Source organism: Bradyrhizobium sp. USDA 223 (genome assembly GCF_044909005.1).
GTDB lineage: Bacteria > Pseudomonadota > Alphaproteobacteria > Rhizobiales > Xanthobacteraceae > Bradyrhizobium > Bradyrhizobium yuanmingense.
On sequence record NZ_JBIYDR010000001.1, the window covers coordinates 3,400,478 to 3,628,387 of the forward strand.

Consider the following 227,910-nt stretch of genomic DNA (forward strand, 5'->3'; position numbering starts at 1 on the left):
CTCCAGTCTCGATTCCGAGCTGAGGCGACTGATCGACATCTGCTACGACGAAAGCTGGCAGCAGGCCGAGATCGCGCGCGATCCGCGCGCAGGCGGCGTCACCGATTTTCGCGTCCGCAAGTGCATCAAGATGATGTCGGAGAGCCCCGGCGCTGAAATCGAGCTCGACACCATCGCGCGCGAATCCGGCCTGTCGCGACCGCATTTCTACCGCCTGTTCCGCGTGCAGACCGGCGTCACGCCAAACCTCTACCTCAACACGCTGATCATGGAACAGGCGCTCGAAGCGCTGGTGGCGAGCGAGACACCGATCGCCGACATCGGCTTCGATCTCGGCTTCTCCTCGCAGAGCGGTTTCACGCGCTTTTTTGCCGCCAATGTCGGGATGGCCCCGACCGATTATCGTCGCGCCGCCAAGGTTTTGCGCGCCTGAGCGCAGGCCACGAAAAGATACTCACGATCAAACGTCGCCCTCGCCGCTTGGCTAGGATGCCGGCAACGCGATCCCGGAAAAGAGGATCGCGCGTGACGGGAGGACGTTCGCTCATGGCAGGGCCAGCAGCCGGCAACGGCTTGCATGCCCCCTCGCCCCACTTGCGGGGAGAGGGTCTGGGTGAGGAGGAGTCTCCGCAAGTGCGGCGGCAGTTTGACTCGCGGAGAGTCTCCCTCGCCCGGCGCTACGCGCCGACCTCTCCCAGCAAGCGGGGCGAGGTGAAGCCATGAGCCGCTTCGTCGAACGCCATCCGGCCTGGGCGCTGATTACGATCATCGCGATTGCGGTCGCGCTCTGGCTGATCTTCGCAGTCTGGCCGCCGGGGCTGGAAGAGGCGATCGGCCGCAAGCGCGTCTTCCTCAACGCGGTGTTCAATGGCATCACGCTTGGCGGCCTCTACTTCCTGGTCGCCAGCGGCTTCACGCTGATCTTCGGCCTGATGCGCAACGTCAACCTCGCGCACGGCTCGCTCTATCTGTTCGGCGGCTATATCGGCTACGCCATCAGCTCATCGACCGGCTCCTGGATCCTCGGCTTCGTCGTCGCCTTCATCCTGACCGCTGTCGTCGGCGTGCTGCTGCAGGTGATCGTGTTCCGCCGGATGGAGGGCCAGGATCTCAGGCAAACCATGGTGACGATCGGGCTCTCGATCGTGTTTGCCGATCTCATGCTGTGGGCCTGCGGGGGCGACTTCTACCAGATCCAGACCCCGAAATGGCTGATCGGTCCCATCGAGCTGCCGCTGGTGACTGCGATCAAATCCTCGGGCGATCCGGTCTACCTCAGATATCCACTCGTCAGGCTCGTGATCTTCGTGGCCTCCGTGGTGATCGGCGTCGCGATGTGGCTCGCGCTCAACCGCACCCGGATCGGCATGATCATCCGCGCCGGCGTGGACGACCGCGATATTCTCGCCGCGACGGGCGTGCGCATCCAGCTCGTCTTCGTCGGCGTGTTCGCCTTCGGCGCGGGGCTTGCCGGCATCGCCGGCGTCGTCGGCGGCACCTTCCAGTCATTGTCGCCCGGCGAAGACATCCGTTTCCTGCTGGCGTCCCTCGTGGTTGTGATCGTGGGCGGCATGGGCTCGATCCCGGGCGCCGCGCTCGGCGCGCTGATCATCGGCCTCGCCGAGCAGCTCGGCTCGGTCTACATCCCGACCTACGCCATCGTCGTGACCTTCCTGATCATGGTGCTGGTGCTGGCGATCAGGCCGCAAGGCCTATTGGCGAGGCGCTGAGATGTCGCTCGCCCACGATGCCCCAGTTGCCCTAGGCCGCGCCACCAAGGCGCAGCCCCCCGCCCGGACATGGCCGGAGATCAACAACCCCGCTGCCTGGGCCGTCGCGGCCATTCTCCTGATCATGCCGCTGATCGCGAGCAGCTTTTTTCTGATCGAGATCTTCGCGACCACGCTGATCCTCGGCACCGTGGCGCTGAGCCTGATGTTCCTCGCCGGCTATGGCGGCATGGTCAGCCTGATGCAGCTCACCATCGCGGGCTTCTCGGCCTACATGGTCGCGGTGTTCGGCGTCAGCGGCAATCCGAATATCAGCCTGGGCTGGCCTTGGTGGCTCGCGGTGCCGATGGCGCTGGCGCTGGCGACCGCCTTCGGCACGCTCGGCGGCGCGCTCGCGGTCCGGACCGAAGGCATCTACACTATCATGATCACGCTCGCGATCGGAGCGGCCTTCTACTATTTCACCAACCAGAACTGGGCGATCTTCAACGGTCATACCGGCATCAACACGGTGGCCACGCCGCACTTCTGGGGCGTGAACTGGCGCGCCGACATTCCCTTCTATTACATCGTGCTCGCGGTCGCCGCGCTCTGCTATTTCGCGGTCGAATACCTCTCGCGGGCGCCGTTCGGCCTGGCGCTCCAGGGTGTGCGCGACAATCCGCGGCGCATGGCGGCGCTCGGCTTCAACGTCAATGCGCACCGCGTCGCAGCCTATGCTTTCGCATCTTTCGTCGCCGCGCTGGCCGGCGTGCTCCAAGTCTGGAACTATCGCCAGATCTCGCCGGGTTCGGTCAGCGTCGGCGCGTGCATCGACGTCCTGATCATCGCCGTCGTCGGCGGCATCACCCGCCCGATCGGGCCCTTCATCGGCGCACTGATCTTCGTGCTGCTGCGGACCTTCGCGCTCGACTTCCTGGTCCGGCTCGGACTCGACGGCAACCGATTCCGCCTGCTGATCGGACTCGGCTTCCTCGCCATCGTATTCTGGTCCTCGGACGGCGTCATCGGCCTGTGGCAGCGCTGGCGTCAGCATCAACGGCGCGAGGCGAGCCGCTCCGGTGGAGGGCGCGGCCATGGATAGCGTCGCCCAACGCCTCTCCGCCGTCGGTGCCGGCGCAGCGCTCGAGCTGCGCGGCGTGACGCGGCTGTTCGGCGCGCTCGCCGCGTTGACCGACGTCACCATCACCGTGCGGCCGGGCGAGCGGCGCGCCGTGCTCGGCTCGAACGGTGCCGGCAAGACCACGCTGTTCAACTGCATCACGGGCGACTTCCCGCCCTCCTCCGGCACCATCCGCTTCTTCGGCGAGGACGTGACGCATTTCCCGCCCTATGAGCGCATCCGCCGCGGGCTGCGCCGCACCTACCAGATTTCGGCGCTGTTCCCGGGCCTCACCGTGCAGGACAACGTCTATCTCGCCTGCCGCGGCGTCTCGCGCGGGCGCTTCTCGTTCCTGTGTCCGGGGCAGAACGATGCGCTGATGCATGCGGCTGACAACCTGGTGCAGGCCGTGCATCTCTCCGCCGTGAAGGACCAGCGCGTGGCCGAGCTCGCCCACGGCCAGCAGCGCCAGCTCGAGATCGCGCTGGCGCTCGCGGGCGCCCCGCGCTTCGTGCTGTTCGACGAGCCGGCCGCGGGCCTGTCGCCCACGGAGCGAGCCGAGCTGATCGAGATCCTGACCTCCCTGCCGGCCCATATCGGCTACATCATCATCGAGCACGACATGGACGTTGCGCTGCGCGTCGTCGAGAGCGTTACGATGATGCACAACGGCCGCGTCTTCAAGGAAGGCCTGCCGGAGGAGATCCAGTCCGACCCCGAGGTGCAGGAGCTCTATCTCGGGGGCGGCCATGAATGAGCTCCGCCGCAGCAATCCGGCGCTCGAGGTTCGCGGCCTCGACGTCTACTACGGCCACTCGCATGCGCTGCAAGGCGTTGATCTCACATTGGACAGCGGCGTGTTCTCCGTCGTCGGCCGCAACGGCATGGGCAAGACCACGCTGTGCAAGGCGATCATGGGACTGGTCGGCGTGAGCGGCGGCTCGATTCGCGTCCGCGGCGAGGATGTCACGCGCCGGCCGCCGGCCCAGATCGCCCGGCTCGGCGTCGGCTACGTGCCGCAGGGACGCCGTCTCTGGCGCTCGCTCAGCGTCGACGAGCATCTGCAGCTCGCCGGCGGCCTGCGTTCGGGCGCCTGGACCGTCGAGCGGATCTACGACACATTCCCGCGCCTCGCCGAGCGCAAGGGCCACGGCGGCGGTCAGCTCTCCGGCGGCGAGCAGCAGATGCTGGCGATCTCGCGCGCGCTGCTCACCAACCCGCATTTGCTCATCATGGACGAGCCGACCGAAGGCCTCGCGCCCGTCATCGTCGCGCAGGTCGAGGAGATGCTGCTGCGGCTGGGCGAAGACGGTGACATGTCCGTGCTCGTCATCGAGCAAAACATCGGCGTCGCCACCGCGATCTCGCGCAACGTCGCGATCATGGTCAACGGCCGCATCAACCGCATCATCGACTCCGCGCGCCTTGCCGCGGACCGCGAGCTCCAGCAGCGCCTGCTCGGCGTCGGGCTTCATGCGGAGCTCGAACCGGATATCGACATCGCCACATCCGGCACTGAGGCGAAACCCGCGCCGGCGCCACGCCGCGACGGACCGGTCCGCATCTACATCTCCAACCCGACGCTGCCGACGCGATGGTCGCAACCGGTGCCGATCGCCCGCATCGAGGCCGCCGCGCGGACGCTCTCGACGCAAGTCGCGCGGCTCGACGAGACCGCGCGGCGCAAGCGCGAACCGGTGGCGACGCAGGCTTCGGGCCCGCCAGTGGTGCTGGTCGTCGGCACGCTCGATACCAAGGGCCAGGAGCTGCGCTACATCCGCGACATAATAGCCGAAAGCGGCCTGCGGACGCGGCTGGTCGACGTCTCGACCAGCGGCAAGCATTCATCCTGCGATGTCTCGGCGCAGGAGATCGCCCTGAACCACGGCCGCGGCGGCTCCGCCGTATTCGGCACCGACCGTGGTGCCGCCGTGACAGCAATGGCGGATGCGTTTGCCAACTGGCTGCGGCGCCAGGGCAATGTCGCCGGCGTGATCTCCGCCGGAGGCTCGGGCGCGGCCTCGCTGGTCGCCCCCGGCATGCGCGCCCTGCCCGTCGGCGTGCCCAAGCTGATCATTTCCTCCGTCGCATCAGGCGATGTCGGGCCCTATGTCGGCCCGGCCGACATCACGATGATGTACTCGGTCACCGACGTGCAGGGACTGAACTCGATCTCGCGCGCGGTGCTCGCCAACGGGGCCAATGCGCTCGCCGGCATGGTCAAGGCGCGGCTCGACACGCGTGCCGCAACGGCGCGAGAGGCCGGCGGGCTGCCCGCAATCGGCATCACCATGTTCGGCGTCACCACGCCGGCCGTGCAGAAGATCGCCGCCGACCTGCGCGACGATTTCGAGTGCCTGGTCTTCCATGCCACCGGCGTCGGCGGACGCTCGATGGAGAAGCTCGTGGAGTCCGGCCAGCTCGCCGGCGTGATCGACCTCACCACGACCGAGGTCTGCGACCTCTTGATGGGCGGCGTGTTTCCGGCGACCGAGGACCGCTTTGGCGCGATCATCGGCAGCCGCCTGCCCTATGTCGGCTCGGTCGGCGCACTCGACATGGTCAATTTCGGCGCGCCCGACACCATTCCCGAGCGCTATCGCGGCCGCAAATTCCACGTCCACAATCCGCAGGTGACGTTGATGCGGACGACGGTGGAAGAGAACGAGCGCATGGGCCGCTGGATCGGCGAGCGGCTCAACCAGATGGACGGCCCGGTGCGTTTCTTCATGCCCGAGGGCGGCGTCTCCGCGCTCGACGCGCTCGGCCAGCCGTTCTGGGATCCGGATGCCGATGCCGCGCTGTTCCGCACGCTGGAGCGCACCGTGCGGCAGACCGGCAACCGCCAGCTCATTCGCATCCCTAAGAACATCAACGATCCCGATTTCGCCGCCGCCATCGTCGGTGCGTTCCGAACCCTGTTCGGGCGCACCGGGGTGCGGCGGAGACTCGCGAGGTGACCGATGGCCAGGTTTGAACGCGCGGCGCTGCTGAAAAGGTTTCGCGACATGGCAAAGCGCGGCGAGCCGATCGTCGGCGGCGGGGCCGGCACCGGGCTCTCAGCCAAATGTGAGGAAGCCGGCGGCGTCGACCTCATCGTCATCTACAATTCCGGCCGCTACCGCATGGCCGGGCGCGGTTCGCTGGCGGGCCTGATGGCGTATGGCGATGCCAACGCCATCGTGCTGGAAATGGCGAACGAGGTGCTCCCCGTGGTCGGCCAGACCCCGGTGCTTGCGGGCGTCAATGGCACCGATCCCTTCCGCGACATGGACGTCTTTCTCGACCAGCTGAAGGCGCTCGGATTTGCCGGTGTCCAGAATTTTCCGACCGTCGGCCTGATCGACGGCACCTTCCGCGCCAATCTCGAAGAGACCGGCATGTCCTATGCGCTCGAGATCGACATGATCGCCAAGGCGCACGACAAGGACATGCTGACGACGCCCTACGTGTTCAGCGAAAAGGAAGCCGCGGCGATGGCGATCGCCGGCGCCGACATCATCGTCTGCCACATGGGCCTGACGACCGGCGGCACGATCGGTGCGCAGACCGCGCCGAAGCTCAAGGACTGCCCGGCGCAGATCGACACCTGGGCGACCGCCGCGCTCAGCGTCAATCCGGACATCCTGGTGCTGGCGCATGGCGGGCCGATCGCCGATCCCGCCGACGCGGACTTTATCATGAAGAATACCCGTCATTGCCACGGCTTCTACGGGGCGTCCTCGATGGAGCGGCTGCCGGTGGAGCGGGCGCTGACGGAACAAGTGCGGCAATTCAAGGCGATCGGCGCACGATAACGCCTGAAGAGTTCGAGGGAGGGAAAGATGTCAGGGATGTTGGTCGGTGAATTGATCCTCTGGCTGATCGTCGCGATCATCGTGATCGTGGTTGGCGTCTATATCGTGAACTGGCTGTACCACCGCTCCTCCAAGGAGACATCGTTCGTCCGCACCGGATTCCTCGGCGAACGCGTGGTGATCAATGGCGGCGCCTTCGTGCTGCCGTTCATCCACGACTACACGCCTGTCAACATGAACGTCTTGCCGATGGGCATCGTGCGCTCGAAGCAGGATGCCGTGATCACCCGCGACCGCATGCGCGTCGACATCGAAGCCGACTTCTATGTCCGCGTGCAGCCGACCCGGGAAGCCGTGTCGATCGCCGCGGCGACACTCGGCCGCCGCACCCTGGAACCCGGGCAGCTCCACGCACTGCTGGCCGGCAAGTTCATCTCCGCGATCCGCTCGGTCGCCTCCGAGATGACCATGGAGGAAATGCACGAGCGTCGCGGCGACTACGTCGCGCGGGTCAAGACCGAAGCGGCGGAAGCTCTCGCCCAGAACGGCCTCGAGCTGGAATCGGTCGCGATCACCGATCTTGACCAGACAGACCTCGAGTTCTTCAACCCTTCGAACCGTTTCGACGCCGAAGGCCTGACCCGCTTGATGGAGGACATCGAGGCCAGGCGGAAGCTGCGCAACGACATCGAGCAGGATTCGATGATCAAGATCCGCTCCCGCAACCTCGAGGCCGAACGGCAGGCGCTGGAGATCGAGCGCGAGAGCGAGACCGCGCGCCTTGAGCAGGAACGTGACATCGAGATGCGCCGTGCGCTTCAGCGCACCGAAGTCGCGCGCGAGCGGGCCCTGCGCGAGACCGAGGCCGAGCAGGCGCAGATTTCCGCCCGCGAGGCCATCGAGCGCGCCCGCATCGCCAATGAGCAGGCGATTGCAGAGGCCCGCATCGCCTCCGAGCGCGAGACCCGCCAGAAGGAGATCGAGCGGACCCGCACCATCGAGGAGAAGGAGCTGCTGGCGCGCGAGGAGATCGAGAAGACCCGGATCGCCAACCAGCGCTCGATCGACACCACCCGCATCGCGTCCGAACGCGAAGTGCGCCAGCGCGAGATCGAGCGGATGCGCACGGTCGAGGAAGCCGAGATCGCCGCCCGCGAGGCCATCGAAAAGGCCCGCATCCAGCAGGACCGCGTCGTCACCGATGCCCGCATCGCCAATGAAGAGGAGACACGCCGCCGCGAGATCGAGCGGACGCGCGCGGTCGACGAGGCCGAGATTGCCGCACGCGAGGCCACCGAAAAGGCCCGCATCGCCCAGACGTTGATCGTCAATGTCGAACGCATCTCCTCCGACGAGCGGACCCGCGCACTGGAGATCCAGCAGGTGCGAACCATCCAGGAGGCCGAAATCGAGGCCCAGCGCGCGGTCGAGGCGGCCCGCATTGCGCGGGAGCGGACGCTCGCTGCCGAGCGCATCGCCGCCGAGCAGAGCACGCGGCAGCTGGAGATCGAGCGCAACCAGGCGCTCGACGTCGCCGGCATCGTCGCGCGCGAGACCACGGAAGCTTCGCGCATCGCCCAGGAGGAGCGCGTGCGCTCGCTAGAGATCGCCCGCAACCGCGCCGTCGAGGAAGCCGACATCGCCTCGCGCGAGGCGATCGAGGCGGCCCGCATCGCCCAGGAAAAGGCGGTTGCGGCCGAGCGCATCCAGGCCGAGCGTGAAACGCGCGCGCTTGAGATCGAACGGACCGGGATCCTGGATGCCGCCGAGCTGAAGCGGCGCGACGCCATCGAGCGGCAGCGCATCACGGTCGACCTGGCGCTCGAGGCCGAGCGCATCAATGCCTCCAAAAAGCGCGAGGTGCTCAATATCGAGCAGAAGAAGGCGATCGAGATCGCCGACGAGGACCGCGTCATCGCGCTGTCGACCAAGAAGTCCGAGCGGATCGATGCCGATCGCCAGGTCAAGCAGGCCGAGATCGTCGCCCGCAAGGAGGTCGAGACCACCGACGTCTCGCGCGAGCAAGCCCTGGAAGCCGCTCGCATCGAGCGTCGCCGTGCCATCGAGCAGCTCGAGGTCGCCCGCGTGCAGTCCCTGCAGGAAGCCGAGATCGCCTCCCGTGAGGAAGTCGAGCGCGCCCGCATCGCGTCCGATCGCGGCCTCGACGAGGCCCGCATCGGCCGCGAGCGCGAGCTGCGCAAGCTCGAGGTCAATCGCGAGAAGGACGTCGAGACGGTGCTGATGGAGAAGGCCATCGCCATCCATCAGAAGTCGCTGGAGGAGTCGGCCGCGCGCGCCGCCGCCGAGGAGGCGCGGATCCGGGCGACCGAAGCCGCCGAGCGCGTCGTCACCGCCCGCGAGAGCGAGATCGCCAAGCGGCGCAAGACTGTCGAGGTCCTGCTGGCGGAGAAACAGGCGGAGGAGACCCGCATCGCCGCCGAGGCCGAGCGCGTGCGCGCCGCGGTCGAGGCCGAAGCTCAACGCATGCTGAACGAGGCCGAGAACGTGCTGACCGACCAGGCGCGCTACTCGCTGTTCCGCAGAAAGCTGCTCGACCGCATCGAAGGCATCGTGCGCGAGAGCGTCAAGCCGATGGAGAAGATCGAGGGCATCCGCATCCTCCAGGTCGACGGCCTCAACGGCAACGGCCATGGCAACGGCAATGGCGGTCGCAGCGCCACCGACGAGGTGATCGACTCGGCCCTGCGTTATCGCGTCCAGGCGCCGCTGATCGACTCCATCCTGTCCGACATCGGCGTCGAAGGCGGCAGCCTCGCCAAGATGCCCGGCCTGATCCGCGAGGCCCGCGACATGCAGGGCATCAAGGAGGCCGCGCGCAAGAGCGGTGGCGGCGGGAGCGGTGGCGACAAGCCGGCAGCCTCCCCGCCTGCGGCCGAGGGCGGCGAGCCACCGGCCGAGCGCGGGCCGCGGAAGAAGAGCTGAGGTCTTAAGCGATGGCCCGCGTCTACGTCTCCACCGTCGTCAACGCCCGCAACGATCGCGTCTGGGCGCGGGTGCGCGATTTCAATGGCCTGCCGAACTGGCATCCTGCCATCGCCGAAAGCCGGATCGAGGGCGGCGAGCCCTCCGACAAGATCGGCTGCGTCAGGGATTTCCGGCTGCGCAATGGCGACCGCATCCGCGAGAAGCTGCTCGGCCTCTCCGACTACGACATGTTCTGCACCTACTCGATCCTGGAATCGCCGATGGGCGTCGAGAACTACGTCGCCACCCTGCGCCTGACACCCGTCACCGACGGCGACCAGACGTTCATGGAATGGACCGCCGAATTCGACTGCGCGCCGGAACGGGAGACCGAGCTCGTCAACAACATCGGCGGCGGCGTGTTCCAGGGCGGCTTCGACGCCCTGAAGCGCGTGTTCGGAGGCTGACGTGATCCGACCTGTTTCGATCAAGGCACACTGCGCCCCCTCTCCCCGCTTGCGGGGAGAGGGTTGGGGTGAGGGGGAGCCTCTCCGGGGACGGAGGCAGTTGGACTCGCGGAGACTCCCCCTCACCCGGCGCTTCGCCAGCGCCGAAGCCTTGCTTCGGCGTCCTTCAAAACGGCCGCCGCAGGCGGCCTATGCCTCTCCCCGCAAGCGGGGCGAGGTGAAGAGAACAACAGAGGGCTAGCCGTGCCGCATATCGTCAAAAGCACGATCCTGGACGCACCGACCGAGGCGGTGTGGGACGTGCTGCGCGATTTCAACGGTCACGATCGCTGGCATCCGGCGGTGGCGACCTCCGCGATCGAACGCGCGCAGTCTTCCGACAAGATCGGCTGCGTCCGGCGATTCAAGCTGAAGGACGGCTCGGAGCTGCGCGAGCAGCTGCTGGCACTGTCCGATCTCGAGCAGACCTTCAGCTATTGCCTGCTCGATACGCCGGTCCCGATGTTCAATTACGTCGCCCATGTCCGGCTGCTGCCGGTGACCGACGGCGACCGCACCTTCTGGCACTGGGAATCGCGTTTCACGACGAAGCCGGAGGACAAGGACCGCATCACCCACATGGTCGCCGAAGACATCTATCAGGCCGGATTCGAAGCGATCCGCCGCCATCTGAAGGAGGCCGCTTAAGCCATGGCCGTGACGGTAAAAACCTTTGCGAATGCGAGCGAGGCGGCTGGCGCGCTGTCGTCGGACCGGAGCGCGCGCTATCTCGGCGGCGGCACGCTGGTGATGCGCGCGCTGAACGAAGGCGACGTGTCGATCTCGACGATCGTCCGGGCGCATGACCAGGCGCTGACCCGGATCGATGCCTCAGGCCCGCGCATCACGCTCGGTGCCGGCGTCACCTTCGCGCGCGTGCTCGCCGAGCGCGACCTCGCCTTCCTGCATGCCCCTGCCCGCTCGATCGGCGGTCCCGCCGTGCGCAATATGGGCACAATCGGTGGCAATCTGTTCGCGCCGAACCCTTACGGCGATTTCACCGTGGCGCTGCTGGCGCTCGACGCCACCATTGCGGTTCAAGGCGGCTTCGGCTCGCGCGATATTCCGATCGAGGAGTTTTTGCAGGGGCGCGAGCGCCAGGTAGGGACGTTGGTGCTGTCGGTGTCCTGCACGCGGCCGGCAAGCAGCGAGGCGTTTCGTTATCGCAAGATCGCGCGCATCAAGCCGAAGGGCGGCTCGGTGATTACACTTGCCGCGCATCTGCCGGTCAGCGGCGGACGGATCGCGGGTGCGCGGATTGCGCTGGGCTCGATGGCGCCGACCCAGATCCGCGCTCGCGCCGCCGAGCGCGCGCTGGAGGGCCGCTCGTTGGATGCTGCGACCATCGCAGCTGCTGCTTCGGCGGCTACAGAAGGAACAACGCCCTCAGACAACGCGCTCGGCAGCGCCTGGTACCGCCGCGAGATCGTCGGCGTGCATTTGCGGCGCCTGCTGTCGGGACAGGAATAGCTCGCCATGACAAAGATCCCCCTGCAGTTTCGCCACAACGGCCGCGACGTCGCGATCTTCGTCGACGGCGGCACCAATCTGCTCGTCGCGCTGCGCGAGCTGATCGGCGACATGACGCCGAAATTCGGCTGCGGCCAGGGTGGCTGCGGCACCTGCAGCGTCCTGATCGACGGCGAGCTTCACCTCTCCTGCCTGACTCTCGCCGAGACCGTCGCGGGCCGCTCGGTCGAAACGCTCGACGGTATGAAGCAAGGCCCGAACCTGCATCCGCTGCAGCGCGCCTTCGCCGACAATTTCGCCGCCCAGTGCGGCTATTGCACGCCGGGCATGCTGATGGCCGCAAAGGCGCTCCTCGACCGCAATCCCGCCCCGAGCCGGACTGAGGTGATCGAGGCGATCTCCGGCAACATCTGCCGTTGCACCGGCTACGAGCCCATCATCAATGCCATCCTCGCCGCCGCTGGCGGCCGGGCCAGCGCCTGAGGTCAGACCATGCTGGAACTGCGCAAGGACATCTTCGCCGACGAGCGTGACGATAATTTGAAGGAAATCGGCAAGGGCACGCAGCGGCAGGACATGCTCGGCCACATCACGGGCACGTCCAGCTATTTCAACGACCACAAGCTGCAGGGCATGCTGCACCTGAAGGTCGTTCGGTCGACCCAGGCCCATGCAAGGCTGCGCCGCATCGATACCACCGAGGCCGAGCGCTCGGCCGGCGTGCGCCGGATCATCCGCGGCGCGGACGTGCCACGCAACCTCAACACGCTGCTCAGCCTGATCAACTTCGGCAAGGACGACGAGCCGTCCCTGGCGGTCGACAAGGTCCGCTACAAGGGCGAGCCGATCCTCGCCATCGTCGCCGACAGCGAGCGCGAGGCGTTCGAGGCGATCGCAAAGGTCAAGATCGACTACGAGCCGCTGCCGACCGTTTTCGACGTCGAGGATGCGCTGAAGCCGGGTGCGCCTGTCGTCAACGAGACCTATCCGAAGAACGCCTTCATCTATCATGACGTCTACGACCACCAGCGCCTGCGCTTCGGCGACGCTGATGCCGCGCTCGCAACCGCCGACCACGTGCTCGAACAGCGCTACCAGATGTCGCCGATCGAGCACGCGCCGACCGAAACCAACGGCGCCATCGCCGCGCCCGACACGAACGGCCGCTACGTCGTCTACACCTCGACCCAGGCGCTGTTCTTCTCGGTCGACACCTGCGCCAAGATCCTCGACGTGCCCTCCAACACCTTCCACTTCATCGGCGGCACCGTCGGCGGCGGCTTTGGCGGCAAGGTCGACACCTTGACCGAGCCGCTCGCGATCCTCGGCGCCATGTTGACAGGGCGCCCCGTCCGCTACGTGTTCGGCCGCGAGGAGGAGATGCAATACGGCCCGCCGCGCGGCGCCGAACGCATCTACATCAAGGACGGCGTGATGCGCGACGGCCGCATCGTCGCGCGCAAGATCCGCGCCTATTTCGACAGCGGCGCCTATACGCGGCTGTCGAGCTATGCCGCGGTGAAATGCGCCGCGCACCTGCCGGGTCCCTACACCATCCCGAATGTCTATGGCGACGTCTATTGCGTCTTCACCAACCGCACGCCGGCCACGGCCATGCGCGGCTTCGGCGTTACCGCGATGGACTTTGCCATCGAATGCCAGATGGACAAGCTCGCAAACCTCGTCGGCATGGACCCGATGGAGTTCCGGATTCTGAACGCCTATCGCGACGGCGACATGAAGGCGCATCGGCGCGAGGCCAAGAACACGGCACTGATCGAGTGCGTCCAGGTTGCGGCGGAAAAGGCCAAATGGCCGATCCGCGACGAGTTCAGGCGAGCCTCCTCGCGCAAGGACGGCGGCGGCAGCCGCGCCGTGATCCCGCCGACACCGACGGATTCCCGGACGCGGCCGGCCGCGCCTGCGCAGCAGCGCACGAGTTATGACCGCGCGCCGGTGACCGCGACGCGGGAGCCGCCGCGCGAGCCACCGCCGCCGGCGCCACCTCCTCCCCCGCCCCGCCCGGCTGCACCTTCGCACGGCGCGACCCGTTTCTCCTCCGTCTTCGGCACCAGGAGGCGCTAGATGACCCGGCATCGCGGACGCGGCATGGCGTCGATCAATTATCCCATCGGCATGAATCTCGGCGGCGATCCGAGCCAGGCGCTGGTGCATTCCAACCCGAGCGGCAAGTTCACCGTGGCGCTGTCGTCGATCGACCTCGGCCAGGGCATGAAGTCGGTGACGCGGCAGATCTGCGCGGAGACGCTGGGGGTGCCCGTCGAGGACGTCTATGTCGACACGGCGGACTCCGACACCGGCCCGCATTGCATGGGCTCGTTCGCTTCGCGCGGCACCCATCGCGTCGGCAACGCCGTGATGGCCGCCGCCCGCGAGGCGCGCGGCGTGATGATGGAGGCCGCCGCCGAGGAGCTCGAGGTCAACGCCGCCGATCTCGAGACCGATGGACGCGGCAACATCCATGTCAAGGGCGCGCCGCACCGCTCGATCTCGACCAAGGATGTCGCCATCGCCGCGCAGTTCAAACAGGGCAAGACCATCTCGGGCCGCGGCATCTTCCTGGTGCCGCTCTCCAACGTCGACCCTGAAACGGGCGAGATGTCGCCCGCGACCTGCTATGCCCATGCCTGCCTCGTCGCCGAGGTCGAGGTGGACGACGAGACCGGCGAGGTCGCGATGGTACGGATGGACTCGGCTTACGAGCTCGGCCGTGCGCTCAATCCGCGCCTGGTCGAGCAGCAACTGGTCGGCGGCGCCTGGATGGGCGTCAGCCATGCACTCTACGAGACGCCTGAGCCATACTATCCCGATCCCGTCCACGGGCCGCGCGACTTCGTCGAATATTTGATGCCCGGTCCCGGCGACATCTGCCCGCACGACATTGCCGTGCTGGAGCGTCCCGCCCCTGACGGTCCGTTCGGGGGAAAAGGCCCTGGCGAAATGTGCGCCAACCCGGTGCTGCCCGCAGTGGCGAATGCGATCTTCAACGCGGTCGGCGTTCGCATCGACGACCTGCCGATCACGCCGGAAAAGGTGCTGCGGGCGATCAAGGCGCAGGGCGGCGCGCGGCCGCAGGCGCGGCGCTAAAGGATCGGCCGTGGCGGTTCGCAGCAACATCGTCGGCATCGACAGCCCGGAGGCGCTGGAGAAGGCGCTGCGCGCGGCCTATTACCTCGCCGACGAGGGCCTTGCGACCGCCGCCTATCTCGGCCTCGCGCTCGGTAAGCCACTGCTACTGGAAGGCGCGCCCGGCGTCGGCAAGACGGAGGCTGCCAAAGCTATCGCCGCGGTGCTCGGCCGCCGCCTGATCCGCCTGCAATGCTACGAGGGCATCGACGCCTCTGCCGCGCTCTATGAGTGGAACTACCCGCGCCAGATGCTTGCGATCCGTCAGGCCGGCGATGAGAGCATCGACATCTATGGCGAGACGTTCCTGATCGAGCGGCCGATGCTGGCGGCGCTGCGCGCACCTGATTCCACCGTGCTCCTGATCGACGAAATCGACCGCGCCGACCAGGAGTTCGAGGCCTTCCTGCTCGAATTCCTATCCGACTTCCAGATCTCGATTCCCGAGCGTGGCACGGTCCGCGCGGCCGAGCGGCCGGTCGTCGTGCTCACCTCGAACCGGACCCGCGATCTGCACGAGGCCTTGCGCCGCCGCTGCGTCTATCACTGGATCGATTATCCGACGGCGGAGCGCGAGGCACGCATCATCATGATGCGCGCCTCCAGCGTCGCCGAAACCACGGCCCGCGCCGTCGTCGCGGCCGTCGAGAGATTGCGGCGCGAACCGCTGAGCAAGGCCCCCGGCATCGCCGAAGCCGTCGACTGGGCCGAGGCCGCGACCCTCCTCAACAAGGGCGGCGCACGCTGGCCCGATGCCTTCAAGCGCTCGATCGGCGTGGCGCTGAAGGACGAAGAGGACCTGCACTTCATCGCGCCCCGGCTCGACGCCATGCTCGCGGAGGCGACCGCATGAGCAACGAGCCACAGCTCCCGCGCGCTGCCCGCACCTTTGTTTCCTTCGTCGCGCTGCTGCGCGCCAACGGCTTTGCCGTTGCACCGGAGCAGACCACTGCGTTCCTCGCCGCGATCGCGCTGCTCGGACCGCGCAAGCTCGACGACATCAGGCAATCTGCGCTCGCCACCCTCGCCCCGCCGCCCGAACGTCGCGCCACTTTCGATCGGCTGTTCGACTTGCATTTCCGCGGCAGCGAGGCGATCGAGCATGCCGAAAATGGCGAGGACGACGAGACCGTACGCCTTCAGGAGGAAGGTCGCGGCGACGAGGAGCCCCTGCTCTCCGACGATTCCAACGAGTCCGGCCTGACTGCATCGCGCACCGAGGCGCTGGTCGAGCGCCGCTTCGCGCAGCTCTCCACGACCGATGCGCTCCGACGGCTGGCACGCGAGGCCCCGCGGCGCCTGCCGCGGCGGCGCGGCCACCGCCGCATGCGGGCGCGCCGCGGCCCCTTCGCCGACCTGCGCCGCACTTTACGCGACTCTGTCCGCAGCGACGGCGAGATCCTGCGGCTCGGTCACATGAAGCGGCGGCGACGCCCGCGGAAGGTCCTACTGCTGATCGACGTCTCCGGCTCGATGAAAAGCCGCACCGAGGAGAATATGAAACTTGCTCATGCGCTGGTGCAGGCCGCGCCCAATGTCGAGGTCTTCACCTTCGGCACGCGGCTGACCCGTGTCACCCGCGCGCTGCGGCTGAAACGGCGCGAGCAGGCGCTCAGCGCCGCGGCGCATCTGGTCAGCGACTGGGACGGCGGCACCCGGATCGGCGACGCGCTGCAGGCGTTTCTGGCGGTCCCGAGGTTCGGCGGCTACGCCCGCGGCGCCGCTGTGATCATCGTCTCCGACGGGCTCGAGCGCGGCGAGCCCGACGCCCTTCGCGACGCCGTCGCGAAATTATCGCGGCGGGCGTGGCGGCTGAGCTGGCTGACGCCGCTCGCGACAGGCCCCGCGTTCCGTCCGCAGACAGAAGCGCTGGTCGCGATCGAACGCTTCGTCGACGATCTCGTGGACGGCGGGTCGAGCGCATCGATCGTCGCCCACGTCCTGGCACTGGGAAGGAGAGCTGCGTGAACAATATTGTCGACGGCCATCATCACATCTGGCGGCAGGCCGACCTGCCCTGGCTGACCGGCCCCATGCAGTCCCGCATCTTCGGACCGTACGAGCCAATCCGGTGCGATTATCCGATCCAGGAATATCTCGACGATCTCAAGGACAGCGGCGTCATTCGTTCCGTCTATGTGCAGACCAATTGGGCGCCCGAGCATTTCGAGGAGGAGGCTGCCTGGGTGCAGCGCACGGCCGACGAACACGGCTGGCCGCACGCCATCGTCGCCTACGCCAATTTCGCGGCCGACGACGTCCGCCCGCAGCTCGACCGCCTCAAGCGCTATCCGCTGGTGCGCGGGGTGCGCATGCAGCTGCATTGGCACGAGAACCCGCTCTATCGCTTCGCAGCGCGTCCGGATCTCTGCACCGACCCGACGATCCGTCGCAACGTCGCACGTCTTTCCGATTACGGCTGGAGCTTCGATTTGCAGGTGTTCACGCCGCAGATGCCGGATGCTGCGCAGCTGGCCGAATCCTGTCCCGGCGTGACCTTCATCCTCCAGCATGCCGGCATGCTCGAGGATCTCTCGCCGGCTGGACGGGCGGCCTGGCGCGCCGGGATGGCCCGGCTCGCGAGTTGTCCGAACGTCGTCTCGAAACTGTCCGGGCTCGGCACCTTCATCCATCGCAACGATCCCGCGCATATCGCCGCCGTGCTCACTGATACCGTCGCGATCTTCGGCGCCGAGCGCTGCCTGTTCGGCTCCAATTTTCCGATCGAGAAATTATGGACCAGTTATCGCGAGCTCGTCGCAGCCTTTCGCGCGGCTGCCGCCCCGTTCAGTGCGGAGCAGCAGGATGCGATCTTCCGGACGACCGCGACGCGCGTCTATCGGCTTTGACAGACAAGAAACGAGACGGGAGGGAAACGAATGGCGCTGGAGATCAAGATCCTGGACTACGGCGATATCGAGCTGGAATCGAGCTTCCTGGTGCTCGGCCGCGACTGCGGCCGCACCCGCCGCGTCCTCACTCTCGGCTTCCTGATCCTCGGCGGCAAATATCCTGTTGTCGTCGACACCGGCTATCGCTCCAACCAGATCATGGAGACGCTGGGCATGCGGGGGCTCCAGTACCACGAGAACATGATCGAGAACCAGCTCGCGCGCCACGGCGTGCGCATGGGCGACGTCCGCTTCGTCTGCCACACCCATTTGCACATCGACCATGCCGGCAAGGACGATCTGTTCCCGATGAACACGACTGTCGTGCTCAACCGCAAGGAACTCGAATATTCCGTCTCCGGCCTGATGCATCCGCAATATCCGGCCCCCGACATCAAGCACCTGATCGACAGGCTGCACACCAAGAGCGCGCTGCGCTTCCTGGACCTCGAGATCACCGGGCCGATCGAGCTGATGCCCGGCGTCTATTGCGATGCCGCCAACGCGCACACCGAGGGCTCGATGAACATCATCGTCCACACCGCCGATGGCATCGCCACCATCTGCGGCGACGTGATCTACGACTTCAACGACCAGATCGTCACGCCTTTCCATGAGATCCACGATTGGGAGCCGCGCACCACCGGCAACCATGGCACCACCAAGCGCGCAGAAAAGGCGGCGATCAAGAAGCTGCTCAGCAATTCGCGCTACCTGCTCCCGGTCCACGACCGGCCCGCCAAGATCGAAGGCGGCAACGTCGTGGGGCGGCTGCATGATCAGGTCCCGGGCCCGATCGTGCAGTCGCTCCCCCAGCGCAACTGGTTCCCGGCTTGAGGTCGAGGATCGTCCAATGACGCATGTGACGTTGCGAAGCGAGTTCGAGACCCTGATCGACCCCTATGCGCCGGTCGCACAGATCGGCACCGGCTTCGACTTCACGGAAGGGCCCATCTGGCATCCGGTCGACCATTATCTGCTGTTCTCGGACATGCCGGCCGACGTGCGGCGGCGCTGGGATGCGCGGCGCGGCGTCATCGAGGTCAAACGCCCGTCGAACAAATGCAACGGCATGACCTATGACGCCGAGCTCAATTTGATCGTCTGCGAGCACGCGACCTCGTCGCTGATCCGCGAACGCCCGGACGGACGGCGCGAGGTGCTGGCCTCGCATTTCGGCGGACAGGAGCTCAACAGCCCGAACGACGTCTGCGTGCACTCATCCGGCGCGATCTATTTCTCCGATCCCTGGTACGGCCGCATGCCGGTCTACGGCGTCGAGCGGCCGCGCCAGCTCGGCTTCCAGGGCGTCTACCGCGTCGTGCCGGGCGGCGAGCCGAAGCTCGTGGCCGAGCGCAATTTGTTCGACCAGCCGAACGGCCTGTCCTTCTCGCCGGACGAGAAGCTGCTTTATGTCAACGACACGGTGCAAGCCCTGATCCGTGTATTCGAAGTCAACAACGACGGCTCGCTGTCCAATGCGCGCGTGTTTGCGAGCGGCATCAAATCCGAGCTCGAACCCGGTCTGCCCGACGGCATGAAGTGCGATCAGCACGGCAATGTCTGGGTCACCGCCCCCGGCGGGGTCTGGGTCTATTCGCCGCGCGGCGAACTGCTCGGCAAGGTCCGCGTGCCCGAGCTCGTCGCCAACCTCGCCTGGGGCGGGCCGGATTTCCGCACGCTCTATCTCACCTCGACCCATTCGGTGTATGCGATCCCGACCAAGGTCGGCCCGCGGCATGAGCCCTATATGAGCGGCAGGCGCGCTGGCGGCGGAACAAGCCCGAGCTCATCGCCAGCCGCGCCTATTCTGACCGAGGGCGAGATGCGGCTCGATCCGCAACGCTGCGCCATGATCATTCAGGATCTCCAGAACGACGTCATCATGGACGGCGGCGCCTTCGCCGAGTCCGGCGCGCCCGGTCACGCCAAGCAACAGCATGTCGTGGAGAATGTGCGGCGCCTGGCGGAAGCCGCACGCGCCCGCGGCGTCACCATCATCCATGTCTGGTTCGTGGTCGAGCCCGGCGCACCTGGCGTCACGCTGAACGCTCCGCTGTTCGAAGGTCTCGTCGACAGCAAGGCGATGGTGCGCGGGAGCTGGGGCGCGGCCCCGGTTTCGGGCCTCGAGCCCCGGCCCGGCGATTTCGTCGTCGAGAAGATGCGGATGAGCGCCTGGGAAGGCACGCGGCTGGAGACGATCTTGAAAGCGACCGGCCGCGACATGATCATCAATACCGGCGCCTGGACCAACATGTCGATCGAGCACACGGCGCGGACCGGTGCCGACAAGGGCTACTTCATGATCGTGCCCGAGGATTGCTGCTCGACCATGAATGCCGACTGGCACAACGCCTCGATCAACTTCGCGATGCAGAACGTCGCGGTCGTGACCAGGGCCGATGCCGTGATCAGAGCGCTGGGATGAGCTGTGGCAAAGCTCTTGCACCTGTCCTGCTCGCCGCGCGCCGAGTCCGTCTCGACGGCCGGCGCGCGGGTCTTTCTCGACGGCTTCCGTCACGCCCGGCCGGATTGGGACGTCGATGTCGTGGACATCTGGCGCGAGCGGATGCCGGAGTTTGCGGGTCCCATCGTCGAAGCTAAATACGCGCGCATGAAGGCTCAAGCCTTCACCGAGGCGCAACGTCAGAGCTTCGCCGAGGCCGAGCGAATGGCGCTGCGCTTCTCGCTCGCCGACCGGGTGCTGATCTCGACCCCGATGTGGAACTTCGGCCTTCCCTACAAGCTCAAGCAGTGGTTCGACATCATCGTCCAGCCCGGCCTCACCTTTCGGTTCGATCCATCGCAGGGATATCTCCCGCTGCTGCAGGATCGGCCGACACTGGTCATCATCGCCAGCGGCAGCGATTTTGCCACCGGCATGAACCGCGGCCGCATCGATATGGCAACGCCCTACTTGCGGGAAATCCTGCGCTTCATCGGGATCAGCAATGTCCGCTTCGTGCTGATCGGTCCAACCACGGGACCGCAAGCGCCGATCGATGCCGCCCGCGAGCGGGCGCATCAAAGGCTCGCTGCAATGGCCGCGACCTTCTGAAGCGCTATGAGACTAGTCTTGATCGCTGCAACGAGGGAGGTGCACTCCCTCTCCCGCTTGCGGGAGAGGGTTGGGGAGAGGGTGCTTCCGCAATGGGACAATCCCCAAGAGGAGAAAGCCCTCACCCGCGCCTTCGGCGCGACCTCTCCCGCAAGCGGGAGAGGTGAACGAGCCGCTTCCATCGATTCAACCAAAGCCGTTCCGCTTTGAAGCGTGATGGCGGCGTGTCGAGCCGGATCAGATCAGGCTCGATTTGCCCCGGCTCAGCACCTGGCCTGCACCTTTGGTGCCGACGATCCGGCCCTGGCTGCAGACCACCTGTCCCCTGGCGATCGTCGTCACCGGCCATCCCGTGACCTCGAAACCTTCCCAGGGCGTGTAATCCGCGCCGTGATGCAGATCGGCCTGCCGGATCAGCTTCTTCAACTTGGGATCCCAAAGAACGATGTCGGCATCGAAACCGACGCCGATCGAGCCCTTGCGCGGATAGAGGCCATAGATGCGGGCGTGGTTGGTCGCGGTCAACTCGACGAACTTCTGCAGGGTGATGCGGCCCTTCGAGACGCCTTCGGAGAACAGGATCGGCAGCCGCGTTTCGACGCCGGGGATGCCGTTCGGCACCCAGCGGAACGAGGTGCGGGCGTTCGGCGTCAGCTTGCCCTTGGGATCGTCGTAGCGGAACGGGCAGTGATCGGACGAGAAGGTCTGGAACACGCCCGACGTAATGCCCTCCCAGATCGCCTCCTGGCTCTCGACATCGCGCGGCGGCGGCGAGCAGACATATTTCGCGCCGGTGATGTCCATGTTGAGGCCTTTCATGTCGTCGGCCGTCAGCGTGATGTATTGCGGGCAGGTCTCGGCATGAACGGGCAGACCGCGCTGCTGGGCCCAGCGTACCTGCTCCATCGCCTCACGTCCGGAGACGTGCACGATCATGATGGGAACGCCGATCACCTCGGCATGGCTGATGGCCCGGTGCGTCGCCTCGCGCTCGACCGCCTGCGGCCGCGAGGTGCCGTGATAATACGGCGCGATATGACCTTCGCGCTCCAGCTTGCTGGTCAGGAAACGGATGGCGTCGTAGCCCTCGCAATGGACCATGACCAGCGCCTCCTCGCGGCGCGCGACCTCGAACACTTCGAGCAGCTGCTTGTCGCTGAGCACGAGGTCGTCATAGGTCATGAACACCTTGAACGAGGTGTAGCCGTCCTTGACCAGCGCCGGCAGCTCCTGCCCCAGCACCACGGCAGTCGGATCGGAGATGATGAGATGGAAGGCTGTATCGATGTAGCACTCACCTTCGGCGAGCTTGCGATAGTTCTCGACACAGCTGCGCAGCGAGGTGCCCTTCTCCTGCAGCGCGAAGGGCAGCACCATGGTGTTGCCGCCGGCTGCGGCTGCGCGCGTCGCCGAGGCAAAATCGTCGGCCATCACCACGTCGGGGCCCGAGGGCTGCGAGATGTGGACGTGGCTGTCGATGCCGCCCGGCAGCGCCAATAGGCCCGTCGCATCGATCTCGCGGGCCGCGCCTTCGATGCTATCGGCGATGCTGACGATGCGGCCGTCGCGAATGCCGATATCGGCGCGAAACTCGTCGCTGGCCGTCACGATGGTGCCGCCGCGGATGGCGAGGTCGAGCTGCGTCACTGATGTCTCCGTCACCTGATATTTGGCATTGTCTGGAAGATCCGTCCCAATTGCGCAAGCGCCGTCACATCGCCGCCGGCGAGACCAAGGGTCCGCCACAATGTGGCCGCGACCGAATCGAGCACGGCGATGTCCAGCTCCCGCTCAAGCGTGGCCGCAAGCGCCGCACCATCGAGATTGGTGCAGAGAATGACGATCGCGTCAGCCCCCTCCGCCGCCACGTCGCGTATCATGCCTGCGATCGTCGCCAGCGCGACCTCGCCGAAGGAAAAGTTGTCACGCAAGCCGAGATGCCGCTCGGCATGCGGGGCGATCCCCTCCTCGGCCCAGACGTCGGCAATGCGCCGCTGCACGTCGTCGGTATAGGGCGAGACCAGGCCGACGCGCCTCGCGCCGAGCGCGCGGGCCGCATCGATGCAGGCCAGCGTCGACGTCGTCGCCGGCACATTCGTGCGGGCCGCGATCGCCTCGCACAGGCTGCGGTCGCGGCCGATGCCGAGCCAGCTTGCGGACGTGCCATTCCAGGCGATCGCGTCGACCTTGGCATCGGCCAGCAGATCCGCGGCCGGAAGCATCACGGATGCGTCGAACTGGCTCAGCGCGGCGGCATCGAGCGCGATCTGGGTGACGCGGAAGCGAGAGAAATGCGCGGTGACGCCGGGGGTGCCCGCCAGCATGGCGCTGGTGACGGGCTCGAGCACCGAGTTGGAGGACGGCGTGATCATGCCGAGGCGCTTGCGCATGGCTGACATCGATCACAGTCGCTCCGTTGCCGCAGGGAGCATCAACGCTCCCTCGAAACGATCATCGGCATCCCCAGCGCCGTGCGCAACCCGCAATTTGCATACTGCATACAATTTGTTCGATATGCATTTGTTTTACGCCACATACGTCGCCTATTTGAGCATCGCGTTCGGCTCGGTGTGGCTAGGATGAGTTGCAAGCAGGAAGCCTCGCGTGCAGCAAAAATCCGAAACGAACCCGGCGCGTAAGTCGCCCAAGCTCAAGCGGATGGGCCTGCATGAGCGTGCCGCCGCGCGAATGCGGACGATGATCATTCGTGGCGAGCTGCCGCCGGGCTCGCAGACTCAGGAGACCAAGCTGTCGAAGGAGCTCGGCGTGTCGCGCACCCCCTTGCGCGAGGCGATGAAGGTGCTCGCGGCGGAAGGATTGATCGAGCTCCGTCCCAACCGCAGTCCGCGCATTGCCGACATCGCGGTCGACGGCATCTCGGAATTGTTCGAGGCGCTCGCCGGCATCGAGCGGCTCGCCGCAGAGCTCGCCGCGGAGCGCGCCACCGAGCGCGATCTCGCCCGCCTGCGCACGCTGCAGACCCGGATGGAGGGTCATCACCGCAGCGGCAAGCTCGACGATTATTTCGCCCTCAACGGTGAGATCCACAACGCCATCGTCCGCATGGCCCGCAACACGCCGCTGCGCGAGGCGCACGAGACGCTGATCTCGCGCGCCGAACGTGCGCGTTATCTCGCGCTCGGCGCCGACAGGCGCTGGAGCAATTCGGTCGACGAGCACGCCGACATCCTGGCCGCGCTCGAAGCGCGCGACGGCGAGGCGGCCGGACGCCTGCTCGGCGCGCACGTCGCGCGCACCGGTACGGCGCTGCTGGAAGTCCTCGCCGCCTCTCAGGCCAAGCGGCCGGCGGCGTGATCATGAAGCTGCTCCTGCTCAACCCAAACACCAGCACCGAGGTCACGCAGCTGATGCTGGGGGTGGGGCAGCGTGCCGCCTCGGCAGGCACCGAGCTGATCCCGTGCACCGCGACCCGCGGCGTGCCCTACATCGCCACGCGCACCGAAGCGCAGATCGGCGGCGCCATCGCGCTGGAGATGCTGGCCGAGCAGCACAAGAAGGTCGATGCCGCGATCATCGCGGCCTTCGGCGATCCCGGCCTGTTCGCCGCGCGCGAGACCTTCGACATTCCCGTGGTCGGCATGGCGGAAGCCGCGATGCTGACCGCGTGCATGGCCGGACGCCGCTTCGCCATCGTCACCTTCGCGCAGGCGCTGGGGCCCTGGTACGAGGAATGCGTCCGTGCCCACGGGCTGTGGGAGCGCTGCGCCGGCATCCGTATGCTGGATACGCCGTTTCAGGCGATCTCCGAGGTCGGCACTGAGAAGGAAGACATGCTGGTCGAGCTCGCCCGGCGCGCTGTCGTCGAGGACGAGGCCGATGTGCTGATCTTTGCCGGCGCCCCGCTCTCGGGCCTTGCCGAGCGCGTCGCGGGCCGGATCCCCGTCCCCGTGGTCGATCAGGTCATAGCGTCAGTCAAGCAGGCCGAGGGGCTGCACGCGCTGCGTTTGCGCAAGGCCATTGCCGGCACGTTCCGCCGCCCCGCAGCCAAACCGACCACCGGGCTTGCCGATGCGCTCGCCGCCCGGCTCGAGCATCGAGACAGCTGATCAGAGAGGCGGCCGGCGATGCGAAAAACCCAGTTCGTTCTCGAGCACGCGGCCGAAGGCAAACAAGGGGGATTCGCGTCCGGGCGGCGCAATGATCTGCATGCCGAAGGGCCGCTCGTTCTCCCCGCGCGGCACCGGGAGGGTCAGCACCGGGAAGCCGACCAGCGACACGATGAAGGTCACGGCGAGATAGTCGATCGGCGTCTCCAGCGCGGCCCCGTCGATGGCCGTGACGTCGGCGATCTCATTCGACCAGGGCAAGACGGACGCGGCCGGCGCGACCAGGAAATCGGCAGCGGTGAACAGCTCGCGAAAGCTGCGGTAGATCGCGGTGCGGCGCCGCTCGGCGTCGAGGTAGTCCTGTGCGGACAGGTTTGCGCCGGCTTCGATGTTCCAGATCACCGTCGGCGTGAGCTCCGCACGCCGCGTCCGCAGCAGCTCGCCATAGCTGCTCGCGACGTGCGCGGCGCGGAGCGTGCGGAAGGCTTCGATCGCCCCGCCGCAATCCGGCGAGGACCGCACGATATCGGCAACACGCGCCAACGCCTCGCAAGCCGTCGCGAAGCGCGTACGGACCTCCCGCGCAACCGGCGCGACACCGAAATCAGGCGTGACAGCAATCCGGGCACGGTCGGGGATCGGTCGATTATCATCGGTACTGCCGAGCGAGAGCGGATCATTCGCGTCGCCCCCGGCGCAGACCGACAGCGCGAGTTCGAGATCATCGACACCGCGGGCGAGGAAGCCGTGGGTCGACAGCATGTCCCAGCCGAGCGGCCGGCGCGGCGATGCAATACGGCCGGGTGTCGGCCGGATCGAGGCGACATCACAGAAGCTGGCGGGCGTGCGCACCGAGCCGCCGAAATCGGTGCCATGCGCCAGCGGCACCATGCCGGATGCGACCGCGACGGCAGAGCCGCCGGACGATCCGCCGGAGGTCAGCGCCGGATCGAACGGATTGCGTGTCGGCCCGCACAATCTGTTGGTGCAGACCGCGCCGAAGCCGAACTCCGGCGTGTTGGTTTTGCCCAGAATGATCGCGCCGGCGCGCCGAAGCCGCGCCACGACGAGATCATCCTCGGCCGGGACGTGATCGCCGAACAGCAGGGATCCGTAAGTCGTCGCAAGTCCCGCAGTGTCGGTGAGGTCCTTGATCGCAATGGGCACGCCGTGCAGCGGACCGATCGGCGCAGAGGCGGCATCGCAGATCTGCGCGGCGCGCCGGGCGCCGTCCGCATCCACCGTCATGAACGCCGCCAATCGACTGTCGAGGCTCGCAATCCGCGCCAGATGCGCTTCGACGGTCTGGCGGGAGGACACTTCGCCCCTCGCAATGGCGCGCGCAAGCTCTGTCGCCGTGAGGTCGCATATCGATCGATCCGATGTCATGGGGTCACCATGCCAAAACGCTCGCCGAAAAGCGACAGGTGCGGGCACAAGACTTGCTTTCTCCTCTGGGGCAACGGGAGGCAACACCATGGTTGATGCGCCAAGCGGCCGATCGCTCGTCGTCGACGCGGTCACCCACCGGTATCCGAGTGGCGCGCTTGCGGTCGAGAACATCAATCTCGACATCAAGGGCGGCGAGATCATCGCCCTGCTCGGCCCGTCCGGCTGCGGCAAGACAACGCTGCTGCGCATCATCGCCGGCTTCATCGCGCAGACGCAAGGGAGGATCATCATCGGCGACGACATCGTCGATGCGCTGCCGCCGAACAAGCGCGCCGTCGGCATCGTATTCCAGAACTACGCGCTGTTCCCGCACCTGTCGATCAGCGAGAACGTCGCCTACGGCCTCGCCGCCCGCGGCATCGACAAGGCGACGCGCCAGCGCGAAGCGCAGCGCCTGCTGGAGCTGGTGCAACTGCCTGCTATGGCCGAGCGGCTGCCGCGGCAGCTCTCCGGAGGCCAGCAGCAGCGCGTTGCGCTCGCCCGCGCGCTCGCGATCAAGCCGTCGATCCTGCTGCTCGACGAGCCCTTCGCCGCGCTCGACAAGAATTTGCGGCTGGACATGCAGATTGAGGTCAAGCGGCTGCAGCGCGTCTCCGGCATCACCACGCTGATCGTGACGCACGACCAGGAAGAAGCGCTGTCGATGGCCGATCGCGTCGCCGTGCTGAGCCATGGCAAGCTCGAGCAGTTCGGCTCGCCATCGGACGTCTACGACCGTCCGCAGACGCTGTTCGTCAACACCTTCGTCGGCTCCACCAACCGCATGCCCGGCATCGTGGTCTCAGCGGACCGCACGGCAGCGAAGGTGCGTCTCGATGCCGGCGCGGAGATCATCGCGCGTCCCGCAGGCGGTGCGCTCAGCGAGGGCGGCCGCGTCACCGTCTGCATCCGCCCCGAGCACCTGCAATTCGTCGGCGACGAGACCGGCTTTGCCGGCGTCGTTGGCATGTCGCTGCCGCTGGGCGCCACCGTCGTGCACGAGGTCACCACGGCCGATGGCTCCGGCGTCAAGGTTTCTCAGGCCCGCATCGGCGAGACGCGCGCCCTGGAGAACGGCGCGGCGGTGCGCCTCGCACCGCTCGCCCCATCGCTCGCCAACGCCTTTCCCGCAACGCTTTAGATCTAGTCTTTGTCCAGAGGGGAGTTTGATATGATCATGAATCGCAGAAGCCTGCTGACCACGGCGCTCACGCTCGGGGCCATGAAGGCGTTTCCAGGCCTGAGCTACGCCCAGGCCCGCCCGCTGGTGTTTGCGACCTTCACCGGAAGCTGGGAGGAAGCGCACAAGGCCGTGCTGGTGCCGGCGTTCCGCAAGGCCAACGCGGACGCCGCGATGGTGCTCGATCCCATGCTCTCGGTCGACCAGATCGCCAAGGTCAACGCGGCGAAAGCAAATCCGCCGATCGACGTCATGCTGCACGATCCCGGCCCCGCCCTCGTCGCCGTCGGCCAGGATCTGGTCGAGCCCTATCCGGTCGAGAAGAGCGCCTATTACAAGGACCTGATCGCCGAGGCGCAGGAGCCGATGGGCCCCGCCCCGTTCTTCCAGGTTGTCGGCCTCACCTACAATCCGGAAGCGGTCAAAACGCCGCCGACGTCATGGGCCGATCTCTGGAAGCCGGAGTTCAAGGGCCGCGTCGGCATCACCAACCTCAACTCGACGCTCGGCACCGGCTGGCTGGTCGAGATCGCCAAGATGCGCGGCGGCTCGGAGGCCAACGTCGATCCGGGCTTCAAGGCGCTGGAGGAGCTCAAGCCCAATCTCGCCGCGGTCGCCGCCAATCCCGGCGCGCTCGCCACCCTGTTCCAGCAGGGCCAGATCGACATCTCGCCCGGCAATTTCAACGCCATCCAGATCCTCAAGGCGCGCGGCGTGCCGGTCGAGTTCGTGGCACCGAAGGAAGGCGCCATCGCTTTCAAGACCACGATCCACATCGTCAAGAACTCGCCGAACCGCGAGCTCGCCTTCAAGCTGATCGAGGCGGCGCTGATGCCGGAGGTGCAGACCACGCTGATGAACCCGCCCTACCTGATCGTGCCGACCAATTCCAAGGTGGCGATGGGCGGCGAGATCGCACGCGTGCTGGCCAAGGACACGACTGAACTGAAGAAGAAGTTCGTGTTCCAGGACTGGAAGAAGATCAACGAGCAGCGCTCGGCCTGGATCGAGCGCTTCAACCGCGAGATCAAGATCTAGACCATGGGCGCAGCGCCGGCAGCACGGGACGTGACGTCCTACGGAATGGGATTGGCAGCGCCGCTGGCGCTGTTCTTCCTGATCTTCTTCGTCGCGCCGCTGCTGCAATTGTTCTGGCTCTCGCTGCACAACGACACGGCCGGGCTCCATTGGGGGCTCGGCCAGTACCTGCACTTCCTCACCGATCCCTTCAGCCTCGGCGTGCTCGGCTCGACGCTGCTGCTGGGGGCCGAGGTGACCGCCGTCTGCCTGGTGCTCGGCATTCCCATCGCCTGGCTGTATCAGCGGGTCGGGCCAAAGCTTCAGACCGTCATCATCCTGATCGTGCTGCTGCCGCTTCTGACCAGTGTCGTGGTCCGGACCTTCGCCTGGATCGTCATCCTGGGTCGCCAGGGCATCATCAACGCGACGCTGCAATCGCTCGGCCTGATCGATACCCCGCTCAAGCTGCTCTACACCCAGTTCGGCGTGGTGATCGCGCTGGCACAGGTGCAGATGCCCTTGATGACGCTGCCGCTGATCACCGCGCTCAGCCGCATCGATCCCAATCTCGACGATGCCTCCTGCTCGCTTGGCGCCGGAAGCTGGCGCACTTTCTTCCGGATCGTGCTGCCGCTCTCGCTGCCGGGCGTCATCGCCGGCTGCACGCTGACCTATGCCGCCGCGATCACCGCCTTCATCACCCAGTCGCTGATCGGCGGCGGGCAGATGCTGTTCATGCCGATGTATCTCTACCAGCAGGCCTCGACGCTGCAGAACTGGCCGTTCGCGGCCGCGATCTCGATCATCTTCCTGCTCGCCGTGCTCGCAGTCGTCTCGGTCTTCACCACGCTCGGCCGCATGTCGCGCGGCTATGGAGGCGCATGATGAGCGGCCGCAAGCGCACGCTCGAGGCGATCAGCTTCGAGCTCGTCATGGGCGTGATCGCGGTGATCGCGCTTCTCATCATCATTGCCCCCTCGCTCGTGGTGCTGATCGTCTCCTTCACCAGCGGCTTCTCGCTGCGATTCCCGCCGCCGGGTTATTCGCTGCGCTGGTACGTCGAGCTGTGGAATGCCTGGCAGTTGCACTTCGCCGCCAAGAACAGCCTGATCGTGGCGATGTGGGCGACCGGCCTGTCCGTCGTGCTCGGTGTCGCCGCGGCGCTTGCGATCTCGCGGTCACGGACGCTGTCGGCGCGGCTGCTCGATTCGCTGTTCATGTCGCCGCTGGTGCTGCCGGCGCTCGCCTTCGGCCTCGCCGCCCTGATGCTGTTCTCGCTGGTGGGCCTGCCGGTGTCGCCGCTGACGCTGGTGATCGGCCACACCGTGGTCTGCGTGCCCTATGTCGTGCGCAATACAATCGCAGCCCTGGCCCAGCTCGAGCCGACCCTGCTCGAAAGCTCGGCCGTGCTCGGCGCGAGCCGGCTTTACACCTTTCGCCGCATCGTGCTGCCGCTGATCCGGCCGGGCATCATCGCGGGCGCCTTCATTGCCTTCATGTCCTCCTTCGACAACGTGCCGGTCTCGCTGTTCCTGCGCGATGCCGCCACCGATATGCTGCCGATCCGGATGTGGCAGGATCTCGAAGGCAAGCTGGATGTCACCATCGCCGCGTTGTCGGGCGTGCTGATCATCGCCACCGTCGCGCTGGTCGCGGTCATGGAGCGCGTCACCGGCCTGTCGCGGCGGCTGACCAACTGATCAGGCGCCGCGGAACAACGAATAGCCCCAGCGCGTAAATTTCAGCGGCAAATGAAAATGCTCGTCAACGTTCTTGATGCGAAAGCGGAACGGCGTCACGGTGAGGAAGCCGTCGCGCTCGCCAAAGAATTCGCCGAGATGAAACAGCACCTCGTACGCGCCCTCCGTCACACCTGCGCCTTGCGCGACGGCATGATCGAGCACGCCGTTGGCGCCGAGCCGCCCCTCGGCGATGCGCTGGGAATCCGGATCGATCCGCCAGATCTCGACGCGCAGCCCCTGCGCCGGGCGCCCGCTCGCTACATCGACCGCGTGAATGGAAATACCGCCTGCCACAATGTTCCTCCCATGAGCACGTTGCCATGGTAGACGGAAACACGGCCGCTCGGCCAGCGCCCGCGCTGCTGCCGGCCTTGTTGCCTGCTTTGGGCGCGATGACCGCGCTGCAGGCCCTGGTCGCGCTGGCCTTGTTCGCGCCCGGCGTGGTGGCCCCGCGCGCCCATATCGAGGTCTGGCAGCTCTCGATGTTCTCCGCCGCGGTGTTCGCGGTCGGCATCCCCGCCTCGTTCTGGGGCGGCGGCTTCATCGCGCGGCTGGGCTCGCTGCGGATCGCGAGCCTGTGCGCGGCGGCCATCGTCGTCGGCATGGCCCTGGCTTCGCTCGGAACGAGCGCCGCGCTGCTGGCCGCGGGCCTCTGCATCGGCCTGGCCATGGGGCCGGAGACGCCGGCGAGCGCGGCGCTGCTGGCGCGCCTCGTGACCGCCGAGCGGCGCGCCTTCGTGTTCTCGGTGCGTCAGACCGGTAACCAGATCGGCGCGGTCTGCGGCTCGCTGGCGCTGCCGGCGATCGCCATCGCGTTCGGGCCGGTCTGGTGCTATGCGGCCGTGGGCTTCGCCGCCCTACTTGCGATCGCGCTGTTCGAACGGTTGCGGCCGGCCTATGCCGGCAAGGTCGCCCCCCCGCCGAAGCTCGATCTCCGCGCGCGGCTGGCGCTGGTGATCGCGGACCGGCGGATCGCGATGCTGGCGCTGGCCTCGATGCCGTTCAGCGCGATGCAGGTGTCGCTCAACACGGTGTTCGTCACGCTCGGCACACGCGAGCTCGGGCTCAGCCATATCGAAGCCGGCATGGCGCTCGCCTGCGCGCAAGCCGGCGGTCTCGTCGGCCGTCTCGGCTGGGGCTATGTCGCCATGCGGCTCGATGCCTCGCGCGCCGTCCTCGTCGTCATCGGCCTCGGCATGGCCTTCTGCGCCGCGCTGCTCGGCCTGAACGGCGCTTCGCTCGGCCGCAGCGGACAATTCATCATCGCCGCATTATTCGGCCTGACGGCGTCGGGCTGGAACGGCGTCTTCGTCGCCGAGATCGCCCGCCTCGCCCCGCAGGACCGGATCGGCGAGACCACCGGCGCGGTGCTGACCGCGTCCTACGTCGGTCTCCTTGCCACGCCCGCGCTGGTGTCGATCCTCGATGGCGTGGCCCGCCTCGGCATGGCCTTCTTCGCGCTGGCGTGCCTTGTCCTTGGCGGTACATTGGCGTTGATCTGGGGAGGCCATGACAACGCGGACAAATAACGCGCGCGAGATCGCTGCCGAAGTCAGCGCCGGGCGGACCAATGCCGTCGAGACCGCGAAAGCCGCGCTTGGCCGCATCGAGGCCGCCAAGGCCTTGAACGCGGTCGTCGCGATCGATCCTGCGCGCACGCTGGCGGATGCTGCGGCGGTCGATGACCGCCTGCGTATGGGCGAGATCATGCCGCTCGCCGGTGTTCCCGTGATCGTCAAGGACAACATCTGGGTCGGCGGCTGGCGCGTGACGCAGGGCTCGCGCCTATTCTGCGATTTCATCGCGCCGCGCGATGCCATCGCGGTCGAGCGGCTGCGCAAGGCCGGCGCCGTCGTCGTCGGTATCGGCGCAACATCCGAATTCGCCTGCAAGGGCGTTACGACCTCGCAGCTATATGGGCCGACGCGGCATCCGCTCGATCCCGCGCTGACGCCCGGCGGCTCATCCGGCGGCCCGGCCGCAGCGGTTGCGGCCGGCCTGGTGCCGCTCGCGATCGGCACCGATGCAGGCGGCTCCAGCCGCAGGCCGCCGGCGCATGTCGGGGTCGCCGGCTTCAAGCCGTCCTATGGCGCGATCCCCTATGGGCCAGGTTTCGCCGAACCGTTCTTCGGCCTCTCCGTCATCGCGCCGATCGCATCGGACGCGGCCGATATCGCGCTGGCGTTTGAAGCCATGGCCGGCGCCGATCCGCGCGATCCGGATTCGGCCATCGTTGCGCTGCAGGCCAGAGACATCGGCGGTCAGCGCATCGCGTTCTCGCCGCGCCTTGGTCTCGGCGTCGCGATCGACGACGTCGTCGCGAGTGGCCTCGCCGCCGCGGTCGACCGGCTTTCCGCAGCAGGTTTGCACATTACACGACGCGATCCCATCTGGCCGGCAGGCGCCACGGAGGATGCGATCATGCCGCTGCAGCATGCGGGCCTCGCGGCGCTCCATGGCGATAGCTTTCGCAAAGATCCGACTGTCCTCGATCCTGACGTCGCCAAGCAGATCGAGCGAGGTCTCTCCTGGTCGGGTGCGGAGGTCGCTGCAGCGCTGCTTGCGAGCACCGCGATCGCCAACGCCTTCGCCGCCTTCTTCACCGAAATTGACTTGCTGCTGGCGCCGACCGTCCCCTGCGTCGCCTGGCCGCTGACGCAGCTCGGCCCTGATATGATCGGCGGAAACCCCGCAAGCCCGCGAGCCCACGCGGTGTTCACGCCCTTCGTCAATCATGCCCGCCTGCCGGCGATCTCGATTCCGTGCGGAACGGATCGGCGCGGGCTTCCCTTCGGCCTTCAGATCATCGCGGCGCGCGGGCAAGACCGCTCGCTGCTCGCAGCAGCGCAAGAGATCGAAGCGATCTTGCGCAGTGCCTGACGCAAACGGAGACTCCCCATGGTTGAGAACGCTTATTCGACAATTCGGCCGCTCGACCCCCGCGACCGCTGGTCCGAACTGTCCCGGGCGGAGCGCAGCGCGGCCTATGACAACAACGCGGCGGTCAAGAACAGCCCGGCCCTGATCGCGGAGCGCAACGAGGCCTCAAGCCGGCTGCGGGGCACGCTCAAGTCGCATCTCGACCTGCCCTATGGCGAGCGGGCCAACAACAAGATCGACCTCTATCCGGCCGCAAAGCCTGATGCGCCCTGCCTGGTGTTCCTGCATGGCGGCTACTGGCAGCGCAATTCGCGCGAGCTGTTCGCCATGCTGGTCGAAGGCGTCGCCGCGCATGGCTGGTCGGTTGCGATCCCCGGCTATTCGCTGGCGCCCGAGGTGTCCCTCAGCGAGATCGTCGCCGAGATCCCGCGCGCGCTCGACTGGCTCGCGGCGCACGGCGCGTCCTACGGCGTTGCCGGGCCGGTCGTGCTGTCGGGCTGGTCCGCCGGCGCCCATCTCGTCGCAATGGCGCTGGATCATCCGCGCGTCCATGCGGGGCTCGCGCTCTCGGGCGTCTACGATCTCGCGCCGATCCGCGATACGGGGCTGAACGACGCTCTGAAGCTGACGGACGAGGAGATCGCCACGCTGTCGCCACTGCGCCTGCCCGTCACCCGGAAGCGCCTCGACATCGCCTATGGCAGCAGCGAGCTGCCGGCGCTCGTCTGCGATTCCATCAATCTCTACGACAGGCGCGTGGCGGCGGGAGCGCCGGGCAAGCTCATCTCGGTCGAAGGCGCCGACCATTTCACCATTCTCGAGGCTTTGCGCCGTCCGGACGGAGTCCTGGTGGAGGCCGCGCGGCGGCTGCTGGACTAAAAGTGCGAAAAACAACCCCATGCACAGTAGCGATGTCGTTGTTTGCAAAGGCGAATTGTTTGAGGGCCGATCGACACCGCCTTTGCCGCTTTGACTCGTCGGGCAAAACAGGGGCATGATGGCATCATCGCCCAGGCTGCCGCTCCTGCAGCTCAATCCAGATTCGCTCGTCCATGATCCGCGCCGGATAAAGCCGCAGCGGCCGGCTCGGCCATCCCGCACTGATTTCGCCATCGCGCAAATCGAATGATGCCGCATGGCGGGGACAATTGAGGCGCCCGGCCGTCACCTGCCCCAAGGCCAGATCCGCCTGCTCGTGCGGGCATGCACGTTCGCAGGCGACGACGTTGCCCTCGTTCCAGATCACGAGCAGGTCGCGCCCGGCGACGCGGACGACGGTCTCCGCCTTCAGCCGGTCGAGATCGCAGACGGCAATCCACCCGGCGTCGTCAGCCACCGAGATAGGCCTTGCGCACATGCTCGTTCGCGATCAGCTCAGTGCCGGCGCCCGACAGCACGATGCGGCCGTTCTCGAGCAGATAGGCATGATCGCACATCTCGAGCGCGGCAAAGGCGTTTTGCTCGACCAGCAGCACGGTGGTGCCGGCATCGCGAATGCCGCGGATGATCGCAAAGGTGCGCTCGACGATGTTGGGGGCGAGCCCGAGCGAAGGCTCGTCGAACATGATCAGCCGCGGCCGCGACATCAGCGCGCGGCCGATCGCGAGCATCTGCTGCTCGCCGCCGGACAGCGTGCCCGCGGCCTGCCTGCGCCGCTCGGCGAGCCGCGGGAATTCCGAGTAGATGCGATCGCGGTCGGCCGCGATCTCACCCGAACCGCGACGGAGGTAAGCCCCCATGTCGAGATTTTCCTCGACGCTCATATGCGGAAACACGCGCCGCCCTTCCGGGCAATGGGCGATGCCGCTCGCCAGCACGCGCGGCGGCCTCGCACCGGTGATGTCGATGCCCTCGAACTTCATCTGGCCCGAGCGCGGCGGCACCAGGCCGGAAATCGCACGCAGCGTCGTGCTCTTGCCGGCTCCGTTGGCGCCAATCAGGGCGACCAGCTGGCCGGCCTTCACGTCGAGCGAGATGCCGCGCAGCGCGGTGACGCCACCGTAGCCGCAGACCATGTCGCGGATCTCAAGCACGTCCTGCTCCATGTCCAAGATAGGCTTCGATGACAGCAGGATCGTTGCGGATCACATCCGGCGTCCCTTCGGCGATGATGCGGCCATAGTTGAGCACCACGATACGGTCCGAGACGGTCATCACCATCGGCATGTCGTGCTCGACCAGCAAAATCGTGATGCCGCGGTCGCGGATGCTGCGGATCAGCTCGACGAAACGGTGCGTCTCCGAGGCGTTCATGCCGGAGACGGGCTCGTCGAGCAGCAGCATCGACGGCTCGGCCGCCAGCGCCAGCGCGACGCCGACCAAGCGCTGCTCGCCGTAGGAGAGCGAGCCTGCCGCATCGTGGGCGCGGCGTTCGAGCCCGACCCATTCGAGCAGCTCGCTCGCGCGCTGCCGCAGCTTGCGCTCCGAGGCGCGCGCGCCTGGCAGGCCGAGGATGGCGTCGAGCAGCCGGACCCGGCCCTGCCGGTGCAGGCCGATCAGGAGGTTGTCATAGACGGTGTCGTTCGGGAATACGCTGGTGCGCTGGAAGGTGCGGATCAGGCCGAGATCGGCGATCTCATGCGGCTTCAATCCGCCGAGTGCAGTGTTGCGATAGGTCACTCCGCCTGCGCTCGGCGTCAGGAAACCGGTCATGACGTTGAAGGCGGTGGTCTTGCCGGCGCCGTTCGGCCCGATCAGGCTGACGATCTCGCCCTCGCCGACCTCAAAGCTCATGTCGGAGATCGCGACCAGCCCGCCGAAGCGGACCGCGACCTGATCGATGGTCATGGCGATGCTGCGCGCAGTCATCACGCCGGCTCCTTGGCGCCGGTTTCAGTGAGCGTCACCGGTGCCAGCGCCGTCGTCCCGCGCCGTCGCCGGGTCAACCGCTGCGCCAGCGACGGCACGATGCCGCGCGGCAACACGAATAGGATGGCGATCAGCACGCCGCCATAGGCGATCCACTGCGCTTCCGGTGCCATCACCGGACGTAGCGCCACCGGCAGCAGGCCGAAGATCAGGCCGCCGACCACGGGACCCGCCAGCGAGCCCTTGCCGCCGCTGATGACCATGATCACCATGGTGACGGTGTTGATGAAGGCGAAGACTTCGGGATCGATGATCCGGATGTAGTGCGCATAGAGGCTCCCGGCCGCGCCGGCGATCGCGGCGGAGATCACCGCAGCGATCGTCAGCGTCCTGGTCACGTCGATGCCGACCGAGACGGCCAGCGTTTCGTTCTCCATCAGGCCACGCATGGAGCGGCCGAAATGGGAATGAACGAGGCGCGCGATCAGGAGATAGGCGATGAGCGCAACGACCAGGACGAGATAATAGTTGTGGAATTTCGTGCGCAGCGTCAGCTCGCCAAAGCCGGGCAAGGGCAACGCGATGGACGGGATATTGGTCAGCGCCAACGGGCCCTGCGTCAGCTCGACCCAGTTCAGCGCGACCAGCCGGACCACCTCGGCAAAGGAGATCGTCACAATGACGAAATAGGCGCCGCGGACGCGGAACGACAACAGACCGACGAAATAGCCGCACAATCCTGCAATCAGGATCGCCAGCACGAAGCCTACGATCGGCGGCCATGGTGCGTGGACAAGACGAAAGCCTCCGGGCAGGCCGATGTCGAAACCGAGCGAAGTCAGCGCGCTGACATAGGCGCCGATGCCGAAAAAGGCGATATGACCGAGGCTGAGCTGGCCGGTGAAGCCGAGCAGCAGATTGAGGCTCATCGCGCCGATGACGAAGATGCCGGTCGTGATCAGCGCGTTGAGCAGATAGGGATCGCGCAGCCAGAGCGGCACCGAGGCCAGCGCCGCAACGGCGAGAATCGTGACGATCGTCTTCATCCGACGCGCTCCGCGCGCGCGAACAGGCCTGTCGGCCGGAAGATCAGCACCGCGATGATGATGAGAAAGCCCATGGCATCGCGGTAGCCTGACGAGACGTAGCCGGCGCCGAGCTCCTCGGCCAGCGCCAGGATGAAGCCGCCCATCACCGCGCCCGTGATGTTGCCGAGGCCGCCGAGGATGACGATGGCGAAAGCCTTGACCGCGGCGAGATCGCCCATCTGCGGAAAGATCACGTAGACCGGCCCGAGCAGCGCGCCCGCGGCGGCGGCGAGGCTGGAGCCGATCGCGAAGGTCGAGGTGTAGATCATGTCGACGTTCACGCCCATCAGGGACGCCGTGTCGTGATCCTGGAAGGTCGCCCGCATCGCGCGGCCGAGGCTGGTCTTGTTGATGAGCAGATAAGTCACCAGGATCAACATGGCCGCCGCGGCGAGCACGAACAGGCGCAGCCATGAAACGGAGACCGGCCCCAGCACCAGCGGCGCCTCCGGAAATGGCGTCGCCACCGCTTTTGCGACTCCGCCCCAGATCCACAGCGTGCCCGACTGCATCGCGATCCAGGCGCCGATCATCACCAGCATGGTGGTGTCGATGTCGGAGCCGCGCAGCGGACGCAGCAATGTCAATTCGATGGCCGCACCCAGCAGCCATCCGGCCAGCACGGCCACGGGCAGCGCGAGAAAGAAGTTCAGCCCGAGCTGCTGCACCACGATGAACATGATGTAGGCGCCGAACGTGTAGAGCACGCCATGCGTGAAGTTCACGACGTTCATGATGCCGAAGATCAAGGTCAGCCCGATACCCAGCAGCGCATAGGTGCCGCCGAGCACGAGCATGTTGATCAGATGCTGGAGGAATTCGCTCAAGATTGTTCCCGGATGTTCTGCATTACCTCTCCCGCTTGCGGGAGAGGTCGGCGCGAAGCGCCGGGTGAGGGTTCTATCCTCTTGGGGAATCCCACCGCGGAGACACCCTCTCCCCAACCCTCTCCCGCAAGCGGGAGAGGGAGCGCACCTCCTCGTTGCTGCATCGAATCTGATCTCATCGCGCGTTAGAGCGTCTTCATCTCGATCTTGCCGTCGGCGATCTCGATGAGATAGACGTTCGGCTGGCTCTGACCGCTTTCCTTGCCCTCGGGCCCGGACTTGCGGAACACGATGTCACCGTTCAGCCCCTTGATGTTGATATTCCAGAGCGCCGCCTTGATCGCGGCCGGCTCGGCCTTGCCGGCCTTCTCGATCGCGGCGGCGACGGTGCGGATGCCGTCATAGCCGCGGAAACTCTCGGTGCAGCCCGCGAAGTCGAAGCCGCGCTTCTTCCATTCCGCGATGAAATAGTTGGTGGCTTCCGGGTTCGGCGTCTTGTCCGGGAACCAGGGCAGGAAGGTCGTCAGATGCATGGTGCCGTTGGCGGCCGCTCCCGCCTGGGCGATGATCTGGTCCGGGTTCTGCGAGCCGCCGGTGGTGATGATGCGCTTCTTCAGACCAAGGGCGGCGGCCTGCTTGAAAATCAGCGTGAGCTGGTCGACGGCGGTGGTGACGATGACGGTCTCGGAGTCCGAGCTCTTGATCTTGGACAGCTGCGCGCTCATGTCCTGCGCGCCCTGATCCATGGTCTCGACCAGGCCGATGCCGATGCCCTTCTCCTTCATCATCTTGCTGAAGTCCTCGGCGGTGCCGCGGCCCCAGTCATTGTTGATGACGAGGAAGTCGACCTTCTTGAGCGCGAGCTTGTCGACGATGCCCTTGAACGCCGCGGCCTCGATCGCCGAGGGCGGCGAGATGCGGAAGATGAAGGGATTGCCCGTCGTCGTGATCTTGCCAGAGGACGAGGTCTCCACCACCATCGGCGTCTCGTATTCCATCAGCTTCGGCATCACCGCGAGCGTCAGGCTCGAGCCCCAGGCGCCCATCAGGACCGGCACCTTGTCGCTGGTGATGAGCTTCTCGGCGACGGCGGCGGCCTCCGTCGGGTTGCTCTTGTTGTCCTCGATGACGAGCTCGATCTTCTTGCCGAGGATGCCGCCCTTGGCATTTATCTCGTCGGCGGCGATCTTGGCCCCGTTGACGACGTAAGTGCCTGAGGCCGCGAACGCGCCGGTGAGCGGCTCGTTGACGCCGATCTTGATGGTCTGCGCCCCCGCGGCGCCGCCGAACAAGGCCGTCGCCAACGCGATTGCCGGAACCAGTCCGAGTGTTCGTGTCATGTTTGTCTCTCCAAATCCCACGCTGTTGATGTCAGGGCAGTCCAGACTTCGTCACTCCGCGGCGCCGGCGCGCCGATCATTCCGCGCCACCTCTTCCGAAGGCGCGGCGAAACATTTGCGCGAGCCGGGCTCGCAAGACGTCCGATGCAATCGACCAGAAGCTGAGCTCCGCCGGAGCTGCCTGCCCCGACGAGGCGCCGGACATGTGGCGGTCGAGATTGGCGGCGAACTCCGCAACGAGACGTTTTGCAAGGTCTCGCACCAGGCCGGGACGACCGACCTGAGCCAGCATTCCCGTGAGCGTGTAGCCGATCGACAGTTCGACCGCGGTCGCCGCGCCGCCTTCCAGCGGCAGCAGGCGGTAACGGATCTCGCCCTGCGTCGCGGAATGGCTGCGCTGGTCGGTGCCGATGCCGACGATGCGCCCCGAGAGTGTCGCGGGATCCCGCTCGACGCGCGCGGCACCCTCGAAGCTTACTCCGATCGGTCCGAGCCTGACGCGGATCGATCCTTCGACGCGCTCCGGCTTTGGCGTCGACGACAGCGATACGCCAGGGAGGCAGGCGGCGATGCTTGCAATGTCCTCGAATATCGCGAACACCTTTGCCGGCGGATACGGCAACGTGAAGCGCTGATCGAGTATTGTTGCCGGCGTGAAGTCGGGGATGCTGCTTAGGGTGGCACTTTCCAGTGCCGGAGCTGGCGCGTGCCGCGCAGGCCGCAGCTCGTTCCGGGCGGTTGCCGCTCGCCCCGAGCCGGCAGGACCAAGGATGGTGCGGCCGCCGCCTGCCTGTGGCGCGACGTTGCGCGCGCGCCTTGCCTCGATCACGGACTGCACCGCGCGCACAATGCCGACATAGCCGGTGCAGCGGCAGAGATTGCCGCTGAGGCCAATGCGAATCTGGCGCTCGTCGGCGTCGGGCAGACGCAGCACCAGGTCGCGCGCCGAGACCAGCATGCCGGGCGTGCAATAGCCGCATTGCAGGGCATGCTCGCGGGTGAAGGCAGCGCGCAGCTCGGTCGTGATCTCGTCCTCGTCGAGGCCTTCGATCGTGGTGACATCGGCGCCCTCGCAGGCCGCCGCATAGGTGATGCAGGAGCGCGCCGGCACGCCGTCGAGCAGCACGGTGCAGGCGCCGCAGACCCCGTGCTCGCAGCCGAGATGCGTGCCGGTGAGATCGAGCCTGTCGCGGACGAAATCGGCAAGGCTGGTGCGCGGCTCGGCGGGCAGCTCCACCGCGCGGCGATTGACCTGAAGCGCGATTGTGGTCATGCCGCGGCCTCCAGAACGGCGCGCTTCAGCACGCTGACATGGATGTGGCGCTGCGCGGCATCGTCGATGCCGGCTTTTGCGAGGAGCGCGTCGGCGACACGAACATCGAAACGCTGCTTGTAGTCCGCGGCGATCCGCCCGCCGAACAGCTCGGCATTCGTGACGACGATCGGCGCCGTGTCGATTGCACCGATGACGATACGCGCCGAGGCGGCGGCGGGATCGACCAGCACCGCACCGATCGCGTGCGCAAATTCGCCGGTCTTGCGGCAGCTCTTGGCATAACCCCAATGCGCCGTCGCCGATCGCGCCGGCACGTGGACCGCCTCGACGATCTCGCCGGCATGCAACGCAGATTCCAGCGCACCGACCACAAACGCTTCGACCGCCATCGATCGCGCACCGGCAAGACTGCGCAATGTCACGCGCGCGCCCAGGGCCGCCAGCGCCGAAATCCAGTCCGCGGCAGGATCGGCATGGCTGAGCGAGCCGCCGATGGTGCCGCGATTGCGGACCGCGCGGTACGCAATATTGGCGGCGACGGCCCGCATGGCTCCGCGGGTCACGTCGGCGGTGCGGCCGTCCTCGATATCGGCATGGGTGACGAGGGCGCCGAGCACAAGCTCGTCGCCGGAGACTTCTGCGCGCTTGAGCTCGGCAAGGCCCGAGATGTCGATAATCAGCTCCGGCTGCACCAGCCGCAGATTGAGCATGGGGCCGAGCGACTGGCCTCCGGCGATGATCTTCGCCGATCCGCCGCTTGCGGCCAGCATCGACAGAGCCGCATCGAGATCGCGCGGGCGCTCGTAAGCAAAGGGCGCCGGTTTCATGCCGCGCTCCTCTCAGCCGCACGCGCAGCCAGCACCGCCGCGACGACGCGATGCGGCGTGATCGGCGACTGCATCAGCTCGACGCCGAGCGGGCGCAGCGCGTCGTTGACGGCATTGGCGATCGCGGCGGGCGGCGCGATGGCGCCGCCCTCGCCGATGCCTTTCACCCCGAATTGCGTATAGGGCGACGGCGTCTCCATGTGGTCGAGGCGCGCGGCCGGGACCTCGGTCGGGCCGGGCAGCAGGTAATCCGCGAGCGTCGTTGCCAGCGGCTGGCCGGATGCGTCGAACGGCATTTCCTCGTAGAGCGCGGTGCCGATGCCTTGCGCGAGGCCGCCATAGATCTGGCCGTCGACGACGAGCGGATTGACCAGCACGCCGCCGTCCTCGACGATCACATAGTCGAGGATCTCCACCTCGCCGAGATCAGGATCGACCGCGACCACGGCTGCATGCGCGGCATAGCTGAAGGTGCCGCTGTCGCGCACGGGCTTGTAGCCTTGCGTGACCTCGAGCCCGCCCGGATCGACGTCTGGCGGCAAATCCTGCGGGCGGCGGTACCAAGTGTGGGCGATCGCCTTCAGGCTGACGCTGCCGTTGACGCCGCGCACCTCGCCGTTCTGCAACACCACGGAGGCCGGATCGTGCTGCAACAGTTTCGCACCGATGCGGCGCGCACGTTCGCCGAGCTCGCGGCAGGCGGTCGCGACCGCACCACCCGCCATCACCATCGAGCGCGAGCCCCAGGTGCCGGTCGAATACGGCGTCATCGCGGTGTCGCCGAGGAGGATCCGGATGTTCGCGACATCCACACCGAGGATTTCGTGTGCGACCTGGGCGAGCGTCGTCTCCATGCCCTGCCCGTGCGAGTGCACGCCGACGCGCAGTTCGAGGCCGCCGTCCGGCGTCAGGCGCGCCGTGGCCTGCTCATGGCCCGGCACCATCGGGATACCCCAGCCGGAATAGACCGAGGTGCCGTGCGCGGCCTGCTCGCAATAGATGGAGACGCCAACGCCGATGCGGCGGCCGCCGGCGTCACCCTGCTTTTGCCTGGCGCGGATGGCGCCGATGTCGATGGCCGCAAGCGCGCGGCGCATCGCTTCCGGATAATCGCCGCTGTCGAAATGCTTCTTGGTGATGTTGTCGAACGGCATCTGTTCGGGGCGCACCAGATTGCGCAGCCGGACCTCGCCGGGCTCGAGGCCGGCTTCCGCCGCCACGAGGTCGAGCATCAATTCCAGCGCAAAGCAGACGCCGGTGCGCGCGACGCCGCGATAGGGCAGGATCGGGCATTTGTTGGTGGCGACCGAGAAGGTGCGGCAGCGATAGGCCGGCATCTTGTAGGGGCCGGGCAGGATGCTGGCGACCTGCGCGGCCTCCAGGCAGGCCGAGAACGGATAGGACGAGTAGGCGCCGGAATCGACCGTCGCTTCGCAGTCGATGCCGCGCAGCGTGCCGTCACGGTCAGCATAGACAGTGATTTTGTAATGATGTTCGCGGCAATTGGAGCTGGCGACGAGATGCTCGCGGCGGTCTTCGAGCCAGCGCACGGGATGGCCGCAGCGCATCGTCAGCCAGGACAGGCAGACCTCTTCGGGCAACAGGATACCCTTGTGACCGAAACCGCCGCCGACGTCGGGCGAGATCACGCGGATCTGCCCCTCCTCCATGCCGAGGCATTCGGCGAGGCCGCTGCGCGTGATGTGCGGCATCTGCGCCGCCGAATGCAGTGTGAGCTGGTCGAGCCTCTTGTCGAAGGTCGCGACCACGCCGCGGCCTTCCAGCGGCGACATGCATTGCCGCGCCGTCGAGATCTCGCGCGTCACCTTGATCGGCGCGTCGAGCGCTGCGGAGATGTCGATCTCGTAATTGGTCTCCAGGAAGACGTTGTCGCCCCAATGTTCGTGCACCAGCGCCGAGCCGGGCTCGCGCGCCTTCAGCATGTCATGGATTGCGGGCAGCTCCTCCAGATCGAGCGTCACGGCCGCCGCGATGTCCTCGGCCTCGGCGCGGGTCGGCGCGAGGCACATCGCCACGAGCTCACCGACCTGACGCACCTTGCCGGTCGCCAGCACCGGCTGCTCAGAGATCTTGAAGCCCGGCAGCCCCGACACCGCCCTTATCGGCTTGATGCCGACGAGATCGGCTGCCGTGAACACGCTGCCGCGATGGCGTTCGGGCACATGGATGCCGCGGATGCGCGCATGCGCCAGCGGGCTGCGCACGAAGGCGACGTCCTGAAGACCGGCGAGCCTGACGTCGCCGACATATTGGCCGCGGCCGCGCATCAGGCGGTCGTCTTCCTTGCGCGGCAGCCGCGCGCCAACGCCCTGCCCCGTCCTGCCCGATCGAAATTCTCGCTCGTTGCGCAACTTCGCGTTCTCCTCCACCGCCCGGCCTTATGCCGCGACGGCTTGCGGCAGGATCGGCGCGACCGCGTCGAAGCGGGTGCCGGCGCGCAGGCAGAACGCCGGCTGCAGCAGGCGCTCGGCAATCACCTCGTTGTTCTCGTTGTCCTTGAGGACGAAGCGGCCGTTTCTCTCCGTGAGCACGGAGACGTCGGCGTCCATGCCGATCTTGAGCGCACCGATCTCCTCGCTGCGGCCAAGCATTCTTGCGGGATTGGAGGTGACCATCGGCACCACCTGCTCCAGCGACAGGCCGAGCGCCATCATCGAGCTCATCGCCTGGACCAGGCTGAACTTGGCTTGTCCCGCGAAGGGATGGTTCTCATCGTCCTCGTGCTGGTCGGGCGTTCCCGCCGGCGCGGGCACATGGGTGTTGTAGCCGTGGATGTCGGCGCCGAGCGTGGTCGGAATGATGCCGGCGGCGATCGCCTTTTTCGCGAGCCGATAGGAGAAATGGCTGCCGTGGCCGACGTCGACCTTGAGGCCGCGGTCGAGCGCGGCCTGGATCACCGGATGCATCTCGCCCTCGCGATTGACGAATCCGCCGGGATGGCGCGTGAAGGGATGCGCGAGGATGTCGCCCTCGCGCAACAGCGGAATGACGCGGGTGAGGATGGTGTCGGCATCCTCGCCGTTGGCGCCGCTCTCGGGCAGGCCCCAGAGCTGGCCGAAATGCACATAGACCGGCAGGTCGGCGCGCTTGCCGATCTCGGCCGCCATTTCGATGACGCGAATGCCCCAGCGCGCGAAGCCGCCGATCTCGGCATGAGCCTTGATGCCGCGCACGAGATCCAGATTGGCGGTTGCCGCCTTGACGGTCGCATCGATGTCGACGCCGTCGGGGCTGTAGAGCTGCGGATAGAAATGGCCCTCGAGACCGCCGACGAGATAGGCGGAGATAAACGCATAGACGCGCGAGGCCGAGGCTTCCGCGATGAAATGGCGGAAGCCCGGCAGCGTCATGCAGGACGGACCGCCCTGGTCGACCAGCGTCGTCACGCCGGACTGCACGCCCACCATGTCGGGGTTCATGCCGAAACGGCCGGAGACATATTGATAGACGTGCGCGTGGGTGTCGATCAGCCCGGGCAGCACCAGCTTGCCGCTGACATCGACGACCTCCTTCGCGCTGGTCGGCAGAATGTCGGATGCGACCGCCGCGATCTTGCCATTGCGGATGGCGACGTCCTTGAGGCCATCGACGCCGGAGGCCGGACAGATCACGCGGCCACCCCGGAGCAGAAGATCGAAGCTGGCAGTGACGGACATGGCGCTCTCCTCAGGCTCTTGCGCAGGCGGTTGCCCCGCTCTCGAATTACGAAGCATGCTTCGCATTTGGACGTTACGAAGCATGCTTCGCATTTGGACGTTACGAAGCATGCTTCGCATTTGGACAAAAGCAAGCTTCGTGCCATGATCCTGATGTAGCGAGCGCGTTCGAATCGAGCTAAGCGCGAACGGTCTGGGGTTGGGAGAGCGTGCATTGCGGCAAGCCAGGAAAAGTCGCAGCGGGGGCAAGCACCGCCCCTGGCCATTGTCGGAACGGCCCGGCTATTTGATCCGCCGGCTGCACCAGATTCACGTCGCGCTGTTTCAGGAAGCCTGCGGCGAATTCGAGGTCACGCCGCTGCAATACAGCCTGCTCTCGGCGCTGGCGGTGCGCGAAACCGCCGATCAGACCACTTTGGCGGCCGATATCGCGCTCGATCGCACCACGACAACAGGCGCCTTGAAGCGCCTCGCTGCGCGCAACCTGGTCGAGCGCGCGGTGAACAAGGACGATCGGCGCGCGCGATTGTGCCGCCTGACGCCGGCCGGCGCCGCGCTGCTGGTTAAAATCGAGGGCGCAGCACGGCGGGCGCATCGCGCAACGCTCGGCGATTTGAGCCAGCGGGAACAGGCGCTCTTCATCGAGATGATGCAGCGCATCGTGGCCGGCCATCCCAGTCGCGACAGCGCCGCTGCCCTATTCGACTAGAGGCGAGTGCTGCGCTTTTGAGTTGGGCTGCTTAATTTATCATCGTACCGCTGCCCGGCCGTGCATCGATCGCCACTATCCGGCGGGTCCGGCGTGCCGCGGCAGGCCGACGCGTCAGCATGCCCCGCGCTCGAAAACGCAATTGCATCCGAGGCGAGCCTCGCTGCGTCCGGCATCGAAACGCACCCTGCCCGGCCGCTCCGCGACCCATGGCACGATTTATGCTGCGATGATGCGAAGCGTGCTTCGTATTGGGGGATGTCATGACGGATTCCGAACTTCGCGCTGATATTCACAGCATCGAGCCAATTCCCGACGCGGACCGGGACTCCTCCGGGCCGCAGCAGATGTGGATCTGGGCCGGCGCCAACATCGCGCCGGTGAATTGGGCGCTCGGCGCGCTCGGCATCATCCTCAAGCTCGGCCTGATGGAGACGATCGCAGTCATCGTGCTCGGCAACATCGTGGGCTGCGCGATCTTCGCGACCTTCACGGTGATGGGGCACAAGACCGGCGTCAACCAGATGGTGCTGAGCCGGTCCGCCTTCGGCGTCCGCGGCGCCTACCTGCCGAGCATCCTGATGTTCCTGATGACGCTGGGCTGGATCGGCGTGAACACCTATTTCCCGGTCAAGGTCTCGATGGGCATCCTCGGCCAGTTCGGCGTGCCCGACACCTGGCTGGTCGAGATGATCGTCATCACGCTGGTGATGGCGGTGCAGGTGATGATCGGCGTCTACGGCTTCTACGCGATCCGCACCTTCGAGAAGTACACGGTGCCGCCGACCATCGCCATCATGGTGCTGATGAGCGTGCTGGCCTGGACGCGGCCCGGCGTCGTCAACTGGAACCTGACCACCTCGCTGCCGCCCGGCGCGCATCTGGCGATGCTGACGATGCTAATGACCGCAATCGGCGTCGGCTGGGGCATTTCCTGGGTCACCTGGGCCTCCGACTATTCGCGCTTCGTGCCGCGCTCCACGCCGTCGAAAGCCGTGTTCTGGTACAGCTATGTCGGCATGTTCGTGCCGACGGTCTGGCTCGGCATTCTCGGCGCGACCATTGCCTCGACGACGCTGGACACGGACCCCGCCAAGATGGTCAGCGCGGTGTTCGGCGGTCCTGTCAGCATCCTTGTCCTCCTGATGGTGCTGCACGGCCCGATCGCCACCAACATCCTCAACGTCTATTCGGCGGCGCTGGCGGCCCTGAGCGCGGGGCTGAAGCTCTCGCGCTTCTGGCTCACCGTGATCGTCGGTGTTGCCGGCTATCTGGTTACCCTCTACTTCATCTTCGCGCCGTCCTTCGCGAAGGCGTTCGACCATTGGATGATCAGCCTGCTGTTATGGATGAGCCCGTGGGCCGGCGTGGTGCTCGCCGACTTCTTCATCAAGCGCAAGGGCAAGATCGAGGTGGCCGAGCTCTATCGCTCGCCGGAGAGCAGCGCCTATGGCGACATCAACTGGGCCGGCATGATCGCGTTCTTCGCCGGCCTCGTTGCCGGATGGCTGGTGCAGGACGGCCTCGTCAGCGCGCTGCAGGGGCCGATCTCGATCCATCTGCTCGGCGGCGCCGATCTGAGCTGGTTGTTCGGAATCGGCGTGGCGGGCCTCGTCTACCTCGGGCTCGGCAAGTTCGCGACCTCGCCCACACCGGCCGTCGCGAGCCGTGCCGGCAGTTAGGCTGAGAGCGCTGACCTCGTCTTGCGTCAGCGCTTGCGGCCAAGCCTCACGATGATGTCGCCGGGCCCAAGTGCTCCGGCGACATGGCGGCGCAATCGCCACAGGCTCTCGCCGTCGACCAGCGACGGCATCGGCAGTTCGTGGTCGGCGAAATTGGCGACGATCTGCAGAACGTCGCCCTGCTCCGTCTGCCAGCGCACATCCACGCCGCCCATCTGAGGATCCGCGCCGAGCAATTGTCGCTGCGCCGAGACGAACCCGCGTTTGATGAGCGGCACGATCTTCTCATGCCGCATCTTCAATAGCTGCGTCGTCAATGCCCGGAACCTGGTGCCGGAAGGCGATTGCTCGATGCTGGTCCAGTCCAGCTTGGAGGCGCGGAAGGTTCTTTCGTCGCACGGGTCCGGGATCCCGGCGCGCGTTTCGGGCGTCGCGAACGCCTTGAAGTGCGAAAACTCCTTGCGGCGGCCTTCCCGTGTCAGTTCGGCGGCTTCGCCGGTCCAGTCGGCGAAGAACAGGAAGGGCGTTTCGGCTGCCGCTTCCTCGCCCATGAACAGCATCGGAATATGCGGGCTGAGCAGAACCAGTGCGAGGGCCAGCTCCAGCTTGTCCGGACCGACCAGCCGGGACAGACGTTCCCCCAAGGCGCGGTTGCCGACCTGGTCGTGATTCTGGGCAAAGAAGATGGTCGCTTCGGGCGGCAGATGAGCACTCGGCTCGCCGCGCGGCGCCTCGTGCAGGGGAAACACCTCGCCCTGATAGGCAAAGCCCTCGGTCAGGGATCGCGCCAAATGCTCGAGCGGCTTGTCCGCAAACGCCCGGTAATAACCTTCGTCCTCGCCCGTGAGCAGGACATGGAGCGCGTTGTGGAAGTCGTCGCCCCATTGCGCATCGTAGTACGTCGCTCGTCCCTGCGAACGCGCGAGCAGGTGCGCCTGATTGGCCTCGTTCTCCAGCATCAGATGGATGCGCCGGCCCGCCAGCTGGCTGCGCAGGGTCTCGGCGAGCTCGACCAGGAAATGACGTTTCGAGTCGTCCTTCAGCGCATGAACGGCATCGAAGCGCAGGCCGTCGAACCCATAATCGCGCAGCCACATCAGGGCATTCTCGATCAGAAACCCGCGCACGAACGCGCCGTCGGCTCCTTCGAGGTTGACAGCGGGCCCCCAGCCGGTGGTGTGGCGCGGGTTGAAGAAGTTCTCCGCACAGAGATGCAGATAGTTCAGCTGCGGCCCGAAATGGTTATAGACGACGTCGAGATAGATCATGATGTCCAGGGCATGCGCGGCGCGCAGCAGCCGCTTGAGATCCTCCGGCCGGCCATAGCGGGCATTCGGCGCGTTCAGGAGCACGCCGTCATAGCCCCAATTGTGCCGCCCGGGGACGTCGTTGAGCGGCATCAGCTCGATGGCGGTGATGCCGAGATCGCGAAGATAAGGCAGCTTCTTCTCGACGCCGGCATAGGTCCCCTCTTCGCTGAACGTGCCGACATGCAGCTCGTAGATCACCGCTTCCGCCCAGGGACGGCCCGGATAGAGCACCGGGTCCCTCAACGCGGCCGTATCGACCACCTCGCTCGGCGCGCCGACGTCGTCCGGCTGGAAGCATGAGGCGGGATCGGGCACGACGAGGTCTTGGTTGATCCTGAACTGATAGCGCGTGCCGGCGCGCGCAGTTTGGCTCAACAGCTGATACCAGCCGTCCGCATCGCGCGGCATCTTCCGTGGCGGCTGGCCGATTTCGAGCAGCTCGACCGATCGCGCCGTCGGCGCCCACAGGTTGAACGAAACCCCATGATCGACGATCTGAGGACCATGGCGCCGACTTTGCTCGGCCATTCCCAGTCTTTGACTCAAGCCCATCCCCTTTCGCGGCATGCCCACCTCGGCATGCAATTGCGCGCGTCGGAGCGACAAAGCGGAGCCGTGTGCGTTCGTTCCTCCACGGCGCCTACGCCGGACATTTGCAGCGCAACGGGAACGGAATCAGCAGCGCGACGGTTACCACCCCAGACAGGAGCCGTGGCCATGCGCCGCCCGAAGCCGCAACTGATCCGCAACAAGCTCGACCTGACCGACCGCGCCCAGGTGCGCCTCGTCAAGAAACGGCTCGGACTTTCGGACGCTGAGCTGATCGCGATCGTCGGGCGGATCGGCAACTCCATTCCGGCCATCAGCAAGGAGGCGGCTCTGCAAAAAGCCAACGCGCCGTCTAAGCCGGCCGACGTGGAGCCCATTACCGCGACTGCGCCGACATCCTGACGGGCAACTCGGGGGCAGAGATGGACCAGCCAGCACATTCAGACGACGCCCTGACGCGGACGGCCTCACGCCTGCGCCGCACCCGGATCACCGAAGGCAGACCTTTCCCGCTCGGCGCCACCTGGGATGGGCTCGGCGTCAATTTCGCTCTGTTCTCCGCCCACGCCACCAAGGTCGAGCTCTGCCTGTTCGACGATACCGGCGAAGCCGAGCTCGAGCGTATCGAGCTGCCCGAATATACCGACGAGGTCTGGCACGGCTATCTGCCCTCCGCTCGCCCCGGCACCGTCTACGGCTATCGCGTCCATGGTCCTTACCAACCCGACGCCGGCCACCGCTTCAATCCCAACAAGCTCGTGCTCGATCCCTATGCCAGGCAGCTGGTCGGCCAGCTCCGCTGGGGGCCGGAGCTGTTCGGCTACCGGCTGGATCACGCCGACAAGGATCTGTCCTATGATGAACGCGACAGCGCGCCCTTGATGCAGAAATGCCGCGTCATCGATCCCGCCTTTACCTGGGGCGTGGCGCGCAAGCCGGAAGTGCCGTGGGAGCGCACGATCGTCTACGAGATGCACGTCAAGGGCTTCACCCAGCTGCATCCGCTGGTGCCGGAAGCCGACCGCGGCACGTTCTCGGGCCTCGCACATTCGGAAATCCCGGCTTACTTGCGCTCGCTCGGCATCACCAGCGCCGAGCTATTGCCGATCCATGCCTTCGTCGACGACAGCTATCTGGTCGAGAAAGGCCTGCGCAATTACTGGGGCTACAACTCCATTGCTTTCTTCGCGCCGGAGCCGCGTTATCTGAAGGCGACGTCGGCCAACGAATTCAAGGCCATGGTCAACCAGTTTCACGCCCATGGCATCGAGGTCATTCTCGACGTCGTCTACAATCACACCGCCGAAGGCAACGAGCTCGGCCCGACCCTGTCGTTCAAGGGCATCGACAATGCCAGCTATTACCGCCTGCTGCCGGACGAGAAGCGCTACTACATCAACGACACCGGTACCGGAAACACCGTCAATCTCTCGCATCAGCGTGTGCTGCAACTCGTCGCCGATTCCTTGCGCTACTGGGCGACCGAGATGCGGGTCGACGGCTTCCGTTTCGATCTCGCCACCATCCTGGCGCGCGAACCCTATGGCTTCGATGAAGGCGGCGGCTTCCTCGACGCCTGCCGCCAGGACCCCGTGCTCTCCAGCGTCAAGTTGATCGCAGAACCCTGGGACATCGGGCCCGGTGGCTACCAGGTCGGTCAGTTTCCGCCGGGCTGGGCCGAGTGGAACGACAAGTTCAGGGACACCGTGCGCGCCTTCTGGAAGGGCGATCCAGGCACGCTGGCCGACTTCGCCAAGCGCGTCTCGGGCTCCGGCGACCTCTTCAACAAGCGCGGACGCCGGCCCTGGGCCAGCGTCAATTTCGTCACCGCGCATGACGGCTTCAACCTCAACGATCTCGTCTCCTACAACGACAAGCACAACGAGGCGAATGGCGAGGACAATCGCGACGGTCACAGCAACAACCATTCCTGGAATTGCGGCGCCGAAGGGCCGACCAACGACCCCGAGATCACCGCCTTGCGTGAGCGCCAGAAGCGGAATCTGCTGGCGACGATGCTGCTGTCCCACGGCACGCCGATGCTGCTCGCAGGCGACGAGTTCGGGCACACCCAGAACGGCAACAACAACGCTTACGCCCAGGACAACGAGACCACCTGGCTCAATTGGATGGGCATCACCGCGAACGGCCGCAGCCTGCGCGAGTTCGTGCGCAAGCTGATCGCCACCCGCAAGGCGTTTCCGATCCTATATCGCAGCCGCTTCCTGGTCGGCTCGCACAACGAGGAGCTCGACGTCAAGGATGTCACCTGGCTGTCGCCGTCCGGCGAGGAGATGACGACGGAGCAATGGCAGGACGGCAACGCCAAATGCTTCGGCATGCTGCTCGACGGCCGCGCGCAGGAGACCGGGATCAAGCGGCGCGGCTCGGACGCGACCATGCTGCTGGTCTACAACGCGCACCACGACGTCGTGAACTTCACCCTGCCGGAGGTCACCGAAGGACACAGCTGGCTGGGTTTGATCGATACCAATCGGCCCGACGCACCGATGGCCGAGTTCGAGTTCGGGCATGCTTACGCGGTGACCGCGCGCTCGCTCGTGGTGTTCGGCCTTGCCAACGACAGCATCGCGACGCGGCGCCTCCGCCAAGGCCTCGGCGCGCTGCTGGACATCGCCGATACGCCTCTGCCCGAGTAGCCGCGTTGCCGAGGCTCGGAGATTGTTTTGGATGCGTGTCGTTCGAAGCCCTTGGAACACCGCATCAAGAGCCGCGTTCATTGTCGGCATTGGAGCTTTGAAATGAATGTCGATTGCTCGCCGCCGCTCCCGCGATCAATCTCCGCTACGGCCGTGCGCGCCATTGCAGGAGGTACCGGTGATCGGCGCGACCACCTGACCGGCAACTGGCGCCCGTCTTGACCGACCGTGCAGCTGAGCCAGGCGGCGCATCCGCAGCCGAGCGTCCTCTCACCGCCATCGCGTTCTCCGGCGGTCTCGGCCTCGGCGCCTATCATGGTGGTGTGTTCGAAGCACTCACCTCTCTTCGGCTGCCGATCGACTGGGTGACCGGTTCGTCGGCCGGGGCCATCACGGCCGCGCTGATCGCGGGGAGCCCGCGCGACGATCGGCTGCGAAATTTACGCAGCTATTGGCATGCACCAAGCAGTCCATCCGACGTGCCGAACGCGGGCCGCCATACCTTCGCGTGGCTGAGCTCGATCAATACGCGCGTGCTTGGTCATTCCGGTTTCTTCCACCCCCGCCTCCCCATTCCGGCGTCTCACTACGGCGGCCTCTACGATCTCGGCCCGACCCGGCAACGCCTGCAGCGCTTGATCGATTTCGGACGTCTGAACGGCGGCGATCTGCGGATCACGATCTGCGCCACGGACGTCGAGAGCGGCGATGCCGTGTTCTTCGACTCCGCGTCGGAGCGGATCGAGATGGACCATATCCTGGCCAGCTGCGGGTATCTCCCCGAATTCGCTCCGGTGCAGATCGCCGGCCGCTGGCTTTGCGACGGTGGGTTCTCGCTGAACGCGCCGTTCGATCCGATCCTCGAAACTGCAGGCCCGCTCCGCCTCTATGTGATCGATCTGTTTCCGCGCGATGGCAAGGTCCCTAACGGGCTCGAGGCCGCCTCCGAGCGGAAGAGCGACCTGACCTTCGGCAACCAGACCTTCCAGCGCCTCGGCTACGCGCTGGAGGCCCGTCAGCTTCGCGCCGAGCTTCAGGACCTCCACTACGACGACGAGGTCTATCTCCTGAGCTACCGCCCGGGCCGCGAGGAAGCCGGGCCGGAAAAATCCTTCGACCTGTCGGGGACGGCCATGGCGCAGCGCTGGCGCGCCGGCTTTCTGGACATGCAATATGCCGCAAGCCTCACTCCAGCCCCGAACGAGATCTGCAGCGTGCGGCGGCCCTAAAGCGGAATGGCTTTAGGTTGAATCGATTGCCACGGGCTCGGTGCAACCTCTCCCGCTTGCGGGAGAGGTCGCGCCGAAGGCGCGGGTGAGGGCGTTCTCCTCTAGGCGGCCATCCCATTGCGGAAACACCCTCTCCCCAGCCCTCTCCCGCAAGCGGGAGAGGGAGTGCACTTACCTTGTCGCAATCAAACCTGATCTCATCACGCTTTAACGATGTCTCTCGGTGTCGGGACCCGAGCTAGGCGCTGTCCTGCCGTCACGCCGCTCGCGAATGTCGCGCAGCAACCGCCTGAGACCGTCATCGGCAGCCATGCCGTCGGGCGGGCGATCGTGGTTATGCCCCAGTTCGCGAGCACGGCCTCCTGCACCGGATTGCGCTGCGCGACGAACACGAAGGATCTCGGCCGGTCCTGGCTGTGCCCGGACTCGTCCCAGATCTGCCAGATCCGGTGCAGCAACAGCCGAATGTTCGGGTCGGACATGCTGTATCCGACGAAGAGCAGCGTGCTGCCCAGCGCATCGGCGCGAAAGCGGATATCGAGCGGGGAATTGAAGGCGAGCCGGTTGAGAAAGTCGGTCTCGGTCAGAACCAGCGAAGCATCGTCGTCGAAGTCGCCGTGGAATTTGATGATGTGGGTGACACCGGCACGCGCGCTCGCGATCTCCTTCGCGTTGCTGATCTTCGCAAAGGGCTTGTTCAGCACGTCGAACGCGGTTTCGAGATTGCGGTCGTAATTGGTGGTGTAGATGACCGGAAAGTCCAGCTCGACGATCATCCGGTGCAGCTCTGAAGCGGCGATCTTCTCAGGGTCGACACGCCAATTGCGGTCGAGCCAGCTGCGCAGCGGGCCGATCCCGCCGCGCTTGATCCGATAATATTCCGCGAGCATCTGATAGCCGCCATGCATTCCATCGATGACGTTGCGATCGAGGCCGAGATCGTCAAGGAGATGATCGATCAGGGACTGCCAGGACGGCAGGCCGACGGCCATCGAGACACCGGCGCCCACAAACAGGACAGCGCGGCGTCGCTCGATCGCCGCTGCCAGGATGTCGTGAGGCGGCCGCTCCTCAGATATGAGCCCCGTGGTTTGTTGGTCCATCAACCTTGAATGATTGGGCGCGCGACGCGTTCCTAATCCCGGACCACCCCTCACCGGCCGAGCGGCGAGGATGTCTCGCGCGCCGTCTGCGCCGCGAACCGGGCGATCAGGCGCCGGAGCTGCGCCTTGTGCACCAGGCGCGCCGCCGTCTTCGGCGAGACCCAGATCGCCTCCCGCTCGCCCTTCTCGGGCCACCAGCGCTCCCGCCCGTGCACCTTCATGGGGAAGACGGCAACGCTCATGGTCCGCTTGCGATCACCTTTTCGCTTGCGATGCTTGAAGCTGCCCAGTGCGCGCGTGGCCACGACACCGACCAGGCCCGCCTCCTCATAGGCTTCGAACGCAGCCGTCAGGTGCGGCTCCTTGTTGCGCATCGGCGATCCCTTTGGGACGCTCCACCTGCGCTTGCGCCTGGTCGTGATCAGCATCACCCGCAGCTCCGACTTGTCCAGACGAAACGGCAGAGCGGCAAATTGCTTCTTTCCCATCAGGCGCCTCCAACTCGCGTCTGATAAGCGAGCGCCGCAGCCATGGTTCCTTTTTGCGAAGTGGCGCCTCGCGTGGGGGCGCGGGAATTTCTAGGAAGCCTGAACTCCACCATGGTCACCTCCGCGCTCAGACCGGCGAAAAACAGCGCAACTGCAAGAGATCGTCGATGGAGAGGCCGAACAGCACTGGTCGAAACGCTGGTGCCGTTGCGAGCACGAGCAGCAGCAGAAAGATCACGTAGACCAGAGCCGGCGGCGTGTTTCTAACGACCCTGTAGGCTGCCTTTCGCATGCACTCCCTCCTGCGCCCCCACGCGTGCCATGGCAACGCCCATGAAGATCATCGCAGCCCCCCACAGCAGGAAGCCGATATCCCAGAAAATGCGCTGGTCGTCGGGCACGGTCTCGTTCACCTGATGCAATCTCAGGATCTGGTGATCGACCACGCCTTCAGCGAGATTGAAGATGCCCCACCCGATCAGGATCGTCCCGAAACACTGCGAGCCGGACCACCGCGGCGCGCTTCGGCGTGTCCGCTGCCACAGCAGAAAAAGCCCGGCGAGCACTAGGACGTAGGCGGTACTGTGAAAGATGCCGTCCCAAGTCGTATTGAGGGTGATGTTCTCGATGGAATTGAGCGGATACCAACCGCTTAACATATGATGCCATTGCAGCAGCTGATGAAAGACGATGCCGTCGAAGAATGCGCCGAGGCCAAGTCCGAGAAGGACGCCTGCGGACGTCGGGAAATCGCTTTGTCTGTCTTGCATGTGGTGAACTCGTGCGCGGCTCGGCACTTCCGATGCGGAATCAAGCCATGCCGCACGCGCACGTTCCTATGGCAATCAGCATCTCACTGGGATCGAGCTTGCGATCAATCGTGCCAATTCATCGGGACTAACATACGTTAGGCGAGCCAGACATTCGTCGGCACGCGTGCGCGATTGGTTATCGGCTTCATTCCCGATAGGAACGTTCGATATCACGCTGCGTCTGTCGCTCACATGTTGGAGATGCACATGCCGAGAAGATCGTTCTTGCTTGCTTTGGGTGGCCTCGGATTGTCGACCCTGAGTAACCTCAGGGAAATCGCATAGTGCGTAGCGACGGAAGCCAGAGAGGCGATCATGGCATACGCCCTGCTCAAGGACGGAGAGAAGATGAGCCGCACGTTTCCGACCAACGAGGAAGCGCTGGAGAAAGCCGATGAGGCGGGGTTGGTCGAGCCGAGCCTCGCGATGATGCGGACCTGGACTGGACGCCGGTCAAGCCGGCGTCCTGATCAGAGGCAGGGCAATCGCATATGACTTGTGGCGGCGGTCTGCGCGCACGCCTCGTCCTTCCAGACGGCGCTGACGCGCCTCCTCAGGATGAGGCTAATCGGTGTCAGTGCCCGTTGAAACTGCTGCCGCGCACTCCGACCTCATCCTGAGGAGCCCGCCTCAAGCGGGCGTCTCGAAGGATGGCCGCAGGGAAAATCTCAAATGCGATAGCCCTGCTGATCAAGGGGTCAGCATCATAGGCTTAGCATCCCCTGCAGATGCCTTTGATCTTTCGATCCGCTTCGGAATCGCGGGAGGTCTCCGAACGAATCTGGTCGTCGCCCTGCAGCGAGGGTCCGGGCGTGACGGTCCCATCGATGCGTCCGACATTGGAGCCGCCTGCCGGATTGCCGGGTCGCCCGACCGTCGTCGATCCCCTTGGGCCTGCGCCACCGCTCGACTGAGCCGTTCCGGCCGAGTTGGTTCCGGGCGCCGAGGACGTGCTCCCGGCCGCCCCGCCACCGGCGCTTCCTCCCGTGCCACCGCCGCCACCCTGTCCCCATGCGGGACCGGCGGTGGCGGCCGCCAATACGGCGACCAGCACGAGACCCATTCTACTCATCGCATGTCTCTCACTGGGTTTGTTGAGGTCGAGCGTCATCGGTCTTGCTGATAGCCCTGATTGGTCGTGTTCTGCTTGATATTGCCGTGGTGGCCCTGGGTGTCGAAGTTCTCGCGGCCCGGCTCCCGTTCCGCCGTTTCGACGACGGGGTCGGAACCCGGCCCTTTGTTGCTTCGCTGCTCTTCGGGGACGGGAGGCATTTTTGACATCTTTTGCTCCTGTATCGCTTCGCGATCCTGATACGGAGCAATGAACTGCGCCCGGAGTCGTTCCTGAACCGATCGCCGCAGCCGGAACCATGACAAAGCCGCTGGAACGAGCTGATACTGCTCGGGTTGTTGCCTTATCGGCACCGCGCAAATCCCCCGGAGAGCACACATGCCAAAGGCGACTGAACCTGAAACCGATCCGCGAGAGACACCGCTCGACGATCCACGCCGGAAGACCGATATGCCGACGCACCGGCAGACGAACAAGCCCTGGCAAGGCAATCCCGAGAAGGAACAGATCGATCCGGAACGGCCGCCGCTGGATCTGGAGCGGTGGCAGAAATCGAAGACGCACTAGGCGGCGGTCGCCGGCCTAGCGTCAGATCCTGCGAGATCATGAATGACGGGCCGCAGCGGCCCGCCGGAATCGAGCTCCAGCGTTGCCAGCGTAATCGGCAGCTTGAAGCGTCGCTTCCCTGCGCTGCCTGGATTCAGATAAAGCACGCCGTTGACGGTTTCGATCCGCGCGCGGTGGGAATGCCCTGAGACCACGACGTCGATCCCGAGCTCGGCAAGATCGATCGTCAGCTCGTTGAGGTCGTGCAGGACGTGGAAGCTGCGGCCGCCGAGGCGCAGCGTTTGTGTTTCGGGAAAGCGTTCAGCCCACGTGCCCCGGTCGACATTTCCCCTGATCGCGGTGACGGGTGCGATGCGGCAAAGCCCGTCCATCACCGCCTGGGCGCCGATGTCGCCGGCGTGGATGATGTGCGAGACGCCGGCGAGGCAGCGCTCCGCCTCGGGCCTCAGCAGTCCATGCGTGTCGGCGATCACCCCAATCGTGAACGTCATGTCAGATCACGGCTTCAGTGCACTACATCCAGCGGCATCCGGCCGATTTCCTCACCATCCTCGTTCGTGACGAGGATCGAGAAGTGGCGGCCCTTGAGCTCGGGACGCTCCTCGAGCAGGCGCCGCGCAATCTCTTCGGCGACATCCAGAGCCTTGATGTCGTCCGGCAAATCGGCACCTCCCTCGTCGGCTACGGTTTCAGAATCCACCAAATCAAAATGATAGAGCGGCAACGTCTGGTCCTCGGATGTTTCCCGCAGGAACGCGCGGTTTCGGGGCTTCGTTCCGGCGCCGGAGCCATCTGCGGTCCGGCGGGGGGCATCGCCGTCGGGTCCTCGGCGCGAGATTGCCGCGGACTCACGCGCGGCGCCGCCGCGTCCTCGCGCGGGGCCTGGAACGGCCCGCCCTCGATGCCGCGAATGCCAGGCCGGCAGCGATCCCGAGCACCACGAGCCCCTTGCTGAGCACAGCGGCCGGCGGAACCTGCTTCCGCACCAGCCAGCCGCCGTCGACGGACGTGCCCTGCGGACCCGCTTCGAGCAAGGTGCCTTCGTTCCTTGCTGCGGGACGCGCGCGCGACAGTAGCCAGCGGAATGCAGCTCCTAGGATATTCTCGGTGATCTCAGGGGCAATCGCATAGGCCAGTTGCCCGGCGCGCGCCGGCCACCCCACGGCCATCTCGTCGCGAGGCGCGCGGACGAGGCGCAGGAAGGTCTGGGCCACGTCCTCGGATTGATAAAGCAGCGGACCAGGATCGAGCCTTCGTCCGGAGACGTTGGCGCCGTGGACGAAGCCCGGCGTATCGACCATGGACGGAAAGACGCCACAGACGTGAATGTCGGGATGAGCCCGGAGCTCCTGACGCAAGCTTGCGGTGAAGCCGCGCAGGCCGAACTTGCTGGCGGTGTAGGCTGCGGCAAAGGGCGTCGGCGCCCAGCCGCCGAGCGAGATGTTGTTGATCAGGACACCGCGGTTCTGGCGGAGGAAGATCGGAAGCACCGCGAACGCGCCATGCATGGTGCCGAGCAGATTGACGTCGATGGTCCGGCGATGAAGCACGATGTCCGCGTCCTGATAGGCCCCGAACACGCCCGTGCCGGCGTTGTTGATCCAGACGTCGATGCCGCCGAAGGCCTCGTCCGCCGCACCGGCCAGACGCTGCACCGCCTCCGCGTCAGTGACGTCGGTTGGCACGGCCAGCGCGCGGCCTCCGAGCGCCTCGCACTCGGCAGCAAGCCGCATCAAGACCTCGCCGCGGCGTGCGGCGAGGACCACGCTTGCGCCCTCGCGCGCAAACGCCAGCGCTGCGGCGCGGCCGATTCCACTGGAGGCGCCCGTGATGACGACGCGCGTGCCGACCATCTGCCTCTGCTCGCGCCCCGAGACCTTCGCCGGAAGCAGCCAGCGCAGGGATCGCCGCAGCCGTGCCGTTCCCTGTGTTTCGAACCAGTCACCATGCGCAAAGATCACCCGTTCCGGAGCCAGCTTCACGAGCCGCTCGGCCGCAGCTCGCGCCGAACGGCCGCCGAGGCGGAGCAGCAGCCGCAGATAGACCGGGGCCTTCCCGTCCGGCCTGGCAATGCCGAGCAGGTTCGCCGCAGCCGCATTTGAGGCGCTGAGATGGTGGGGATCGAGGTTCTGGACGAGATCGGTCAGAACCAGCGTCCGGCTCCGTCTGTCGAACAGCTCGATCTCCGAGAACATCGGAGCATTCACCGACACCGTTTCGAGGTCGGCGGCCCATTCCTCCGGCGTCGTATCCCCAAGCTCGCGATCGATACGCAGGCCCGCCGCCCGCACCTGCCCGCGCGCCGCAAGGCCGCGCGCTGCAAGGACCGCTGCCTGCGGCAACTGCCTCTGCCATTCAGGCAGGAACATCCAGTGCGCAATATTCGGCGCCAGCAGGCATCTGATCGTGCCCAGCCGCTCCAGCTCCTGGCGCAGAGCCGGCGAATATCTCACCGGCGAATGCAGCACGAGGTCGCCATTCGACAGGCGGATCACGGTCATCCGCACGGGCAGTTGCAGGCCGGCGGCGCTGATCGGCTTGTCGTTCACGATCCAGATATCGTCTGTCACGCGCGACAGGCTGGCGGTCGACACACCGGCGTCGGAACTTTGCATGAGCGTCTTTCCCTCGCGAAGACGTTGCTCCAAAGCGCGTGGGCGGCGCTCGTTCCTCAGCAATGTCTTGGAAATAATGGCCTGGAAATCACATCGCTGCGGTCGCTCTACCTGCTTCGAGGCGGGCCTGCAGCCCGTTTCGGACCTCGGCAATGACAGGACCCCAGTCGTCCGGCCGTGTTTGATGAAACAGCCGCAGGCTCGGATACCAGAACGAACGCGCGCCGGATTGAGGCCAGCGCCAGTCGCAATCGGCATGCAGCAAGACCCAGGCCTCGCATCCCAGCGCGCCCGCAAGGTGCGCCACCATGGTGTCGACACATACGACGAGATCGAGCTGCCGCAGGCGGTGGCCGAGCGCTATGATGTCGGGCGTGCTGACGTCCCGCGCCCCGATCGCCGCGAGCTCATCGGCGCTGGCGCCGCGCTGGAGCGAATGGAGCGTCACGCCGGGACCCGCGAGATTGCGCAGCAAGACGGCCGGAACCTCCCGCCGCTTGTCCCACTCACCGACTTTCCAGACCAGGCCGACGGCCAGACTTTGTTCTCGCCGAAGCGGCGGAAGAGCAATTGGAGGCAGCGCCAGGTAAGGACCACGCATCTCCACCTGATCCCGGCGCGCTCTGATGGCGTGCGGTACCTCCATGATCTCGATGTCGACCTCGAAAGCGCTCTCGGGCGCACCATCATGCAGCGGGATGGCGCGATCGACGCCCGCTGCGCCCTCGACCAGCGGCAGCACCTCGGGTTGACACCACAGGGTGACGCTGCGCGCAATCGCGCGGAGCGGCTTCATGAAGCGCAGGAACTGGATGGTGTCGCCGAGTCCGTGATAGCAGCGCACCAGCACGTGCTTATCGTTCATGTCCTCGCCGCGCCAGATCCGCTGGAGATGGCGCGGGCCGGTGTGCTTGGGCGGATGCGCGATCTCCAACAAATCTCGATCGTTGATCGTCCAGGCGCGTGCGAAATCGCCCGCCCTGATTGCTTCCGCCCAGCCGCCCGCCATGTCGCGCGGTCGCTAATGTCGCACGAACTTGTGGAATCGACTGAGCTTGCCGTCCTTGGTTCGATCCTGATGCAGGAACGCAATGCCGGCTTCATCGAACTTTTCGAAGAACTCGTCCCAGCTGATGCGATCCAGCGCTTCGTCCGGCGGATCAAAATCAATGCGCAGGATTCCTGCGTGGCCATCCTCCTCCGTCGCCTTCACGGTCGCCGGCCTCCCGCCGCGCTCCTCGGCCCATTTCTGGATGACGTTGTGATCGGTAGTCTCGTGAGCTTCGCTGTTTTGCGCCTTGGACGTCATGTCACACCTCGTTGACTAGCCGGGCGATGAACCCGCGCACTGCATCGAACCATTGGCCGACAAACGCGGGCCGGGGTGATTTGTTCTTCGCGATAGTACGAAGCGGTCGCGCGAGGCGAGCATCATCTTCTTCATCTTCTTCATCTTCTTCATCTTCTTCATCTTCTTCATCTTCTTCATCTTCTTCATCTTCATCATGAAAGTCGTTCGTTCCGAGCAGGCGGTACGGGATTTTATCCCATGTTAAGCGCGTCGCATTTTGTCGCGAGGAATCGGCCAAGGCGTGCCGCCCGCCATCTCCTTTCCAGGAACGAACATACCTTCCACACGTTCGCCGACGTACTTACACCGACTCTTGCACCGACGCCGCGTGCTTCCGGAGGGCTTCATTCCATGCATTCTCGTCTCCAACACAGGCGCCGCGTGCGCGTCGGACTCGTCGGCATCGGCAATTGCGCGAGCTCCTTCGTCCAGGGCCTCACCTACTACCGCAACGCCAAGTCGAACGAGCCGGTCCCGGGGCTGATGAACGCGGACCTCGGCGGTTACCATATCAGCGACATCCAGATCGCTTCGGCGTTCGACGTCAACGCCAACAAGGTCGGCCGCGACGTCGCCGATGCGATCTTCGCCCCGCCCAACAACACGCACCGCTTCTCCGACGTCGCGCCGACAGGCGTGATCGTTCAGCGCGGTCCGGTCCTGGATGGCATCGGACATTATCTCACCGACGACGTTCCGATTGCGGAGGTGCCGGAGGCCGACGTGTCCGAAGTGCTGGCGATGTCCCGCACCGACGTTCTGGTCTCCTATCTTCCGGTCGGCTCGCAGCGCGCCAGCGAGTGGTATGCGGCCCGCGCCATCGAGGCCGGCTGCGGCTACGTCAATTGCATTCCGGTCTTCATCGCCTCCAATCCCGAATGGCAGCGCCGCTTCGAGGAGGCAGGCCTGCCGATTGTCGGCGACGACATCAAGAGCCAGGTCGGTGCCACCATCCTGCATCGCGTGCTCGCCAATCTGTTCCGCGAGCGCGGGGTGCGGCTCGACCGCACTTACCAGCTCAATGTCGGCGGCAACACCGATTTCAAGAACATGCTCGAACGGGAGCGGCTGGCCTCGAAGAAGATCTCCAAGACCCAGGCCGTGACCAGCCAGTTCGACGTCCCCATGGACCCCGACAACATCCATGTCGGACCGAGCGATCACGTGCCATGGCTCACCGACCGCAAGCTCGCTTTCATCCGCCTAGAGGGAACGACGTTCGGCGGCGTTCCCCTGAGCGCCGAGGTCAAGCTCGAGGTCTGGGACTCCCCGAATTCGGCGGGCGTCGTGATCGACGCGGTGCGCTGTGCCAAGCTCGCCATGGACCGCGGCCAGGCCGGAGCGCTGACCGGCCCTTCGAGCTATTTCATGAAATCGCCGCCGCAGCAGTTCACCGACGAGGAGGCCGGACGGCGAACGCGCGCCTTCATCGACGACAAGGCGTTTGCGTGATGGCTGGGATCATCCATCTCGTCCGCCACGGTCATCATGCCCTGCTCGGCCGTATCCTGTGCGGCCGGATGAAAGGCGTCGCGCTCGACGATCTCGGCTGTGAGGAAATGGCGCGCTGTGCCGGCACCATCGCGCCGCGGCCATCGCTCATTCAGTCCAGCCCGCAACGGCGCTGCATGCAGTCGGCCTGCATCCTCGCGGCGCAGTTCAGGCTGCCGGTCGAGATCGTTCCCGCTCTCGACGAACTCGATTATGGCGAATGGACCGGACGATCGTTCGACGACCTGGCGCCGGATCCCCGATGGTCACGCTGGAATGGGCGACGCGGCACCAGCCGCCCGCCCGGCGGCGAGAGCATGCGGTCGCTTCAGAGCCGCATGGTCGCTCATCTGGAGCAGCTGCGTGCCGATCGCAATCTCGACACCGTCGTCCTCGTCAGCCACGCCGAGCCGATCCGCGCCGCGCTGCTGCACTATTCGCGCACGCCGCTCGACCAGTTTCTTTCGATCGAGATCGATCCGGCCAGCATCAGCACGCTCCGCGCCGACAGAAGCGGCATGAAGATCACCGGGATCAACAAGCGGGTGCCGGCGTGAAGATCGTCATCTTCGGCCTGACAATCTCCTCGTCCTGGGGCAACGGTCACGCCACCTTGTGGCGCGGCCTCTGCAAGCATCTCGCGCGTTCGGGACACAGCGTCGTCTTCTTCGAGCGCGACGTGCCCTATTATGCCGGTGCCCGCGATCTCTACGAACTGCCGGGCGGCGCGCTCCGGCTGTTCGCGAACTGGGACGATGTGCGGCAGGCGGCAAGCGCCGAAGTCCGTGACGCCGACGTCGCGATCGTGACCTCCTATTGTCCCGATGCGATCGCCGCGACCGAGCTGATCCTCGCTGAGGGTCGTGCCGTTCCCGTGTTCTACGACCTCGATACGCCGGTCACGCTGGCAAGGCTCATCGCCGGCGAGGCTGTCCCTTATATCGGCCCGCGCGGCCTGCGGGACTTCGCGATGGTGCTCAGCTTCACCGGCGGGCCTCACGTTGCGGACGAATTCCGCAACAGGCTCGGCGCGCGCGACACGCGGCCGCTTTATGGGCATGTCGACACAGACATCCACCATCCGGTCGCGCCGCAGCCGCATTATCGCGCCGATTTGTCCTATCTCGGCACCTACTCCGAAGATCGCCAGCGCACGCTCGAGGCGCTCTTGGTCGCGCCCGCGCGGGCGCGCCAGGATCTCCGTTTCCTGATCGGCGGCGCGCAATATCCGGACGATTTCCCATGGTCGCCCAACATCTATTTCGTGCGGCACCTGCCGCCGTCCGAGCACGCGCCGTTCTTTGCCTCATCGCGGCTGACCCTCAATGTCACCCGCCGGGCCATGGCGGAGATGGGCTGGTGCCCGTCGGGCCGGCTGTTCGAGGCCGCGGCCTGCGGTGCCCCGCTGCTCAGCGACGACTGGCCCGGAATTGCGGACTTCTTCGCGCCCGGAGAGGAGATCCTGATCGCACGCGATGAGCACGACGCGCTTGCCGCACTCGCGATGCCGGATGCCGAGCTCAGACGCATGGCCCTGCGCGCTTATGACCGCACCATGGACCAGCACACATCCGACAAGCGGGCGCGTGAACTGATCTCGATGCTCGAGCAGATTGCATCGAGCCGCGTCAGCGGGCAACAAATCGAGGAGGCCTGATCATGTGGGGCATCGTTCCGGCCGCAGGCCGCGGCAGCCGTATCCAGCCGCTCGCCTTCTCGAAGGAATTGCTGCCGGTCGGCAGCCGGCATGACGACGGTACCGATCGTCCCTGCGCCGTCTCCGAATATCTGCTGGAGCGCCTCATCCTCGGCGGCGCCGACAAGATCTGCTTCGTGATCTCGCCCGGCAAGTCCGACATCCTCGAATATTTCGGCGACCATTACGGCAGCGCCGAGCTCGCCTATGTCGTGCAGCCCGAAGCCTCCGGACTGTGCGACGCGGTGTTCAGGGCAAGCACAGTCGTCGGGCAGCACGAGGACGTCATGGTCGGCTTGCCCGACACGGTCTGGTTTCCCAAGGCGGCCCTGCAATCCCTGCCCGACGCAGACCTCTCGTTCCTGCTGTTCCCGGTCGAGCACCCCGAATTCTTCGATGCGGTGGTGCTGGACGGCGAGCAGGTGACGGAGATCCAGGTCAAGCAGCCGAATGCAGCCTCGCGCTGGATCTGGGGTGCTTTCAAGATGTCGGCGCACGGCTTCCGCCAGCTCCAGTCGCTGTGGCGCGCACGCGAACGCCGCGACGAATATTTCGGGACGCTGGTCAATGCCTATCTTGCGGCCGGCGGCATCGGCATCGGCATCAAGGCCGGCGAATCCTATGTCGATGTCGGCACCATCGACGGCTATCGCACGGCAATGGCCCTGCTCGCCGAGGGCGTCGAGGGCCGTTCCACGTTGCGGGCCCGCGCCTCATCGGACGGGGCCCGGCCGGTCTCAATGAATAACGGAGCGATTGCATGACCCGAGGGGCCCTGTCCCGTGAGGAAATCCGCCAGCGCGTCGATGCGCTAGGGCCATGGTTTCACAATCTTGACCTCAAGGGCGTGCCGACGGCGCCGTCCCACTTTCTCGGCGACTACCCCAATGTGAAGTGGCAGCGCTTCTCCGGCATCATCCCGGACCGGCTCGAAGGCAAGACCGTGCTCGATATCGGCTGCAATGCCGGCTTCTACGCCATGGAGATGAAGCGGCGCGGTGCCGAACGCGTGCTCGGCCTCGACACCGACGAAGAATATCTGGCCCAGGCCCGCTTCGCGGCCGAAGTGAACGGGCTCAGGATCGAATTCCGCAAGATGTCGGCCTATGATGTCGGGCAGCTCCGTGAGAAGTTCGACCTCGTGATCTTCATGGGCGTGCTCTACCATCTGCGACACCCGCTGCTGGCGCTGGACCTGATCCATGAGCACGTCGCCGGCGATCTCCTGCTGTTCCAGTCGATGCTGCGCGGCGATAGCCATGTCGATGCGATCGAAAAGAACTACGACTTCTGGACTACCGAGCAGTTCGATTCCTCCGGCTACCCGAAGCTGCACTTCATCGAGCACAAATATGCCGACGATCCCACCAATTGGTGGGTGCCCAATCGCGCCTGCGTCGAGGCCATGCTGCGCAGCGCCGGCTTTGCCATCGCGGCGCATCCGGAGGAGGAAGTCTATCTGTGCAGGCACACGGTACGGCCGCAGGCTGACGGACCGGTTTATCCATTACGGGAGGCGGGTCGATGATCGAAGCTGCCAAGATCTGGAACGAGCCGAACAACAAGTCGCATTGGGACCTGCTGATCGACCCGGACTGGACGATGTTCGCGAATCTTGCCCTCGCGGCGGGAAAAGCTATCCGCAGCGCGCATCCGACCTTGCCGCGCGTGCTCGGCGGCATCTCGCCGATCGACCCGTCCTTCATGCGCAGCATGCAGGCGCGCGGCGTGCTCGACCACGTCGACGCCGTCGCCGTGCACGGCTTTCCGCTCGACTGGAATTTATGGCAGATCGGAGAATGGCCGGCGAAGATCGAGGAGATCAAGGCTGTTACCTCGCTCCCGGTCTGGGTGACCGAGGTCGGCGTCTCCTCGTTCGGCGCCGAGGAGGTGCAAGCCTGGGGCCTGTCGCGCACCGCCGACCTTCTGATCGGCCGTGCGCCGCGCATCCACTGGTACAGCCTCTATGATCTCCCTTCGGCCTGGGAGGCGACCACGCGGCACAAGGAGGCGGAGGGGTCCTCCTATTACCGGCATTTCCACATGGGCCTGCTGCGCGAAGACGGAACGCCGAAAGCCGCAGCGGAGCTGTTCGGCCAATATGCCGCCGACATGGGCCTCTGCCAGTGGTTTCATTTCGAGGACCATCGTCTCGATGACGCCGTGCGCTGGATGCGCCGCTTCGGCGTCAGGCACTTGCGGACCGGCCTGTCATGGGCCGACAGCTTCCGTCCCAATGCGCTGGACTGGTTCGATCGCCAGATGGATGCGCTGGCCGAGTTCGATGTCACCGCGACGTTCTGTTTCACGCCGGAACACCGCGGCCTCGAACCGCATCACACCAGCCCGCCGCTCGACGTGAACGAGTTCGCCGATTTCTGCGCGCGGATGGTCGAGCGCTATTGCACGAAGACCGGTCTCGCCTCTTCCATTGGCGCCTCCCCGCCGCTCAGGGAGCCGACATGCGTGCCCTGATCCTGGTGATGGATTCCGTCGGAATCGGCGCGGCGCCCGACGCCGCCAATTACGGCGACGAAGGTGCCGACACTGTCGGCCACATTGCGGATGCGTGCATGGCCGGGCGTGCCAATGGTCCGCAACGGGACGGCCCGTTGCGCCTGCCCAATCTCGTGGGGCTTGGCCTTGGAGAGGCCTGCCGCTTTGCGACGGGGCGCGTCCCGCCCGGGCTCGACGGCTGCGTTCAACATGCGCGCTATGGCTGCGCCAGCGAGATATCGAGTGGCAAGGACACGCCATCCGGCCATTGGGAGATCGCCGGCGTGCCTGTCGCGTTCGACTGGGGCTATTTTCCAAAGATCCAGCCCTGCTTCCCGCGCGATCTCGTAACGAAGCTGTGCGAACAAGCCGGACTGCCCGGCATCCTCGGCAACTGCCACGCCTCCGGCGCCGACATCATCGCCGAATTCGGCGAGCGCCACATGCGCAGCGGCGAGCCGATCTGCTACACCTCGGCCGACAGCGTGTTCCAGATCGCGGCGCACGAGGAGACGTTCGGGCTCGAGCGACTCTATGAGGTCTGCACGGTCGCGAGGCGGCTGGTCGATCCCCTGAACATCGGCCGCGTCATCGCACGTCCGTTCGTCGGAACGAGCGCGGACAGCTTCAAGCGCAGCTCGCACCGGCGCGATTTCTCGGTGCCGCCGCCCGAGCGAACCATCCTCGACCTTGCTGACACTGCCGGCCGCGACATCGTCACGATCGGCAAGATCGACGACATCTTCGCCCATCGCGGCACCGGGCGAAACCTGCGCGGCGACGGCAATGCGGCGCTTTTCGATGCCGCGCTCGATGGGCTGAGAGGCCTTGCAGAAGGCGGGCTTTTGTTCGCGAACTTCATCGATTTCGACACGCTCTACGGCCACCGCCGCGACGTCGCCGGTTACGCAGCGGCGCTCGAAGCTTTCGATGCCCGCCTCCCCGAGTTGCTGAGCCGGCTGCGAAGCGACGATCTTCTCATCATCACCGCCGATCATGGCTGCGATCCGACCTGGAGCGGCACCGATCATACGCGCGAGCAGGTCCCGATCCTGGCGTGGACCGCGCGGTCAACGGCTCCGATCGGCCGGCGCGCCGGCTTTGCCGACATCGGCGCGACCGTTGCAAGACATCTCGACCTGCCGGCGCCGCCTCATGGCGCGCATTTCTAGCCGGGATTCTAGCCGGGATTCACTTGGGTTATTGATCCAGGTTAGAGAAATTTTCGTTTGTAGGTTTCGCAGGAACGAACATTCCTTGCCCCGCTTCTAACTCCCAGACGTGACTGGCGCGCAGGTCGCCCGACCAAGCAAAGCGCGCTTCAACTCTCATCATCGGCTGGTCCGAATGGATCGGTCCCATGCGGCACGGAGCGGTGAATGACGCGAGTATTGATCACTGGGGGCGCGGGATTCATCGGTTCGCATACGGCCGACGCGCTGCTTGCGGCCGGCTATGATGTCCGCCTTCTCGACAATCTCTCTCCGCAAGTCCATGGCGGCAACCGTCAGCGGCCCGCCTATCTCTCCGACGACGCCGAGCTCGTGGTCGGTGACGTCACGGATAGCGTCGCCGTCGAACAGGCCTTGCGCGGCGCCGACATGGTCCTGCATCTCGCCTCCGCCGTCGGCGTCGGCCAGAGCATGTACGACATCGAGCCCTATGTCCGGACGAACGAGCTCGGCACCGCCGTGCTGCTGCAAGCGCTGGCGAAGCGACCGGTCGCACGGCTGGTGATGGCGTCCTCGATGAGCATCTATGGCGAAGGCCTCTATCGCGATGCCGTCGGCAACGTCGTCGCTTGCGATGAACGACCGATCGGGCAGCTTCGCCAAGGCGAGTGGGAACTGCGGGATCATGCAGGCCATGCGCTTGATCCCGTGCCTACGCCTGAGACCAAGCAGCCGTCGCTGAGCTCGATCTACGCGCTGAACAAATATGCGCAGGAACGGATGTGCCTGATCACGGGCAAGGCCTACGGCATTCCGACGGTCGGCTTGCGCTTCTTCAACGTGTTCGGTCCGCGGCAAGCGCTGTCGAATCCCTATACCGGGGTGCTGGCCATCTTCGCCGCGCGGCTGCTCAATGGCCGGCCGCCGCTCGTCTTCGAAGACGGCCTGCAGCGGCGCGACTTCGTCCACGTGCACGATGTCGCCCGCGCCTGCCGCATGGCACTCGAATCCGACCACGCCCAGGACGTCTTCAACGTCGGCTCGGGCCAGAGCCGCACCATTCTGTCGGTAGCCGAGGATCTGGCGGAGGTGATGGGACGGTGCGAGATCGCTGCCGAAATCACACGGAAATACCGTGCCGGCGACATCCGCCACTGCTTTGCCGATATCGGCAAGTCACGCGACCTGCTCGGCTTCGAGCCGCATGTCGCGTTCAAGGACGGGCTTGAAGAGCTCGCCGGGTACCTCGCCGACCAGATCGCCGACGATCAGGCGGAGCGGGCGACCCGTGAGCTGCTGCAACGAGGGTTGGTCGCGTGATGAGTGAACAAGACAACAGACCCGTCCTGGTCACCGGTGGCTGCGGCTTCATCGGCTGCAATCTCGCCGACCGTCTGGCCGAGCGCGGCGACCGTGTGCTGGTGCTCGACAATCTCGCCCGCGCCGGCGTGCGCGAGAATGCGCAATGGCTGAAATCCCGGCATGGCGACCGCGTTGCGATCACGGTGGCCGATATCCGCGAGCCGATTCCGGTGATCGACGCCGTGCGCGAGGCACGGGCCGTGCTGCACCTCGCCGCTCAGGTCGCCGTGACCGACAGCGTCAGCGACCCCTCGGCCGATTTCGAGATCAACGCGCGCGGCACGCTGAATGTGCTGGAAGCGGTCCGTTCGCACAATTCCTCGGCCCCGGTGATCTTCGCCTCGACCAACAAGGTTTACGGACGCCTGATCGAGGACAGCGAGATCGCGCTCGCCGGCCGCCGCTACACGCCGGTCAATGACCTGCTCGCTGGCGGCATTTCGGAGAACACCCCGCTCGATTTCTACAGCCCCTATGGTTGCTCCAAGGGCACCGCCGATCAATACGTCCACGATTATGCCCGGGTTTTCGGGCTTCAGACCGTGGTGATGCGCATGAGCTGCATCTACGGGCCGCGCCAATTCGGCACCGAGGACCAGGGCTGGATCGCACACTTCCTGCTCAGCGCCATCAGCGGCAATCCGCTGACGATCTATGGCGACGGCAAGCAGGTCCGCGACGCGCTGCACGTGTCGGACGCGGTGAACGCCTGGCTCGCGGCGCTCGACCACATCGCGCTGGCGCGCGGGCGCGTCTTCAATCTCGGCGGCGGTCCGGCCAATGCGGTCAGCCTGCTCGAGTTGATCGACCACATTACCGAGCTGACGGGCCACAAGGTCAGCTATCGCTTTGCCGACTGGCGACCGGGCGATCAGCCCTGGTACGTGACCGACACGCGGGCGCTCGCCACCGCGCTCGGCTGGACGCCGCAAATGCCGCTCGCCGACGGCCTGCGCTCGCTCCACACCTGGCTCGACAGCCGCTTCGGATCACAGGACAGAAGCGAGGCCCTGGCATGACGCGGGTCGCCCTCATCAATCCGAACTGGGATTTTTCGGGCAGCATTTATTTCGGCTGCCGCTCCCCTCACCTGCCACTCGAGCTCGGCATCTCCGAGCACTATCTGAAGGCGGCCGGCCACGACACGTTGCTGCTCGATGCGCACATGTTCGATCTCTCCCTCCGCGACATCGAAGCCGAGCTGCGCGCCTTTGGACCGGACCAGATCGTCTTCACCACCGCACCGACCTATTTGTTCTGGCGCTGCGCGCCGCCCGAGCTGCGCGTGCCGCAGCAGCTCGCCATCGCGGTGCGGGACCTTGCGCCGACCCTGATCGCGGTCGGCCCGCATGGCTCGACTACGCCGAAGACCGCCCTGAGGAAGCTCGGCGTCGATATCGTCGTGATGGGCGAGTGCGAGGCGTCGCTGCTGCGTCTCGCCAATGGCGAACGGGACTTTCCCGGCCTGTGCTTCGCCGACGGTGCGTCGCTCCGGGTCAATGGCGGCCCGCAGGCGGTCGCGTTCAGCGATCAGCCCGCGCTCGACTGGCCTGACGAGATGATCCGGCGTCACCACCACCATCATCACCGCTTCGAGGCCGAGCCGACGGCGCCGGGCGCCGAGGTGGAGGCCTCGCGCGGCTGTCCGTACAATTGCACGTTCTGCGCCAAGGAGAATTTCCGCAACGCCTATCGCAAGCGGCCGCCTGCCGTCATTCTCGACGAGATCGATCGTCTGCGCCGTCACGGCATCGAGTACGTCTACTTCATCGACGAGATCTTCCTTCCCAATCGCGAGCTCCTCGAGGGCTTGACGACGCGCGGGCTGAAGTTCGGCGTGCAGACGCGGATCGACCTCTGGAAGCCCGACATGCTCGCCCTGCTCGGGCGCGCCGGCTGCGTCTCGATCGAAGCCGGCATCGAGAGCCTCACCGTGGAAGGGCGCGCGGCCCTCGCCAAGAATTGCAAGATGACGACGGATCAGCTCGCGGAACGGCTGGTCGAAGCCCGCCGCCACGTCCCCTTCGTGCAGGCCAATCTGATCGAGGTGCCCGAGGACGACGATCCCGTGGTGCAGCGCTGGCGCCGCACGATGCAGGATGCCGGCGTCTGGGCCAACGATCCGGTGCCGCTCTATCCCTATCCCGGCTCTCCCGACTACCGCAAGCTCTGGGGCGAGCCCGACGATGTCGCCTGGGAGCGCGCACACCGGCACTATCTCGCGATATTCGACCAGTTCAGCGACGTGCAGAACGATCGCCCGGTGCCGCTCGACAGCCTCGAACTCCAGGTGGCCTCATGACCCGTGGGGCCGACATCAGGATCATGATGACGACCGACACGGTCGGCGGCGTCTGGACCTATTCCTGCGCCCTCGCCGCCAGTCTCGCTGCGTCCCGCGCCGACGTCACGCTCGTGACGCTGGGCCCGCGGGCACGGGTCAATCAGCGTCAGATGCTGCGTGAGACCAGCGTTCACCTGATCGAGACGGACCTCGCACTCGAATGGCAAGACCCGGAAGGCCAAAACGTTTCCGACGCAAGGCGCGTGCTTGCAAACCTGGAAGCCAGGTTGATGCCCGACGTCGTGCATCTCAACAGCTTTCGCGAGGCGACCTTTGCATGGCAGGCCCCGACGGTACTGGTGGCGCATTCCTGCGTGAACTCCTGGGCCTTGGCCTGCCGCGATACGGCCTGGCTTGGCGAGCCCAAATGGCGCCGCTACAGCGAGCGGGTCGCCGCTGCGCTCGACGCGGCGCACGCCTGGGTCTGTCCGAGCCGGGCCTTCCACGACGACATCACGGCGATCTACCAGCCGCAATCGCGCGGCGCGGTGATCTGGAACGGAATGACGCCGCGCGCCCTCGCTGGACGGAAGCAGGACTTGATTTTCGCAGCAGGACGGCTGTGGGACCGAGCCAAGAACATCGAAGCGCTCGCCGCCGCCGCGCCCGGGCTGGATTGGCCGGTCGAGGTGGCCGGTCCTATCGAAGCACGCCTGCCAGCTGGCGTCACCTGGCTCGGAGAGCTGCCGCATGAAGAGCTGGAGGCGCGCCTGCAGCATGCAGCGATCTTCGTCAGCCCCGCACTCTATGAACCGTTCGGTCTCTCGGTGCTGGAAGCCGCCGCCGCCGGCTGCGCGCTGGTCCTCTCCGACATCCCGACGTTCCGGGAGTTGTGGCGCGGCGCAGCCTTGTTCGTCGATCCGGCCGACAACGAGGCGCTGCATCGGGTCCTGGCAGAGCTTTGCGCTGACGAGATGGGTCGAGCAAAGCTGCAGCGCGCTGCCTATGAGCAATCCCTGACCTATTCGCTGACGCGCATGACGAGCGCCTATCTGGGTCTCTACCGGGACCTGATCGCATCGCGCGGGACGAGCGCGGCGGCCAGCCAAATCGAGGTGCGCGCATGAAATGCGTCCTGTTCTATCATGCCTTCACCTCGTGCTGGAACAACGGCAACGCACATTTCCTGCGCGGCTATGCGCGCGAGCTCCATGCGCTCGGGCACGAGGTCGTCGTGTTCGAACCCATCGACGGCTGGAGCCGGCTGAACGCGATCCGCGAAGGCGGCAGTCGTGCCATGGACGACATCCCGGCGGTCTTTTCCGGCATCGACATCCGCCGCTACGATACCGGCCTCGATCTCGACCGGGCGCTAGAGGGCGCCGATCTCGTCATCGTGCATGAATGGAATTCGCCCGATCTCCTCGCGCAGATCGGGCGCAGGCGGGCGCAAGGTGGGTCCTTCACCCTGCTCTTTCACGACACTCATCACCGTGCCGTCAGCGCGCCCGAGGAGCTTGCGCAATTCGACCTCGACGGCTTCGACGGTGTGCTCGCCTTCGGCGAGGTGCTTCGGCAGATCTATTTGAAGCTCGGCTGGGCCGACCGGGTCTTCACCTGGCACGAGGCCGCCGATATCGCGCTGTATCATCCACTGCCGCAAGTGGAGCGGAGCGACGATCTGGTCTGGATCGGCAATTGGGGAGATGGCGAGCGCAGCGCCGAGCTGAACGAGTTCCTGGTCAAGCCCGTGGCGGAGCTGAAGCTCCGCGCCAGCGTCCATGGCGTCCGCTACTCCGATGACGCGCTCCACACCATCAGGTGCGCAGGCATCCGCTACGGCGGCTGGCTGCCGGCGCACCGGGCCCCCGTCGCCTTCGCCGGCGCGCGCGCGACCATCCATGTGCCGCGCGGGCCTTACGTCGCCCTGCTTCCGGGCATCCCGACCATTCGCGTCTTCGAGGCGCTGGCTTGCGGCATTCCCCTGGTTTCAGCACCCTGGTCGGATGAGGAAGGCCTGTTCCCAGAGGGTGCCTATCTCAGCATTGCCGACGGCGCGCAGATGAAGCATGCGCTTCGCACCGTCCTCGACGATCCGGACCTCTCTGCCGCGATGGTGGAGACCGGCCTGAAGGTCATCCGAGATCGCCATACGTGCCGCCACCGCGCCGAGCAGCTCATCGACATCGTCACCGACCTCAGGGATACGGGCCGCTCGGCACGGCCTCAGCACGACATCGGAGCCGTCGCATGAAGATCTGCTTCTTCGGATCCAGCCTCGTCTCGTCCTACTGGAACGGCGCCGCCACCTACTATCGCGGCATGCTGAAGGAGATCGCGGCGCTCGGCCACGAGGTCACCTTCTACGAGCCCGACGCCTTCGACCGCCAGTCGCATCGCGACATCGACGAACCGGATTGGGCCAGGGTGATCGTCTATCCCGCGACCGCCGACGGCTGGCGCCGTGCGCTCGACACCGCCGCACAATCGGCCGACATGCTGGTCAAGGCCAGCGGCGTCGGCGTCTTCGATCTCGAGCTGGAGAACGCCGTCGCCGCGGTGCCGTCGCGGCTGACGCGGATCTATTGGGACGTCGATGCTCCCGCCACGCTCGAGGCGATCGAAAGCGATCCGCAGCATCATCTGCGTCGCGCGATCCCGTGCTACGATATGGTCCTGACCTATGGCGGCGGCGAACCGGTCGTATCCGCGTATCGATCTGTGGGCGCGCGGGATTGTGTACCGATCTACAACGCGCTCGATCCGGCCACGCATTTTCCGTCGCCGCCCAATCCGCGCTTCGCCTGCGATCTCAGCCTGCTGGCGAACCGCCTGCCCGACCGCGAGAGGCGCGTCGAGCATTTCTTCCTCGACGTTGCACGCCGCCTGCCCGAGAAGTCCTTCGTACTCGGCGGCTCCGGCTGGGACGACAAGAACGTCTCGGCCAATCTGCGCAAGGTCGGCCATGTCGGCACCGCAGACCACAACGCGTTCTTCGGCTCCGCGCTCGCCACGCTCAACGTCAATCGCGACAGCATGGCGCGCTACGGCTTCTCGCCGCCGACGCGGGTGTTCGAAGCGATCGGCGCCGGCGCCTGCCTGATCACCGATCAGTGGGCCGGCATCGATCATTTCCTCGAACCGGACCGCGAGGTTCTGGTCGCGGCTGACGGGGCCGCCGTCGCCGAACACCTTGCCGCGCTGGATCCGGGACGGGCACGCGCGATCGCGCAGCGCGCCCGCGTGCGCATCCTCAGCCAACACACCTATCGGCAGCGCGCCCGCGAGTTCAACGATCTCTTCGTCGCCAGCAGCTCCCGAATCGAGGCAGCAGAATGAACCTCTCCATCGTCGTCATCGGTCTTTCGGTCACTTCGTCCTGGGGCAACGGTCATGCCACGACCTACCGCGCCCTGATCGAAGCGCTGGCGCGACGAGGTCACCGCATCACGTTCCTGGAGCGGGACGTGCCCTGGTATCGGGAGCACCGTGACCTGACCAAGCCCTCGGCCTGGACTGTCGAATTGTACCAATCGTTGAGGGATGTTCCGCGCCAGTTCGGCAAGCTGATCCGCGATGCCGATCTGGTGATCATCGGCTCTTATGTCCCTGACGGCATCGCGCTCGCCGAGTGGACCACGACCCACGCGAGGGGCGTCACGGCGTTCTACGACATCGACACGCCGGTCACTCTGGCGCGGCTGGAGCAAGGCCTCGATTATCTCTCGGCGGCAATGATCCCGCGCTTCGATCTCTATCTCTCCTTCAGCGGCGGACCGGTGCCCGGCATGATCGAGCAGGGCTACGGCAGTCCGCTCGCGCGTGTGCTTTATTGCAGCGCAGATGCTGAGATCTACGCGCCGAAGCAGGCGCCGCCGAAATGGGCGCTCGGCTATCTCGGCACCTACAGCGAGGACCGGCAGCCCGTTCTCGAGGAGCTGTTGCTTGCACCAGCGCGCACGCTGCCGTCGGATCAATTCGTCGTCGCCGGTGCGCAATATCCGGACAATATCGCCTGGCCCGCCAACGTCACTCGGATCGAGCACCTCTCGCCAAAGCAGCATCCGGAGTTCTACGCGGCGCAGCGTTTCACGCTGAACGCCACCCGCGCCGACATGAAGGCGTTGGGCTTCTCCCCGTCCGTCCGGCTGTTCGAGGCGGCAGCCTGCGGCACGCCCGTGATCTCGGACCGCTGGCCGGGGATCGAGACGATCTTCGCGCCCTCGAAGGAAATCCTGCTGGCAGCCAGCCCGCGCGAGGTCGTCGAGATCCTGCGCGATATGCCGGACGAGCAACGGCGCACGATCGCACACAACGCGCGGCGGCGGGTTCTCGCCGACCACACGCCCGACCATCGCGCACGGCAGCTGGAGACCTATTATGCCGAGGCAGCCGCGCGGCGCCGCCGCAAGACGGCACCACTCCCTGTTGTTCGTCCCATGCAGGTCGCCCAACTCTGAAAGGCCACGTCATGACGCTCCAGACCCGCATCCACGCATCCCGCCGCTCGCCGACGGTCCTGGTCGCCGGCGGCGCCGGCTTCATCGGATCGCATCTCTGCGACGCGCTCCTGCAACGCGGCAGCATGGTGATCTGCCTGGACAATTTGTTCACGGGAACCACCGACAACATCCGGCCCCTGCTCAACCATCCGAACTTCCGCTTCATCGAGCATGACGTGCGCGATCCCATCGAGATCGAGGGCGGGATCGACCGGATCTACAGCCTCGCCTGCCCGGCATCGCCCCGCCACTATCAAGTCGATCCGGTCGGGACGATGAAAACCTGCGTGCTCGGCTCGATCAACCTGCTCGAGCTTGCACGGCAGAAGGGCGCCCGGATTCTTCAGGCCTCCACCAGCGAGGTCTACGGCGACCCGGAGGTGCATCCGCAGCCGGAATCCTATCTCGGCAACGTCAATCCGGTCGGGCCGCGGGCCTGTTACGACGAAGGCAAGCGGGCCGCGGAGACGCTGATGTTCGACTATCGGCGGATGCACGGGACGGAGATCAAGGTCGCGCGCATCTTCAACACCTACGGGCCGCGCATGCTCGAGAATGACGGCCGCGTCGTCTCCAACTTCATCGTGCAGGCCTTGCGCGGAGAGCCGATCACGATCTACGGCAAGGGCACGCAGACGCGCAGCTTCTGCTTCGTGGACGATCTCGTGCGGGGGCTTCAGCTCCTGATGGAGAGCCCCGCCTCGGTCACCGGCCCATGCAATCTCGGCAATCCGCACGAGGTCACGATCGAGGCCATCGCCCGTGAAGTGCTGGCATGCACCGAATCGGCGTCGCCGCTGCGCTTCGAGCCCCTGCCGAAGGACGATCCCAAGCGCCGCAAGCCCGTGATCGATGCCGCCGAGAAGATTCTGGGATGGCGTCCGCGGGTGGCATTGAAGGACGGCCTTCAAGCGACCATTGCCTATTTCGCGCTCCGTCTGGCCGGGGAAGCGCCAACGCTCGTGCCGGCCATCGCCGGGCGCAGGACCCGCCCTCCAGCCCGCAACCGGCTGACGATGTCCGACCAACGGTGAAGGTCATTGCTTTGGCAGGCTCGCCCGGTAAACCGCTCGCGCAATGAACCTAAAACGTCCCGGCCACAGTGACGCGGAACGTCAGTGGCTCCACCGGATGCAGCACGTAGTCCATCACGCCGTTCTGACAAACGGCCGCCGGTGCGGTGCCTGATGTGCAGAGATTGTAGAGCGTGTCGGTCTTCAACAGCGAGCCATAGGCATAGGTGATCTGGTTCGCTTTGCTGTTGAAGAGGTTGAGCACGTCGAACTGGATGCGCCAGCCGTTCTCGCTGCGGTAGCCGAGCCGCGCGTTGACGAGGCCGGTCGGTCGCGAGCGGAACGCATTGTCCTCGGTCAACGGGCTCGCGCCGATGTAGCGCCAGCGCGCGCTGCCGAACCAGCCGGTCTTCTCGCCGAGCGTTATTCCGGCCGATGCCACCATCGCGGGGGCATTGGGAATGTAGTTGCCAGGCGCATTGCCGATCTGCGCCTCGGGATAGCCGGCGAGCGAGGCATAGACCGCGGCCTGCTCGCCGTCATGGCCGCGGAAGCGCGCATGCGTCATTGCGAGATCGGCATCGATGTCGATCCAGGACCGTGGCCGGTAATGATTGGTCCACTCGAAGCCGTAGCGGCGGCTGGCGCGGGTTGCCGCGGTATCGCCGGCATCGCCGGAGAACAGGATCTCGGAATCCTGGTCCAGGATGAAGAGGCTGAGAGAGCTGTCGAGGCCGGGAATGATCCTGCTGCGAACCCCGACCTCCGCGCCTCTGGTGCGCACCAGGAGCGGCGACGGCGTGAGCCTTGTCGCGGGATCGGTGGGATCTTCCGTCGTGGTCGCACCGCGGGCGTCGTTCGAGTGCATGCCGTAGCCGGCGCCGAGGAAGAATTCGGTCCGTTCGAACGGACCAAGCACCATCCTGAATTTCGGGCTGCCGAGCGCGGCATCGGCGCGGCCGGAATTTGCGGCGTTGAACAGAGAAGTGACGTCGGCGGCGTAATAATCGCCGCGCCAGCCCAACGTCGTCCTGAGCCAGTCGGTCCAGCGCACCGTGTTTTCGGCATAGACCCCGACGCTGCCCTCGCCGACCTTGTCGCTGCGGATATTGCCGATGAAGCCGCGCCGGAACGTATTGGTGAGCGCGAGGTCGATCGCATCATAGCGCGATTGCAGACCGAAAATGGTCTGCATCGGCAGGCCGGCAAAGGAGCCGTTCAGCGTGCGCGAGAGGTTGGCGCCCGTCATCAAGCGGTCGTCGTGCTGGTGGAACTGGTCGCCGAGCACGGGATCGTCGAGGAAGTAAGTGAAATTGTTGAAGAGGTCGAGCTGGCTCTTCACCAGATAGGCGTTGGCCTTCCATGAACCGATGTCGTCGGTCTGCGCGATGCGCCCGGACAGCGCAAAGCGGTTGGCATGACCGCCGTCGCTCGGATCTTCCGAACCGTACCGGCCGAGCAGCCCGCTGGTGATGGCGCGCTGCGGCACCTGGTCGGTCGAATTCCATTTGTTGACGTAGGCCATGCCGGTGACCGACATGCCGTCGGTCGCGGTGCCCTGGCTGTAGCGCACGAGGCCGTTGAGCTTTCGCAATTTGTCCGCATCGTCCCACGGGCCGTCGTAGGTACCGATCTCGCCGGCCACCAGCAGCGAACCGTCGCCAACTTTCGCGGAATCCATGCCGAGCAGACGGCGGTAACCGAAGCCGCCGGCGCTCACCTGCGCCAGCCGCCTTGTGCTGTCGATCAGGCCGATGTGAACGCTTCCGACCGAGGCGAAGTCGCCTTCGTCGGCGAAGTAAGGTCCCTTGCGCACGTCCATTGCGGCGATGGTTTCCGGGATCAGCCAGTTGAGATCGGCATAGCCCTGGCCATGCGCGTGGGTGCGCATGTTGACGGGGACGCCGTCGACGATGATCGCCAGATCGGTGCCGTGGTCGAGATTGTACCCACGCAGGAAATACTGGTTGGCTTTGCCCTCGCCGGAATGCTGCGTCACGATCAGACCGGGCACGGCTTCGAGCGCCTCGCCCGGCCGTGTGAACGGGCGTGCGTTGATCTCGTCGCCGGAGACGGTGATCTCGCTGGCCATGCCGGCTGCGGCCCTTGCACCCGAGCCGGCGCTGCGCGGATCCGACGCCTGCGCCGTCGCGGAAGACACGAAGATGCGGCGGCCGGCCGCGGGCGGTCTGGCGGCACGGCGCGATGCGGCCGTCATCTTGCGCCCGGGCGCGGCGCCGCCACTGACCTCGACCGGCGGCAGTTCGCGTGAGGCGTCATTGCTCTGTGCGAGGGCGCGGCCGTCATCCGCGAGCAGCGCCAAGACCGAGAGTGCCGTCAAAGCGACGCCGTGACGACCGTGCTCAGGCCGCCTCGGTCGCATCGGTGCATTCCAAAACTTTCGTGCCGGCGCGGCGAGGCTCGTTCCCGAACATGCGGCGATAGAGCACGACCGAGACGAGCCATGCGACCGCAAACAGCGCGATCACGACAAAGCCGACATTGGCAAGCGACTCGTTGAGGTCCTCGACCAGCGCCCATGCGCCGCCGGAGAGACCGAGCCGCTCGCCCGATCAGGCCGAGCGCTTCGATCCCGCCGATGAACAGTGCAACCGCGACGGAGGCGCCGGTGATCGTGAGGTTGTACCAGAGCTTGCGCAAGGGATCGACGAAGGCCCAGCGATAGGCGCTCACCATCAGCGCGGAATCGGCCGCGTCGACCAGCGCCATGCCTGCAGCGAACAGCGCGGGGAAAACCAGCACATCGGCGAGCGAGGCGCCGCGCGCGGCTTCGCTGGCGGAGATGCTGAGCAGGCTGATCTCCGTTGCGGTGTCGAAGCCGAGGCCGAACAGGAAGCCGAGCGGGTACATGTGCCAGGGCTTCGTGACCAGGCGGAACATCGGGCCGAGCAGCCGGGCCAGAATACCGCGGCTGGCAAGCAGCGCATCGAGCTGCGCAGCATCGTGAACGCCATGCTCCCGCGCCGCGCGAAACGTCCGCCACAGGCCGACGAAAATGACGAGGTTGATCGCGGCAACCGCAAGCAGGAACAGCGCCGAGACTGAGGTGCCGATGAGACCGCCGACCTCCTTGAGCAGGCTGTCGCCGCCAAGGCTCACGACGCCCAGTGCCAGCAGCATGGTCGCCACCACGACAACGGTGGAATGGCCGAGCGCGAAATAGAGGCCGACACTGCGCGGCGTCTCGCCGCCGTGCATCAGCTTGCGCACGACGTTGTCGATCGCGGCAATGTGGTCGGCATCGACGGCGTGACGCAGGCCGAACACCCAGGCCAGCAAGGCGGTCGCCATCACCGTCGGCCGCTCGCCGAACAGCGTGAAGGCCCAGGCCCATGCGGCGATGTTGGCGGCGACGAGCCCGCCAAGCAGCGCCACCGTTCCGGGCTCGACCGCCCGCAAAGTCCGCATCGCTACTCGTTCCATTCGCCCGCCTTTACAGTATGACGTTTATCAAGATTTCTCATACTGACAAGAGCAAGAGCCGGACCAGTTTCGCGCTGATCCCTGACGAGCCGACGGAATGCGAGCCAAATGGCTGGCCTGATGGGGGAATTCCGCCTCAGCGGATCACCGCGCCGATGCGGGATGGGCGCTCGTATTGGCAAGCAGATGTCCAGTTTGACGCCGAAGTTGACTGTCGTCAGGGGAGCTCGGCCCACGGAACCCATCGCTGTGAAGCGGCTCACATCCGATTCGACGATCCGGATGTATTCATCGTGCCGGGTGGAGATGGCAGACGGAGACGCGCATGAAACTCCTCATGCTCTCGCTAATCGCAGCCATGCTTCTCGCCGGTGCGGCCAATAGCGTATTCAGGCCGCATCCAGTGCCTCACTTCGGTCAGCCCGGCATGGCGTCCATTCAAGACATGCAAACGGGACGGGCCGACAAGCTTCCCGAGCAGGAGCTGCAGGACCGCTCCGTTTTGTTTGCGAAAGAGCTGCGGTAGGCGGGCAGGCTCGCTTTATTCGGCCGCTGCGGTCGCGGGTTGCCGCTGCCCGTCGTTCGGTCCCGTTCGCGCCATCTGCTCGTCGAGCCAGAGGCTGTGGTGCTCGCGCGCCCAGTTGACGTCGACTTCGCCCGAGCCCATGGCCGCGAACGCACCTTCCATGCCGATGGTGCCGATATAGATGTGCCCGATCATCGCCGCGACGAACAGGACCGCCACAATGGAGTGGACGATCTGGGCCATCTGCATGCTTTCGATACCCGTGCCGTAGAACGGGAACATCAGCGCATAGCCGCTCGCCGCGACGAGCCCACCACCGATCACGACGATCCAGTAGATCATTTTCTGGCCGCCATTGAAGCGATTGGCCGGCGGATGGTCATGCCCGATCAGGCCGCCACCCCGCTTGGCCCATTCGATATCCACCTTGCTGGGAATGTTGCCGCCGATCCACATCAGGAAGATCAGGACGACCCCCAGCGTGAACGGGAAACTCAGATAATTGTGGGCGTATTTGGCCCATTGCGACCATTCGGAAAAGGCCTCGAAACCGATCAGCGGCAATAGCAGTTGCCGGCCAAAGGTGACGTTGAGGCCAGAGATCGCCAGGATGATGAAGCAGGTTGCCGTCATCCAGTGCACGAAACGTTCGAAACCGTTGAAGCGCACGATGGTGCGGCCCGAGCGGCCGCTTTCCAGTCGAACCATGCCGCGGGTGAGATAGAAGATCATGATCAGGGCGATCATGCCGATGATGGCAACGCCGCCGATCCAGGGCAGCGTCACCATGCGGAATTCCCGCCATTCCCGCCCCTGCGGCTGCTCGAGAACGCCGGACCGCTGATCCGGAATGCTGACACGCCCTTGAATCCGGTTCAGCTCCTGCAGAAGCTGCTGCTCCTTGACCGCGCTTGCAGTCGGATTGACCTGCTGAGCACTCGCAGGCGCCGCCATCGCCAAGAGAAGCAGCGTGCAAACGCCGAACGCCAGGCGAATGAACCTTCCAAATGACGCCATCACGTCCTCCCCGGTATTTGCGCGCCCTTCTGTTGCCACCTCAGGACTCGATCGCCTCGCGATATGCGGTCTTCCAGCCCCACGCACCGGAGCCGTAGCCGCGCTTCATGACGCGCTCCTTGTAGATCTGCGCGATGATCTCGCCGTCGCCCGCAAGCAACGATTTGGTCGAGCACATTTCCGCGCAGAGCGGCAGCTTGCCTTCGGCCAGCCGGTTCGCACCGTATTTCGCGTATTCCTCCTTGCTGCCGTCGGCCTCCGGGCCGCCGGCGCAATAGGTGCACTTGTCCATCTTGCCCCGCGAGCCGAAGTTTCCGACCTTTGGATATTGCGGCGCGCCGAACGGACAGGCGTAGAAGCAATAGCCGCAGCCGATACAGAGGTCCTTGGAGTGCAGCACCACGGCATCGGCCGTGGTGTAGAAGCAGTTCACCGGACACACCGCCGCGCAGGGCGCGTCCGTGCAGTGCATGCAGGCCATCGAGATCGAGCGCTCGCCCGGCTTGCCGTCGTTGATGGTGACGACACGCCGCCGGTTGATGCCCCAGGGCACCTCGTGCTCGTTCTTGCAGGCGGTGACGCAGGCGTTGCACTCGATGCAGCGATCAGCGTCGCAGAGAAATTTCATCCGAGCCATGTGCGTGCTCCTCTCAGGCTGCGACGATCTGACAAAGGGTGACCTTCGGCTCCTGCATGCCGGTTGCAGGATCGTAGCCGTAGCTCGTGATCGTGTTGGCGCTCTCGCCCAGCACGATCGGGTCGGTGCCGGCAGGATAGTTCTTGCGCAGGTCGTTACCGCCGAGCCAGCCGCCGAAATGGAACGGCATCCAGGCGACGCCCTTGCCGACGCGTTCGGTCACCATCGCCTTCATCTTGGCCCGCGAGTTGTTCTCAGCGCCGCTCACCCAGACCCAGCCGCCGTCCTTGATGCCGCGGTCAGCGGCATCAGCCGGGCTGATCTCGATGAACATGTCCTGTTGCAATTCGGCGAGCCACGGATTGGTGCGGGTTTCCTCGCCGCCGCCTTCGTATTCGACGAGACGTCCGGAGGAGAGGATCAGCGGGAACTGCTTGGCGATCCCCTTCTCCACCGCCGCCTTCTGCACCGAGAAGCCGATGTTGGGCAGACGGAACTGCTTGGCATCGGGCAAGGTCGGATACTTCTCGACGAGGTCGACGCGCGGCGTGTAGATCGGCTCGCGGTGCACCGGGATCGGATCCGGTAGACCGAACGCATTCATGCGCGCCTTGCCGTTGCCGAAGGGCACGCAGCCATGCTTCAGCGCGACGCGCTGGATGCCGCCGGAGAGGTCGAGCGCCCAAGACACCGCATCCGGATTGGCCGGGTTGACCCGCTGGATGGTCGCCATCTCGGCCTCGGTGAGATCCGTGTCCCAACCGAGCTTCTTCAGGCTCGCCAGCGTGAACTCGGGATAGCCGTCCTCGATCTCCGATCCCTTGGAGAAAGACTTGTCGGCGAGCAGGCTCACCTTCCGCGTCGTGCCGTCGGGCAGCTTCTCCTCGCGCTCGATGCCGAAGCGCGGACGGAATGCGCCGCCGCCGTCCATGACGTGCAGATTGTTGTTGTAGAGCAGCGGCGAGCCGGGATGCTTCACCTCGGGCGAACCCCAGCACGGCCAAGGCAGGCCGTAATAATCGCCGCCGACTTCCGGATCGTCCTTGGGCGCGCGCATCGTCACCAGGTCGAACTTGTGCTGGTTCTTCATATGCGCCTTGATGCGCTCCGGCGACTGGCCGCAATAACCGGTCGACCAGCTTCCACGGTTGATCTCGCGCAGCACGTCCTCGGGGACCGGAAGATTGTTCTCGACCTTGATGTTCTTGAACATCTTGTCGGCGAAGCCGAACTTCTTCGCCAGCAGATAGATGATCTCGAGGTCGTCCTTGGATTCGAAGATCGGCTTGACGATCTGCTCGCCCCATTGCATCGAGCGGTTGGAGGCGACGCGCGATCCCGCGCATTCGAACTGCGTCGCCACGGGCAGGATATAGACGCCGTCCTTGCGCCCGGCCTCGACCGCCAGAGACGCCCAGGTGGTCGGGTGCGGATCGGCGATCACCAGCAGCTCGAGCGCCTTCAGGCCTTTCAGCGATTCGGGAATGCGCGTGATGCTGTTGCTGGCATGGCCTTGCACGAACACGGCCTTGACGTTGTCCTTCTGTGCGACGTCGGCCTTCGGCAACAGCGCGGCATCGAACCAGCGCGTCAGCGGGATGCCTGGCGTCTCCATCTGCTTCTTCTCGTCGAAGCGCGAGACGAGATAGTCGTAGTCGACCTCCCAGACCCGGGACCAGTGCTTCCAGGCGCCCTCCGCGAGGCCGTAGTAGAACGGCAACGTCACGATATCGAGCCCGACATCGGTCGCGCCCTGCACGTTGTCATGGCCGCGCAGGATGTTGGCGCCGGCCCCGGCCTTGCCGACGTTGCCCGTCATCAGCAGCGCGATGCAGCTCGCCCGCACGTTGGCGGTGCCGACGGTGTGCTGGGTCTGGCCCATGCACCAGATGATGGTCGCGGGCTTGACCGTCGCGAATGTCTTGGCGACGCGCTCGAGCTGCGCGGCGGGCACACCGGTGACGCGCTCGACCTCCTGCGGATTCCATTTCTCGACCTCCTTGCGCAGGTCGTCGAAGCCGTAGACGCGCTGGGCAATGAATTCCTTGTCCTCCCAGCCGTTCTTCAGGATGTGCCACATCATGCCGTAGAGCACCGGAATGTCGGTGCCGGGACGGATGCGGACATATTCGGTGGCATGTGCCGCGGTGCGGGTCAGGCGCGGATCGAAGACGATGAAATTCGCCTTGTTGAGCTCCTTGGATTCGAGCAGGTGCTGCATGCTGACCGGATGCGCTTCCGCCGCGTTGCTGCCGATGAACAGCATCGTCTTGGAGTTGCGCATGTCGTTGATGCTGTTCGTCATCGCGCCATAGCCCCAGGTATTGGCGACGCCGGTGACGGTGGTGGAGTGGCAGATCCGCGCCTGGTGATCGGTGTTGTTGGTGCCCCAGAACGCGCCGAGCTTGCGGAACAGGTAGGCTCCTTCGTTGGTCATCTTGGCCGAGCCGAGCCAATAGACGGAATCGCTGCCCGACTTTTCGCGAACCTGCAGCAGCTTGTCGCCGATCTCGTTCACCGCCGTGTCCCACGACACGCGCGTCCACTGCCCGTTCACCAGCTTCATCGGATAGCGCAGGCGGCGATCGCTATGCACGAGCTCGCGCACCGAGGCGCCCTTGGCGCAATGCGAGCCACGGTTGATCGGCGAATCCCAGCTCGGTTCCTGCCCGATCCAGACTCCGTTGAGGACTTCCGCCGTCACCGTGCAGCCCACGGCACAATGCGTGCAGATGCTCTTCTTGACGGTGGCGCCGGCCGCGAGCGGGCCGGCGGCGGCCGCCTCCGCCTTTCGCACGTTGCCGACCGGTATGGCCCCGAGCGCGGCGAGCGCGCCGCCGGCCAGACCGGATTTGCGCAGGAATGTGCGGCGATCAAGTCCCCCGCCCTGCCCCGCAAGGGATTCGGCGACGGAACCGCGGCGATCGGAACGCTGGTGTGTTCGCTTGATAAGCACGGCAGCCTCCCTCTCAGGCCGGATAACGATTGACGCGGTAGAACGTCTTCACGTGATCGGATTCCTTGTAGCGCGCCTTGCGCTTCTCATCGTTGGTTTCATTGTCGGCCTGGGCGGACCCGACCAACGGTGTCGCAAGCGCCGCGCCGGCACCGGCGGTACCCAAGCCGACCTTGCGCAGGAAATCGCGGCGTCCGACCTTTGCTTTCGTCTCGTCACTCATCGCATCTCTCCCGGACCGAAGCGCCTCGGTCAGCTGGCGAATGTAAATGCTTCCGTCTCGATTTCGATGAAACTGCGGCCGAGCGCGCCGACTGCGCGATAGAAACGGGCAGTCCCCGCGTTCTCGATGTCGGCGAACAACCGCCCCATCCATGGCGACACGTGCTTTTCGAAGAAGGCGCGCTGCGCCTCGTGCGAGGCATCGAAGCGGCCATCGGCAAGGCCCGACATGATCTCGCACAAGATGGCGGCGTGATCTTCGGGTTCGGAATCGTTGGCGATACGCTCGATGCCGAGCGTCATCAGGTCGCCGCGCAGGCGCGACAAGGGCCGTTCGTTGAGAAAGCCCGTGAGATAATAGGAAGCATAGGGCAGCAATTCACCGCGGCCGAGCCCGACAAACAAATCGAAATACTCCCGCTCGACCTTCGCTGGGACGGCGTTCGAGGCGGCCTCGGCAAGCGCCGCATGCGCGCGCCCGAGCGGCGTCGCGTCTCCGCTGAGCGCGGCGAGCTGATCGAGCAGGCGCTTCGACGGAGGCGCAGACAGCAGCACCGCGAGCAAGGCGTATTCCTGCGCGCGCGCCGCATCGATGGAATCGAAGAGTTCGGCGGAGCCGGCTGGCTCACCGTAAAGATCGGGCCGCAGATCGTTTCGGGAGACGCCGGTCGCCGTTTCGACTGCAACCACCCGTTGTGCGGGCACACGGGTCCAATTCGACACGGAGGGCTGGCTAATGCCTATTTTGCGTGCAAGCTGAGCGATGCCGCCTGCGGCATCGATCGCTCGATCAAGCCCGTCATCCCGCACGTGGACCTCCCATCCAAGTCCCGTCTGCTCGATTATCGCTTTTGTTACAAAGCAGTAGGTAGCGTAATCCGGGTTCCTGCAACGGTCAATCGCCTGCCATAGCCTGTCCCTATAGCCTTTGGTCGTGGGTCAGCGCGGCAGTGCACCACCATGCGTGCGGGACCTCACCGGCTCCGCAGAATCCACGGGTCTGTCACCCACTGTCGGTTGCACTGCAGCAGGGATTGCCAGGTGCCGCGTCTCATCGGGCGGCTCAACGACATTGGAAACAAGTGCCACATCGGCTTGATGCGATTCCGCCGGAGAATCCGCCGGTTCGATCGATGCCTCGGCAAGAGACTGGGCCGCAGACTGAGCCGCCTCGCGCACGCCGCCGACGATGCGATCGACCAGTGCTGCCAGTTCCTCCGAGGAGCAATCCAGCGGGCCAAATCCCGGCATCGCCGTCGGGTCGTTGAAGTCCCATGCATTCTCCGCAAGCCCGACGAAGTCGCGAATCGCGGGATCGGTCGCCCAAGCGCGGCGAAGGGCCGCACGGCTCAACTCCCGAGGAATCCCCTTGCCGAGGAAAGCCGTGATGTCGGTGGCAGCATTGATCTCGTCGATCGAGGGCAGACTCGATAGGTCGAATTCAGTCTCGTCACCTTTTGATTCGGGCGGCGGCGCGGGCTGCGCCGGGGCAGGCTTTGCCGGCTCCGCTCGCGATTGCTGTTTGCGGCGGGACCAACGCGCAAGGAAGTCCTCCTCACTCATTCCTGTCCGCCTTCATGTTCGCGCCGCGCCAGCGCCTCCGGGTCGGCACGGCGCCGCTTGCGCTTGACGAACTCCCGCTCGACATGGTGCTCGGCCACGAAGCTTTCAATCGCTTCGCGCAGCACCTCCGGCATCGGCACGGCCTCGACGAGATTGTCGGCGGCTTCGGTACAGCCTTCGCCCTCGGCGGGGTCGGCGGTCACCGCGGTGACGGTATAGGGCCAGGCGCCTTCCGCGGGCGACAGCACGACCCAGATGCTCGGACCGCCGGAGGCGAGATTGTCGCGATAGCGCGCCGTCTCCGACGGATAGAGATCGATGGTCGCGCTTCCGGCATAGAACAGGGTCGTGCCGTCCTGCTCGCGAAGCACGGTCCAGGGTTGGGTCGACGGCTCGTCCGGCAGGACGGCAATTCCGCGCCAGATGAAATCGACCCAAGGCGAGTCGGCCTTGCGCCGCTCGACCACGACGCCGACGGCAATCGAGAGGGACGGCAATGCCGCGGGGCTCATGTCGCCATCTCCAGCCGCTTCACCGGCAACCCGGTCACCAGATTCTGTGGCTTCATCCGCAGCTTCTGATCCGCCGTCATCGATAGGATCAGGTAGACCGGCTCACCCCCGACATCGTCGAGGGCACGGCTGGAATCCGCAAACGTCAGCCGGAACAGCGCGAGCACACGGTCGGCGTCGCGCTCGCCGAGCTCTTCGCCGTGCCACAGACGGTCGCCGAGCCTCGTGGCATCGGCATCGAGCCCGACATACCAGGTCAGCTTCGCCTCGTGCAGCGCCCGTAGCGGCTCGATCACGACATCGATGCCGAGCAGATGGGAGACCCAACGCGTCATCGCCTGCGCCAGCGCTACAGGTCCGCGGCCATCGGCGGTCAGGTCGAGGGCCATGTCGAACTGGTCGCTCCGGTGCCAATAGGCCTCGGCATTCTCCTCGCCCAACACCTCGACCACCGCATCGGTGGTAGCGCCGAGCATCGACATCAGCGAGAGCACCGGGGTCGGGCTCCGGCCGCCGACGACCTCCTCGTCTCCCAGCAACAAAGCGTGCTCATGTGGGAGAACGCGCTGGATCCGGAAGAACAATTCGGCCGCGCGCAGCACGAACGGGTCGTCGCAGCCGTCGAGCGCGTTGCGCAGGATGACGTGCACGAGCTGGTTGACGAACAGCGGCGGCAGATCGTTCGCCCCTGAGCGCACCCAGGCAAGATAGGCGGCTTCGAGCGTCGGATGCCGCAGCAGAAGATCGCGGAACGCCAGCACGAACTGCCAATTCTCCCTGGCATCCGCATCGGCAATCGCGGCGATCTCGCCGGCGCCGACGGCCTGGCGCGGGTCAGCGAGCAAATCGCGGTGCAGCCGGCGTTCGACCGGGCACGCGTCGTCCGGCGGCATCAGCTCGGGACGGGCAAAATAGGCTTTGAGAAATTCGTCCGTGACACGCAGGCCGCCGCCCTCGTCGCGATCGAGCAGATGATGACCACAGGCGATCCAGAAATCGTTCATCGGACGATCGGCTCCCGGCCGAGATCCGCAAGCCTGAGATCGCCGTCCGGCTGGACGTCGTCCTCCATCTCCATGAACGAGAACGCCTTGCCATGCCCCTGCCCTTCCCGGAGCTGCAGCCGGCGGAACGACTCGCGGACCTCCCCGTCGCTCGAGGTGCGGTGCACTGCAATAAGCGAGCTGATGGGATGGCTGCAGAGCGACTGGGCGAAAGCGACCTCCTCTTCCGCGGCCGTTTTCGCCGCCGCCATATCCGGCGCGCCGAAACGATCGACCAATTGCCTCGCCAGCAGATCGACCAGGCCGTGGTAATCGTCGGCGGTCGCCGGAACGATCTGCGCCAGCGTCGACCAGCCCCAGGATTGCACCCCGAGGAAACCACCGCGAAACGCCGCGCGGGCCTTGCCCTCGAGCTTCGCGCCATCGCAATCCCAGAAGCGGAAGGCGCCGGAGACGGCCCATTCGCCCGGCTCTGCCGCCACGTCGAACACGAAGGTGTCGGAGGGATCGAGCGCGATCGTGCGCAGGAGTTTCACAGGCGCGGTCCTCCGAGGGCCGGATCGAGCCAGGACGGCGCCGCGAGCGCCCGGACCAGATCGCTCCGTTCGATCGTCTCCGTCCCGATGCGGCGCGTCAGGAGGTCGCCGCAATCATCGATGCGTTGCACTGTCTGCCTCTCACGCGGCATTCGCGTGAGATAGTCGCGCGCGACGCTGTCGAAGCCGTCGACCCGCCAGCCGTCCAGCGCCAGCATCAGGTGCCGGGCGAAGCTTTCCGTGATCTGCGCCGCGCCCGCCTCGCCAAAGCCTTCCTGGTCAAGCGCCGAGGCCAGCGGGTGGACGCCTGGATCGTCATCGTTCATGGCAACCGTCCGTATCATGGCGCCGAAGACCAGCCAGGGCGGCGGCGCGTCCTCGTCAGCTCCGGAACACCAACCCATCCGTCCGCCGCCGACCAGCCCCCCGTCGATCCTGACCGCATCCGGCCAGCCGATCGTGATCGGCTTGCTCGGCGGTGCATAGGCGCGAAGCGCGTCGGTGAGCGCGACCATGCCTGCGTAGAACGCACGCCGCGCACTGCGCAACGGCTCGGCCGGCTCGAGCACCACGGCGAACTCGGCGAGGTCGAAGCGGCCGACATAGACGAGCGTTCCGGCGCCGCTCTCCGGTGCGATGCGGCATGCATGGGCAAAAGCGTCGCCGCTCTCGCGCAATCGCACCAATGTGAACGGCGGCGGCAGGTGGATCGGTTCCGCCGCGGAAACATGGCTCACTGGGATCGACGGCAGGCCGTCCTCCACTTTCCTTTTCTTCCCGATGGATAATGTCTATACGAGGCGGAGGGCCGGCGCGAGTCCGACGTCGTCGTCCGAAAGGCGGAGGAGTTAACCTGGAGCAGCCGTCGAAGACCATCCTGATCTGCTCGTGCGAAGACACGATGCGCCTCGACGTGGCTGCGATCCGGCGCGCATGTCCGAACAGCGAGGTCAAGAGCTTCCGCCACCTCTGCGGGGCGGAGCTCGATCATTTCCGCAACATGGCCGCGACAGAAGGCGAGTTGACGGTCGCCTGCACGCAGCAGGCGGCGCAATTTTCGGACGAGGCCGGCGAGCGGCCTGATGCGATCGGCTTCGTCAATATCCGCGAGACGGCCGGCTGGTCCCGCGACGGCGCGCACGCCGGCGCAAAAATGGCCGCTCTGCTTGCATCCGCCTCCATCCCCGCCCCGGACTATCCTCTCGTCACCTTGTCGAGCGAGGGCGTCATCCTGATCTACGGGCGCAATGAGGCCGCGATCGAGGCCGGCCGCCTGCTTGCCGATCACCTCGACGTCACCGTGATGCTGAAGCAGCTCGATGACACGGTGCCGCCGGTTGCCACGGTGTTCCCGATCGTGAAGGGCACGATCCGCTCCGCGAAGGGACATTTCGGCGCATTCGAACTTGTCATCGACGATTATGCGCGTCCCCGCCCCTCCTCGCGCGATCGCTTTGTGCTCGACCCGCCGCGAAGCGGGGTCACCTCGCGCTGCGATATCGTGCTCGATCTTTCCGGCGGTCCGCCACTGTTTCCCGCCCACGACCTGCGCGACGGCTATCTCCGCGCCGACGCGAAAGATCCCGCCGCGATGCTGCGCGCCGTGCTGACCGCGCGCGATCTCGTCGGCAGCTTCGATAAGCCGAAGTATGTCGAGGTTGCGCCCGCGCTTTGCGCCCATTCGCGCTCGAAGCGCACGGGCTGCCATCGCTGTCTCGATCTTTGCCCGACCGGGGCGATCACGCCCGTCGGCGATCATGTCGCAATTGATCCGAATATCTGCGCGGGCTGCGGCCAATGCGCGGCGGCCTGCCCGACCAGCGCGGTCTCCTACGCGCTGCCGCCCGCCGATACGCAGCTCCATAAACTTCGCGCCATGCTGCTCGCCTATCGCGAGGCCGGCGGCGCGGATGCGGTGCTGCTCTTTCACGACAGCCCGCACGGCACGCCGTTGATCGACGCCCTCGCGCGGCATGGCGACGGCCTGCCGGCGAACGTGCTTCCCTTTGCCGTCAACGAGCTCACGCAGGTCGGGCTGGAGGCGATCGTCGGCGCCTTCGCCTATGGCGTCTCTGCCGTGCGCTTCCTGCTCCGTGGCAAGCCGCGCCACGACGTGACCGGATTGACGCAGACGATCGCGATGGCTGAGGCGATCCTCGGCGGCCTTGGATTTGCGGGCCGTCGCCTCGCCACCATCGAAACCGACGATCCCGACGCGCTCGGCGCGCATTTGACTGATATCGGCACGCTCGCCGCGGTCCCGACGCCGGCAACTTTCAAGACCGTCGGCAAGCGGCGCGACCTCTTGCGGTTCGCCCTCAGCGAGCTGCACCGGCTGGCGCCGCAGCCGGTCGACGTCATCGCGCTGCCGCAAGGTGCGCCGGTCGGCGCAATCAGCGTCGAGACCGATGGCTGCACGCTGTGCCTGTCCTGCGTCTCGGCCTGCCCGACCGGCGCATTGCGCGACGATCCCGAGCGGCCGGTGCTGAAATTCATCGAGGATGCCTGCGTGCAGTGCGGCCTGTGCCAGAGCACCTGTCCGGAAAAGGTCATCAGCCTCAAGCCGCAGATCGATTTCCGGGCGGCACGCGCGCCTGCCGTTGTCATCAAGGAAGAGGAGCCCGCGCTCTGCGTCCGCTGCGGCACGCCCTTCGGCGTCAAGAGCACGATCGAACGCATCGCCGCCAAGCTCGAAGGCCGGCACTGGATGTATCCGGCCGGCGACAAGCGAATCGAGGCGCTCAGGATGTGCGCGGACTGCCGCGTCGTGGTCATGAGCGAACAGCAATTCGATCCGTTCAAGGGCGTTCCGGAACGAACGCCGCCGCGAACGACGGATGACTATCTCCGCGAACGCAACGGCAAGGACTAAAGCGGACGCCGTCGAATCGGCGCAATGCAATCATCTCGACGTCGCGCGGCCCAGAAAGTCGGTCAGCGCGCGCCGGTCCTCGGCCGAGCCGATGCGCTGCTCCGGCATCTTCGTGCCGGGGGTGTAGGCATTCGGCCCGATTTCGAACAATCGTGCGACGGTTTCCGGCGTCCAGACGATGTCCATCGTCTTCAGTGCATCAGAGAAGCGATATCCCGGCACCGAAGCGATCTTGCGGCCGTAGAGTCCCGCAAGCGTGGGACCCGCACGCTGCACCTCCTTGTCCGAGAGCGTGTGGCAGGCAACACAGGCCCGAAACACATCGGCGCCGTGATCACCGGCATAGGCCGCAAGCGGGTCGGCCGGTGTGCCGATCAGGCTTGAACCGATGGGATTGCCGGTGCGGGCATTCCAGCGCCTGATTCTGCCGTCCGCACCACCCGTCATCAGTGTCTCGCGATCGGCAAGGAAGGCGACCGCCCACACCGGCAGCCCGGGCCCAACCAGGGTGCGCAGCAGGTTGCGCGACTTGCGATCGATGATCGCCACCGTGCCGCCGATCCCGGCCGCAGCGATCAGCGCACCGTCCGCCGACATGGCCAAGGCCACCACCGGCGTCGGACTGGCCGCGACTTCGCCGCTGACCTTGCCGTCCGTTGTCAGCATGCGCAGCCTGCCATCGACCGCGCCCGTGACGATTTCACCATCCGGCGCGACAGCTACCGCGTTCAGCGGCGCCGGCAAAGTCACGATGTCAGGTTGGCCATCCGGCAGACGCCAGATGCGCAGCGCAAGATCGTAGCCGACACTGACGAGCCTGCCGTCCGGCAGGAAAGCGACACAGTTGACGTTCTGCGTATGCCCTTCGAGCACGCGGGAGGTGCCGTCCGACAGCGACCAGAGCCGCACTGTCCGGTCCCATGACGCCGATGCGAGAAGCGTCCCATCGGACGACACAGCAAGCGCTGCGATCGGTGCGACATGTCCCTCCAGCACCCGGTCCGGCTCCGGCCGGCCCGCCGTCCACACCGCAATGCGCGCATCGGCGCCGGCCGTGATCATGCGGCCGTCTTTGACAAAGGCGACGGCATTGACGCCATCGGCATGATACCGCAGCACTTGCTCTGCCGTATCCGTCCTCAGCGACCAGCGGATGACGGCGGTGTCGAAGCTGCCGGAGACAAGGCTGTCGCCATTGGGCGAGACGGCGAGAGCCCGTATCGGGCCGCCATGTCCGACCATGTCGGCATGCACGGACGATGCGGCAAAGATGGCCCACAGCACTGCGGCCACCTTCGTGCACAGAGCCGATCTGTTCATTCCTGGCCGCCTGCTGACATTCACCCGCTCGAGATTGCCAGAACAGGCAACGGAAATGAATATCCCGGACCGATCTACTTGGCCGGTGCCGTCGTGGTCTTGGACGACCCCTCCGGCGCGGGCTGCATTCCGGGCGGACTCTGGCCCTGGGGGCTTTCGGGCGGCGCACCACCCGAGCCGGTATTGATCGGACCCGTCCAACCTTGCGGCTGGAGCTGGCCCTTGTCCTCGGGAGGCGTTTGCCCCGTCGGCGAGTTGGTTTGCGCCGGCTGGGCCAGGGCGCCCTCGACAATGCAAAGTGCTGCGAAGCACAGGATCGTTCTCGGTAATTTCACGCTAAGCCTCCGATGCGCTCACCAGGCCTGCAGAAAACTTGCAAGACCCGCATCCGTTCCGGATCGTGCAGCGCAGCAGCGCCGAGCTCCGGTCCCTTGGCTCGATGGGCGATGCGTCTTTCCGCCGATCCCGTGTTCAAAAGCCCATAGCGGGCGGATGGCTGATGCGATCGACGAGCTTGCTCGCCGCAGGCCCTGTCGTATAGATGGCGTGGTCCAATCGAGGGAGGCTGAGGATGAAGGCTTTTTTGCTTGGCTGCGTCGCGGCCGTGGTGATCGCGGTTGCCGGGATGGTGATCCTCGATCGCGTGCAGGAGCCCAGCGCGCACGCGTTTGCCACCACCGGGGTGCGCCTCTGAGTAGCCTCACTCGCGCTTGTGCCCGATCGGCCCGAGGATCGGAGCGAAGGGCGCGAGCTCGACCTTGCGAACCATAGCTTTCCTGCAGCCGAGGATCAGAGATCGCTGCCCTGCGCTGTGCGGACAATAGCGCCACCCGAGGCGCTCTCCGCGCGCCATTTCTGCGTCCGGCATTTAAGAATTCGGTAACCATACGCGCATGGTTGAACGCATTGGCGCAAATCGCGCGGCGGCAGTGTCTGACCTGTAACGGCCTTGGTATAAGCGCAGCTACGGTTCGAGCGACGTTCGCGGATGACCCCGGTTTTCTTGATTGCGCATGAATAAGCCCAGCAACACGTTCGACATCGCCATCGAGCCGTCGTTCGACTTTCTGTCTCCGGAATATGCAGAGCTGTTCGATCGTTCGGCTGCCACTGCCTTCCAGCATCCGGTCTGGTTGCATAGCCTCTACACCAGGCTCGCGCCTGGAACGGGTGCAGCGGCTCTGGTCGTCGTGGTGCGCTACCGCGACACCGGCACCCTTGCGATGGTGCTGCCGCTACTTCGGATCCGGCGCGGTCCGATACGAACCGTCGAGTTCGCCGACTTGCGCGTTTCCGACTATCTGGCACCGGTTTGCAGCCCGGCCGTGTTCTCGCAATTGCTCGACGATGCGGCTGCATGCATGCAGATTCGGCGCCTTGTCCACCCCTTCGATCTGCTCAGAATGGCCAAGCTGCCCGACGGACGGCTTCCGATCGAGAACCTGCTGGCCACGTCCCGCCGCGTTTCGATGAACACCAATGCCTACGCCACGGTTCTGGTCGCCCCGTACGAGCAATGGCGGGCCAGCGCGATGGATCGCTCCTACCAGAAGGAGCTCGCCAAGAAATATCGCCAGCTGCAGAAGAAGGGCGCGCTGAGCTTCTCATGCTGCAGCGACAGCGCCGCCGTGCTCGAGACGATGGAGGTGATGAGGAAGTTTCGCGGCCCGCGCTTTCACGCACAGGGCGACGGAGACCTGCTGCAGCGCCCCGAATATTACGGCTTCTATTCCGACGTTGCCCTTCGGGGCCTCGGCTCCTTCGTCCGCCTCTATGCCATGAAGATGAACGGCGAAGTGATCGCCGCCGTGCTCGGATTGTGTCACCGCGGCAGCTTCCTCGTCATCATGAGCGCCTTCGACATCGCCGGCTACAAGAGCCAGTCCATCGGCGCGCTGATGTTCGAACAAGTGGCGCGGGATTGTATCGAGCGCGGAGATCAGATGCTCGACTTCACCATCGGCGACGAGCCATACAAGAAATCGTTCGGCGCCCAGCCTTCACCGATGTGGGAGGTCACGCAGGTCGGCAGCGCCGTAGGCGCAATCGCTCTCTTCGCGCTGAAGCAGGCGCCCTGGCTCAAGCTGGCGGCCAAGCGGCTATCGGATCTGAAGGTTCAGCCCGCGCACACTGCGACGCCCTCGCGCTGACCGGCGAAGGTCGCAGAGTTCAAGCGCGCAGCGCGCCGCGGACACGCCCAAGCCAGCCCGGATGCATCTGATCGACGCGGTGTGCAAGACTGCGCCGCAGGAAGTGCAACCGTCGCCGCACGTCCCAGCCGATATCATTGCGCGAGGTCAGCGCCTGGCGGAAGCGTGCCATCTTCAGCGACTGCTGATCCGCCGCGATCTTGTCGCGATCGGCATAGAATTGCGAGATCTTCTCCAGGCCCATGCCTGCAGTCATGAGCCATCGCGGCGCATATTCGGTGCAGAGACGGTCGACGTCCACGAGCAGGCGGGCGACGCCCGTTCCGGCCGCGGGACAATTGGTCTGGAACGCATCGCCGATGAGCACGATTCCGGGCCGGAGATGCCCCTCGACGACGGTCAGATCCATCACCCAGTTCTGGACGCGATCGGTCACACGGAAATCGCCGAGGTAGCTCCGCAATCCCGGCAGCAGGCGCAAGACTGTCGCCTCCGGCTCGCGGCGCAACTCGCGCATAACAGGATCGGTCGGATCGCGGAACATGAAGAGATTGGCACGCATTCCGGCGTGGACGGGAAACAGGCTGAGATAGTCGATGCCATCGGCGGTGCGTTCGCCGTAACAGGTCAACGCCTCGAAATCGAACGGGGTGCCATCCTTGCGCGCGATCCTGAAGCCGAACGACACCGAATGGCGCTCGGCCAGCACGCGCCGCCTGATGCCGAGCTTGTAGCCCAGGCCTGCTGCCATGCCGGTGGCCAGAACGACGAGGCGCGTCGTCACGCGCCGTCCGGAGGCGAGCTCGAGATGCTGGACATCGCCGCTGCCGCCAATCGCTGTGACCTCGTCGACGATCAGGTTGGAGGGATCCGGAAGCTGGCGACGCGCCATTGCGACGAGATCGGCATAGGCAAAACCGTAGGCCCTGCCGACGCTGACATCGACCACCTTGCCCTCACGGATGTTGAGCACTTGATCATATCGGCACGCGACATCTTCGAGCGCATCGAGAAAGCCGAGCTTGCCGAACAGCTCCAGCTGATGGCCGCCGATCTTCTCGACCCGAAACTCATCCGGATGGACTGCCCGCTTGTCGATCAGAGCGACGCGACGCCCTGCCCGCGCCAGCACGGCCGCCGCAAGCGATCCCGCAAGGCCGCCACCGACGATGGCGACGTCCGAGTCGATGGTTGCGGTCTCGTCCCCGTCGACCGGCTCGGTCACGGTTCTCGTCATGGCTCCGGCTCCCACGGTTAACAGCGTCTGCAGTGCAATTCTCTCGCCTGATGTCGCATCGCAGGGCCGGGTGCGAACATTTCCTGAGATTGAGGTTAATGACCGCAGGTGCCCAGTTCGCCGACTCGCCGCGGCACGCGTCTTGCTGTCCCGAATCCATTCTGCACGCGAGCCCCAGATCTCGCCTTCTCAGTCGTCGATGCGGCGTTGTGCCGTCCGTTGCGCGAGTTGGAACGCGCAGATGTTGGACAATGGAGACAGCGATGTTCCAGAACGAAGCAACCCGTATCACCGCGATCGCCGAATCCTCCAACTCGTCCATTAACACTCGCGATTGCTCGACATGCTAGGTTCTCGCCGGTATCGGAACATGTCTCGTCAGGGGAAGCGCAACCCCTTAACCCTTCCATGATCGCATCCATTCTCCAGTTCATGCGGCGCGACGTCACGCGCGGTGTTGCCGGGACCATCCTGCTCAAGGTCGGCAGCGGCGTGCTCGCGTTCGCATTGTTCTCGCTGGCAGCGCGGACGATGTCGCCTGTCGGCTTCGGCATCTTTGCGACCTGGCTTTCGGTCGCGCAGATCGCAGCCGTCGTGGGACTGGTCGGCCAGGAATCCTTGCTGGTGCGATTCCTGAACGAATATCAGGTCGGCGAAAGGCCGGACCTTACCAAGGGTGTCCTCCAATCGAGCTTGAAGATCGCCTCGCTCGCAATGCTGATCGTGATCGGCGGGATCGCGATCGGCGCGAGCATGAGAGGCGACTGGTGGCTGCTGATCCTTGCGGTGTCGGCCTACACGGCCGTCAATGCCGGATTGATGCTCGGCAGCCAGATCGCGCGCTCACTGGTCAGCATTCTCATGGGCGAAGGAAACCGCGAGTTCCTTTGGCGAGCCATCGTCGTCGTGTTCCTGCTCGTCATGCTGCTCGCCCATCGCCAACTCGATCCAGCCGAGATGTTCGCGGCGATGTCGATCGCCATGTCGGTTGGCCTTGTTGCGCAGATCGTATCCGTCGCGCGCGTGCTGCCGGATCTGCGCAGTACGCCGGCGCGCTCGGAGACGTCACGCTGGCGATCGAGTGCCCTGCATTTCTGGCTCGCATCGATCCTCGAAGTCGCCAACCAGTATCTCGACGTCATTCTGGTCTACTGGATGCTGGATCCGACGACCGCGGGAATCTACTTTGCCGCTTCGCGCCTCGCCAACATCTTCGCCATGGTGTCCGCGGCACTGTACACGTTCGGGGCGCGCCGACTCCCGTCGCTGTATTTCAGCAATAACCACGGGGAGTTCGAGCGGACCTCGCGCTTGATGGCGGAAGTCACTGCGCTCTGCGTCGGCGCCGGTCTCGCCACGATCTGGATCGGCGGCCCCTATCTCCTCAACCTGTTCGGACCTCATTTCGCCGAGCAGCATTCGGTCCTGATCGTGCTCGCAATCGGAACCGCCATCCAGGCGGCGGGCGGCCCGTCTGCTGCGATCCTGCAACTGACCGGCCACGAACGAATCTATGTGCCGGTGGTCGCCGCCAACGTCGCACTGCGGCTCGTCGGCTTTGTCGTCCTGGTCCCCTTCCTCGGCGTGCTTGGCGCGGCGGTTTCGACGACCGTGTCGCTGGCGCTCGCGACCATCGCCCTGAACGTCCTCTGCCGCCGGCGAAGTGGCGTGGATCCTTCCGTTCTCGTGCTGTTGCGCTTCGCAGCATCGAGGCGCGGCAATTACGCAGTTCGCAGCGCGGAATCGCGTGACTAGGTGTCATCACATGCCGCTGGGGTCGCCGCAAGACCGATTGGTTAACGTGCCAGCCGGGAACCAGCGGAAATGCTGCGCGAACGACGTCGTCGCCATGGAGCCGTATTAACTCCGTTTGTTGCTAGGCGGTGTCCGCGGGATACCCCCATGATAGGTACGAAGTTAAGAAGGTGAACATTTCCTTTCTTTAGCGGGTCGGGATCCGTGCTCCACTATCAGTCGAACAAGGACTTGGGCGAGACGAGCGCGACGACACCTGCGCGGCCGAACGGCGGTGGGCGAAAACTCCACGTGCTTCTTGCGCAAACCCAGGCCGAGAACGCCGGTGCACAGGAGATCTCCCGGCTGCTCGGCGCCGGGCTGACCGCGCGCGGTCACCGGGTCACCAACCTGTTCTTCTTCCGCAAGTCGGACTCCTTCGACGAGCCGCCCGCGACGCTCTACTGCGCGCCGAGCCGGCCGGGCAATCCGCTGGCGCTGCTGCGGATGCTGTGGACGCTCGGCCGCCACATCAGGGCGACCAGGCCCGACGCCGTCCTGACCTTCCAGCATTTCGGCAACGTCATCGGCGCCGGCGTCACGCGCCTCGTCAGCGGTGCGCCCGTCGTCGCCAATCAGGTTTCATCCGCGCTGGCGATGAGCTGGCCGGTCCGCACCGCGGACATCGCCATGGGCAGCCTCGGCTTCTTCGACTGCATCACGCTCAATTCGCAGGACATGGAGCGCGAATATTCGCGCTACCCCGCCGCCTACCGGTCGCGCATGGTGCATGTGCCGCACGGCTTTGACGACAAGGCCCTCACCCTGTCGAAGGAGGCTGCACGACGTCAATTCAACCTGCCGCCGGACCGCGTCCTGCTCGGCTGCGCGGCACGGCTGCATCCGCACAAGCGGCTCGATCTGGCGATCGGTCTGCTGCCGGCTCAACCGTCCTGGCATCTTGCGCTGGCCGGCCAGGGAGCCGACGAGGCCCGGCTGAGGCAGCTTGCGAACGAGTTGAACGTCTCGGACCGTCTGCATTTGCTTGGGGAGATTCCTCCTGGCCGGATGGCGGACTTCCTTGCTTGTCTCGACGTGTTCGTCTTTCCGACCCAGGCCGAGACCTTCGGTCTGGCCGCGGTCGAGGCCGCCAACGCCGGTGTTCCCTCCGTCGTGACCGATCTTCCCGTCCTGCGCGAGGTGTTGTCCTACGAGGGCAGACGGACTGCACTCTTCGTCGATGCCTCCGATCATGCGAAGCTCTCCGCGGCGGTCTCCAGGCTGGTAACCGACAAGCAATTACGTGACGAGCTGCGACAAAACGCCAAAGGCCTGCGGCTGCGCTATTCGGTAGATGCCATGGTCGAGGAATACGTCCGGATTCTCGACCGGGTCGTTTGACGTGATGCGTCGGAACAGATTGGCTCGACATGATCATCGAGTTTCGCTGTGAACGTGACTACGCGCGGCGCTGGATGGACCGCAGGACGCTGTCGGTCGACGGCCGGGACGTGCCGGTGCAAGTTGCATGGACGGCAACGGCAGAGCCGCGGCCGGCAGGTCTCGATGCGCTGTTCGAGCTCGAACGCATCGTGTTGCACAAGGGCAAGCAGAGCGGCGCCGACAGTCTGACGATCAGCTCCGAACCAGCACGGGCGAGCAACGGCACCGCCGACGTGATCGTCGATTTCACGAATGCCCCGCGCGATCCGGCGAGCCCGGCCCGGCTGTATCTGCGGCCGCTGTTCAACGGCGTCGCAGGCGAAAATGCCGCGCTCGCCGCCATCCTCGCTGGCGATCTGCCCGTGATCGAGATCGTCAACGAGATCGACGGTTCGGTCCTCGACCGCGGCCATCCGTCCGGTGAGATTGCTGCGGGCCTCAGTGGTGCGCTCGAAACGGTCATAGCGCGGACCCTGACCATGCTGGCGGCGATCCTGTCGGGAAGGCCTCGCATCGTGCCGCACCTGCCGCGCCCCGCTTCAACTGTCCCGCGCCGCGGACCCGTTGGCTACGTGGCGCGCGGCCTTGCCGTATCGATCGCCAAGGAGATCTATCGCCTCTGCTGCTATGCCCCGCATTGGCATGTCGGATGGCGCTTCAACGACGGCCCGGGCGTCTGGCAGACCGGAGACCTGTCAGGTCCAAGCTGGAACGTTCTGGGAGATCCTGGAAACCACTTCTACGCCGATCCCTTTCCCGTCACGTGGCAGGGACGGACCTTCGCCTTCTTCGAGGATCTCGATCACCGTGTCGGAAAAGGTATCATTTCCGCGATCGGGTTCAACGACGCGGGGCCGATCGGCGAGGTGATGCCGGTGCTGGAGGAGCCCTGTCACCTCTCCTATCCGTTCCTGATCGAGGACGATGGCAAGCTGTGGATGATCCCGGAGAGCTCGACCCGCGGGGACGTCGCCCTCTACAAATGCACTCGGTTTCCGGACAAATGGGAGCGATACGCAACGCTCCTTTCCGGCCTCGAGCTGGCCGACGTCACGATCACGCGCCACAACGGCCTGTATTATCTGTTTGGCGCCTGGCGCGACGGAACGGGTGGCTATTCGGATTCGCTGGCGATCTATTACGCCGATCGCCTCCTGGGGCCCTGGTTGCCCCACGCCAGCAATCCAGTCTTGATCGACCGCGCCAGCACGCGGCCGGCAGGAAACTTCGTCACGCTCAATGACAGACTGTGGCGGCCGGTCCAGGATTGCACCGACGGATACGGCGCAGCGCTTGCCCTGGCGGAAGTGGTCGAGCTGTCGCCGACGGCATTCAAGCAGGTCGTCCGCCACACTCTGAAACCCGGACCGGCATGGCCGGGCAGGAAGCTGCATACTTTGAACCGCTGCGGACGGCTCGAGCTCATCGACGGATCGCGCGTCCAGCCCAAGACCAGTCTCTTTACGAGCGCAATTCCATCGACCGTGTCACCTGCGCGAACCAATCCCTCCACCGCGCGCTAAGGGCGATGCAACTGGGATGAACGTCAGCGCGCTTTAGCAATCAGCACGGGACCCGCGCGGGGCGGCGGCGCTCGAGCCGCCGCCCCGTCAGATCTCCTGCTTTTTGAGGCGCCCCAGCAACGGGCGATGCCTTACTGTGAGCGATCCGAGGTCCAGCCCTTGTACTCGGCGACGTTGTCCCTGGTCACGAGCTTGGACGGGAGCAACTCGACGGTCGAAGCCGGCTTCTGGCCGTTGAGAATGCCGACGCCGACCTGCACGGCCCGCCGCGCCATGAAGAACGGGTCCTGCGATGCCGAGGCCTGGATCTGCGGCGACTGCGGATCTTTCAGCGCGGCCTCGATATCGGGCGCGCCGTCGACGGCGGTGATGATCATGCCGGTTCGGTTCTGCTGGCGCGCCGCAAGGTCGGTGCCGATCGCCTGCGGATCGTTGATGGCGAAGATGGCGTCGATCTTGGGGAAGCGGGTCAGATAACCCTGCGCGACGGTGAGGCCGCCCTCGCGCGAGCCCTTGCCGTCCTGGTCGCTGGACAACACCTTGATGCCGGGATTCTTCGCGAACACGTTCTTGCAGCCGACCACACGGTCGATCACGGCGGAGACCTGCGGCCCGTTCTCGATGATGACGTCGCCCTTGCCGCCCAATTTGTCGACGATGTACTGGCAGGAGATCTCGCCGGCCTGCACGTTGTTCGTGGTCACGGTGGCATCGGCGCCCTCGGCCGCGGTGTCGACCGCGACGACGACGATGCCCGCGGCTTGCGCCTTCTTGATGGCCGGCCCGATCGCCTTGGGGTCGCCGGGATTGAGCAGGATCAGGTCGACGCCGGCGGCGATGAAATTGTCGATCTGGGTGACCTGCTTGCCGAGGTCGTATTCGAAGCCGACCGTCGTGATCTTCACGTTGGGATTGGTCTTCTTGGCCTCGAACTCGGCGCCCTTCGACAGCGCGACGAAGAACGGGTTGCCCATCGATCCCAGCGAGACGCCGATCGACTTGAGCTCCTTGGCGAAGGATGGTGCGGTGGTCAGGGCAAGCGCCATGGCGGCGCCGGCGAGCATGATCGTCTTCAACATGGACTTCCTCCCTGGTCTGTCTTCGTCCCCGGCGCGGCAGACCAGTTGCCGCATCGGAATCTCGTCTCAAGCCATGCGCACGCCGCTGCGCGCCAGGCCTCTCACGTTCTCGCGGAGCCTTGCAGCCGGTAGCGGTCCAGCGCCACGGCACCGATGATCACCAGGCCCTTGATCACATATTGCCAGATGTCGGAGACACCGATCAGGATGAGCCCGTTCGAGAGCACGGCGATGATGAGCGCACCCACCAGCGTGCCCCAGATCGAGCCGATGCCGCCGACGAACGAGGTGCCGCCGAGGATCACCGCAGTAATCGCGTCGAGCTCATAGGACTGACCGAGCTGGAGGCCGTTGGCCGCATAGAGCCGCGCCGCCTGCATGGCACCCCCGAGCCCGGCGAAAAGTCCGGAGATGCCGTAGACGAAGATCAGGACGGCCCAGACCTTGATGCCGGCCAGCCGTGCTGCGCTCTCGTTTCCGCCCACGGCATAGATATGCACGCCCAGCACGGTTCGGCGCAGCACCAGCCAAGAGACGAGAATGACGAGCAATGCGATCACCGAGAGCCACGGGATCGACGCGACGCCGGGAATGAGCGTCAGCGAGCCGTTGCCGATGAACGCGTAGGGAATGGAGGGATTGAACACGGTGGTGTCGGCCCCGAGCAGCCGCGCCAGGCCGCGCACCGCGGTGAGCGAGCCGAGCGTGACGATGAAGGGCGGCAGGCGAAGCAGCGCAATCAGCGCGCCGTTGACGATGCCAAAGACGAGGCCGGTGAGCAGTGCCGCCGGCAGCCACAGCATCCCGAGCTCCGGCATCTTGGAGAGCGTCAAACCCGCCATCGCGGAAGCTGCGAGGATCGAGCCGACCGACAGGTCGATGCCGCCGGTGAGGATGACGAAGGTCATGCCGGCGGCGAGCACGGTGTTCACAGCGGCCTGCTGCAATACGATGCCGAGATTTTGTCCGGTGAAGAAGCGGCCTTCCGACAGCACGTTGAAGCCGATGCAGAGGATCAGCAGCACAGGCAACATGCCGAGCGCGCTAATCAGCATCCTCATCCGCTGGCGTCTTGTTTCCGCAGCAGCGCCGTTGGTCGTCGTCGATGCCGGCTTTGCCTCCACAGCACCATTGTCAGGCATCGAGATGCTCCATCCCCGTGGCAAGCCCCATGATGTCTTCCTGCGCCAGCGGCGAATGCGGACCGCGGCTGACCTCGCCGGCAATGTGCCCGGCACGCATCACGATGACGCGGTCGCAGATGCCGATGATCTCGGGCAGATCGGACGAGATGACGAGGATCGCGGTGCCGGCCTTGGCGAGGTTGTCGATGATCGAATAGATTTCCGACTTGGCACCGACATCGACGCCGCGCGTCGGCTCGTCGAGAATCAGGACCTTCGGCGCGATGGCGAGCAGCCGCGACAGCAGCACCTTCTGCTGGTTGCCGCCTGACAGGCCGCCGGCGGGAACGCCGGCATTGGCGGCGCGGATGCTGAGGCCTGCAAAGGCGCGGTCGGCGCGCTCGCGTGCCTTGTCGCGGTCCAGAAACCAGCCGAGCTTCGCATCGCGGCCGAGCACGGCCAAGTTGATGTTGTCCAGGCACGACATGTCGAGAAACAGGCCGAGCGCCTTCCTGTCTTCCGTCAGATAGGCGATGCCGGCCTCGAGCGCCTCGCCCGGAGTGCGGATCTCGACCGGACGTCCCTCCAGCTCGAGCCGGCCGGAGGTTTTCGGCGACGCACCGATGATGAGATGCGCAAGCTCGGTGCGACCGGCGCCGATCAGGCCGGCAAGGCCGACCACCTCACCGGCATGCACGGTGAGCGAGCAGCCCTTGACGCGCCCGCCATCGGCCATGTCGATCGCCGCGAGCACGGGATGCCCCCGCCCCGCCTCCGGATCATGGTCCTTCTTGTAGAACGAGGAGACGTCGCGGCCGACCATCAGCCGAACGATTGTGTCGGCGCGGATCTCGGGCTTGTCGAGCGAACCCACCAGGCGGCCGTCGCGTAGCACGGTGACGCGATCGCCGAGCGCATAGACCTCGTCCATGCGATGCGAGATGTAGATGATGGCAAGCCCTTCAGCGCGAAGCTGGCGGATCAGCGCGAACAGCCGCTCGCTTTCGGCGGCCGACAGCGAGGTGGTCGGCTCGTCCATGATGAGGATTTTGGATCTGACGTGCAGCGCACGCGCGATCTCGACCAGCTGCCGCTGCCCCATGGACAGATGCGCGACCAGCGTCGAGGGCAGGAAGTCCGCGCCTAGGCGCTTCAGGATCGGGCCGACGCCCTCGCGCATGGCGCCGCGCGCCAGCAAGCCCGATTGCGATATCTCCCGTCCCAGATAGATGTTCTCGGCAACGCTGAGATTGGGAGCGAGCGACAGTTCCTGGTAGATGATGGAGATACCCGCCGCGCGGCCGCCGAGCGGACCTTCGATCCGCACGGTCCTGCCCTCGATGCGGATCTCGCCGCCCGGATCAGGCCGGTAGGCGCCGGACAGGATCTTCATCAGCGTCGACTTGCCGGCGCCGTTCTCACCCATCAGGGCGTGAATTTCGCCGGGATAGACGGTGAGATCGACGGCCCGCAGCGCCTTGATGCCGAAGAAGGTCTTCGAGACCCCGCGCATCTCGAGGATCGGATCGTTCATCGTGCCTCCCGGCGCACAATGCGTTTCCTACCCGCGTCTCGTTTTCTCAGCAACGCGGTTTGCTCATTAAACAAAAGCGGGTGACGCAGGGCAATACCGAAGGCGAATATACCGAAGTATGCAAACCAGATTGGGCCAGCTAGTGGCGCGGCCGATACAGGTCGCGCCAGGCGGGAAGCCGTTCGGCGTAGGCATCGACCAGTGCAGCGTCGGGCTCGAATGTTTCGATGCGCTGCGGCTGCATGCATACGTCACCGATTGCCTCACCCGTGACAGCAAGCCGCCCCAATCTCGCCGCACCGAACGCGGCGCCGGTTTCACCTCCGGCAAAGCGATGGATCGGAATGTTCAGCACGTTCGCCAGCACCGCGAGCCAGAAGGCAGAGCGCGAACCGCCGCCAATCACGTCCGCTTCCGCAATCCCGATGCCGGCATCCGCGAGCGCATCGCGGCAATCGGCAAGCGCGAAGGCAACGCCTTCGAGCACCGCCTGCACGATCGCCGCGCGATCGATGCCATGGCTCAGACCATCCAGCATGCCGCGCACGACGGGGTCGTCGTGCGGCGTCCGCTCGCCGGCGAGATAAGGCAGGAAGCTCACTGGCGACGGCGCCTGCGGTCGTGCTCCAAGCGGCGCCAGCAGCTCGGCCTCGGTGGCGCCGAACAGGCGCGCGAGCCAGGCGAGGCAGGAAGCGGCCGAGAGGATCGCGCCGGCCTGAATCCACATGCCGGGAATGGCGTGGCAGAACGTGTGCACGACACGGTCGGGATTGGCGGCGATCCGGTCGGTCGGGACCATGAGCGCACCTGAGGTTCCCAGCGACACGAAAGCGGCTCCCGGCCGGATTGCGCCGATGCCGATGGCGCCCGCGGGATTGTCGCCGGCCCCGCCCGCGATCACCGGCTGCCTGACCATGCCCCAGCGCCGCGCGAGCTCCCTGCGCAATATCGTTGCGGGCGCGCATCCCTCGACCAGGCGCGGCATGTGCTCGCGCGACAAGCCGCTCGCTGCCAGCGCTGCGTCCGACCAGTCGCGGCGCGCGACGTCGAGCCATAAGGATCCCGAGGCATCCGAGACGTCCTCGACGGCCTCGCCCGACAGCACCAGTCGCAGATAGGCCTTTGGCAGAAGGACGAGTTTCGTCGCCGCGAAGATCTCGGGCTCATGCGCGGCGATCCAGAGCAATTTTGGCGCGGTGAAGCCCGGCATCGCCTTGTTGCCCGTCACCTCGCGCAAGGCGGGCCAGCGTTGCTCCAGGACACGGCACTCAGTCGCAGAGCGTCCGTCGTTCCAGAGGATGCAGGGCCGCAGCGGCCTCAAGCTCGCATCGAGCAGCGTGGCGCCATGCATCTGGCCGGACAGCCCGATGCCTGCGACCGCTGCTAACGCATCGGCATGCGACGCCTTGAGGGCATCCAGCGTGGCGAAGGTCGCATCGATCCACTGCGCCGGATCCTGCTCGGAATAGCCCGGTTGCGGCGAGACGGTCGCGAGCGACCGGCTCTCGCTTGCGATCACGCGCTGGGCATCATCGACGAGAACCGTCTTGACCGCCGACGTGCCGAGATCGATGCCGAGATACATGCTGCTTCCGCTCACTTCGCCGCGTCGATCCAGATCCCTGGCTCTGAATGCTCCCGGATGTAGCTGACGAGGAAGTCGGAGAACACCCTGATCTTGGCCGGCAGCCTGACGCGGTTCTGATAGGCGATGTTCATGGTGAGCAACGGCAGCTGCCAATCGCTCAGGACAGGCACCAGCCGCCCAGCCGCGATATCGCCCTGCACGATATAGAGCGGCTGGATCAGGATGCCGAGCCCCGCGCGCGCCGCGCCACAGATGATCTGGCCGTCATTGCTGTCGAGCGTCGGCGCGATCCGGATCGTCTGCGTCGTGCTGCCCTGGCTCAGCCGCAGCGAATAGGGATCATTGGCGAGGTTGTAGATCAGCATGTTGTGGCGGGCGAGATCGGCGGGATGTTCGGGCCGGCCGTGCTTCTCGAGGTAGGAGGGAGCGGCCGCGAGCACGCGGTGCATCTGACCGATGCGGCGGACGACGATGTTTGAATCCGGCTCGTGCTCGCGGGTGCGGATCGCAACGTCGATGCCGGCCTCGATGAAATCGAGGTAGCGGTTCGCGCTGATGATCTGCACGCTGAGATCAGGATAGAGCGCGCGGAAGGCGGGCAGCATCGGCGCGAGATAGATCATCGCAAAGGAGAGCGAGCTCGTCACGCGCAGCATGCCCTTCGGCGACAGCGCGCGGTCGGAGACGGCGTCCTCGGCCTCGGCGAGCTCGTTCAGAAGCGTGCTGCACCGCTGCAGCAGTTCCTGTCCCGCTTCGGTCAGCCATTGCCGGCGCGTGTTGCGCTCGATCAGCCGGACCGCAAGCCGCTCCTCCAGCGCACTGAGATGGCGGCTCGCAGCGGCGTTCGACATCCGCAGTATTTCGGCGGCCTTGGAAAGGCTGCCGAGCTCAGCGGTTTTGGAGAAGACCTCGAGTTGAAGCAGCCGGTCCATTTTTGCGAAAGGAGGAAAAGAGACTTACAAATATTGACCTTTATTTCCGTTTTCTGCAAGGCAAAATGGTGCCAACAAAGCACCATTGCAGGCGAGGAAATCAGGAAATGTCGGGCCCGATCAGGCACATCGTGATGTGGCGACTGCGCGGGGAGACGCCCGCGGAGCGCTCGGCCGCCCGGCTCAAGGTCAAGACCTTGTTCGAGGGCCTCAAAGGCCGGATCGACGGCCTCACCCATATCGAAGTCGGCATGGACGTCAGCGCGGTCGATTACGCCTGCGACGTGGTGCTGTTCTCCGAATTCACGGACCAGGCGGCGCTTGCGGCCTACGCCAACCACCCGGAGCATCTGCGTGTGCGCGAGGCGCTGGGCGACTTGCGGATCGGGCGTTTCCAGGTCGATTATCCCATCAAAGAGACCGGCGCATGATCGGTTCGTTCACCTTCGAAAACCTGCCCTGCCGCGTCGTGTTCGGCAGCGGAACGCTGGCGAGCGCCAGGGCCGAGGTCGAGCGGCTCGGCGGCAAGCGTGCGCTGGTGTTGACGACCCCGCAGCAGGAGGCGCAGGGCAAGAGCCTCGGCGCAGCGCTCGGCCCGCTCTATGCCGGCATCTTTTCCGGCGCCACCATGCACACGCCGGTCGAGGTCACGCAACGCGCGCTCGCGGTGATGAAGACATGCGAGGCCGATTGCGTCGTCTCGCTCGGCGGCGGCTCGACCACCGGGCTCGGCAAGGCTTTGGCCTTGCGCACCGGCGTCAACCAGCTCTGCATTCCCACCACCTATGCCGGCTCGGAGATGACGCCGATCGTCGGCCAGACCGAGAACGGGCTGAAGACCACGGTGCGCGATGCGGCCGTGCTGCCGGAGACCGTGATCTACGACGTCGACCTGACGCTGACGCTGCCAGCGAGCCTCGCCGCGACCTCCGGCATCAACGCGATCGCGCATGCGGTCGAGGCGCTGTACGCGCGCGACGCCAACCCTGTCACCTCGCTGATGGCCGAAGAAGGCATCCGCGCGCTGGCGCGCGCTTTGCCCGCCATTGCCGCCAAGAGCGACGATCGCGAGGCCCGCACCGAGGCGCTCTATGGCGCCTGGCTGTGCGGTGTCTGCCTGGGCACTGTCGGCATGGCGCTGCATCACAAGCTCTGCCATACGCTCGGCGGCACGTTCGACCTGCCGCACGCCGAAACCCACACCATCGTGCTGCCGCATGCGCTGGCCTACAACGCGCCGGCTGTGCCCGACGCGATGGCGCGGATCGCGCGCGCGATCGGCGCGGCCGACGCATCGGAGGGACTTTTCGATCTTGCGAAGCGACTGGGTGCGAAGGTCGCGCTGCGCGATGTCGGCATGCCCGAGAGCGGCATCGACAAGGCGGCCGATCTCGCCGTCACCAACGCCTATTGGAACCCGCGCCCGCTCGAGCGTGGCGCCATTCGCGAGTTGATTGCACGCGCCTGGGCGGGCGAGCCGCCAAGCGCCATCAAAGCGGCAGCGTGAGACGATGCGGCGCACGCTGATCAGATCGGCCATTGTCATCAGCATGGATGACGCGATCGGCGATCTCTCGGCCGGCGATGTGCTGGTCGAGGGCAGCCGGATCGCCGACGTGCGTCCGTCGATCGACGCAGCGGCCGACACGGAGGTCGTCGACGGCACCGGCCGCATCGTCATTCCCGGCTTGATCAACGCACATATGCACACCTGGCAGACCGGCTTGCGCGGCTTTGCCGCGAACTGGACGCTCCTGGAATATTTCCGCCGCATGCATGCGGGCCTCGCCACCGTGTTCCGGCCCGACGACATCTACATCGCAACCCTTGTCGGCGCGCTGAACCAGATCAATCACGGCGTCACCACGCTGGTCGACTGGTGCCACAACAACCCGACGTCGGACCATACCGACGCCGCCGTGCGCGGCCTGATCGAAAGCGGCATCCGCGCCGCGTTCTTCCACGGCTCACCGAAGCCCGAGCCGAAGCCGGGCGAGCCGCATTTCTCGGAAGTGCCGCATCCGCGCCGCGAGGTCGAGCGGTTGCTGGCGGGTCCCCTCGCCGACCGCAATGGACTCGTCACGCTCGGGCTCGCCATCCTCGGTCCGCATTATTCGACGCTCGACGTCGCCATGCACGATTTCCGCTTGGCGCGGGAGCTGAACCTGATCGCATCGATGCATCAGGGCGGCGGTCCGGCGAAGACGCCCGGCGGCTGGGAAAAGCTGCTCGAGGCCGGCCTCGTCGGCCCCGGCATCAACATCGTCCATGGCAACGATCTGCCCGATGATCTGCTCGATCGTCTCGTCGATCTCGACGTATCGTTCTCGGTGACGCCCGAGAACGAGATGATCCAGGGCCATGGCTTTCCGATCACCGGCCGCCTTCTGAAGCGCGGCGTGCGGCCGACCATCGGCATCGACTTGGAATCCGTGCTGGCCGGCGATCTCCTCTCCGCCGCGCGCGTTTCGCTGTCGATGCAGCGGGCACTAGACAATGCGGAATCGCGCAAAGCGAGTGGCGTCATTCCGGCGACGACCACGATTCCCGTGCGCGAAGCGCTGCGCTGGGTCACGACGGAAGGCGCCCGCATGCTCGGCCGCGAGCACCAGATCGGCTCGCTGACGCCGGGCAAGCTCGCCGACCTCGTCATCATCAACGCCTCCGATCTCAATCTTCATCCGGTGCATGACCCGATTGCAACTGTCGTGATGCAGACGAGCCTCGCCAACATCGGGGCCGTCATGATCGGCGGCGTTTGGCAGAAGAGGAACGGCCGGCTGCAGGTCGAGGGACTGGAGACGAAGAAGGAGCTGCTGGCGCAATCCGGCCGGCGGCTGGTGCAGGATATCGAACGACAGGGACGCGCCGCCTGAAGGCGCCAATGGACCAGAACAATGGCTGACGCTCTGAAACAAGTTGCTTTCATCGGGATCGGCAAGATGGGCTTGCCGATGTCGGTGCTCGTCGCGAAAGCCGGCTACACCGTCACCGCGTTCGATCAGAGCGCGGCGAGGATCAGCGAGGCTCGCGCGCAGGGCATTGGGAGTGCCGCCTCGCCGGCAGAGGCCGTGAGCGGCAAGGCTGCAGTGATCACGTCCCTGCCCGACGACGCCGCTTTGCGCGGCGCATTGCTCGGCTCCGCCGGCCTGATCGCCGCGATGGCGCCCGGTGCCGTCTTGATCGAAACCAGCACCGTGAGTGTCGAAGCCTCGGCTGAGGTTGCGGCCGCCGCGCAGGCACGCGGCATTTCCTATCTGCGCTCGCCGGTCTCCGGCAATGCCAGCATCGTGCACACGGGCGCGCTGACCTGCTTCGTCTCGGGGCCGAAAGACGCCTTCGACGGCGTAAAGCAGCTGTTCACAGCTTTCACCCGCGCTCAGACCTATCTCGGCCCTGCCGAGGAAGCGCGCTACGCAAAACTCTCCGTCAATCTGATGATCGCGGTGTCGGCCGCGATGATGGCCGAGAGCCTGGCGCTAGCGCGCAAGGGCGGCATCGCCTGGCAGGACATCCTTAAAGTTCTCGACGACAGCGCCGTCGCCTCGCCCATGGTCAAGTACAAGACCGCACCGCTACGGACTCGCGACTTCGAGTCCACCTTCTCCTGCAAGCAGATGGCCAAGGATCTCGACCTGATCCTGGGCGCCGGCCACGCTGTCGGGGTCCCGCTGCAGCTCGCCGCGCAAGTGCGCGAGACCTATGGCGCGCTGGTCGCGCAGGGCGAAGGCGACACGGACTTCATCGCGACGGTCAAGCATCTCGAACGGCTGTCCGGCCTCGGCGAACCAAAACCCTGATCGCGGAGATACACATGCGTAACTTCAACGAAAACACGATCACGGACGCGGTTCTGGAGCGGATCGCGGGCGCGACCGATCCGCGTATCAAGCAGGTGAGCGAAGCGCTGGTGCGGCATCTTCACGCTTTCGTCCGCGAGGTGCGGCCGACCCAGAAGGAGTGGGAATACGGCATCGACTTCCTGACCCGCACCGGGCACATGTGCAACGACAAGCGCCAGGAATTCATCCTGCTGTCGGACACGCTCGGCGTCTCCATGCTGGTCGACGCCATCAACCATCCGGTGCCCGAAGGCGCGACCGAGACCACGGTGCTCGGGCCGTTCTTCGTCCAGGCTGCGCCCGAGAAGGACAGCGGCGCTGACATCTCCGGGCCGATGGATGGCGATCCCATGCTGGTCACCGGCTCGGTCTCGACCGTGGACGGAAAGCCGCTCGCCGGCGCCATCGTGGACGTCTGGCACTCCGACGACGACGGCTATTACGACGTGCAGCAGCTCGATGAGATCGGCGATCTCGCGATGCGCGCCCGCTTCCACACCGACGCCAACGGCCGCTTCCATTTCTGGTCGATCAAGCCGGCCGCCTACCCGATTCCGCATGACGGACCGGTCGGCGAGATGCTGGAGGTGCAGGGACGCCATCCCTGGCGCCCGGCGCACGTGCACTTCATGATCTCAGCGCCCGGTTTCGAGCAGCTGGTGACGCACGTCTTCGTTGCCGGCGACCAATATCTCGACAGCGACATCGTGTTCGGCGTCAAGGACAGCCTGATCCGCGACTTCGTCCGTCATCCGGCCGGCCGTGCGCCGGATGGTCGCATGGTGGAGCGCGACTATTTTCATCTCAACTATGATTTCGGCCTGAAGCAGGTCGCAAGCAACGCAAGAGCCGCTTAAGCTCAACAACGGACCAACAAGAGTCCGTAAGACAGGGACGGGAGCTGAGGATGGGACCGCGGATCAGCACGGGCATTGTGGCCGAGCGCCTTGCCGGCATGATCGGTCCGCGCGCAAGCGTCGCGCGCGGCGTGCTCGATCAGCATGGGCAGAGCGAGTCGCATTATCGGAGCCTGCCGCCCGACATCGTGGTCTTCCCTGAGACCACGCAGGAGGTCGCGGAAATCGTCAAGCTCTGCGCCGGTGCGGGCATGCCGATCGTCCCGTTCGGCGCCGGCACCTCGCTCGAAGGCAATGCGGCGGCGATCGCCGGCGGCGTCTGCTTCGACTTCGCGCGCATGAACAAGGTGCTCGCAGTGCACGACAGCGACATGGACGTCGTGGTGCAGCCCGGCATCACACGCAAGCAACTGAATGCTGAGCTGCGCAATACCGGCCTGTTCTTCCCGATCGATCCCGGCGCCGACGCCTCGATCGGCGGCATGACCTCGACGCGCGCCTCCGGCACGATGGCGGTGCGCTACGGCACCATGAAAGACAACGTCATGGCGCTCGAGGTCGTGCTGGCCGACGGGCGCATCATCCGCACTGCCCGGCGCGCGCGGAAATCGGCGGCGGGCTATGATCTGACGCGCATGTTCGTCGGCGCGGAAGGCACGCTCGGCGTCATCACGGAGATCACGCTGAAGGTGCACCCGGTGCCGCAGGCGATCTCGGCCGCGGTCTGCAGCTTCGACACCCTGCACGATGCGGTGGACACCGCGATCTCCGTGATCCAGTCCGCGATCCCCGTGGCCCGCATCGAGCTGCTCGATGACGTCATGATGCGGGGCATCAATGCCTACGCCAAGCTCGGCTATCGCGAGGCCCCCACGCTGTTCTTCGAATTCCACGGCTCCGAAACCTCCGTCGCCGAGCAGGCCGAAGCCGCGCAGGCGATCGCAGCCGATCATGGCGGCCATGGCTTTGCCTGGGCCAAAGCGCAGGAAGACCGCAGCCGGCTCTGGCATGCCCGCGACAACACGCTCTATGCGGGCCTCGGCCTGCGCCCCGGCGCACGCGCCGTCATCACCGACGTCTGCGTGCCGATCTCGCGTCTCGCCGAATGCCTGACCGAGACGCGTCGTGACGCGGACGAGCATGGCTTCACCGCGCCGATCGTCGGCCATGTCGGCGATGGCAATTTCCACATGCTGATCCTGATCGACCCGACAAAACCGGAGGAGGCCGAAGGCGCCAAGGCGCTGCAGGCCCGCATGGTCGCGCGTGCCATCACCATGGACGGCACCTGCACCGGCGAGCACGGCATCGGGCTCGGCAAGATCGACTATCTCACCGACGAGCTCGGCGAGGCCGTGGACGTGATGCGATCGATCAAGGCGGCGCTCGATCCCGACGGATTGATGAACCCCGGAAAGATTTTTGCTGGCAGAGCCAAAACATGAGCAATACGCCATGAGCGACGCGCTCCCGATCGAGGTCACCTCACCCACGCCGCTGCTGGAGCTGCGCGGCATCAGCAAGGAGTTTCCGGGCGTCAAGGCGCTCGACGACGTGTCCTTTGCCGTCTACCCCGGCGAAGTCCATATGCTGCTGGGCGAGAACGGCGCCGGCAAGTCGAGCCTGATGAAGGTGCTGTGCGGCGCGTATCGCGCCGACGCGGGCGAGTTCTATTACAACGGCGAGAGGGTCGCGATCTCTTCGACCGCCGATGCGCAGAAGCTCGGCATCGCCGTGATCTTCCAGGAATTCTCGCTGGTCCCCCATCTCGACATCGCCCAGAACATCTTTCTTGGCCGCGAGCCGAAGGGCCGCATTCCCGGCACCATCGACCGTCGCAGGATATTGGCTGACGCAAGGCGCGTGCTCGACACCATCGGCTTCGACATCGATCCCGCCACCACCGTCGACAAGCTCGGCGTCGCGCAGCAGCAGATGGTCGAGATCGCCAAGGCGATCAGCCAGAACGCCCGCATCCTCGTCATGGACGAGCCGACAGCGGCACTGTCCGACCGCGAGACCGAGCTTTTGTTCGCGCTGATTGCGCGGCTGAAGGCCGACGGCGTCTCGATCGTCTATATCTCGCACCGCATGGCCGAGGTGTTCGCGCTCGGCGATCGCATCACCGTGCTGCGCGACGGCCGCCGCATCGACGGAGTCCGGCCCGCCGACGTCACGCCGGACCAGCTGGTCCGCATGATGGTCGGCCGCAACGTCGACATGACCTATCCGCGCCATTTCGCCGACAAGCCCGGCGAGGTGCTGCTCGAGGTCAAGGGCCTCTCCGCGCCCACCGGCATCTCCGACATCAACATCGAGGTGCGCCGCGGCGAGATCGTCGGGCTGTGCGGCCTGGTCGGCTCCGGCCGCAGCGAGGTCGCCCGCGCCATCTTCGGCGCCGATCCCGTGGCCTCGGGCGAGATCATCTTCGACGGCAAGAGCATGTCCGGCGAGCCGGATCTCGCCGCCCGCCGCGGCATCGCGCTGATCCCGGAGAGCCGCAAGAGCGAAGGCCTCGCGCTGCTGCGATCCGTCAGCGACAATCTGGTGGTGTCGGCGCTGAAAAAACTGTTCCCGAGCGGGCTGTTCGACCAACGCTCGGCCCAGCGTACCGCCGACGGCCTGATCCGGCAGCTCCGCATCGCGACGCCGAGCGCACGCCAGACCGTCGGCCTGCTCTCCGGCGGCAACCAGCAGAAGGTCGTGATCGGCAAATGGCTCGCCGCCGGCTCGAAGCTCTTCATCTTCGACGAGCCGACGCGGGGCATCGACATCGGCGCCAAGTCGGAGATCTTCGCGCTGATCGACCGCCTCGTGGCGGACGGCGCGGCGGCGCTGATGATCTCGTCCGAGCAGGTCGAGATCTGCCATGTCTGCGACCGCGCCTATGTGATGCGCGAGGGGCGCATCGCGGGACATTTGTCACGCAACGAATTGACCGAGGAGAACATCGTGCGATTGGGGATGCATCATGCGTGAGGTCGCGGTCGTCGCTCAACCCAATCCGCTGCAGCGCATTCCCGGCGTTGCCATGGTGCTGGTGCTGCTGATCGCGCTGTTCAGCGTGATCGCGCCCGGCTTCCTGTCGGTCGCCAACCTCTCCAACGTGCTGGTGCAGTCGACCATCCTGACCATGCTCGCGCTGCCGATGACGCTGATCATCATGACGGAGGGGCTGGACCTGTCGATGGGCGCGGTGCTGACGCTGACTTCGCTCTGCGTGGCGATCGTGTCGCTCGCGACCAAGTCGATGCTACTGGGCCTCGGCGCCGGCCTTCTGGTCGGCACGGCCTTTGGCGTTGCCAACGGCTGGCTGGTCGCCATTCTGGGCATACCACCCTTCGTCGCGACGCTGGGCACGCTCGGCATGGCGCAGGGGCTGTCGCTGATCGTCAGCGACGGCCAGAGCGTGGTCGGCATCCCCCACAGCGTGCGGGACATCTACTCGGCGACGCTGCTCGGCATTCCCGTACCGATCGTGATGGCGGTGGTGACCTATGCGACCTTTCACGGCATCCTCTATCACACCCGCTTCGGCACCTACATCTTCGCGCTCGGCGGCAATCGCGAGGCGCTGCGCTATGCCGGCCTCTCGCCCAACCGGCTGCTGATCGCGGTCTATGCGATCGGCGGCGCCATGGCCGGCATCGCGGGCCTGTTGATGACCGCACGCATGAACTCCGGCCATCCCACCGCCGGCCTCGGCCTGGAATTCGACGCCATCGCGGCCGTCGCCGTCGGCGGCACCTCGTTCGAGCGCGGCAATGGCTGGCTGCTTGGTACGCTGCTCGGGGTCCTTTCCGTCGGCGTGTTGCGCAACGGGCTGAACCTGATCTCGCTGCCCTCCTCAGTGCAGGTCGCCAGCGTCGGCGTGCTCGTGATCGTTGCCCTGTTCCTCGACGGCCTCAGGAGCCGCACATGACCGACATCACCAAGGGCGCCATGGCGCCGCCCCGCTCTTTCCTGTCGCAGGACGCGGTCCAGCTGTTCTATCGCCTGCTCGCCGCTTTCCTGATCTGCGCCGTGCTCGCCGTGCTCAGCGATTCCTTCCTGAGCCTCGGCAACATCCTCAACGTGCTGAGGCAAGCGAGCCTGACCTTCTTCATCGCCTCCGGCCTGACGCTGGTGGTGCTCACGGCCGGCCTCGATCTCTCCGTCGGCGCCAATGTCGCGCTGTCCGCCTGCCTCGCCGGCACCGTGATCCACACGACCGGTTCGCCCGCGCTCGGCATCCTCACCGGACTCGCCTGCGGCGGCATCGTCGGCCTGATCAACGGCGTCATGGTCACGGCGCTGCGCATCCCCTCCTTCATCGCCACCTATGGCATGCTCTGGGTGCTGAACGGCCTCACCTATTGGTACATGGCGGGCGAGACCCTGCACGGCTTCCCCGCCGGCTTCCGCCAGATCGGCAGCGGCTATCTGTTCGGCCTGCCCATTCCGGTCTACTTGCTCCTGGTGTTCCTCGGGATCGGGACGTTCTTCGCGCAGCGCACGGTCTGGGGCCAGGAGATCTATGCGATCGGCGCCAATCCGGTCGCCGCGCGCCTCTCCGGCATCCCGGTGGCGCGCCGCCTGCTGCTGGTCTACGCGGTCTCAGGCACCATGGCGGGACTGGCCTCGATCATCTTCCTGTCGCGGCTCAATTCGGCCGAGGCCGACATCGGCGAGAGCCTGACGCTGCCGGCGATCGCGGCCGTTCTGATCGGGGGCACCTCGCTGTTCGGTGGCGTTGGCACCGTGTTCGGCACCTTCATCGGCGCGCTGATCCTGACCCTGGTGCTGAACGGCATGAACCTGCTCGCGGTCAGCGCCAATTGGCAGCCGCTCGTCACCGGCGTCATCGTCATTCTCGCGGTCTGGCTCGACATGAAGACCCGCCGCCGCGCGCAATGAGTTCTGGCAATCCAACAAGCAAAATGAGGGATGGAGGCAACATGAAACAAAGACTGGGCTATCTGGCGCTGCCGCTGCTGATGGCGGCCGCGTTCACGAATGCGGCACATGCGGACGGCGAGACCATCGCCGTCTTCACCAAGAACCAGACCAATCCGTTCTTCCAGACGGTGCGGGTCGGCGCCGACAACATGGCGAAGGTGCTGAACGCGAAGACGCTGCAATACATCCCGACCAAGCCGGACTCGATTCCCGAGCAGCTCAGTCAGATCGAGGACGTCGTGGTGAAGAAGCCGAGCGCGATCGTGTTCACGCCGGTCGACTACAAGGCGATGGTGCCGGGCGTCGAGAAGATCAACGAAGCCAAGATCCCTGTCGTCAACATCACCGACCGTTCTGCCGGCGGCAAGTTCCTGTCCTTCGTCGGCGCCGACGATTACAGCCTTGGGCTGGAGACCGCGCGCTTCCTGCTCAAGACGCTCGGCGGCAAAGGCAACATCGTCATCATCGAGGGTGTCAAGGGCTCGCTGACCAATGTCGACCGCGTCCGCGGCTTCAACGACGCGCTGAAGGAAGCGCCCGGCGCCAAGCTCTTGGCCTCGCAGCCCGGCAACTACCAGCGGCTCCAGGCGCTCCAGGTGATGGAGAACTTGATGCAGTCGAATTCGCAGATCGACGGCGTGCTGGCGGCCAACGACGCCATGGCGGTCGGCGCGATCGAGGCGCTCGACGGTGCCAACCGCAAGGCGCAGGTGATCGGCATCAACGGCACCAAGGAGGCGATCGACGCAATCAAGTCCGGCAAGCTGCTGGCGAGCGGCGACTACAACGGCTTTGCGCAAGGCTGCCTCGGCACCATGATGGCAATCCGCTCCTTGCGGGGCCAGCCCGTTATCAGCGAGATCGTGCTGAAGCCGACGGTGATCACCAAGGACAATTACGGGCCGTTCGATGTGCCGCTGGAACAGCGGACCTGCCCCACCTTCGAGGACGCCGGCAAGCTTAGCGCGAAGTAGGCCATTCCCCCACATCAAGACCGGACGGCCGCAGCCCGCGGCCGTCCCAACAACTGAAGCAAGAAACGGAGACAGCATGCTGTTCGCCATTCACGCCCTCGACCGCACCGGCGCGTTGCCGACGCGGCTCGCCAATTACGACGCCCACAAGGCTTTCCTCAGCGACACCTCGCGCTTCGGCGTCAAGATCGTGATGTCCGGTCCGCTCGTCTCCGACGACGGCCAGACCATGATCGGCAGCCTGTTCCTGATCGAGGCCCCCGGCCGCACCGAGGTCGAAGCCTTCAACCGTGCAGATCCCTTTGCCGCGGCCGGCATCTGGGAAAAGGTCACGATCACCGGCTTCCTGCGCCGGCAGGGTTGAGGTCCGCCGCCACAAAAGTGCGAAAACAACCCCATGCACAGTAGAACGGGGCTTGTTTCTGCTTACGAATTTCCGATGCACCGCGCGGCCTCGCATCCGAGGCCAATTCCGACCCAGATCAGCGGTGGATTTTGACTCGTCGGGCAAAACAGGGGCATAGTGCAATCATCACCCGATGTCAGTCCGGTCCTCCGTCCAGGCACCGCCACGCGTCGGCGTGAGTGTGCGACGCGCACTGGCGTCAGGTCCCTTCAGCTGCTCATTGCCGGCGCAGCATCTTCCAAATGGCAGGCCACCCACTGCTCGGCTCCGGTCGCGCGCAGCGTCGGCTCCTCCGTCCGGCAGCGGTCGAAGACGAACGGACAACGGGTGTGAAAGCGGCATCCCTTCGGCGGATTGATCGGGCTCGGCACGTCGCCCTTGAGGATGATGGGGTTGCGCTGGGCTCCGGGCTCCGGCAGCGGCACGGCCGAAAGCAGCGCCTTGGTGTAGGGATGCCTTGGCGCGGCAAAGATCTCGCGGCGCGGGGCCACCTCGACGATCTTGCCGAGATACATCACCGCGACGCGATGGGTCATATGCTCGACGATGGCAAGATCGTGGCTGATGAACAGTAGCGCGAGACCGAACTCGCGCTGGAGATCCTGCAAGAGATTGACGATCTGCGCTTTAACCGAGACATCGAGCGCGGAGACCGCCTCGTCGCAGACGATCAGCTCGGGCTCGGCCGCCAGCGCCCGCGCGATGCCGATGCGCTGACGCTGACCACCGGAGAATTCGTGCGGCCTGCGGCTCAAGGCTTCGCGCGGCAGGCGCACCGTGTCCATCAGCGATGTGACACGGACCTCGAGATCCTCTGCAGATTTGGCGAGGCCGAAATTGCGGATCGGCTCGGCGAGAATGTCGCGCACGCGCATGCGCGGATTGAGGCTCGAGAACGGATCCTGGAACACCACCTGCACGCGGCGACGCATCTGGCGCATCGTGCCTGGTGCGGCATCGTCGATCCTCTGGCCGTCGAGGATGACCTGGCCCGAGGTGATCTCGAACAGCCGCAGGATGGCGCGGCCGACCGTCGATTTGCCGCAGCCGGACTCGCCGACCAGCGACAGTGTCTCGCCGCGCGCGATCTCGAAGGAGACGCCGTCCACCGCGTAAACGAATTCGGACTTGCGGCCGAACAGGCCGCTCTTGACCGGAAAATGCTTCTTGAGGTCGTTGACCTGGAGCAGCGGAGGACTCATGCCGCGACGGCTCCCTTGGCAGCGTAGTGACAGGCCGCGATGTGGCGCGGCCCCTTCTCTTCCAGTCCCGGCGCATATTGCCGGCAGACATCGGTGGCAAGCGCACAGCGGCCGGCGAAGACGCAGCCGATAATGGGCTTGCGGAGATCAGGGACCTGCCCAGGGATCTCGGCAAGACGGGTCGCGGTGCCCGCAAGCGAAGAGCCGAGCTTCGGCACCGCGCCTAACAGGCCCTGCGTATAGGGATGGCGCGGGGAGCGGAACAGCTCGGCCACCGGCGCCTCCTCGACCTTGCGGCCGGCATACATCACCATGACACGCTCGGCGATCTCGGCGACGACGCCGAGATCGTGGGTGATCAGGATGATGGCCGCTCCGACCCGGCGCTTCAGGTCCAGCATCAGCTTGAGGATCTGCGCTTGGATCGTCACGTCGAGCGCGGTGGTCGGCTCGTCCGCAATGAGAAGCTTGGGATTGCAGGCCAGCGCAACCGCGATCATCACGCGCTGGCGCATGCCGCCGGACAGCTGGTGCGGATATTCGCCAACACGCCGCTTCGGCTCGGGAATGCCGACCAGCGTCAGCATCTCGACCGCATGCGCCTCCGCCGCCTGCTTGTCGAGGCCCTGATGGATCATCAAGGTCTCGCGGATCTGGCGGCCGACGGTGAGCACCGGGTTCAGGCTCGTCATCGGTTCCTGAAAGATCATCGAGATGTCGTTGCCGCGGATCGCGCGCATCTCGCGGTCGGACAGTTTCAGGAGATCCCTGCCCGCGAAGCGGATGCTGCCTGCGATCCGGCCCGGCGGCTCCGGAATCAGCCGCATCAAGGACATCGATGTCACCGACTTGCCGCAACCGGACTCGCCGACGATGGCGAGCGTCTCACCCTCGTTGACATGGAAGGACACCCCGTCGACCGCGCGGTTGATGCCGCCGGGCGTGCGGAAATGGGTCTGGAGGTTCTCGACTTCGAGCAAAGCCATCGCAATCAGCCTCGATCCATCACAGACAACATCACAGGCTTTTGGCCATGCGCGGGTCGAGCGCATCGCGCAGGCCGTCGCCGAGCAGATTCACGGCGAGCACGGTGACGGACAGGAACGCCGCCGGGAAGAACACGATGTAGGGCTTCACCTGCCAGAGCGCGCGGCCCTCGGCCATGATGTTGCCCCAGGACGGGATGGTCGGCGGCGTGCCGGCGCCGATGAAGGACAGGATCGCCTCCGTGATCATGGCGCTGGCGCAGATATAGGTCGCCTGGACCAGCATCGGCGCAACCGTGTTGGGCAGGATGTGGCGCAGGATGATCATCGGCGTGCGCGTGCCGCAGGCCACGGCCGCGTCCACATAGGGCTGCTCGCGCAAGGACAGAACGACGCTGCGGACGAGGCGCGAGACGCGCGGGATCTCGGCGATGGTGATCGCCAGGATGACGTTGCCGACGCTGCCGCGCGTCAGGGCCATCAGCGCGATCGCCAGCAGGATCGGCGGGATCGACATCAGGCCGTCCATGAACCGCATCAGGATGCCGTCGGCCCAGCGGATGAAGCCGGAGACCATGCCGATGGCAAGGCCGATCGCCGAAGCGCAGATCGCGACCGACAGGCCGACCGTGAGCGAGACCCGCGCGCCGAACAGCACGCGCGAATAGATGTCGCGGCCGAGCACGTCGGTGCCGAACCAGAAATCGGCTGACGGCGCGCGGGTGCGCTTGGCGGGCGCAAGCGCGGTCGGGTCGACCGTGCCGAGGTACGGCGCAAAGACCGCGATCAGCACCAGCATCAGCAGCAGCGCGCCGCCGATCGCGACCGTCGGGTGGCCGCGCAGGAGGCCGACGAAGCCGCGCCGTATCCTGACCGGCCGCAGGATCTCGGGCAGTTGCGGCGCAAGGACGAGGCCGGCCGGAAGCGAATGCGGATTAACGGTGGTGTCGGTCAATAGCGGATCCTCGGGTCAACGAGCGTGTAGACGACGTCGATCATCAGATTGACGAGGACGTAGACGAAGCTGAACAGCAGCACGATGCCCTGAATCACCGGATAGTCACGGCGCAGGATGGCATCGATGGTGAGGCGGCCGAGGCCGGGGATCGCGAACACGCTCTCGGTGACGACCGCGCCGCCGATCAGGAGCGCGATGCCGATCCCGATCACGGTGACGATCGGCACCGCCGCGTTCTTCAGCGCGTGAATGAACAGGATGCCGCCCTGCCCGAGGCCCTTGGCCTTGGCGGTGCGGATATAGTCCTGCTGCAGCACTTCGAGCATGGCTGCCCGCGTGATGCGGGCGACCAGCGCGATATAGACGCAGCCGAGCGCGATCGCCGGCAGGATCAGGTTCTCGAGCCAGGGCCAGAAGCCCTGGTTGAGGGGCGTGTAGCCCTGCACCGGCAGCCATTCCAGCTCCAGCGCGAAGATGTAGGCGAGCATGTAGCCGACCACGAAGACGGGCAGCGAGAATCCAAACACGGCAAAGCCCATGATGACGCGATCGATCAGGCTGCCGGCCTTCCATGCCGCCACCACGCCGAGCGGCACCGCCACCACGATCGTGAGCAGCAGCGTGACGATCATCAGCGACAGCGTCGGTCCGAGACGCTGCCCGATCATCGCCGAGACCGGCAGGTTGGTGAAGATCGAGGTGCCGAGATCGCCGTGAAGGATGCGCCAGACCCAGCTTCCGAACTGGACCAGGAAGGGCCGGTCCAGCCCCAGGCTCTGGCGGATGCGCTCCACATCCTCCGGGCTTGCCTGATCGCCCGCGATCACCACGGCCGGATCGCCGGGCGCGATATAAAGCAGGCTGAACACGAACAGCGCGACGATCGCCATGACCGGCAAGGTCGCAACGATGCGACGGAGGATGTAGGAGAGCATCTGGCCTCAACGCACGATCATGCGGACTTCGACACGCCCCAGAAGAACGGCAGCGGTCCCTTGGCAACGCCGGAGACGTTCTTACGCCACGCGGTGTAGCTCAGGAAGAAACCAGTCGGCGCGTAAACGACGTCATCGAGCGCCGCCTTGTTGAGGCGACCGATGGCGGCCTTCTCCTCGTCGACGTTCTTGGCCTCGAACCAGGAGGTGACCTCCTTTTCGGTGGCCGCGCTGGTGGGCCAGCCGAACCAGGCTTTGTCGCCGTTAGCACGAATGGCGGTGTAGGGAGCCGGATTGACGCAATCCGCGCCTGCGTGCCAGGTGTGGAACATGTTCCAGCCGCCCTGTCCCGGAGGCGTCTTCTGCGCGCGGCGGGAGCCGACCGTGCCCCAATCAGTTGCGACGAAGTCGACATTCATGCCGAGCTTCTTGAGAAGGTCGGCGGTGACGTCGCCCATCGCCTTGGTGATCGGCTGGTCCTGCGCGACGAGGCACGTCACCGGCTGGCCGGAGTAGCCGCTCTCGGCGAGCAGCTTCTTGGCGGCGTCCAGATCGCGCTTGCCCTTCAGGATCTCGCCGCCCACTTCGGTGTAGAGCGGCGTATCCGGCGTGAAGTAGCCGGGCAGCGGCTTCCACAGCGAATTGTCGTCGCCGACGATCGCGCGCATGTAGTCTTCCTGGCTGAGCGCCATCAGCACCGCACGCCGCGCCTTGACGTCGTTGAACGGCGGATAGAGGAAGTTCATGCGGAACGAGCCGATATTGCCGAGGGGATCGCCGATATCGACGCTGATATTCTTGTTCTTCTTCAGAACCGGAACGAGATCCGCGATCGGATTCTCCCACCAGTCGATCTCACCGTTCTGCAACGCGGCCGCCGCGGTTGCCGGATCCGGCATGATCACCCACTCGACGCGGTCGACCATCACCTGCTTGCCACCGGCCAGCCATGACGCCTTCTCCTGGCGCGGTGAATAGTCGGCGAATTTCTCGAACACGGCCTTCGCACCGGGGACCCACTCGCTCTTGGCGAACTTCAGCGGACCGGAGCCGATATATTCAGAAATCTGCTTGAACGGATCGGTCTGCGCGATGCGCTCCGGCATGATGAAGCTGCAAGGCGAATTGTTCTTGCCGAGCGCGTAGAGCAATTTCGGGAAGGGCTGCTTCAATACCCATTTGAAGGTGCGGTCGTCGACGGCCGTGAGCTCCTGCTGGAGCGCCTTGATCATCAGGCCCATCGGATCGCGCGCCGACCAGCGCGTCAGACTTGCCACGACGTCCTTGCTGAGCACCGGCTCGCCATCGTGGAACTTGAGGCCGGGCCGCAGCTTGAACGTCCAGGTGGTGCCGTCGTCGGTCACTTCCTCGGACTCGACCATCTGCCGCTGCGGCCGGAACGAGGAATCGATGCCGTAGAGCGTGTCCCAAACCATCGCGGCGGCATTGCGCACGACATATTGCGTGCCCCAGATCGGGTCGAAATTGGCGAGATTGGCCTGGGGCACGAATCGCAGGGTGCGCGCCGCCGCACCCTGAGCGATCGCCGGGGCCGACAGGCCACCCGTCAACGCCAGGCTGCCCGCGCCAGCCAGTCCCTTCAATACCGTCCTGCGATCCATGAAGTCCTCCCAGAAATGCCGTGATGCCAGCTGTTCATTGGCAAAGGGCAAGTGAAACCGAGCCCATTTGCAAGCAAATGGTATGCCACTAAATGCGGCTTCGCCAGCGGGATCTCGCCATTTGGCGGTCCAGGAATGCGAGTTCGGGGCTCACAGAGCGGCCGCCAGCGTCGGCCCGGTCTCGATATGCGGGATCGCCTCGACCAGTTTGCGCGTGTAGTCGGTCTTTGGATTATCAAATAACGCCCGGCTCTCGCCCTGCTCCACGATGCCGCCGTTGCGCAGCACGATGGTGCGGTCGCACAGCATGCGCACGACGTTGAGATCGTGGCTGACGAACAGCAGCGCAATGTCGTTCTCGCGCCTGAGGCGATCGAGCAGTTGCAGCACAACCGCCTGCACCGAGACGTCGAGTGCGGCGGTCGGCTCGTCCAGCACCAGCAGCCGCGGCCGGCAAGCGATGGCGCGGGCAATGCCGACGCGGGCCTTCTGCCCGCCGGAGAGCTGATGTGGAAACCGTGGCAACAGATCGAGCGGCAGTCCGACCCGCTCGGCGCATTCTTCCACCCGTTTGCGCAAGCCTTCGCCCGAGCGCATGCCGTCGAGCCGCATCAAAGGATGGGCAATGCAATCGAACGCCGTGAAACGCGGGTTGAGGCTTTCGTTCGGGTCCTGAAAGACCATCTGGATGTCCCTGCGCAATGGCGAGCGGTGGAAATCGCGCGCCGCCACGTGCCCGATCGACTGCCCGTCGAACACGATGTCGCCCTCACTCGGATCGATCAGGCGGCAGATCATGCGCGAGGTCGTGCTCTTGCCCGAGCCGGACTCGCCGACCAGCCCGACACTCTCGCCGCCCGCCATCGTCATCGAGAAGTCGGTAACCGCAGCGGATCCCTGGTCGAAACGTTTTGCCAATTTGCGCACTTCCAGCAGCGGGGGCGTCCCGTGTGCGGGTTCCCGCCTGGGCTTCCTGACAACAGCGGAGTAACGCTCTCTCTCCTCCTCCGTCACGAGATCCTCGATCCGCGACGTTGCCGTGGGCGAGGCCGCAACCAGGCGCCTCGTATAGGCGTGCTGCGGCGCGCTGAAGAGAATGCCGGGGCTCGCCTCCTCGACGATGCGGCCGCGCTCCATCACGGCGATGCGGCGGCAGTAGCGCGCCGCAAGGCCGAGGTCGTGCGTGATCAGGATCGTGGCCATGCCTCGCGCGGCGGCAATGTCTGCCAGCAGATCCAACACCACCTTCTGCGTGGTGACGTCGAGGCCGGTGGTCGGCTCGTCCGCGATGAGCAGTGCAGGATTGCAGGAAATCGCGATCGCGATCATGACGCGCTGGCACATGCCGCCGGAGAGCTCGTGCGGATAGGCGTTCATCCGCGCCTCGGGATCGCGGATCTGAACGGCGCGCAGCAGGTCCAGCGCCTCGGCACGCGCGGCCTCTTTCGAGATACGCTTGTGGGTGAGGATCGCGTCCGCGATCTGCAGGCCGATCGCGCGGATCGGATTGAGCGCCGCCCGCGGATTCTGGAAGATCATCGACATCGCGGCTCCCTGCAGCTGGCGCAGATCATCGCCGCGGAGCTTTGTGACGTCCTGCCCGCGGAACAGGATCTTGCCGCCGGTGACGCGGCCGGCTGCATCGAGCAGCCGCGTCGTCGCAAAGCCGGTAACCGACTTGCCCGAGCCGCTCTCGCCGACGAGACCGAGCATCTCGCCGGCCTTGACGGTGAGCGTGACGCCGCGCACGGCCTCGACCATTCCCCGCCGCGTCGAGAACGCGACGTGGAGGTCGTCGATCCTGAGCAGATCCTCGCTCATGTGCGCATCCGGGGATCGAGAATGTCCCGCATGCCGTCGCCGAGGAGGTTGAAGCACAGCACCGCCAGCATCAGCGCAAGGCCTGGAAAGGCCACCAGCCACCAGCGTCCAGTGGAGATGAAGCGCGCCCCTTCAGCGACCATGATGCCCCATTCCGGCGTCGGCGGCTTGACGCCGAGGCCGATGAAGGACAGGCCGGCGGCATTGAGAATGGCCCAGCCGAGATTGAGCGAGATCTGCACAGCCATTGCGGGCAGGATGTTCGGCAGCAGGAAGCGCAGCACCACCGAGAAATGGCTCTCGCCGCAGGCGCGCGCGGCTTCGACCCAGCCGACATTGCGGCGGACGTTGACCTCGGCGCGCGCGAAGCGGATGTAGAACGGAAGATTGATGATCGCGGTCGCGATCACGATGTTCTCGATCCGGTTGCCGAGCGCGGCGACCATCGCCATTGCCAGCACGAACAGCGGAAAGGCCATCATCACGTCGACGAAGCGGCCGACGGCGCGATCGAGCCGTCCGCCGGCATAGCCGCAGAACGCGCCGACGACGGCCCCGATCACGAATGAAATTCCGACCGCGGAGACTGCGATGGCAAGGTCGAGCCGTGCAGCGATGATGAGGCGGCTGAACACGTCGCGGCCGAGCTGGTCCGTGCCGGCAATATGCGCCGCGCTCGGCGGCAGCAGCGCCTCCGAGACGTTCGAGGCCACGGGATCGTAGGGCACGATCCACGGTCCGAAGATCGCGACCAGGACGAACAGCGTCACCCCGGCCGCGGCCACCGCCGTGAGCGGATTGCCGCGCAGGATCCAAACCGAATGGCGAAGTGTGGCGCTGGTCATTCGATCGACACCCTGGGATCGGCGATGCCGTAGCAGATGTCCACGACGAGATTGACCAGCACGAACAGGCTGGCCATCAGCAGCACGAAACCCTGCACCGGCGCATAGTCGGACGACAGCAGCGCATCGAGCGCATAGGAGGCAACGCCCGGCCAGGAGAACACCTTCTCCACCAACACGTTGGCTCCCAGCATGGTCGAGAACACGATGCCGGCGATGGTGATGACCGGCAGGATCGCGTTGCGGAGCGCATAGGTGACGACCACCTTGCGCCAGGACAATCCGACCGAGCGCGCGGTGCGCACGAAATCGCTGCCGAGCGAGACCAGCATCGAGGCGCGGGTGATCCGCGCCAGCGGCGCGATCACGAACAGCGCCATGCTCACTGCCGGCAGGATCAACTGCCTGCAGGCCGCCCACCAGCCCTCGACGTCGCCGGCGAGCAGGAAGTCGATCGAGAGAAAGCCGGTGCGCTGCGGCGGCAGCGAGGTGAAGACGTCGATGCGCCCCGTCGGATCAGGGGCCAGCCCGAGCAGATAATAGAAGACGTAGATCAAGAGCAGGCCCGAGACGAAAGTCGGCACGCAGACCCCAAGTGCGCAGAACAGCCGCACGCCGTGATCGATGATCGATCCCGGCCGCAGCGCCGCCAGCACCCCAAGCGGCACTGCCGCGATCAGCGCGATCAGCAGTGCGGTGAAGGTGAGCTCGAGCGAGGCCGGCAATCGCTCGCGCAGGTCCTTCAGCACCGGCTGGCCGGTCATCATCGAGCGGCCGAGATTGCCGTGGCCGATGTCGGAGAGATAGAACACGAGTTGCTCCGGCACGGATTTGTCGAGCCCCATCTGCTTGCGGATCTGCTCGATCTCCTCCTTGCCGGCATTGGGGCCCGAGGCGAAGAACACCGCGGGGTCGCCGGGCAGGACGCGCATCAACAGGAAGGTGAAGACCAGCACACCGAACAGTGCCGGCAGCGACGACAAGAGCCGCCTGCCCGCCCGCACCATCGTTGCACCAAGACCGGTCGTCACCATTCAACGTCCCTGCTGGCCGCAAGTGTCACTTGCGGCTGACATCGCGATAATCCACCTGACGGTGGAACTCATAGGTGTAGCCTTCGATCGACGGCGCCATCACCGCGTCCTGATTGGGCTGCCACAGCATGATCTGCGGCATCAGGTCGAAATGCATTGCGTTGAGCTTGCGGCCGGCTGCCTCGTATTTGGCCTTATCCGGCTCGAAGCGCGCCTCCTGCGCAATCGCGGCAAGGTCCGGATTGTTGATCGAAGAGTAATTCCAGCGCTGAGTGCCGGTGTAGAAGTTGCGGTAGAAATAGTCGGTCGACGGCAGCCAGGCGACGATACCTTCGGTGAAGAACGGCAGCTTCTTCTCGTTGATCTGCGTTGACATCTGCGCGTCCGGCAGCTTCTGGATGTCGACCTTGATGCCGATCTTGCCAAGAGACTCCTTGACGAGGGCGGCCATCGGCTCGGCCGTCGCGGCCTGGCCGACATTGAAGCTGAAAGTGGTCGAGAAGCCTTCGGGCAGACCTGCAGCCTTGAGGTACTCCCTGGCCTTGTCGAGATCGAGCTTCACCGGCTGCTGGAACGGATAGATGCCGTTCAGCGGCTTGCCGTCCGGCCAGGTCGCACCGAACAGCGGCGCGCCGCGGCCGAACAGGGCCGCCTTGAACATGTCCTCATAGGGCAGCGCGGAAGCGATGGCGCGGCGGACATTGACGTTGTCGAAGGGCGGGATCTGGTTGTTCATCGAGACGTAGGTGACCGCGTTGTATTGCGGCGTCGAGATCACCTTGAGCTTGCCCTTGGCCTCCAGCGACTGCACGTCGCTGGCCTGCAGGTCGAGCACGAGATCGGCATCGCCGCGCTCGACGAGGTTGGCACGGGTCGCCGGCTCCGGCACCGATTGCACGATGACGCGCTTGAAGTACGCCGGCTTGCCCGGCGATCCGCGATTCCAGATCTCGTTGCGCTTGATGATCACCTGCTCGCCCGGCTTGAAGCTCTCGACCGCATAGGCGCCGCTGCCGGCGGTGTGCTCCTTCAGCCAGGCCGTGGCCCAGGGATCGTCAGCCGTCGCGTGCTCTTTCGCCACTTTCGAGTTGATGATCATCGGGTAGACGGTGGCAAGATTAGGCAGCGCAAGCTTGTCGGGCTTAGGCAGCGTCACCTCGATGGTGAGGGGATCGATCACCTTGAACTGATCGGCCGACGTCAGCGAGCCCGTCAGCAGCTGCGCCTTGCCGAGAATCGGCGCGGTGACGCAGCGGTCGAGCGACCACTTGACGTCTTCGGCCGTGACCGGCGAGCCGTCCTGGAACTTTGCATCCTTGCGCAGGCGGAAGGTGATCTTCAGGCCGTCGGGACTAACCTCGTAGGATTCGGCGAGCTCGCCGGTGATCGTATCGAGGTCGAACACCCATTTGCCGTTGAGCTGCTTGCGGCCGAATGCCACCAGCCGGTCGTAGGTGCTCATACTCAGCGCGAAGGATTCGCGGGTCGAGCCGGGAATGTTGGGATCGAGCGTGTTGACGGACGCGCCGGTGACGTAGCGCAAGGTCTCTGCCCGGGTTTGCGCTTGTGACGGCGCGGCGGCGATGAGCAGCACCGCAGTGGTCGCGAGAACTGAGGTCGCCAGTCTGAAAGACACAAAACGCATTGGTTTTTCCCTGAATTTCGAACGAGAACGCCAGCAAGGCAGGTTCAGAAAGAAGCAAGTTGCGCGCCAGTCCGATCGGACATTTCGAGGGACGCGAGGTCGCGACGGCGCATGGGTGATCACAGCGTTTCCCCCATTTCTCGCGCCTGACGCGTCACCACGGCCTGCGGCACGTCATAGGCGCTGAGCGAATCCCAGTGCCGTTCGACATCGGCGCGAAATAGGCCGCGCGTCAGGCCGTGGACCAGCTTTGGAACGGCGGTCGTCATCGCATTGATCGACGAGCCCGACGGACCGAAGCTCATGGTCGAGGCGATGGCGAACAGATGGATGTCGGCGATCCACGGCGTCTTTCCGGGCACACGCTCGATGAAGGCATAGTCGTCGGCGAGATAGGGAAAGCGGCCGAGCCGTTCGTTGCGTTCGTCTTCCGGCGGCTGGTAGCGGTCAGCCCAGGTCGCGATGTTGGCGGCACATCGGGCGAGCTCGCTGCGGCCGGCAAAGTCCATGTCGATGCCGGTGCCGCAGATGACGAAATCGGCGGTGATGGCGCCGCGCGGCGTCTGGAGTTCAACGCCGTTATCGGTCTTGCGCGCGGCTTCAACCGGCGCGCCCTCGTGCAGTGTGAAGTTGGCGTGACGCGCGCAGCGGTCATAGGTCGGCTGCGGAAATCCTTCCCGCATCTCGAGGATCTTGCGCATGAAGCGCCAGCGCCAGGCATCGTCGAGATCGCTGAGATGACGCAGGAAGCCGCGAAAGGTGAGCCAACGATAGGGTTGGATCACCTGGATCTGCGCACGGCGGCACAGCAGGTGCACTTCAGCCGCACCGGCCTCCAGCGCGGTCGCCGCATTGTCGAAGGCGGAGGCGCCGGCACCGATCACGGCGACGCGCTTGCCGCGCAGGCTTTCGAAAGCGATGTCGTCGACGACGGTCGCAACAGAGCTCGCCGGCAGATGCGCCAGCTGCTCCGGAATCATCCATCCGCCCATGCCCTCCTGCCCTGTCGCCAGCACGATCTTGCGGGCATAGAGAGTTTCGACCTCTCCTGCCCGTTTCACGCGCGCAGCGAGCAGGCCCTCAGCCGCCGGCGCGATCTCCTTGAGCTCGCAAGCGTTGCGCACCGGCAAGCCGACCATGCGCCGCAGCCAGAGCAGATACTCCGCCCAATGCTCGCGCGCGATCAGGCCGAGCTCCTGCCAGCTCGCCTTGCCGAAGCGGGCCTCGTGCCAGGACTGATAGGTCAGGCTGGGGATGTCGAGGTCGGGACCGGTGTAGTCCTTCGGGCTGCGCAGCGTCGGCATCCGGGCGTAGGTGAGCCACGGGCCCTCCTTGCCCTCTTCGACCTTGTCGATCAGTAGGATGTTGCTGACGCGCGAGCGCAGCAGGCCGAAGCCGATGGCGATGCCGGACTGGCCGGCGCCGATGATGAGAACATCCAGCGCCGGCTTGCCGTCTGGCCCCGCTTTCGGTTCGAGCCACGCCGCGCCGGGATGCGCGATCCGAGCGAGATCGGCGTGCACGTCCGCTTCGAGCTGGATGAGCGCCTCACTCATGCCGCGAGCCAGCCTCCGTCGACCACCATCACGGTGCCGGTCGTGAACGACGAGGCATCGCTGGCGAGATGCAGCGCGGTCTGCGCGATCTCCTCCGCCCGGCCGAACCGTTTCATGGCGTGGCGGTTGCGCGAAGCCTCGCGCACTTCCTCGGAATTAGCGTGACGCGCAAAGCTGCGGCGAAGCATCGGCGTGTCGATCGCGCCGGGAGCGATTGCGTTGACGCGGATGCCGTCGGCGGCGAAATCCACGGCCATGGTGCGCGTCAGGCTGATGATCGCGCCCTTGGCGGCGATATAGGCGCTGTTGCCCTTGCCGCCGGCAATGGCGAGCTGCGATGCCAGCGTGATGATCGAGCCGCTGTTCTGCCGCTGCATCTGCGGCACCGCGGCCCGCGCCCACAGCCAGGTGCCGCCGACATTGGCGCGGAACACCGCATCCCAGTCTTCCAGGCTCGTCGTCAGCACCGTGCCACCACAGGAGAAGCCAGCCGCCGTCATGAGGATATCGAGCCGGCCATGCCGGGCCACGACGTCGCCGACGACGGTTTCGGCGAATGCGCCATCGCCGACGTCGCCGACATGCGTCGTCGCTTCGCCGACTAGGCTCATTGTTTCCTCAAGACCGGCGGCGTCGCGATCGACCAGAGCAAGGCGCGCGCCCTCCCCCGCGAACAGTTTTGCGCTGGCGCGGCCGATGCCCGAGCCCGCGCCGGTGATGATGGCCGTGCGCCCCTGCAGCCGCATGTCAGATCCCCTCCTTGTGCTGCATCCACCAGGCGCTCATCGCAGCAGCCGACTCCGCGCAGCCGAAGCGGGCGCGCCAGCCGAATTCGTCGGCCATTCGCGTCACTGAGAGCGGCGCGCGATCGCCCCCATGAAGCTTGATGAAGGTCTTCTCGCCCGGCTCCGCCAGCCGACACTCCAGCCCGGGATGCAGGGCCGCAAACGCCTCGCCCCATTGCAGCGCCGACCAGGCCGTGCCGCTGGAGATGTTGTAGAGCCGGTGGCGCGGCCGCTCGGCTTCGATCAGCACAGCCACAGCCTCGGCAGCGTCCGGCGCGTAGGTCCAGTCCTTAATGCCCCGCGCCGGCAGCAGCGCCGGTTCGCCGCGCGCAAACTCCGCCAGAATCTGAAACTGGAGGCTTGGCGTGTCGCGCACCTTCCCGATCCGTTCCCACGGGCCGAACACTGCGCTTAAGCGCACACTCAGAAAATCGCCTCCCCACAACTCGGCAAGCCGCGCAACGCATCTCTCTGACGTGAATTTGCTGATCGCGTAGAAGGAGACGGGATCGCACGGCGTCTCCTCGTCCAATATCGGATAGCGTTGCCCCGCCGCGCCATAGGCGGATGCCGAGGACAGATTGATCACGCGCCGAACACCGCGGCGGATCGCAGCGCTCAGAATCGGGAACTGAGCCATCACATTGATCTCGAGGATGGTCGAGGTCATGGACCGCTCGAGCTGCTCCCCGGCGGTTATGGCAGCGCCAAGGACCATCGCATCAAAGCCCTGCTTCACAAGTGCGTCGATCCGCTCGACGTCCGAGATCTCGCCCTGAATAGTCGTGAGCCGCTCCCGGTGGTCGGCAAAGGATCGCTCCGCTTCAGCCGGAAGTTGCTTACGATCATACAGCGTCACCTCGTGCCCACGCGCGAGCAGCACCTCGGCGAGATTCAGGCCGACAAAGCCGGTGCCGCCGAAGATGACGATCCTCATCGCGCGCAATCCGCCATCACAGCAGCCTGGCTCCAAAATTCCGTTCGGGATCCATGTCGGCGACGAGCCGGCCGGTCGGCCTGGCCGCCTCGCCGCCGCTGCGTGCGAGGAATTTTCCGCTGCCGGCGCTCGCGAGGCACTTGTCGCCCTCGATGATCACGCGGCCGCGCGAGAGCACCGACACCGGCCAACCCTTGAGCCTGCGACCCGCAAACGGCGTGTAGCCGGCGAGGTCGTGCATCATCTGGTCCGCGATGGTGACCTCGCGGTTGGGATCCCAGATCGCGATATCGGCGTCGGCGCCGACCGCGATCGAGCCCTTGCGCGGATGCAGGTTGTAGATCTTTGCCGGGGCGGTCGCGGTCAGTTCGACGAACTTTTCGAGGCCCAGCCGTCCCTTCGACACCATCGCATCGAACAGCAGCGGCAGCCGCAGCTCAAGGCCCGGCAGGCCGTTGGCGACCTGCTTGAAGTTGGGATTGGGGCCAGCGCGCAGCTTGCCGGTCTCGTCGTAGCGATACGGCGCGTGGTCCGACGAGATGGTCTGGAGATCGCCGAGCGAGAGCGCCTGCCACAGCGCCTCCTGGTCGGCATGCGTGCGCGGCGGCGGGCTGCACATCCACTTCGCCCCCTCGGCGCCGGGCTTGTCGAGATCGTTTGCCGTGAGGAACAGGTATTGCGGGCAGGTCTCGGCGAAGACCTTGAGCCCCTGCCCGCGCGAGTCGCGGATCACCTTGGCGCCTTCGGCCGTCGAGACATGGAAGATCATGATCGGCTGGTCGATCAGCGCCGCCATGCCGATCAGCCGGGTGAAGGCTTCCGCCTCCGAGATGCGGGCGTGGCTGACGGCGTGGTATTTCGGCATCGTGTAGCCGCGCGAAAGCAGCCGCTTCACCATCCAGGCGATGATGCCGTGGTTCTCGGCATGGGCGCACAGCATCGCACCGGACTGGCGAGACGCGAGCAGAATGTCGAGCAGCGGCTCGTCGTCGACCTTGAGGCGGTCGTAGGTCATGAAGATCTTGATCGAGGCATGGCCCTGCTTCACCAGCGCGGGGATGTGCTCCTCGACCGTCTCCTTGGTCGCGTCCGCAATGATCATGTGAAAGGCGTAGTCGATCACAGCACCTTTCTTCGCCAGGGCGTGATAATCCTCGACCACCTGTGGCAGCTTCATGCCGACATGTTGAGCCGCGAACGGAATCACCGTGGTGGTGCCACCGAAAGCGGCAGAGACGGTGGCGCTCTCGAACGTGTCGGCATTCATGATGCCGGCGGCCGACAGCTGCTCGATATGGGCGTGGCTGTCGACCCCGCCGGGCAGCACCAGCTTGCCGCGCGCGTCGATCTCGCGCTTTCCGGGCGGAAGCCCGCGGCCGATGGCCGCAATGGTCTCGCCGGAGATGGCGACGTCAGCCTCGAAGACGTCGGTCGTGGTGGCGACGCGGCCGCCGCGGATGATCAGGTCGTAAGCGGGTTCAGTCATGAGGCACTCCGTGATAGGCTAGAGGCACGTTCGCTAAATCTCGCAGGAAGTCCATCATGTCCCGGCCGCGCATTCTCGTCATCAACCCGAATTCCAACCACAAGGTCACGCAGGGGCTGGAGGATGCGTTGAAGCCGCTCGATTTCGAGGGCGGGCCGGAAGTGGTCTGCCAGACGCTGGCCGAGGGTCCGTTCGGCATCGAAAGTCAGGCGGACGCCGATAGCGTTGCGATCCCGCTGCGGAAGCTGGTCGAATGCGACAACAGCTCGGCCGCCTTCGTCATCGCCTGCTACAGCGATCCCGGGCTGCAGGTTTGCCGGGAAGGCACCGACCGCCCCGTGTTCGGCATCGCCGAGTGCGGCGTGCTGACGGCGCTTTCCCGCGCGGAGACCTTCGGCGTCATCGCGATCGCCCAGCGCTCGATCCCGCGTCACACGCGCTATCTCAGGCAGATGGGCCTGACCGACCGCTTCTCCGGCGAGCGGCCGCTGAACATGAGCGTCGCCGAAACCGCTTCGGGCGAAGGCACGCTCGCCAAGATGATCGAGGTCGGCCGCGCGCTGCGCGACGAGGACGGTGCCCGCGCCGTCGTGATGGGCTGCGCCGGCATGGCGCGCCACCGCCGCGCGTTGGAAGACGCGCTGCGCATTCCCGTGATCGACCCGACGCAGGCGGCCGTTACCATGGCGCTGGGTACGGTGCAGTTCTCGGCTCACTAGGCGTCCTTCAGCTCTTTGGCACCCTGGCGCGAGAGCCATTGCGCATGGCTCTCGCGGACAAGGGCAAACGTATCCCGCTGAGTGGTGTAGAGATTGCCGAACATGCGGCCGATCGGCCGATAGGCGTCGAGATCGACATACATGTTGGCGGTGTCGACCAGCCCCTCGCGGGCGTGAACCCGCAAGACCTCGCCGACCAGGAGCTCGCGATCGGGCGAGAAGGTCAGCACGACATGGCGCCGGCATTCCAGCGCGAAGGGGGCCGCGGCGAGGCGCGGCACCTTCACGTCGACGGAGGGAAGCGTGGCCAGGCCCGTCGCGGCGACCTCGCTGGCGCCGGAGGGAAAATCGACCGCGCAGTCGTTCATCGCGCCTGACAGCGCCTCGTCCACCATGTGCACCACGAACTCGCCGTCGCGATGGATGTTGCGGGTGGTGTCCTTTGGCGCGTGATCCGGCTTGTGCTGGAGTCCGAGCACGATCAGCGCGGGACTCTCGGAGAACACGTTGAAGAAGCTGAACGGCGCGGCATTCACCGCCCCGTTCTCGTCCAGCGTCGTCACCAGCGCGATCGGCCGCGGCACCACCACGCCGCACAGCAGCTTGTAGCGATCGCGCGGATCGAGTTCACGCAAGGAGATGCCTTTGTCAGCCATCGGCGTCACGTCTCCGGCGGCGGCACCGCGCCGGTCTGGCTGGTGATCAGGCCGTAATGTTCGATGCGGCGATGGCGAGCGAAATCGAAGATCGTGGTCTTGCCGAAGGCCGTGGCGTCGAGGTCGCAGGCGTGGACCAGCACCTCGTCGTCTTCGCTCTTGGCCTCGGCGACAATCTCGCCATTGGGATCGACGATCAGGCTGCCGCCGAACAGCGGATGACCGTCCTCATTGCCGGCCTTGGCGACTGCGACCACCCAGGTCGCGTTCTGATAGGCGCCGGCTTGCACCGAGAGGCGGTTGTGGAACAGGCGCTTCTCGACGCCCTCCTCGCTCTTCTCGGCATTCACCGACGGCGTGTTGTAGCCGATCAGCACCATTTCGACGCCCTGCAGGCCCATGACGCGATAGGTCTCGGGCCAGCGGCGGTCGTTGCAGATCGCCATGCCGATGATGCCGCCGAGCTCGCGCCAGACCTTGAAGCCGAGATCGCCCGGCTCGAAATAGCGCTTCTCCAGGTGCTGGTGCGAGCGCTTGCTGTCGTATTCCACATGGCCCGGCAAATGCACCTTGCGGTATTTGCCGACGATCTTGCCGGTTTTGTCGGTCAGGATCGCGGTGTTGAAATGATGACCGTCCGGCGTCAGCTCCGCATAGCCGAAGTTCATCGCGATTCCGTGCTGCGCCGCGCGCTCGAACAGCGGCCTGGTCGCCGCGTTCGGCATCTCGCGTTCGAACCAGATGTCGAACTCGGCGCGGTCCTCGACGTACCAGCGCGGGAAGAACGTCGTCAGCGCCAGCTCGGGATAGACGATCAGGTCGGCACCCTTGCTCTTGGCTTCGTCCATCAGCGCTATCATGCGTTTGACCACGGCCTCGCGGCTGTCGGCTTTCTGGATCGGGCCCATCTGGGCGGCGGCGACATTGACGATGCGCATCAGCGAATTCCTGATTTCTTGAGTTTCTTGGCGAGGCTTGGGATCGCACCTTCAGGGGCGTGTTGGCGCGCGCAGCATATCGCAGCCTCGCGCTGTTTTTCCAGCCGAGCAGCTTTCATGCCGTCCGCCCCCATTCGGCATCCTGCAACAGCCGCCAGTTGACCTTGTTGCTAGCGGTCCGCGGCAGGGACTCGACGAAGACGACGGCGCGCGGCGCCTTGTAGCTCGCCATCGCGCTCCGCGCCCAGCCGACGATGTCGCCCTCCGACGTCGTCGCGCGCGCGGCGTCATCGAGCACCACCAGCGCCTTGACGGCCTCGCCGCGATAGCCGTCCGGCGCTGAAATGATGCAGCATTCCCGGATAGCCCGGTTCTGGTACATCGCCGCCTCGACCTCGGCCGGCCACACCTTGAAGCCGCTGACATTGATCATCCGCTTCAGGCGGTCGACGGCGAAGAAATAGCCGCCGGCATCGCGGTAGCCGAGATCGCCCGTGCGCAGGAACCGCTTGCCGTCCCGCTCGATGAAGGCTTCGGCATCCGCCTCCGGCCTGTTCCAGTAACCCTGCAGCACCTGCGGCCCGTGCACGACGATCTCGCCGACCACATTGTCGTCGAGCTCGACCAGGCTGTCGGGGTCGATCACCCTGGCATCGGTCTCGTGCACGGCGATGCCGAGGCACTGCCGCTTCGGCGCCGCCATTGGATTGAGGTGCGTTGGAGACATCGTCTCGGTCATGCCGTAGCCCTCGACGAAATCGAGCCCAAACCGCCCCTTCAGCCGTTCCGCGACCGCGGTCGGCATCGCCGCGCCGCCACCAGTCAGCACCTTGAGCTTCGCAAAACATTTGTCGCGGAAGCTGGCGCTGGCGAGCACATCCACGATCATGGTCGGCGCGGCGTTCCAGAACGTGACGCCATAGGTCTCGAACAAATCCGGCAGCAGATCCTTGTCCCAGCGCGCCATCAGCAGCAGCGTGGCGCCGGAGACGATGGCGGCATTCATCGAGCCCTGCATGCCCGCGACATGGAACAGCGGCATGAAGCCGGTCATCACGTCGCTGCCATCGAGCCCATACCAGCGCGCCTGCAAGACGGCGGTGAACAGCGCGCTGCGATTTGTATGCATGCACGCCTTGGGCTTACCCGTCGTGCCGGACGTGTAGGGCAGGATCACGAGATCGTTCGGCCCCGCCTCCATCGCGCCCGGCCGCAAGCCGCGTGCGACCGCCGATGACCACGAATGCCAGCCCGGCGATGACGGCGGCTCCGACGGCGCCTCGGTGACGCAGAGCGGCGGCGTGTAGGGCGTGACGCTGGGCACCTCGTCGCGATACTGCGCGACGATTGCATGTGTGATGGCCTCGCCGACCAGGGGCGCAAACGCATCGCTCAGCTCGCTGCCGATAATTGCAACCCTGGCGCCGCTGTCCGCGGCGAGATACGCGATCTCGGCGGTCTTGTTCATGGGATTGACCGGCACGATCACGGCGTTCGCCCGCATCGTCGCATAGTAAGCGATGACGTATTGCGGCGAATTCTGCAGCGCGATCATGACGCGGTCGCCGCGCTTCACGCCGCAAACGCCTTGCAGAAAGCCGGCCATGGCATCGACCCGGTCGCGCAGCTCGGCGTAGCTCAGGCTCGCCCCGTAGAACATTGTCGCCGGATGCGAGGGACGTTCACGTGCAGCACGCGCCAGCGCGTCGTAGAGCGTCCCCTCCGGCATCGCGAGATACCAGGGCTCGTCCGCCGGCCAGGCCGGTGACATCAGGGACGTTGTGTGGTTCACCCGTGCTCCTCGTCAGCGATATCCAGGCCGTGGTCGAGCGCGTCCAGAAGCTGGTTAGCCTCCCACTCGGAGATCACCAGCGGCGGCGCCAGGAACAGCGAGGTCTGCTCGCCGCTGGTGCCGATCACGGCGCCGGCTTCCAGTGCGCGCTCCGCGACGCGCGAAGCAATCGGAACCTCGGTGGTGTCGGCGTGCCAGGTGCGCCAGTCCGGGCCGTGCAGCTCAACCGTCCAATGCAGCCCCTGCCCCGCTACGCGCTGCACGCTCGGATGCTTTTGTGCGATCGCGAGCAGGCGGCGGGCGAACAGCTTCTCAAGGCTCGCGACGTGCTCCAGAATCTTATCGTCGCTGATGACCTTCAGATAAGCGCTCACCGCAGCCATGCTGATCGGATGGCCGCGCAGCGTGCCGTAGTTCTGCCAGCTCGCGCCCTTGAGCCGCTCGACAATGTCTTTCGACAGCACGACGGCGGCCACGGCCGCCGCGCCGCCGCCGAGCGACTTTCCGAGCGTCACGATATCGGGCCGGCTCTGCGCGCCCTGGAACGCGAACCAGCGGCCCGCGCGGCCCGCGCCGGTGACGACCTCGTCCGCGATCCAGTACGAGCCGGCCTGCCGGGCGCAGCGCGCGACCTCATCCTGATAGGCACCGTCGTAATAGATGCCGCCTTGGGTGTAGTCGATGATCGTCGCCGCCGTGTCCGAGAGCAGGCGCGGGGCATTCGCGAGATATTCGCTCGGTGGCGTGTTGTCGGCCGGCGCGCCATAGATCGCCCCATCCGGCGCCGGCAGGATCCGCACCGGCGCCATCGGTGCCGGTAGTTTCGAGCCGCCGGCGTGCACCGCGAGGCCACCGTGCCATTGCGGCTGCACCGTCATGCTGCGCGACAGCCCAGTGATGCCGTGATAGGCGCGCTCGCGCGTTGCCAGCGCCGAGCGCTGCGTCAGCGCCTGGCAGAGCGACAGCGCCATGTCGTTGGCCTCGCTACCACTGATGCAGAAGCGCACCGCGCCGACCCAGTCCTCTTCGCCCTTGAAGGCGATGGCCATCAGATCGTCGGCGGCTTGCTCGCGGCCGACCCAGGTCCATCCCTCGTTGACGACGGGCGTATCGGCCGCACGGCGGATCGCCTCCACCATGGCGGGATGGCGATGGCCGAGACCGCCGCCTGTATTGCTGCCGTCGATCAGCTTGCGGCCGTCCGCAAGGTGAAAGTAGACGCCCTCGCCGCCGACCACGGCCATCGGTGTGGCCTCGCCCGCATTCAGCCCGGTTCGCAACAATTTGCTCATCGCCACTGCCTCACTCCGCCGGAACGGCGCCGTAGCCACCGCCACCGCACATCTCGATCGTGACGAGATCGCCTTGCTGCAACACCAGGTTCGACTTGCCGTCGATGGCGACGGTCGCGCCCTGCCGCACCAGCGAGATGCGGCAGGCCTTGCCGGGAGAGCCGCCCTGCATGCCCCACGGCGCCATCACCATGCGTTCGATGCAGGTGGTCAGGTGCATCGAAGGCGCGAGGATGCGGTAGGTGCGGACGGAGCCGTCTCCGCCGCGATGCGCGCCCGCGCCGCCGGAATTCCGACGGATAGCCTGCTGCTCGAGCCGGATCGCGTAGTTCGCCTCGATCACCTCGACCGGCGTGTTCGAGGTGTTGGACAGATGCACGCGGGTTGCGGACGTGCCGGCGCGATCGTGCCGCGCGCCTTCGCCGCCGCCATGGACTTCATAGAGCATCTTCCACGACCCGTTCGGCCGCGGCTCGGCGAAGAACAGCACGCCCGCGGTGGTCGCCCCACCCGCCGACAGGCGCTCGGGAATGGTGTCCTGCATGGCGCGGAAAATCGCATCGACGATGCGCATGGAGGTCTCGTGATTGCCGGCCGCAACGGAGGCGGTCCAGCCGGGCTCGAGGATCGAACCCGGGCGCGTGATGATGCTCAGCGGCCGCAGTGCGCCGGCGTTCTGCTGCATGTCGCGTCCGCTCATGATGCGCGCGGCATAGGCGACCGCCGAGCGCGCCATGAACGGCGTCGTGTTGCAGAAATTGGAGACGCGGTCGCAGCTTCCGGAGAGGTCGAAGGTCGCTTCATCCCCGCGAATGGTGATCTTCACATGGATGCGCGCCGGCGCATTGTTTGCGCTGCCGTCGTCGAGATAATCCTCGCCCTCGTAGACGCCATCCGGAAGATCGCGCAGTGCCGCCCGCATCTCGATTTCGGAGAGGTCGTGCAGGCGCGACTGCGCCGCCATGAAGACTGCCTTGCCATGCTCGCGGCAGAGCTCGACGATGCGCTTCTCGCCGGCCTTGGTCGCCGCGATCTGCGCAAGGAGATCGCCCTCGCAGGATTCGGCATCGCGAACGTTGGCCTTGAGCAGCTGCACGATCGGCGTACTGAGGCCGGCGGCAGTCGCGATCAGCACCGGTGGAATCCGCATCGCCTCCTGGAAGGTGTCGACGGCCTTTGCAAAATAGCTGCCGGGCCAGGTGCCGCCGATGTCAGGCCAATGCGCAAGGCTGACTGCGAAAGCCACGATCTCGCCGTCGAAGAAGACGGGGCGCACGACCTTGACGTCGTTGAGATGATTGCCGCCGAGCGCGCCGACATTGTAGATCACGACGTCGCCGTCGTTCAGGCCATCGCGCGGCATCACCTTCAAGAGTTCGGGGATGGTGTAGGCCATCGCGCCGAGATGGATCGGAATGTCGCGGCCCTGCCCGACCAGGCCGCCATGGCCGTCGGTAATCGCCGATGACAGGTCGCCGGCCTCGCGCAGGAGCGGCGAGCGCGCCGAACGCGTCATCACGAGGCTCATCTCCTCGGCCGCGGCGGAGAGCCCATGCCTGATGACCTCGACGACGAACGGATCGAGCTTCATGCCGCCCTCCGCGTCAGGAACAGATTGCCCGATGGATCGGGCCTCGCCTGCCAGCCCGGCGGCACCACCACGGTCGACCAGGCGTCTTCGATGATGGCGGGACCATTGATGGTCTCGGTGAGCGACGCGCGGTCGACGATCGCGGTTGCGATGTCGTGGAAGCCGTCGAACGAGCAGGTGCGCGTGGTCATAGACACTGCCCTCGCCGCGGTCGCCGGCCGGCTGACAATTGTCGTCGACGGGCGACGGGCCTGCACCCGCACCGACTCGATAACGCAGGGTTCGCCGGTCGCATAGCCGAACAGCTCATGATGCCGCGTCAGGAAGTCCTGCTTCAGCCTGGCAACGTCGAGCGGCAGCGTGAAGGATACCGGAATGGCGTCGTTCTGCGCGGCGTAGCGCATCAAGGCCACAAGCTCGACCTGGATCTCGGCCTTCGCAACATTGTTGGCGAGAAGCGGCGCCGAGGCATCGGCAATCAGGGCCTCGATCCGTTCCGAGACGCGCGCGAGATCGATGCCGTCGAGGGCAGCGCGAAGGGTCTGCTGCTGCAGGAAGCTGAAATCGGCAGTGAGGCAACCCAGCGCCGAGAACGCGCTCGAGGCACTGGGCACGACCACCTCTGCAATGCCGTAGAGATCGGCGAGGCCCGCGGCATGCATAGGACCGCCGCCGCCGAAGGCGAGCAACGTACAGTCGCGGCCATCGATGCCGCGCTCGACCGTGACACGGCGGAGCGCGCGGGCCATGGTCGCGTTCGCGACCTTGATGATGCCGAGCGCCGTCTCCGTCAGGCTCAGCCCGAGCGCGCGGGCAATCGGCGCGATGACGCGCTTTGCGGCCGCGATGTCGATCCCGATGCGATCACCAAGCTTGGTCTCGGGATTGAGATAGCCGAGCACCGCATTGGCATCGGTGATGGTCGGCTCCGTGCCGCCGCGGCCATAGCAGGCCGGGCCCGGCTCGGAGCCGGCGCTTTCCGGCCCGACCGTCAGGCCGCCGGGACCGTTGCGCACGATCGATCCGCCGCCGGCGCCGATCGAATGCACCGCGAGCATCGGCTGGCGCAGCGGCTTGTCGCCGAGCATGCGGCCGTCGGTCATTTCGGCCTGGCCGTCGATGATCAGGCACACGTCCGTCGTGGTGCCGCCCATGTCGAAGGTCAGCATCCGCGCGCAGCCGAGCTGGCGCGCGATGCTGACCGACGCCGAGACGCCGGCCGCCGGGCCCGACATCGCCATCACCAGCGGACGCCGCTTCACCGCCGAAATCGGGACCATGGCGCCGGCGGAGTGAAACACCTGCAGACCGGGCCCGATCGGCAGCCGCTGCTCCAGCTCGCTGAGATATTGAACCGCGATCGGCATCGCGGCCGCGTTGAACACGGTTGCCGAGGTTCGCTCATATTCGCGCGCCTCGGGATTGACCTCGTGCGAGAGCGAGACATGGGCGACGACGCCCCTGAGCCGCTCGCCCAGCATCTTCTCGTGGACTGGATTGGCATAAGCGTGAAGGAGCGCGACCGCAACGCTCTGAACGCCGGCGCCTTTCAGCCACGCCACCAGGCGTTCGATCTCGGCTTCCTCGAGCGCCTTCAGCACCCGGCCCTCATGATCGAGGCGCTCGGCGAGCCCAAAGCATCGTTCGGGCGGCACCAGAGGCGGCGATTTCGGCGGAATGTCGAGCCGATAGAGATCGCGCCGGCGACAGCGGGCGATCTCGAGCACGTCGGCAAAGCCTTCGGTCGCGACCAACGCCACCTTCGGCAGCCGGTTCTCGACGATCGCGTTGGTCACGCGCGTGGTGCCGTGGACGAAGCGCTTGACCTCGCTCTTGCGCAGGCCGACCGCCTCGATCGCCTCCAGCATCGCCTGCACCGGTGCGTCGGGGCGCGACGGCACCTTGGCAATCCGCGCTTCCGCGGAATCGCGCCGGATCGCGATGATGTCGGTGAAGGTGCCACCGATATCGGTGCCGACCTCCCAGTGATTGCCGGAATCGCTCATCTGCACAGTCAGCTACGCATGACGTTCATCATCATTCCCTGTCATGCCATCACGTGCGAGCGTGCGACAGAGCGATGGCCGCGGGATAGGGTCAGAGTTGTCGCAAACCACTGGGCCAGCACAGCCACCGGCATTGCGCGGCGCACTATCGACTGCACGTTTTGGTGCAGCGCTGCTCGCGCAGAGAGCAGAAGCACACGAAGCAGAAATGTGCAGCGCACCCTTGGATTCTTCGAGGCAAATAAAAGCGCCCGTTGCACTGCAATCGGATCGCGCGAGGTCGTTGTCTAATTTGCAGGCGATCGAACGGCGGTGCGGGAGAGAGGACTGACCAGGAGCTATGCACGGAGGTCGGCTCAGCCTCTCTTTATTGTACGGTCAGTAAGCGAGGACATCACCGGCCGCTGGTGGATAACCGGGCGTAGCACCCGGCGTGCCGTTTCAAGCTGCTCAGGCTGCCAGCGACGCCCGCAAGCGCCGCCAACCGATCACGATGCCGGTGATTGAGAACATCAGCCCGAGCGTACAGAGCCCGACGATGAGAGCGTCACGCAGCCGCGCATGAGCCAGCAGAATCGGGAAGTCAAGCGTGTGCAACGCACTGTAAAGCCAGCGATAGGCGCGGCGCGACGGGTCCAGCCTTTGCAGCACCTTGCCATCGGCAGCATCGACATCGAACCAGAGATCGCCGCACGTTGTGCGGTAGACGGGGGCCCCCGGAAGTGCGGATTGCGCTGGATAGCCGTCGTTGCCGGCGAGCAGGAACGGTGCGGCACAGCCGGCGCCAAGGCGCGCTGTCAGGTCGCCGATCTCCCGCACATCCAGGTATGCCGACTGTCCGCGTGGCACGTTCCCTGCCTTGATCAAAGCCTGACGGCCGAGACCAACCCGGTCGCGCCGATAGACCTTGGCGCCGAACGCGAACCATTCGACCTCGAGCGCCGACGGCGATATTGGCTGCAGCGATGAAGCGTCTCGCCAATCCGGGGCGGCATCGACCACGGCGGCCTCCGCCGGCGTCAATTGCCCGCGCGAGAACAGCCGGCCGTGATCCATCGACAGCCAGCCGCTGAAGATCCAGGTCAGCACGAACACGGTCACGACAAGACCGATGATGTGATGCAGGGCGTGCCAGCCACGATAGGGCGACGAGAGCTGGCGTCCCCGTATCTTCACACGCACGATTCCGAGCACCGCGCCAAGCAGTGCTGCGATCAGGGCCAGCAGCGACAGCGTCCAGACCACGCGATCCCACAGCGCCCAGCTGCTGCGCAGAATTGTCGGATAGATCCAGTGCAGCACGCTGCCGGCCCAGTTCCACGCGCGCTCGCTGCGCGTCGTATCCAGGACGATTTCGCCGGTCAGCGACGAAACGTAGACCTCCGTTCCAGGGGCATCGCCGAGAGCGGCGCGAAACAAGGGGCGATGCCGATCAAAACCGTTCGGCACGCTCCACTGATCGTAGTCCGACCGCGCGACGATTGCAGCGCGCACCGCCTCAAGCCCGCGCTGACGTGAATAAGCTTGCACAATGGTGAGCGCGACATCGGCAGACGTCACCGACGCGTCTGCTCCATCGAAGGCGCGAACCGCTCGCGAGCCTGCGGGGCCCGAGACGACGTAAACCGGTCCATCGCTCCGCTGGATCAGCCGAACACGTGTCGCATCGGCAATCCCGCTCGCCGCAACGGCGTCCGCGACCGAGATCCTCGTCCCGTCGCGATCGACCGGCACAAGTCCGGCAAATCGCTCCGCTTCCGTCAGCAACGGAAACGGGACGAAGTGCATGACGATCCCGCTCGCGAACCACATCGCGAACAACAGACAGAACGCGATGCCGAGCCAGCGATGCGTGAGGACGATCGCGCCCATCATGCGCTTAGGGCCTCACCATTTGAACGCGGCCGATATTTCATAGGTGCGCGGCGCGCCCAGGAGGATCTGGTCCGGATAGAACGGATCGCCCCAGATCGCATAGCGCTTATCAGTGATGTTGCGGACACGGAAGGTCAGGCGGGCCTGGTCGACCGCATTGAACGCCGTCTTGGGGATGTCGACGAAGGCGTAGACGTCGGCCACGGTGTAGGCCTTCATCGTCACGACGTTGGCGTCGGTGTTGTAGCGGTCGCCGACATGACGACCGGTGATGCCAAGCTCCACCGGCCACGGTGTGAAGAAGCGATACGACGCGCCGGCGTTTGCGACGATCCGCGGCACGTTTGGCGGCGTGTTGCCCGAGAACGAGCCGCCGGCAAAATTGTAGTCGGCATAGCGCGCATCGACATAGGCGATGTTGCCCCACAGCCGCAGCGGCTCGATCGGGCGTATCGAGGCGGCAAGCTCGACGCCCTTCGACTCCTGCCGCCCGGCGATATTCAGCTGCATACCGCCGGCGGCCGCATAGACGTTCTTGCGCACGATGTCGTAGGCCGAGAACGACCATTCCGCCCGGTTGTCCCAGAACAGGTGCTTGACACCGGTCTCATAGGTGCGCGCGGTGGTCAGATCGAGCGGCTGGGTGGGCGAGAGCAGGAAGATGTTGTTGGCTGCGACGTCGGCGCCGGTGGCGTATTGGCTGAAGAAGGTCAGGCCGGGAAAGGCCTCCCAGGTGTAGCCGATGCGGCCCGTCACCGGCGCCCAGTCTTTCGTGAACGGGAAGCCCGCCTTCACGATCCCGTTCTTGTCGGTCGAATTACGGTCGAGCCCGATATGCTCGACGCGGAGGCCGCCGATCAGCGCGAAGCTGCGCGTCAGCTTGAGCCTGTCCTCGAATGACAGCGCCTCGTTGTCGATGCGTGCGGTCTGCTGCTGCGTCGTGAGCAGGCCGTAGAAACCGCGGTTGGGGTCGACCAGCGAAACGGAATCGCCGGGAAAGTTTGCCGCGCCGGGCCTGACGAAATCGAGATAGCTCGACGACAGCGTCGTGACCAGCCGGTTATCGAAGCCCGCAATATTTGTATCCCAGATCAGGTCGGTGATGTTGCCGACCAGCCGCTGGCTGTGGGCGACATAGAAACGCTCGCGATCGACCAGGTTCGTGGTGGAATTGAACGCCTCGATCTCGTTATTGAACCAGATTCGTTCCGCGCCATAGCCATAGGCCTGACTTTTCAGCGTGAGGTCAGGCGCGAGCTTCAGCTCGAATCCGCCACGCAGCCACACTTCCTGCGCCACGTTGCGGTTATCGAGAACGTTGTAATTGGTGTTGAAGGTGCGATCGTCGATGGTGACGGCACCGAGATTCGTTCCGTTGTAATTCGAGACGTAATTGCCGGAGACGATCCCCGTCGTCGCGTGCGAACCGCTGAAGGCGACCGGCACCAGCGGCGCGCCCCAATAGGCCTTCGAGCGGTCTTCACGATATTCGACCGCACCCCAGATCCTGAGGCTGTCGGAAACACGGTAGTTGAGCTGGCCGGACGTGCCGAACGTCTTGACATTGGTGTCGTCGGCAAAGCCGTTGAGCGTGGAACGGCTGATGTCGAAGCGATAGTCCAGCCCCTGCACATTGGCGCTGCCACCGGAGCCGTAATGGGCGCGGAACGAATTCAGCGAATCCCAGGAGAAATTGGCCTCGTTGCTGACAGGTCCGGTGCGAGGCTGCTTAGTGACGAAATTGATCGCGCCGCCGGCGGCGCCCTCGCCCGAGATCAGCGAGGCCGGGCCCTTGAGGAATTCCACCGCCTCCAGATTGGCGGTATCCACGATCCGCGAGGTCATGTTCTGCGGACCGATCTTGATGCCGTTGTAGAGCGTGTTGATCTGGCTGTTGGTGAAGCCGCGCATGGAGAAGGCGGAAGGTTCGGCCGGGTTGTCGCCGGAGCTGACGCCGACGGCGCCCTGCGCCACCTCGGACACGGTGCGATAGCCCTGCTCGCGCATCGTTTCGGCGGAGATCACCTCGACGGTCGCGGGCGTCTGCCGCACCGTCAGGCCGAGCCGCGATGCGCTTTCGGCCACGGCATTGGTGTTGAGGGGCGTCTGCACCGTCGAATCCGGCACGACGGGTTTTGGCGCGGCGGATACAGCCGCCGGCCTGCGCGCTGCTGCGCGACGCGCGCTCTGCGCCGCTCCTGCTGCCTGTTTGGCCGGCTTGCGCGCCTGGGCGGGCGATACCTCGATGGGTGGCAGGGACTCCCGGGCCTGCTGCGCCAGAGCGGCAGGCGGACCAAGAGCGGCGAAGGACGTGAACGCGGCGGAAACCAGCAGGACGCGGCGCGGTCGTGCGATACGGATGGAAGACACAGGTCAAAACCTCGGTATGACGTCAGTGGCACGTCACAGCGAACGAGGTTTCACCTTCGGCTTTAGCCGTCCGATGAAGCCGAATGTCTGTACTCCCCGACCGACATCTTCGCGTGTGACCACGGCTGACGGCAGGTCTCCTGGCTCGCGGGTCGTAACCGCTTCGTCGCCTTCCCGGGACCGAGGACCCAGTGGCTCGTGACGAAGGATTCACCGCTTACAGTTGCGGGGGCAGCCGCGGCATTGGGGACAATTTTCCCCGCACCGCATTCCCTTTTCATTCCCTCTCGGGAAAACCGTCGCGAGCATCTAGGATTACCACCAAGACAGAGTCAATGTGCCAGTTGCGGCGTTGGGGCCACAGCAACCAACTTCCCTGGAGATGAGCATGGAAGGCGAGACCTTCCTCTGGTTGATCAGGCATGCGGCCGTCGCGGGCGTGCCCGGGACGATCCATGCGGCCGATGCGCGGCCCGACCTCGGCGATCACGCCACATTGGCGGCCCTGAGGCGGCGCTTGCCCGCGGATGTCGCCGGATATGCCAGCCCGTCGCGGCGCACGGTCGAGACGGCGCGCGCGCTGGGACTCGAACCGGAGCTGGTCAGCGAATTCGGCGAGCAGGATTTCGGCGACTGGACCGGCCATCGGCATGACGAACTCGCCGCGACCGGCGGCGAGGCCTACGCGCAGGTCTGGCGCGATCCCGCGCACGGGCGGCCGCCGAATGGCGAGAGCTTTGCGGATCAGGTCGCCCGCGTCCGCCTGGGCCTGGCGCAGATTGGCGCAGGCTCCGCGGCGCTGGTCGTTCATTCCGGGACCATTCGGGCCGCGCTTTGCATCGCGCTCGATCTCACACCGGAAGCTGCGCTGCGCTTCGTGGTCGATCCGCTGTCGCTGACCCGGATCGACCGGCTCGCGGGCGGCTGGCGTGTCGTCTCGGTCAACCAGCGCGTGGCTTGAGCCGCATCAAGACGGCCGATCCGGCACGTTGGCCTGCGCGAACGTCGCCATGCCGTTGTGAAGTGCGCAAGCCGAGCGGACCAGCGGCAGCGCGATGGCGGCACCCGATCCCTCGCCGAGCCTGAGATCGAGGCTGATCAGCGGCTGCACATTCAGCGCGCGCAACACCAGCCGATGTCCCTGCTCGGCCGATTGATGCGAGGGCAGCAGGAATGGCTGGCAGGGCGGGTTGAGGCGCGCCGCCGCCAGCGCCGCCACCGAGACGATGAAGCCGTCGATCAACACGGGAATGCGGCGTTGCGCGGCCGCGATGATCGCGCCCGAGATCGCCGCGATCTCGAGGCCGCCGACCGCGCACAGGATCTTCTCGGCCGCGGCTCCGGCGACGCCGTGGCGCGCGATCGCCGCATCGATCACCCGCGCCTTGTGCGCGCGGCCGGCCGCATCGATGCCCGTGCCGCTGCCCGCGATCTCCCCGGCGCTCACACCGAGCAGGCTCGCCGCGATCGCCGCCGACGTCGTGGTGTTGCCGATCCCCATCTCGCCGAAGATCAAGAGATCAGGCCGGCCGGCCTCGGCGCGCACCACCGCGCGCTGGCCGGCCTCGAAGGCGAAGGCCAATTCCTTGGGCGTGAGCGCGGCCTCGACACTGAAATCGCGCGTGCCGCTGCGCGGCTTGTCGGTGACGATTCCCGCCATCTGCGCCTCGGCCAATGTGCCGGCGTCGACCACCTCGAGGCTCGAACCCAGCTCGCGCGCCAGCACCGAGATCGCGGCGCCACCGGCGGCAAAATTCGCCATCATCGCGATGGTGACGGCTTGCGGATAGGCCGACACGCCCTGCGCGACGATACCGTGGTCGCCCGCGAAGATGATGATCGGCACCCGCGCGGCGCGCGGCTGCCCGGTCGCCTGCAAGCCCGCAAGCTCGATCGCGAGCTGCTCGAGCCGCCCGAGCGCGCCGGTCGGCTTCGTCAGTTGCGCCTGCCGCGCAATGGCCGCCTCGCGATGAACAGCGGAGACCTCGGGGCAGTTCTGGGTAACCCATTCGGGAAGCATGCTGCTCAACGCCTGCGTTTGAGAATATAGCTGTCCATGATCCAGCCGTGCCGCTCGCGCGCCTCCTGCCGCACGGCGGCAATGCGCGCGCCCAGTTCAGCCAGCGCGCCGGACATGACGATCTGATCGGGCATGCCAAGATAGGCCCCCCACCAGATGTGAAGCCCGGCCGGATCGAGCGACTGGAACGCCGTGCCGCCATCGAGCATCACGACGACGGTATCGACGCCCTGCGGCCAGCCGCCTTCGCGCAAGCGCCGCCCCGTCGTGACCAGGAACGGCTCGCCGATGTCGTTGAGCGGCAGCGCATGCGCCGCGCACAGCGCCTGGATCGAGGTGATCCCAGGCACGACTTCGATTGTCGGCAACGGATTCAACCGCCGCGCAATGCGCAGCGAAGAATCATAGAGCGAAGGATCGCCCCAGATCAGCAGCGCGACCTTGCCCTCATCTTCGAGATGCCCAGCGATCGTCTGCGACCAGGTCGCGGCCACCGCATCGTGCCAATCGTCTACGCCCTTGCGGTAGTCCGACTCGGTCGCATCGCGCACGGGAAGGTCGAATTCGGCGATGCGTGTCGTTTTGTTGGTGAGCACACCGGCGCAGATCGTTCGCCTGAGATCGGCGAGATCGGATTTCGCAGTCCCCTTGCGCGGGATCAGGATGAGATCGGCCGCGTTGATGGCGCGGGTCGCGGCGCGCGTGAGCTGCTCGGGATCGCCGCAACCGATGCCTATCAGGGAGAGCGTGAGCATCGCGAGCGCGACGGGCGGCCACGGCGGCCGCCCTTTCGCTTGTCTCTCAGGCCGCGTTGTGAAGGCGCGGCGTGACGAGGCCGGGCGCGGTGACGCCACGCAGCGACTTCGCCAGCGCCAGCACGGCGAGATCGGCCAGCGGCTCGATCACGATGACCAGCGCATAAGCGGCAGCGAACGTCGCAATGCTGGCGAGGTTGCTGATCGCAAAGCCGGAGCCATAGAGCGCCCAGAACGCCACCCATGCGATCACGCCGGCCTGGTAGGTCGTCGAAAGCGCCAGCGCCTGACCGTATTTCAAATCGACATAGGCGGTGTTGCGGGCAATGATCCGCGTGGCGATCGCCTGGATCGCGAACAGCGGCACCAGCAGCGTGGTGACGTTCATGCCGTATTGCGGCAGATCGACTGGCTCCAGCAGCATGCCCTGAAGCAGCAGGCCAATTGCGAGGCCGAAGGCGGCGGGCGCAGCACCAAAGAGCAGGAACAAGGTCGAGCCAAGGATGAAGTGCACCTCTGATACCCCAACCGGAAAGTGCGGCAGGATCTCGAAGAAGACGAAGACGAGAGCGGTGGTGGCCAGTGTCCGCGCGGCGAAAGAGCCGGCGCCCTGCTCGCGCACGGTCTCGACCGCGAGCTTCAAGGCAACGCCGCCTGCGGCGATGCCGGTCGCGTAACTCAACACGAGCTTGGCGCCCGTCACGATCCCGGGTTCGATATGCATGGCTCAATTCCTTCCTGCCGTCACACCCGACGGCCTTGGCCTCAATACGTGCACGGCCGGTCTCCTGGCTCGCGGTTCACTGGGTTCTCCGGCCTTCCCGGACCTTGCGGTCCAGTGGCGGTTCGGAGCCCCTCACCGCTTACAGTCGCGGGGGCGGCTGGGGTTTGGGGCGCCGCAACTGGGTCCGCCCATCCCCATTCCCGATTATGCTCCGGCGCTTTGCGCCGCGTCGAGCACCATGCCTCTCTTGTGTGCCCCTTTCGCATCGCGGGCGTCAAGGGGCGAACCGCTGCCGGAGCGCTCATGCCGGATATTCTCCCGCCAGCGCACCGAACAGGATGACGGCGGCGGTGGAAGCGGCGCCGCCGCGCCCAAGCTGCTCGGCGAGCTCGGCAATCGTGGTGCGGACCAATCGTTCGTCAGATCGCCCGAGGGATTCGGCGAATAGCGCCGGGGTGCTGGGAGCGAGGCCGTGCGCGATCAATTTTGCGGCAAGCGCCGGAAAGGTGCGCCGGCCCATATAGACCACGGTCGTGGCCTCTGGATCGGCCATCGCCGCCCAATTCAGATTGGGCGGCAGCTCGCCCGTGACGTCAGCGCCGGTGATGAACTGCACCCGGCGGGAGGTATGCCGGCGGGTCAGGGGAATGCCGGCCTGGGCGGCGGCGACACAGGCGGAGGTGACGCCGGGAATGATCTCGTAGCCGATGCCGGCTTCGCGCAGCGTCTCGATCTCCTCCTCGAGCCGGCCGAAAATGCCGGCATCGCCGGATTTAAGCCGCACCACGCGCGCGCCTGTTGCGGCATAGTCGACCAGGAGACGGTTGACGTGGTGCTGCTTGGTCGAAGGACGCCCGGCCCGCTTTCCCACCGCGACGAGATTGGCGCCGGGCCGGGCGAGATCGAGGATCGCGCCGGAGGCAAGATCGTCATAAAGCACGACGTCGGCCTCGCGCAGCCGCGTGGCGCCTTTCACCGTGAGGAGCTCGGGATCGCCCGGACCGGCGGAAACGAAAGAGACAAACCCGCTCACCGGTCCTCCGCAATCAGATGGAAGAACGTGCCGGTGGCATGGCCACGGCGCGAGCCGGTTTCGGCAATGACCGCGCCGGTGGCGTCGTGCACGACCGCGAGCGGCGTATCGGGCTGGGCGAGGATGGTCGAATAGTGGAACTCGTGGCCGCGCAGGCGCGCGCCAGGCTTATGCCCCGGCATCGGCGCGGCCAGTTCGGCAAGACGATAGCCGAGATGCATGCGGCGCTTGGCAAAGCTGGTCTCCAGGCCGAGCAGCCCTGTCATCTCATGGCGGATACCGTCGGCGTCGGTCAGGCCTGCGCCCAGCACCATATAGCCTCCGCATTCGCCATGCACCGGCCGCGTCTCGGCGAAAGCGCGCAGTCCGCTGCGAAAGCGCGCATTGCCCGCGATCTTTCCTGCATGAAGCTCGGGATAGCCGCCGGGCAGCCAGCACACGTCGGCGCTCGCGTCGGGCACTTCATCGGCCAGCGGCGAGAACGGCACGATCTCGGCGCCCGCCGCGCGCCAGGCTTCCAGCATATGCGGATAGACGAACGAGAACGCCGCATCGCGCGCCAGCGCGATGCGCTGGCCGGGCGGCCTCACGTTCAAGCCGTTCGCCACAGCTTGCGGCGACCATTTGCCTGCCGAGTGGAGCACCGCATCGAGATCGACGTGCTCGGCGACAAAGCGCGCGGCTTCGTCGATCAGCTTGCCGATCTCGGCCTGCTCCTCGGCCTGCACGAGACCGAGATGCCGCTTCGGCAGGCTGATCTCGGCATGGCGCGGCAGCGCGCCGAACACTTTGATGCCGGCCTCGTTCAGCGCGCGCCGCACCAGATCCTCATGGCGCGGGCTGGCGACGCGATTGAGCACGACGCCGCCAAGGCGCACGCCGGCGCGGTAATCGCGAAGGCCGGCGGCGATCGCTGCCGCAGTCTGCGCCTGGCCGGAGGGATCGATCACCAAAACCACCGGCCAGCCCAGCATCTCCGCGATATCAGCTGTCGCTCCGGTGCCGGAGACGCCGCGCGCAGCGACACCGTCGAACAGGCCCATCGATCCCTCGGCGAGCACGACATCTGCATTGCCGCCACGGCTGACGAGATGCGCGATGGCGCTGCGATCCATCGCCCAGCTGTCAACGTTGACCGAGGCGCGTCCCGTGGCGGCGGCGTGGAAGGCGGGATCGATATAGTCGGGCCCGCTCTTGAAGCACTGCACGTTCAGGCCGCGATTGCGCCAGGCGCGGGCCAGCGCCAGCGTCAGCGTGGTCTTGCCGACACCGGAGGCCGGCGCGGAGATGACGAGGCTCGCCGCCATCACGACGCCTCCGGAAAGCGCGGCTCGGCACCGACGGGCCGGTAGCGGCGGTCGTAATCGGCGGCGTAGAGGCGGCTCTCGTCGAAATCGGCAGCGCCAAGCGTCTTGCCGACCAGGATCAACGCGGTGCGCTCCATCTCGCCACCCACGGCCGCATCGAGCGTTGCCAGCGTCGCGCGCACGATGCGCTGCTCCGGCCAGCTCGCGCGCCAGACGATCGCGACCGGGCAATTCGCGCCGTAATACGGCGTCAGCTCGGCGACGACCTGGTCGAGCAGATGGATCGACAGGTGGATCGCGAGCACCGCGCCGGTCGCAGCGAACGCAGCGAGCTTCTCGCCCCCGGGCATCGCGCTGGCCCGGCCCGGCGTGCGCGTCAGCACGACCGTCTGAGCAAGACCGGGCAGCGTCAGCTCAGCCTCGAGCGCGGCCGCGGCAGCCGAGAACGAGGGAACGCCGGGTGTCACCGAGTAGGGAATCCCGAGCGCACGCAAACGGCGGAGCTGCTCGCCCATCGCCGACCAGATTGAGAGATCGCCGGAATGCAGCCGCGCGACATCCAGGCCTGCCGCATGCGCGGCTGCGATCTCGGCGATGATCTCGTCGAGCGACATGGGCGCGGTATTGACGATGCGCGCGCCGGGTGGGCAATGCGCCAGCACGCCCTCCGGCACCAGCGAGCCGGCATAGAGACAGACTGGACAGGCCGCGATCAGGTCGCGGCCCCGCAACGTCAGCAGATCGGGCGCGCCCGGCCCGGCGCCGATGAAATGCACCGTCATACGCCGTCTCCTTCGGCGATCGCCGCGGTCGCACTGCGATCCTGCGAGACGACCCGTGTTGCAATCAACCGCGCGTGCGGACCGGCGACCACGAGCGCTGCAGCCTCGGCCACAGATCCGGTGCCGAATTTCTCCGCGACGAGCTTCGATTGCGTGGGCGTGTCGATGCCGGCCAGTGTCGCGACCGGAACAGCCCTGATCGGCACGCCGCATTCACGAGCGAGTTGCTTCAGCGCCTCGGTGTCGGCCTTGTCGCTGACAGTTGCCATCGCCGCAAGCCCTTCCGCACCGCCCGCAGCCAGCAGCGCTTCGCGCAGCGAAGTCAGCGTCACGTCGCGCTTGAAGCCTAAACCGGCGACCTTCATCGCACCACACTCCACTGCACCACGGGGCGTGCCGCCTCCCACGACCGATAGCGGCCGAGCGGGACGGCATGCGAAATTTCGGCCCGCATCAGTTCGCCGCCGTGACGCTGATGCAGCTCGCCGAGCAGAGCTTCCGTCTCCAGCGTCACAGCATGCGCCACGAGCCGCGTACCCGGCGAGAGCCGCGTCCAGATCGCATCAAATAACACTTCGTCGAGACCACCGCCAATGAAGACGGCATCCGGCGCTTCCAACCCGGCAAGAGCTTCCGGTGCCCTGCCCGTGACGACTGTGATCCGATGCGTCAGACCGAAGGCGGCCGCATTCTTGCGAATGTTCGCGACGCGATCCTCGCGCGCCTCGATTGCGGTAGCCGTCCCGCCGCACAGCGCCCACTCCACAGAGATCGATCCCGATCCGGCGCCGATGTCCCACAGCCGCTCCCCCGGACGCGGCGCCAGCGCGGAGAGCGCCAGTGCGCGGACCGGCCGCTTGGTGATCTGGCCGTCATGGACGAAGAGGTCGTCTGGCAGGCCCGAGCTGCGCGGAATGCCCTGTGCGCCCCTCGCCTCCACCGCTACCGCAACCAGATTGGCAGCGCGATCATCAGCAAAGTCCATTGCGCAATACTGCTGGACAGCTTCGCGCGGCCCGCCGAGCGCGGCGAGAGTCCAAAATGCGGAAGCGCCCCAGCCGCGTTCCGTCAGCCATTTCGCAAGATCGCCGGCGGCTTTGCCATCGCGCACGAGGCAAATGATGCGCGCGGCGCGCACCAGGTGCGGAGCGAGACGTTCGAATGATACAGCGTGCAGGCCGAGGCAAATGGTCGACTCCAGTCGCCAGCCCAGCCGCGCGGCCGCAAGCGAGAACGTCGACGGCGCGGGATGCGCGACCCACTCGTCGCTGCCGAGCTTCTCGGCAAGGCTCGCGCCGGCGCCATGCCAGAACGGATCGCCGGAGGCGAGCACCACCGTCGGCCGACCGCGGCAGCTCAGCACGAAATTCGCATCGAACGGCACCGGCCACGGACGGCCGCGGCTGCCAATTTCGGCAAGCGCAAGATGACGCTCGCCGCCGAACACGGTTTCGGCCCTGGCAAGCGCCTTTCGGCTTGCCTCCGACAGCCCAGCAAGGCCATCTTCGCCGATACCGATGATGGTCAGCCAGGGATCAGACATGATTCGCGCCCTCATTCTGGGCGGAACGGCCGATGCGAGCCTGCTCGCCGCGGAGATCGCGCGCGCCGGCATCGACGCCGTCTATTCCTATGGCGGCCGCACCCGCACGCCGGCCGATCAGCCGCTGCCGACCCGCATCGGCGGGTTCGGCGGCGTGAGCGGGCTGACCGACTACATCCGCCGCGAAGGCATAACTCATGTGATCGATGCGACACATCCCTTCGCCGCGGAAATGAGCCGCAACGCCGTCGAGGCGTGCGCGCAGACGGGCACGCTGTTGCTTGCGCTGGAACGCGCGCCCTGGATCAAGGCGGCCGCCGACACCTGGCTCGAGGTGGTGGATGTCAACGCTGCGGTCGCCGCACTGCCGGACGCTCCGGCAAACGTGTTCCTCGCCATCGGCCGCCAGCACATCGCGCCGTTCGCGACGAAGCCGCAGCACGCCTACACGCTGCGCTTCGTCGATCCGCCGGAAGCAACCCTGCCCTTCGCGGCCGATGTGATCGTGTCGCGCGGTCCGTTCACCCTCGAGGGCGAACTCGAGATGCTGCGCACGCGCGGCATCTCCTGGATCGTCGCCCGCAATTCCGGCGGCGACGGCGCACGCGCCAAGATCGACGCGGCCCGCAGGCTCGGCCTTCCCGTAATCATGATCTCGCGACCAGATCTGCCAGAGCGCCGGCGGGTCGAGCGCGTCACTGACGTGATGCAATGGCTCGGTCATTCTGCCCGCCTCGGCGCATAGACCCAGCGGCCGACGCGGCGTGTCTGCGAATTGCCGAGGATCACCAGCGTGCGCATGTCAGCCATCTCGGGCGTCGCTTGGTTCAGCGTCACGATCTCGATCTTTTCATCAGCCGCGCTGATCGCGCGCGCGAAGATCATGAGACGCTCGCCGCAGCCGGCCTCGCGAAGCAGCGCAAGCGCACGGCCGAATCCTTCCGGGCGGCTGGCCGAGCGCGGGTTGTACATCGCGATGGCAAAATCGGCTTCCGCCGCGAGGCGCAGGCGTTTCTCGATCACGGTCCACGGCTTGAGATTGTCGGAGAGGTTGATCGCGCAGAAATCATGTCCGAGCGGCGCGCCGGCACGCGCGGCGGCCGCCAGCATCGCGGTGACGCCGGGCAGCACGCGGATCGGCAGTCCCTGCCATTGCGGCGCCTGCTCGAGTGCCTCGAACACGGCGGATGCCATCGCGAACACGCCGGGATCGCCGGAAGAGACGACGACGACCTGGCCGCCGTCGGCGGCAAGCCGCAGGGCCTCGCTCGCACGTTGCAGCTCTTCGCGATTGTCGGAGGGATGCAGGGTGAGCCCAGGCCGCGGCGGCACGCGTGCGACATAAGGCGCATAGCCCAGAATATCGGTCGCCGTCGCAAGCGCCGCCGTGACCTCCGGCGTCACCAGCGCGTCGCTGCCCGGCCCGAGGCCCGCGATGGTCAGGGTGCCCGTCATTCGGCGGCGTCCAGATGCCGGCCCTTGCCGTGCACGAGCACGATCGCGAAGTAGGGGCAGTCGGCCGCGTCGATCTCGGCGAGCCGCACCACGCGCTCGCCCGGCATGGTGCCGCGCTCGACCAGCCAGGCATCGTCGAGCCGCCCGGCGCAGCGAAGCGCGCGGCGCACCTTTGCCAGATTGCGGCCAGTCTTCATGACGACCAGCGCATCGGAATCGCGCATGCGGCGTTCGAGCTCGGCCTCGGGGAGCGTCCCCATCAGCACCGTCGTCACGTCGTCGCCGAGCGCGATCGGCTGCCCGACGCCGTTCCAGCAGCCGACCATGCCGGGAATGCCGGCGATCACCTCGATCTCGACGCGGCCTTGCAGGCGCGTGTGCAGATGCATGAAGGAGCCGTAAAAGTAAGGATCGCCCTCGCAGAGCACGATGACGTCGACGGCGCGCGAAAGCCGCGCCAGGCGCTCGGCCCATTCGTCATAGAAGCCTGCGAGCAGCTGCACGTATTCGGGGCTGTCGAAAGCAATCTCCGTCGTAACCGGATATTCCATTGGATATTCGGTGACGCCGCTCGCCAGCATGCCCTCGACGATGCGGCGCGCCTGGCCCGGCCTGCCCTTCTTGCGAAAATAGGCGACGTGGCTAGCGCCCCGCACCGTACGATCGGCACGCACGCTCATCAGATCAGGATCACCGGGGCCGAGACCGCAGCAGATGATGCGTCCCATGGCTATTCGCTCCGGCTTGCGAGCGCGTTCACGGCAGCAACCGTGATGGCGGATCCGCCGAGGCGGCCTTCGACGGTGAGCGCCGGTGCCGGCGGATCGGCCATCAGCGCGGCCTTGGATTCGGCCGCGCCGACGAAGCCGACGGGACAACCGATGATCGCAGCCGGCCGCGGACAGTCGCGATCCTCCAGCATGTTGAGCAGATGAAACAGCGCGGTCGGCGCATTGCCGATAGCGACGATCGCACCATCGAGATGCGGGCGCCACAGCTCCAGCGCCGCGGCCGAGCGCGTGTTGCGCATGGACTGCGCCAGCGCAGGCACGGCGGGATCGCCGAGCGTGCAGATCACGGCATTGGCCGCGGGCAATCGCGCGCGCGTAATGCCTTCCGAGACCATGCGCGCGTCGCACAGGATCGGCGCGCCCTTCTGCAAGGCCGCGCGCGCGGCTATCGCCATATCTGGCGTGAAGCGGATATGGGCTTCCAGGCCGACCATGCCGGCGGCATGGATCATCCGCACCACCACCGGCTCCTCGTCCGGCGTGAAGCGGGCGAGATCGGCCTCGGCCCGGATGGTGGCAAAGGATTGCCGGTAGATCGCAGCGCCGTCGGTCTCGTAGGTGTGCGGCATCAGTTCCCTCCGACCAGGATGGAGGGATCGCTGACGATGTCGGCGCCGTTCAGCCCGCGCAGGACCGGCGCGTCGCGGGTCGAGCCGTCGCGGACGAGATCGAACCCGGCACGCGTCGCAATCAGCGTGACCGCAGCCGCGCCGGAATGGGCGCAGCCCTTGCCGCAGCCGGAGACGTGCAGCCGCGCGTCGGCGGCGATGCGCGGCGCCAGCGCCGCGGCTAGCGCGCGCGTATCGGCATGGGCCTCGCGGCAGCGCGGCGCGCCGCTGCAGGCGATGACGCGCAGCGCCGGATCATGGGGCCTGGTGATGAGCCCCGCCCCGCTCGGCATCTCGCGCTTGCCCTCGCTCAGCACCATCCGCCAGGGCGTCATGCGCAGCGCATGGCCGCAAGCAGAGAATTGATGCAGCGTCGCGTGCAGCATCTGCCCGAACGCGATGCCGACCACCGCACCTTGCGGATAGTGCCCGGGACGCACCGCGGCCATCACAGGCGCAGGCTCGGTCTCGCCGCGCAACGATTGAGGCAACACGGCGCCGGATCCGATGTGGGCTGCCATGCGCCCTCGCCCGCCCTTTGCACCGCCGGAGATGACGAACCAGCTTGCGAGCGCCAGCGCCGCGCTCACGGCCTGTCCGCGATCGACGGAACGACCGAGCTTGGCGCCGTCGGCCCGCACCAGGAGACCACCCGAGCGGTCGCGCTCGATGCGGATGTCGGCGGAATCGCCGGCGAGAACGCGCGACCGCCCGTCATCGATGGCGAAGCCGAACTTGGTGGGAAGGGCAAGGCCGGAATCGGCGAGCGCCTCCTCGAGCTCCGCGGCGAGCGACTGCGTTTCATCGCCATTGCTCCAGAACGGCGTCACCAGGATGTTGCGCCTGGCTTCGATGTCGGCGTCGGGATCGAGCAGCGCCAGCTGCGCAAGACCATCGAGCAACGGACGATGGCCGTCCTCCTGAACGCCCCTGATCTGCAAGTTAGCCCGGCTCGTGACGTCGATCAGACCATTGCCGAAGCGCTCGGCGAGTTCCGCAAGCCCGGAGATTTGCGGCGCTTCAAGGCGCCCGCCGAACGGACGCACGCGCACCACGAGCCCGTCGCCCGATCGCATCGGGCGCAGTGCGCCGGGACACCATCCCTTAACCGTGGCCGTGCTCATGACGCCTCCCGCAGCGCCGCTGCAATCGAATTGCGGCGGGTTCGCCAGAGCGAGGCTTCGTGCAGGCGCGTGAAGCAGGTTTCCATTGCGGCGAGTGCGGACGGATTTTCGCGCGCCATGAAGGCGCGGACGTCGTCGTTGCCGAGTGTCGCGTCGTAATAGAGGTCGAACAGATGCGGCGGCACGGCGCCGGCGAGATGTGCGAAGGCGGCCATGTGCTCCAGCGTCGCGGTGATCTCGGCGGCGCCGCGGAAACCGTGGCGCATCATGCCGGCGATCCAGTCCGGATTGGCCGCACGCGCCCGGACCACACGTGAGATCTCCTCCGTCAGCGTCCGCGCATGCGGTTCGCCCGGCCGTGTCGCATCGAGATGATAGAGCGACGGCGCGCCTGCCCCGAGGTGCGCGGCTGCTGCGGCGATGCCTGCCTCATGCGCGGCATAGTCGGCGGCGAGCAGCAGATCGGTTTCGGGCAAGTCCTGGACGTGGACAAAAGCATCGGCGGACGCGAGACGCTGTTCGATACCTGCGCGATCCCGCTGCATCGCGCCATCTGCAGAGAACGCCCAGGACGATGCCGACAGCCACGCTTCGCCAGCGGCCTCGCGCGTCTCCGGCGTGAAGGCATCCGGGATCGCCGACAGGCCGACGCCGTATTGTCCGGGCCGCGGCGCGAACACGCGGCGCGCACGATGCCGATAGGGGTTCTCATCGCCCTCGTCCTCGCGCGCGGCGAGCGCCTCGGCGGCGGCTTCGAACAATTGCGCCAGACCTGCGAAGACGTCGCGGAACAGGCCGGATACGCGCAGCGTGACGTCGATGCGCGGGCGGCCGAGCTCGGCCGGCGCGATGATGTCATAACCGGTGACGCGGCCGGACGCATGATCCCAGCGCGGCGCAAGGCCGGCCAGATGCAGTGCCATCGCAAACTCTTCGCCTGCGGTGCGCATGGTCGCCGACCCCCAGAGATCGACGACGAGACCCCTCGGCCAGTCGCCATGATCCTGCAGATGGCGCCGCAGCAGCTCTTCGGCGAGCTTGATGCCTTGGGCATGCGCCGATGGCGTCGGCACCGCGCGCGGGTCGACGGCGAAGAGATTGCGCCCTGTCGGCAGCACGTCCTGACGCCCGCGATACGGGGAGCCCGACGGCCCCGGCGCGACGCGTTTGCCAGCGAGCGCGGAACGCAATGCATCGCGTTCCGCATCGGCACAAGCGCCGCGGCCGAACACGTGCAGGCCGTCGCCGAACTGGCTCTCCTTGAGATCGCACACGAAGCGGTCGATCCGCGGGATCGCTTCGGCCGGTGCGGCCGAGGCATCGAGGCCGAGATCGTCTTCGAGACCCGCTGCCCGCGCCTCGTCACGGATCGCCGCGATCAGGCGTTGGCGACGGGCGGGATCGAGGCCGTCAGCGGTCGAATACTCATCGAGCAACCGTTCCAGCCGACGTAGACCTTCCGGCACCGCTGATGTCTCAAGCGGCGGTGGCAAATGGCCGATGGTGACCGCGCCGATGCGCCGCTTGGCCTGCGCGGCCTCGCCGGGATCGTTGACGATGAAGGGATAGATGACGGGAAGATCGCCGATCAGCGCTTCCGGCCAGCAGCTCGAGGACAGCGCCACGGATTTTCCGGGCAGCCATTCCAGCGTGCCGTGCGCGCCCATATGCACGACAGCATCGCAGCCTTGCTGCCTGAGCCAGAGATAGAATGCGACATAGGCATGGCGCGGCGTGCGGGTGAGATCGTGATAATCGGCATCGCGCGAGGCCGCATCGCCGCGCTCGGGCTGGACTGCGATGACCGACCGGCCGCACTGAATCGCGGCGAAGTGGAACGCGCCATCGCGGCAGCTCGGGTCGTTTTCCACCGCGCCCCAGGCGCGCGCGAGATCGTCCTGCAAGGATTGCGGCAGGCGCGACAGCCCCGCGCGATAATCGGCAACACTCCAGGTCAAACTCTGCCTTAGCAGCGTCTCGCCGAGCGCATCGATCGGCGCGACATCGAAGCCGGCCTCCGCCAGATCGGACAGTAACGCTTCGACTGACGCCAGCGCGTCGAGCCCAACCGCATGCGCGATCTGGTGCGGACGACCGGGATAGTTCGAGAGCACGACGGTCAGCCGCTTCTCGCCGGCGGGCTTCTGCGCAAGGCGATGCCAGGCCGTAACGCGCGCGGCGACCGCCTTCACGCATTCCTCATCCGGCCTGTGCGCCAGATGCGCAAACTGCAAATCCGGATCGCGCTGACCGGCCGATTTGAAGCTCACCACGCCTGCGAACAGGCGGCCGTCGACCTCCGGCAGCACGACATGCATCGCGAGATCGCCGGGCGACAGGCCACGCAGTGATTCCGCCCAATCCTCGCGCCGCGCCGTCGAGAGCGCGACCTGGAACACCGGACAGGACGCGGCATCGAATGGCGTCGTGCCGTCGTCGCCAAGGGCCGAGAACGCCGTCGCATTGACGATCGCCGCCGCAGGATGTTGCGCCAGATGCGCGCGCAGCCAGTCGGCAACGCCCGGCGCCTTCAGCGAGGTGACGAACGCGCCGTAGGCGTCAAATCCCTTCTCGCGCAGCGCGACAATCAAGGCGTCAACCGGCCCCGTATCGGCGGCGGTGAGATAGGAGCGATAGAACGTCACGAGTGCGCGCGGCTTGCCCTCGCCGCCCGCCGGCGCGGCAATGACGCCGCGCGCGGGATCGTAGAATCCCATCTCGGGCACGGTCATCTCGCCGATGACCGGGCCAGCATAGAGGCCTGAGGCCAGCGCGAGCTGCGCGATCGCCGCTTGCGCGGCGACCGGGCCACCGGTGTCGCAGAGCACCTTGAGCCGGCGCAACGTCGAGACCGGCAGGGTCGAGTACGCATCGAGCCGCGTGTCGTCGCGGCCGTCCGCCGGCAACACGGCGAGCACGATGTTGCGCTCTTTCGCGAGTTGCTGAAGCGCCGCAAGCCCGTACGCCCAATAAGACTCTCCGCCGATCAGGCGCACCAATATGCCCCGCGCGCGCGACAGCGTGCGCTCGATATAGGTGTCGACCGATAGCGGATGCCGCAGCTCAGCGAGATTGGCGAGCCGCAGCGACGGCAGGCTGCCCCGACCGCGCCGCCAGCCGGCCGCGAACGCGGCCAAATCGGAATCCGAATACGAGAGCACCACGAGATCGGCCGGGTCCTGGCCGATGTCTCTTGGCGTCGCGGTCTCCTCGAGACCGCGGCTCTCGCGGAAGACGACGTGCATCAGATGCCAGACCCTGAAAGACCAAGTCCCGCCTTGATCGCGGCCTCGTCGATATCGCCATGCTCGCCGATCACGACGAGCTTGGACTGCCTGTGACCCGCGCCCCAAGGCTTGTCGAACTGATGGCGCACCCGCTCGCCGACCGCCTGCAGCAACAGGCGCATCGGCTTGCCCGCGACCGCGATGTAGCCCTTGGCCCGCAGGACGTTCTGCTCGCGCGCCAGCTTCTGGACGGAGGCAACCAGTGCCTCGATATCCGCCACCTCCGGAAGGTCGATCACGACGGAGGCGAAATCATCATGCTCATGCTCTTCCTCGCCGTCGTGATGCGAGGGCCGCGCGGCGAGATCATTCTCGGCCGCCGCACCGAGGCCGAGGATGACGCGCGCGTCGATCGCGCCGTCGGTGACGGGCAGCATCGGCACGCGGCGCGGCATCTCGGCGGTGATCGCCGCCTTTGCGGCTTCGATTCCGGCCGCGCCCGCAAGGTCGGCCTTGGTCAGCAGCACGATATCGGCACAGGCGATCTGGTCCTCGAACACCTCCGACAGCGGCGTCTCGTGATCGAGATTGTCGTCCGCCGCGCGCTGCGCTTCCACCGCAGCCGGATCCGGCGCGAAGCGGCCGGCCGCGACGGCCTCGGCGTCGGCCAGCGCGATCACGCCGTCGACCGTGATGCGCGAGCGGATCTCCGGCCAGTCGAACGCCTTCAGCAGCGGCTTTGGCAGCGCCAGGCCCGAGGTCTCGATCAGGATGTGATCGGGCCGCACCGGCCGCGCCAGCAATTGCTCCATGGTCGGAATGAAATCGTCGGCGACGGTGCAGCAGATGCAGCCATTGGCGAGCTCGACGATGTTCTCCTCCGGGCAGTTCGCATCGGCGCAGGACTTCAGGATCTCGCCGTCGACGCCCTCGCTGCCGAACTCGTTGACGAGCACCGCGAGCTTCTTGCCGCCGGCATTGCTGAGCAGATGCTGGATCAGCGTCGTCTTGCCGGAACCGAGAAAACCGGTGACCACCGTGACGGGGACTTTTGCGAGCGAGTTCATTCAGCGGCCTCCGGCACGACGGCAATGGGGGGAATGCGGGCAAGCGACTGCTTGCGGAAGATCTCGGGACGGCTGCGCCATGGCACGATTCCGTCGGGCGCCGCCGCGTAGGCCGCAGCGCCCGCGACCACGTCCTGCGCATTCGCATCGGACAGGCGGCCATAGACATAGGACCAGCGGCCGGGCGCGCTGAGCGCGACCGAGCAGCCTTGGCTGCAGGCCGACAGGCATTCGACGGGAACCACGCTGACGCCCTCGGGCACGCCGGCCTCGAGGATCGCGCCATGCAGGCGCTTGCCGGGTGTCGTCTCGCCCTCGCCAAGCGTCTGGCCGGCGCGGCAGGTGATGCAGACATGAAGTGTGACGGTCATCGCCTCTTCCAGATAACAGCGGGAGGCGATGAGGCGCACGGACCATTCTCCAGAAAGGCCCGCTTCCCCGTCGCGGAACACCCCGTCCGCCGGTCCAAAACTCGTCCGCGCTGGCAGGTCTCCCGGCTTGCGGAGCAGGGTTTTGGCCCTTCGATCCCCGCCTTCCCGATTCCGTAAGGAATCAGTGGCTTCGGGCATCTCTCCGGTCACGGTCGCGGGGGCGGCTGCAGTTTGGATCCAGATCTTGCCGATTCGGACCCTATCGCATTCCCTCTTCGCCTGTCATAGGACAGGAACCAACGCCGGGCCACCATTTGCCGGTGGCCGCCACTTGTCAAGCCGAAGGACCGGGTCCCATGACATCTGAACCGGATACCCAAACAGCCGAGGAAACCGACATCAGGCATGCCCAGAAAATGGCGAAGAAGAAGGCCGCCCGCGACAAGATCATGGCGACCAAGAGCGGCGAAAAGGGCCTGATCATCGTCCATACCGGCGCCGGCAAGGGAAAATCCTCCTCGGCCTTCGGCATGATCGTCCGTTGCGTTGCGCATGGCTTCCCTTGTGCGGTGGTGCAATTCATCAAGGGCGCCTGGGACACGGGCGAGCGGCGACTGCTCACCGGCCATTTCGGCGACCTCTGTCAGTTCCACGCGATGGGCGAAGGCTTCACCTGGGAGACGCAGGACCGCGCCCGCGACATCGCCGCCGCACGCGCCGGCTGGGAGAAGGCCAAAGAGCTGATCCTCGACGAGCGGCTGCGCATGGTCGTGCTCGACGAGATCAACATCGCGCTGCGCTACGACTATCTCGATATCGCCGAGGTCGTCGAGTTTCTGACGACGCATAAACCTGCGATGACGCATGTCGTGCTCACCGGGCGCAACGCCAAGGACGAGCTGATCGAGATCGCCGACCTCGTCACCGAGATGACGCTGGTCAAGCATCCCTTCCGTTCCGGCATCAAGGCGCAAGCCGGCGTCGAGTTTTGATGCTGATGAGATTGGATTCTAATGCTGCGCCAAGAGAGGTATGCTCCCTCCCCCGCTTGCGGGGGAGGGTTGGGGAGAGGGTATCTCCGCAATCGAGAGCCCCCAAGAGGAGAAAACCCTCACCCGTGCCTTCGGCACGACCTCTCCCGCAAGCGGGAGAGGTGCACCGAGCCCGCAGCTGCTTGATTCAACTCAATCCCATTTCGCTTTAAAAGATATCGATGGCACGCGCATTGATGATCCAGGGGGCCGGCTCGGACGTGGGCAAGTCGCTCATCGTCGCCGGCCTCGCGCGCGCCTTCACGCGCCGCGGTCTGCGGGTGCTGCCGTTCAAGCCGCAGAACATGTCGAACAACGCCGCGGTCACGGTCGACGGCGGCGAGATCGGCCGCGCCCAGGCGCTGCAGGCGCTCGCCGCCGGTGTCGAGCCGCACACCGACATGAACCCGGTGCTGCTCAAGCCCGAGACCGATGTCGGCGCGCAAGTCGTGGTTCACGGCAAGCGCATCGCGACCGCACGCGCGCGCGACTACGCGGCGATGAAGCCGTCGCTGATGGGCGCGGTGCTCGAGAGTTTCGAGCGCCTGAAGGCGCGCGCCGATCTCGTGCTGGTCGAAGGTGCCGGCAGCCCGGCCGAGGTGAATTTGCGCAGGTCCGACATCGCCAATATGGGCTTTGCCCGCAAGGCGAATGTGCCGGTCGTGCTGGTCGGCGACATCGACCGCGGCGGTGTCATTGCCCAGCTCGTCGGCATCAAGACGGTGATCGACCCCGACGATGCCGCGATGATCTCCGGCTTCGTCATCAACAAGTTCCGCGGCGACCCCACCCTGTTCGACGACGGCTACAATCTGATCGAGCAAAAGACCGCATGGCGCGGGTTTGGCGTGCTGCCCTGGTTTCCGCGTGCTGGCGAGCTGCCGGCCGAAGACGCGCTCGGCCTGCGCGATGCGCGCAAGCCGGGCCGATGCAAGATCGCCTGTCTCGCGCTATCGCGCATCGCCAATTTCGATGATCTCGATCCGCTCAAGCTCGAGCCGGGCGTCGATCTCGTGATGGTGCGTCCGGGCGAAGCGATCCCGGGCGACGTGCGCCTCGTCATCATCCCTGGCTCAAAATCCACCCGCGGCGACCTCGCATTCCTGCGCGCGCAGGGCTGGGACATCGACCTGCTCGCCCACCACCGCAGGGGCGGCCATGTGCTCGGCCTCTGCGGCGGCTATCAGATGCTGGGACGCAGCGTCGCCGACCCCGAAGGCATCGAAGGACCTGCGGGCGACACGCCGGGCCTCGGGCTTCTCAATGTCGAGACGGTGATGAGCCCGCAGAAGACGCTGACGCGCGTTGCGGCCGTGCACGCGGCGACGGATCAGCCGATCCAGGCTTACGAGATCCATATCGGCCGCACCGACGGCCCGGATCGCGCCCGCCCCTTCGCCAAGCTGGACGGCGAAGCTGAAGGAGCGATCTCAAGGGATGGCCGTGTGCAGGGCAGCTATCTGCACGGCCTGTTCACGTCGGATAATTTCCGCAAGGCATACCTCGCCAGGCTGGATATTCCCGCGGGCGACGAGCCCTATCACGCCAGGGTCGAGAGCGCGCTCGAGGCACTGGCCGATCACATGGAAAAGCATCTCGACGTCGAAGGCCTGCTCGCGCTAGCGCGCTAGGGCCTCGGCAAGGCGCGTCCATTCGGCTTCGCTGCCGGGGAGCCCGAGGCGGAGCCATGTCGGCTCTTGCACGAACACGCCGGGACCAGATGTGGCTGCGCGCGAGCTCGTCTTGAGAGGCTCGCGCGTCAGGCGTCTGGTAAAGACGGAACAGCGGTGTGCCGCCGATGAGTCGCCAGCCTTGCGCATGCGCCATCGCGTCGAGGCGAACACAATCGCGCGCGAGCCGCGCCGACGTCGCCTCGGCCCAGGCCTCATCGCGCAAGGCACGGCAGCCGATCTCGATCGCCGCGCCGGAGACGGGCCATGGACCGGACATCGCGGCAAACCTGTCGATGTCGGCGGCATGACCGATGGCGAAGCCGAGCCGCAGGCCGGCCAAGCCATAAAACTTTCCGAACGACCGCAGCACCAAGAGTCCCGGTCGATCCGCCTCGGGTGCAAGCGACAATTGCGGATCGGCATCGGCAAAGCTCTCGTCGATGACGAGACGGCCGACGCGCGGGAGCAGTGCGAGCAAGTCCTTCGGCGTATGACGTCGACCGTCGGGATTGTTGGGATTGACGATGATGGCGAGATCCGCACCCGCCAGCGCATCGAGCTCCGCAACCTCTTGGATGTCCCAGCCCGCGGCGGCCAGGACGCCCGCATATTCATTGTAGGTCGGCCCGAAAATACGCGCCCGCCCGGGCGCCGCGAGTTGCGGCAGCAATTGAATGGCGCCCTGTGCACCGCTGACCGCAACAACCGGTGCGTCCGTGCGGTAGGCCTGCTGCGCCGCCCGATGCAATGCCTCGATCTCGGCGCGCGACGGCAGCGCAGTCCACGCGCGCGCGCTCACCTCGCCCACGGGATAGGGCACCCGGTTGATCCCGGTCGACAGATCAATCCAATCTTCAGCGCGTCCGCCAAAACGCTGCTGGGCCAGGTCCAGATTTCCACCGTGCTCGCGCATGCCCCGTTGTTTCACGCGAAGGCCAGGATCGCAAGCACGCCCGCGACCAGCAGCATGGCGCGGCGATAGACCGTCAGCGCCTCGGTGATATCGGCGGCGCGCGGATCGCGCGCGCCTTCGTTCAGCCAGGGCTCGTCGGTCGCGCTGCCGTGATAGATGCGGGGACCGCTGAGCCGCACACCGAGTCCGCCCGCCATGGCCGCTTCCGGCCAGCCGGCATTTGGCGAGCGATGCCGTCGCGCATCGCGCGTCATGCACGCCAGCGCGTCCGATCTTCGCGGCGCCAGCACCACGAACAGAAATCCGGTCAGCCGCGCCGGGATGAAATTGCCGACGTCGTCGATGCGCGCTGCCGCCCAGCCAAAGGCTTCGTGCCGTTCGCTGCGATGGCCGATCATGGAGTCCAGCGTGTTGATGGCCTTGTAGCCGAGGATACCGGGCAAGCCGAACAGCGCGCCCCAGAACACCGGCGCGACGATGCCGTCGGAGGCGTTTTCGGCAAGGCTCTCGATCGCCGCGCGCGCGATGCCGGCTTCATCGAGGCTTGCGGGATCGCGGCCGACGATGCGCGAGACCGCATCGCGCGCGGCGGCGACGTCGCCGGCAAGCAAGGGCATGGCGACGGCCGCCACATGATCATGCAGCGAGCGCAGCGCGACCAGCGGCCAGGCCAGGATGCCAATCAGCACGATCTGGATCCAGCCCGAAGGAAGCAGTGATTGCAGCGCCCAACCGAGCGCCACGGAGAGCGCAATCACCGCAACCGCGGCGGCGGCGCCAGCGGCTCGGCGCGATGCCGGCGGATCGGACGCGCGATTCCAGGCACTGTCGACGGCCGCAATCAGCCCGCCCAGCCAGGTGACGGGATGGCCGATCCGCGCGAACAGCCACGCCGGCCAGCCCAGGAGGGCATCCACCGCCATCGCCACCACCATCGCGCCCGCAAAGTCCACATCTAGCTCCTGTCCCGCCCCTGTTGCGCAAGACGGCGGCCGAGTGCAAGCCCCTCGCCGCCTGATTTCGGCTTTGTCTTTGGCCGCGTTTGATGATTAGTGCTGCGGCAGGAGACCTTCATGGCCGTCATCTTGATCACCGGCGGGGCGCGATCGGGCAAGAGCACCCGGGCCGGAAGCGCGCGCGCGCAGCTTTCCCGGCCAGCTCGTCTATATTGCGACCGCCGAGGCGCTCGATGGCGAAATGCAGGAGCGCATTGCGAAGCATCGCGCGCGGCGCGGAACCGACTGGATCGAGCGCGAGGCGCCGCTCGATCTCGTGCAGGCCCTGGTCGAGACCGAGGGCGGCGGCGCGAGACTGGTCGATTGCCTGACGCTCTGGCTGTCCAACCTGCTGCATTCCGAGCGCGACTGGTTACGCGAGGTGACGCGCCTCGCAGACGTTCTTCCCCGCCTGCGGAGTCCGGTCATCATGGTCACCAACGAGGTCGGTCTCGGCATCGTGCCCGACAACGCGCTGGCGCGCAGCTTCCGCGATGCCGCCGGGATCATGAACCAGATCATTGCCGGTGTCGCCGACGAGGTCGAGTTCGTCGTCGCCGGCCTGCCGATGAAGCTGAAATGATCCCGCGCGCCGAACTGCTCAAAGACATCTTTGCCGATCTCAGGATGGCGACATCGTTCGTGACGATCCTCCCGCTGGCATCCTCGAAGCCGGCTGGTGACGGCGCGATCGCGCGCGCGACGTGGGCGCTGCCGGTCGCGGGACTGCTGGTCGGCCTCGCCGGCGCCCTGGTTTACAAGATCGCCACTCGCTGCGGACTGACGCCGAGCCTTGCCGCGTTGCTCGCGCTGGCCACGACCGCCCTCATCACCGGCGCGCTGCACGAGGACGGACTTGCCGACACCGCGGATGGACTCGGCGGCGGCCGCACGAGCGAGCGCAAGCTCGAGATCATGCGCGACAGCCGGATCGGGACCTATGGTGTCTGCGCCCTGATCCTGTCGTTCGGCCTGCGCTGGAGCGCGCTTGCGACGATCGCAAATCCATGGGCCGTCATGCTCGCGCTGTGTGCGGCGCACGTGGCTGCCCGCGCCGGCGTGCCGGCCTTCATGTCGCTGGTCCCGTCGGCGCGGCCTGATGGGCTGTCAGCCAGCGCCGGGGCGCCGCCCGGCCGTAGCATCGCCATCGCCTTCGCGCTTGGAACGCTCGCGCTTGCCCTGGCGTTGGGGCCAGCCAAGGCGCTGGTCGGCCTGATCCTGCTGTCGCTTGCCGGCCTGTTACTGGCGCGGCTTGCCATCCGCCAGATCGGCGGGCAGACCGGCGACATCCTCGGCGCGTTCGAGCAGACGGGCGAGATCCTGATCCTGCTAGTGGCGGCGTCCTTCCAGATGGGGCGATGACCTCATGGTCGAGTTCGACGATACCTTCCGCCAGCACTTGCGCGAGCTGTTCGTGTGGCGGCGCGACGTGCGCCGCTTCCGCAGCGATCCATTGCCGGAGGGTGCGATCGATCGCCTGATCGAAACCGCCTGCCTCTCGCCTTCGGTCGGGCTCAGCCAGCCCTGGCGCTTCGTCGTCGTCGACGATGCCGCAACGCGCCGCGCCGTGGTCGAGGATTTCAGGACGTGCAATGCCGACGCGCTGAGCCGCTACTCCGGCGACCGCGCCGCCCGCTATGCCACCTTGAAACTGTCCGGCCTCGAGCAGGCGCCCGCCCACCTCGCGGTGTTCGCGGACAAGGGCAGCGACATCGGCCACGGCCTCGGCCGCGCGACCATGCCGGAGACAACCGAATATTCCGTGGTCGCCGCCATCACCGCGATGTGGCTCGCCGCGCGTGCCGAGGGCGTTGGCCTCGGCTGGGTGTCGATCCTCAATCCGGATCGCATTCAGGCCATCCTCGACGTGCCGCCCTCGTGGAAATTCATCGCCTATCTCTGCATCGGCTATCCCGAGATCGAGTGCGACCGGCCCGAGCTGGAGCAGGCGAAATGGGAGCACCGGCGGAGCGCGGACGCGTTCACGCTGCGGCGCTAGGCGAGAATATCCTCCCGCCCAAACCGCTCCACCAGGAAATCGATGAACAGCCGCACCTTCAGCGACAAGTGCCGCGTTGGCGGATAGACCGCATAGAGCGCTAGCGGCGGCGCGGAATACTCATCCAGCACTGTCCGCAACTCGCCTTTCCGCAACGCATCGGCCGCAATGAACTCCGGCAGCAGCGCCAGTCCCCTGCCCTTGATGGCGACATCGCGCAGCACCTCGGCATTGTTGACGCAGAGCGACCAGGCCGGCTGGATCCAGTGGTCGCCGTCGCCGCCTGTGAGCTTCCACTGATTGCCCGTGAGCAGGAAGCCGTAGGTCAGCGAAACATGCTCGCGCAGATCCTGCGGATGCTTTGGCGTGCCGTGCCGGGCGAGATAATCCGGCGACGCACAGATCATGCGCGCCACCGGCATGATCTTACGCGCGATCAGGCTGGACGATTCCAGCTCCGCGATCCGCAAGGTCACGTCAAAGCCGTCCTGCACGGGATCGAGCAGATCGTCGCTGAGCACGATCTGGAGCTGAAGCTCCGGGTAACGCGCCATGAAATCGGCGAGCACCGGCCCGAGCCGCATCGTGCCGAACGACATCGGCGCGTTGACACGCAGCAGCCCCCGCGGTGCCGATTGCGCCTGCGTCACCGCCTGGTCGGCAGCCTCGATCTCCGAGAGGATCACGACCGCGCGCTCGAAATAGCGCTGGCCGTTCTCGGTCGGGCTGGCGTGCCTTGTGGTGCGGTTCAGAAGCTGGACGCCGAGGCTCTCCTCGAGGTCGGCGATGTACTTGCTGATCGCCGAGCGCGACAGCCGCAGCTGCCGACCGGCCTCGGCAAAGCTGCCGCTTTCCACCACCTTCACGAAGGCCCGGAGGCTGCCGAGCTTATCCAAGCGCCCGCCCCGTCGATTGTTTCCAAATCGTAGACATAGCCGTCATATTTGCATGGATTGTCTCCAATCTAAAGCGGAACGATATTTCCGGCCAGAGCAAGACCGCTCCCCGAATCTGGAGGACGACAATGTCGGGACTGCACCATGTCACCGCGATTGCTGGCGATCCCATCCGCAATTTCGGCTTCTACACGCGGGATCTTGGCCTGCGCTTCGTCAAGAAGACGGTCAATTTCGACGATCCCGGCACGTACCACTTCTATTATGGCGACGAGACCGGCCGCCCCGGCACCATCCTGACCTTCTTTCCTTGGGCCGGCGTCTCGGCCGGGCGCCGCGGCGTCGGCGAGACCCATCAGACCGCCTTCCGCGTGCCGCAGCGCTCGCTCGGCTATTGGACGCAGCGCTTCACCGAGAAGGGCATCGCGTATGAGGCGCTGGAGAAGCGTTTTGGCGAGTCCGTGCTGCCGTTCACCGATCCCGATGGCATGGCGCTCGCGCTGGTCGGCATATCAGGTGCCGAGAACGAGCCGGGCTGGAGCAATGGCGACGTGCCGGCCGAGCACGCGATCCGCGGCTTCCACGGCGTGACCCTGCTGCTCGACAGCGCGGCGAAGACGGCGGCCATCCTCACCGACGTGTTCGGCTTCAAGGAGACCGGGCGCGAGGGCTCGGTGATCCGTTTCAAGGCGCCCGGCGATGTCGAAGGCAGCGTCGTCGACATCTACGAAGCCAAGGGCTTCCTGCGGGGCCATCAGGGCGGCGGCTCCGTCCATCACATCGCCTTCCGCGCGGCCGACGATGCCGAGCAGGGCGAGATGGCGCAAAAGCTCGTCAGCAATCACGGCCTGCACCCGACCGAGCAGCGCGACCGCAACTACTTCCGCTCGATCTACTTCCGCGAGCCCGGCGGCGTGCTGTTCGAGATCGCGACCGACATCCCCGGCTTTGCCGTCGACGAGCCCGTCGCGAGCCTCGGCCGCGAGCTGAAGCTGCCTGCTTTCCTCGAACCGCACCGCAAGCAGATCGAGGGCGTTCTGCCGAATCTGGAAGAGACCGCGTCATGACCGAGACTTCATTCATCCATCGCTTCGAGCCCGCGACCAGCGCGGGCTCGCCCCCGCTGCTGCTGCTGCACGGCACCGGCGGCGACGAGAACGACCTGCTCGGCCTCGGCAAGATGATCTCGCCGGGCTCCGCCCTGCTCTCGCCGCGCGGCCGCGTGCTCGAGCACGGCATGCCGCGCTTCTTCCGCCGTCTCGCCGAAGGCGTGTTCGACGAGGAGGACGTAGCCCGCCGTGCGCACGAGCTCGGCGAGTTCGTCGCGGAGGCGCGGCAGCGCTACGGCATCGCCGCGCCGATCGCGGTCGGGTTCTCCAACGGCGCCAACATCGCCGCGGCGCTGTTGCTGCTGCAGCCGGACGCGCTTGCCGGCGCGATCCTGCTGCGCGCGATGGTGCCTCTATCGGATCCGCCCGAGGATCCGCCTAAGCCTGCGCTCGGCGGCAAGCCGGTGCTGCTGCTCTCCGGTCAGGCCGACCCGATCGTGCCAGCGAGCAACTCGGCGCGACTCGCGGCGTTGTTGTCGGACACCGGCGCGCGCGTCGATCACAAGGTGCTGCCAACAGGCCACCAATTGTCGCAGGCCGATGTGGCGCTGTCCCGCGACTGGATCAGCACGGTCGAGGCCGAAGCGGCATGATCTGACGAGCAGCGGCATATGTAGGGTGCGTTAGCCTTGGCGGCCGCGCAAAGCGCGGTCGGCATGGCTTAACCCGCCGCTTCGGTCACTGCGCAGAGGGCGACCGATCGGAACACGGTCAAGCGATGCACGTTGAGCCGATGCATATGTGATCCATGGATACGCGTAGTGCATCCCGACATGACGACTTTCCTGGGTGTTGAGGCCTGCGACTTGACCGCCGCACTGCCGCCCGCCGACGCGATTTTGTTCGGCGCGTCGGATGCCACCCCGTACCTTGCAGGTCAGACCAGCCATGCCTCCAAAGCGCCCGACGTCATCCGTCGCGCGCTGCGTCACTATGAGAGCGATCTCACCCGCTGGGATTTCGACCAGGAGGCCGAGCTGCTCGATCCGACCAAAACGAGGGTCTTGGACGGCGGAAACGTGCCGACCGACCCCATGACTCCGGAGCGCAACCGCGACGCGATCAGAGCAGCTACGCAAGCCGTCCTTTCGGCTGGCGCCGTTCCGATCCTACTAGGCGGTGATGATTCCGTCCCCATTCCTTTCTTCGAGGCGTTCCAGGACAGCAACGGACTGACCATCGTGCAGATCGACGCCCACCTTGATTGGCGGGATCAGCGAAACGGATCCGGCTATACCTTCTCCAGCACGATGCGGCGCGCCAGCGAATTGCCCTGGGTCAAGCGCATCGTGCAGGTCGGCTTGCGCGGCATCGGCGGCTCCGGTCGCGCGGAATTCGACGATGCAAAAGCGTGGGGCGCGAAGATCTTCACGGCAAGACATGTCCAGCATTACGGGATCGCAAGCGTGGTCGAGGCGATCGAGGATGACGGCGAGTGCCTGATGACCATCGATTGCGACGGTCTCGATCCATCGGTCATCCCCGGTGTGCTCGTCCCACAGCCCGGCGGTCTGTCCTACTTCGATGTGGTCGATCTCATACGGGGTGTCGCGACAAAGTCCAGAATAGTCGGCCTGGACATCGTCGAATACGTTCCCGAGCGCGATGTGCAAAATCTTGGAGCGATTGCGATCGCGCGGATCATCTGCAATGCGCTGGGCTGCATTGGGCGGCGGAAGGTATAGTGGTTCACCCTTCCGAGCACAGTCGTCTCAAGTCCACCATCCGTCACCGGGATAGGCAACACGATCCGCCGAAGAGATTTCCATCCCCACGCCCCTTCGAAGACGGCTGGCGTAGAATGCGAGAGGCGTTCCCTCGTTGTGCCGGCACCAGCGCACCTCGCCGATGAAGAGCGTGTGGTCAGCGATATCGATCGATTGGACCACCTCGCAGGCGAACTGCGCGATCGCCTGCGGGAGCACGAAAAATCCTTGGCGAGGCACGAGCGGCGAAGCGTCGCGCAACAACGGCCTTCCGGCGAAGTGCGCGCAGAGCGCAGCATCTTCCGCATGCAGGACATTGACCGAATAGACGCCGGACTTGACCACAGCCTGCCACGTCCGCCCGTGCATGAGAGAGACAAGCACGGTTGGCGGATTCGCCGAAACGGTCGTGAAGCTGTTGGCGGTCATGCCGAGTGGCGCGCCGTCCTGGTCGACGGTCGCGACGACCGTAATGCCCGTCGCGAACCGCGATGCGGCAGCCCGAAAGCCGGCCGGATCGGCATGATGGCCCATTACGCGCCTTCGAGCTTGAAATGGCAGAGTGTCGCCCCCTTGGGCGAATAGTTCGGCACGTCGGCTGCGACCTTCCGGCCGATGCTAGAGCCGAGCGCCGCCTCCATCGCAGCAGCGTCGGCGAAGAATGCCTGGAAGATGCAGAACGGCGCCTCCCCCGGTCCGAGCCGTTGGGGGAAAGCGTAATGATGACGCACCAGACCCGGGAGCGTCGCGGCCAGGGGGACGTGCTTGTTTACGTAATAGGCCCTGAAGGCCGATGGATCGTCGGGCGTCGGATAAAGAACGGTCAGGCAGTGCATTGGTGTTCCTCTCAGACACGGTTCAGCCAACCGCCCGGGAGCGGAGCTGATTCCGTATGCCGGTTCGGCGTCAGGCGGCGATTTTTGCGCTTCTATCGATCCAGTCGTGGATGCGCTTGTCGCTCGCCAAACGATCCCACTGGCGCTCCGGATAATTGAAGTTCTCGGTGAACTCGTCGCAAAGCGCCCGGTCCTGCGACATGGCGAAGATCAGCCGGCCCATGGCCTCCGATGGCGGCTGCAACATCATGTTGGTCCAGCGGGCAGCGGCAAGCACGCGGTTCTCGCGCGCGCGGTCGACCTCCTCGACGAAGCGCGCATCGAATGCCACCGCGTCGGTGATCGCCTTGCCGAGCTCGAAGGCCGCATATGAGGCCATGTTGGCGCCCTGGCCCATCAAGGGATCGACGACGGAGTGAACGTCGCCCAAGGCAATGGCGAGCTTGTCGCCGTCGAAAGCCACCCAGGACTGCCGCACCGTCGGCACCACCGCGCCTTGCAGCAGGTCGAGCGGCTGGGCCAGCCCGAAGCGGTGCGTGTCGATGCGGTTGTAGGTGTGCGGATGATGCTTTTCCAGCTTATCCAGAATGGTCTGGCGGAATGCTGCCGGGTTGTCATCGTAGCTGAGCGACACCAGGTCGGCCATGTCGCCGCCGGGAATGTTTTCCATCAACAGCGCCGTTTTCATGCCGCCGAAGGTCAGCGTGGGAATGACGATCATCTCGCCATGGCCGGGCGAGACGGACAAGGTGACGCCACGCGGATCGTCGCCATCCGGGCTGCCGTGATAGACGCCGTCATACAGGCCGACGCAAAGCAGGCGCTGCGGCCGGGTGTACGGAGACAGTTCGGGCCGGTGGGCGAACATGCGCCCGAGGGCGCCCTTGCCGGTGGAGACGACGAGAAGGTCGAAGCGGGAGACTAGCGCGGGGATGTCGTCGTCCTGGATGCTGGCATATTCGATCAGGCCGCCACGATCTTCGAAGTCCTTCATCAGTGCCGGCAGGTAGATCCGGTAATCCACCGCGCGGCTCGGCCGCTGAAATGCACCGCGGAACAGCAGCCCGCCGTTCGGGAAATTGAAGTAATGGTCGTGGTGGTGATAGACCACCCGGGGATCGTCCCAGTGGTTCACGCCGAGCTCGTTCTCGCGCGCGATGGTGACGCTGTGATGCGCGACGGTGTTCATCAGCCGTGTCGCCGCATATTGCTCCGGGGCGCGGTCCGTCAGCACGGTTGCCGCGATGCCCTGCTTCTGCAGGTACAGCGCCAAATGCAGGCCGCCGATGCCGGCCCCTAAAATGCCGATCGATTTGCTCATTCGTGTCCGCCCCTGAACGCAGGAAGGCTAGACCGGACCAGTCATGCCGTATATGGAATGGTCAGAATAATATAAATTCCGGCGAGGAATGAATGGACCGGATCGAGGCGCTGCAAACCTTCATCCGGGTGATGGAGGCAGGGAGTTTCACCCAAGCCGCCGACGACCTCGGTTTGGGGCAACCGGCGATCAGCAAGCGCATCGCGCTGCTGGAAGCCGAGTTTCGCTGCCGGCTGTTCGTGCGCACCACGCGCAAGCTGCGGCCGACCCCGGAAGCCGACCGCGTGTTGAAGTACGCCAAGGACATTGTCGCGCTGCTCGAGAGCGCGGGCGCGCCGACGCAGAGCCGGATCGGCAATCCGTCAGGGACGTTGCGCATGACGGTGCCGACGTCGTTCGGCCGCTTCTTCTTCCGTGAGATCTTCGCCGAATACACCCGCCGCTATCCTGATGTCCGGCTGGACGTCAGCTTTACGGAACAGTTCGTCGACCTCATCGAAACCGGGACCGAGCTTGCGATACGGATCGGCAGCCTCAATTCGAGTTCGTTGGTAGCGCGGCGGGTGAGCACCATTAAGCGCCTGCTGGTGGCGGCGCCCGGACTGCTTGCGCGACATCAGGTGCCCTCGTTGCCGGATCATCTGCGCCGCATGCCCTGCGTCACCTACTCACGCCTGTCGCAGAAGAACCAGTGGACGTTCGAATCCGAAACCGGCCGTTACGTCGTGGACATCGCGCCGGCGATGACCTGCGACGATGCGGACGTAATGACGCTGGCTGCATTGGAGGGGATAGGCGTCGCCGTGCTGCCGAACTGGTGTACCCAGGAGCACATCGCGGCCGGCCGCCTCGTCCATGTGCTGCCCGACTTCGTCGTGCCGCCGCTGCCCATGCATGTCGTCTATCCCGACCCGCAATGGATGTCACACCAGGCGCGACTGTTCCGCGATCTGATCATCGAACGTGCGGACGTCTTCACGCTCGTTGACCGCTTTCGAAACGCCGATCTCGCCGCTTCGGCAGCCACGGAAGTTAGCTCGTTCCGTTGAGCGTTCGGCGTCTGGAAAGGGCCATGTCCAGACATCGCCGCAGCGGACAACTACTTTGGCTGCCAACGGACCAGGACCTCGGGTTTCGGCGTTTCACCGACCGGCCAGATGTGCAGCTCATATCGATCTTTCCCCTGAACCCCATTCACACTTGCAAGCCCAAACGAGAGGAAGGCTGCACCATAAAATCCGGGTAAAACGGGAATTGAATAGGCTTCCGGCCAATAGTCAGAGCAGCCTGCGACCATCAGCCGACGATCCGTTGTGAACAGTCCGGCCTTCACGGCGTGGTCCGCGCGCGCAACTTGATGCGTCAAAGCGGGAGCAACGTCGTGCAAGACCACGCGCAGCGGCACTGTTGTGTTTCGTTCGGTGGCGAAACCCAAGATGTGTTCGCACGCGATGAAGCGGTCTGCCAGCGCGCTCGGCGCCTTCCAGGCATCCGACCAATCAACGTCCGCTTTGAGATCAGAGAGGTAAACCTGGAAATAGTCTGCGAATGTTTGCAGATCGGTGTCCGCACCCATATCACACGCTCCGATCAAAGCCTTCAATAGACGAAGTGAGAGATTCAGCAACAGCGGCGAGGTCGGCTCGGAGCCACAACCCGACATCGCCAAACGGAACGATGACGATCCCAGTCATCCGGCCGATCGGTAAAACCGTTTCAGAAACTCATCGATCTCGCTATCGCCCGCTTGCCAACATGGGCCACGCTCGTTTGTCAAGAGACAGAGGCCGAGCAGTTCTAAAGGGCCATTTGCGAACAAGTTCGAGCGTTCCTTTCTTCGCGGCCCAATGCTCCTGGCCATCGCTATTGGTACGTTCAACGAGATATCCGAGTTTCGTCAGCGTGAGATATGCCGGAACGTCGGTATTGCCTGCTGCCGCAATCCGTTCTTGCACCATCTCGTTCCTCACGCCAGTTGAGCCAGAAGTTGGCTACCGCCCACTCATCGCAATCGACCTTGCCGGCATTGCGCGATGACCGCAATGGGTCAAAATGCGAAGAACTCAGGTTGAGCAAATCTGGTCCGCTCCGGCTCAACGAGCGGACTTCCAACTGGCAAGGCGCAACTTCGCAGATGGGCCAAAACCGGACCCTTGCACGGCAGCATAGAGAAATTCATCATTAGAGGCCGCGCGAGCGGAACTATGCTTCCGGAACTCCGGCTAAGCGCATGCCCTCAATGATGCGTTCGCGCCCGGCTCGGTAAACAGGATTGTCGCTGTTTGCATGGGTGACATCACGGTAGCGGCGTATGGTGAAACGTGGATCGAGCGCAAGCCCCGCATTCACTGTAGCCTGTGCTTCGTCCAACTTACCGAGCCGCGCGAGTAAGGCCGCAAGATCGAAATGGGTGACGGAATAATTCCGGTTTACCTCGATGCCCCGACGCAGCCAGACCACAGCTTCGGCATCAGCGTTGAGCTGCGCCTTGGCAAGGCCGACCCAAACTAACCATCGATGAACCATGGTGTCGCGGGGAGAAAGGCGGAATGCCTCGTTGATGTGAGATTCGGTTTCTGCGCCCCGACCAAGAAAATACTTGGCGAGACCGATCATAGCGTGGGCGCGGGCCAAATTGCGATCCAGCGTCACCGCGTGGTCACACTCAGCGATGCCCTGAGATGCGCGTCTCGTAAATATTTGCACAGTGCCTAAAATCGCGTGAGCAGAAGCATGGTTCGGTGAAAGGGATAAAACCTTTGTTATGGTTGTCTCTGCCGCCGCAAGCCGCGCTGAATAGTCGTCAGTCATGACGGCAGACCCAAGTGCAATATCGACCCGCGCCAAACCGACCATGGCCTCGACATTTTCAGGATCGAGCGCAATGGCTCTCTCGAAGAAACCGCGCGCTTGTGCCACCCAATTGGGGGTCAGCCCCTTGTTGAACCAACTGTAACCTTGGAAAACCAGGTCCATTGCGTCTGGGTGCGGTGAGCGCTCCGCTCGGCGCGCCTCGGCGGAAATGAGTTCGGCGTCCAGCGTATTGGCTAGCCTCGATACGATTTCGTCCTGCATATCAAAGAGGTCGGCGACGGGCTTGTCAAAACGCTCCGCCCAGAGGTGGTTGCCAGTTTCGGCGTCGACCAATTGCGCATTCACCCGAAGGCGATTGCCAGCGCGCTGTATCGAGCCTTCGAGCACATACCGGACGTTCAACTCACGCCCCAGCTTCTTTACATCAATGGGTTTGCCCTTGAAGGTGAACGCTGTGTTGCGTGCAATCACGAACGCCCCGCTGATGCGCGACAAGTCCGTGGTGAGGCTCTCGGTCACGCCATCGACGAAATAGTCTTGCTCCCTATCGTCACCCATGTTCGCGAACGGCAACACCACAATGGAAAGATGGGGTGCCCCAGCTGAGCTTGGGGTAATGCTACTAACCCGTGCGCCAAGTCCACCCCGGACCACAGCATAGGCATGTATCGGACGGGCTATGTTCTTGAGTATCTGCTCACCCAGATCGATGAACCGGAGTTCGAGCCTGTCCCGGACTTGATCGTGGGCCGAAGACGAGATGCAAATCCCGCCCGGCTCCGCGATGCCTTCGAGACGCGCCGCAATATTGACGCCGTCACCAAAGATATCGTTCTCTTCGATGATAACATCACCGACGTGAATCCCGATGCGAAATTCGATCCGTTTGTCCTGCGGCACATCGGTATTTTGTTCTTCCATGCCGCATTGGATTTCGCGGGCACATCGTAAGGCGTCTATCACGCTGGCGAACTCAACGAGAGCGCCGTCCCCGGTATTCTTGACGATGCGTCCGCGATAATCAGTGATCTTGGGATCGAAAAGCTTTTTTCGAATAGCTTTCAGTTGCGCCAGCGTGCCTTCTTCGTCGATCCCGATCAAACGGCAAGAGCCCGCGACATCCGCCGCCAGAATAGCCGCCAATCGCCGCTCTACATGATCGCTGCTCAAGATGGTCCCCCTTACTGGGGAAATCGAATGGTCATATAGCACAATTGTGGGGCCGTGTCCGGCTATGCGCACGTCGGAAATGGGTCTTGGTCGTGTAAAAACGCCGGTCGCTAGGCAGTCGAGCGGAAGTCATGATCGCTTGGTGTCAGGCCGCGATCGCAGCCATCAGCGGCTTGATCCCGACGATGTTCATGACCCGTGTCAGATTGTAGGCCAGGACGGAGAGCGCCATTTCGGCCGCCACTTTCGGAAGCGTTTTGGTCAGGAAGTGTGTCGCTCCCATGCGGGCTTTCATGGTGCCGAACGGATGTTCGACTGTTTCGCGACGCTGACGCATGGCGTGCGGGTTTGCATCAAGGCGATGCTGCACAGCCTCGAGCAGATGCTCATGCTCCCATCGCGTAAGCCGCCGTTCTGACCCAGGCGTGCATTGGGTCTTGAGGGAACAGCTTTGACAGGCCGTCGTCCAGTAGCGCCGCAGCACCTTGCCGTCTTCTTCATTCGTAAAGCGATATGACAGCCGCTCCCCGGCCGGGCAGCGATAGGCGTCCTCCTCTGGCAAATAGGCAAAGTCCTGTTTACCGAAGCGTCCGTCTGCCTTAGCGCCGGACGTTAGCGGTTTGGGCAGAGTTACTGTGATGCCTGCTTCGTGGCACGCGAGGATCTCTGGGCTGTTGAAGTAGCCGCGATCGGCTACCGCTTCGAGCGTCTCGGTCTTGAGAACAGCCTTCGCCTGCTTGGCCATATTGGCAAGTTGTGCCCGATCCGAGCCGCTGTTCGTCACCTCATGCGTCACAATCAGATGGTGCTCGGTGTCTACGGCGACCTGTACGTTGTAGCCAACAACGCCAGAGCCGCGGCCGCTCGTTGCCATCGAGCGGCTGTCGGGGTCGGTCAGCGAGATTTGCTGGTCAGGCGAAGCAAGCATTTGCTTCTCGTAGACGGCAAGCTTGCCCATTTCCTCCTTCAGCTTTGTCAGCTTCTCGGTAAGCCTCGTCACCTTCGTGGCCAGCGCCTCCGTCGGCTCCTGGCGGTCGGCCGTGTCAAGTTGGCTGAGATAGCGCGCGACGCTCTCCTCCAACTGAGCACGCCGTCGCTCCATCTTCGCGCGCGTGAAGTTCCTGTCCCGGTTGTTCACGGCCTTGAACTTGCTGCCATCGATGGCGACGCTCGCCGTCGCCAGCAGACCAATGTCTCGGCAGAGTTCGACGAAGCGCGCACATACCTTGCGCAGCGCCAGGCCGTTGTCGTTCCGGAAGTCCGCAATCGTCTTGTGATCGGGAGCGAGCCGACCCAGCAGCCACATCACCTCGACATTGCGCCCGGCCTCTCGTTCCAGCCGCCGACTCGGCTGTACCCGGTTCAGATAGCCATAGATGTAAAGCTTAAGGAGCACCGAGGGATGGTACGACGGCCGACCCGTGGCCGCCGGCTCCACACCCTCAAAGCCCATCTCAGCCAAACCGAGCGCATCGACAAATACGTCGATCACGCGAACTGGGTTGCTCTCGTCAATGAAGTCATCGAGGCATTCGGGCAACAGCGTCCGCTGCCCACGATCCGCCTCTTCAACGAAGCGCCTCATCGATTCCCCCAAAGAATCACAGGAGAATCATAACAGCAGTCCAGTGTTTTCACACAGCCAGGGTCACGAGCGGTCCTCAGCGGGTCGAGACCGAATGTCTGCAACGGGCCAATAGGCCCCGACAAGTGGCGCATTGAGGGTCGGAATGGCCCGACCGATGGCGATCAAAGGCAAACATGCGATTTCCGCCGCATGATTGATGATTGCGAACGGGGGCCGCGGACCATAAAAGCATATCGCCGCCGTCACAGGTAAGGCGGGTACCATATTGCAAACGGCGAATTCCAATCTCCAGCGTCATTAAGCACGAGCAATATCGCCGCTCCTCGCGAAGATGCGTTTCCGTTGAAAATTGAGAATTGGATGCCGCGGCTGACGCGCTCCTCTCCCTTGAAATAGGCCGAAGTCTTCATCACTCGCGAAGCAACATCGGCCGTGCAACCCCGGACAGGAATGTGACGTTGAACAAGCGCAAGGATTACGTTCAGGTCGCGGGGATGCTTAGAAAGAAGGCCATCGAGTTCCCGGACGAACGTCACGAGCTTGCCCGCACAATCGTCATGACCTCCATCCTGCGCCAACAGGCGGCGACGCCAAGCCGCCGGTGCCGACGAGCACTAATGCCAGCGTGACTATCCAAATCTTGCGCATCGTAGGTTATTCGCTGCTCGCGGTGTGCCGACGCCAAAAGTGAACTCAGAAAACAAAACGGACAGGAAATCAAACCCGGACGATTTCGAATGCGGTTTTTACATGCCGTCAAGGATGACCGCTGTGGGTCAAAGGCAGCGGTCAGCCCCTCGGTCGGGCGACGTCCGGCTTCCCTCAGACAGCAGACATGGCAATGGTTCTCGTGGTGTTCAGCTCAGGGCGAACAGGCGACATTGCACGCTTAGGATGATATGAAAGAGGTCGCCAACTGAGGCGGTCTAACGGGAGAAGCTGATGCCAAATTGGATAGGACCACTCCTCGTCCTCATAGCTCTTGTCGGGTTTATTAGCTTTGCGGTTCGGCAGGGCACAAAGACGTCACGAGATCGGACAGACAACGGTGGCAGCGATCTGCCGGGGATGGGCGGCGGCGGAAATGGAGCTTAAGCCGCTGCTAGAATGAAACTAGCCCACCGAGGGGTCGAGTGCCGACTCTCGACGAGATGCTCATCGATTGTCCGTTATGGGTCAAAGTCAGCGGTCCGCACAGGAGGCGATGACTTCTGCTGTGGCCCCGACTACAGACCTACCGCTGCACCGCGCCAACGGATGCGATGGGCCATTTCCGGACGTCAAATCATTGCTTCTTTTCTCGCTCGGCAAGCCGCCCCATCGAGAAAAACTTCTCCTCATGTGCAGCAATGGCCTCCTCAACAGTCTCGAACCATTCACTGCGTTCAATCGGCTCGACTTCGATAAAAAGCTCAGCAAATTGGCGATCGAAGCCGGATCGTGCGTCGCTCGCTATCGGCAGAGTATAGAAGTCGGCGCTCTGGACGCAAAAAAGATGCGACGCAAGGTCCTCAAAGCATCGGAAGTGCACTGCTCTTTCAGCGTCAATTCGCTTCCAGATAGATAGTTCTCTATACATCGGCGTTCACCACTTCTACGCTTCCACTCGACCAGACTGATCAGGAACAAAATGACTAACCTTGGCATGCCTATCGAGAGCTTTATCATAGAGCGCTTAGACGCGGGTGGCTGGCGCATTACAGAGCGTCGCGCTGATCTCACGGACATCCCTGTTGCCGACTTTGTGTCACTCCGTGACGCGCAAGAATGGGTACAGTGGAAGCAGGGCGTTCCGAAGCTCAACCCTTACGCTGTCGAATAGGCCAACGGGCGCAGCTTCCGGTTTGGGTCATGAGCGCCAATTGTCGGCACGGCGGGTTACTTCCGATTTCCCCCGATGAGCCGACAACAGAGACGCTGCACGGACCTGCACCTCTGGGCCACATTCGGACATGTGCGTCGTTAAGCTGACGAAGGTCCTTCAACAATCTTCCAATATGAGTCCTTGCGGATCACCTCGTCCGCGCGAAAAGTGTAAAAGTCACATCCTCGGACCTCGATCTTTTTTCCTTCGCCTGTAGTGCCCGTTAGCGTCCATTTTGAAATGCCCGTGTTTGCCATCGTATCCACAAAATGCTCGGCGTCGCCGTAGTGAACATCGGGTAAGCCTTCAAAGCGCGTCGCGAGCCCGTCTCGTACGTTGCGTTTGCCCTCGAAGCGGGAGCCCCAAGGCTTGCTTCCCCTCGGCATCTCCAAGACACAATCGTCAGCAAAGAACTCCATGATGGAATCCAAGTCGTGCGCGTTGAACGCTTCACACAGCGCCGTCAATTTCGATCGAATGTCCATCCTTCCCTCCATCGAGTTCCCGGAAGGCATACAATAACACAAGCGCACGCAGGTGAGTTGAAGGGCCGATTAGACGTCTGGTCGATGTCGCCTTCGGGTCACAAAGCGCCCTCCCCAGGACAGGACGGCGCATCCGCTGCATCAGTGAGAACAGACAGCGGCCTTGTCAGCACATGCCACCGCCATCATCCGGCGCACGCATAGCGCACTCTAAAGCGCCGGCAAGCCGGGCGGCGACTTGCGCTTGGCGGAGGCTTGCTCATACGCGTAGGCCAGGCGAAGTAGCTTGTGCTCGCTCCAGGCAAGGCCTGCGAAGGTGACGCCGAACGGATAATCGGGCGTTTCCTTGCCGTCGTCTGTCCCCGAAACGAACCCGCCCGGCACCATGACGCTGGGATAGCCGGCCCTGGCGGCGATTGCGGCGCCGTATGCGCCGGGGAACAGGACGGCGTCGAGCTTGTGCCGGCTCATATAGGCATCCATGCCGCGCGTCTTGGCCGAGAGCAGGTCCATGGCGCGCGCCGATTTGTACTCGCGCTCGCTGAGATCGCCCCTGGTCATCTCCGCGGCGAGAAAGTGGTCCTGGCCGAAACGCAGCGCCCTGCCCGCATTCGCCTCGTTGAAGGCGACGATGTCGGCCATGGTCTTGATGTCCGTGTTGGTCGCCCATTCCTTCAGATAGAGATTGAGGTCGTGCTTCAGTTCGTAGAGGAAGACGACCGGCGGTCGGGCAATCGTGCCTTTGTGGGCGCTCAGCGGATTGCGGTTAAGCACGGCCATGGTCGTGCCCGGCCCGCCGATCCAGCCTGATGTCGGCATGCTGGCACGCACGACGACGGCTCCGAGATCCTCCAGCACCTGGATCGCCTCAGTCATCAGCTTGGCCGACTTCGGTGGCAGCTTGCCGTAATAGCAGTCGTTCAGCGGGTCGACATGGTCGCTCGGCACGCCAATGCGCACACCTTTCATCGCATCGCGCGTCAGACCGGCGGTGTAATCGGCCGGCCGCCGCTGCTTTTGCGTCGCCGGATCGAGCGGGTCGTTGGCCGCGAGCACGTTGAGCAGCAGCGCCGCGTCGCGCACGGTCCGCGTCATTGGCCCCGCGGTGTCCTGGCTGTGCGAGATCGGCACGATGCCGGCTCGGCTGATCAGCCCGACCGTCGGCTTCACGGTGACGAGGCCATTCTGGCTGGCGGGAAAGAGCAGCGAGCCCGAGGTCTCCGTGCCGATCGAAGCCGCACACAAGCCTGCCGCCACCGCGACCGCCGAACCCGCGCTCGAGCCGCCCGGGGACACGACGGGGATGCCGTGATCGTCGGCCAGCGCCGGCGCATAGGGATTCTTGACCTGACCGCCCAGCGACGAATAGCCGAAGGGCATGTCGACCGCGAGCATGTTGGAGAACTCGGTCAGATTCGCCTTGCCGAGGATCACCGCGCCGGCCTCGCGCAGCAGCTTGACGAGCGTTGCATCGTCCCGTGCGCGCGCGCCTTCTAGCGCCAACGATCCCGCCGTGGTCGGCTGCGCGTCGCCGGTCGCGATGTTGTCCTTCACCAGGATCGGGATGCCGGCCAGCGGCCGCTCGGCCGACGGCTTGACGCCGTCGAGCCTGCTCGCGATCGCGAGTGCGTCGGGATTGAGCGCGCGGACCGCGTTGAGCTTGGGCCCGTCGCGGCCGTAGGCTGCGATGCGCGCGAGATAGGCTTTGAGCAGCGCCGTGGCAGTGACATGTCCGTCAGCCAAAGCATGAGCGATATCGCTCATCGACGCATGATCGAGCCTCGCATGATCAAGCTTTGGGGAGATCGGCGCCTCGGCGCTGACGACCGCCGCGGCAATGCCGGCATTGCGGCGGGATGATTTCTGCACGGCTGCCTCGACCGACGGCGCGCGTCTCCACCACGAGACTCGAGCATGCCATCATGCCAGTGTTTTGCCCGACGGGTCAACTTTCGGGCGCATCGCGTCGATCACACAGGCGCAACGTGCAAGCCATTGAGATGACTGACCCCGGCTACTGTGCATGGGGTTGTTTTTCAGGTTTTGTTTGGAGCTGCCCTCTCCAACGCGTGGAGAGGGCACAGCAATGGACGCCGCCTATTCCCAATACCAGGCGGAGAAGTCGTTCTCGAACTGCGGGACTTCTTTCCAGACGCCCTTCAGCTTCTTGTTGATGACGGTGGGCCATTGCGGCTGGAACAGGTAAGCCGAGACTGCATCGGTCGCCAGCATGCGCTGGGCGTCACCGAGCAGCTTGGCGCGGCCGGCTTCGTCCGGCGTCGAGACGATCTGCTTGTAGAGCGCGTTGAACTTCTCGTTGTTGTAACCGAGGTAGTAGTCCGGCTCCGTGATCTTGACGAGGTCGAACGGTTCGACATGGCTGACGATGGTGAGATCGAAATTGTGCGGGCCATTGCCGGCGAAAACCTGCGACAGCCATTGCGCCCATTCGACGTTTTCGATCTTGGCGGTGATGCCGACCTTGGCGAGCTGGGCCGCGACGATCTCGCCGCCTTGCCGCGCATAGGGCGGCGGCGGCAGCTTCAATGACAGTTCGAGCGGCGTGGTGACGCCGGCTTCAGTCAGCAGCTTCTTGGCCTTCTCGGGATCGTACGGGTTGATGCCGGTGGTGTCGACATAGCCGAGCGATCCCGGCGTGTAGAAGCTGCCGATCGGCGTGCCGTAACCCTCGACCGCGCCGTCGATCAAGGCCTTGCGGTCGATCGCGGCAAGGATGGCGCGGCGAACGCGGACGTCGTCGAGCGGCTTCTTGCGATGGTTGATGGCCACGATGGTCTTGGCCCTGGAGCCGCCGATCAGCACCGTGAAGCGCGGATCAGACTTGAACTGAGCAACCACGCGGGTTGCGATGCGCGGGAACGCGTCGACGTCGTTCGAGAGCAGCGCCGCGGCCTGCGCCGCCGGATCGGAGATGAAGCGGATCGTCACCTTCGACAGCTTGATCGCGGAGGCGTTGCGGTAGCCGGCCCATTTGTTCAGCGTGATCGAAGAGCCCTTGGCCCAGGCGCCAAGCTGGTACGGTCCGGTGCCGACCGGCTGCGTGACATTGGTGCCAGCGCTCTTTGGCTCGACGATCGAGCCGCCCGCCTGCCCGAGCAGGAACGGCAGGTTCGGCTCGGAATATTTCACTGTGATCACGACGGTGTCGGCGTCGGGCGTCTCGACCTTCTCGAAGGCCTGGTACAGGCTCTTGTCCTTGTTGGTGCTGGTCGGCGCCGCGTTGCGCTCGAACGAGAACTTCACCGCAGCGGAATCGAACGTTTCGCCATTGTGGAATTTGACGCCCTTGCGCAGCTTGAACGTATAGGTCTTCAGATCGGGCGAAGCGGTCCAGCTCTCGGCGAGCAGCGGCGAGGTGGAGCCGTCCTCGTTGATCTTGGTCAGCGTCTCATAGATGTTGTAGAGCGTGACCTCGGCGATCGCGGCAGCGGCGGCATTGGTGGGGTCGAGCCCCGGCGGCTCCAGCGTCATCCCCATGACGACGCTGTCCTTCTTGCTCTGCGCCAGCACCGGCAAAGGCGCCGCGACGAGCGCAGCTGCAAATGCGACGATCGATAGTTTCCTGAACATGCGCGAACTCCCCAACCGATCCTGTTTCCAGCTTAACGCCAATCCTGCCCCGAACACTAACCTTCCATGGCCGCCTGCGGCAACGCCATCACAGCCTCGGCCTTGTGGCAGGCGGCAAGGTGCCCCTCGCCCACCTTGCGTAACTCAGGCGGAACCTCGCGACAATGCTGGTCGGCAAGAGCGCAGCGCGATGCATAGGGGCATCCGGCCGTCGCCGCCGATTGCGAGGCGATCGCCTGGGCTCCGCGGCGGCGCCGGCCACCTCCGGCGCGCGCCCGCGGTACCGCATCCAGCAGCGCCCGCGTATAGGGATGGGCGCAGCGCTCGAACAGATCCTCCGGCCGGCCCTGCTCGACGATGCGGCCGAGATACATCACCGCGACCTCATCGCAGAGATAGTCGACGACGGCGAGGTCGTGGCTAATCAGGATGTAGCTCAGGCCGAACTGCTCCTGGAGGTCCTGCATCAGGTTCAGCACCTGGGCCTGCACGGAGACGTCGAGCGCCGAGACCGGCTCGTCGGCAACGATCAGCTTCGGCTGCGTGATCAGCGCACGCGCGATCGCGATGCGCTGGCGCTGGCCGCCGGAGAATTCGTGCGGATATTTTTCCATATCCGCATCGCGCAAGCCGACCTGGCGCAGCACCGCGGCGATGCGGTCGCGGAACGTGGTGCGGTCGGCGCCTTCCAGCACGGTCAGCGGCTCGGCGACGATCCGCGCGATGGTCTGCCGCGGATCGAGCGAGCCATAGGGGTCCTGGAACACCATCTGGAAATCGCGCCGGGCCCGGCGCAGTTCGTCGGCCGGCAGGCGATTGAGATCGCGTCCGAGCAGCGCGACCTGTCCTGCGGTCGGCCGCTCCAGCGCCATCACGACGCGCGCGAAGGTGGACTTGCCGGAGCCGGACTCGCCGACGATGCCGAGGCTCTTGCCGGCCCGGACCTGCACGCTGACGCCGTTAAGCGCGCGCACCTGCCCCGGCGGACGGAACAGACTCTCGCGCGGCAGCGTGTAGCGCTGCTCGAGATCCCTGACGTCGAGAAGCGGGGCGATGCTCATGCGGTCAGCGCTCCGACGCGCTCGGCCATCGACACGTCCGTTCTGATGCAGCGCGCAAAATGGCCGGGGCCGACATCCACCATCGGCGGCAGCGCGGCACGGCACTGATCGATCACGAGTGGACAGCGATCGGAGAAGGTGCAGCCGGACGGAAGATCGGCGAGCTCCGGCACCGTGCCCGAGATCGTCTTCAGCCGCGTCCCCTTGCGTGCGCCGAACTTGGGCCGGGCACGGAACAGGCCCTGCGTGTAGGGATGGCCCATGCGACGGAACACCTCGTCGGTCGGCCCGCTTTCGACGACGGTGCCGCCATACATCACCATCATGCGATGGACATTCTCGGCGATGACGCCGAGATCGTGCGAGATCAGGATCATCGACATGCCGCGCTCCTCGACGAGGTCGGCGATGAGGTCGAGGATCTGGCCCTGGATGGTGACGTCGAGCGCGGTGGTCGGCTCGTCCGCGATCAGGAGGTCAGGCTCGCAGGCAAGCGCCATCGCGATGGTGATGCGCTGGCGCTGGCCGCCGGAGAACTGATGCGGATAGGCATCGACGCGACGCGCAGGGTCGGGAAGCCCGACGCGGTCGAGCAAGGCGATCGCCTCTTTGCGCGCCTGCGCCGCCGAATAATTCTTGTGACGCCGCAGCGGCTCGGCGACCTGGTTACCGATCGTGTGCATCGGATTGAGCGCAGTCATCGGCTCCTGGAAGATCATGCTGATGCGGTCGCCGCGCAGGCGGCAATAGTCGGCATCCGCAAGTCCGACGAGCTCGTCGCCGTCCAGCTTGATGCTGCCAGTGACGACGGCACTGTCCGGCAGCAAGCCCATCAACGACAACGCCGTGACCGACTTGCCGCAGCCGGACTCGCCGACGAGCCCGAGCGTCTCGCCGCGCTTCAGCGCAAAGCTTACCCCGCGCACGGCCCGCGCCGGCCCGCGGCTGGTGTTGAGGCGGACGCCGAGATTTTCGACTTCGATCAGCGGCGTGTCGGAGCGCTCGGCCATCGTTATCGCTCCCGCGCCAGCCGGGGATCGAGCAGGTCACGCAGCCCGTCGCCGAGCAGGTTGAGGCCGAGCACCGAGATTGCGATCGCAATGCCCGGATAGACCGCGAGCATCGGCGACTGGAACAGCAGCGTCTGCGCATCGTTCAGCATCCGTCCCCAGGACGGCTGCGGCGGCTGCGTGCCGAGGCCGAGATAGGACAAAGCGGCCTCGGCGAGGATGGCGAGCGCGAACTGGATGGTGACCTGCACGATCAGGATCGACAGGATGTTGGGCAGCACATGCTCGATGGTGATGCGGAAGCGCCCCTTGCCCGCCGCCCGCGCCGCCAGCACGAATTCACGCGCCCAGATCGCATTGGCTGAGCCGCGCGTCAGCCGGGTCAAGGTCGGGATCTGGAAGATGCCGATCGCGACGATCGAGGTTACCATGCCGGGCCCGACGACGGCCGCGAGCATGATCGCGGACAGCACGGCTGGAAAGGCGAAGGTGAAGTCGGAAAAGCGCATGATGATCTCCTCCGTCCAGCCGCGCCGGGCCGAGGCGATCAGGCCCAGCGTGACGCCGAAGGTAAGACCGATGCTGACAGCGATCACACCGACCATGATGGTGGACCGGGCGCCCGCAAGCAGCAGCGAGACGATGTCGCGGCCGAAGGAATCGGTGCCGAGCCAATGCGATGCCGAGGGCGGCCGGAGCTTTGCGGCGATGTCGATCTCGTGAGGCGACCACGGCGTCCATACCAGCGACAATAGCGCCGAAGCCAGCACCAGAAGGCTCAGCGTGCCACCGAGGACGAAGCTGCGGTGGCGCAGCGCGCGGCGCCAGAACGTGCGCGCCGGCAGCGGACGCGTTGCGACGGGCGCGTCGATGGCGATGGGCGCGCTCACAGGTCGTGCACCTTGATGCGAGGATCGATGAAGGCATAGAGCACATCGACCACGAAGTTGACGATCACCACCATCGCGGCGAGCAGCATCACGCAATTGCGCACCACGATCAGGTCGCGGTTGGCGATCGACTGGAAGATCAGGCGGCCGAGGCCCGGCAGGTAGAACACGTTCTCGATCACGATGGTGCCGGCGAGCAGATTGGCGAATTGCAGCCCCATCACCGTCATGACCGGGATCATGGCATTGCGCAGCACGTGGCTCCACAGCACCTCGCGCTTGCCGAGGCCTTTTGCACGGGCGGTGCGGACGAAGTCCTCGCGCAGCACTTCGAGCACGGCCGAGCGCGTGACGCGGGCAAGGATCGCGGCTTGCACCACCGCGAGCGAGATCGCGGGCAACAGCAGCGACTTGATCCCCGGCCAGATGCCGTCCTCCCAGCCGGCAAAGCCACCGGCCGAGAGCCATTGCAGCCGCACCGAGAACAGCAGCACCAGGAGGATCGCGAACCAGAAATTCGGCAGCGCGATGCCCACTTGCGTCAACGACATCACGCCGACATCGCCGAGCTTGTTGTGGTTGGCGGCGGTGTAGATGCCGGCCGAGAGCGCCAGCGTCACCGTGATCGTCATGGCCATGATCGCGAGCGGAATGGTCAGCACGAGCCGCTCGGCGATCAGGCTGCCGACCGGGGTGCCGTAGACGTAGGAATTGCCGAGATCGCCGACGAGGAGGCCCTTGATCCATTGCACGTAGCGAACGGCCAGCGGCTGGTCGAGCCCGAGCTTGACGGTGAGCGCGCGCACCGCGTCCGGCGAAGCGTCGGCGCCCATCAGCATCTGCGCTGCGTTGCCAGGCAGCGCGTCCAGCACCAGGAAGATGATCAGCGATGCGCCGACCAGCGTCGCCAGCAGAGTCAACAGACGTCGGAGGACAAAGACGCTCATGCGCGCTCGGCTTCAGGGCTCACCCAGGCCACGATCAACATGTCCGGACGCCTTAAGCAAGCTCTTTGCTGCATCGCCATCTCCTCAAGACGGCCAGCGGGACAGAAGGTCGCTTGACGCCTCGAACAGAGCGCTCACGCGCAGCAATTCCGCGTCGGCCCGGAAACGGCCGACCAGTTGGAGCCCGATCGGCAGCCCGTCGCGGGCAAAGCCCGAGGGAAGGCTGACGGCGGGATGGCCGGTCATGTTGAACGGCATGGTCCAGGGGAACCAATGCGGCCGGACGCTGTCGAAATGCCTGCCGTCGATCTCGATGCTGCCGAACAGATCCTGCTTGATCGGCAGCGCGGTACGCGTCAGGGTCGGCATCGCCAGCAGGTGACCGCGCGCAAGCAGCGATTGCACGCGGCGGAACAACGCGGTGCGCGCGAACATCGCCTCCTGATAGTCGATGCCGCTGACTTCGCTGGCGAGCGCGAGCTGCTTGAGGAAGGCTTCGCTCAGCTCGTCCCGATGCTCGGCCGCAAGCTTGGCAAAGCGCGTGCGCCAGACGGTGTGGTTGATGGCGCGCCAGATCGGCTCGATGTCGAAACCCTCGCCGGAGAATTCCTCGAGCTCGGCCCCTAACCCGGCCAGCCGGTCGAGGCTCACCTTGAAATTGGCGGCGACTTCGGCCGACACCGGACGGCCCGGCGGCGTCAGGCAGTACAGGATCCTCAGACCGCGCAAATCACCATGCGGGGCGGCGGTGCCGATGAAGTCGGGCACGGGCACGCCGATCGACCAGGGATCGATAGGATCTTCGCCCGCCATCGCCTGCATCATCACCGCAGTATCGGCGACGGTGCGGGTGGTCGGCGTGACATAGGTCTGGTTGCCGAACACGTCGAGGGCCTGGCTGTGCGGGATCACGCCGTTGCTCTGCTTCAGGCCCACCACGCCGTTGCAAGCGGCCGGAATTCGTGTCGAGCCGCCGCCGTCGGTCGCAATCGCGAGCGGCGCGATGCCGCTCGCCACAGCGACCGCCGCGCCGCCGCTCGAGCCGCCGGAGGATCGGCGGGCGTCCCACGCATTGCGGGTCCGACCGAACAAAGGTGAATCGGTGAGGCACTTGCTGCCGAACTCCGGCGTCGTGGTCTTGCCGACCAGGATCGCGCCTTCGCTGCGCAACCGCGCGACGGCGACGGCATCCTCGGCCGGCACATTATCCTTGTAGGGAACGGCGCCGAAGGTGGTCTTGACCCCCTTGGTATTGACGATGTCCTTGACGGATACGGGGATGCCGTGCAGCAGGCCGAGCGGTTCACCCGCCATCACCTTGCGCTCGGCTTCGCGCGCCGCTGTGATCGCCTCGTCGCCGCACAACGTGATGAAGCAGTTCAATTCGGGCTGGAGGGCCTCGGCGCGGGCAAGCACTGCGCGGGTGAGCTCGACTGGCGAGATTCGCTTGCCCGCAATAAGGCCGCGCAGCTCGGTCGCGGACAACAGACAGGGATCGCCGTTCATCGTCACATCACGCTCCGAAGCAGGGCCGCCATTGGCCCGAAGACATTGACAGCGAGAATGACAGTTTTGTTAACTCGCCGTCCAATACGATTTTTATCGCCAACCCATACGCTTTCGGTATGCCAATGGATCTTCGTCGGCTCCGCTATTTCGTCGCCGTCGCCGAGGCGCGCAGCATCGGCAAGGCGGCCGACCAGCTCCGGATGGCGCAGCCGCCGCTCTCCGTCCAGATCCGCAAGCTCGAGGCCGAGATCGGCGCGCCACTGTTCCGCCGCGGCACCCGCGGCATGGATCTGACCGAGGCGGGCCAGGCGTTGCTGGCGCGCGCCAGCGAAGCGCTGGCGCTGGCGGCCGACGGCGCCGAAGCCGCGCGCGCGGTTGCTTCGGGACGGCGCGGCCGGCTGGCGGTGGGTTACATGTTCGTGCTGGCGAATGCGATGCTGCCGCGGCTCATCCCCGAACTGCGTCATGCGGTTCCCGGCGTCGACCTCAGCTTCGTTGAGCTCAGCGCATCGACGCGCGAGGCCCGCGTGCTCGACCGCAGCGTCACGGTCGCGCTGTGTATGCCCGCAATCAATCATCCCGAGATCCAGGTGGCAAAGATCGGTGCACAACCCTTCATGCTGGCCATGCCGATCCGCTCGCCGCTCGCCCGCTTGAGCTCCGTGCCGATGGCCCGGCTGCAGGGCCGTCCGCTGATCGCACTCCCGCATCCGGACCATGGGCCCGCCTCCTCCGCGGTCGTCCCTTTATTGCGTCGGCACCAGGTGGTGATGCCGATCGCCAGCCGGGTGGAGACGGTGCATTCTGCGATGAGCCTGGTTTTGGCCGGCGAAGGTCTCGCCATCCTGCCGGCCTGCGCACAGCTCGGCGCGCCACGCGGAGTCGTGTTCAGACCCCTGCGTGACGTCGCTGACGCCCTCGACATCGCAGTCTGTTGGCGGCGGGACTCCCACAGTCCGCTGATCGGAACCTTCCTCAAATGTGCCGAGAAGGCCGTCGCGCGGATGTGACGTGGACTACCAGTCCCAACTGATCTCGTGGCTCCAGGGCGGATCGGCGCCCGGACGGGTGCAGGTCAGGCCGGCACAATTGGCGGCGAAGGACAGCGCACGGCGGAGTTCGTCCGCGCCGATGTCCTGCAATCTCGGCCGGGCGATTCGACCCTGCTTGTACAGGGCGAACAGCAGCGCCGCCTGAAAGCTATCGCCGGCGCCAATGGTGTCGGCTACCTCGACCTTTGGTGCTTGCACTTCGATCTGCCCTGCCTGCGCATGCCAGGCGATGGCGCCGTTGTTGCCGCGGGTGATGACGACGAGGCTGGTGCCCTGCCCCAGCAATGTGCTCGCGCGCTGCTGATACGGCTCCTCGCCGAAGAGATAGGCGAAATCGACATCCGACATCTTGATGAGATCGGCACTTCCGGCGAACTCGGCCATGCGGGCGAGATAGCCCGGCTTGTCCTTGACGAGATTCGGTCGGCAGTTCGGATCGAAGGAGATCGTGGACGACGCCCGCGCGTCTGCGATCAGCGTCTTGGTCTCGGCCGCACCCTGGTCGTTGACCAGCGTGGTCGAGCCGACATGGACGGCCTCGATCGTATCGAATGGAATGGACCCGCGCCGGTACGTCCAGCTCCGCGTCGCGGTCTCGGCATCGTAGAAGGCGTAGTGCGACTCGCCTTCGACAATGCGGACAAAGGCGAGCGTGGTCTGGTGGTCGCTGCGGGTGGCGAGATCGAGTGCAACCTTCGATGCGGAGGCATGATCGGCGATCATGCGCCCGAACAGGTCGGTCGAGATGCCGCCGACGAAACCAGTTGGCGCGCCCAGCCGCGCCATGCCGATCGCGACGTTGAGGCAGGAGCCGCCCACCGCGGGCATCACCGCTTCGCGCCCTTCGACGTTTCGCGTCGGCACGAAATCGATCAGCGCGTCGCCGCAGGCAATCAGCATGTCCTTCAACCTCTCGCGACGCTGCGCATCGCGGCACGGCTGCCGCGATCGAGATCGCGCAGCAGCTTGTAGACCTCGCGCTTGCGGGCGTGAAACGCGGCCATATCAGGCGCGGTCGGCTCGCTCTTGCGCCCCAGTGCCGACATCTTGGCCATGGTCTCGCCGATCGAGGCGTAAGCGCCACCGGCGACCGCCCCGAGCATCGCGGCCCCCAGGAGCACCGGCTCCTTGGTCTGCGGCAGCGCGACCGTGAGACCGGTGGTGTCGGCCATGATCTGCCGCACCAAAGGACTGCGGCTGGCACCGCCGCCCATGATCATGATGCTGGAGCGGACCCCGTGCGCCGCAAAAGCCTCGATGACCTCCGCAAGCCCGTAGGCAAGACCGCAGAGGCCGGCGACGAACAGCCGTTCCATCGCGGCGATGTCGGTGTCGAGATCAAGGCCCGCGATCACCGCGCGCGTGTCGGGATCGGCATAGGGCGAGCGGTTGCCAATGAATTCCGGCAGCACGTGGATGTCGCGCGCCAGCAGCGCGGCACGGCTGGCATCACCGGAGCGCGCGATGATGCGGCGCTCGAGGAAATCGATGAGATCGAGGCCTTCGCTGCGTGCCGCCGCGCTCGCCTCGCCATGGCCGGGATGCGACTTGAGGAGGTGATCGATCGCAGCGCCCGCGGCGGACTGCCCGCCTTCATTGAGCCAGAACTCCGGCACCATGCCGGAATAATAGGGCCCCCATACGCCCGGCACAAAGCACGGTTCCTTCGTCGTCGCCATGATGCAGGCCGACGTTCCCATGATGTAGGCGAGACGATCGCTGACATCGCTCGTACCGCCCGCCCCGTCACGGCCACCGATCGCACCGATGCCGCCGGCATGGGCGTCGATCAGCGAGGCGCCGACCGGGGTGCCCTGGGGAAGGCCGAGCTCGACGGCTGCTGCCGGCGTGAGACCTTCGCCGAGGCGCGTACCGGGCGCAACGATCTCGGTGCCGATGCGCGCGTATTTTTCGGCGACGAAGTCGGAGAGGCCGATGCGCTTGAAGAACGGCGCGCTCCAGCCGCCGCCGTCATGAGCGAGATAGTTCCACTTGCAGGTGACCGTGCAGGTCGAGCGCTGCAGCGCGCCGGTCGCCCGCCAGGTCAGATAATCGGCCAGATCGAAGAAGTGACCGGCGGCATCGAAACTCGCGCGCAGATGCCGCTTCAGCCACAGCAGCTTCGGCATCTCCATCTCCGGCGAGATCGAGCCGCCGACATAGCGCAGCACGGCATCCTCGGTCTCGTTGATCAGCCGCGCTTCGGCCGTGGCGCGATGGTCCATCCAGACGATGACGTTGCGCTGCGCCTCGCCGGAGGTGCTGACGGTGAGCGGCTCGCCTTGCGGATCGAGCACCACGAGGGAACAGGTCGCGTCGAAACCGATGCCGCCGATGCTGCCGGGCGCAATCGCTGCTTCCGCCATCGCCGCGCGCACCGATTTGGCGCAGGCCTGCCAGATGTCCTCCGACGACTGCTCGACGATGTCGCCGGCCTCGTGCCAGATCCTGATCGGATGCCGGGCCGTCGCGAGCAGCGTGCCGGCCTCGTCAAACACCCCTGCCCGCGTGCTCGTGGTCCCGACGTCGACGCCGATATACGCTCGCGGCATGGTATCTCCCGGTCCGTCCGTTTTGACGGTGAGCCTACCAGCAAGTGTAGCCGCCATCCACCAGCACGATACTGCCGGTCATCAGGCTCGCGGCCTCGGACGAGAGGAACAGCACGACGGAGGCGATCTCCTCGACCTGCCCCATGCGCGCCATCGGAGTTCCACCGATCCAGGCGTCATACATTCTTGGATTGCTCTTCACGAAGGCGTTGAGCGGCGTCTCGATATAGGTCGGCGCCACCGCGTTGACGCGGATGCCGCGCGCGCCCCATTCGGCGGCCAGCGACTTGGTCAGATGGTGCACGGCGGCCTTGGAGGCATTGTAGAAGCACTGCTCCTGCGGCTTGTTGACGATGAAGCCGCTCATCGAGCCGACATTGACGATGGCGCCGCTTCCGGCCTTCAACATGTGCTTGCCGAACTCGCGGCAGCACCAGAAGGTGCCGTTGAGATTGACATCGATGACGTTGAGCCAGTGCTCGTCGGTAACGGTCTCGGCCGGCGTCTCGCTCCGCGCGATGCCGGCATTGTTGACGAGGATGTCGACCTTGCCATGGCGGGCGACGAGATCACTTGCCACCTCCGCCACGCGTGTGGTGTTGGTGACATCCATGATTGCGGTCTCGATGTCGTAGCCCTTCGCCCTCAGGCTGGCCTCGGCGCCGTCGGCGACCTTGCCGTCGCGGTCGCCGATGATGACCTTCGCACCGGCCTCGGCCAGCGCCTCCGCGCAGGCGAGGCCGATGCCCTGGCCGCCGCCGGTGATGAACGCGGTCTTGCCGCTCAGCCTGAATTTTTCCAGATACATGGTCGTCTTTCCGTCTTCTTGCCGTTTCTTGTCAGCCCCGAAGAGCGTTGCCGCTCTCATCGAACCGGTGAATGCGCGCAGGGTCGGGCATCAGCGACACCCGGTCGCCGGCATGCAGGCTCAATTCGCCGATGTAGCGCGCGGTCAGCATGCCGAGCGCGCCGGCATCGACGTAGAGGAAGGTGTCACTGCCGAGATGCTCGGCCACCGCAATGGTGCCCTGCCAGCCGCCACCGCCGTCGCGCTCGATCTTCAGATGCTCCGGCCGGACGCCGATCGTCGCTGCCCCCTTCTGCAAAGCGGGTTCGCCCGTGACGAAATTCATCTTGGGCGAGCCGATGAAGCCGGCGACGAAGAGATTGGCGGGTCGCTCGTAAAGCTCCAGCGGCGAGCCATATTGCTCAATCTTGCCGCCGTTGAGCACGACGATCTTGTCGGCCATGGTCATGGCCTCGACCTGGTCGTGGGTGACGTAGATCGCGGTGGTGCCGAGCTGCTTCTGAAGTCGCGTCACCTCGATGCGCATCTGCACGCGCAGCGCGGCGTCGAGGTTGGAGAGCGGCTCGTCGAACAGGAATGCCTTGGGCTCGCGGACGATGGCGCGGCCGATCGCGACGCGCTGGCGCTGGCCGCCGGAGAGCTCGCGCGGCTTGCGGTCGAGGTAGGGCGTGAGGTTCAGCGTCGTGGCGGCCGCCTCGACCTTGCGGTTGATCTCGTCCTTCGGCAAGCCCGCCATCTTGAGGCCGAAGCCGATATTGCCGCGCACGCTCATATGCGGATAGAGCGCGTAGGACTGGAACACCATCGACAGCCCGCGCTTGGCGGGCGGCGTATCGACGACGTTCTTGCCGTCGATCAGGATCTTGCCGCCGCTGACGTCCTCGAGCCCCGCGATCAGCCGCAGCAGCGTGGTCTTGCCGCAGCCGGAGGGACCGACGAACACCACGAAGGAGCCATCGGCGATCTCGAGGTCGGCGCCCTTGATGATGTGTACGGGGCCGAAGGATTTCTGCACGCCCTGAAGTGTGATCTGACCCATGTTCCGGCAGCCCCCTATTTCACCGCGCCAAAGGTGAGCCCGCGCACGAGCTGCTTCTGGCTGAACCAACCGAGGACGAGAATGGGCGCGATCGCCAGCGTGGACGCCGCCGACAGTTTTGCCCAGAACAGCCCTTCGGGGCTCGAATAGGAGGCGATGAACGTGGTGAGCGGCGCAGCGCTCGAGGTGGACAGGTTCAGCGTCCAGAACGCCTCGTTCCAAGCCAGGATCAGATTGAGCAGCAGCGTGGACGCCAGTCCCGGGATCGCCATCGGCGTCAGCACGTAGACCAGCTCGCGGCCGATCGTGGCACCATCCATGCGCGCCGCTTCGAGGATGTCGCGCGGGATCTCCTTGAAATAAGTGAAGAGCATCCAGATGACGATCGGCAAATTCCCGAGGCACAGGATGAAGACGAGGCCGATGCGGGAATCGAGCAGCCCGAGGCTCTTGTAGATCAGGTAGATCGGCACCAACACGCCGACCGGCGGCATCATCTTGGTCGAGAGCATCCAGAGCAGGATGTCCTTGGTGCGCTTGGTCGGCGAGAACGCCATCGACCAGGCCGCTGGAATGGCGATCAACAGCGCAATGAGCGTCGAGCCGCCGGCGATGATGATCGAGTTCATCGCGTGGTGCAGGTAGTCGCTGCGCTCCTGCACGGTCGCGTAATTTTCCGTGGTCCAGTGGAAGAACAGGAAGGATGGCGGGATCGCGAAGGCCTCCAGCTCGGTCTTGAAGCTCGCCAGCACCATCCACAGGATCGGGAAGAAGATCAGGAAGCCGAACAGCCAGGCCGCCGCCGTCGATATCATCACCCGCCGCGTCGTCGCCATCCGTGCCATGTCAGGCCTCCAGGTTGCGGCCGACGATGCGGACCAGGAAGAAGGCGACGATGTTAGCAATGACCACCGCGACGAGCCCGCCCGCCGAGGCGCTGCCGACGTCGAACTGGATCAGCGCCTGCGAATAGATCAGGAAGGCGATGTTGGTGGTTTGCAGGCCCGGCCCGCCGCCGGTGGTGACGAAGATCTCGGCGAACACCGTGAGCAGGAAGATGGTCTCGATCAGGATCACCACCGTGATGGGACGCGCGAGGTGCGGCAGCGTGATGTAGATGAAGGTCGAGACGGCGCTCGCGCCGTCCATCTCGGCGGCTTCCTTCTGCTCTTCGTCGAGCGATTGCAGCGCGGTGAGCAGGATCAGGGTCGCGAACGGCAGCCATTGCCAGGTCACGATCAAAATCACCGCAAACAGCGGCACGTCGTTGAACCAATCGATCGGCGTCAGGCCGAACAGCGAGGCGAGCCAGGCGAACAATCCCGACACTGGATGCATCAACAGGTTCTTCCAGACGAGCGCGCTCACCGTCGGCATCACGAAGAACGGGGCGATCACCATCAACCGCACGAAATTGCGGCCGATCACGGGTTTGTCCATCAGCAGCGCCAGGGGAATGCCGAGCAGGATGGTCAGCGCCAGCACCGAGCCGACCAGCACCAGCGTGTTCTGGAGCGAGGCGAGGAAGGCAGGATCGGTGAGGAAGTAGCGGAAGTTTTCCAGGCCGACGAACGATTCCGAACCGGGATCGAGCAGGCTGTAATGCAGCGTCGAGAAGTAGATCGTCAGCGCCAGCGGGACGATCATCCAGATGAACAGCAGCCCGACGGCCGGGGTCAGGAGCGACCGCGCAAGAAGCTGCGTCTGCCGGGTTGCCATTCTTGGCGCTCCGCTCGGAGGAAGAAGGGCGGCCATCCAGCAAGGATGGATGGCCGCAAGTTTGAGCTCAGGGAGAGCCCGGGTTCACTTGATGTAGCCGGCGCGCTTCATCTCGCGCTCGGTAGCGGACTGCGCAGCCGTGAGCGCCGCATCGACCGTCATCGATCCCGCAAGCGCCGCCGAGAACTGCTGGCCCACCTGCGTGCCGATGCCCTGGAATTCGGGGATAGCGGCGTATTGCACGCCGACGTAGGGAACGGGCTTCACCGTCGGCTTGTTGGGATCGGCGGCGTCGATCGAGGCCAGCGTCAGTTTGGCGAACGGCGCGACCTTCAGGTACTCATCGTTCTGGTAGAGCGAGGTGCGTGTGCCCGGCGGCACGTTGGCCCAGCCCTCCTTCGACGCCACCAGCTTGGTGTAGTCCTTGCTGGTTGCCCAGGCGATGAACTTCTCGGCGGCTTCCGTCTTCTTGGAGCCGGCAGGGATTGCGAGATTCCAGGCCCACAGCCAGTTGGCATTCTTGCCGAGCCCGGTGTTGGGCGCGAGCGCGAAGCCGACCTTGTCGGCGACCTTGGACTCCTTGGGGTTGGTGACGAAGGACGCCGCGACCGTGGCGTCGATCCACATTGCGCATTTGCCGGCGTTGAATAGCGCCAGATTCTCGTTGAAGCCGTTGGAGCTGGCGCCGGGAGGGCCGGCTTCCTTCATCAGGTTGACGTAGGTGGTGAGTGTCGTCTTCCATTCCGGCGTGTTGAACTGCGGCTGCCACTTTTCGTCGAACCAGCGCGCGCGCCATAGGAATTGGCCATGGCCGAGAGGAACGCCATGTTCTCGCCCCAGCCTGCCTTGCCGCGCAGGCAGATGCCGTAGGTGCCGGCGCTCTTGTCGGTCAGCTTCTTGGCGGCGTCGATCACGAAATCCCAGCTCGGCTTTTCCGGCATCTTCAAGCCGGCCTTCTCGAAGAGATCGGTGCGATACATTACCATCGAGCTCTCGCCGTAGAACGGCGCGGCGTAGAGCTTGCCGTCGGCGGAGACCGCGTCCTTGATCTTGGGCAAGAGGTCGGCGACGTCATAGTCGGCGCCGAGGTTGGCGAGCGGTACCAGCCAGCCCTTCTTGGCCCAGATCGGCACCTCGTACGTGCCGATGGTGAGAACGTCGAACTGGCCGCCCTTGGTGGCGATATCGGTGGTGACGCGCTGGCGCAGCACGTTCTCCTCCAGCGTCACCCATTTGACCGAAATATCAGGGTTCTTCTTGGTGAACTCACCCGTCAGCCCCTGCATGCGGATCATGTCGCCATTATTGACGGTGGCGATCGTCAGGGTCGTTTCGGCCATCGCTGGGACGGCCAGCAGCAGGCAAGACGCGCCGCAGACGGCGCCCAGGACATGTTTCACGGTGACCTCCCCTCAATTCGCGTTTTGGGCATATGCCCACGCGTTGGGCGTATGTTCGACGGGCGAACGGCAGTTGTCAAGCACGCGCGCGGGTGTTTGCGCTACTTATGAGTGCTGCGGTGCGGGAAGGACGGGAAGGTTTTGCTTCACCCACGGCTGTCGTGCTCCGCGAACGCGGAGCATCCAGTGGTAGGCACGCGAAGCGTAAGCGCTTTTACCGCTCCAGAATCGCTCTTGCCGTCGCCTCGTCCGTGATCAATCCGTTGATCAGCCCGCCGCTCAACGCGGCTGCAATTGCAGCCACCTTGGCCGCGCCTACCGCCGCACCGATGGTCGTTGTCTTCGCCGGCACTTCCGGCGGAATGCTGGTGAGGCGCTTGTTGGTGCCGGCCTTGAGCAGGCGGCCCTTGGCGTCATAGGCCCAGCCGGTAATCTCCCCGATGGCGCCCAGCCGCATCATCTCGAACAATTCGTCGCGGGTGACGAAGCCGTCGATGTGCACCTGCGCCTTCTGGTCCATCTGACCGATGCCGACAAGGCGCAAATCCGCTTTGGCTGCGACCGCTTTCACCTTCGCGATCGGCTCGATGCGCACCATCTTGTTGCGCTCGTCCTCCGACGACATCAGGAACGGCAGCGGCATCGGATAGTGCCGCGCGCCGGTGCGGTCGGCGAGCCGGCCGACGGTGTCGTAGAAGCTCGCCGAGCCGTCGGCGGAAATGTTGCCGACCAGCGAGACGATCTGGTGATTGGGCCGCTCGATCGGCGTGACGCGCTCGACCGCGGCGCGCACCGCCCGCCCCGTGCCGAGCGCGACGATCACGGGCGTCTCCGAACGCAGCGTGGAATCGAGCAAATTGGCGCAGCGCTCGGCGATTCCAGCCACCGCCTGCGGCGCGGCCGGATCGGCCGGCACCACCTCGCAATGGACGAGGTCGAACCGTTGCTTCAGGCGCGCCGCCAGCTCCATGCAGGCCGCGATGGGATGTTCGAGCCGGAAGGTGATGAGCCGCTCGGCGAGGCACAGCGAGACCAGCCGCTGCGCCGAGGCCCGCGACACCTGGAGCATCTTCGCGATCTCGTCCTGGGTGTGGCCGGCAATGAAATAGAGCCAGCCGGCGCGCGCGGCGTCGTCGAGTCTCGACTTGTCGTTCTCGGCGGCCATGCGGGCTCACACCTCCCAGAGATCGCTCATATGCGCGAAGACCCGATCGGCCCCGGCGGCGGATAATATAGCCCCGCCGTCGCGGTTGCGATAATGGCCGCCGCCGACAAATCCCCAGACGGTCATGCCGGCCGCCTTGCCCGCCTGCACGCCGCTGACGCTATCCTCGATCACCAGCGTGCGCGATGGCGACGCGCGCATGCTCTCGGCGGCATGGAGAAAGAGATCGGGCGCCGGCTTGCCGTGCCTGACCATCTGCGCAGTGTAGATCCGATCGCCGAAATATGCCCGAAGACCGGTGACGTCGAGCGAAAGCGAAACGCGGTCGAGGTCGCTGGATGAAGCCACGCAGAACGGCACGGTCAGTCCGGAGATCGCCGCCTCCACCCCGGGGATCGGCGCGAGCGAGGCGGCAAAATTCTCCAGCACACGCGACTTCAGTCGGGACATGAAGGCGTCCGTCAGCGAGTGGCCGAGATCACGATAATGCTGCTCGACGGCCTTGGTGCTGCGTCCGAGAAACAGCTCGAGCGCCTGCTCCTCGCTGAGCACGAGGCCGAATTCCGCCAGGGCCTCAGAGAGGCAGCGGCAGCTCAAGAGCTCGCTGTCGACGAGCACACCGTCGCAGTCGAAGATGATCAGATCGGGATTTGGCCGGCCTTGCTCCATCCAGACATTCGATCATATACCCACGTTGTGAGCAATAGCTCAGCTCGCGAGCGTCGAATGCGCGCGTAGGATGGATTAGCCGGAGGCGTAATCCACCACTTCTGCATCCGGGGTACAGCCGCTGGTGGGTTACGCCTTCGGCTAACCCACCCTACCCGACCTATCGCCGCTGATTGTACACGTCGATACACACCGCGCCCAGCAGCACCAGGCCTTTGATGACCTGCTGATAGTCGATGCCGATGCCGAGGATGGACATGCCGTTGTTCATCACGCCCATGATCATGGCGCCGACCACGGCACCGCCGACCCGTCCGACGCCGCCATAGGCCGAGGCGCCGCCGATGAAGCAGGCGGCGATGACGTCGAGCTCGAAGCCGAGGCCGGCCTTGGGCGTTGCGGTGTTGAGCCGCGCGGCGAAGACGAGGCCGGCAAGTGCGGCGAGCACGCCCATGTTGACGAAGGTGAGGAAGGTCAGCCGCTCGGTCTTGATGCCCGACAGGCTCGCCGCCTTGGCGTTGCCGCCGACGGCGTAGATCTGCCGGCCGATCACGGTGCGGCGGGTGACGAAGCCATAGAGCGCGATCAGCGCGGTCATGATCACCAGCACGTTGGGCAGGCCGCGATGCGAGGCGATCAGATAGGTGAAATAGAGCACGGCGCAGGCGAGCAGGATGCTTTTGCCGAGGAAGAACGCATAGGGCTCGACCTCGATGCCGTGCGACTGCTCGCGCGACCTTCCCTTGGCACTGGCATAGACGAGCCCGAGCGCGAGAACGGCGCCGATCAGCATCGAGGTCGGATGCAGCGTGCCGGCCTCGGGCAGCAGTTCCGGAATGAAGCCCGAGGACAGCTTCTGGAAGGTCGCCGGGAACGGCCCGAGCGACTGGCCCTGCAGCACCGCGAGTGCCAGGCCCTTGAACACCAGCATCCCCGCCAATGTCACGATGAAGGACGGAATCTTGAAATAGGCTACCCAATAGCCCTGCGCCGCACCGATCGCGCCGCCGAGCGCGAGGCAGGCGAGGAAGGCGAGCGTGTAGTCGACCTTGTAGGTCACCATCAGCAAGGCCGCCACGGCGCCGATGAAGCCTGCGACCGAGCCGACCGAAAGGTCGATATGGCCGGTGACGATGACCAGCAGCATGCCCAGCGCCATGATGACGATGTAGCTGTTCTGCAGCACCAGGTTGGTGAGGTTGAGCGGCTGCAGCAACGTGCCGCCGGTCACGACCTGGAAGAACAGCATGATCGCAACCAGCGACATCAACATGCCGTAATTGCGCAAATTGTTCTTGATGAAGCTGCCGTGCCGGCGCTCCTCGGGCAGCGAAACCGTCTTGTCGGTCATGGCTGCAATCCTCCCATCTCCGCGGCCGCGGGCGCGGCGTTCCCAATGCTTCGTTCGTTGCGCATGATGGCGCGCATGATCTTTTCCTGTGTCGCCTCTGAGCCTTTGAACTCGCCGACGAAGGCGCCGTCGTTCATGACGCAAATGCGGTCGCAGATGCCGAGCAGCTCGGGCATCTCGGAGGAGATCACCACGACGCCGCGGCCGGCTTCCGCAAGCTCGTTGATGATACAGTAAATCTCATATTTGGCACCGACGTCGATACCCCTGGTCGGCTCGTCCAGGATCAGGACCTTCGGGTCGGTCATCAGCCATTTCGACAGCACGACCTTTTGCTGGTTGCCGCCGGAGAGCTGGCCGGTCTCCTGGTAGACGTCGGAGCAGCGGATGCGCATCCGGTTGCGGTAGTCGCTGGCGACCTTGAGCTCGGCGATGTCGTCAATCACCCTGCCGGGTGCGACCTGGTCGAGGCTCGCCAGCGTGATGTTCTTGCGGACGTCGTCGGCAAGGATCAGGCCGAGCTGCTTACGGTCCTCGGTGACGTAGGCAAGGCCGGCATCGATCGCGGCGGCGACGCTCGGCAGCGCGATCTCACGGCCTTCGAGCCGGATAGTGCCGCTGATATTGGTGCCCCAGGAGCGGCCGAACAGGCTCATGGCGAACTCGGTGCGCCCAGCCCCCATCAGCCCGGCAATGCCCACGACCTCGCCGCGCTTGACACCGAAACTGACGTTCTTGATCACCTGCCGCTCGGGATGGATGGGGTGATAGACAGACCAATTCTCGACGTCGAGCACCGGCTCGCCGATCTTCACGTTGCGCTCCGGGAAGCGGTGCGCCATGTCGCGGTTGACCATGCTGCGGATGATGCGGTCTTCCTGGATCTGCTCGGCGTGGCAGTCGATGCTGTCCACCGTGCGGCCATCGCGCAGCACGGTGATGTGGTCGGCAACCTTGGCGACCTCGTTCAGCTTGTGCGAGATCAGGATCGAGCCGATGCCCTGCTCGCGGAACGTCATCAGCCGCTCGAGCAGCGCGGCGCTGTCGGCCTCGTTGAGGCTCGCGGTCGGCTCGTCCAGGATCAGCATCCGCACCCGCTTAGACAGCGCCTTGGCGATCTCGACGAGCTGCTGCTTGCCGACGCCGAGATCGGTGATCAGCGTATCCGGCGATTCCTTCAGGCCAACCTGCGCCAGCAGCTCGCGCGTGCGCCGGTAGACCTCGTCGCGGTCGATCACCCCCAACGTCGACGGCGGATGCGACAGGAAGATGTTCTCCGCGATCGACATCAGCGGGATCAGCGCCAGCTCCTGATGGATGATGATGATGCCCAGCGCCTCGGAATCATTGATGTCGCGAAAGCGGCGCTCCTCGCCCTCGAAGACGATGGTGCCCTCGTAGCTGCCGTGCGGATAGACCCCGCTCAGCACCTTCATCAGCGTCGACTTGCCGGCGCCGTTCTCGCCGACGAGCGCATGGATCTGCCCGGCGCGAACCGAGAAGTTGACATCGCGCAACGCCTGCACGCCGGCAAAGCTCTTGCTGACGTTGCGCATCTCCAGCATGGCGGTCATGGCTTTGGTGTCCCTTGCGTTACTTCGCCTCTCCCCGCGTGCGGGGAGAGGTTGAATGATATCGCTGCATCCACATCGTCATTGCGAGCGCAGCGAAGCAATCCAGACTATTTCCGCGGTGGCAGACTGGATTGCTTCGCTGCGCTCGCAATGACGGAGTGCATACCAACCACTGCCCGTATGGAAAGGGGCCCCTCACCCTAACCCTCTCCCCGCAAGCGGGGAGAGGGGAAAAAGAGAGAGTCTTACTGGAACTGCGACTTCTTGTAGTAGCCGCTATCGACCAGCACCTTCTCCCAATTGTCCTTGTAGACCACAACCGGCTTGAGCAGATAGGACGGCACGGTCTTGACGCCGTTCTCGTAGGTCTTGGTGTCGTTGACGGTGACCTGCTTGCCGGCGAGCGCGGCGTCGACCATGTCGGCGGTCACCTTGGCGAGGTCGCGGGTGTCCTTGAAGATGGTCGAGTACTGGTCGCCGCGCAGCATGGCCTTGATCGAAGGCACTTCGGCATCCTGGCCCGAGATGATGGGCATCGGCTGGCCGGCACTGCCGTAGCCGACGCCCTTCAGCGAGGAGATGATGCCGATCGAGAGGCCGTCATAGGGCGACAGCACGGCGTTGACCTTCTTGTTGCCGTAGTAGGCGCTGAGCAGGTTGTCCATGCGGGCCTGCGCAGTGGCACCGTCCCAGCGCAGGGTCGCGACCTTGTCCATGCCCATCTGGCCGGACACGACGACGAGCTTGCCGCTGTCGATATACGGCTTCAGCACGCTCATGGCGCCGTTGTAGAAGAAGTAGGCATTGTTGTCGTCGGGCGAGCCGCCGAACAGCTCGATGTTGAAGGGGCCCTTGCCGTCCTTCAAACCGAGACCTTGCACGATCGATTCCGCCTGGAGCACGCCGACCTGGAAGTTGTCGAAGGTCGCGTAATAGTCGACGTTCGGCGTTCCGCGGATCAGGCGGTCATAGGCGATCACGGTGATGCCTTTTGCTTTCGCCTGCTTAAGCACGTCGGACAAGGTGGTACCGTCGATCGCGGCGATCACCAGCGCCTTGGCGCCCTTGGTCACCATGTTCTCGACCTGGGAGAGCTGGTTCGGGATGTCGTCCTCGGCATATTGCAGGTCGGTGTTGTAGCCGCGCTCCTTCAGCACCTTGACCATGTTGTTGCCGTCGTCGATCCAGCGCGCCGAGGATTTCGTCGGCATGGCGATGCCGACCGTCGCCTTCTGGGCGAAGGCAGCGACGCCTGTGGCCATCGTGGCGGCACTGGCCAACGCCAGCGCGAGAAATGTTGTCTTCAGTTTCAGCATGTTTCACTCCCTTTGGGTGTCGGACATTCTTCGTAGTGTCGAGAACGACGCGTCGTATACGGCTTCGGCCTCCTATGCGAGCTTGACGTCGGGTTCCGCGCGGCCGCGCGCGGTTGCTTCGAGCAGAAAGGTGCAGCCGGCTTGCGGATCGGCAGCGCGTGCCGCCGGGTCCATATCCTGCCAGGCCGACGTGACGAGCAGGCGCGACAGGTCGGGGCCGACGAAGGCGGAGCAGCTCGCCTGCTTCGCCGGCACACTGAGCGAACGCAGACGCTCGCCTTGCGGCGAGTAGACGTCGATCCGGCTCGCGCCCCAGCACGCATTCCAGATCTGCCCGTCGGCGTCGCATACCGAACCGTCGAGACCGCCGATGCCGCTGTGGCGCAACAGCACCTCGGGCTCGCCACGCGGCAGGCCGGTCGCGGGGTTGAGCGGCACGGCATAGAGCACCGCGCGCGGCGTGTCGGTGAAGTAGCCGGTTGCGCCGTCGGGCGAGAAGCAGATCGAATTGGGAATGCTGATGCCGGGAAACAGCGTCGAGATCTTGCCGCGATGAAGCGCGTAGATCGCGCCCGCCTTCGGCTCGGCTTTCTTGCCCATAGTACCGATCCAGAACGTACCCGATTGATGCACGCGGCAATCGTTTGAGCGCGTCATCGGATTGTCCGCTTCGAGCGGACAGAACAGCGTCATCGCACCATCAGCGAGCTTGCGGATGTAGAGACCATCTTCGGCGACGATCAGCTGCCGCTCGGCGTCGATGCGCCCCAGCGCGCTCGCCATCCGACCGAGCGCGTGGCTGCGGACAGAGCCGGTGCCGAGTTGCGCCTCGAACAGCTTGCCTTCGCGAATGTCGAACCACCAGGCCGTATCCGTGGTCACGTCATAGGTCGGACCTTCGCCGAGATGGCAAGGATGGTCCGAGAGGACAGTCGTCGGCACCTGCTCCATCATAGCGACCTCACCGAAAAGCGATAGACCGTGTGATGGCGATAGACCCCGCCGGGATCGAGGCGCGGGCTCGGGAAATCCGGCCGGTTCGGCGCGTCGGGCCAGATGTGCGGCTCCAGGCACATGGCGTCCGATTGCCGGATCAGCTTGCCGCCCTTGCCGGACATCGTACCGTCGAGATAATTGCCGGAATAGACCTGAAGTCCGGGCTGATCGGTGAGCAGCTCCATGATGCGCCCGGAGCGCGGCGCCTCCAGCCGGGCCGCGAGCGCAAGCTTGCCGTCGCGGCCGAGGCAGTAGGTGTGGTCGTAGCCCCTGCCATTTCGCAATTGCGGATCGCCTTCGCGGATGCACTCGCCCACCGGCCGCGGTTTGCGGAAATCGAACGGCGTGCCGGCCACGCTGCGCGGCGGCTCCGGCAGCGGAATGGCGGTGGGATCGATGGCGAGGAACTGCTCGGCGGCGACCATCAAGCGGTGATCGAGAATGGACGTCTCTGACGTCGCGCCCTCGAGGTTGAAGAAGCTGTGGTTGGTCAAATTGACGATGGTCGGCCGGTCGGTCCGCGCTTCCATCAGCAGCGACAGCTCGGTCGGGCCTGTGATGCGATAGGTCACGCGGACCTCGAGCCTGCCCGGATAATTCTCCTCGCCGTGCGGGCTGACATAGGTGAGCGTCACGGCGGGCTCGGCGCCCTCGTCGATATCAGCGATCTCCCAGAGCTTGCGATCAAAACCCTCGAGCCCGCCGTGCAGCGCATTCGGACCGTTGTTGACGGCAAGCCGCACCGTCTCGCCTTGAAGCGAAAACTGTCCCTTGGCAATGCGGTTGGCATAGCGGCCGACGGTGGCGCCCAGAAACTTTCGTTCGGCGAGATAGCCGGCGAAGGCATCATGGCCAAGCACGACGTCGTCGTATCCGCCGTTGGCATCCGGCGCGATCAGCGCCTGCATCACCGCGCCGTAGCTGATGATGCGCGCCTCGAAGCCGCCCTGCCCGCGCAGCACGACGCGCTCGACCTTGCGGGCGTCGGGCAGGGTCCCGAACACGTCTCTTGTGATTGTTGATGCGGCCATGCTCAATCCACAAACGGTTCGACGATCGTGCGCTTGCCGAGCAGGAAGGCGTCGGCGACGAGACGGAGCGGCGTCAGATCGACGTCACTTGCGCCGGTCGCTGTGAGCGCGACGAAGCGTCGGTAGAGTCCGCGATATTCCTCATCGGGCCCTTCGGCAAGCACCTTGCCGTCGACGGCCATGCGCGCGCCACCGCTGGACAGTGTCAGCCGGCCCTGATCGGTATCGACGAGGATATCCCAGCTCTGCGGCCCGGTCTGGCGGAAGTCGAACTCGGCGGTCACGGGCAGGCCGCTGATATCCGTCAGGTTCAGGTTCGCCGCGATCGGCGCCTGGCAATTGGCTGGAAAGGCCAGCTCGGCCGCGGTGACGAACACGGGCTTCGGCAGAATCCTGGTCAGGATCGACAGCGCATTGATGCCCGGATCGAACACGCCGAGGCCGCCGGGCTCCCAGATCCAGCCCTGTCCGGGATGCCAGACACGCACGTCTTCCTTCCAGCTGATGTGAACGGATTTGATGTGCCGATCAGTGAGCCATTGCCGGGCCGGCTCCACCGCCGGCGCATAGCGCGAATGCCAGGTCGCAAACAATGTCCGCTTCGCACCCGCCGCCATCGTGATCAACGGATCAAGCTCAGCAACGCCGGTGCCCGGCGGCTTCTCCAGCATGACATGCTTGCCGGCGGCGAGCGCCGCCGCGGCCTGGGCCCGCCGCACCTGTGGCGGCGTGCAGAGCGAGACCGCGTCGATCGGCGGCCCCTTCTGAAGCAATTCCTCGACGGTCGCAAAATGCGGTAGCCCCGGCAGCGAGGCGTTGCGGCTCGCCACGGCGGCGAGCGTTCCACCCGGTGTGGCGGCGATCGCCCCCACATGCTGGTCCCGCGCGATCTTGCCGAAGCCGACGATGGCGATGCGAAGGTCTGTCACGCTTGTTCTCCAGTGTCGGCCGACCGCAGCGGCTCGGCCGGGGCGGTCTCGATCACCGTACTGTCATGGCGGCGCATGCCGTTGTGAATGACATAGACCATGGCCTCGGATGCGGCGTGGGCATCGCGCGCGACGATGGCATCGACGATCTTCTGATGCCAGAGCAGCACGGTTTCGCGGTCCTCCGACTCGACCGGAGCGCTGAGCAGGAAAGAGGCGCGCAGCGCTGCTTCAATGACATGCCCGATCGAGCGCATGAACAGATTGCCCGAGGCACGCGCCACGGCCACATGAAGCGCGAGATCGGCATCGGCAAATCCGACCGAGTCGGACGCTTCCTGCCGCATGCGATCCATGCAGCGGCGCAGCTCGCTGATGTCCTGCTCGGATCGCTGCGTTGCCGCCAGCATCGCCGCGCGCGGCTCGACGGCGAGACGGATCTCGGCGAGGTCGTTGAGGAAGCGCTTGTCGATGCCGGCGTCGAGGTGCCACGCCAGCACGTCCGCGTCGAACATGTTCCAGGCGCCGCGCTCGCGCACGACGGTGCCGACCCGCGCCTTGGTGGTGAGCAGGCCCTTGGCGACCAGCGTCTTGACGCTCTCGCGCAGCACCGGCCGCGACACACCGAACATCGCGATCATCTCGGCATCCCCCGGCAGGCGCGTGCCTTCCGCATAGCGGCCGGCGATGATGTCGACGCCGATCGAACGCGCCACCTCCGCATGGTTGGAATGGGCCCGCCGCGTCGGGATGACGACGATCCGCGAGGTCATGACGCCGCTCCCGCATGCTTCGCCACCGGCCGGCGCGCGAGCGCGACCAGCCCCTGCTGGAGGGCGATGAAGGCGAACAGAAGCACGCTCAAGGTGTGGGGGATCAGCAAGAGCATTGGCGCGGTGCAGGAGATCGACTTCACGTTGAGACGGACGTCTCGGCCGCGCGCCAGCCGGATTCCGATCCAATCTGCGAGAAGCCGATCGTGAGCTGGCGGGCGCTGGCCGGCGTCGCGAGCAACAAGGCGGCCATGGTGCTAGCCGCATAGAGAGCTTTAGGGGGCATCAGGCGCGTCTCCCAAGATGTTCTTATCCAGGGCGCCGATTGGTAGCATGGCACCCACAGGCCGGCCTTCGCGCCAGCGGCGGGCATTATTTCACGGAAGTTGAGTTCCGACTAGTCATATTATTTGACTATTTGGAGCAAACTCGGGTGGGCGGCGGCCGGCTAAACTATGACACGCTAAGCGCGATATTGTTCCGCCATTGCAACGAGGAGATGAAAAAAACAGGCTGCGCGACGGAGCCTCAGCTTTCGGCGGGCGAAGGGGCGCCCCGCCCCGCTTGCTGGGGCGAAGGGCGGCAGCGTTAAATCAGCTTCCGCTGCGCCAGGTTCTTCATCAGTGCGCCGATGCCGAACGTCCAGGGCTCGCAATCGTCGCTGGTGCGCATGCGGTTGACGAGCTTGCCGAGCTGAGGCGCTGCGATGGTGACAATGTCGTCGCGCTTGTGCGTAAACCCCTGCCCCGGCGCATCGCGATCCTTGACGGGTGCGAACATGGTGCCGAGGAACAGCACGAAGCCGTCAGGATATTGATGCACCTTGCCGATGGTCTGCGCGACGAGATCGGTCGGATCGCGGCTGATCTTGCTGATCGAGGAATGGCCGTCGAGAACGAAACCGTCCGTGCCCGTGACGTTCAGGCTGATGTCTAGCCTGCGCGCGTCGTCGAGTGTGAAACTGTCGTCGAACAGGCGCAGCAGCGGGCCGATCGAGCAGGACGCGTTGTTGTCCTTGGCCTTCGACAACAGCAGCGCCGAGCGGCCCTCGAAGTCGCGAAGGTTCACGTCGTTGCCGAGCGCGCCGCCAACGATCTTGCCACGACTCGACACGAACAACACGAGCTCGGGCTCGGGATTGTTCCAGGTCGACTTCGGATGCAGGCCGGCATCCATGCCGGTGCCGACCGACGACAAGGTGGGCGCCTTAGTGAAGACCTCGGCATCCGGACCGATGCCGACCTCGAGATATTGGCTCCAGGCGTTCTGATCGATCAGCACCTGTTTCAGGTGCATCGCCTGATCCGAGCCCGGCTTGAGCTTTGACAGATCGTCGCCAATCAGGCGCGTCACTTCTTTCCGGATCGCTTCGGCCGAAGCCGGGTTGCCCTTGGCGCGCTCTTCGATGACGCGTTCCAGCATCGAGATCGCGAAGGTGACGCCGGCGGCCTTCAACGTCTGGAGATCGACGGGCGCGAGCAGCCAGGGCTTTTGGGGATCGCGCCCGTCCGGTGGGGTGTTGGCCACGATCGCCTCGAGATCACCGATGCGCTCGCCCTTGGTGGCGGCAAGCGCCTTGGCGGGATCGTCCGTCTCGCAGAGCGCGCTGATGGTCGGATATTTTGCTGTGACGTCATACACGCCATCACCGCGCACGGCGACGACGGCCGGACCGTTGACCTGCGGCAGCCAGACGCGGCCGACCAGCGTCCCCTTCGTGCCGTCCTCGGGGAGAAGGTCCTTTACAGTCAATGTCGTCATGGCCGCGTCCTCGCTGTTCTAAGGAACGGCCGCATTCGCAGCGGCCGTTCCCGTTAGCGAAGACCAATAAACGTCTGGCGCTGGAAGTCCAGAGCGGCGGTGCGCCGTGCAATTATGCCCCTGCACGCGCCTTTCGCGCCGAAATCTGATGCAGCGCCCAGCGCGCATTCTTGCGGACATCAGGATCAGGATCGTCGGCGATCACGGCCAGGAATGCCTCGCCGTCTGGATGGCCGATCTCGCCTAGCGCGGCGGCGGCCTCTTTGCGCAAATTCGCCTGGTCGTGATTGACGCAATTGCCGATCGGCCGCACCGCGCGTTCGATCTTCATCTTGCCAAGGCTGCGGATCGCCTTCAGCCGCACCTGCCAGAACTCGTCCGCGAGGCAAGCGACGAGCTGATCAGCCGCGATTGCACCATTCACGTTGAGACCCAGCGTCTCCGCGGCCATCTCGCGGACCATCCAGTCGGCATCCTTCAGCGCGCGGGTGATGGTCTCCGCCGCCGGCTTCATCTGCGAAAAGGCCAATGCGCTTACGGCGGCGCGGCGCACATGGGCATCGGGATCGTTGATCAGCGCGGTCAGCGCCGGAATGGATTCCTCCAGCTTGAGGAAGCCGATCACGCCGATCGCCTGCACACGCACGGCGGCGTCAGGGTCCTGGAGCGCTTCCAGCGCGGGTTTGAGTGTATCCCTGCGGCGCAGTTCCTTGAGCGCGCGCAGAGCACCCATGCGGACGAAAGCGTGGGTATGCCTGACCAGCGGCAGGATCGCGTCGGCGCAAGCGGGATCCTTGAATTCAGCCATGCTGTCGGCCGCAGCCGCCGCGACAATCCTCTCGGGATCAACCAACAGCTTCACCAGCGCGCTTGCTGCCTCCGGCCCGTCGAACTCGCCGAGCGCCATCGCGACTTGCTGGCGCACACCGGCATCAGGATCGGTGACCATTTTGGCGAGATGTGCGACCGCGGCGGGATCGCCGGAATGACCGAGTGCAATGATGGCGACGCGGCGTTCGGCGGGATCGGCCGCCTGCAGCCGCTCGTCGGCGTCCTCGAGATCGTCATAGGATTCGAACGGGCTCGACATGATCACCTCAACAGATAGGGAATGTTGACGGTGACGGCGCCGGTCGGACAATCCGCTTCACAGGGCATGCAATACCAGCACTCGTCATAAGCCATGTAGGCCTTGTTGGTCATGTCGCTGATCCGCAGCACGTCGAGCGGGCAGACATCGACGCACACCGTGCAGCCCTTGTCCGCGATGCATTTGGCGTCGTCGACCACCACCGGAACCGACGTCTGATAGGACGCGAGAGGCATGTGATGTCTCCTGTTGGTTATGTTTTAGTGGGTCATGCCGAGGCGCGAATGCGCTGCTTGTCGTAGAGATCCTTCTCGTCGTCCGCGATCGGCACGACATAGGGCTCGACTGCGCGCTTCTCGCTGGTCATCCTGCCGTCCTGCTTGGACAGCAGCGTGTGGCAGAACCAGTTCTCGTTGTCCTTCTCCGGGAAGCCCGTCCGCCAGTGATAGAGACCCCAGCGGCTCTCTTCGCGGTAGAGCGAAGCGTGTGCGGCCATGTCGGCACAGTCCATGATCGACTGCACTTCGAGCGCGCGCAGCAATTCGTGCGCGTTGCGCGCGATCATGCGCTCCTGCATATCCTCACGCGTTTCGGCGAGCCGCCGCATGCCGAGCTCATATTTGCGCGTGACCTTCGGCGGCTGGAGGTAGTCGTTGACCAGGCGGCGGGTCTTGTATTCGATCTGGTTCGGCGGAATGCCGTCCTCGCGCTTGGTCGGCGCCATCACGCGGTCGCGTTCCATGGCGACGTCGGCCGCGTCGAATTCCGCGAAATCATGGTTGTCGGCGAACTCCATCGCGTCGATGCCGGCGACCGAGCCGTTAGTGAAGGCGCCGAGCATGTAATTGTGCGGGACGCTCGCCATGTCGCCGGCGGCATAGAGGCCGGGTACGGTGGTGCGGGCATTGTCGTCGACGAACACGCCTGACGCGCTGTGGCCGGAGCAGAAGCCGATCTCGGAGATATGCATCTCGATGGACTCGCTGCGGTAGTCGACCCCGCGCCCCTGCTGGAACAGGCCGCGCGTCGGGCGCTCAACCTTGTGCAGCGTGGATTCGATCTCGGAAATCGTGTCGGGGTGGAGATGCTTGAGCTGGAGGAACACCGGACCCTTGCCGGAGAGGAGCTCGTTGTAGAACTCCAGCATCATCTGGCCGGACCAGTAGTCGCATTCGATGAAGCGCGAGCCTTCGTTGTTTGCCGTATATGCGCCGAACGGGCCGGCGACATAGGCGCAGGCCGGGCCGTTATAGTCCTTGATCAGCGGGTTGATCTGGAAGCATTCGAGGTTCGCGAGCGCTGCGCCGGCGTGATAGGCCATGGCGTAGCCGTCGCCGGAATTGGCGGCATTCTCGTAGGTGCCGAACATATAGCCGGAGGTCGGCAGGCCGAGGCGACCGGCGGCGCCCATGCAGAGGATCACGGCCTTGGCCTTGATCACCAGCATCTCGGCCGTGCGGGTGTTGACGGAGATTGCACCGGCGATGCGGCCGTCGGTCGACTTGAGCAGCCGCGTCGCCATGTAGCGGTTGGAGATCAGGATGCGGGCGCGGCGGAGCTGGCGGTAGAGCGCCTTCTTCACGGTCTCGCCGTTCGGCATTGGCAGCACATAGGTGCCGATGTGGTGCACCTTCTTGACGGCGTAGTCACCGTTCTCGTTCTTCAGAAAGCGGATGCCGAAGCTGTCCAGTTCCTCGATGATGTTGTAGCAGTTCTGGGCGTACTTGTAGACCGCCTTCTGGTCGACGATGCCGTCATTGGCGATGGTGATTTCCTTGGTGTACTGCTCCGGCGTCGCGTAACCGGGGATGACGGCGTTGTTGAGCCCGTCCATGCCCATCGAGATCGCGCCGGAGCGCTTGACGTTCGCCTTCTCGAGCAGGACGACATTGGCCTTCGGGTTCTTCAGCTTCGCCTTCAGTGCCGCCATCGGGCCGGCCGTGCCGCCGCCGATCACCAGCACATCGCAGGAAACCTCCGAAAGTCCGTCGACGATCTGATCTAGTGCCATCGCTTGCTCCTGGTTCGCCGGTAGCCGGCGCCTTTGCGTCAGATTTGTGCAGGGGGCGTCGCCGCGATAGCAATTAGTTGTCGCTGGGACGCGATTTGTAGCTCAGCGCTCGACGAAGGCTTTTTCGATGACGAAATGGCCGGGCTGGCTATGATTGCCCTCGACGAAGCCGCGCGCCGCGAACATCGCGTGGAGTTCCTCGAGCATCGCCGGGCTGCCGCACAGCATGATGCGGTCCGTTTCGATGTCGAGGCTCGCTTGTCCGATATCCTCGAAGAGCTGGTTCGAGACGATCAGGTCGGTGATGCGGCCGCGATTCCGGAACGGCTCGCGGGTGACGGTCGGGTAGTAGACGAGCTTGTCGCCGATCAAGGGGCCGAAGAATTCGTGATTGCGGAGGCCCTCGACGAGGTGCTCGCCATAGGCGAGTTCCGAGACCTGGCGGCAGCCATGGGCGAGCACGATGGTCTCATAATTCTCATAGACGTCGGGGTCCTTGATCAGGCTGGCGAAGGGCGCCAGGCCCGTTCCGGTTGAGAGCAGCAGCAGGCGTTTTCCCGGAATGAGGTTGCCGGTGATCAGCGTGCCAGTCGCCTTGCGCCCGACCAGAATGATATCGCCTTCCCTGATCTTCTGAAGGCGCGAGGTCAGCGGGCCGTCGTGCACCTTGATCGAGAAGAATTCGAGCGCCTCCTCGTGATTGGCACTGGCCATGCTGTAGGCCCGCATCAACGGCTTACCCCCGACCTCCAGACCAATCATTGCGAACTGGCCGTTCTGGAAGCGGAAACCGGGATCGCGCGTCGCGGTGAAGCTGAACAGGGAATCGGTCCAGTGCCTGACCGACAGAACCGTTTCCTTCTGAAATGCACTCATCGTCTCTCCTAGGTCATCGATGACGCGCAAGGTTTCGCAGCGAGGAGACTCCGGCAATTCGGAAGTGAAATTCCCGGTGGATTAGTTTCACATTTCGCGTGGGTTGCTCGAAGAGCAGGCTCGCGATCCCGCCCGCACCGGCAATTAGTTGCTATTCGTGCGTTCCCGCCTCGACGTAGAATGAAGTCAGAGGTTCCTCATGACGATGACATTGGTGGCACCGACCGTGGCCGGCTACGAAGCCAGCGCCGATCTCGCTTCGCTCCTGGTCCGCACCACGCAGGACGACGCGCTCAGCGTTTCCGCCGAAACACTCCGCCTCTCCTGCAAATGCGCCCATTGCACCCGCGCCCGCTTCGACGGCCGCTTCCCCAAAGCGTTTCCGGGGATTGCGATCACCGACATCGGCGATCTCGGCTATGGGCTGAACATCTCGTTTTCGGATGGGCACAACCGGGGAATATATCCCAAGTCGTATCTGTTGAACCTGGCGGGGCGTTGACCCGGTCTTCGCTGTCATTTTCCCCGCGCGAGGCGACTGCTCCCATCTGGCACAGACATTGCTCCTCTTTAGAACGATTTGAACGTTCGGGAGGCAGGCGATGTTGCAGGCGGCGAATGCGGTGCGCGGGGCTGTTCCCGCAGCGATACGGCCTGCCGGCAGCTCCTCGCTCCTGCTCACCGAGAACCAGCAATGGATCGGCGGTCCACCACCGTTGATGGACAAGCTCTCACCGCGCGAGCGGGAGTTGGTGCTGAAGCAGGGCCGCCGCAAGGTGCTCAACCGCGGCCAGACGCTCTTTAGCCAGGGCGGCAAGCATGACGGCATCTGGCTGATCGAGAGCGGCCGCATCCGTGTGTTCTACACCTCGCCACTCGGACGCGAGATCACGCTGGCCTATTGGCATGTTGGCAACTTCGTCGGCGGTCCCGAAGTGTTCGAAGGCACCGTGCATCAATGGTCCGGCGTTGCCTCCAGTAATTGCAGCGTCGTGCACCTGCCGGGAAAGGAACTGCGGTCCCTTGCTACAGAGATCCCGAACCTCGCGATTGGCCTGATCGAAGGCCTGACGTTCAAGGGCAAATGCTATTCGGCGCTGGCCCAGATGCTGGGGACGCGCTCGATCACGCAGCGTCTCGCCCATCTCTTGCTGCATCTCGTCGAGCTCTACGGCGTCGCGGATGCCGACGGCACCGTGATCGCCGCGGCCTTCACCCACGCCGACATCGCCCACATGGTCGGCGCCACCAGGCAATGGGTCACGATCAGCCTGAAGCGGATGCAGGAGAAGAGAATCGTGCTGACCAAACGCTCGCAGATCGTGGTCTGCCGGACCGACATTCTGGAGGAGATGCGCGGCCAGGCGGGGGATTGAAGGGGGCCCGCGACCATGGCCGGTGCACAGCCAAGCGGCTTTATAATGCAGGACTGCCCAAGGAGTATGCAATCAGCTTTTCCCGGCAACTAATCGACTGCGGCGGCCACTCCGGATTTGCCCTGCCTGCGCCCTCCCCCAATCATGGCACCCACAGCACATCCAACCGAATGAGGATGAGAATGGCCCGCCATCTTCCCACGCTCTCGATCGCGATGTCGTCTCTGGCGCTGCTCGTCTCGCAGCCGGCTTCTGCGGAAACCGTCAAGCTCGGCATCGGAACGCAGGATACCACGACCAACACGGTCACCGCAGGCGTCGTCATCCGCCAATTGCAACTGCTCGAGAAGTACCTGCCGAAGGACGGCAAATACGCCAACATCAAGTTCGAGCTCGAATGGCAGAACTTCACCTCCGGTCCGCCCGTCACCAACGCGATGATGGCGAACAAGCTGCAGATCGGCATGATGGGCGACTATCCGCTCATCGTGAACGGATTCACCTTCGAGAGCAATCCGGAGAGCAAGAGCCGCCTCGTCGGCATCGCCGCCTACAGCCTGTCCGGCTCGGGCAACGGCCTCGTCGTCCACAAGGACTCACCCTATTACGACCTCGCCGATCTCAAGGGTAAGCTCGTCAGCGTGCCTTTCGGCTCCGCCGCGCACGGCATGGTGCTGAAAGCGATGCAGGATCGCGGCTATGCGTCCGATTTCTTCCAGCTCGTCAGCCAGAGCCCGGAGGTCGGCTCGACCAATCTGCAGGAGAAGAAGATCGACGGGCACGCCGATTTCGTCCCCTTCGCCGAGCTGTTGCCGTTCCGCGGCTTCGCGCGAAAGATCTTCGACGGCGTCGAAACGAACCTGCCGACCTTCCATGGCATCGTGGTCCGCACCGACTTCGCCGAAAAATATCCCGAGGTCGTCGTCGCCTATTTCAAGGCGCTAATCGCCGCCAATCAGTGGCTACGCGCGGATCCCAAGCTGGCCGCCGAGAAGATCCAGGAATGGACCGGCATCAACAAGGAGGTCGTCTACATCTTCTTAGGGCCCAGCGGCAATATGACGACCGATCCGACGATCAAGCCGGCGCTGATCGATGCGGCCACGACCGACGTCAAGGTGCTGCAGAATCTCGGCCGCATGAAGGAGTTCGATCCGAAGAAATGGGTCGACGACAAATACATCCGCAAGGCCTATGCTGAAATGAAGCTCGACTACGACGCCCAGCTCGCGAGCACCAACAACTATGAGATCTCGGGCGAGGACAGCTTCTGCAAGAAACCCATCACCGATCCGCGCAAGGCGGGCGAAGTCTGGGTCGACGGTGCAGGCATCATGCCCTTCTCGTCCGCCAGCTGCACGCTCGGCGCCTATGCTGACTACAAGGCCAAGGGCAAGAAGATCAACGTCGCCTACGTCTTCGACACCACGCGCGGCATCAAGCTGTTCGCCGATCAGGCCTTCTTCGCGGTCGGCAATAGCGAGGTCGCCCCGTTCCTGCTGAAGAAGGACGCCGAAGCCTACGCCGCCAAGATCAGCGGCAAGGTGCTCGGCTTCGACGAAGCGATGAAGGCCGCCGTCGGCGGAGGCAAGACGTGAGCAGCCCCGCCCTCGTCAGACAGCCTGAGGACAGCATGCCGGCAACAGCACTTGCTGAGGCGGGCTCCGCGCCCGCCGCCATCATCCGGCCTTCGACGCCGCCTTCCTTCGCCACACTGGGGTTGCGTTGGTACCGGCTCAATCGGGCAGGTCTGCGCGCGGCGGCAATCGGCGTGATTTCGCTGCTCGCCTTTCTGCTGGTCTGGCATCTGCTCACGACCTATCGGGTCGTGTTCTTCGTGCGCTTCACCAACGTGCCCTCGCCGCTCGCGGTCTATGACAGCTTCACAAAGGCGATTCACGATCCTAAATTCCTGATGCACATCCTGCTCAGCTGCCGGCGCATCTTCATCGGATTCTCGCTCGCGGCGATCGTCGGCGTGCCGCTCGGCCTGATCATGGGGCGTTTCAAGCTGGTGCATGAGGTGATTTTCCCGGTCGCCGAAGTGCTGCGGCCGATCCCGGCAATCGCCTGGGTGCCGATGGCGATCATGCTGTGGCCGACTAACGAGCAGAGCATCGTCTACATCACCTTCCTCGGTTCGTTTTTCCCGATTCTCGTCAACACCCTGCACGGAATGTCGCTGGTCGACCCCGTGCTGGTACGCGCCGCACAATGTCTCGGCGCGCGCGAACGCTCGATCTTTCGGGAGGTCTATTTCCCAGCCTCGCTGCCGCACATCTTCACCGGCCTCACCGTCGGCATGGGCGTCGCCTGGGTGTCGCTGATCGCGGCCGAGATGATCTCCGGTCAGTACGGCATCGGTTACTTCACCTGGGAAGCTTATTCGCTGGTCCAATATGCCGACATCGCGCTCGGCATGATCGCAATCGGGGTGCTCGGCCTCGGGTCGAGCCTGCTGATCCGGGGCGCGGGGCAATTGGTGATGCCGTGGAGATCGACATGAGCGAGGTGCTAGCGAACAGCCCAAAAGGCCACATCGAAGTCAAGAACTTCTCCCTCGCCTACGAGACCATCGAGGGCGCGGTGCAGGCTGTCACCGACACGCAGATCCATGTGCGGCCCGGCGAGTTCGTGTCGATCGTCGGCCCGTCCGGCTGCGGAAAGTCGACGCTGCTCAATGCGGTCGCAGGCTTCCTCAAGCCGACGACCGGTGTAGTTACCGTCGACGGCGAGCGGGTAAACGGTCCGAGCGCCGAACGCGGCATGGTGTTTCAGCAATATTCTCTTTTTCCGTGGAAGACCGTGCGCGAGAACGTCGAGTTCGGCCTGAAGATGCGCGGCATGCCGCGCTCGCAGCGCGAACGCGCCGCGCGCACGCTGTTGGGGCTTGCGGGACTCGAAGCGTTCGAAAAGCATTATCCGGAAAAGCTCTCCGGCGGCATGAAGCAGCGCGTCGGAATCGTCCGCGCGCTCGCGACGGGGCCGAAAGTGCTGTTGCTGGACGAGCCCTTCGGCGCGCTCGACGCGCAGACGCGCGTCATCATGCAGCAGATCCTCACCAATATGTGGCAGCGGCTGAAGATCTCGGTGCTGTTCGTCACCCACGACATTGACGAAGCCATCTTCCTGTCCGACCGCGTCTATTGCATGACCGCGCGGCCGGGATCGATCAAGGCGGAGATCCCGATCCCGCTGGAGCGGCCGCGGCAGCAATCGATGATGATGTCGTCGGAATTCTTGGCGCTCCGCCGCGGGCTGATGTCGCTGATCCGCGAAGAGAGCCTGAAGGCGATGGGCGGCGAGATCAACGACTTGGGCATGCAAGGGCTCAACATCGAGTTGCACGGCCACTCGCTCGCGGACGTGATTTAGCAGGTTCGCTCCTGCTTCCCCCACGCTGCCCGGAGGAAGCGACCGCCTCGGGCGGAATGTGACGCGGACTTGAACTCGCCGACCGCTTCCTTTCACGGGCCGGCGCCCTCTTCGCAAGGACCAAGTGGCAATTTGCCGCACGAGGACAGGAAACCTCCCCAAGTCACACAACCTTTGGTTATTCTTGTCCATAGTTACGCTTTTCGTATCTTGCGGGTTGAGGGAATTGCGCCATGGGCAAAATCATTTCCGTTCGCGGCTACGCGAACAACGAGGTCGCTTACGTTGCGTGGAATATCGACGGCAAGATTAAGGATTGTCTCGGCTTCGAAGTCACTCGTGTTTATGTGGACGAAAACGGTGTTGTGAAGCGACGCGCCGATGGCAAGGAAGATCGGGTCAAATGCGCGGCTTGGGTTTCTTTCAAGGGGCAACGCAATCCCCATTGGATCCCGCAGGACACCGGCGTCTGGCCGGTACAGAAGCTCGCCTGGAGGGACCTTACCCTCCGCAAGAAGCGCGACGGTGCGACACGCAGGCCTGACGAGGTTCGGGTGCGTTACGAGATTCGGCCTGTCGGTGACCTGCGCCCCGGCCTCCAACCCGTTCCGCCGAACGGGATCGACTTTGCCGACATCGTCAAGCGGGGCAAGAAGGGCCGCCCGGTGAAAGGTCCCGACGGCAAGCCCGTCAAGATCCGCGTCAAAGCATATGAAGGACCGAAGCGTCCGCTCGGCTATCTCGCGGACGCGGTAGAATCGAATGATATCCATGTCACCAGCAGGCGTGGTCCATTCCGCTCTACCTTCACCAACGGCATCCTGGCTGCGCAGTGGTTGCGCAACGTGCTGCTCGATGACGGCGTCATCAAGCCAAACGAGCTAATAGACAAGCTGGAAAACCCCAATGATCCGCATCGCAAATATCTCGCGGGCGACGTCATCCCGCTGATCCGCGAACTCTTCGACCGCGAGGGAAGGTTCTATCTCGGGCTGTATGAACTGGAAGATCGTGAACTCGAAGACATTCTCGTCGCCAACAAGTCTCGTATACACGTCATCCTATCGAACACGTCGGCGGGAAAGGACAAGAAATGGGATGAGCGCAACAGGCCGGCGCGGAAGCGTCTCATTGATGAAGGTGTCGATGTACAGCACCGGATGTTCAACAATTCCATTCACATCGGCCACAACAAGTTCGTCGTCCACGTCCCGCCGGGAGGCGGAAACCGTTCCGTGCTGACCGGCAGTACCAACTGGACCTCCACCGGCATCGCCGGACAGACGAATAACGCGCTGCTGATCGAGGACGACGCCATCGCCGGGTCATACCTAAACTACTGGAAGCGTATGAAGAAGGATCAACTGAAGCTTCCAAGGCCGTTCGGAAAGGCGATGAAAGACAACCAACAGGGCGACAAGTTCCGGGAGGACAATGCTACACCCGAAGAGATCGACGCAGGGAACGGCACGACACTCCGCGCTTGGTTCTCTCCCAATATGCCACAACGCAAGAAACCGACGTCCAAGACGAAACCGGCCCCTACACCACCCGACCTAACCGATGCCTACAAGTTAATGCGGAGCGCCAAGGAGGCGATTCTATTCCTTGCTTTCTACCCCGGGCAGAAAGGCAAAGACTGCATCATCGGTGAAGTCATCAACATCGGGTTACACGATCGTTCGCTGCTGATCTGTGGTGCCGTTTCGAGCCCGATGGCGATGCCGAACTATGTCGGCAAGAAGAAGGACGAGGATGGTGAAGTCGTGGAAGAAGGCGAATCGCCGGCGACATTTGATGACAAGAACATATCGATAGTTCGCGCCTCACGCATTGACGACCACAATCTGCTCGGCGACTTCGGGGCCGAACAGTTGACGGCCAAGGGAGCCATTGGAGCAATCATCCATGACAAGCTGGCCGTCATTGATCCCCGTCGGGATGACTGTCATGTCATCCTCGGCAGCCACAATCTGGGCTACAAGGCCTCCTATTCAAACGACGAGAACATGCTGATCGTCAGCGGCAACCGCGCTCTGGCTGAGGCTTATGCAGTCCATATCCTCGATGTTTACGACCACTACCGCTTCCGGGCCATCGAGAGCGAGCGCAAACGTAAGGGTAAGAAGGGCTGGTCGGGCTTCCTGGAAACGGACGCCGACTGGCAGGACGGATACGTCGAGCACAAGAAGGGACAACTGATGAGGTATTTTGCGCGCTAGGACCTGTGGACGGCTCTCAGAGGCGTCGCGGCTTCGCCCTCGCGGCAACAACCGTTATCACTTGAACCAGTGCACCAGCGCGATGCTGATCCCCAGCAGCAGGATCAGCGACAGCGTCACGGCCGCCGTCACCCGGCCGCCGACATTGGCGAGCACGCGCACGTCGACGCCAAGGCCGAGGGCGGCCATCGAGACCACCGTCAGAAAGCCCGTGATCGTCGTCACGGGGCCAACCACTGTCGCCGGCACGATCTCCAGCGAGCGCAGGGTCGCAAGCGCAAGGAAGCCGAGGATGAACCAGGGGACCAGGCGGAAGAAGCCGACGCTGGTTTTCTTGGCATCGCTCTGCCAGCGCGAAGCGACCAGCGACAGGCCGACGACGACCGGGCCGAGCATCAGGACACGCATCAGCTTCACCAGCGTGCCGATCTGGGTTGAGACGAGACCTGCCGGCACCGTCGCGGCGAGCACCTGCGGCACCGCGTAGACGGTGAGCCCGGCGAGAATGCCGTACTGCGTTGCGGACAATTGCAGCAGCGGGATCAGCAGCGGCAGGCCCAGCACCATCATCACGCCAAGGATCGCCGTAAAGGAGATCGAGGATGCAATCTCGTCGTTGCTGGCGCCGATGATGGGCGCCACCGCAGCGATCGCGGAATTGCCGCAGATCGAGTTGCCGCAGGCGATCAGGATCGACAGCCGCGTCGACAGGCCGAGTAGCCGGCTGAGGCCGAAGGAGACGCAGAGCGCGACCACGACGACCGCGGCGATGGAGGCGAGCAGCGCAATGCCGGAAGCCGCGATCGCGGCAAAGCTGATGGAGGCCCCGAGCAGCATCACCGCGACTTCCAGCAGTTGCTTGGCGCTGAAGGCGATGCCGGCCTGCCACCGTGGGGCCGGCTTCCAGAAGCTGCGCACCGCCATGCCGAGCAGGATCGCCATGACCAGCGCCTCGACATAGGGGTGCTCGAACATGCCCAGTTCGGCCCGCTCGAGCAGGGCCGACACACCGGCCACGAGAACGCAGAGGAGGATGCCCGGAATCAGCGCCGCAATACGGCCCGCGGCGGTGGCCGGCTTGGAATCGGCCGGGCTGGATGCTTGATTCTGCGACACAAATCTCTCCCGGAGGAGAAAGATTTATACGCAGCGCAATTCAATTGGGGAATATGTTTTCGACATATCAGGACCGAGAGAAGTTCTGTCCTCAGCCCGGAATAAACGGCCTCAGAAGATGAGGTTCTTGGCCAGCGAGGCGACGCGGCTGAAGCCGTCATAGATGCCCGGCTCGAAGAAGGCCGCGCGGGCCAGCACGATGCCCGCGACCAGCGACCAGAACAGGGTGGTGCCGGCGCGCAGCAGGAGCTTGGAGGCACGCGACTTCGGCTGGGTGTCCGTTGCGGACGCCAGTTGCTCGCCGAAGGGCTCAAATCCAGTGCGTTCCATGGCTGCCGATCCACCAGTTTCTGGCGGAAATGTCGTCGTTTCGGCTCCAAACAGCAATGGAAGCGATTGGCGTTTTTGCCCTCGGAAGGGGAAACTCCTTCCTCCTGACAGGACCGCGGCAATAGTTTTCTTCTTTCCGCCTATTTGGACACCGCCGCTCCGGTCACAACGCCTTCACCGCGTCGGGATTCCCCGGGGGCTCGGGAGCACGGCGGCAGCGCCATCTTCCAGTCGGTTGATGGCGCCGCACCGACGATGGCCCATCTCGCTACGCCGCCAGTCCGCTCCCTACCGGCGCAAACTCCAGCCCCAGACTCTCCGCCACCGCCTTGTTCGTCACCCGGCCGCGATGCACGTTGAGCCCATTGCGCAGATGCGGATTCTCCAAGACCGCCGCAAAGCCCTTGTTCGCCAGCATCAGGCCGAACGGCAGCGTCGCGTTGTTCAGGGCCTGGCTCGAGGTCACCGGCACCGCTCCCGGCATGTTGGCGACGCAATAGTGAACGACGCCATCGACCTCGTAGGTCGGCTCCGCGTGGGTGGTCGGGTGCGAGGTCTCAAAGCAGCCGCCCTGGTCGATCGCGACGTCGACCAGCACGGCTCCCGGCCGCATCGATTTCAGCATCGCGCGCGTGACGAGCTTCGGCGCGCTGGCGCCGGGCACCAGCACGGCACCGATCACGACGTCGGCGGCGAACACCTCGTCCTCGACCGCCTCGATGGTGGAGAAACGGGTGCGCACGCGTCCAACAAACAGATCGTCCAGTTCGCGCAAGCGCGGGATCGAGCGGTCGATCACGGTGACTTCGGCACCTAAGCCGGCGGCCATGCGCGCCGCCTGCGTTCCGACCACGCCGCCGCCGAGCACGACGACGCGTGCCGGCTGCACGCCGGGCACGCCGCCGAGCAGCAGGCCGCGGCCGCCGCTGGAACGCTTGAGCGCGGCGCCGGCGGCCTCGACGGCAAGGCGGCCGGCGACTTCGCTCATCGGGGCGAGCAGCGGGAGGTGACCGCTCGCGTCCGTGACGGTTTCATAGGCGATTGCGGTGCAGCCCGAAGCAAGAAGGCCCTTGGCCTGCTCGGGATCCGGTGCAAGATGAAGGTAAGTAAAGAGGATCTGGCCTTCGCGAAGCTGAGCCCATTCGCTCTTCTGCGGCTCCTTCACCTTCACGATCATGTCGGACTTTGCAA

General features: G+C 65.3%; 210 protein-coding genes, 5 pseudogenes and 3 riboswitches (2 of these 218 only partly in view). Of the genes and pseudogenes, 88 read left to right on the forward strand and 127 right to left on the reverse strand.

Annotated elements, in window-relative coordinates; genetic code table 11:
- The 19 genes from ABIA40_RS15735 to ABIA40_RS15825 form a co-directional block, all read left to right on the forward strand.
- A protein-coding gene (locus ABIA40_RS15735) for an AraC family transcriptional regulator (protein WP_157282395.1) crosses the window boundary here: on the forward strand, positions 1–433 show its 3' portion. It extends 392 nt beyond the left edge of the window; the window shows 433 of its 825 coding nt (coding positions 393–825); its start codon lies off the left edge, out of view; the stop codon is at positions 431–433.
- A 286-nt stretch (positions 434–719) separates the two neighbouring features.
- Entirely contained in the window at positions 720–1,730 is a 1,011-nt protein-coding gene (locus ABIA40_RS15740) for a branched-chain amino acid ABC transporter permease (protein WP_404541917.1), read from the forward strand.
- A gap of 1 nt (position 1,731) precedes the next feature.
- Entirely contained in the window at positions 1,732–2,814 is a 1,083-nt protein-coding gene (locus tag ABIA40_RS15745; RefSeq protein ID WP_271540777.1) for a branched-chain amino acid ABC transporter permease, read from the forward strand.
- Positions 2,807–3,589 (forward strand): ABC transporter ATP-binding protein, encoded by a 783-nt coding sequence (locus ABIA40_RS15750; RefSeq protein WP_404541920.1) that lies wholly within the window; start codon positions 2,807–2,809, stop codon positions 3,587–3,589. The genes ABIA40_RS15745 and ABIA40_RS15750 overlap by 8 nt, the downstream gene beginning before the upstream one ends.
- Positions 3,582–5,792, forward strand: a complete 2,211-nt coding sequence (locus tag ABIA40_RS15755; RefSeq protein ID WP_404541922.1) for an ABC transporter permease — start codon at positions 3,582–3,584, stop codon at positions 5,790–5,792. Before ABIA40_RS15750 ends, ABIA40_RS15755 begins: the two co-directional genes overlap by 8 nt.
- 3 nt (positions 5,793–5,795) lie before the next feature.
- Positions 5,796–6,629 carry a phosphoenolpyruvate hydrolase family protein gene (locus tag ABIA40_RS15760; RefSeq protein ID WP_271540779.1) on the forward strand — a complete coding sequence of 278 codons (834 nt, stop codon included), beginning with the start codon at positions 5,796–5,798 and terminating at the stop codon, positions 6,627–6,629.
- Between the two features lie 27 nt (positions 6,630–6,656).
- Positions 6,657–9,572 (forward strand): flotillin domain-containing protein, encoded by a 2,916-nt coding sequence (locus ABIA40_RS15765; RefSeq protein ID WP_404541925.1) that lies wholly within the window; start codon positions 6,657–6,659, stop codon positions 9,570–9,572.
- 11 nt (positions 9,573–9,583) lie between these two features.
- A complete protein-coding gene (locus ABIA40_RS15770; protein ID WP_011086163.1) occupies positions 9,584–10,021 on the forward strand; it encodes an SRPBCC family protein in 438 nt (145 codons plus the stop codon).
- A 243-nt stretch (positions 10,022–10,264) separates the two neighbouring features.
- On the forward strand, positions 10,265–10,708 hold the full coding sequence (locus tag ABIA40_RS15775; RefSeq protein WP_271540781.1) for an SRPBCC family protein: 444 nt from the start codon (positions 10,265–10,267) through the stop codon (positions 10,706–10,708).
- 3 nt (positions 10,709–10,711) lie between these two features.
- Complete coding sequence (locus ABIA40_RS15780; protein ID WP_271540782.1) at positions 10,712–11,530, forward strand: xanthine dehydrogenase family protein subunit M; 819 nt, start codon at positions 10,712–10,714, stop codon at positions 11,528–11,530.
- A gap of 6 nt (positions 11,531–11,536) precedes the next feature.
- Entirely contained in the window at positions 11,537–12,013 is a 477-nt protein-coding gene (locus ABIA40_RS15785; RefSeq protein ID WP_109144206.1) for a (2Fe-2S)-binding protein, read from the forward strand.
- A 9-nt stretch (positions 12,014–12,022) separates the two neighbouring features.
- On the forward strand, positions 12,023–13,615 hold the full coding sequence (locus ABIA40_RS15790; protein WP_404541929.1) for a xanthine dehydrogenase family protein molybdopterin-binding subunit: 1,593 nt from the start codon (positions 12,023–12,025) through the stop codon (positions 13,613–13,615).
- Positions 13,616–14,638: a xanthine dehydrogenase family protein molybdopterin-binding subunit gene (locus ABIA40_RS15795; RefSeq protein ID WP_036013333.1), complete on the forward strand. Its 1,023-nt coding sequence runs from the start codon at positions 13,616–13,618 to the stop codon at positions 14,636–14,638. It begins immediately after the preceding gene.
- A 10-nt stretch (positions 14,639–14,648) separates the two neighbouring features.
- Positions 14,649–15,530: a MoxR family ATPase gene (locus tag ABIA40_RS15800; RefSeq protein ID WP_271540785.1), complete on the forward strand. Its 882-nt coding sequence runs from the start codon at positions 14,649–14,651 to the stop codon at positions 15,528–15,530.
- Complete coding sequence (locus ABIA40_RS15805) at positions 15,527–16,645, forward strand: VWA domain-containing protein (protein WP_404541932.1); 1,119 nt, start codon at positions 15,527–15,529, stop codon at positions 16,643–16,645. The genes ABIA40_RS15800 and ABIA40_RS15805 overlap by 4 nt, the downstream gene beginning before the upstream one ends.
- Entirely contained in the window at positions 16,642–17,526 is an 885-nt protein-coding gene (locus ABIA40_RS15810) for an amidohydrolase family protein (RefSeq protein ID WP_404541935.1), read from the forward strand. Before ABIA40_RS15805 ends, ABIA40_RS15810 begins: the two co-directional genes overlap by 4 nt.
- A gap of 30 nt (positions 17,527–17,556) precedes the next feature.
- Entirely contained in the window at positions 17,557–18,405 is an 849-nt protein-coding gene (locus tag ABIA40_RS15815) for an MBL fold metallo-hydrolase (RefSeq protein WP_157282405.1), read from the forward strand.
- 16 nt (positions 18,406–18,421) lie between these two features.
- Positions 18,422–19,996 carry an isochorismatase family protein gene (locus tag ABIA40_RS15820; protein WP_404541938.1) on the forward strand — a complete coding sequence of 525 codons (1,575 nt, stop codon included), beginning with the start codon at positions 18,422–18,424 and terminating at the stop codon, positions 19,994–19,996.
- Between the two features lie 3 nt (positions 19,997–19,999).
- Complete coding sequence (locus ABIA40_RS15825; RefSeq protein WP_271540972.1) at positions 20,000–20,626, forward strand: FMN-dependent NADH-azoreductase; 627 nt, start codon at positions 20,000–20,002, stop codon at positions 20,624–20,626.
- Between the two features lie 237 nt (positions 20,627–20,863).
- On the opposite strand, the gene hydA (ABIA40_RS15830) is transcribed toward ABIA40_RS15825, so the two are convergent.
- Entirely contained in the window at positions 20,864–22,273 is a 1,410-nt protein-coding gene (hydA, locus tag ABIA40_RS15830) for a dihydropyrimidinase (RefSeq protein ID WP_404541941.1), read from the reverse strand.
- An 11-nt stretch (positions 22,274–22,284) separates the two neighbouring features.
- On the reverse strand, positions 22,285–23,025 hold the full coding sequence (locus ABIA40_RS15835) for an aspartate/glutamate racemase family protein (RefSeq protein ID WP_404541943.1): 741 nt from the start codon (positions 23,023–23,025) through the stop codon (positions 22,285–22,287).
- Positions 23,026–23,230: 205 nt separating this feature from the next.
- Between ABIA40_RS15835 and ABIA40_RS15840 the strand changes: the two genes are divergently transcribed.
- Positions 23,231–23,941: a GntR family transcriptional regulator gene (locus ABIA40_RS15840; protein ID WP_404541945.1), complete on the forward strand. Its 711-nt coding sequence runs from the start codon at positions 23,231–23,233 to the stop codon at positions 23,939–23,941.
- Positions 23,942–23,943: 2 nt separating this feature from the next.
- Complete coding sequence (locus ABIA40_RS15845) at positions 23,944–24,693, forward strand: aspartate/glutamate racemase family protein (protein WP_404541946.1); 750 nt, start codon at positions 23,944–23,946, stop codon at positions 24,691–24,693.
- Here ABIA40_RS15845 and ABIA40_RS15850 read toward each other — a convergent pair whose 3' ends face one another.
- Positions 24,694–26,082, reverse strand: a complete 1,389-nt coding sequence (locus ABIA40_RS15850) for an amidase (RefSeq protein WP_404541948.1) — start codon at positions 26,080–26,082, stop codon at positions 24,694–24,696.
- Between the two features lie 88 nt (positions 26,083–26,170).
- Here ABIA40_RS15850 and ABIA40_RS15855 point away from each other — a divergent pair, with 88 nt between their 5' ends.
- The 4 genes from ABIA40_RS15855 to ABIA40_RS15870 are packed head-to-tail and all read left to right on the forward strand — an operon-like array spanning position 26,171 to position 30,024.
- A complete protein-coding gene (locus tag ABIA40_RS15855; RefSeq protein ID WP_404541950.1) occupies positions 26,171–27,265 on the forward strand; it encodes an ABC transporter ATP-binding protein in 1,095 nt (364 codons plus the stop codon).
- Between the two features lie 30 nt (positions 27,266–27,295).
- On the forward strand, positions 27,296–28,342 hold the full coding sequence (locus tag ABIA40_RS15860) for an ABC transporter substrate-binding protein (RefSeq protein WP_404541952.1): 1,047 nt from the start codon (positions 27,296–27,298) through the stop codon (positions 28,340–28,342).
- A 3-nt stretch (positions 28,343–28,345) separates the two neighbouring features.
- Positions 28,346–29,209 (forward strand): ABC transporter permease, encoded by an 864-nt coding sequence (locus ABIA40_RS15865; protein ID WP_404541954.1) that lies wholly within the window; start codon positions 28,346–28,348, stop codon positions 29,207–29,209.
- On the forward strand, positions 29,209–30,024 hold the full coding sequence (locus tag ABIA40_RS15870) for an ABC transporter permease (RefSeq protein ID WP_271540989.1): 816 nt from the start codon (positions 29,209–29,211) through the stop codon (positions 30,022–30,024). Before ABIA40_RS15865 ends, ABIA40_RS15870 begins: the two co-directional genes overlap by 1 nt.
- Here the strand turns inward: ABIA40_RS15870 and ABIA40_RS15875 are convergent, their stop codons facing one another.
- Positions 30,025–30,360 carry a hydroxyisourate hydrolase gene (locus ABIA40_RS15875; protein WP_275501149.1) on the reverse strand — a complete coding sequence of 112 codons (336 nt, stop codon included), beginning with the start codon at positions 30,358–30,360 and terminating at the stop codon, positions 30,025–30,027. It abuts the gene before it with no gap.
- Between the two features lie 26 nt (positions 30,361–30,386).
- Here ABIA40_RS15875 and ABIA40_RS15880 point away from each other — a divergent pair, with 26 nt between their 5' ends.
- The 3 genes from ABIA40_RS15880 to ABIA40_RS15890 are packed head-to-tail and all read left to right on the forward strand — an operon-like array spanning position 30,387 to position 33,825.
- Positions 30,387–31,595, forward strand: coding sequence for an MFS transporter (locus tag ABIA40_RS15880; RefSeq protein WP_404541957.1), 1,209 nt, complete (start codon positions 30,387–30,389; stop codon positions 31,593–31,595).
- Positions 31,576–32,946, forward strand: a complete 1,371-nt coding sequence (locus tag ABIA40_RS15885; RefSeq protein ID WP_404541959.1) for an amidase — start codon at positions 31,576–31,578, stop codon at positions 32,944–32,946. Before ABIA40_RS15880 ends, ABIA40_RS15885 begins: the two co-directional genes overlap by 20 nt.
- 18 nt (positions 32,947–32,964) lie before the next feature.
- Positions 32,965–33,825, forward strand: coding sequence for an alpha/beta hydrolase (locus tag ABIA40_RS15890; protein WP_404541962.1), 861 nt, complete (start codon positions 32,965–32,967; stop codon positions 33,823–33,825).
- Positions 33,826–33,949: 124 nt separating this feature from the next.
- Here the strand turns inward: ABIA40_RS15890 and ABIA40_RS15895 are convergent, their stop codons facing one another.
- From ABIA40_RS15895 to ABIA40_RS15940, 10 genes are all read right to left on the reverse strand, one after another.
- Entirely contained in the window at positions 33,950–34,282 is a 333-nt protein-coding gene (locus ABIA40_RS15895) for a Rieske (2Fe-2S) protein (RefSeq protein ID WP_404541964.1), read from the reverse strand.
- Entirely contained in the window at positions 34,275–34,979 is a 705-nt protein-coding gene (locus ABIA40_RS15900) for an ABC transporter ATP-binding protein (protein ID WP_404541966.1), read from the reverse strand. The genes ABIA40_RS15895 and ABIA40_RS15900 overlap by 8 nt, the downstream gene beginning before the upstream one ends.
- Positions 34,972–35,754 carry an ABC transporter ATP-binding protein gene (locus ABIA40_RS15905; RefSeq protein WP_404541968.1) on the reverse strand — a complete coding sequence of 261 codons (783 nt, stop codon included), beginning with the start codon at positions 35,752–35,754 and terminating at the stop codon, positions 34,972–34,974. Before ABIA40_RS15905 ends, ABIA40_RS15900 begins: the two co-directional genes overlap by 8 nt.
- Complete coding sequence (locus tag ABIA40_RS15910) at positions 35,754–36,800, reverse strand: branched-chain amino acid ABC transporter permease (protein WP_404541970.1); 1,047 nt, start codon at positions 36,798–36,800, stop codon at positions 35,754–35,756. The genes ABIA40_RS15905 and ABIA40_RS15910 overlap by 1 nt, the downstream gene beginning before the upstream one ends.
- On the reverse strand, positions 36,797–37,669 hold the full coding sequence (locus ABIA40_RS15915; protein ID WP_404541972.1) for a branched-chain amino acid ABC transporter permease: 873 nt from the start codon (positions 37,667–37,669) through the stop codon (positions 36,797–36,799). Before ABIA40_RS15915 ends, ABIA40_RS15910 begins: the two co-directional genes overlap by 4 nt.
- Positions 37,670–37,854: 185 nt before the next feature.
- Complete coding sequence (locus tag ABIA40_RS15920) at positions 37,855–39,009, reverse strand: ABC transporter substrate-binding protein (RefSeq protein ID WP_271541008.1); 1,155 nt, start codon at positions 39,007–39,009, stop codon at positions 37,855–37,857.
- Positions 39,010–39,085: 76 nt separating this feature from the next.
- Positions 39,086–40,282 carry a 2Fe-2S iron-sulfur cluster-binding protein gene (locus ABIA40_RS15925; RefSeq protein ID WP_404541974.1) on the reverse strand — a complete coding sequence of 399 codons (1,197 nt, stop codon included), beginning with the start codon at positions 40,280–40,282 and terminating at the stop codon, positions 39,086–39,088.
- Entirely contained in the window at positions 40,279–41,112 is an 834-nt protein-coding gene (locus tag ABIA40_RS15930; RefSeq protein ID WP_404541976.1) for an FAD binding domain-containing protein, read from the reverse strand. The genes ABIA40_RS15925 and ABIA40_RS15930 overlap by 4 nt, the downstream gene beginning before the upstream one ends.
- Positions 41,109–43,400, reverse strand: a complete 2,292-nt coding sequence (locus tag ABIA40_RS15935; protein ID WP_404546255.1) for a xanthine dehydrogenase family protein molybdopterin-binding subunit — start codon at positions 43,398–43,400, stop codon at positions 41,109–41,111. Before ABIA40_RS15935 ends, ABIA40_RS15930 begins: the two co-directional genes overlap by 4 nt.
- 111 nt (positions 43,401–43,511) lie before the next feature.
- Positions 43,512–44,789: an amidohydrolase/deacetylase family metallohydrolase gene (locus tag ABIA40_RS15940; protein WP_404541979.1), complete on the reverse strand. Its 1,278-nt coding sequence runs from the start codon at positions 44,787–44,789 to the stop codon at positions 43,512–43,514.
- A 214-nt stretch (positions 44,790–45,003) separates the two neighbouring features.
- On the opposite strand from ABIA40_RS15940, the gene ABIA40_RS15945 reads away from it, so the two are divergent.
- Both ABIA40_RS15945 and ABIA40_RS15950 read left to right on the forward strand, forming a co-directional pair.
- Positions 45,004–45,498: a MarR family winged helix-turn-helix transcriptional regulator gene (locus ABIA40_RS15945; RefSeq protein ID WP_246732540.1), complete on the forward strand. Its 495-nt coding sequence runs from the start codon at positions 45,004–45,006 to the stop codon at positions 45,496–45,498.
- A 263-nt stretch (positions 45,499–45,761) separates the two neighbouring features.
- Positions 45,762–47,180: a cytosine permease gene (locus tag ABIA40_RS15950; protein ID WP_404541982.1), complete on the forward strand. Its 1,419-nt coding sequence runs from the start codon at positions 45,762–45,764 to the stop codon at positions 47,178–47,180.
- Between the two features lie 26 nt (positions 47,181–47,206).
- Here the strand turns inward: ABIA40_RS15950 and treZ are convergent, their stop codons facing one another.
- Entirely contained in the window at positions 47,207–49,018 is a 1,812-nt protein-coding gene (treZ, locus tag ABIA40_RS15955; RefSeq protein WP_404541985.1) for a malto-oligosyltrehalose trehalohydrolase, read from the reverse strand.
- Positions 49,019–49,207: 189 nt separating this feature from the next.
- Between treZ and ABIA40_RS15960 the strand changes: the two genes are divergently transcribed.
- From ABIA40_RS15960 to ABIA40_RS15970, 3 genes are all read left to right on the forward strand, one after another.
- Complete coding sequence (locus tag ABIA40_RS15960; RefSeq protein ID WP_057029914.1) at positions 49,208–49,441, forward strand: DUF3606 domain-containing protein; 234 nt, start codon at positions 49,208–49,210, stop codon at positions 49,439–49,441.
- 20 nt (positions 49,442–49,461) lie between these two features.
- Positions 49,462–51,699 (forward strand): glycogen debranching protein GlgX, encoded by a 2,238-nt coding sequence (glgX, locus tag ABIA40_RS15965; RefSeq protein ID WP_404541987.1) that lies wholly within the window; start codon positions 49,462–49,464, stop codon positions 51,697–51,699.
- Between the two features lie 218 nt (positions 51,700–51,917).
- Positions 51,918–52,928 (forward strand): patatin-like phospholipase family protein, encoded by a 1,011-nt coding sequence (locus ABIA40_RS15970; RefSeq protein ID WP_404541989.1) that lies wholly within the window; start codon positions 51,918–51,920, stop codon positions 52,926–52,928.
- A 200-nt stretch (positions 52,929–53,128) separates the two neighbouring features.
- On the opposite strand, the gene ABIA40_RS15975 is transcribed toward ABIA40_RS15970, so the two are convergent.
- The 4 genes from ABIA40_RS15975 to ABIA40_RS15990 form a co-directional block, all read right to left on the reverse strand.
- Positions 53,129–54,031, reverse strand: coding sequence for an SIR2 family NAD-dependent protein deacylase (locus tag ABIA40_RS15975; protein WP_404541991.1), 903 nt, complete (start codon positions 54,029–54,031; stop codon positions 53,129–53,131).
- Positions 54,032–54,081: 50 nt separating this feature from the next.
- The gene (locus ABIA40_RS15980; protein ID WP_157287658.1) at positions 54,082–54,519 is read right to left on the reverse strand and encodes an NUDIX hydrolase; all 438 of its coding nucleotides are present in this window, start codon (positions 54,517–54,519) and stop codon (positions 54,082–54,084) included.
- Between the two features lie 127 nt (positions 54,520–54,646).
- On the reverse strand, positions 54,647–54,811 hold the full coding sequence (locus tag ABIA40_RS15985; protein ID WP_271541032.1) for a hypothetical protein: 165 nt from the start codon (positions 54,809–54,811) through the stop codon (positions 54,647–54,649).
- The gene (locus tag ABIA40_RS15990; RefSeq protein ID WP_404541995.1) at positions 54,783–55,289 is read right to left on the reverse strand and encodes a DUF2243 domain-containing protein; all 507 of its coding nucleotides are present in this window, start codon (positions 55,287–55,289) and stop codon (positions 54,783–54,785) included. Before ABIA40_RS15990 ends, ABIA40_RS15985 begins: the two co-directional genes overlap by 29 nt.
- Before the next feature lie 357 nt (positions 55,290–55,646).
- Here ABIA40_RS15990 and ABIA40_RS15995 point away from each other — a divergent pair, with 357 nt between their 5' ends.
- Positions 55,647–55,826 carry a hypothetical protein gene (locus tag ABIA40_RS15995; protein ID WP_404541997.1) on the forward strand — a complete coding sequence of 60 codons (180 nt, stop codon included), beginning with the start codon at positions 55,647–55,649 and terminating at the stop codon, positions 55,824–55,826.
- Positions 55,827–56,043: 217 nt separating this feature from the next.
- Here the strand turns inward: ABIA40_RS15995 and ABIA40_RS16000 are convergent, their stop codons facing one another.
- Both ABIA40_RS16000 and ABIA40_RS16005 read right to left on the reverse strand, forming a co-directional pair.
- Positions 56,044–56,403, reverse strand: a complete 360-nt coding sequence (locus ABIA40_RS16000) for a hypothetical protein (protein ID WP_275509344.1) — start codon at positions 56,401–56,403, stop codon at positions 56,044–56,046.
- A 35-nt stretch (positions 56,404–56,438) separates the two neighbouring features.
- On the reverse strand, positions 56,439–56,756 hold the full coding sequence (locus ABIA40_RS16005; RefSeq protein WP_275510229.1) for a hypothetical protein: 318 nt from the start codon (positions 56,754–56,756) through the stop codon (positions 56,439–56,441).
- A gap of 25 nt (positions 56,757–56,781) precedes the next feature.
- Here ABIA40_RS16005 and ABIA40_RS16010 point away from each other — a divergent pair, with 25 nt between their 5' ends.
- On the forward strand, positions 56,782–56,970 hold the full coding sequence (locus ABIA40_RS16010) for a hypothetical protein (RefSeq protein WP_036023690.1): 189 nt from the start codon (positions 56,782–56,784) through the stop codon (positions 56,968–56,970).
- Here ABIA40_RS16010 and ABIA40_RS16015 read toward each other — a convergent pair.
- The 6 genes from ABIA40_RS16015 to ABIA40_RS16040 form a co-directional block, all read right to left on the reverse strand.
- Positions 56,967–57,461: a metallophosphoesterase family protein gene (locus ABIA40_RS16015; protein ID WP_404542000.1), complete on the reverse strand. Its 495-nt coding sequence runs from the start codon at positions 57,459–57,461 to the stop codon at positions 56,967–56,969. The genes ABIA40_RS16010 and ABIA40_RS16015 overlap by 4 nt on opposite strands.
- A 14-nt stretch (positions 57,462–57,475) precedes the next feature.
- Entirely contained in the window at positions 57,476–57,694 is a 219-nt protein-coding gene (locus ABIA40_RS16020; protein ID WP_157282706.1) for a DUF6894 family protein, read from the reverse strand.
- A 124-nt stretch (positions 57,695–57,818) separates the two neighbouring features.
- Entirely contained in the window at positions 57,819–59,585 is a 1,767-nt protein-coding gene (locus ABIA40_RS16025) for an SDR family oxidoreductase (RefSeq protein ID WP_404542004.1), read from the reverse strand.
- Between the two features lie 88 nt (positions 59,586–59,673).
- Positions 59,674–60,594, reverse strand: a complete 921-nt coding sequence (locus ABIA40_RS16030; RefSeq protein ID WP_404542006.1) for a hypothetical protein — start codon at positions 60,592–60,594, stop codon at positions 59,674–59,676.
- A 12-nt stretch (positions 60,595–60,606) separates the two neighbouring features.
- On the reverse strand, positions 60,607–60,894 hold the full coding sequence (locus ABIA40_RS16035) for a hypothetical protein (protein ID WP_157282700.1): 288 nt from the start codon (positions 60,892–60,894) through the stop codon (positions 60,607–60,609).
- Between the two features lies 1 nt (position 60,895).
- Entirely contained in the window at positions 60,896–61,174 is a 279-nt protein-coding gene (locus ABIA40_RS16040; protein WP_404542009.1) for a hypothetical protein, read from the reverse strand.
- A 113-nt stretch (positions 61,175–61,287) separates the two neighbouring features.
- Here ABIA40_RS16040 and ABIA40_RS16045 point away from each other — a divergent pair, with 113 nt between their 5' ends.
- The 15 genes from ABIA40_RS16045 (at position 61,288) to ABIA40_RS16115 (ending at position 76,973) form a co-directional block, all read left to right on the forward strand.
- Positions 61,288–62,388 (forward strand): inositol-3-phosphate synthase, encoded by a 1,101-nt coding sequence (locus ABIA40_RS16045; RefSeq protein WP_404542011.1) that lies wholly within the window; start codon positions 61,288–61,290, stop codon positions 62,386–62,388.
- On the forward strand, positions 62,388–62,984 hold the full coding sequence (locus tag ABIA40_RS16050; protein ID WP_271541056.1) for a histidine phosphatase family protein: 597 nt from the start codon (positions 62,388–62,390) through the stop codon (positions 62,982–62,984). The genes ABIA40_RS16045 and ABIA40_RS16050 overlap by 1 nt, the downstream gene beginning before the upstream one ends.
- Positions 62,981–64,084 carry a glycosyltransferase gene (locus tag ABIA40_RS16055; RefSeq protein ID WP_404542013.1) on the forward strand — a complete coding sequence of 368 codons (1,104 nt, stop codon included), beginning with the start codon at positions 62,981–62,983 and terminating at the stop codon, positions 64,082–64,084. The genes ABIA40_RS16050 and ABIA40_RS16055 overlap by 4 nt, the downstream gene beginning before the upstream one ends.
- A 2-nt stretch (positions 64,085–64,086) precedes the next feature.
- Complete coding sequence (locus ABIA40_RS16060) at positions 64,087–64,887, forward strand: sugar phosphate nucleotidyltransferase (RefSeq protein ID WP_404542016.1); 801 nt, start codon at positions 64,087–64,089, stop codon at positions 64,885–64,887.
- The gene (locus ABIA40_RS16065; RefSeq protein WP_404542018.1) at positions 64,884–65,651 is read left to right on the forward strand and encodes a TIGR04290 family methyltransferase; all 768 of its coding nucleotides are present in this window, start codon (positions 64,884–64,886) and stop codon (positions 65,649–65,651) included. Before ABIA40_RS16060 ends, ABIA40_RS16065 begins: the two co-directional genes overlap by 4 nt.
- The gene (locus ABIA40_RS16070; RefSeq protein ID WP_404542020.1) at positions 65,648–66,598 is read left to right on the forward strand and encodes a beta-xylosidase; all 951 of its coding nucleotides are present in this window, start codon (positions 65,648–65,650) and stop codon (positions 66,596–66,598) included. Before ABIA40_RS16065 ends, ABIA40_RS16070 begins: the two co-directional genes overlap by 4 nt.
- Positions 66,586–67,791 carry a phosphopentomutase gene (locus ABIA40_RS16075; protein WP_404542022.1) on the forward strand — a complete coding sequence of 402 codons (1,206 nt, stop codon included), beginning with the start codon at positions 66,586–66,588 and terminating at the stop codon, positions 67,789–67,791. Before ABIA40_RS16070 ends, ABIA40_RS16075 begins: the two co-directional genes overlap by 13 nt.
- A gap of 207 nt (positions 67,792–67,998) precedes the next feature.
- Positions 67,999–69,111, forward strand: coding sequence for an SDR family NAD(P)-dependent oxidoreductase (locus ABIA40_RS16080; RefSeq protein ID WP_404542024.1), 1,113 nt, complete (start codon positions 67,999–68,001; stop codon positions 69,109–69,111).
- On the forward strand, positions 69,111–70,172 hold the full coding sequence (locus tag ABIA40_RS16085; RefSeq protein WP_404542026.1) for an NAD-dependent epimerase/dehydratase family protein: 1,062 nt from the start codon (positions 69,111–69,113) through the stop codon (positions 70,170–70,172). Before ABIA40_RS16080 ends, ABIA40_RS16085 begins: the two co-directional genes overlap by 1 nt.
- Entirely contained in the window at positions 70,169–71,455 is a 1,287-nt protein-coding gene (locus ABIA40_RS16090; RefSeq protein WP_404542028.1) for a TIGR04295 family B12-binding domain-containing radical SAM protein, read from the forward strand. The genes ABIA40_RS16085 and ABIA40_RS16090 overlap by 4 nt, the downstream gene beginning before the upstream one ends.
- Positions 71,452–72,564: a glycosyltransferase family 4 protein gene (locus tag ABIA40_RS16095; protein WP_404542031.1), complete on the forward strand. Its 1,113-nt coding sequence runs from the start codon at positions 71,452–71,454 to the stop codon at positions 72,562–72,564. Before ABIA40_RS16090 ends, ABIA40_RS16095 begins: the two co-directional genes overlap by 4 nt.
- On the forward strand, positions 72,561–73,691 hold the full coding sequence (locus ABIA40_RS16100) for a glycosyltransferase (protein ID WP_404542033.1): 1,131 nt from the start codon (positions 72,561–72,563) through the stop codon (positions 73,689–73,691). Before ABIA40_RS16095 ends, ABIA40_RS16100 begins: the two co-directional genes overlap by 4 nt.
- Complete coding sequence (locus ABIA40_RS16105) at positions 73,688–74,776, forward strand: glycosyltransferase (protein WP_404542036.1); 1,089 nt, start codon at positions 73,688–73,690, stop codon at positions 74,774–74,776. The genes ABIA40_RS16100 and ABIA40_RS16105 overlap by 4 nt, the downstream gene beginning before the upstream one ends.
- Positions 74,773–75,897, forward strand: a complete 1,125-nt coding sequence (locus ABIA40_RS16110) for a glycosyltransferase (RefSeq protein WP_404542038.1) — start codon at positions 74,773–74,775, stop codon at positions 75,895–75,897. The genes ABIA40_RS16105 and ABIA40_RS16110 overlap by 4 nt, the downstream gene beginning before the upstream one ends.
- 11 nt (positions 75,898–75,908) lie before the next feature.
- Entirely contained in the window at positions 75,909–76,973 is a 1,065-nt protein-coding gene (locus tag ABIA40_RS16115) for a UDP-glucuronic acid decarboxylase family protein (RefSeq protein ID WP_271541083.1), read from the forward strand.
- Between the two features lie 49 nt (positions 76,974–77,022).
- Here the strand turns inward: ABIA40_RS16115 and ABIA40_RS16120 are convergent, their stop codons facing one another.
- Together ABIA40_RS16120 and ABIA40_RS16125 are read right to left on the reverse strand one after the other, a co-directional pair.
- Positions 77,023–79,335 carry a TonB-dependent receptor gene (locus ABIA40_RS16120; RefSeq protein ID WP_404542040.1) on the reverse strand — a complete coding sequence of 771 codons (2,313 nt, stop codon included), beginning with the start codon at positions 79,333–79,335 and terminating at the stop codon, positions 77,023–77,025.
- A pseudogene (locus ABIA40_RS16125) lies at positions 79,316–80,396 on the reverse strand (HoxN/HupN/NixA family nickel/cobalt transporter). The gene ABIA40_RS16120 and the pseudogene ABIA40_RS16125 overlap by 20 nt, the downstream one beginning before the upstream one ends.
- Before the next feature lie 325 nt (positions 80,397–80,721).
- Here ABIA40_RS16125 and ABIA40_RS16130 point away from each other — a divergent pair.
- Positions 80,722–80,922, forward strand: coding sequence for a hypothetical protein (locus tag ABIA40_RS16130; protein ID WP_036023649.1), 201 nt, complete (start codon positions 80,722–80,724; stop codon positions 80,920–80,922).
- Between the two features lie 15 nt (positions 80,923–80,937).
- On the opposite strand, the gene ABIA40_RS16135 is transcribed toward ABIA40_RS16130, so the two are convergent.
- The 10 genes from ABIA40_RS16135 to ABIA40_RS16180 all read right to left on the reverse strand — a co-directional run bounded on the left by ABIA40_RS16135 (position 80,938) and on the right by ABIA40_RS16180 (position 90,133).
- Complete coding sequence (locus tag ABIA40_RS16135; RefSeq protein ID WP_128262429.1) at positions 80,938–81,939, reverse strand: formate dehydrogenase subunit gamma; 1,002 nt, start codon at positions 81,937–81,939, stop codon at positions 80,938–80,940.
- 40 nt (positions 81,940–81,979) lie between these two features.
- Complete coding sequence (fdh3B, locus tag ABIA40_RS16140; protein ID WP_036005105.1) at positions 81,980–82,576, reverse strand: formate dehydrogenase FDH3 subunit beta; 597 nt, start codon at positions 82,574–82,576, stop codon at positions 81,980–81,982.
- Positions 82,577–82,589: 13 nt separating this feature from the next.
- Positions 82,590–85,532: a formate dehydrogenase subunit alpha gene (locus tag ABIA40_RS16145; protein WP_271541090.1), complete on the reverse strand. Its 2,943-nt coding sequence runs from the start codon at positions 85,530–85,532 to the stop codon at positions 82,590–82,592.
- Positions 85,533–85,545: 13 nt separating this feature from the next.
- The gene (locus ABIA40_RS16150) at positions 85,546–85,755 is read right to left on the reverse strand and encodes a twin-arginine translocation signal domain-containing protein (RefSeq protein ID WP_404542043.1); all 210 of its coding nucleotides are present in this window, start codon (positions 85,753–85,755) and stop codon (positions 85,546–85,548) included.
- 29 nt (positions 85,756–85,784) lie between these two features.
- On the reverse strand, positions 85,785–86,564 hold the full coding sequence (locus ABIA40_RS16155) for a molecular chaperone TorD family protein (RefSeq protein WP_404542045.1): 780 nt from the start codon (positions 86,562–86,564) through the stop codon (positions 85,785–85,787).
- 129 nt (positions 86,565–86,693) lie between these two features.
- A complete protein-coding gene (locus ABIA40_RS16160; RefSeq protein ID WP_404542048.1) occupies positions 86,694–87,317 on the reverse strand; it encodes a DUF3306 domain-containing protein in 624 nt (207 codons plus the stop codon).
- On the reverse strand, positions 87,314–87,829 hold the full coding sequence (locus tag ABIA40_RS16165) for a DUF3305 domain-containing protein (RefSeq protein ID WP_404542050.1): 516 nt from the start codon (positions 87,827–87,829) through the stop codon (positions 87,314–87,316). Before ABIA40_RS16165 ends, ABIA40_RS16160 begins: the two co-directional genes overlap by 4 nt.
- Positions 87,826–88,833, reverse strand: a complete 1,008-nt coding sequence (locus ABIA40_RS16170; RefSeq protein WP_404542052.1) for a DUF6352 family protein — start codon at positions 88,831–88,833, stop codon at positions 87,826–87,828. Before ABIA40_RS16170 ends, ABIA40_RS16165 begins: the two co-directional genes overlap by 4 nt.
- The gene (locus tag ABIA40_RS16175) at positions 88,830–89,369 is read right to left on the reverse strand and encodes a DUF6505 family protein (RefSeq protein ID WP_404542054.1); all 540 of its coding nucleotides are present in this window, start codon (positions 89,367–89,369) and stop codon (positions 88,830–88,832) included. The genes ABIA40_RS16170 and ABIA40_RS16175 overlap by 4 nt, the downstream gene beginning before the upstream one ends.
- Positions 89,366–90,133: a biotin/lipoate--protein ligase family protein gene (locus tag ABIA40_RS16180; protein ID WP_404542056.1), complete on the reverse strand. Its 768-nt coding sequence runs from the start codon at positions 90,131–90,133 to the stop codon at positions 89,366–89,368. Before ABIA40_RS16180 ends, ABIA40_RS16175 begins: the two co-directional genes overlap by 4 nt.
- Positions 90,134–90,270: 137 nt before the next feature.
- On the opposite strand from ABIA40_RS16180, the gene ABIA40_RS16185 reads away from it, so the two are divergent.
- Positions 90,271–92,241: a 4Fe-4S binding protein gene (locus ABIA40_RS16185; RefSeq protein ID WP_404542059.1), complete on the forward strand. Its 1,971-nt coding sequence runs from the start codon at positions 90,271–90,273 to the stop codon at positions 92,239–92,241.
- Positions 92,242–92,271: 30 nt separating this feature from the next.
- On the opposite strand, the gene ABIA40_RS16190 is transcribed toward ABIA40_RS16185, so the two are convergent.
- A complete protein-coding gene (locus tag ABIA40_RS16190) occupies positions 92,272–93,561 on the reverse strand; it encodes a c-type cytochrome (RefSeq protein ID WP_404546257.1) in 1,290 nt (429 codons plus the stop codon).
- Positions 93,562–93,635: 74 nt separating this feature from the next.
- Positions 93,636–93,896, reverse strand: coding sequence for a hypothetical protein (locus tag ABIA40_RS16195; protein WP_128262436.1), 261 nt, complete (start codon positions 93,894–93,896; stop codon positions 93,636–93,638).
- A gap of 236 nt (positions 93,897–94,132) precedes the next feature.
- Between ABIA40_RS16195 and ABIA40_RS16200 the strand changes: the two genes are divergently transcribed.
- Complete coding sequence (locus ABIA40_RS16200; RefSeq protein ID WP_404542063.1) at positions 94,133–94,255, forward strand: hypothetical protein; 123 nt, start codon at positions 94,133–94,135, stop codon at positions 94,253–94,255.
- A gap of 319 nt (positions 94,256–94,574) precedes the next feature.
- A complete protein-coding gene (locus tag ABIA40_RS16205; protein ID WP_404542065.1) occupies positions 94,575–95,711 on the forward strand; it encodes a GNAT family N-acetyltransferase in 1,137 nt (378 codons plus the stop codon).
- Positions 95,712–95,730: 19 nt separating this feature from the next.
- Here the strand turns inward: ABIA40_RS16205 and ABIA40_RS16210 are convergent, their stop codons facing one another.
- Complete coding sequence (locus ABIA40_RS16210; protein WP_404542067.1) at positions 95,731–96,948, reverse strand: FAD-dependent oxidoreductase; 1,218 nt, start codon at positions 96,946–96,948, stop codon at positions 95,731–95,733.
- A 408-nt stretch (positions 96,949–97,356) separates the two neighbouring features.
- Between ABIA40_RS16210 and ABIA40_RS16215 the strand changes: the two genes are divergently transcribed.
- The 3 genes from ABIA40_RS16215 (at position 97,357) to ABIA40_RS16225 (ending at position 101,648) form a co-directional block, all read left to right on the forward strand.
- The gene (locus ABIA40_RS16215) at positions 97,357–98,703 is read left to right on the forward strand and encodes a lipopolysaccharide biosynthesis protein (protein WP_404542069.1); all 1,347 of its coding nucleotides are present in this window, start codon (positions 97,357–97,359) and stop codon (positions 98,701–98,703) included.
- Positions 98,704–98,907: 204 nt separating this feature from the next.
- The gene (locus ABIA40_RS16220) at positions 98,908–100,083 is read left to right on the forward strand and encodes a glycosyltransferase family 4 protein (protein ID WP_404542071.1); all 1,176 of its coding nucleotides are present in this window, start codon (positions 98,908–98,910) and stop codon (positions 100,081–100,083) included.
- A gap of 29 nt (positions 100,084–100,112) precedes the next feature.
- Entirely contained in the window at positions 100,113–101,648 is a 1,536-nt protein-coding gene (locus ABIA40_RS16225) for a hypothetical protein (RefSeq protein WP_404542074.1), read from the forward strand.
- A 131-nt stretch (positions 101,649–101,779) separates the two neighbouring features.
- Here ABIA40_RS16225 and ABIA40_RS16230 read toward each other — a convergent pair whose 3' ends face one another.
- The 5 genes from ABIA40_RS16230 to ABIA40_RS16250 all read right to left on the reverse strand — a co-directional run bounded on the left by ABIA40_RS16230 (position 101,780) and on the right by ABIA40_RS16250 (position 107,905).
- Positions 101,780–102,727, reverse strand: coding sequence for an ABC transporter substrate-binding protein (locus ABIA40_RS16230; RefSeq protein ID WP_197946720.1), 948 nt, complete (start codon positions 102,725–102,727; stop codon positions 101,780–101,782).
- Positions 102,728–102,828: 101 nt separating this feature from the next.
- The gene (locus ABIA40_RS16235; protein ID WP_157282642.1) at positions 102,829–103,869 is read right to left on the reverse strand and encodes an ABC transporter permease subunit; all 1,041 of its coding nucleotides are present in this window, start codon (positions 103,867–103,869) and stop codon (positions 102,829–102,831) included.
- Positions 103,862–105,385, reverse strand: coding sequence for a sugar ABC transporter ATP-binding protein (locus ABIA40_RS16240; RefSeq protein ID WP_404542078.1), 1,524 nt, complete (start codon positions 105,383–105,385; stop codon positions 103,862–103,864). The genes ABIA40_RS16235 and ABIA40_RS16240 overlap by 8 nt, the downstream gene beginning before the upstream one ends.
- 139 nt (positions 105,386–105,524) lie before the next feature.
- Complete coding sequence (gene xylB, locus ABIA40_RS16245) at positions 105,525–106,970, reverse strand: xylulokinase (protein WP_404546259.1); 1,446 nt, start codon at positions 106,968–106,970, stop codon at positions 105,525–105,527.
- A gap of 11 nt (positions 106,971–106,981) precedes the next feature.
- Entirely contained in the window at positions 106,982–107,905 is a 924-nt protein-coding gene (locus ABIA40_RS16250; protein WP_036005170.1) for a LysR family transcriptional regulator, read from the reverse strand.
- Positions 107,906–108,012: 107 nt separating this feature from the next.
- Between ABIA40_RS16250 and ABIA40_RS16255 the strand changes: the two genes are divergently transcribed.
- The 11 genes from ABIA40_RS16255 to ABIA40_RS16305 all read left to right on the forward strand — a co-directional run bounded on the left by ABIA40_RS16255 (position 108,013) and on the right by ABIA40_RS16305 (position 118,880).
- Complete coding sequence (locus ABIA40_RS16255) at positions 108,013–108,336, forward strand: Dabb family protein (protein ID WP_036034831.1); 324 nt, start codon at positions 108,013–108,015, stop codon at positions 108,334–108,336.
- Positions 108,333–109,412, forward strand: coding sequence for a maleylacetate reductase (locus ABIA40_RS16260; RefSeq protein ID WP_271541125.1), 1,080 nt, complete (start codon positions 108,333–108,335; stop codon positions 109,410–109,412). Before ABIA40_RS16255 ends, ABIA40_RS16260 begins: the two co-directional genes overlap by 4 nt.
- Positions 109,413–109,416: 4 nt before the next feature.
- Positions 109,417–110,781 (forward strand): amidohydrolase family protein, encoded by a 1,365-nt coding sequence (locus ABIA40_RS16265; RefSeq protein ID WP_404542081.1) that lies wholly within the window; start codon positions 109,417–109,419, stop codon positions 110,779–110,781.
- Between the two features lie 21 nt (positions 110,782–110,802).
- Positions 110,803–111,705, forward strand: coding sequence for an NAD(P)-dependent oxidoreductase (locus ABIA40_RS16270; protein ID WP_404542083.1), 903 nt, complete (start codon positions 110,803–110,805; stop codon positions 111,703–111,705).
- A 14-nt stretch (positions 111,706–111,719) separates the two neighbouring features.
- A complete protein-coding gene (locus tag ABIA40_RS16275; protein ID WP_404542085.1) occupies positions 111,720–112,604 on the forward strand; it encodes an intradiol ring-cleavage dioxygenase in 885 nt (294 codons plus the stop codon).
- Positions 112,605–112,654: 50 nt separating this feature from the next.
- Positions 112,655–114,049 (forward strand): FAD-linked oxidase C-terminal domain-containing protein, encoded by a 1,395-nt coding sequence (locus ABIA40_RS16280; protein ID WP_404542088.1) that lies wholly within the window; start codon positions 112,655–112,657, stop codon positions 114,047–114,049.
- Between the two features lie 10 nt (positions 114,050–114,059).
- A complete protein-coding gene (locus ABIA40_RS16285) occupies positions 114,060–115,583 on the forward strand; it encodes a sugar ABC transporter ATP-binding protein (RefSeq protein WP_404542091.1) in 1,524 nt (507 codons plus the stop codon).
- Positions 115,576–116,526: an ABC transporter permease gene (locus ABIA40_RS16290; protein ID WP_404542093.1), complete on the forward strand. Its 951-nt coding sequence runs from the start codon at positions 115,576–115,578 to the stop codon at positions 116,524–116,526. The genes ABIA40_RS16285 and ABIA40_RS16290 overlap by 8 nt, the downstream gene beginning before the upstream one ends.
- Entirely contained in the window at positions 116,523–117,500 is a 978-nt protein-coding gene (locus ABIA40_RS16295; RefSeq protein WP_157282622.1) for an ABC transporter permease, read from the forward strand. The genes ABIA40_RS16290 and ABIA40_RS16295 overlap by 4 nt, the downstream gene beginning before the upstream one ends.
- A gap of 41 nt (positions 117,501–117,541) precedes the next feature.
- The gene (locus ABIA40_RS16300; RefSeq protein ID WP_198399680.1) at positions 117,542–118,516 is read left to right on the forward strand and encodes a sugar ABC transporter substrate-binding protein; all 975 of its coding nucleotides are present in this window, start codon (positions 117,542–117,544) and stop codon (positions 118,514–118,516) included.
- 76 nt (positions 118,517–118,592) lie between these two features.
- On the forward strand, positions 118,593–118,880 hold the full coding sequence (locus ABIA40_RS16305; RefSeq protein WP_404542095.1) for a YciI family protein: 288 nt from the start codon (positions 118,593–118,595) through the stop codon (positions 118,878–118,880).
- 251 nt (positions 118,881–119,131) lie between these two features.
- Here the strand turns inward: ABIA40_RS16305 and ABIA40_RS16310 are convergent, their stop codons facing one another.
- The 13 genes from ABIA40_RS16310 to hydA (ABIA40_RS16370) form a co-directional block, all read right to left on the reverse strand.
- Positions 119,132–120,124, reverse strand: coding sequence for an ABC transporter ATP-binding protein (locus ABIA40_RS16310; RefSeq protein WP_404542097.1), 993 nt, complete (start codon positions 120,122–120,124; stop codon positions 119,132–119,134).
- On the reverse strand, positions 120,121–121,110 hold the full coding sequence (locus tag ABIA40_RS16315) for an ABC transporter ATP-binding protein (protein ID WP_198399679.1): 990 nt from the start codon (positions 121,108–121,110) through the stop codon (positions 120,121–120,123). The genes ABIA40_RS16310 and ABIA40_RS16315 overlap by 4 nt, the downstream gene beginning before the upstream one ends.
- A gap of 31 nt (positions 121,111–121,141) precedes the next feature.
- A complete protein-coding gene (locus ABIA40_RS16320) occupies positions 121,142–122,065 on the reverse strand; it encodes an ABC transporter permease (RefSeq protein WP_036005259.1) in 924 nt (307 codons plus the stop codon).
- Entirely contained in the window at positions 122,062–123,003 is a 942-nt protein-coding gene (locus ABIA40_RS16325; protein WP_157282612.1) for an ABC transporter permease, read from the reverse strand. The genes ABIA40_RS16320 and ABIA40_RS16325 overlap by 4 nt, the downstream gene beginning before the upstream one ends.
- 17 nt (positions 123,004–123,020) lie before the next feature.
- A complete protein-coding gene (locus ABIA40_RS16330) occupies positions 123,021–124,625 on the reverse strand; it encodes an ABC transporter substrate-binding protein (RefSeq protein ID WP_157282610.1) in 1,605 nt (534 codons plus the stop codon).
- A 150-nt stretch (positions 124,626–124,775) separates the two neighbouring features.
- Positions 124,776–126,446 carry a nickel ABC transporter ATP-binding protein NikE gene (nikE, locus tag ABIA40_RS16335; protein WP_404542099.1) on the reverse strand — a complete coding sequence of 557 codons (1,671 nt, stop codon included), beginning with the start codon at positions 126,444–126,446 and terminating at the stop codon, positions 124,776–124,778.
- Positions 126,443–127,291 (reverse strand): ABC transporter permease, encoded by an 849-nt coding sequence (locus ABIA40_RS16340; protein WP_036005271.1) that lies wholly within the window; start codon positions 127,289–127,291, stop codon positions 126,443–126,445. The genes nikE and ABIA40_RS16340 overlap by 4 nt, the downstream gene beginning before the upstream one ends.
- The gene (locus ABIA40_RS16345) at positions 127,288–128,322 is read right to left on the reverse strand and encodes an ABC transporter permease (RefSeq protein WP_275510197.1); all 1,035 of its coding nucleotides are present in this window, start codon (positions 128,320–128,322) and stop codon (positions 127,288–127,290) included. The genes ABIA40_RS16340 and ABIA40_RS16345 overlap by 4 nt, the downstream gene beginning before the upstream one ends.
- A gap of 28 nt (positions 128,323–128,350) precedes the next feature.
- Complete coding sequence (locus tag ABIA40_RS16350) at positions 128,351–129,970, reverse strand: ABC transporter substrate-binding protein (protein WP_404542101.1); 1,620 nt, start codon at positions 129,968–129,970, stop codon at positions 128,351–128,353.
- Between the two features lie 119 nt (positions 129,971–130,089).
- On the reverse strand, positions 130,090–131,526 hold the full coding sequence (locus ABIA40_RS16355; protein ID WP_404542103.1) for an NAD(P)-binding domain-containing protein: 1,437 nt from the start codon (positions 131,524–131,526) through the stop codon (positions 130,090–130,092).
- A complete protein-coding gene (locus ABIA40_RS16360; RefSeq protein ID WP_404542105.1) occupies positions 131,523–132,272 on the reverse strand; it encodes an SDR family oxidoreductase in 750 nt (249 codons plus the stop codon). The genes ABIA40_RS16355 and ABIA40_RS16360 overlap by 4 nt, the downstream gene beginning before the upstream one ends.
- Before the next feature lies 1 nt (position 132,273).
- Entirely contained in the window at positions 132,274–133,248 is a 975-nt protein-coding gene (locus ABIA40_RS16365; RefSeq protein WP_404542108.1) for an NAD-dependent epimerase/dehydratase family protein, read from the reverse strand.
- 16 nt (positions 133,249–133,264) lie between these two features.
- Positions 133,265–134,734: a dihydropyrimidinase gene (hydA, locus tag ABIA40_RS16370; RefSeq protein WP_404542111.1), complete on the reverse strand. Its 1,470-nt coding sequence runs from the start codon at positions 134,732–134,734 to the stop codon at positions 133,265–133,267.
- A gap of 56 nt (positions 134,735–134,790) precedes the next feature.
- Here hydA (ABIA40_RS16370) and ABIA40_RS16375 point away from each other — a divergent pair, with 56 nt between their 5' ends.
- A complete protein-coding gene (locus ABIA40_RS16375; protein ID WP_404542114.1) occupies positions 134,791–135,453 on the forward strand; it encodes an aspartate/glutamate racemase family protein in 663 nt (220 codons plus the stop codon).
- Here ABIA40_RS16375 and ABIA40_RS16380 read toward each other — a convergent pair.
- The 8 genes from ABIA40_RS16380 to ABIA40_RS16415 form a co-directional block, all read right to left on the reverse strand.
- Positions 135,450–136,109, reverse strand: coding sequence for a flavin reductase family protein (locus tag ABIA40_RS16380; RefSeq protein WP_404542117.1), 660 nt, complete (start codon positions 136,107–136,109; stop codon positions 135,450–135,452). The two genes, ABIA40_RS16375 and ABIA40_RS16380, sit on opposite strands and share 4 nt — an antisense overlap.
- 5 nt (positions 136,110–136,114) lie before the next feature.
- Positions 136,115–137,047, reverse strand: coding sequence for an N-carbamoyl-D-amino-acid hydrolase (locus ABIA40_RS16385; protein WP_404542120.1), 933 nt, complete (start codon positions 137,045–137,047; stop codon positions 136,115–136,117).
- A gap of 115 nt (positions 137,048–137,162) precedes the next feature.
- Positions 137,163–138,839, reverse strand: a complete 1,677-nt coding sequence (locus tag ABIA40_RS16390; RefSeq protein ID WP_404542123.1) for a long-chain-fatty-acid--CoA ligase — start codon at positions 138,837–138,839, stop codon at positions 137,163–137,165.
- A complete protein-coding gene (locus ABIA40_RS16395; protein ID WP_404542125.1) occupies positions 138,836–140,131 on the reverse strand; it encodes an aminotransferase class III-fold pyridoxal phosphate-dependent enzyme in 1,296 nt (431 codons plus the stop codon). Before ABIA40_RS16395 ends, ABIA40_RS16390 begins: the two co-directional genes overlap by 4 nt.
- Positions 140,132–140,141: 10 nt before the next feature.
- Complete coding sequence (locus tag ABIA40_RS16400) at positions 140,142–141,722, reverse strand: hydantoinase B/oxoprolinase family protein (protein WP_404542128.1); 1,581 nt, start codon at positions 141,720–141,722, stop codon at positions 140,142–140,144.
- Positions 141,719–143,728 carry a hydantoinase/oxoprolinase family protein gene (locus ABIA40_RS16405; protein ID WP_404542131.1) on the reverse strand — a complete coding sequence of 670 codons (2,010 nt, stop codon included), beginning with the start codon at positions 143,726–143,728 and terminating at the stop codon, positions 141,719–141,721. Before ABIA40_RS16405 ends, ABIA40_RS16400 begins: the two co-directional genes overlap by 4 nt.
- A gap of 450 nt (positions 143,729–144,178) precedes the next feature.
- Positions 144,179–145,603: a PepSY domain-containing protein gene (locus ABIA40_RS16410; RefSeq protein ID WP_404542134.1), complete on the reverse strand. Its 1,425-nt coding sequence runs from the start codon at positions 145,601–145,603 to the stop codon at positions 144,179–144,181.
- A 12-nt stretch (positions 145,604–145,615) separates the two neighbouring features.
- Positions 145,616–147,973, reverse strand: a complete 2,358-nt coding sequence (locus ABIA40_RS16415; RefSeq protein WP_404542137.1) for a TonB-dependent receptor — start codon at positions 147,971–147,973, stop codon at positions 145,616–145,618.
- A gap of 112 nt (positions 147,974–148,085) precedes the next feature.
- Positions 148,086–148,289: riboswitch (cobalamin riboswitch) on the reverse strand.
- A 72-nt stretch (positions 148,290–148,361) separates the two neighbouring features.
- Here ABIA40_RS16415 and ABIA40_RS16420 point away from each other — a divergent pair.
- Complete coding sequence (locus tag ABIA40_RS16420; protein ID WP_271541179.1) at positions 148,362–148,934, forward strand: histidine phosphatase family protein; 573 nt, start codon at positions 148,362–148,364, stop codon at positions 148,932–148,934.
- Positions 148,935–148,940: 6 nt separating this feature from the next.
- Here the strand turns inward: ABIA40_RS16420 and cobT are convergent, their stop codons facing one another.
- The 8 genes from cobT to cbiE all read right to left on the reverse strand — a co-directional run bounded on the left by cobT (position 148,941) and on the right by cbiE (position 156,137).
- Positions 148,941–149,993, reverse strand: coding sequence for a nicotinate-nucleotide--dimethylbenzimidazole phosphoribosyltransferase (cobT, locus tag ABIA40_RS16425; protein ID WP_404542139.1), 1,053 nt, complete (start codon positions 149,991–149,993; stop codon positions 148,941–148,943).
- Positions 149,994–149,998: 5 nt separating this feature from the next.
- Positions 149,999–150,748 carry a precorrin-6A synthase (deacetylating) gene (cobF, locus tag ABIA40_RS16430; protein WP_404542142.1) on the reverse strand — a complete coding sequence of 250 codons (750 nt, stop codon included), beginning with the start codon at positions 150,746–150,748 and terminating at the stop codon, positions 149,999–150,001.
- A gap of 46 nt (positions 150,749–150,794) precedes the next feature.
- Positions 150,795–151,472: an energy-coupling factor ABC transporter permease gene (locus ABIA40_RS16435; RefSeq protein ID WP_404542144.1), complete on the reverse strand. Its 678-nt coding sequence runs from the start codon at positions 151,470–151,472 to the stop codon at positions 150,795–150,797.
- A 36-nt stretch (positions 151,473–151,508) separates the two neighbouring features.
- Positions 151,509–151,728, reverse strand: a riboswitch (cobalamin riboswitch).
- Positions 151,729–151,773: 45 nt separating this feature from the next.
- A complete protein-coding gene (gene cobA, locus ABIA40_RS16440; protein ID WP_338122609.1) occupies positions 151,774–152,505 on the reverse strand; it encodes a uroporphyrinogen-III C-methyltransferase in 732 nt (243 codons plus the stop codon).
- Positions 152,502–153,812, reverse strand: coding sequence for a cobyrinate a,c-diamide synthase (locus tag ABIA40_RS16445; protein ID WP_404542148.1), 1,311 nt, complete (start codon positions 153,810–153,812; stop codon positions 152,502–152,504). The genes cobA and ABIA40_RS16445 overlap by 4 nt, the downstream gene beginning before the upstream one ends.
- Positions 153,812–154,594 (reverse strand): precorrin-4 C(11)-methyltransferase, encoded by a 783-nt coding sequence (gene cobM / locus ABIA40_RS16450; protein WP_404542150.1) that lies wholly within the window; start codon positions 154,592–154,594, stop codon positions 153,812–153,814. Before cobM ends, ABIA40_RS16445 begins: the two co-directional genes overlap by 1 nt.
- The gene (locus ABIA40_RS16455) at positions 154,591–154,959 is read right to left on the reverse strand and encodes a cobalamin biosynthesis protein (RefSeq protein ID WP_157282585.1); all 369 of its coding nucleotides are present in this window, start codon (positions 154,957–154,959) and stop codon (positions 154,591–154,593) included. The genes cobM and ABIA40_RS16455 overlap by 4 nt, the downstream gene beginning before the upstream one ends.
- Positions 154,956–156,137, reverse strand: a complete 1,182-nt coding sequence (cbiE, locus tag ABIA40_RS16460) for a precorrin-6y C5,15-methyltransferase (decarboxylating) subunit CbiE (protein ID WP_404542152.1) — start codon at positions 156,135–156,137, stop codon at positions 154,956–154,958. The genes ABIA40_RS16455 and cbiE overlap by 4 nt, the downstream gene beginning before the upstream one ends.
- Between cbiE and ABIA40_RS16465 the strand changes: the two genes are divergently transcribed.
- Positions 156,136–156,882, forward strand: coding sequence for a cobalt-precorrin-6A reductase (locus ABIA40_RS16465; protein WP_404542154.1), 747 nt, complete (start codon positions 156,136–156,138; stop codon positions 156,880–156,882). The two genes, cbiE and ABIA40_RS16465, sit on opposite strands and share 2 nt — an antisense overlap.
- On the opposite strand, the gene cobJ is transcribed toward ABIA40_RS16465, so the two are convergent.
- Genes cobJ through ABIA40_RS16500 form a run of 7 tightly spaced genes read right to left on the reverse strand, consistent with a single transcriptional unit; the run spans position 156,858 to position 164,780 of the window.
- Positions 156,858–157,592, reverse strand: a complete 735-nt coding sequence (gene cobJ / locus ABIA40_RS16470; RefSeq protein ID WP_404542157.1) for a precorrin-3B C(17)-methyltransferase — start codon at positions 157,590–157,592, stop codon at positions 156,858–156,860. The genes ABIA40_RS16465 and cobJ overlap by 25 nt on opposite strands.
- Entirely contained in the window at positions 157,589–158,320 is a 732-nt protein-coding gene (locus ABIA40_RS16475; RefSeq protein ID WP_404542159.1) for a precorrin-2 C(20)-methyltransferase, read from the reverse strand. Before ABIA40_RS16475 ends, cobJ begins: the two co-directional genes overlap by 4 nt.
- Positions 158,321–158,322: 2 nt before the next feature.
- On the reverse strand, positions 158,323–158,952 hold the full coding sequence (locus ABIA40_RS16480; RefSeq protein WP_404542161.1) for a precorrin-8X methylmutase: 630 nt from the start codon (positions 158,950–158,952) through the stop codon (positions 158,323–158,325).
- Positions 158,952–160,115 carry a precorrin-3B synthase gene (gene cobG, locus ABIA40_RS16485; RefSeq protein ID WP_404542164.1) on the reverse strand — a complete coding sequence of 388 codons (1,164 nt, stop codon included), beginning with the start codon at positions 160,113–160,115 and terminating at the stop codon, positions 158,952–158,954. The genes ABIA40_RS16480 and cobG overlap by 1 nt, the downstream gene beginning before the upstream one ends.
- Complete coding sequence (gene cobN / locus ABIA40_RS16490; RefSeq protein ID WP_404542166.1) at positions 160,112–163,360, reverse strand: cobaltochelatase subunit CobN; 3,249 nt, start codon at positions 163,358–163,360, stop codon at positions 160,112–160,114. The genes cobG and cobN overlap by 4 nt, the downstream gene beginning before the upstream one ends.
- Positions 163,360–164,409 (reverse strand): cobalamin biosynthesis protein CobW, encoded by a 1,050-nt coding sequence (gene cobW, locus ABIA40_RS16495; RefSeq protein WP_057029996.1) that lies wholly within the window; start codon positions 164,407–164,409, stop codon positions 163,360–163,362. Before cobW ends, cobN begins: the two co-directional genes overlap by 1 nt.
- On the reverse strand, positions 164,406–164,780 hold the full coding sequence (locus ABIA40_RS16500) for a DUF1636 domain-containing protein (protein ID WP_025035271.1): 375 nt from the start codon (positions 164,778–164,780) through the stop codon (positions 164,406–164,408). Before ABIA40_RS16500 ends, cobW begins: the two co-directional genes overlap by 4 nt.
- Before the next feature lie 94 nt (positions 164,781–164,874).
- Positions 164,875–165,096, reverse strand: a riboswitch (cobalamin riboswitch).
- Positions 165,097–165,136: 40 nt separating this feature from the next.
- Here ABIA40_RS16500 and cobO point away from each other — a divergent pair.
- Positions 165,137–165,772 (forward strand): cob(I)yrinic acid a,c-diamide adenosyltransferase, encoded by a 636-nt coding sequence (cobO, locus tag ABIA40_RS16505; protein WP_157282576.1) that lies wholly within the window; start codon positions 165,137–165,139, stop codon positions 165,770–165,772.
- Between the two features lie 221 nt (positions 165,773–165,993).
- Positions 165,994–167,442 (forward strand): cobyric acid synthase, encoded by a 1,449-nt coding sequence (locus tag ABIA40_RS16510; RefSeq protein ID WP_404542171.1) that lies wholly within the window; start codon positions 165,994–165,996, stop codon positions 167,440–167,442.
- Here the strand turns inward: ABIA40_RS16510 and cobD are convergent.
- Both cobD and cbiB read right to left on the reverse strand, forming a co-directional pair.
- Positions 167,431–168,397 (reverse strand): annotated as a pseudogene (gene cobD / locus ABIA40_RS16515) (threonine-phosphate decarboxylase CobD). The gene ABIA40_RS16510 and the pseudogene cobD sit on opposite strands and share 12 nt — an antisense overlap.
- Before the next feature lie 11 nt (positions 168,398–168,408).
- Positions 168,409–169,350 (reverse strand): adenosylcobinamide-phosphate synthase CbiB, encoded by a 942-nt coding sequence (cbiB, locus tag ABIA40_RS16520; protein WP_404542174.1) that lies wholly within the window; start codon positions 169,348–169,350, stop codon positions 168,409–168,411.
- Between the two features lie 120 nt (positions 169,351–169,470).
- Here cbiB and cobU point away from each other — a divergent pair.
- From cobU to bluB, 3 genes and pseudogenes are all read left to right on the forward strand, one after another.
- A pseudogene (gene cobU, locus ABIA40_RS16525) lies at positions 169,471–169,975 on the forward strand (bifunctional adenosylcobinamide kinase/adenosylcobinamide-phosphate guanylyltransferase).
- Positions 169,972–170,754 carry an adenosylcobinamide-GDP ribazoletransferase gene (gene cobS, locus ABIA40_RS16530; protein WP_271541219.1) on the forward strand — a complete coding sequence of 261 codons (783 nt, stop codon included), beginning with the start codon at positions 169,972–169,974 and terminating at the stop codon, positions 170,752–170,754. Before cobU ends, cobS begins: the two are co-directional and overlap by 4 nt.
- A gap of 4 nt (positions 170,755–170,758) precedes the next feature.
- Positions 170,759–171,391: a 5,6-dimethylbenzimidazole synthase gene (gene bluB / locus ABIA40_RS16535; protein WP_404542177.1), complete on the forward strand. Its 633-nt coding sequence runs from the start codon at positions 170,759–170,761 to the stop codon at positions 171,389–171,391.
- Here bluB and ABIA40_RS16540 read toward each other — a convergent pair.
- Complete coding sequence (locus ABIA40_RS16540) at positions 171,388–172,287, reverse strand: LysR family transcriptional regulator (RefSeq protein WP_404542180.1); 900 nt, start codon at positions 172,285–172,287, stop codon at positions 171,388–171,390. The two genes, bluB and ABIA40_RS16540, sit on opposite strands and share 4 nt — an antisense overlap.
- Positions 172,288–172,415: 128 nt before the next feature.
- Between ABIA40_RS16540 and ABIA40_RS16545 the strand changes: the two genes are divergently transcribed.
- The 3 genes from ABIA40_RS16545 to ABIA40_RS16555 all read left to right on the forward strand — a co-directional run bounded on the left by ABIA40_RS16545 (position 172,416) and on the right by ABIA40_RS16555 (position 175,081).
- Positions 172,416–173,354 (forward strand): ring-cleaving dioxygenase, encoded by a 939-nt coding sequence (locus ABIA40_RS16545; RefSeq protein WP_275509260.1) that lies wholly within the window; start codon positions 172,416–172,418, stop codon positions 173,352–173,354.
- Positions 173,351–173,989 carry an alpha/beta hydrolase gene (locus tag ABIA40_RS16550; protein WP_404542183.1) on the forward strand — a complete coding sequence of 213 codons (639 nt, stop codon included), beginning with the start codon at positions 173,351–173,353 and terminating at the stop codon, positions 173,987–173,989. Before ABIA40_RS16545 ends, ABIA40_RS16550 begins: the two co-directional genes overlap by 4 nt.
- Positions 173,990–174,157: 168 nt before the next feature.
- Positions 174,158–175,081, forward strand: coding sequence for an arginase family protein (locus tag ABIA40_RS16555; RefSeq protein WP_404542185.1), 924 nt, complete (start codon positions 174,158–174,160; stop codon positions 175,079–175,081).
- Between the two features lie 27 nt (positions 175,082–175,108).
- Here ABIA40_RS16555 and ABIA40_RS16560 read toward each other — a convergent pair whose 3' ends face one another.
- The 3 genes from ABIA40_RS16560 to styA form a co-directional block, all read right to left on the reverse strand.
- The gene (locus ABIA40_RS16560; protein WP_404542188.1) at positions 175,109–175,636 is read right to left on the reverse strand and encodes a flavin reductase family protein; all 528 of its coding nucleotides are present in this window, start codon (positions 175,634–175,636) and stop codon (positions 175,109–175,111) included.
- Entirely contained in the window at positions 175,636–175,938 is a 303-nt protein-coding gene (locus ABIA40_RS16565) for an EthD family reductase (protein WP_404542191.1), read from the reverse strand. Before ABIA40_RS16565 ends, ABIA40_RS16560 begins: the two co-directional genes overlap by 1 nt.
- Positions 175,939–176,008: 70 nt before the next feature.
- A complete protein-coding gene (styA, locus tag ABIA40_RS16570; RefSeq protein WP_404542194.1) occupies positions 176,009–177,259 on the reverse strand; it encodes a styrene monooxygenase subunit StyA in 1,251 nt (416 codons plus the stop codon).
- A gap of 92 nt (positions 177,260–177,351) precedes the next feature.
- Between styA and ABIA40_RS16575 the strand changes: the two genes are divergently transcribed.
- Entirely contained in the window at positions 177,352–178,308 is a 957-nt protein-coding gene (locus ABIA40_RS16575) for a LysR family transcriptional regulator (protein WP_404542197.1), read from the forward strand.
- 50 nt (positions 178,309–178,358) lie between these two features.
- Here ABIA40_RS16575 and ABIA40_RS16580 read toward each other — a convergent pair whose 3' ends face one another.
- From ABIA40_RS16580 to ABIA40_RS16590, 3 genes are all read right to left on the reverse strand, one after another.
- Positions 178,359–178,835 (reverse strand): hypothetical protein, encoded by a 477-nt coding sequence (locus ABIA40_RS16580; RefSeq protein WP_271545114.1) that lies wholly within the window; start codon positions 178,833–178,835, stop codon positions 178,359–178,361.
- 626 nt (positions 178,836–179,461) lie between these two features.
- Entirely contained in the window at positions 179,462–181,243 is a 1,782-nt protein-coding gene (locus tag ABIA40_RS16585) for an adenylate/guanylate cyclase domain-containing protein (RefSeq protein WP_404542200.1), read from the reverse strand.
- Positions 181,244–181,388: 145 nt separating this feature from the next.
- Positions 181,389–182,828, reverse strand: a complete 1,440-nt coding sequence (locus ABIA40_RS16590; RefSeq protein WP_404542203.1) for an IS1182 family transposase — start codon at positions 182,826–182,828, stop codon at positions 181,389–181,391.
- 461 nt (positions 182,829–183,289) lie between these two features.
- Between ABIA40_RS16590 and ABIA40_RS16595 the strand changes: the two genes are divergently transcribed.
- Positions 183,290–183,460 carry a hypothetical protein gene (locus ABIA40_RS16595; protein ID WP_271545116.1) on the forward strand — a complete coding sequence of 57 codons (171 nt, stop codon included), beginning with the start codon at positions 183,290–183,292 and terminating at the stop codon, positions 183,458–183,460.
- A gap of 656 nt (positions 183,461–184,116) precedes the next feature.
- Here the strand turns inward: ABIA40_RS16595 and ABIA40_RS16600 are convergent.
- The 9 genes from ABIA40_RS16600 to ABIA40_RS16640 all read right to left on the reverse strand — a co-directional run bounded on the left by ABIA40_RS16600 (position 184,117) and on the right by ABIA40_RS16640 (position 194,185).
- Positions 184,117–184,410 carry a hypothetical protein gene (locus ABIA40_RS16600; RefSeq protein WP_271545117.1) on the reverse strand — a complete coding sequence of 98 codons (294 nt, stop codon included), beginning with the start codon at positions 184,408–184,410 and terminating at the stop codon, positions 184,117–184,119.
- A 383-nt stretch (positions 184,411–184,793) separates the two neighbouring features.
- Positions 184,794–185,180 carry a nuclear transport factor 2 family protein gene (locus tag ABIA40_RS16605; protein WP_036035076.1) on the reverse strand — a complete coding sequence of 129 codons (387 nt, stop codon included), beginning with the start codon at positions 185,178–185,180 and terminating at the stop codon, positions 184,794–184,796.
- A 210-nt stretch (positions 185,181–185,390) separates the two neighbouring features.
- Complete coding sequence (locus ABIA40_RS16610; protein WP_404542206.1) at positions 185,391–187,049, reverse strand: amidase family protein; 1,659 nt, start codon at positions 187,047–187,049, stop codon at positions 185,391–185,393.
- A gap of 228 nt (positions 187,050–187,277) precedes the next feature.
- Positions 187,278–188,771 (reverse strand): ABC transporter substrate-binding protein, encoded by a 1,494-nt coding sequence (locus tag ABIA40_RS16615; protein ID WP_271545119.1) that lies wholly within the window; start codon positions 188,769–188,771, stop codon positions 187,278–187,280.
- A gap of 56 nt (positions 188,772–188,827) precedes the next feature.
- A complete protein-coding gene (locus ABIA40_RS16620) occupies positions 188,828–189,832 on the reverse strand; it encodes an ABC transporter ATP-binding protein (RefSeq protein WP_404542209.1) in 1,005 nt (334 codons plus the stop codon).
- Entirely contained in the window at positions 189,829–190,842 is a 1,014-nt protein-coding gene (locus ABIA40_RS16625; protein ID WP_404542211.1) for an ABC transporter ATP-binding protein, read from the reverse strand. Before ABIA40_RS16625 ends, ABIA40_RS16620 begins: the two co-directional genes overlap by 4 nt.
- A gap of 2 nt (positions 190,843–190,844) precedes the next feature.
- A complete protein-coding gene (locus ABIA40_RS16630; RefSeq protein ID WP_404542213.1) occupies positions 190,845–191,732 on the reverse strand; it encodes an ABC transporter permease in 888 nt (295 codons plus the stop codon).
- Positions 191,729–192,679, reverse strand: a complete 951-nt coding sequence (locus ABIA40_RS16635) for an ABC transporter permease (protein ID WP_271545123.1) — start codon at positions 192,677–192,679, stop codon at positions 191,729–191,731. The genes ABIA40_RS16630 and ABIA40_RS16635 overlap by 4 nt, the downstream gene beginning before the upstream one ends.
- 84 nt (positions 192,680–192,763) lie before the next feature.
- On the reverse strand, positions 192,764–194,185 hold the full coding sequence (locus tag ABIA40_RS16640; RefSeq protein WP_271545646.1) for an amidase: 1,422 nt from the start codon (positions 194,183–194,185) through the stop codon (positions 192,764–192,766).
- Positions 194,186–194,310: 125 nt separating this feature from the next.
- Between ABIA40_RS16640 and ABIA40_RS16645 the strand changes: the two genes are divergently transcribed.
- Positions 194,311–195,198, forward strand: a complete 888-nt coding sequence (locus ABIA40_RS16645; RefSeq protein ID WP_271545124.1) for a LysR family transcriptional regulator — start codon at positions 194,311–194,313, stop codon at positions 195,196–195,198.
- Between the two features lie 6 nt (positions 195,199–195,204).
- Here the strand turns inward: ABIA40_RS16645 and ABIA40_RS16650 are convergent, their stop codons facing one another.
- The 23 genes and pseudogenes from ABIA40_RS16650 to ABIA40_RS16760 form a co-directional block, all read right to left on the reverse strand.
- The gene (locus ABIA40_RS16650) at positions 195,205–196,140 is read right to left on the reverse strand and encodes a carbohydrate kinase (RefSeq protein ID WP_271545125.1); all 936 of its coding nucleotides are present in this window, start codon (positions 196,138–196,140) and stop codon (positions 195,205–195,207) included.
- Between the two features lie 5 nt (positions 196,141–196,145).
- Positions 196,146–197,792 (reverse strand): FGGY-family carbohydrate kinase, encoded by a 1,647-nt coding sequence (locus tag ABIA40_RS16655; protein WP_271545126.1) that lies wholly within the window; start codon positions 197,790–197,792, stop codon positions 196,146–196,148.
- A 34-nt stretch (positions 197,793–197,826) separates the two neighbouring features.
- Positions 197,827–198,600 carry an SDR family NAD(P)-dependent oxidoreductase gene (locus ABIA40_RS16660; protein ID WP_404542216.1) on the reverse strand — a complete coding sequence of 258 codons (774 nt, stop codon included), beginning with the start codon at positions 198,598–198,600 and terminating at the stop codon, positions 197,827–197,829.
- 31 nt (positions 198,601–198,631) lie between these two features.
- Positions 198,632–199,639 (reverse strand): ABC transporter ATP-binding protein, encoded by a 1,008-nt coding sequence (locus ABIA40_RS16665; protein WP_404542218.1) that lies wholly within the window; start codon positions 199,637–199,639, stop codon positions 198,632–198,634.
- A gap of 14 nt (positions 199,640–199,653) precedes the next feature.
- Positions 199,654–200,484, reverse strand: a complete 831-nt coding sequence (locus tag ABIA40_RS16670) for a carbohydrate ABC transporter permease (RefSeq protein WP_404542220.1) — start codon at positions 200,482–200,484, stop codon at positions 199,654–199,656.
- 1 nt (position 200,485) lies between these two features.
- Positions 200,486–201,358, reverse strand: coding sequence for a carbohydrate ABC transporter permease (locus ABIA40_RS16675; protein ID WP_404542222.1), 873 nt, complete (start codon positions 201,356–201,358; stop codon positions 200,486–200,488).
- Between the two features lie 84 nt (positions 201,359–201,442).
- A pseudogene (locus tag ABIA40_RS16680) lies at positions 201,443–202,698 on the reverse strand (ABC transporter substrate-binding protein).
- Positions 202,699–202,972: 274 nt separating this feature from the next.
- The gene (locus ABIA40_RS16685) at positions 202,973–203,923 is read right to left on the reverse strand and encodes a sugar-binding transcriptional regulator (RefSeq protein ID WP_157282548.1); all 951 of its coding nucleotides are present in this window, start codon (positions 203,921–203,923) and stop codon (positions 202,973–202,975) included.
- A 6-nt stretch (positions 203,924–203,929) separates the two neighbouring features.
- Positions 203,930–204,592, reverse strand: coding sequence for an HAD family hydrolase (locus ABIA40_RS16690; protein WP_404542225.1), 663 nt, complete (start codon positions 204,590–204,592; stop codon positions 203,930–203,932).
- Positions 204,593–204,752: 160 nt separating this feature from the next.
- Complete coding sequence (gene mmsB / locus ABIA40_RS16695) at positions 204,753–205,943, reverse strand: multiple monosaccharide ABC transporter permease (RefSeq protein ID WP_157282546.1); 1,191 nt, start codon at positions 205,941–205,943, stop codon at positions 204,753–204,755.
- A complete protein-coding gene (gene mmsA, locus ABIA40_RS16700) occupies positions 205,940–207,517 on the reverse strand; it encodes a multiple monosaccharide ABC transporter ATP-binding protein (protein WP_404542228.1) in 1,578 nt (525 codons plus the stop codon). Before mmsA ends, mmsB begins: the two co-directional genes overlap by 4 nt.
- A 245-nt stretch (positions 207,518–207,762) precedes the next feature.
- Complete coding sequence (gene chvE / locus ABIA40_RS16705) at positions 207,763–208,833, reverse strand: multiple monosaccharide ABC transporter substrate-binding protein (RefSeq protein WP_157282544.1); 1,071 nt, start codon at positions 208,831–208,833, stop codon at positions 207,763–207,765.
- Between the two features lie 72 nt (positions 208,834–208,905).
- Positions 208,906–209,784 carry an SMP-30/gluconolactonase/LRE family protein gene (locus ABIA40_RS16710; protein ID WP_271545648.1) on the reverse strand — a complete coding sequence of 293 codons (879 nt, stop codon included), beginning with the start codon at positions 209,782–209,784 and terminating at the stop codon, positions 208,906–208,908.
- Positions 209,784–210,860, reverse strand: a complete 1,077-nt coding sequence (locus ABIA40_RS16715; RefSeq protein WP_271545132.1) for an aldose epimerase family protein — start codon at positions 210,858–210,860, stop codon at positions 209,784–209,786. The genes ABIA40_RS16710 and ABIA40_RS16715 overlap by 1 nt, the downstream gene beginning before the upstream one ends.
- Positions 210,861–210,862: 2 nt before the next feature.
- Positions 210,863–211,789 (reverse strand): Gfo/Idh/MocA family protein, encoded by a 927-nt coding sequence (locus ABIA40_RS16720; RefSeq protein ID WP_271545133.1) that lies wholly within the window; start codon positions 211,787–211,789, stop codon positions 210,863–210,865.
- On the reverse strand, positions 211,786–212,562 hold the full coding sequence (locus ABIA40_RS16725) for a FadR/GntR family transcriptional regulator (protein ID WP_157282541.1): 777 nt from the start codon (positions 212,560–212,562) through the stop codon (positions 211,786–211,788). The genes ABIA40_RS16720 and ABIA40_RS16725 overlap by 4 nt, the downstream gene beginning before the upstream one ends.
- The gene (locus tag ABIA40_RS16730) at positions 212,559–212,705 is read right to left on the reverse strand and encodes a hypothetical protein (RefSeq protein WP_271545134.1); all 147 of its coding nucleotides are present in this window, start codon (positions 212,703–212,705) and stop codon (positions 212,559–212,561) included. The genes ABIA40_RS16725 and ABIA40_RS16730 overlap by 4 nt, the downstream gene beginning before the upstream one ends.
- 2 nt (positions 212,706–212,707) lie before the next feature.
- Positions 212,708–212,848, reverse strand: a pseudogene (locus tag ABIA40_RS16735) (sugar ABC transporter substrate-binding protein); the annotation flags it as partial.
- Between the two features lie 302 nt (positions 212,849–213,150).
- Entirely contained in the window at positions 213,151–214,323 is a 1,173-nt protein-coding gene (locus ABIA40_RS16740) for a fumarylacetoacetate hydrolase family protein (RefSeq protein WP_404542232.1), read from the reverse strand.
- Between the two features lie 112 nt (positions 214,324–214,435).
- Positions 214,436–215,413 (reverse strand): HEAT repeat domain-containing protein, encoded by a 978-nt coding sequence (locus ABIA40_RS16745; protein WP_404542234.1) that lies wholly within the window; start codon positions 215,411–215,413, stop codon positions 214,436–214,438.
- A 2-nt stretch (positions 215,414–215,415) separates the two neighbouring features.
- Positions 215,416–215,649 carry a ferredoxin family protein gene (locus tag ABIA40_RS16750; protein WP_007593252.1) on the reverse strand — a complete coding sequence of 78 codons (234 nt, stop codon included), beginning with the start codon at positions 215,647–215,649 and terminating at the stop codon, positions 215,416–215,418.
- A 32-nt stretch (positions 215,650–215,681) separates the two neighbouring features.
- Positions 215,682–217,424, reverse strand: a complete 1,743-nt coding sequence (locus tag ABIA40_RS16755; RefSeq protein WP_404542237.1) for a fumarate reductase/succinate dehydrogenase flavoprotein subunit — start codon at positions 217,422–217,424, stop codon at positions 215,682–215,684.
- A gap of 102 nt (positions 217,425–217,526) precedes the next feature.
- Entirely contained in the window at positions 217,527–218,300 is a 774-nt protein-coding gene (locus tag ABIA40_RS16760; protein WP_404542240.1) for a ferredoxin--NADP reductase, read from the reverse strand.
- A 205-nt stretch (positions 218,301–218,505) separates the two neighbouring features.
- Between ABIA40_RS16760 and ABIA40_RS16765 the strand changes: the two genes are divergently transcribed.
- From ABIA40_RS16765 to ABIA40_RS16790, 6 genes are all read left to right on the forward strand, one after another.
- Positions 218,506–218,802: a gamma-butyrobetaine hydroxylase-like domain-containing protein gene (locus ABIA40_RS16765; protein ID WP_404546262.1), complete on the forward strand. Its 297-nt coding sequence runs from the start codon at positions 218,506–218,508 to the stop codon at positions 218,800–218,802.
- 100 nt (positions 218,803–218,902) lie between these two features.
- A complete protein-coding gene (locus tag ABIA40_RS16770) occupies positions 218,903–219,676 on the forward strand; it encodes a Crp/Fnr family transcriptional regulator (RefSeq protein WP_404542243.1) in 774 nt (257 codons plus the stop codon).
- Positions 219,677–219,858: 182 nt separating this feature from the next.
- Positions 219,859–221,274: an ABC transporter substrate-binding protein gene (locus ABIA40_RS16775; RefSeq protein WP_404542245.1), complete on the forward strand. Its 1,416-nt coding sequence runs from the start codon at positions 219,859–219,861 to the stop codon at positions 221,272–221,274.
- On the forward strand, positions 221,271–222,182 hold the full coding sequence (locus ABIA40_RS16780) for an ABC transporter permease (protein WP_404542247.1): 912 nt from the start codon (positions 221,271–221,273) through the stop codon (positions 222,180–222,182). The genes ABIA40_RS16775 and ABIA40_RS16780 overlap by 4 nt, the downstream gene beginning before the upstream one ends.
- Positions 222,179–223,051 carry an ABC transporter ATP-binding protein gene (locus tag ABIA40_RS16785; protein ID WP_036005639.1) on the forward strand — a complete coding sequence of 291 codons (873 nt, stop codon included), beginning with the start codon at positions 222,179–222,181 and terminating at the stop codon, positions 223,049–223,051. The genes ABIA40_RS16780 and ABIA40_RS16785 overlap by 4 nt, the downstream gene beginning before the upstream one ends.
- 233 nt (positions 223,052–223,284) lie before the next feature.
- Positions 223,285–225,273 carry a phospholipase D-like domain-containing protein gene (locus ABIA40_RS16790; RefSeq protein WP_404542250.1) on the forward strand — a complete coding sequence of 663 codons (1,989 nt, stop codon included), beginning with the start codon at positions 223,285–223,287 and terminating at the stop codon, positions 225,271–225,273.
- A 57-nt stretch (positions 225,274–225,330) separates the two neighbouring features.
- Here ABIA40_RS16790 and ABIA40_RS16795 read toward each other — a convergent pair whose 3' ends face one another.
- The 3 genes from ABIA40_RS16795 to ald all read right to left on the reverse strand — a co-directional run.
- The gene (locus ABIA40_RS16795) at positions 225,331–226,389 is read right to left on the reverse strand and encodes a YeiH family protein (RefSeq protein WP_271545143.1); all 1,059 of its coding nucleotides are present in this window, start codon (positions 226,387–226,389) and stop codon (positions 225,331–225,333) included.
- A 111-nt stretch (positions 226,390–226,500) separates the two neighbouring features.
- Positions 226,501–226,719, reverse strand: coding sequence for a hypothetical protein (locus ABIA40_RS16800; protein ID WP_157282533.1), 219 nt, complete (start codon positions 226,717–226,719; stop codon positions 226,501–226,503).
- Positions 226,720–226,987: 268 nt separating this feature from the next.
- Positions 226,988–227,910: the 3' portion of an alanine dehydrogenase gene (ald, locus tag ABIA40_RS16805; RefSeq protein ID WP_157282532.1), read on the reverse strand. Its footprint extends 193 nt past the window's final position; 923 of the gene's 1,116 nt are visible here — the last part of the coding sequence; the start codon falls outside the window, past its right edge — the gene reads right to left on this strand; it ends in the stop codon at positions 226,988–226,990.

What these genes read in the sequence shown, in the direction of transcription:
- ABIA40_RS15740 (WP_404541917.1), top strand. Translation starts at nt 720, where the DNA reads ATGAGCCGCTTCGTCGAACGCCATCCGGCCTGGGCGCTGATTACGATC.
- ABIA40_RS15745 (WP_271540777.1), top strand. Translation starts at nt 1,732, where the DNA reads ATGTCGCTCGCCCACGATGCCCCAGTTGCCCTAGGCCGCGCCACCAAG.
- ABIA40_RS15750 (WP_404541920.1), top strand. Translation starts at nt 2,807, where the DNA reads ATGGATAGCGTCGCCCAACGCCTCTCCGCCGTCGGTGCCGGCGCAGCG.
- ABIA40_RS15755 (WP_404541922.1), top strand. Translation starts at nt 3,582, where the DNA reads ATGAATGAGCTCCGCCGCAGCAATCCGGCGCTCGAGGTTCGCGGCCTC.
- ABIA40_RS15760 (WP_271540779.1), top strand. Translation starts at nt 5,796, where the DNA reads ATGGCCAGGTTTGAACGCGCGGCGCTGCTGAAAAGGTTTCGCGACATG.
- ABIA40_RS15765 (WP_404541925.1), top strand. Translation starts at nt 6,657, where the DNA reads ATGTCAGGGATGTTGGTCGGTGAATTGATCCTCTGGCTGATCGTCGCG.
- ABIA40_RS15770 (WP_011086163.1), top strand. Translation starts at nt 9,584, where the DNA reads ATGGCCCGCGTCTACGTCTCCACCGTCGTCAACGCCCGCAACGATCGC.
- ABIA40_RS15780 (WP_271540782.1), top strand. Translation starts at nt 10,712, where the DNA reads ATGGCCGTGACGGTAAAAACCTTTGCGAATGCGAGCGAGGCGGCTGGC.
- ABIA40_RS15785 (WP_109144206.1), top strand. Translation starts at nt 11,537, where the DNA reads ATGACAAAGATCCCCCTGCAGTTTCGCCACAACGGCCGCGACGTCGCG.
- ABIA40_RS15790 (WP_404541929.1), top strand. Translation starts at nt 12,023, where the DNA reads ATGCTGGAACTGCGCAAGGACATCTTCGCCGACGAGCGTGACGATAAT.
- ABIA40_RS15795 (WP_036013333.1), top strand. Translation starts at nt 13,616, where the DNA reads ATGACCCGGCATCGCGGACGCGGCATGGCGTCGATCAATTATCCCATC.
- ABIA40_RS15805 (WP_404541932.1), top strand. Translation starts at nt 15,527, where the DNA reads ATGAGCAACGAGCCACAGCTCCCGCGCGCTGCCCGCACCTTTGTTTCC.
- ABIA40_RS15815 (WP_157282405.1), top strand. Translation starts at nt 17,557, where the DNA reads ATGGCGCTGGAGATCAAGATCCTGGACTACGGCGATATCGAGCTGGAA.
- ABIA40_RS15820 (WP_404541938.1), top strand. Translation starts at nt 18,422, where the DNA reads ATGACGCATGTGACGTTGCGAAGCGAGTTCGAGACCCTGATCGACCCC.
- ABIA40_RS15835 (WP_404541943.1), bottom strand. Translation starts at nt 23,025, where the DNA reads ATGTCAGCCATGCGCAAGCGCCTCGGCATGATCACGCCGTCCTCCAAC.
- ABIA40_RS15845 (WP_404541946.1), top strand. Translation starts at nt 23,944, where the DNA reads ATGAAGCTGCTCCTGCTCAACCCAAACACCAGCACCGAGGTCACGCAG.
- ABIA40_RS15850 (WP_404541948.1), bottom strand. Translation starts at nt 26,082, where the DNA reads ATGACATCGGATCGATCGATATGCGACCTCACGGCGACAGAGCTTGCG.
- ABIA40_RS15855 (WP_404541950.1), top strand. Translation starts at nt 26,171, where the DNA reads ATGGTTGATGCGCCAAGCGGCCGATCGCTCGTCGTCGACGCGGTCACC.
- ABIA40_RS15860 (WP_404541952.1), top strand. Translation starts at nt 27,296, where the DNA reads ATGATCATGAATCGCAGAAGCCTGCTGACCACGGCGCTCACGCTCGGG.
- ABIA40_RS15865 (WP_404541954.1), top strand. Translation starts at nt 28,346, where the DNA reads ATGGGCGCAGCGCCGGCAGCACGGGACGTGACGTCCTACGGAATGGGA.
- ABIA40_RS15870 (WP_271540989.1), top strand. Translation starts at nt 29,209, where the DNA reads ATGAGCGGCCGCAAGCGCACGCTCGAGGCGATCAGCTTCGAGCTCGTC.
- ABIA40_RS15880 (WP_404541957.1), top strand. Translation starts at nt 30,387, where the DNA reads ATGGTAGACGGAAACACGGCCGCTCGGCCAGCGCCCGCGCTGCTGCCG.
- ABIA40_RS15885 (WP_404541959.1), top strand. Translation starts at nt 31,576, where the DNA reads ATGACAACGCGGACAAATAACGCGCGCGAGATCGCTGCCGAAGTCAGC.
- ABIA40_RS15890 (WP_404541962.1), top strand. Translation starts at nt 32,965, where the DNA reads ATGGTTGAGAACGCTTATTCGACAATTCGGCCGCTCGACCCCCGCGAC.
- ABIA40_RS15905 (WP_404541968.1), bottom strand. Translation starts at nt 35,754, where the DNA reads ATGACTGCGCGCAGCATCGCCATGACCATCGATCAGGTCGCGGTCCGC.
- ABIA40_RS15910 (WP_404541970.1), bottom strand. Translation starts at nt 36,800, where the DNA reads ATGAAGACGATCGTCACGATTCTCGCCGTTGCGGCGCTGGCCTCGGTG.
- ABIA40_RS15920 (WP_271541008.1), bottom strand. Translation starts at nt 39,009, where the DNA reads ATGACACGAACACTCGGACTGGTTCCGGCAATCGCGTTGGCGACGGCC.
- ABIA40_RS15925 (WP_404541974.1), bottom strand. Translation starts at nt 40,282, where the DNA reads ATGACCACAATCGCGCTTCAGGTCAATCGCCGCGCGGTGGAGCTGCCC.
- ABIA40_RS15930 (WP_404541976.1), bottom strand. Translation starts at nt 41,112, where the DNA reads ATGAAACCGGCGCCCTTTGCTTACGAGCGCCCGCGCGATCTCGATGCG.
- ABIA40_RS15935 (WP_404546255.1), bottom strand. Translation starts at nt 43,400, where the DNA reads ATGCGCGGCCGCGGCCAATATGTCGGCGACGTCAGGCTCGCCGGTCTT.
- ABIA40_RS15940 (WP_404541979.1), bottom strand. Translation starts at nt 44,789, where the DNA reads ATGTCCGTCACTGCCAGCTTCGATCTTCTGCTCCGGGGTGGCCGCGTG.
- ABIA40_RS15950 (WP_404541982.1), top strand. Translation starts at nt 45,762, where the DNA reads ATGACGGATTCCGAACTTCGCGCTGATATTCACAGCATCGAGCCAATT.
- treZ (WP_404541985.1), bottom strand. Translation starts at nt 49,018, where the DNA reads ATGGCCGAGCAAAGTCGGCGCCATGGTCCTCAGATCGTCGATCATGGG.
- ABIA40_RS15960 (WP_057029914.1), top strand. Translation starts at nt 49,208, where the DNA reads ATGCGCCGCCCGAAGCCGCAACTGATCCGCAACAAGCTCGACCTGACC.
- glgX (WP_404541987.1), top strand. Translation starts at nt 49,462, where the DNA reads ATGGACCAGCCAGCACATTCAGACGACGCCCTGACGCGGACGGCCTCA.
- ABIA40_RS15975 (WP_404541991.1), bottom strand. Translation starts at nt 54,031, where the DNA reads ATGGACCAACAAACCACGGGGCTCATATCTGAGGAGCGGCCGCCTCAC.
- ABIA40_RS15980 (WP_157287658.1), bottom strand. Translation starts at nt 54,519, where the DNA reads ATGGGAAAGAAGCAATTTGCCGCTCTGCCGTTTCGTCTGGACAAGTCG.
- ABIA40_RS15985 (WP_271541032.1), bottom strand. Translation starts at nt 54,811, where the DNA reads ATGCGAAAGGCAGCCTACAGGGTCGTTAGAAACACGCCGCCGGCTCTG.
- ABIA40_RS15990 (WP_404541995.1), bottom strand. Translation starts at nt 55,289, where the DNA reads ATGCAAGACAGACAAAGCGATTTCCCGACGTCCGCAGGCGTCCTTCTC.
- ABIA40_RS15995 (WP_404541997.1), top strand. Translation starts at nt 55,647, where the DNA reads ATGGCATACGCCCTGCTCAAGGACGGAGAGAAGATGAGCCGCACGTTT.
- ABIA40_RS16000 (WP_275509344.1), bottom strand. Translation starts at nt 56,403, where the DNA reads ATGAGTAGAATGGGTCTCGTGCTGGTCGCCGTATTGGCGGCCGCCACC.
- ABIA40_RS16010 (WP_036023690.1), top strand. Translation starts at nt 56,782, where the DNA reads ATGCCAAAGGCGACTGAACCTGAAACCGATCCGCGAGAGACACCGCTC.
- ABIA40_RS16015 (WP_404542000.1), bottom strand. Translation starts at nt 57,461, where the DNA reads ATGACGTTCACGATTGGGGTGATCGCCGACACGCATGGACTGCTGAGG.
- ABIA40_RS16025 (WP_404542004.1), bottom strand. Translation starts at nt 59,585, where the DNA reads ATGCAAAGTTCCGACGCCGGTGTGTCGACCGCCAGCCTGTCGCGCGTG.
- ABIA40_RS16030 (WP_404542006.1), bottom strand. Translation starts at nt 60,594, where the DNA reads ATGGCGGGCGGCTGGGCGGAAGCAATCAGGGCGGGCGATTTCGCACGC.
- ABIA40_RS16035 (WP_157282700.1), bottom strand. Translation starts at nt 60,894, where the DNA reads ATGACGTCCAAGGCGCAAAACAGCGAAGCTCACGAGACTACCGATCAC.
- ABIA40_RS16045 (WP_404542011.1), top strand. Translation starts at nt 61,288, where the DNA reads ATGCATTCTCGTCTCCAACACAGGCGCCGCGTGCGCGTCGGACTCGTC.
- ABIA40_RS16050 (WP_271541056.1), top strand. Translation starts at nt 62,388, where the DNA reads ATGGCTGGGATCATCCATCTCGTCCGCCACGGTCATCATGCCCTGCTC.
- ABIA40_RS16060 (WP_404542016.1), top strand. Translation starts at nt 64,087, where the DNA reads ATGTGGGGCATCGTTCCGGCCGCAGGCCGCGGCAGCCGTATCCAGCCG.
- ABIA40_RS16065 (WP_404542018.1), top strand. Translation starts at nt 64,884, where the DNA reads ATGACCCGAGGGGCCCTGTCCCGTGAGGAAATCCGCCAGCGCGTCGAT.
- ABIA40_RS16070 (WP_404542020.1), top strand. Translation starts at nt 65,648, where the DNA reads ATGATCGAAGCTGCCAAGATCTGGAACGAGCCGAACAACAAGTCGCAT.
- ABIA40_RS16075 (WP_404542022.1), top strand. Translation starts at nt 66,586, where the DNA reads ATGCGTGCCCTGATCCTGGTGATGGATTCCGTCGGAATCGGCGCGGCG.
- ABIA40_RS16080 (WP_404542024.1), top strand. Translation starts at nt 67,999, where the DNA reads ATGACGCGAGTATTGATCACTGGGGGCGCGGGATTCATCGGTTCGCAT.
- ABIA40_RS16085 (WP_404542026.1), top strand. Translation starts at nt 69,111, where the DNA reads ATGAGTGAACAAGACAACAGACCCGTCCTGGTCACCGGTGGCTGCGGC.
- ABIA40_RS16090 (WP_404542028.1), top strand. Translation starts at nt 70,169, where the DNA reads ATGACGCGGGTCGCCCTCATCAATCCGAACTGGGATTTTTCGGGCAGC.
- ABIA40_RS16095 (WP_404542031.1), top strand. Translation starts at nt 71,452, where the DNA reads ATGACCCGTGGGGCCGACATCAGGATCATGATGACGACCGACACGGTC.
- ABIA40_RS16100 (WP_404542033.1), top strand. Translation starts at nt 72,561, where the DNA reads ATGAAATGCGTCCTGTTCTATCATGCCTTCACCTCGTGCTGGAACAAC.
- ABIA40_RS16105 (WP_404542036.1), top strand. Translation starts at nt 73,688, where the DNA reads ATGAAGATCTGCTTCTTCGGATCCAGCCTCGTCTCGTCCTACTGGAAC.
- ABIA40_RS16110 (WP_404542038.1), top strand. Translation starts at nt 74,773, where the DNA reads ATGAACCTCTCCATCGTCGTCATCGGTCTTTCGGTCACTTCGTCCTGG.
- ABIA40_RS16115 (WP_271541083.1), top strand. Translation starts at nt 75,909, where the DNA reads ATGACGCTCCAGACCCGCATCCACGCATCCCGCCGCTCGCCGACGGTC.
- ABIA40_RS16120 (WP_404542040.1), bottom strand. Translation starts at nt 79,335, where the DNA reads ATGCGACCGAGGCGGCCTGAGCACGGTCGTCACGGCGTCGCTTTGACG.
- ABIA40_RS16130 (WP_036023649.1), top strand. Translation starts at nt 80,722, where the DNA reads ATGAAACTCCTCATGCTCTCGCTAATCGCAGCCATGCTTCTCGCCGGT.
- ABIA40_RS16135 (WP_128262429.1), bottom strand. Translation starts at nt 81,939, where the DNA reads ATGGCGTCATTTGGAAGGTTCATTCGCCTGGCGTTCGGCGTTTGCACG.
- fdh3B (WP_036005105.1), bottom strand. Translation starts at nt 82,576, where the DNA reads ATGGCTCGGATGAAATTTCTCTGCGACGCTGATCGCTGCATCGAGTGC.
- ABIA40_RS16150 (WP_404542043.1), bottom strand. Translation starts at nt 85,755, where the DNA reads ATGAGTGACGAGACGAAAGCAAAGGTCGGACGCCGCGATTTCCTGCGC.
- ABIA40_RS16160 (WP_404542048.1), bottom strand. Translation starts at nt 87,317, where the DNA reads ATGAGTGAGGAGGACTTCCTTGCGCGTTGGTCCCGCCGCAAACAGCAA.
- ABIA40_RS16165 (WP_404542050.1), bottom strand. Translation starts at nt 87,829, where the DNA reads ATGAGCCCCGCGGCATTGCCGTCCCTCTCGATTGCCGTCGGCGTCGTG.
- ABIA40_RS16170 (WP_404542052.1), bottom strand. Translation starts at nt 88,833, where the DNA reads ATGAACGATTTCTGGATCGCCTGTGGTCATCATCTGCTCGATCGCGAC.
- ABIA40_RS16185 (WP_404542059.1), top strand. Translation starts at nt 90,271, where the DNA reads ATGCGCCTCGACGTGGCTGCGATCCGGCGCGCATGTCCGAACAGCGAG.
- ABIA40_RS16190 (WP_404546257.1), bottom strand. Translation starts at nt 93,561, where the DNA reads ATGAACAGATCGGCTCTGTGCACGAAGGTGGCCGCAGTGCTGTGGGCC.
- ABIA40_RS16200 (WP_404542063.1), top strand. Translation starts at nt 94,133, where the DNA reads ATGAAGGCTTTTTTGCTTGGCTGCGTCGCGGCCGTGGTGATCGCGGTT.
- ABIA40_RS16205 (WP_404542065.1), top strand. Translation starts at nt 94,575, where the DNA reads ATGAATAAGCCCAGCAACACGTTCGACATCGCCATCGAGCCGTCGTTC.
- ABIA40_RS16210 (WP_404542067.1), bottom strand. Translation starts at nt 96,948, where the DNA reads ATGACGAGAACCGTGACCGAGCCGGTCGACGGGGACGAGACCGCAACC.
- ABIA40_RS16215 (WP_404542069.1), top strand. Translation starts at nt 97,357, where the DNA reads ATGATCGCATCCATTCTCCAGTTCATGCGGCGCGACGTCACGCGCGGT.
- ABIA40_RS16225 (WP_404542074.1), top strand. Translation starts at nt 100,113, where the DNA reads ATGATCATCGAGTTTCGCTGTGAACGTGACTACGCGCGGCGCTGGATG.
- ABIA40_RS16230 (WP_197946720.1), bottom strand. Translation starts at nt 102,727, where the DNA reads ATGTTGAAGACGATCATGCTCGCCGGCGCCGCCATGGCGCTTGCCCTG.
- ABIA40_RS16235 (WP_157282642.1), bottom strand. Translation starts at nt 103,869, where the DNA reads ATGCCTGACAATGGTGCTGTGGAGGCAAAGCCGGCATCGACGACGACC.
- ABIA40_RS16240 (WP_404542078.1), bottom strand. Translation starts at nt 105,385, where the DNA reads ATGAACGATCCGATCCTCGAGATGCGCGGGGTCTCGAAGACCTTCTTC.
- xylB (WP_404546259.1), bottom strand. Translation starts at nt 106,970, where the DNA reads ATGTATCTCGGCATCGATCTCGGCACGTCGGCGGTCAAGACGGTTCTC.
- ABIA40_RS16250 (WP_036005170.1), bottom strand. Translation starts at nt 107,905, where the DNA reads ATGGACCGGCTGCTTCAACTCGAGGTCTTCTCCAAAACCGCTGAGCTC.
- ABIA40_RS16255 (WP_036034831.1), top strand. Translation starts at nt 108,013, where the DNA reads ATGTCGGGCCCGATCAGGCACATCGTGATGTGGCGACTGCGCGGGGAG.
- ABIA40_RS16260 (WP_271541125.1), top strand. Translation starts at nt 108,333, where the DNA reads ATGATCGGTTCGTTCACCTTCGAAAACCTGCCCTGCCGCGTCGTGTTC.
- ABIA40_RS16265 (WP_404542081.1), top strand. Translation starts at nt 109,417, where the DNA reads ATGCGGCGCACGCTGATCAGATCGGCCATTGTCATCAGCATGGATGAC.
- ABIA40_RS16270 (WP_404542083.1), top strand. Translation starts at nt 110,803, where the DNA reads ATGGCTGACGCTCTGAAACAAGTTGCTTTCATCGGGATCGGCAAGATG.
- ABIA40_RS16275 (WP_404542085.1), top strand. Translation starts at nt 111,720, where the DNA reads ATGCGTAACTTCAACGAAAACACGATCACGGACGCGGTTCTGGAGCGG.
- ABIA40_RS16280 (WP_404542088.1), top strand. Translation starts at nt 112,655, where the DNA reads ATGGGACCGCGGATCAGCACGGGCATTGTGGCCGAGCGCCTTGCCGGC.
- ABIA40_RS16285 (WP_404542091.1), top strand. Translation starts at nt 114,060, where the DNA reads ATGAGCGACGCGCTCCCGATCGAGGTCACCTCACCCACGCCGCTGCTG.
- ABIA40_RS16290 (WP_404542093.1), top strand. Translation starts at nt 115,576, where the DNA reads ATGCGTGAGGTCGCGGTCGTCGCTCAACCCAATCCGCTGCAGCGCATT.
- ABIA40_RS16295 (WP_157282622.1), top strand. Translation starts at nt 116,523, where the DNA reads ATGACCGACATCACCAAGGGCGCCATGGCGCCGCCCCGCTCTTTCCTG.
- ABIA40_RS16300 (WP_198399680.1), top strand. Translation starts at nt 117,542, where the DNA reads ATGAAACAAAGACTGGGCTATCTGGCGCTGCCGCTGCTGATGGCGGCC.
- ABIA40_RS16305 (WP_404542095.1), top strand. Translation starts at nt 118,593, where the DNA reads ATGCTGTTCGCCATTCACGCCCTCGACCGCACCGGCGCGTTGCCGACG.
- ABIA40_RS16310 (WP_404542097.1), bottom strand. Translation starts at nt 120,124, where the DNA reads ATGAGTCCTCCGCTGCTCCAGGTCAACGACCTCAAGAAGCATTTTCCG.
- ABIA40_RS16315 (WP_198399679.1), bottom strand. Translation starts at nt 121,110, where the DNA reads ATGGCTTTGCTCGAAGTCGAGAACCTCCAGACCCATTTCCGCACGCCC.
- ABIA40_RS16325 (WP_157282612.1), bottom strand. Translation starts at nt 123,003, where the DNA reads ATGCTCTCCTACATCCTCCGTCGCATCGTTGCGACCTTGCCGGTCATG.
- ABIA40_RS16330 (WP_157282610.1), bottom strand. Translation starts at nt 124,625, where the DNA reads ATGGATCGCAGGACGGTATTGAAGGGACTGGCTGGCGCGGGCAGCCTG.
- nikE (WP_404542099.1), bottom strand. Translation starts at nt 126,446, where the DNA reads ATGAGCGAGGATCTGCTCAGGATCGACGACCTCCACGTCGCGTTCTCG.
- ABIA40_RS16340 (WP_036005271.1), bottom strand. Translation starts at nt 127,291, where the DNA reads ATGACCAGCGCCACACTTCGCCATTCGGTTTGGATCCTGCGCGGCAAT.
- ABIA40_RS16350 (WP_404542101.1), bottom strand. Translation starts at nt 129,970, where the DNA reads ATGCGTTTTGTGTCTTTCAGACTGGCGACCTCAGTTCTCGCGACCACT.
- ABIA40_RS16355 (WP_404542103.1), bottom strand. Translation starts at nt 131,526, where the DNA reads ATGAGTGAGGCGCTCATCCAGCTCGAAGCGGACGTGCACGCCGATCTC.
- ABIA40_RS16360 (WP_404542105.1), bottom strand. Translation starts at nt 132,272, where the DNA reads ATGCGGCTGCAGGGGCGCACGGCCATCATCACCGGCGCGGGCTCGGGC.
- ABIA40_RS16365 (WP_404542108.1), bottom strand. Translation starts at nt 133,248, where the DNA reads ATGAGGATCGTCATCTTCGGCGGCACCGGCTTTGTCGGCCTGAATCTC.
- hydA (WP_404542111.1), bottom strand. Translation starts at nt 134,734, where the DNA reads ATGACTGAACCCGCTTACGACCTGATCATCCGCGGCGGCCGCGTCGCC.
- ABIA40_RS16375 (WP_404542114.1), top strand. Translation starts at nt 134,791, where the DNA reads ATGTCCCGGCCGCGCATTCTCGTCATCAACCCGAATTCCAACCACAAG.
- ABIA40_RS16380 (WP_404542117.1), bottom strand. Translation starts at nt 136,109, where the DNA reads ATGGCTGACAAAGGCATCTCCTTGCGTGAACTCGATCCGCGCGATCGC.
- ABIA40_RS16385 (WP_404542120.1), bottom strand. Translation starts at nt 137,047, where the DNA reads ATGCGCATCGTCAATGTCGCCGCCGCCCAGATGGGCCCGATCCAGAAA.
- ABIA40_RS16395 (WP_404542125.1), bottom strand. Translation starts at nt 140,131, where the DNA reads ATGAGCAAATTGTTGCGAACCGGGCTGAATGCGGGCGAGGCCACACCG.
- ABIA40_RS16400 (WP_404542128.1), bottom strand. Translation starts at nt 141,722, where the DNA reads ATGAAGCTCGATCCGTTCGTCGTCGAGGTCATCAGGCATGGGCTCTCC.
- ABIA40_RS16405 (WP_404542131.1), bottom strand. Translation starts at nt 143,728, where the DNA reads ATGAGCGATTCCGGCAATCACTGGGAGGTCGGCACCGATATCGGTGGC.
- ABIA40_RS16410 (WP_404542134.1), bottom strand. Translation starts at nt 145,603, where the DNA reads ATGATGGGCGCGATCGTCCTCACGCATCGCTGGCTCGGCATCGCGTTC.
- ABIA40_RS16420 (WP_271541179.1), top strand. Translation starts at nt 148,362, where the DNA reads ATGGAAGGCGAGACCTTCCTCTGGTTGATCAGGCATGCGGCCGTCGCG.
- cobT (WP_404542139.1), bottom strand. Translation starts at nt 149,993, where the DNA reads ATGCTTCCCGAATGGGTTACCCAGAACTGCCCCGAGGTCTCCGCTGTT.
- cobF (WP_404542142.1), bottom strand. Translation starts at nt 150,748, where the DNA reads ATGCTCACGCTCTCCCTGATAGGCATCGGTTGCGGCGATCCCGAGCAG.
- ABIA40_RS16435 (WP_404542144.1), bottom strand. Translation starts at nt 151,472, where the DNA reads ATGCATATCGAACCCGGGATCGTGACGGGCGCCAAGCTCGTGTTGAGT.
- ABIA40_RS16445 (WP_404542148.1), bottom strand. Translation starts at nt 153,812, where the DNA reads ATGGCGGCGAGCCTCGTCATCTCCGCGCCGGCCTCCGGTGTCGGCAAG.
- cobM (WP_404542150.1), bottom strand. Translation starts at nt 154,594, where the DNA reads ATGACGGTGCATTTCATCGGCGCCGGGCCGGGCGCGCCCGATCTGCTG.
- ABIA40_RS16455 (WP_157282585.1), bottom strand. Translation starts at nt 154,959, where the DNA reads ATGAAGGTCGCCGGTTTAGGCTTCAAGCGCGACGTGACGCTGACTTCG.
- ABIA40_RS16465 (WP_404542154.1), top strand. Translation starts at nt 156,136, where the DNA reads ATGATTCGCGCCCTCATTCTGGGCGGAACGGCCGATGCGAGCCTGCTC.
- cbiE (WP_404542152.1), bottom strand. Translation starts at nt 156,137, where the DNA reads ATGTCTGATCCCTGGCTGACCATCATCGGTATCGGCGAAGATGGCCTT.
- cobJ (WP_404542157.1), bottom strand. Translation starts at nt 157,592, where the DNA reads ATGACGGGCACCCTGACCATCGCGGGCCTCGGGCCGGGCAGCGACGCG.
- ABIA40_RS16475 (WP_404542159.1), bottom strand. Translation starts at nt 158,320, where the DNA reads ATGGGACGCATCATCTGCTGCGGTCTCGGCCCCGGTGATCCTGATCTG.
- ABIA40_RS16480 (WP_404542161.1), bottom strand. Translation starts at nt 158,952, where the DNA reads ATGCCGCACACCTACGAGACCGACGGCGCTGCGATCTACCGGCAATCC.
- cobG (WP_404542164.1), bottom strand. Translation starts at nt 160,115, where the DNA reads ATGAGCACGGCCACGGTTAAGGGATGGTGTCCCGGCGCACTGCGCCCG.
- cobN (WP_404542166.1), bottom strand. Translation starts at nt 163,360, where the DNA reads ATGCACGTCGTCTTCCGCGAGAGCCGCGGTCTCGAGGAGACCGCGACG.
- cobW (WP_057029996.1), bottom strand. Translation starts at nt 164,409, where the DNA reads ATGAACTCGCTCGCAAAAGTCCCCGTCACGGTGGTCACCGGTTTTCTC.
- ABIA40_RS16500 (WP_025035271.1), bottom strand. Translation starts at nt 164,780, where the DNA reads ATGACCGTCACACTTCATGTCTGCATCACCTGCCGCGCCGGCCAGACG.
- cobO (WP_157282576.1), top strand. Translation starts at nt 165,137, where the DNA reads ATGACATCTGAACCGGATACCCAAACAGCCGAGGAAACCGACATCAGG.
- ABIA40_RS16510 (WP_404542171.1), top strand. Translation starts at nt 165,994, where the DNA reads ATGGCACGCGCATTGATGATCCAGGGGGCCGGCTCGGACGTGGGCAAG.
- cobS (WP_271541219.1), top strand. Translation starts at nt 169,972, where the DNA reads ATGATCCCGCGCGCCGAACTGCTCAAAGACATCTTTGCCGATCTCAGG.
- bluB (WP_404542177.1), top strand. Translation starts at nt 170,759, where the DNA reads ATGGTCGAGTTCGACGATACCTTCCGCCAGCACTTGCGCGAGCTGTTC.
- ABIA40_RS16545 (WP_275509260.1), top strand. Translation starts at nt 172,416, where the DNA reads ATGTCGGGACTGCACCATGTCACCGCGATTGCTGGCGATCCCATCCGC.
- ABIA40_RS16550 (WP_404542183.1), top strand. Translation starts at nt 173,351, where the DNA reads ATGACCGAGACTTCATTCATCCATCGCTTCGAGCCCGCGACCAGCGCG.
- ABIA40_RS16560 (WP_404542188.1), bottom strand. Translation starts at nt 175,636, where the DNA reads ATGGGCCATCATGCCGATCCGGCCGGCTTTCGGGCTGCCGCATCGCGG.
- ABIA40_RS16565 (WP_404542191.1), bottom strand. Translation starts at nt 175,938, where the DNA reads ATGCACTGCCTGACCGTTCTTTATCCGACGCCCGACGATCCATCGGCC.
- styA (WP_404542194.1), bottom strand. Translation starts at nt 177,259, where the DNA reads ATGAGCAAATCGATCGGCATTTTAGGGGCCGGCATCGGCGGCCTGCAT.
- ABIA40_RS16575 (WP_404542197.1), top strand. Translation starts at nt 177,352, where the DNA reads ATGGACCGGATCGAGGCGCTGCAAACCTTCATCCGGGTGATGGAGGCA.
- ABIA40_RS16580 (WP_271545114.1), bottom strand. Translation starts at nt 178,835, where the DNA reads ATGGGTGCGGACACCGATCTGCAAACATTCGCAGACTATTTCCAGGTT.
- ABIA40_RS16590 (WP_404542203.1), bottom strand. Translation starts at nt 182,828, where the DNA reads ATGAGGCGCTTCGTTGAAGAGGCGGATCGTGGGCAGCGGACGCTGTTG.
- ABIA40_RS16600 (WP_271545117.1), bottom strand. Translation starts at nt 184,410, where the DNA reads ATGTATAGAGAACTATCTATCTGGAAGCGAATTGACGCTGAAAGAGCA.
- ABIA40_RS16605 (WP_036035076.1), bottom strand. Translation starts at nt 185,180, where the DNA reads ATGGACATTCGATCGAAATTGACGGCGCTGTGTGAAGCGTTCAACGCG.
- ABIA40_RS16615 (WP_271545119.1), bottom strand. Translation starts at nt 188,771, where the DNA reads ATGTTCAGGAAACTATCGATCGTCGCATTTGCAGCTGCGCTCGTCGCG.
- ABIA40_RS16620 (WP_404542209.1), bottom strand. Translation starts at nt 189,832, where the DNA reads ATGAGCATCGCCCCGCTTCTCGACGTCAGGGATCTCGAGCAGCGCTAC.
- ABIA40_RS16625 (WP_404542211.1), bottom strand. Translation starts at nt 190,842, where the DNA reads ATGGCCGAGCGCTCCGACACGCCGCTGATCGAAGTCGAAAATCTCGGC.
- ABIA40_RS16635 (WP_271545123.1), bottom strand. Translation starts at nt 192,679, where the DNA reads ATGAGCGTCTTTGTCCTCCGACGTCTGTTGACTCTGCTGGCGACGCTG.
- ABIA40_RS16640 (WP_271545646.1), bottom strand. Translation starts at nt 194,185, where the DNA reads ATGAACGGCGATCCCTGTCTGTTGTCCGCGACCGAGCTGCGCGGCCTT.
- ABIA40_RS16645 (WP_271545124.1), top strand. Translation starts at nt 194,311, where the DNA reads ATGGATCTTCGTCGGCTCCGCTATTTCGTCGCCGTCGCCGAGGCGCGC.
- ABIA40_RS16650 (WP_271545125.1), bottom strand. Translation starts at nt 196,140, where the DNA reads ATGCTGATTGCCTGCGGCGACGCGCTGATCGATTTCGTGCCGACGCGA.
- ABIA40_RS16655 (WP_271545126.1), bottom strand. Translation starts at nt 197,792, where the DNA reads ATGCCGCGAGCGTATATCGGCGTCGACGTCGGGACCACGAGCACGCGG.
- ABIA40_RS16660 (WP_404542216.1), bottom strand. Translation starts at nt 198,600, where the DNA reads ATGTATCTGGAAAAATTCAGGCTGAGCGGCAAGACCGCGTTCATCACC.
- ABIA40_RS16665 (WP_404542218.1), bottom strand. Translation starts at nt 199,639, where the DNA reads ATGGGTCAGATCACACTTCAGGGCGTGCAGAAATCCTTCGGCCCCGTA.
- ABIA40_RS16670 (WP_404542220.1), bottom strand. Translation starts at nt 200,484, where the DNA reads ATGGCACGGATGGCGACGACGCGGCGGGTGATGATATCGACGGCGGCG.
- ABIA40_RS16675 (WP_404542222.1), bottom strand. Translation starts at nt 201,358, where the DNA reads ATGGCAACCCGGCAGACGCAGCTTCTTGCGCGGTCGCTCCTGACCCCG.
- ABIA40_RS16685 (WP_157282548.1), bottom strand. Translation starts at nt 203,923, where the DNA reads ATGGCCGCCGAGAACGACAAGTCGAGACTCGACGACGCCGCGCGCGCC.
- ABIA40_RS16690 (WP_404542225.1), bottom strand. Translation starts at nt 204,592, where the DNA reads ATGGAGCAAGGCCGGCCAAATCCCGATCTGATCATCTTCGACTGCGAC.
- mmsB (WP_157282546.1), bottom strand. Translation starts at nt 205,943, where the DNA reads ATGACCGACAAGACGGTTTCGCTGCCCGAGGAGCGCCGGCACGGCAGC.
- mmsA (WP_404542228.1), bottom strand. Translation starts at nt 207,517, where the DNA reads ATGACCGCCATGCTGGAGATGCGCAACGTCAGCAAGAGCTTTGCCGGC.
- chvE (WP_157282544.1), bottom strand. Translation starts at nt 208,833, where the DNA reads ATGCTGAAACTGAAGACAACATTTCTCGCGCTGGCGTTGGCCAGTGCC.
- ABIA40_RS16710 (WP_271545648.1), bottom strand. Translation starts at nt 209,784, where the DNA reads ATGGAGCAGGTGCCGACGACTGTCCTCTCGGACCATCCTTGCCATCTC.
- ABIA40_RS16715 (WP_271545132.1), bottom strand. Translation starts at nt 210,860, where the DNA reads ATGGCCGCATCAACAATCACAAGAGACGTGTTCGGGACCCTGCCCGAC.
- ABIA40_RS16725 (WP_157282541.1), bottom strand. Translation starts at nt 212,562, where the DNA reads ATGACCTCGCGGATCGTCGTCATCCCGACGCGGCGGGCCCATTCCAAC.
- ABIA40_RS16740 (WP_404542232.1), bottom strand. Translation starts at nt 214,323, where the DNA reads ATGACGACATTGACTGTAAAGGACCTTCTCCCCGAGGACGGCACGAAG.
- ABIA40_RS16745 (WP_404542234.1), bottom strand. Translation starts at nt 215,413, where the DNA reads ATGTCGAGCCCGTTCGAATCCTATGACGATCTCGAGGACGCCGACGAG.
- ABIA40_RS16750 (WP_007593252.1), bottom strand. Translation starts at nt 215,649, where the DNA reads ATGCCTCTCGCGTCCTATCAGACGTCGGTTCCGGTGGTGGTCGACGAC.
- ABIA40_RS16755 (WP_404542237.1), bottom strand. Translation starts at nt 217,424, where the DNA reads ATGGCACTAGATCAGATCGTCGACGGACTTTCGGAGGTTTCCTGCGAT.
- ABIA40_RS16760 (WP_404542240.1), bottom strand. Translation starts at nt 218,300, where the DNA reads ATGAGTGCATTTCAGAAGGAAACGGTTCTGTCGGTCAGGCACTGGACC.
- ABIA40_RS16765 (WP_404546262.1), top strand. Translation starts at nt 218,506, where the DNA reads ATGACATTGGTGGCACCGACCGTGGCCGGCTACGAAGCCAGCGCCGAT.
- ABIA40_RS16770 (WP_404542243.1), top strand. Translation starts at nt 218,903, where the DNA reads ATGTTGCAGGCGGCGAATGCGGTGCGCGGGGCTGTTCCCGCAGCGATA.
- ABIA40_RS16775 (WP_404542245.1), top strand. Translation starts at nt 219,859, where the DNA reads ATGGCCCGCCATCTTCCCACGCTCTCGATCGCGATGTCGTCTCTGGCG.
- ABIA40_RS16785 (WP_036005639.1), top strand. Translation starts at nt 222,179, where the DNA reads ATGAGCGAGGTGCTAGCGAACAGCCCAAAAGGCCACATCGAAGTCAAG.
- ABIA40_RS16790 (WP_404542250.1), top strand. Translation starts at nt 223,285, where the DNA reads ATGGGCAAAATCATTTCCGTTCGCGGCTACGCGAACAACGAGGTCGCT.
- ABIA40_RS16800 (WP_157282533.1), bottom strand. Translation starts at nt 226,719, where the DNA reads ATGGAACGCACTGGATTTGAGCCCTTCGGCGAGCAACTGGCGTCCGCA.